The sequence below is a fragment of the Vibrio sp. LaRot3 genome, assembly GCF_027587025.1.
In the GTDB taxonomy this organism is placed as follows: domain Bacteria; phylum Pseudomonadota; class Gammaproteobacteria; order Enterobacterales; family Vibrionaceae; genus Vibrio.
This window is the reverse complement of the sequence record NZ_JAPPTI010000002.1, coordinates 1-230,686: the sequence shown is the minus strand read 5'-3', so window position 1 is coordinate 230,686 and position 230,686 is coordinate 1. Positions and strand designations below refer to the sequence as shown.

Here is a 230,686-nt window from a genome sequence, read left to right as displayed (position 1 = left end):
AACAGCTCATAAGTAATAAACAAAATGTACAGCGCACCTCACAAATATTCCTAAGTATCAGTGCGTTAAATTTATAAAATACATCTCATAATCCTGAATATGGTTGATATGAGATGTTAAAAGTCATCAACAACGATAAGCATGAACTCCTGCTTTCCGTTAAACGCACACGAGAACTGTTTAAAGCAATCCTGATGTGTTGGTCAATCGCCATCATTGCTTGGGTTCTTTTTACCTACCCGCAAGCAAAAGCCTACGTAATAGACACCTTGCAGCATTTACAGCGTGGCGGCAGCCTCAACGCTCGTGTAATGACCATTGTTATCATTGGTATCGCGCTTATTATTCATACCATTAACACTCTCGCGACTATAGAAAGAGCCATTCTTGGCCATAGTTACCGGTTCGATAATAAAAAATCCGAGATTTACTTTGGTAAACGCAGACTTTATAGCTACTTCGATATTCAGAGTTTTGAAATCAGCGAAGCGAAAAAAGAACACGCGATTCGTTACTCTCTTATCCTCCGTTTACTCAACGGAAAATCACGCGCAATTGAACACAGCTACGATAAAGACGCCATTGAAGAACTGGCTGAACATATCTCTAACGCAATCAGAATTAAGATCAGCCGAAAGAAATCACTCAATTAGCGATTTTAAACTTACCCCTTTCTTAATGACCCTAAACCCCAAACTATAGAAGGCCAAAATTAATGAGTGCAGTCTATATCGCCTCTCAAAATAGCGAACAACTTATCCTTATTCGTTCCCGTTGGCGACAGCTAAAGCGTTGTGTCATGTTTGGCGGGTTCGTTATTGTTTGGTGGTGGATTCTGCTCGATGCCTCCCTTATCGGCCAAGAGTTACAGCTAAGATGGCAACACTATGAGGCTCTAAAGAAAGACGATTTCATCCTTTTCGCGATCAGTTCATTGTTCGCCTTTGCAGGAATCATCATCGTACTGAAATTGCTTAATGACGTACGTAAGCTTATCTTTGGTCAGCGTTATGAGCTTTACCGATATAGCAGTGACGTCCTATTGAATGGTAAAAAACTGTTCAGCAAATACGACCTTAAACGAGTACGTGTCGAGATTACTTACGATGAAGGCGCTCCCAGCACCGCCTATTTGTACTTAGAGCCTAAACAGGGTCGAGACCATACGGTTGAGGAAAGCTCAGACCGCGACAAAATCCACCAGTTGGCGCAAGCAATATCTGACACATTAATGATTGAACTTGTCGTACAGGATGTTCGTTAACGTATTACCATTGCGATTAGCATTGCTTCAAAGTTATCTAATACGCGAGTGATAGCAACACCATCATAAGTGACCATGACAATCGATGGTTCGCCATCATTGACATCGTTGTAATCCAAACACAGAAGATCCCCGTTTTCACACACAAACGGAATAAGTTTTCGTAAGTCTCTGCCGTTAAGCTCACTCGCATGGTAATCGTCAGTAAAGCAGTCTACTAAAGTACTTAATTGTGTATCGTATGCATTACTCCCCGGAGCGATAAACCCTTCAAACAAACTCAAACCCGTCAGGCGATTTTCAAACTCAAACTCGACAAACGGAGAACAAATCGCCCCATCTTTACGCGCGGACGGGTAGAGAAAGTCTGCTCCTGCAGCAAATCCACCACATTGGTTTATGAAGTCGATAAACATACTCGGCAGTTCGATCTGCAAATCATTCTTTAACGCTGTAATGAATGCCTCTGGAATAGGTTCTTCACTAGGAACAAACTGGAACTTCTCAAGATTAGGGTTAGCTCGCGCGATTGGCGAATCTTGTCCAAAAACTTCGTTGAAAGTGGTGATTTGTGGTGCAGACATGGAGATAACTTTCTTTAAATCATAGGGATAGACGAATATATACAGCCAAGTAGCAATTGTCGAGCGAGGCACATCAAACATCGCTGATTATTTTTACCCATAACTTAAGATACAATGACAGCAACTTAACCTTGTTACCACATAGGCGGTTATGAGCACCTCTGACATCCAACAAACCATCGCCAATTTCACCTCTATTGAGCAGGCTCTGGACTACTTTGAAATTGGCTACGACAGCAAGTTCATTGCTGCAAACCGCATAGAGCTGGTAAAACGCTTTAATGGTTATGTAATTCTGACCAAACCGGACGATTGGTTTTCTGGAAGGCGGGCACTGAAAAACGCCTATTGCAAAGTACAACGCTCCAAACTTAATAAGCAAACTCGCCAAGCATGTCGAGGCTGTACTACTTGCCAACGGCGCTAGAGTTTAATTTGATGCAACTTACGGAGAAGTTAACGATGACAAGGCTTACGCACAATCTTTCCCTGCTCAGCACTTTATGTTTCACACTATCTCACTCGGCAATTGCGGACAACGAACTCAACACTTCCCTAACTAACGCAATTCATGAAACACCCTATTCAGCTGTATTAAAATACACCAAAGTAGATGTGGTTGAAGAAGAACACGACGATAAGCATATCTACCATGCACAAGTGGTCGAGACGTTTCGCGGTGAAACACACGATAACATCGAATTTGTCGGTTATTTTGAAAAAGGAGAGAAGACAGAATTAGACACAAATCCCGTGATAGTGACTCTATGCTTAGACAATGGTATTTACTACTGGCCCGGAACTGGTGCTCAGTTTCCTGCCAACCCAGAGACAATGGCATTAAGTCATCAAACAGCGTTGGACATCGATAGTAAGCAAACTGAGTTTGTCCAATGCCCTTAAACCGATTACCAACCGCTTAAGGACAAATTAACACGCGCTTTGGTTCTGATACAAAGACGCTAACTATCTCATCTAATACCTAATTAGCGTTGGCAACTTTCAAACCCCAAAGCAGGATCAAGGTAAAACATCTTCTTCCAACCTTGAGTTTCTGACGTGATAAGCCACGGATATGGCAGCAAAGTTACGACGGAATAATGCAGGTGAGCGGGTTTACCCACCGCGTTTCCTGTTGTGCCTACCCCGCCAATCTGTTGTCCTTTATCCACCCAAAAGCTAAGTTTCGATTCAATGTCACTCAAGTGCGCGTAATAGTGCAAACGCCATTTAGGCCCAAGCATTAATACTACCTTTCCACCTTTTGCGAGTTCACCTTTAAACAACACAAACCCTGATGCTGCGGCAATGGCTGGGGTGTTTTCTGTGGCAAAAACATCGATACCCTTGTGCACTCCAGAAGAACCCCACGGCTCGAACCAAAATGTTTTGGGATTCCAGTCATGACAACTGGCATTTTTAACTGGAATAACCGTTTGACTAGGAAGTGCCAAGCCAATCAATAACACGGCGAATAGGCAAACCGACAGTTTAAGCTTCACTCTCTAAATCCTTTTGCGTGATTGAGAAGGTAACTAAACCGTCCGCATCATAAACAACGGTGTCACTTGGTTGCATACCTAACTTTTTAAGCAACTTCACTGATGCTTGGTTCTCTTCAACGGCAACACCAAATATGCGCTTAATGTCCGTGTTGGTTAATGTATATTCAACCGATACTTTTGCTGCTTCATACGCATAGCCAAAACCTTGATAACTTTCGAGCAGGCCATAGCGAATATCAGGCACCTGACTATCAGTGGTGTATTCCACACCCGCATAGCCAATTTTCACCCTTGGATCAGACTTTAAAAACAGAATAAACGTGCCAAAACCATGTCGCCAATGCGCGACTTTTTTCGGTACATAGTTTTTAATATAATCATCACTAAATGGCTGACCACCCGGTAGATAACGGGTTATTTTCGGGCACGAGAGTAACTCAGTATAAACATCAATATCTTGTTGTGTAACCGGCTTTAGAATCAGCCTCTCCGTCTCTAACATATCCTTTTTGTCACAGTTCCATGTCGTTAACTTTGATATCAGCGGTATCACTTAAAGCAATCAGGATATTGGCAATAGAGCCGTTAGAACATATTCCCTATCCTTTTGAATCCATGACTATATATAACTCGTGATTGAATACAAACTTTGCCCACAACAGATAGATAAAATGAGAGCGTCTTTAAAGAATCGTCTATAAAAAATTAAACCTTAACGAGATGTTCAAAGAATTCGAATTACATCATCAACAACCTCTCATTCTATCCTCTGTCGAGATGCTTACACTAAAGTCATCAACAATGACCAGTGAAGCAGTCAACAAGGAGCAAGCTTATGATTACCGTCCGTCATGCTCAAGACAGAGGCCAAGCAAACTTTGGCTGGCTAGATAGCAAACATACTTTTTCTTTCGGTCACTATTACGACCCTGCTCAAATGGGCTTTTCTTCCCTCAGAGTGATCAATGACGACATCGTTGAGCCATCGGCCGGATTTGATACTCATGGCCATAAAGATATGGAAATAATCAGCTATGTACTTGAAGGGATAATTGAGCACAAAGACAGCGAAGGCAATATCCAAAGCTTACCCGCGGGCGAATTTCAGCTGATGTCTGCTGGAAGTGGCATTTATCACAGTGAGTACAATGGCTCGCCACAAGACAAGTTGCACTTTCTTCAAATTTGGATTCAACCTAATGTGGTTGGACAAAAGCCCGGGTATCAACAGAAAGACTTCGGTGCTAACAATGGCTTAACCACAATCGCAACGCCTACAGGTGAAAATGGCACACTGCATATAAAGCAAGACGCCACGTTATATCAGCTCGTCTTAGAGCCAGAGCAAGAACTAGAGTTGCCTATCAATGGCGAACGCAATATCTACGTACACCAAATATCGGGTGACTTGTCTGTTGATGACGTGGTTTTGCACGCTGGCGATGGTGCCAAGATAGAACAACAAGCTCACATTACTCTGCAGAACAGCGGGCAACAAACCATCAAAGCTTTGATCTTTGATTTACCATAGCAAATTTACGAGTTGATTCGATAGCCCAAGCACAGTGCTAAACCAAGACTGGCGCTCACTGAGAAAATAGATTTAGTGAGCGCTAGTGGCACTATCGACGAACTTTTCGCATTTATCCCTTAGCCCTGATTTAACCCGGGTATCCTTTAATCACTTCACTCGTTTTACCCTTTACTCTTGGCTGATAACCCTTACAATTGACGCCAACGAAGAATTTCCAAGGTTAATCCCATGTCAATCCAATGGTTTCCGGGCCACATACATTGAATTCCAATGACATCTAAAACAACCCACTAAATCAATACAATTCAAAGACTTAACTAAAAACCACAGTCTTAGCACGTCCTATTAAAGCTCACCACTTCTTACTTGTTTTGTACCCCACAATGTACCCCATTACTTTAAACTACTGTATACTCCCCCAAAATTTTTTGAGGGTTTCACATGCCGAAACAGACCGTCAGACTGTCTGACAAAGAAATCAAGAATGCTGAGATTAGAGGTAAGGAGTATATTCTTGCTGATGGGAATGGGCTCAATATTCGCATCCGTCCCAATGGTACAAAATCATGGCAGTTTAGGTACAGTGACCCTGTAACCAAGACAGTTAAGAAGCTATCTCTTGGTTCTTATCCATCTCTAAAACTAACAGATGCCAGAAAAATCTCTCAAGAACACCGTAATCTCATCGCCAATGGAATCGACCCCAAAGGACATATTGAGAAACTCAAACTAGAGGCCATTCGTCAAGAAACCAATACCTTTTTCGCAGTAGCTGAAGAGTGGTTTCGAAGAAAGAAAAAAACCGTCAGCACTAATCATGCAGAACGTATCTGGCGGACATTAGAGCTTTACGCTTTTCCCCATTTTGGTAGAACATCAATTTCGTCCATCACTCGTTTGAGTGCAGTTCAGGCTTTACGGCCACTAGAGAACGACCAAAAACTATCGACAATCAAGCGAATTTGCCAATCTCTAAATCAAATCATGGAATACGGTGTTGATAGCGGCATTATCAATGCTAACCCACTGACCCGCATGATTAATGCGTTCGAAAAACATGAAGTAAAACACATGCCCACAATCCGACCCGAGTTATTAAACCGGTTATTAAAGCAACTACAAGATAACGCTAACATTCGCCAGAAAACTAAACTGTTAATTCTTTGGCAGCTTCATACAATGACGCGACCAAAAGAAGCAGCTAGAGCGCGTTGGAGAGATATCGACCTGAACCAGAAATGCTGGACTATTCCTCCTGCGGAAATGAAACGTGGGAAAGAACATAGAGTGCCACTAACAGACGCTACGATTGAGATTTTGTCGCAAATGCGGCTTCAGAGTGAGGAGCATGAATACGTGTTCCCGAGTGAGCGTAATTCATCAAGCCATATAAGCCTGTACACAGCAAATGCAGCTCTAAAGCGAAGCCTCGGCTTCAAAGATGAACTTGTTGCTCACGGTTTGCGATCTATCGCCTCTACAGCGATGCACGAGCAAGGCTTCGATACTTTGCATATAGAAGCCTGTTTGTCACACTCAGATCAAAATGAAACCAGAGCTAGCTACAATCGCTCTGATTTCTATGAACAAAGAAAAGAGATCATGGAATGGTGGAGTGATTACATTCTAGAGGCTAAGTCTCGATACAATGAATAACTCTAAAGTAGTTCACCAAAAAGAAAAACGGCACCTATTACAGGTGCCATTCCTAGTGATCAACGGTTTGCCGATTTACCTAAACCACGCATCATCATATCGAACACAATACTGGCAAGACCGTCTCTAACTGTATCGTCAGACAGTGCTTTCATTGCCATTGCATTGTGAGTATCCATACTCTCTATTATGGCGGTTTGCACGATTTCAGGGAAACGTCCTAGCATCGCTTGTTCTTTAGAGTTGTTCTTTGCTTGGTCAACTGCAATTTCATCATCTTGGACTTTGCCAAACAATGTGTTTGCATAACTCAGCATATCATTCTCAGTCAATCCATCTTCAATGAACAAATCGTTCATTCGTTGAATGATCTCATTGAGAAACTCCGTTTTGGGGTCTTTCGGTGTTGCACCTGAACCCTCTTTAGTTGGAGCAAGATAATGCTTCTGCTCTTCACCAACTTTGTATCCTAGCTGTAAGTCTGCTTCACGCTGTTGGTGTAGGCGGTAGTGCGTCATTACAACATCTGTTAGGTCTACATCATCCTCGACAACATCTAGGCGAAGTAATGGATGTAGATGCTTAGCGAATACACTTAGCTTCTCTAGCTCAAAGTCATCGAAGTCTACGATCTGTGAGGTGAACTCATAGTAGCGGTAGAACGAGATTAGGTCTTTCTTAAATACCTCTAGAATATCTCGTGTCTCTTTGGCGTTCTTAACTAGGTTCTCGCAGTACTTAATTGCTTTGTCGTTCTTTTCATTCTTGGCTTTTGAGAGCTCGGCTTGCGTTGATTGAAGAACCTGCGAGGCTTCTTTATAGCGAATCGTGAAGCGGTCTACGGCTGGCTTACATAGGTTAGCGAGTTTAGCTTGATTCGCTTGCTTACTATTGTAGGCTTCTACGAAAGACTCAACCTCATACCATTGATAAATACCCGCTTCCGCAAGCTTGTTCATTAGGTCATAAACAATGTTCGGGTCTGATACACCTGCCAGTTCAGCGGTTTGGAAGTAAACCTTAAATTCATTCAAGATCTCTTCTGGGTCATTCACAAAATCGAGAACGAACGTTTTATCTTTGCCCTTACAGGTTCGGTTGAGTCGTGAAAGCGTCTGAATACACTCAACACCTTTTAGCGGTTTATCGACATACATTGCCACCAGCTTTGGTTGGTCAAAACCTGTCTGGAACTTATTCGCCACCAGCATCACTTGATAGTCCGTGGTATCAAACGCTTTACGCATATCTCGACCATTGAGCTTAGGGTTCATGGTCTTTTCAGTGAACTGCTCTTCAGGTAAGTCTGGGTCATTCACCTCACCAGAGAATGCCACCATCGCATTCACGTTATCGTAGCCTTTACTCTCGACATACTTTTCAAAAGCAAGCTTGTAACGCACCGCTTCTAAACGGCTACTGGTGACAACCATTGCTTTCGCTTCACCACCTAACAAATGCTTAATCTTGCTATTAAAGTGCTCAATGATGGTTTCAACTTTCTGAGAGATATTGTGTGGGTGCAAACGAACCCATTTCGCCATCTTGGTTGCAGCTTTCTTACTGTCTACCTCTTGGTCTGACCCAGGGTTATCGTGTGCTAATTGGTAGGCAACTCGATAACTGGTGTAGTTTTGCAGAACATCTAGAATGAAACCCTCTTCAATCGCTTGGCGCATCGAGTACACATGGAAAGGCAAAGGCTTATTGTCATCACTTAGTGGCGCGTCTGAATCTTCAGGACGACCAAATAGCTCCAGCGTTTTACCTTTCGGTGTTGCTGTGAACGCAAAGTAGCTGATCTTATTTGAACCTTTACGAGCTTCAAGAGACAAGCGTAGCATATCTTCGCTATCAAGTTCTTCATCGCCCTCTAGTTGCTCAGCCATAAGCACTTCACGCAGCTTACGAGCGGTTGTGCCTGTTTGGCTAGAGTGTGCTTCATCAGCAATTACTGCATAACTACGACCAGCAAGTGTTGAATCTTTACGGATAGCTTCAAGCACATGAGGGAATGTTTGAATGGTCACGATGATGATCGAGGTACTTGCCTTTAACTCTCCTGCTAATTGGCTAGACTTACTGCCTTGTGCTTCCTCTCGGTTCACACGAGCAATCATGCCCTCGTTATGATCGAACTGATAGATGGTGTCTTGCAGTTGGCTATCCAGTACCGTTCGGTCTGTGATAACAATAACTGAGTCAAACACCTTATCGCCCGTTTGCTTACTCAGCTCAGGATGATCGGTATAGTAATGCTTTGATGCCAGTTGGTGGGATAACCAAGCAATCGAGTTAGATTTACCTGAGCCAGCACTGTGTTGAATCAAATACTTATTACCTGTTCCCTCCATATCGACCGTGTTCAGTAGCTTTGATACTACCGCCCACTGGTGATAACGAGGGAAGATCATGGTTTCTTTGGTCTTGATTGAGCCGTCTAGTTGCTCTTCTTCTTTCACTTCTAGGTGAATGTAGCGACCAAGAATCAGTAATAGATTGTCTTTCTGGAAGATCTCATTCCAAAGGTAAGAAGTAGCGTATTCACTTTCGTTCTCTGGCTGTTCATTACCCGCACCACCATCGGCTGTACCTTGGTCAAACGGTAGGAAGAATGTGCTTTTACCATTTAGGCGAGTCGTCATTGCTACGTTGTATTGGCTAACCGCAAAGTGAACCAATGCACCACGCTTAAAGGTTAATAGTGGCTCTGGCTTATTGGTTGCTGGGTCTTTTGGCTGCCTATCTTTCATATACTGAACTTTGGCATTATCAATAGACTGCTTAAATTCAGATTTCAGTTCACAAGTAGCGACAGGAATACCGTTCACGAATAGCGTTAAGTCTAGGCGACCATCATAACCATTAGGTGAGTACACTAGCTCAGGCACAACACGCAGGATGTTTTGCTCATAGCGAGCGGTAGCATCTGGGTTTAGGTCATGGTCTGGCTTAAAGCTACACAGGCTAAACTTCGCACCACGATCTTTTATTTGGTTACGCAGAACCCAAAGCGTACCTTTGCTTTTCAGCTCTCGCTCTAACGACTTTAACAGCGCATCAGCCGTTGCGGTTGGGTTACGGTCTGTTTCTGGGTAGTGCTTAGCTAAACGTTCCCATTGTTCAGGCTGCGATTTTTTAGCAAAGGCGATGACATCTTCAGGGTATAGCGCCAACTCTTTGTTGTATTTGTTCGACGCACCTAACAACCAACCGTGAGAGTGCATTTGATCAAGGATGTCGTTTTGGAATTCAATTTCTCGGGTAGAGTTTTCTTGGTTCATTCATATTCCCTTTGAAAAACTTAGATACTTTGATTTAACTTCAAATCATGCATTAGTTTTTCATAAACAAAATGTTCAACTTTGTTCCTAAGTTCATGGTCGGAGAGAACTTTTACTGCTATTTCGTAATGCGTATCTATGCTTTCAGCCAAAGCGCTATCCATTAAATCCACGAAGAAACCTCGCATTGCTTGAGACTTAGAATTGCTTTTAAGTTGCTCTTCAAGCATTTGGTTACCTGTTAATTTATCTCGAATAGATTCTGCAAACTGTTCGAGGATATTTGATTGAGCGTATTCTTGAGGAGAGTTATCAGATAAAACCTCTTTTGTTGTAGTAACAACAAGTGGTTCTGATTTTAAGAAGTTTGCAACACTATCTATCTCAGGAAACAAGGTAGCCTTAGAAATAGCTAACGTCTCAAGCTGTTGCCTCAACATAGCTTTTGCTTGGGAGGGAATATCAATATGCTTTACATTAGGGCGGTACGTCTCAGGGATCCGTTTGGGCGTTGTTTTATCTCCCCCCATACCGAAGAGAAAAAAAGCACCACTTTGTTTGATGATTCTTTTGTTATCAAGCTTGGGTTTTACGCATACTACCGATTCTAAATCCCGCCCCTTAATATCACTTTTAAAATATGGTTTTTCAGACTGGATAGCGTGTAACAACTGAGTTTTATAAAGCGTCTTGTCAAGTTCAAAATTTTTGCTCATTTGTGCAAGATTACTAATAACAGAGACAATATCACTGTTATAAAACTTAACTTCATCGTTAGGTACTTGATAAATAAGTACACGGGCATCACCATCAGAAAGAGGTGAAACATCATAGTTTTTAGATGACTCATGAACTTCTAAGCACTCTGTCTCTAAATTTTCACTTTCATCTGTAGCTTCTGTATCACTTGAGCCATACTCATCTGTTGCAAAATAAAGAGCCACTAATGGATTGCTCGTGATATCGAGCAAACGAGTTGGTAGTCCATAGTGTTGCATTTTTACCAAGCAATCAAATGTGGAGGTGCAGTCTTTAAACTCTTCTGGGCACCGAGTAATCAAGTTATGAAATAATTCTTCTTCCCTGACAACATACTTAGCGTTAGCTGGATCATCATATTGATGACGAAAAACTGTAGGCAAAGGAATGAAAGTGTGAGACGCATGCCCTCTAAAAAACAATGTGTGATCTTCTTTTACCTTTATTTCTGAGCAAATCGCTATAAAGTCTGCGAGGCTTTCGGCACGATTCTGTTTCACTACATAGCCTCCCAATCACGCAGATCAATCTTGCCTGTTACTGCTGCTGAGATAAGAGCTGTCTTGCGCTCTTTCATTAGCTCTATCGCTCTCACTTGCTTAGACATAAGGAGATCTAGCTTCGGTAGCTCTATATTTAGATAATCTATGATTTCTTGTTGCTCTCCCATGCAAGGGAAAGTAAACCTGACACTTTTAAAGTCATCTTTATTGAGTTTAGGCTGAGCAGACGCTGCTGTGGCAGATAGTTTTAGCTGGCTAGCGACTCCATCTGATTGTCCCACATACGCCATAAACTCTCGCTTAACTTGGGTGGTATTAAATTTAGCCATAAACATATTCGGAGCTAGTGATGCAGGCCCCTTATTAAAAGGCATTTGATAGAACAATCCTGCATACGCACCAACATTAGCAAGCAAGAACTCACCACCATGAAGTGCTGATTTTCTCAAATACTTATATGAGTCTTCATCAATCCACACACCATTATCATTTTGCAAATCAACACGTAAATCTGTTAGACGAACTAGGCGGGCGAAAGAAGGGCTGTCTTTATACTCAACATTCGCTTTCAGGTCAGCGAAAGAACCATTCGCTGTGTAGTCTGTTAAGACTGTTTTCAAATAAGCAAATTTCGATACAACCCAATGCTCAGGCACTTCACCCAACCATTCCACACCAGAATCTTTCATTGGTGCATCAGGGTTAAGCCCTTTGGTCACTGCGTGAGAAATCACCGCTTGGCGTTTTTCTTTTAACAGCTCAATCAGCTTTTCTTGCTTGGTAATTAAGGTGTCGATCTTGGCTGTTTCGTGATCGAGGAAATTGGCGATTTTTTGCTGTTCTTCAAACTCAGGAAAAGCAGCTTTGTATGTATTGATGACTTCTGCTGGTACACGTTTTAAACCACCGGCACCAGACATTGCCGCAGTCGCAATATCCATAAATGCATCTTCTTGAAGTCGATAAAACAAGAACTGGTTATGTAACTTATTATTGGTTCTCAACACATAAATTTCAGAAGAACCAAAACCTAATCCGTTTTTTAAACCACGAGCTACAGCCATGTTCTTATTCTCAAAGCACGGTGTTACTTTTGCTAGTAGGACATCACCATCTTCAAAATAAGTGTAGCCATCAAAAACTTCCGAGACTTGCTTCGTTTCATCTAGCTTAAGGCTATTTAGTTTTAGCTTATCCATGGGTAAGAAACTACAATCTTGATGGTGCATTTCCTTATCTACGCTTGATTTTTTGGGGTTTAGGTTTGCTAAATGTTTTAGCGGTACGGTTTCCCAATGTGATGGAACTTTACCAAGCCAACTGAGATTCGTTTCTTTATATTCAGGATATGCCTTATAACGCCCAGTCATTACGAATGCACCTCTTGAAGCAACTGCATAATATCAGCCGATACTGCATCCAAATCCGCATCAATCGCTTCTAAGGCTCTTGGTGGTTCGTACACGTAGAAGTGGCGGTTAAATGGAATCTCATAGCCGACAATGCCCACTTCACCATCTTTCTCATCAGTTTTGCTTTCATCAATCCAAGCGTTTGGAACGTGTGGCAATACTTCACGAGCAAAGTAATCCTCAACCGTTTCTGTAAGCGGCACGTTCTCGTTATCACGCAGTTCTGGGTTAGCTTCTAGTTTGCCTTTAATCTTACATACTTCTGCATCATTATCGTGCTCACTAAGGTGTTTCACGATAAGTTTTAGCTGTGCTGCGCTTAATTTCGCTGGTGCTAGTTGAGCTTTTAGGGCGTTGTTGAAAATGTCACGAGACAGTAGCTTATCTTCATCAAAAGAGGCTAGCGCATCAAGAACTGCTTGTTGTAGTGCTTCATCTAGCTTCGCCCATGCTTTATCAGCTTGTAGGGCTTCTAGGCGAGTTTCATCTTTTGGATAGATAGCCAGTTGCAGTGGACGTTCAACCGTGATTCTGCGGTAGCCAAACTCTTTGTAGTCAAATAGTTTGCTAAAGCCGTTTTCAACAAATTGACCGTAGGTTTTTACAATAGTCTCGATACTCTCTTCGGTTAGCTTTTTACGCTTACTGCCAAGTGACTTACGCATAGCTGAGTAGAATACGTGTTCGTCATCTCCCTCAACTTCAGTGCCACCGCTGCGACCTCTACTACCAGATTTTGCACGCTCTTTCGATGCGTTGATTAGCTGAACTTTGCCTTTACGGTGCTCTGGCTTATGGCTTGATAGAATCCATACATAGGTAGCGATACCCGTGTTATAGAACATGTCGGTAGGTAGAGCGACAATCGCTTCAAGTAGATCGTTCTCAAGGATGTAGCGACGAATCTCACTCTCGCCGCTGCCCGCACCACCTGTAAACAGTGGTGAGCCGTTAAGGATGATGCCAATACGAGAGCCACCCTCATGCTGTGGGCGCATTTTGCTAACAAGGTGCATCAAGAACAGAAGAGAGCCATCGGAGACACGAGGTAGACCCGCACCAAAGCGTCCCTCGAAGCCTTTCTCTTTGTGTTCATCGTTGATGTGCTTTTGAATCTTCTTCCAATCTACACCGAATGGTGGGTTAGACAGCATGTAGTCAAACTTCTCGGTGCGCAGTTGGTCGTTCGAGAGGGTGTTACCTAGTTTGATGTTATCGACTTTCTGTCCTTTGATAAGCATATCCGCTTTACAGATAGCGTAAGACTCAGGGTTAAGCTCTTGACCAAATGCCGACAGTGACGCCTTTTCGTTTAGCTCGTGCACATACTCCATACCAGAAGATAGGAAACCACCTGTACCCGCTGTTGGGTCATAGATAGAGCGAACTAAGCCTGATTGGGTTAGCACTTCATCATCATCGCTGAATACCAGTGATGTGGTCAGGCGAACGATGTCTCTTGGGGTAAAGTGTTCACCCGCAGTAGCGTTATCTGCTTCAGCAAACTTTCGAATCAAATCTTCAAACACTAACCCCATATGATGGTTTTTAATCACATTGGGGTGTAGATCTGCCTTAGCAAAACGCTTCGCTACTTTATACAGCAGATCTGCCTCTTCTAGTTTGTCGATGGTGTTGAAAAAATCGAAGTGCTCGAATATTTCACGAGCATTAGGGCTGAATGACTGAATGTAACTTTCTAGGTTGCTTGCCACACCTGTTTCACCAAGGCGGTTTAAATCCATCTTTGAGGTGTTGTAGAAGCTTAGCTTTGCAGTGTGCGTCAGGAGCTTTTCTTGCGCTTCTACTGGCATTGCTTTTACAGCTTCAAACTTAGCAATCACTTCTGGTTTGGTTTCTTCTAGTACACACTCAAGGCGCCTTAGTAGCGTGAACGGAAGGATGATGCGACCGTATTGAGATTGTTTGAAGTCGCCACGTAAAAGGTCAGCCACCGACCAAAGGAATGCGGCTGTTGAAGAGAAATTGTTGTTAGTCATTATAATCAGCACATCAAATATGAAAAATTGCGCCGATTATACAAAGAATTGACTATTTGGTCTGTAATGATGTTTCGTAAAACTGAGTTTTCTACTATCACTTAGACTTACAAAGACTTATTCCAATGCCTTTTTACTGTGGCGATACCAAGGTTTAACGCTGACGCAACTTTTGACTGTGACAAGCCTTCAGCTTTTTTGTCTAGCACCAATTGTGTTGTTTGGTGGGCGGCAGGGCGACCTAGCTTTTTCCCTTGCGCTTTGGCTCGCTCAATTCCTTCTTTAGTTCGCTCCCTGATACGATTTCTCTCAAACTCAGCAAAAGCAGAGAACATTTGTAGCATTAGCTTCCCTTCAGCACTTGAAAGATCTGCTACTGGTAGATCTAAACAAACCACCTTAATCCCTTTTTCTGTTAGACGGTTAATTGTGTTTTGAACGTCAACATTATCTCTACCCAAACGGTCGAGCTTTAACACCACTAGCATGTCTCCTTCTTCCAACTGATGACTGACTAACATTTTAAACTTTTCGCGCTTCATAGCTTCGACTGAGCCTGAGACAGTTTCACTGATAACTCTAGAATCAGATACTTCATAGCCTTTTTGACGAATGGCTAATATTTGGTTCTCGGTTGTTTGTTCGGTTGTCGATACACGACAGTAAGAAAATATACGCATTGGTCGCTCTGGGCTTTAGTTTGGTATCAAATATAGGGGTATCATACAGATTTGGCATCACAAAGGAAACACCCTACTTTTATGATACCAAATTAAGATTTGCAAAACTGGTATCAACATACGAATATTTGTTGATACCAGCCTATTCGGTTAATAAAAGGGACGCGTTATTTGTTTGACATCATTTTTTGAAATGCCTTAAATTGCTCAAACTGCTCCTTCAGATCTGAAGGTATGTCTGTACTTGACTGGGCTAGTTTCTTGAGCAGCTCCGCTTGTCGATAGTCAGCAACATCACCATAGCTATAGAATGTGGTTAAAACCCTTTCATGCCCAAGATTTTGGCTCCATGCTTTAAACTCTTCAGCATTACTACATAGTTTTTCTCCCAATCTCGCGAGTGTATTGCGAAAGCTATGCGGGTTATAATACGGCAATCCTGCCGTCTTGAATGCTTGCTTAAAGATTCGACGTATCGGCCCTGCTGTTGTCCAGTGCTCTCTGGTCAATCCCATCGCCTCAAACTTATGGCTTCGACTGTTGTTCACCTTAGTTTTAGGAAACAACGGGTCATCTGCCACAAATAATAATTCATGCTCCAGATAGCTAATCCACTCAGTAAAAATTTTCAGCGGCTGTTCTCCTACAGGAAAAAAGTAAGTCGAAAATGTTTTTCTGTACGTGATTTTCACCTCTCTGGCATCCTGATACAAGCTTTGCTCGGAAATACAGATATGCTTTAGCTTTAATGAAGCCACTGCACTATCCCGCGCTCCAGTCAATAATGTAAAAGCGACCAACGCTCTATCTCTCATTTCGATGTGAGTCATACACGGCATTGCCTCTAGTACTTGAGTAACTTGTTCAACCGTTGGCACAGGCTTTTTCCGACGCGCATTAGCAATGCGGGCGTCTTTTTCAGACAGATTAAAATACTCTGTGTCACTGTAGTTTATTCGGGAACGATATCCGTTTTGTAATGCTAACCACTGAAAAAACGTCTTCAGGTGGCGCAAGGCTGTATGCACCGTAGCCTTACTCAATGGTTTGTCTGTAACCACGTTCTTTTGCTCCAGCAGGTATTTTTTAAAGCCAACCGCTTGCTTACGATGAAACTGCTTAAAATCTTTATATTTGGTGTACTCCTCAAAGCGGTTGACTGCCTTAGTCACACCATCAACTGACGCCTCACTTTGGCGCTTGGCTTCTTTCAGAAATTCGCAATAGCTACGGATTGCGCGAACGTTGTGTGCGTTGTTTTTCTTCATGGTCTTAAATTCTCTATGCTAGGTACAATTCAGGAGAGGACACCCCCTCATACTTATGTGTTTTTGTGCTAACGGTACTTTCCACCAGCAACTCACTACGAACGTTCTCCAAACGCCTCCAACTAAAGTACTTATTAACCTTTGAGCCGCACTCACTGCATATAGCAAATACCCGTCCTGTACCACTCGGCAATTGCATGAAATTCAACGAATCGGGAGTTGGTGTTCGTGGTACTCTGCACTTCAAACAAAAGAGCTCAGAACTCTTACATTGACGCTTATTTCCAACGCGATGCTTACGAATAAACAGCCTTAAGTCAGTCCCCAAAATTAGGAGCGGACGAACTTCGTTGTAGACAGGTAAACCACTCTTGATCCAGTTTCGGACTGTTCCCTTGTGAACTCCATACAACTCCGCTACCTCCTCGACAGTATAACTACGGTGGATCTTGGCTAATTTGGGATTCAATCGTTTTTCACTCGTTAACACTCCGTACTCTTGCTATCCAAAATGCGCTGCAGCACCCACTGTTCTATCTCTTCTTCTACCCATCCAATAGCACGCTCACCTAGCGATATAGACTGAGGAAACGTTCCTTTAGACATACGTAAATAAATGGTGCTACGTGATAAGCCTGTCTTTTGAATAACTACTGGTAAACGAATGATCTTACTAGACATAAAAAAACCTTCTGGTTCGTTATAAGATGACCAGAAGGTTATTGAATTTACGTGTAGTGAAAGCCTAATTAGGTTTTTGCTAATTGCTCCTACTTTCCATTACATCTGTTACCTGTCGGATTACCTTTCGAATAGTTTCACCAGACATTGCGATACCTTTTTTATCCATCATGTATTGGATTGAAGTAGTAATTCCCCGCACAGACAACTCTATACCCGCCTCTTCTGACAACACTCCAATCAAGGTAAGGAGGGTGTTTCTCTCTCTTGAACCCAAAGGTTTATCTGTTTGGGTTGATTGCGGCATATCATCGTCTAAAGACTGAACAAAACGGGTGAGTTCATTTGTTCGAATGACGAACTGGTAACTAAAGTCGTCAAGAATAAGGTGTTCATCAGATCCGATTAGCTGTTCAGACAGTTTTATCTCTTCTGATTCTTCGAGGTCGTCATCAGATAGAGTCAAAGTAAGCTGTGAATACTCTTCCAACTCATCATCACTTAAATTATCCAATGCATACGGATTATCAAGAATGTTACTGTAGGTAAGTCCCTTAGATTCGAGCAGATCGGTCAGTCTTATTTGCAACGCAGAACTGTTGGCTTCATTTAGTTAGAGAGGCAAACTCGTTTTGAGCTTATAGATAACGTCTCCACGCTCGACTAAAAAACTTCTAGACCCTGATGGCTTGGGTAACGCTCCTCCAACTTCATTTTGATATAACCCATGAACTATCTGTCGCTCTACGCCAATCATTGCTAAGTCCGATACCCCATCGATAGCAATAATCTCGTCGTCAAAGACTAGCCACTTCCCTTCTTCAACCAAAAGCGCATCGCTCGCAGAAACAGAATACGCGACATCTAGTGATTCACCCGTCAGTAAATCAGTATCAGCCTTAAACTTGCCTGTCTCGTGCCCTTCCAGATTGACGTACCGACCACCAACTGCGAATGCTTTGTTTGCGAGTCGAATCGAAATAGTTATCTCATTCTCTAGTGCCAAATCATAGATATCTGAGACCTTTACAGGTTCTTCTAACGAATTTGACAGAGTTACGGCTGCCTCTTCAATTGTTAAGTATTTCTTTACCTTTAGTAATTTACTCATTTAGTACTTTCGCCCTTTTCAGCCACCCGTAAGTAGAACGCAAAAGTAACGTAACAAACACTATAGGACTATGATTTTTAAGATTTTGGCGATTGTACGACTGTTCAGTAGCCAATATTGCTCAAATCAATATCAATCAAGCATCATAACTATGATTTTCATTGACGATTAATCTCCTATTAATTACACCGCATCCAATAAAGTGTTAAGATCATCTCAATTATGAATTTTGTGTTTGGTGGTCCCCACAACTGTGCTGACTCATAGTCTGTGTATAAAATAAATATTTTTGTACCCCATGTTGTACCCCACAAACCAATTTAAAAAATTTAAAACCAAGGTATTCAAATGGTTAACAATACAATTCAATGGTTTCCGGGCCACATGCACAAGGCTCAAAAAGAGATTGCAGAGGCGATCCCTCAAATCGATGTCATCATCGAAGTGCTTGACGCACGCATTCCTTTCAGTAGCGAAAACCCAATGATCGCAGAGCTCAAAGGCGACAAACCCGTTGTTAAGGTTCTAAACAAGCGCGATCTTGCCGATCCAGAACTCACTCAACTTTGGATTGACCACTTTGAGAAAGAGCACAACGTAAAAGCCATTGCGATTACGACTTCACAAGCTCAAGAAGTTAATAAAATCATGGAGCTAGTGCGTAAGCTCGCACCGCACCGTGAAGAAATTGGTAAAAACATTCGCACCATGATTATGGGTATTCCGAATGTGGGCAAATCGACCATTATCAACAGCTTAGCGGGTCGCACAATCGCGGTAACTGGTAACCAACCTGCGGTAACACGTCGCCAGCAACGCATTAACCTGCAAAATGGCATTGTGTTGTCTGACACTCCGGGAATTCTGTGGCCAAAAGTAGAAAACCCTCACAGTGGTTTCCGCCTTGCGGCGACTGGCGCAGTAAAAGATACGGCGATGGAATACGATGAAGTGGCGTTCTACACCGTAGAATATCTAGCTCAAGCCTACCCAGAGAAGCTTCAAGATCGCTACCAAATTGAAGAACTGCCTGAATCTGATATTGAACTGATGGAAGAGATTGGCCGTCGTCGTGGAGCTCTTCGCTCTGGTGGTCGCGTTGATCTGCACAAAGCATCTGAAATTCTGCTGCACGAACTTCGCAGTGGCACTCTGGGTCAAGTGACTCTTGAAAAACCAGAGATGATCACAGAAGAATTAATTCAAGTAGAGATTGAAGCTGCTCGCCGCGCAGAAGAAAAAGCGAAAAAGAAAGAAGAACGACGCAAGCGTTACTTAAAAAACAAGCGTTAAGTCGTTTCACATCAGCGAGAATCAAATCTACAAGAGCGACATCATGTCGCTCTTTCTTTATCTATCCCTCCTAACCCTCATACACAAAACTGTGCGCAAACAAGCAATTACAACCGTTTGAATACGTTACCATGCCCGCGTAAAGGTCATCATTAAGGCACGTTATGAGTATTCAACCTCCACCATTTGACGCTGCGGCATTTAGAAAATCACTCCACCAACAACCTGAGCTTTCGGGTAAGGAAGCCAACACTGCTAAGCTGATCGCTAACCAATTAACTGAGTTTGAACTGCAACCAATCACAGACGTTGGAGGACATGGCGTAATATGCATTATTGATAGTGGTTTTGAAGGTCAAACAACCCTACTACGAGCAGACTTTGATGCCGTCGCGGTGTTAGAAAAATCGAATCATCAGCATGTATCGAAAAACATCGGCGTGATGCACGCATGCGGCCATGATGGACACACCACCTCGTTACTTAAAGTCGCGCAGCAACTTCGCGCAACACCGCCAAAAACGGGCAAAGTCATACTACTTTTTCAGCCTGCGGAAGAGACTGGCGTCGGAGCCGCTGCGATGATTAGCCATGCTGCGTTAAAAAACCAAGCGATTGACAATGTTTTCGCCTATCACAATTTACCGGGCAGACCGAAGCATCAGATTGTCGTAAAAGAGCAAACCTTCTCATGCGCTTCGACTGGCATCAGCATTAAGCTAGAAGGCAAAACCTCTCATGCTGCTTATCCAGAAAATGGCATCAGCCCTATTAATGAGTTTATTGAGATATTAGCGTTCTTACAAAACCTACCGAATCAATATTCAAACGTTTTTACTTTGGTCACTATTGTTAATGCTCAATTAGGTGAAGAAGCATTCGGAGTTTCAGCTGGCGCAGGCAAAATAATGGCAACGCTGAGAAGCGAATCAAACCAAGCGTTTGATGATATGAAGCAGCAGTTAATCAGTAAGCTTAGTCACATTCAACAAAGCTCTAAACTCTCAATAAGCCACAGTTGGCACGAACCATTTAATGCCGCGGTTAACTCTAAAGCCCATGTGGATGTGGTTCGTAACCGTGCCAAAAAACTCAATCTTGACATCCATGAGCTAGACCAACCAATGCGTTGGTCGGAAGACTTTGCCGAATTCCTATTACATGCTCCGGGCGCATTATTTGGTATTGGAAGTGGCGAGCACCATCCTGAGCTACACAACCCTGACTATGACTTCCCAGATGAGATCCTTAACACCGCAAGTTCGCTGTTTTTAGCCATTGTCGATGAGCTGCATAACCCGTCTTAAATTGGGCGCAAAACAAAGCCGCGTATCAAACGCGGCTTCGATTATCATATTCAGTTAAACTTACCTAACTTAGGTTGGGATACCCGCCAATTTCAGTAACACAGGTTCGAGTTGATCCCATGGCATTAGCTGAGAATCAATCACTTCAAGGCGAGATTCAAACCCCTCTAGGCTTAACTCATTAACCGAGACCACACCGTTTGCCACATTAAATGCAAAGCAGCCCTTATCGGTATTTACCACGGCTTTGACTCGCTCTGCGGTTAAATCAGATAACATCGAAAACAGTTGATCAAAATCGAACTTATATTCTGCACCAAACAACCAGCCACAGCTGAAATAGCCTTGGCCTTTGTTTTCTCTGCGGATAAACGCCTCACCATGAGGTAACTCAAATTGAGGTTCCATGCTCGCATGGTGATGATGATGCGCTTCAACATGGGTAGAAGATGAGCCAAACACGCGCTCAATATCTAACACTTCAATTGGCAGCTCGCCGTTTTTCACCAACTTGCTAAACACTTTAGGCGGCGCTTGCTCGGTTACCCAGTCATTAAATGCATCCACATCCGAGGCATGGCACATATCGATTTTGTTGCCAATCACGACATCGGCACTGTCTAACTGATCATTGAAGTTCTGATTAGACGTGTATTTCTCATTAGAAAGGTTACGAGGGTCAAGCAAGGCAATCGTTGCTTTAAGATCGACGTATTTCTCGTATTGTTCAGAGGTCAGTGTCGCGATGACTTCTTTCGGATGGCCTAACCCCGTAGGCTCAATGATCAAACGGTCAGGCTTCTGGCGTAATAACGCGTTGATACCAACAGACATAGGCACGCCTGCGGTGCAGCACATACAACCGCCCGGCACTTCTTTGATTAGAGCGCCTTGGTCAGTCAGCATCGCGCCATCAATACCAATTTCACCAAATTCATTTACCAACACAGCCCATTTTTCGTTTTCAGGCTTATCACGCAATAAATTCAAAATGGTGGTGGTCTTACCGACGCCTAAAAAACCGGTAATGATGTTGGTTGGCACTCTTGCTGTCATTGTTTTTGTTCTCCACAACGTTAATCACTTGAGTATACCTAACAAAATCAAGATGAATAGAACTAAAAAAGCCAGCAGGGTTAGCTGCAGGCTTGGTTTAATTTCGATAGCTTTTATTCGTCATCTAATACTTCTAGCTTGGTACTGCCACCGTGTACTTTTTCACGCTGACGTTGAACCATGGCATAGAAGCCCGGGATCAAGAAAGTACCGGCGAGCAACACACAAAGTAAGCCGCCCACTAACGAGATACCCAGCGAGTTTTGACTGATATGCCCTGCTCCATTGGCGAAGATAAGTGGGAATATACCTAAGATAAACGACCATGACGTCATGTTTACCGCGCGGAAACGTAGCTTACCGCCTTGAACCGCTGCTTTGTCGATCTCTTCATCTTTTTCTTCACGCTCAACTTTGGCGAATTCCACAATCAAAATTGCGTTCTTCGCCGCTAAGGCTATGAGCAAGACTAAACCTATCTGTGCGTATAAGTTGAGTGGTGTACCAGTTAAGTTCAACGCTAAGAATGAGCCTAATGTCGCGACCGGAACAACCAAGATAATCGCCAGAGGAATACTCCAACTCTCGTACTGAGCCACCATAAACAAGTAAATAAAGATCAATGCCAGAGCAAATGCGTAAATCGCTTGGTTACCCGCTAGAACTTCTTGGTAAGCCATACCTGTCCATTCATATTGGTAGCCTTGTGGCAAGAACTCAGCCGCTACGCGTTCCATCGCGGCAATCGCATCACCACTTGAGTAACCCGGAGCCGGTTGACCTTGAATCACTGCCGAACGGTACATGTTGTAACGCCACGCTACGTCGGGTTCAAAGATCTGTTCGTAGCTTACAAGCGTACTCAGTGGAATCATTTGACCACTTGATGAACGTACATGGAATCGCTCTAAGTCATCCATGCTGCTGCGGTGTTCGCTGTCAGCTTGCATCGTCACGCGGAAGTTCTTACCAAACATAGTAAAGTCATTCACATACAACGAGCCTAAGTTACCCTGTAGCGTCTGGAAGATGCTCGCTAGTGGAATACCTAGCTGCTGCGCTTTTTCACGGTCGATATCTACATAGTAATGAGGAACGTTCGCGCGGAAAGTAGAAAATGCAAACGCAATTTCAGGCTGCTTTTTCGCTTCTTCGATTAGCTGGTTCATCACCACTGCTAGATCAGTACGGCTACGGCCTAACGTATCTTCAAGTACGAACTCGAAACCCGAAGCAGCACCCATACCCGGAACCGCTGGAGGCCCCATGGCAAACACAACAGCCTGTGGCAATTGCATCGCCGCACGGCCATTAATGCGTTGTGCAATCGCATTAGAAGAATGGTCACCATCTAAGCCATTACGCATTTCCCAATCATGAAGTTTGATGAACAACGACGCACCATTAGATGCAGCAGCCCCTGTCATGAAGGCAAAGCCATTCGCAACCGTTACGCCATCCACGCCCGGTTCTTGCTCAACCATAGTGATGAGCTCTTCAGTCACTTCTTCAGTACGAGACAGAGAAGCCGAGTCTGGCAGTTGCACGTTAACAAGCAAGATACCTTTATCTTCTTGCGGTACAAACGCGGTAGACGTTGTTTTGGCAAACATGGATACCGCAGCGACTGCTACGATAAAGAAACCAACCAGTAGCAATGTCTTCTTAACTAAGAAGCCTGCTATTTGTCCGTAGCGATGGGTGACTTTGTCCAAGCCTCGGTTAAACGCCTTAAACCAGTTCGCCGTATTACCACCACCCTGTTTAAGCACCAAAGAACACAGCGCTGGAGACAGCGTTAATGCGTTGATGGATGAGATCACTACTGAGATACAGATAGTCAGAGCAAACTGGCGATACATAATACCGGTAATGCCCGGGAGCATTGCAACAGGCAAGAACACAGCCAACAGAACTAAGGTTGAGGTAATGATAGGACCGGTTACATCTTTCATCGCCAGCAAGGTCGCTTTACGCGGTGTAAGACTCGGATCATTCGCCATCTTGGTATCAACGTTTTCGATAACCAATATGGCATCATCCACCACAATACCGATAGCAAGGATCAAACCAAACAAGGTCACTGTGTTGATGGTAAAGCCGGTCATCTGCATCACAGCAAACGTACCAATCAAAGACACCGGAATCGCAATGACTGGAATTAACGTGGCGCGCGCACTACCTAAGAATAGATACGTAACGGCGATAACCAGCAAGATCGCTTCGATAAGGGTTTTTACTACCCCTTTGATCGACTCAGCAACGAAAACGGTTGTGTCGTAACTGGTTTCGTAATCCATTCCTTCAGGGAAGTTAACGCTCAAGTTATCAAGCAAGTCCATTACCGCTTGGCCACTTTCTAGCGCGTTCGCATCAGATTGTAATGACAAAGCGACGATAGACGCGTCTTGACCGCGGAACTTACCGCTGCCATCGTAGAACTTTTTACCCAGTTCAACACGAGCGACGTCTTTTAGGTAAACCGTTGAACCATCTTGGTTTGCACGCAATACCACATTCTCGAATTCACCGACCGATTCCAAACGCCCTTTGGTCACGAGGTTAAACTGAACTTCTTGGGTATTATTGTATGGCGCAGCGCCAACACGACCTGCCGCAACTTGAACGTTCTGCTCAGCCAGTGCTGCGTAAACATCCGTTGTGGTGAGTTTGAGGTTAGCCATCTTTTCAGGGTCTAACCACACACGCATTGCGTATTCACCACCGCCAATAACGTTAACCTCACTAATACCTTTAACGCGCGCCAGCTGGTCTTTCACGTTTAGGTTAATGTAGTTAATTAAGAACTGGTCATCGTAACGGCCGTCTGGTGAATAGAAGTTCAGCACCATTAGCAAGTCTGGTGAACGTTTTTTCACCGTGATGCCAACCATACGCACTTCTTGAGGAAGCTTAGACTCGATCTGTGACACGCGGTTTTGAACGTTTACCTGAGCCATGTCTGGATCGGTACCAACATCAAACGTCACGTTTAAGCTGTATGAACCATCATTCGCACTCTTAGAAGACATGTAAATCATGTTTTCTACACCGTTCACCGCGGTTTCGAGCGGATCGGCAATGGCTTGTTCTACCACTTCAGCACTTGCACCCGTATAGAAAGCGGAAACGCTGACAGACGGCGGGCTGATTTTTGGATATTCAGCAACAGGCAAGATGGCTAATGCAATCGCACCTGCTAATGTAAGGATAATTGATATTACCAGCGCAAATTTCGGACGCTGGATAAAGAAACGACTTAGCATTTCGCCCCCGTTATTGCTGTGGCTTAGTATCTAGACGAACTGGAACGCCATTGCGAATTCGCTGCAGGCCTTGGGTAATCACGTTGTCTTCGGCGTTTAGACCTCCACGAATTATGATTCCACTTTCTAGTTGTTTACCAAGCTGAACATTACGACGCTCTGCAACATTGCCATCCGCTACCACCATCACGAAGTGGCCTTCAAGGTCAGTTTGAACGGCGCGACGCGGTACAACCAATACGTCAGTTGGTGCTTTCTCACGCAGTTCAACACGAACATGTTGACCAGGGAGAAGTTGATGTTCTGGATTTGGAATCACTGCGCGCATGGCGAGCGTGCCTGTATTCAAGTCAATGCGGTTACCTAGGTAATCAAGCTCACCGAGATGAGCGAATGGCTGACCATTCTCTAAAATGACCTGAACCTCAACGTTACTCGCGTCTTCGCTACCATCGCCTTTGACCTTATCCATACCCAGCTGCAAGCGCTCTCGCTCACTCACACTAAAGCTTGTATGCACAGGGTCTAAGCTCACTAACGTAGTCAAAATGCCCGATTGAGGCGAAACCAAATCACCGGTACTCACTTGGCTAGAACTAATACGACCAGAAAATGGCGCACGAATTTCAGTATATGAAAGGTTAACTTCAGCCAGTTTTAGCTGAGCATTAGCCGATTCAACTTGCGATTCAGCACCCAACAACACTGCGGTTAAGTTATCGAATTCTGATTGAGAGATACTGCCTTTAGGCAATAAGTTTTTACCGCGATTGAAGTCTAGCTGAGCTTTTTTCAAACTTGCTTTAGCCTGAGCCAGTGAGGCTTTTGCGCTGGCTAACTGCGCTTCAAATGAAGATGGTTCAATGGTAAATAGAAGCTGACCTTTTTCTACCATTTGTCCTTCGTCAAAGTGGCGCTGCTGCAAATAGCCAGATACCTGAGCTGTAATATTGGTATCTTCTACCGCTTCTACGCGACCGATGTAAGATTTGCCTTGTTGATGGGTAGTACTTAGTACAGGTTCAGCCACGACAAGTGGCGCGGGAAGTTGCTTTTGAGCTTGTTGCTCGCCACAACCTGCAAGGAACAGCGTGCTCACTAACGCTGAAGCAAGAATGGTTTTTTTCATAAAGTAACCGCTAGATTTGTTTTGAAACTACAATAACTTATCTAACGGTACTTTGTTTTTGTCCGAGAAGTATCAATTCATGAGATCTAAGTTGTTTCAATTTGTTACTACAGTGACACACTTCTCACTTGTGATATTGTCGAGTAAAGCTCTAGGAGATGGCCAAGTGTAGATGACTTCTGGCACCTGATTTCCACATGGTGCGTCCCACAAACGCTCGAGCGTATGCTCGCCACCAATATGGTCATAAAAGTCTTTAGCTTGATAGTTTTCCGCCATCACCTCTAGGTAGACGCCATTATCAGGGAAAAATTGGTCAATCCATTGCGCCATATCATTCAGCAATTTTGCGCCTAAACCTCGGCCACGATATGACTCATCAATATGTAATGCATCGATGATCGTACCTTTTTCAAAATCATGGTTACCAAACGCGCAGATGAAACCACACAGTAACCCACCCTCTTCGGCGATGAGGACATGTTGATTGAAAGGAGGATTAATTAGGCGAGTTTGCCAAATAACTAAGCGGTCTTCTACCACATCATTATTCAGATAGTTTGCACCAAGGATGCCTTGATAATAAGTCTGCCAACTCTGCGCATGGAGGTGCGCGATACGCTCATAGTCACTATATTCGGCTACTTTTATTTCCATTATTAGCCCCTTTTACTTCCTGTAAATATTTATTCCAACATTCATACTATTCAATCGTGACGAAAAAGCAAAACATTCTAGAACTTTTACTTAACATTTTGCTACAACCATCATTTGACTTACACGTGTACGCTGATATTCTAGCGTACAGTTGTAAGCTTAAAGGAATCATTTACATGACAGGCGAAGCAAAGCCTCCACTTATCTGGCTAAATATCTTGTTATTCTTGTCTACTTTCACCTTGTCGGTGATCGTTGCCCCATGGTATGGGTACACTTATGGTTACCAAATCGAACACTTGATCGCTTTGATCGTCGCATTTTCATTTTGTAACTTATCTATTACGGCGGGTTATCATCGTTTATGGGCGCATAAGACGTATCAAGCGCACCCTGCTTTAAGATTCATCTTCGCCATTGGCGGTGCTTTTGCTCTGCAAAACAGTGCGCTTCACTGGAGCTCTGATCACCGTGTCCACCATAAGCATGTTGATAACAATGACAAAGACCCGTACTCCGCTAAACGTGGTTTTTGGTTCTCACATATAGGTTGGATGCTGAGAGAATATAATAAGGCGACTTATTCTGATTACACTAACTGTCGCGACCTGCAAAAAGACAACATTGTGATGTGGCAGCACAAGCACTATCTCTTACTGGCTTTGTTGACCAATATTGGTATTCCGCTCTCACTTGGCCTGATATTTAATGATATTTGGGGCATGTTACTGATTGTTGGTGTAGTAAGGTTAACGTTAAGCCACCATACGACCTTTTTCATTAACTCTTTAGCTCACGTATGGGGAAGCCAACCTTTTACTAGCAAGAACACCGCGCGCGATAATGGTGTATTGGCCTTTTTCACTTTTGGTGAGGGATACCATAACTTCCACCATATTTTTGAAAACGACTACCGTAATGGTGTGTATTGGTGGCAATACGACCCAACCAAATGGCTGATCAAATCCTGCCAATGGTTAGGGCTAACCCAAAAACTTCGCATCACGCCAAGTATCAAAATTGAGCAAGCAAGAGCTAAACAAACTCTCGCCAGTGCTTTGCTGCGCTTAGAACGAAAAGGCGACAAATCACAGCTTAAAGAGACGTTAAACAAAGAATTCGAAGCATTGATCGCCAAAATGAATGATTTCTATGCGATACGTAAACAGCTAGTAGAACAAAAGAAAAATGACCTAAAAGCGAAGTATGAACGCTCACTGCTCATGATTCGATATGAACAAATTAAGCGCGACTTCGAAGCCCAGCAACGAACTTGGAAACAGCTGACCACCCGCTACGCCTAACAGCATGAGGAGCCTTTAAGGCTCCTCATTTGGTTTATCCACCAGCCCGTGTTGTTTCACGCCAAGCCCACCAAACATACTCACACCCCAGTGATAAAGGTGACGTAGCTTAAAGTCCCCTAACATTTGTAAAAACAAGTTATCAATTTCTCGTTTAGAGATTGGCACCGAGTCGAGATATTGATACAGAGCGTCGTGAACTAACGACGCATGGTAGGTATAAGGCTGCATGGTACGATAATCCACATGCCCATCGGGAATACCTACAATCGCAATGTTAAATAGGCTGAACTTCGGTGTACAACCATCCCACGCATAACCGCTTTCGTTAGCTTTGACTCGAATCCAGCCATCACAACTTATCTCCAACCAACGTGACAGAAATGGCTGTTCGAGTTTCCAATCTGTCTGATGTAAGTAGTCTTTGGTGATCTTATACAAATATGGGTAGTTTCCGCGTCTAATGATATGACGGGGTGTTGGGAAGTTATCCATCATGCCTCCAGCAATGCCAAATCCATAGACAACTTAAACCCGCTAATTGGTAAAAAACATCAACCTTGGTATGAAATGATAAGTGATGAGAAGTTGATACGCGCGCCGTTTGAATCACTTTCTCAATGTGACAATGATCACTTAGATTTAACAACTAACGCAACTAAAAAACCGTTCTATTATGTCAGTTTTGGAAATAGTGAATTTGATTTAAGGAATATCAAACATAAAACACCGCACCATAAACCATTGAATAATAAACAACTAAACCTAAGAAAATGAAACTTAACTCGATGAGAGATGCATCTTGCTCTGATCAGTCTCTAGTATAGCCACCCAAATGTTATTAGACTGTAAACCAAAGATTGCATAACAAAAACATTACTCGAAACAAAGGGAAGCCCATGAATAATCAGGAGTTAATAACTAAGTTTATAAGCATTGTTGGATCAGACAATGTGTTAACTCAGGAAAGCAAAACTGAATATTACCGTTCTGGTTTTCGTTCTGGGCAAGGCAAAGCACTCGCCGTCCTTTTCCCTTCGACACTTGTTGAGCAGTGGCGCTTATTGCAAGCCGCCGTAGACGCAAACTGCATCATCATTATGCAAGCGGCGAAGACTGGCCTAACCGAGGGTTCAGCACCGAGCGGCGATGATTATGATCGAGAAGTGGTCATCATTAATATCACTCGCATGAAGACATTACACCTACTTGATGGCGGCAAACAAATTGTCAGCCTACCCGGTGTCAGCCTTCACCAACTAGACAAAACGCTAAAGACCGTCAATCGCGCACCACACTCCGTGATTGGCTCGTCTTCTATTGGCGCGACTGTCGTTGGTGGCATCGCGAATAACTCTGGCGGTGCTTTAGTTAAGAGAGGCCCGGCTTATACTGAGCTCGCACTGTTTGGCCAAGTCACCAAAGAAGGCAAACTGGAGTTGGTCAACCATTTAGGGATTGATGGTTTAGGAGAGACACCAGAAGAGATCTTAACCAACGTAGAGCAAGGCAACTTCGACCTTAACAAGATTCAACATACTGACGCGATGGCATCAGACAGAGAATATGATGCGCGCGTGCGTGACGTTGATGCTGACACACCATCACGATTCAATGCCGATTCTCGTCGCCTATTTGAAGCCAGTGGCTGTGCGGGCAAACTGGCAGTATTCGCGGTTCGCGTTGATAGCTACCCTATTCCTGAAAAGGAACAATTGTTCTATATCGGCTGTAACGACCCAGACCAATTGGCTATGCTGCGTCGTGACATGCTTAAAAAGTTTGAGAACCTGCCAGAAATGGGCGAGTACATGCATCGCGACATTTTCAACTTAGCTGAGACATATGGCAAAGACGTGTTCTTATCTATTCAACATCTTGGCACCGATAATCTACCTAAGTTCTTTGCCTTCAAAGCTAAAGTTGAATCAGTACTAAAGCGCATCCCTCTGGTATCAAAAGATCTGCCCGATATCATGATGTATTACTTCAGCAAGTTGTTCCCACAGCATCTTCCTGAACGCATGCTTCGTTACCGCGACAAGTATGAACATCACTTGATCCTTAAAATGAGTGACGGAGGCATCAAAGAGGCACAAGAGTATTTACAATCCACTTGGAAAAATCTCCCTGACACGGATTACTTTGAATGTACCGCTAACGAAGGTAAAAAAGCCCTGCTACACCGCTTTGCAGCGGCGGGTGCAGCCATTCGCTATGAAACCATCCATAAGAATGAGGTCGAAGATATTCTGGCGCTCGATATTGCTTTGCGACGCAACGATATTGATTGGGTAGAAAAGCTACCTAAAGAGATCACTGACCAAATGGTGATGGGACTCTACTACGGACATTACATGTGCCACGTGTTCCACCAAGACTACATCTTTAAAAAAGGCACCAACACCAAAGAAGTGAAGAAGCAAATGCTAAAACTTCTCACGGAAAAAGGCGCGAAATACCCGGCAGAGCATAACGTCGGTCACCTATACGAAGCCGAAAATCAATTACAAGAGTTCTACCACTCACTCGACCCTACTAATACCTTTAACCCGGGGATCGGTAAAATGAGCAAGTACAAACGCAATTGCAGTTGCTGCGGATAATGCATCTCTAACCCAAACAAAAGCGCCGCCCAAATGGGCGGCGCTTGCTAATTGATGCTGGTAAATGCAAGGTTACTTCATGATGCGTGCTTTAAACGCTTTACCTTTCATCTTACCGTTTTGTAGTTGCTTTAAAGCCACTTTCGCAACGTCATTTTCTACCGCTACGTAAGACACCATCGGCATGATGTTGATTTTACCAATGCGCTTACCTTCAATGCCAGCTTGCTTAGTCAATGCACCTAGAATATCACCGGCGCGAACTTTAGCTTTTTTACCGCCTAAGATTTGAATCGTGGTCATTGGCGAAGTAAATGGCTGTTGATTGCCTTTTTCAGGCAGTTCTGCTGCGCTCACTTCAATGTCCATGTACTCTTCGATTAACGCAATGCGGTAGCCATCTTTTTCGCCATAGAAGCTAAATGCGTGGCCCTTAGCACCCGCGCGGCCAGTACGACCGATACGGTGAACGTGAACTTCTGGATCACGAGAAAGCTCAAAGTTAAACACCGCATCCAAGTTTTCTACATCCAAACCACGCGCTGCTACATCCGTTGCCACTAAAATTGAAATACTCTTGTTAGCGAACATAGTTAACGCTTGATCACGCTCGCGCTGCTCCATATCGCCTTGCAGTTCGACCACACTAAATCCACGGTGTGCTAGCTCATCGGCTACGTTCATCACTTCTTTCTTGGTGTTACAGAACACAACGCTCGATTGTGGCTGATATTTAAGTAACAGTGCTTCTAGTGCATCATCACGTTGCTCAGTGCTATCTAACTTAAAGAAAGATTGAGTGATCGTGCTCGTTTGATGGGTTGATTCTACCTTCACCATTTCCGGTGATTGCATAATACGACCCGCAATGCTTTCAATCTGTTTAGGGAATGTCGCACTAAACAGAAGTGTTTGACGTTGCTTTGGCGCTTCAGCGATGATCGCATCTAGGGCATCTTGGAAACCCATTTCAAGCATGCGGTCAGCTTCATCCAACACTAGCGTGTTTAGCTCGGCAAGATTGATACGGCCTTTGTCCAAGTGGTCAAGGATACGACCCGGCGTACCAACAAGAATGTGCGCACCATGCTCAAGAGAACCAATTTGTGGCCCCATTGGCGTACCACCACATAAAGTCAGCACTTTAATATTATGAATGCCGCGAGCGAGAGTACGAATTTCTTTCGCGACTTGGTCGGCCAGTTCACGAGTTGGACACAGCACCAAAGACTGCACACGAAAACGCTTTACGTTTAAATTACTCAGCAATGCAAGAGAGAAAGCAGCGGTTTTACCAGAGCCTGTTTTGCCCTGACCAATTACGTCTTTACCTTGCAGCACTAGCGGTAGGCTCTGCGCTTGGATTGGCGTCATTTCACTATAGCCTAGCGAATCTAGCGTACCGATCAGTTCGTTACGCAGTGGAAGAGTATTAAAAGAGTTCGTCACAAGTTTTTCTCACTTTATGGCTTTATCCTATTGCTGGCTGAAAGATAGCCTATCTACGCCATGTCGCCCAGTTCAGATAAAGCAAAAAACCGCCTCGTTTGAAGCGGTTTCATTTAATTTGTTATTCATCCAGTCTTTACATCAAGCCTAAACGCTGATGATTAACGCAAACCGTGCAGAAACTCCGCTCGCGTTGCTGGGTTCGATTTGAAGATGCCACCCAGTGCCGTCGTTGTTGTCTCACTGGTTGCATCCATCACACCACGCGATTTCACGCAGTAGTGAGTTGCGTCAATGGTTACCGCCACATCATCTGATTCAAGTAATGTTTGCAACGCTACTAAAATTTGCTGAGTCAAACGTTCTTGAACTTGTGGACGCTGCGAGAAGAAACGCACGATTCGATTAATCTTCGAAAGGCCGATAATCTTACCGCGTGGAATGTAAGCCACGGCAGCTTTACCATCAATCGTTACAAGGTGGTGTTCACACGTACTGGTTAAAGTGATGTCTTTCACGCGAACCATCTCGCTGACATTCATCTTGTTCTCAATGACGGTGATTTTCGGGAAGTTCGAATAATCCAAACCTGAGAAAATCTCATCCACATACATCTTAGCGATGCGATGTGGTGTTTCCTCTAGACTATCGTCTGTCAGATCCAATTCCAGCAACGAGAGAATCTCTCTCATGTGGTGTTGAATTTTTTCCTTTTTCTCTTCGCGTGAAAATTCACTAGGCACCATTGGTGTTTCTAGTCCGCGAGATTCGAGCGCATCTTTTACTAACAGAGCTGATTCGCTAAGAGCTGACATTCCAATTCCTCTCAAATACCCCTTTCGGATGGCTGACAAGGATACTCGGATTTTTGAATAATTACACCCATATTTTAAGAATGGCTTTATTTTACGGGCGCTGCAGGTGTAAACCTGAAATGTAGTCTCGACTAAAATTATGCTAAAGTTGCCAAAAATTATAATTAGGAAACTATCATGGGTTGCTGTGACGCTCCTGGCTTAATGCCAATCGAACAAGCGATGGACAAAATGCTATCGCGCATCCAACCAATTGAAGCCACTTTACAATTGCCGCTTGCCGAGGCGTTAGGCTTTGTTTTAGCTGAAGACGTTCTATCTCCAATTTTCGTGCCGCCATTTGATAACTCAGCAATGGATGGCTACGCCATTCGTATTGCAGACCTTGAGCAATCAAATGTTCTGCCTCTTGCGGGTAAGTCTTTTGCTGGTCAACCTTTCGAAGGTGAATGGCCACAAGCGACCTGCATTCGTATTATGACTGGCGCACAAATCCCGCAGGGTTGTGATGCAGTCATCATGCAAGAAAACACCGAAGTGACCGTTGCGGGTATTGTGTTTAACCAAACTGACGTTAAACCACAAAACAACATTCGCCCAACGGGTGATGACATCAAGCAAGGTGATATTGTTCTGGCAAAAGGATCGCGCTTAACCCCGCGAGATATCCCGATGATTGCCTCATTGGGCATCAGTCATGTTGCTGTAATTCGCAAACCTAAAGTGGCCTTTTTCTCAACGGGTGACGAGCTTAAATCCCTTGGTGAACCGTTAGAAGCAGGTCAGATTTACGACAGTAACCGCTATGGTATTAAGCCTCTGATTGAAAACTTCGGTTGCGAGCCTATCGACCTAGGCATAATTCCAGACTGTCCTGACACACTAAAACAAACCTTTGAGCAAGCGCAGCAAGTTGCTGATGTGGTGGTGACCTCTGGCGGTGTCAGTGTGGGTGAAGCCGACTACACCAAAGACATTTTAGAAGAGCTAGGTGAGATCGGTTTCTGGAAACTGGCGATTAAACCGGGCAAACCTTTTGCGTTCGGCGCGCTTGAAAATGCATGGTTCTGCGGTTTACCGGGCAACCCTGTTTCAGCGGTTTTGACCATGTATGTACTCGTTCAACCTATGTTAGCAAAGCTTGCAGGTCATACCGAATGGAAACAGCCTGAATCTATCCCTGCGACAACCCGTACCGCATTCAAAAAAGCACCAGGCAGAACCGATTATCAACGTGGTATCTACTCTATCGAGAATGGACAATTTGTCGTTGAAACGACAGGTAACCAGAGCTCAGGCGCATTCCGCTCCATGAGTCTTGCTAACTGTTTCGTGGTTCTGGAACGAGAGCGTGGCCGCGTAGAAGTCGGTGAAACGGTTCAAATCCAACTGTTTAATTCTACTTTGTACTAGGAGCGCGAACGTTGGAGATTCTATCTGACCAAGAGATGCTGCGTTACAACCGTCAAATCATTCTCAAACAGTTTGATTTTGACGGTCAAGAAGCGCTCAAACAAAGTTCGATTTTGATTCTTGGCGCGGGCGGATTAGGCTGCGCGTCAAGCCAATATCTCGCTACCGCTGGGGTTGGTAAGCTGACCTTAATCGATGACGACATTGTTGAGCTGTCAAACCTGCAGCGGCAAGTGCTTCATCAAGATAAAGATATCGGTATAAAGAAAGTGGATTCTGCCGCAGAGTCTTTGCGTGCGCTTAACCCACATCTCGTCGTCGAGACGATTGACCGTCGTTTAGATGATGAAGAACTGTTGGCATCAATTAAGCAGCACTCTTTAGTGCTTGATGCCAGTGATAACGTTGATACTCGTAATCAGTTAAACCGCCTATGCTTTGCGGCTAAAGTTCCTCTTGTGTCAGGCGCTGCGATCCGCATGGAAGGTCAAGTGAGTGTCTTTGGCTATCAAGATCCAACAGAGCCATGCTATGAGTGTTTAAGCTCTCTATTTGGCAATGGCGCGCTAAGCTGTGTGGAAGCAGGCGTGATGGCCCCTGTTGTTGGTATTATTGGGGCGGTACAGGCAATGGAAGCCATTAAAGTGATCGCCAACTATGGTCAGCCTAAACAAGGCAAGATATTGATTTTAGATGCATTAACCATGTCTTGGCGTGAAATGAAGTTGATGAAGATGGCCAACTGCCCAACCTGCAAATAACTCATCGAGGATTTTAAGGTTATGGATAACCCAAAAGTATTCGTCAGTGCATTTCTGCTTTCAATTGTTGTGCTGGTAGGCTTAATCAGCCTGCAGCACACCGTAAAAGAGCAACGCACTTTCAACATCATCACCTCAACACTCACTCAATCACTTGATGGTCATCGCCGCTTTCTTACCGTGCAATTAGACAATAGCGAAACCGCGGTTATCTCTGCTCCAATAGCTGACCGCTGCGAAGATGCCAAGCAAACCACCGTAGATGTAGAAACAGATTTGTTCGGTAAGACCAACTATCGCTTTATTTCATGCCAATAGTCAGCCTGCTCAAATTCCAATAAGGATATAACGTGAACCCACTTATCACCGCTCAATGGCTCTTTGAACACATTAACGACGACAATCTAGTGTTACTCGATGCCAGTATCGATTTTCAAATCCCTGCTGAATCACCGAAAGATAAAATCAATCTAATTCCGAACTCAATTCGCTTCGATTATGACAACGTCTTTTGTGACCCTGACTCTCACCTACCCCACATGATGCCAAGTGAGGAGCGCTTCAATCGACTCGCGCAATCCATCGGTATCAACAACCAATCAACTATTGTTGTTTACGACAATAGCGGAACATTTGCCTCTCCTCGTGCTTGGGCCATGCTACAAGCGATGGGCCATAAACAGAGTTACATTCTTGATGGTGGCCTAACAGAGTGGAAACTATGTGGGTTTGTGACAACAAATGAATACAAGAAAGTAAGTAAAGGTGACTTTAACGGCCAACTAAACAGCGATTGGTTTGTCGATTCTCACTACGTTCAGCAAGCCATCGATAACGCAAACAGCCTAACTGTTGACGCCCGAGGGATGGCTCGTTTCCTTGCTCAAACGCCAGAACCAAGAGAAGGTGTGCGCAGTGGACATATCCCAAATTCAGTGTGTATTCCTTTTGCTACCTTGATGGAACAACACAGATTCAAATCTAAAGCAGAGCTTTCATCTCTTCTTCAAGGTCTACTCGATGACAGCAAGCAAGAATATATCTTTAGCTGTGGCTCTGGCGTAACGGCCTGCATAGTGTTGGTTGCGGCTCTGATCTGTGACTATCAAAATCTCAAAGTCTACGATGGTTCGTGGACTGATTGGGGCACAAACAAAACTTTGCCAATTGAGACCTCATAACCTAATTACACTTTTCTTATTTATGCCATCTAATACTGGGGATTAGGTGGCTTTACGTTTTCTATTCAGCTCCATCGACACAATACAAAAACAGAAAAATCATTTCAAAATGTTAAATACCAACACTAAATCAGCAATTTATAAAATATAACTCTCATTTTTGTTCGTTCATTACTGAGTTTAATATTAAATTCCTTTAAATATCTCTCGAAACATCAGTCTTTTTTATAAAATCCAATCTATTAAGGAACATGCCGTGAGATTATTCTTCGTTCTTTTCACCACATTACTTGTGGGTTGTGCCAACCGAATACCCGAGTTTGAAAGTGCGTCGACTAACGCCCAAGAGATTAACCTCTACCTATTCAAACAAGGGCAAGATGCTAACAAAGGGATCAACAGTTATTACGCAGACCCAGCACTGATGAATGAGCTAGCGAAAAATAGCACTCCGGTAGCGCTACAAAACACTTTTAGCGGCGATGCAACAGCATCGGTTGGTGGAGCTATTGGCGGCGCAATTGTTGGTGCTTTGATTGAAGCGGAAATGAAAGCAGTTGAAGAATATCGTAAGGAAATCGGCATAAATGCCAACAATGAAAAATTAGAAAAAGACTTTCATGACAGCTTTTCAAAACAGCCGTTCAAGCAATGGGATAAGGTCAATCTAAACTTTGCTGATGGCTCGCTACAGCTCTACCCTAACAACAATACTAACGAACTCAATGTATCTATTAGCTGGAACCATTACGTCAACCCAGTCAGCTCGTTGATTGGTAGTTGGTTACAGTTAATCTACGAGTTCGACATCATCATTGTCGATCCAAAAGACAACTCTCTCGATACGCTTAAATACTACGTTCAATTTGATAACTCAGAAGCGGACTCTAAGCTTCATAGTGAAGAACTCATTCTCGCTAACGATAGAGAGAAATACTATCAGCTGTCTGAAACCGCATTTAAAGTGGCGGCAGAATTTATCTATCACCAGCTAGATAATATTAAGCGAGAGGAAAAAACTGAGTTACCAACACCAGTGATCATCGACGGCCTTGAGATCAACCACGGATACCTTAACGCCTTCACTTCTGTTTCGTATTCACGTTTTTAGTTTTTGAATACAGTCCCGTTCAGCGAAAACTGTACGGGACTAATCTTAGTCTCTAAATAACAAATATAATATTATTCTTATCGGCAAAAAAAACTAACGGAAAACGTCATTGCTCTTCCGTTAGCAGATTCAGTTTGCTTTTTTGTTACTCCACGGTTAGAAATCATGTAACCGTAAATATTCAACCTGTGCGCAATTCAACAAATTGAATATCTTCATATACCGGATTTTATTTTGTTTGTTAGTATGAAATTTATACGCAAAGCACGGGGAAACGTTATGAAGTTAAATCAGGTTCTCGGACATACAAATCAAATGGAGCGTTCAAAGTTTGTAAATTGCTTAGACAAGCTTTGCCAGGTCACACAAGATGTGCCCAAACTCTCTGAACACCTAGACAGAATTGAAGGTCAACTTAAATCAGCTTCAGGTAACGAAATAACCCAACTGTTTAGGCTTCTCAAGCCTCACTATTACAAGCACCTTAACGAACAACTCTCGATGAGTTCCCCTCAAGTGACGTTACTTACCAATATTTTGTCTCGTGATGGAAACAGTATCGCTTCGATAAACTGGCTTGAAACCTTGTACCAAAACGAGTTCAAGAAAATTGATCAACTGAGTAACACCTTATTCGATGAATTAGACGAAGAGGAGTCTGGTTCATTCAACAGAACCTCTAAGTTAGTTATCTATCGCGATTGCCTTAAAACCGCTTATTTTAATGATACAAAAACAAACCGTGCAGCCAAAATATCAGAAGATGAACGTTCCATTTTAAATACTTTGGCTGACAAACTCGGGTTGTCTCGCGAAGAGGTATTAGCAATCGAACATGGCATCGACCCGATTCCCGAGTTAGGAATCGAAAGCGCACTAGAGTTTCTGCGTGAACATGGCGTGATTTTCGTGAATCGCCGCCGCCAAGAAGTGATCATTGCAGATGAAGTCGTTGAGATGCTTCATTCAATTTCCGGAAAAGAGCTTCATGATAAATTTGGTTTGAGGATACTGCGCTCTCTAAGCGACGCTGAACTATCGAATATACTAAAAAACCACGGCCAAAAGATTCGAGGCGTTTCTAGAGCAGAAAAAATATCTTGTATCGTTCATTCGGGACTTTCAATTCGTAACATACTTGCCGTTGACCTACACAATGAAGACGCCACTCAAAACCAACGCAAGGAACGCGTTAAAAACTTAATAGAAGAAATGGACCTCGATATATCGAGAATAGGAACGCGCCTACAAGATCGCATAGATGTACTTATTCAATACTTGAAGAATGCTCAGGATAGCGAGTTTAGTACGCTAAGTGTAAGCGGGTATAACGATTTATTGATCGCTCTAAGTGAAACTGTCCCAAGTGTTGAAGAGCGTATACGCAGAGATTTTGAAATTGAAGCCAAAGAGTCTCTCGACCCAGAACGTCTAAAAAACCTAAGTGTCACGCCTACTGATATTCTTTATCTATACACGAATGACGAGGTTCGTTTGATTCGAAACGATATGGGATTGTCCAAACGTTCAAATGTATCAATTCGCACTCAGATAATAGAAAGCTTTGCCTCTGCAAACGACAGGCTCATTGAGAATTACCACCTACTCGCCGCTAGAGACCTCGCTGGCTTGCACACAGCAGGCATTGATATTCGAGAAGCCGATTTAGGTGCAAAATTTGAAGAAGTAACTCGTAGCATCTTTGAGCAACTTGGCCTTAATGTCGACGAAGATTTACGTAAAGAAATCAACACTTCAAGAGATAAAGCGGACATCATTATTTCTCTCGAGAACGAAGACGTAATAATTGGCGAAGCAAAATCCTTCAAAAATGGTGAGTTCGCGAAATACGCTAACACTTCGAGACAAGTAAAAGCCTATGTTAAAAGGTGCGAGTCAAATGGTCATAGAGTCGCGCAAGTATTGATCGTCGCACCGGCTTTTTCAGAGGCATTTATAGACGCAGCCGATATGGACACTGATATAAATATATCCCTGCTTGAAGCAGCGGGACTACAAAAAATCCTTACGGCATTTAAAGCTCGGCGACATCCTAACTTTTCGGCCAAGTTACTAACTAAGGGTGGTCTACTTAAATCCGACTTAATCTCTAAATCAATTTAGACTAGAGCTACCCACAATAAACCATTGTGGGTAGCTCTTTCCCTATTTCATCTGCTCATCAAGGTTAAGTACCGTTAGAGCATTACTTACGCTTGTAGCGATGACATCTATTGCTCCAGTGCGCAAAGCACCCAGTAGCGCTAATGGCTTGCTGTTTTCTGCTGCGATAGCGATCACTTGTGAAATAGGTTTAAATTCATCAATACCGAGGCCAATGACTCGGTCGCTCATTACTGTATTAGCGGCATTACCGTGAATATCAAAGAAGTCATAGCCAGCAAAGTCACCCACAACTCCTTGCTGTAGGCGAGATTGCACCACTTCGTCAGCGGTAAACCAACCTAAGTCCACCATGTAGCTGTTCTCGCTCATATCACCGATACCGACCAACGCGACATCAGCTTTACGCGCTGAGTCCAAGGTTTGCTTGATGGTGGTATTTTGCATAAAGGCTAACTTTTGCTCGCGGTTTTCAGCATACGCTGGCGCATAAAGCGTTTCTGACGTGCCACCATAATTCTTGGCGAACTGTCGACAAATATGATCGGCGTTAAACATGCCACCTCTTGGGTGAATACCACCGATGCTGCACACAAACTTACAATCGCGTGGAGTAATTACCCCAACATGGTGAGCAACAGCAGAGACATTTCGCCCCTGCCCAACAGTGACAACGTCACCAGATTTAATGGTTGCGGCAAGATAATGCGAGACTAAACCAGCCACTTGCTGACGCTGGGCCTCTTCATTGGGTTGGTCTAACGCAACCAAAGCCCGCTTTACACCAAATCTTTCAATAAGACGTTGCTCGATTTTGGCACTGAATACTGGGTGATACTTTACGGTAATTTCTACGATGCCTTCATCACGCGCCTGCTTTAATAAGCGACCGACTTTTGCCCTAGAGATAGAGAACTTCTTTGAGATCTCCTCTTGAGTCGCCCCGTCTTGATAATAAGCCACCGAGATTTCGGTCAGGAGATCAGCACTATCGAGTGTTGGTTCTTGCTTTGGATTCGCCATAGTCACCTAGGTTTACACTGTATTAATTTGAAAAACGCCCAAATAGTAGCAGATAAGTGAACATCCGCTCATTGACCTAGCATATGTCACAAGCTCATTTAAATGCAACTTTTGCTCACGCACATGACATTTTCTCAGTGCAAATTTCAATCAGATAAATTGAGTCGCAGCGCCTATCTTGCAAGGGCAAACGGTTAACCAACAGTTCACGGCCAAGAACACAAAAATAATGTTGATGAGCATCACTTAAATGGCGCTTTGATAATTGACTTTGAGCGCCAATCAGATAAATATGAACCCATCATTTACTCAACGATAGAGCAAATGTTCATTACATTGCGACTATCGGTAAAAAGTTTTTCGTTAGTGGATGGTGAGAGTCTAGATTTATAGATGAGCTTTCCGCTAACTCGCTTGCAAATGTGTTCGTTACCCCTACTAAAAGCGAACACGCCGTGACAATAGGATGATCGATTATGAGCAATAAATTAGAGCAACTTCGTAAACTGACTACTGTAGTAGCTGATACTGGTGAAATTGATGCAATCAAAAAATACCAGCCAGAAGATGCAACAACGAACCCATCTCTTATTCTTAAAGCTGCTCAAATTGAAGAGTACGCACCACTAATCGACCAAGCGATTGAGTACGCAAAAGCGCAAAGCAGTGATAAAGCACAACAAGTACAAGACGCTTGTGACATGCTTGCTGTAAACATTGGTAAAGAAATCCTAACCACTATCCCAGGTCGTATTTCTACAGAAGTAGATGCTCGTCTTTCTTACGATACAGAAGGCAGCGTAGCGAAAGCTCGTCAGCTAATGAAAATGTACAACGATGCTGGCATCGCAAACGACCGCATCCTGATCAAACTAGCGTCAACTTGGGAAGGTATCCGCGCAGCTGAAATCCTAGAAAAAGAAGGCATCAACTGTAACCTTACGCTTCTATTCTCTTTCGCTCAGGCTCGTGCATGTGCTGAAGCAGGCGTATTCCTAATTTCACCATTCGTTGGCCGTATAATGGACTGGTACAAAGCAAAAGAAGGTCGTGATTTTGAAGCAGCAGAAGATCCAGGCGTTCTATCTGTATCTAAAATCTACGACTACTACAAAGCATACGGCTACAACACTGTAGTTATGGGCGCAAGCTTCCGTAACATCGGTGAAATTCTTGAGCTAGCAGGTTGTGACCGTCTAACTATCGCTCCAGCGCTACTTGCTGAGCTAGAAGCAGCGGAAGGTGAAGTCGTTGAGAAGCTTGTTGACTCTAAAGGCGCGCAAGAGCGTCCAGCAGCAATGACTCACGCAGAGTTCCTATGGGATCATAACCAAGACGCAATGGCGGTTGAGAAGCTTGCTGAAGGTATCCGCAACTTCGCGATTGACCAAGGTAAACTTGAAGAGATGATCGCAGCTAAGCTGTAATCCAAAAATTCTAATTTAAGGGGAACGATTGCGTTCCCCTCTTAATATCCTTTGAAGTAATTTTATACTGGTAAAACATTATGGATCGTAAACATCTAGCGAATGCAATCCGTGCTCTAAGCATGGACGGCGTACAACAAGCTAACTCTGGCCACCCTGGCGCACCTATGGGCATGGCTGACATCGCTGAGGTTCTTTGGCGTTCACACCTAAACCACAACCCATCTAACCCAGAGTGGGCAGACCGCGACCGTTTCGTTCTTTCTAACGGCCACGGCTCTATGCTAATTTACTCTCTACTGCACCTAAGCGGTTACGAGCTATCAATCGACGATCTAAAGAACTTCCGTCAACTGCATTCTAAAACTCCGGGTCACCCAGAGTACGGTTATGCACCGGGCGTTGAAACAACAACTGGCCCACTAGGTCAAGGTATCACAAACGCTGTTGGTATAGCGATGGCTGAAAAAGCGCTAGCCGCGCAGTTCAACCGCGAAGACCACGATATCGTTGACCACTTCACTTATGTTTTCATGGGTGATGGCTGTCTAATGGAAGGTATCTCACACGAAGCATGTTCTCTAGCGGGTACGCTTGGTCTAGGTAAACTTATCGCATTCTGGGATGACAACGGCATCTCTATTGATGGTGAAGTTGAGGGTTGGTTCTCTGACGATACCCCTAAGCGTTTTGAAGCTTACGGCTGGCACGTAATTCCAGCAGTAGATGGCCATGATTCAGCAGCAATCAATGCCGCTATTGAAGCAGCGAAAGCAGATCCTCGCCCTACGCTAATCTGTACTAAAACCATCATCGGCTTCGGTTCGCCAAACAAATCTGGTTCGCACGACTGTCACGGTGCACCACTAGGCGCTGAAGAAATTGCAGCTACACGTAAACAACTAGGTTGGGAGCACGGTCCTTTTGAAATTCCGCAGGAAGTCTATGCAGAGTGGTCTGCGCAAGAAGCAGGCGCAGCTAAGGAAGCAGCGTGGAACGAGAAACTTGCAGCTTATGAAGCAGCACATCCAGAGCTTGCAGCCGAGTTCAAACGCCGAGTAAACGGTGACCTACCAGCTGAATGGGAAGCAAAAGCAACGCAAATCATCGCGGATCTTCAAGCTAACCCTGCAAACATTGCATCACGTAAAGCGTCTCAAAACGCACTAGAAGCGTTCGGTGCTATCTTGCCAGAATTCATGGGTGGTTCTGCTGACCTAGCGCCTTCTAACTTGACTATGTGGTCTGGTTCTAAATCTCTAGAAGCAAGTGACTTCTCTGGTAACTACATTCACTACGGTGTACGTGAATTTGGTATGACAGCGATCATGAACGGTATCGCACTACACGGCGGTTTCGTTCCTTACGGTGCAACTTTCCTAATGTTTATGGAATACGCTCGTAACGCTATGCGCATGGCTGCTCTGATGAAGATTCAGAACATCCAAGTTTACACGCACGATTCCATCGGTCTTGGCGAAGATGGCCCTACTCACCAACCAGTAGAGCAAATCGCTTCTCTACGTATGACACCAAACATGAGCACATGGCGTCCATGTGACCAAGTTGAGTCAGCCGTTGCATGGAAACTGGCTATCGAACGTAAAGATGCACCAACAGCACTTATCTTCTCTCGTCAAAATCTTGCACAGCAAGAGCGTGATGCAGAGCAGCTAGCAAACGTCGCTAAGGGTGGTTACATCCTGAAAGACTGCGCAGGTAAACCTGAGCTAATCCTAATCGCGACAGGTTCTGAAGTTGAGCTAGCAGTAGAAGCAGCAGCAGAGCTAACAGCACAAGGCAAAGCAGTACGTGTTGTTTCAATGCCATCAACCGATGCATTCGACAAGCAAGACGCCGCTTACCGTGAAGCGGTCCTACCATCGGATGTAACGGCACGTATCGCGATTGAAGCGGGCATCGCTGACTTCTGGTACAAGTATGTAGGCTTCGATGGTCGCATCATCGGTATGACGACATTCGGTGAATCTGCGCCAGCAGGTGAGCTATTCAAGATGTTCGGCTTCACTAAAGAAAACGTAGTAGAAACAGCACAAGAAATTCTTGGCTAATCGAACAACTTTCTGTTGAATAAAATACCCGCTTTTTGCGGGTATTTTTTTTGCTAAAATTCATACCAACCTCATTTTTTACTCACACCAAACTCTACTTTTACTCTCGTTAAGATTTGCCATAACTCCCTAACAGTTATGGGATTTTGCTCATCTATCATAAGTCTTATTCTAGATTTACACCTGTTTTAGGGTGTTTTTACTCTAAATGCTATTTTTTCGATATTTTGTTTGCGTTTAGTAATTATTCTCATTAGCATTTTTGGCGCGTTAACAATAAATAGCCAAATAAGAACCATTGATTATTAAGGGAAATTCTCATGACTTTCATGGATAAAAGTAAGGTCATTTTTAAGCCTACTCGACTCGCTACTTTGATCGGCTTTGCCGTTTTTGGTACCTCTTCTTTTGCTATGGCCAATGAGCCAACAACACAAAATGCCGACGAAACCATCATCGTAACGGGTGAAAAACTTGGTGGTTCGCTGCAAGATACCACCAGCGCAGTGACTATTTTTACGGATGAAGTCGACAACGGTGAAAACCGGAATTACTTCGACCTATTAGACCGCTCAGCAAACGTGCTTACCGCCCCATCGGGCAGCCTCATATCCGTGGGGTTGATGGCCGTGGCCCTGCCGACGGTTTCCTTTCTTACATGATTGGCGGTACACCACGCGTAAACACGACTGTTGATGGCGTTTCTGAATCGTGGACCGGCGAATCATTCGGTAAGGCAGGGCTTTGGGATACCGAGCAAGTGGAGATTTTCAAAGGCCCACAATCAACCAACCAAGGCCGCAACAGTATTGCCGGTGCGGTGGTGATTAAGACCAAAGATCCAACCTTCTACACAGAAAGTCGCCTACGAGCAGGCTATGAAACCGAAGATGGCAAGACACATTTGGCCGGTATGGTTTCTGCCCCTATCGTTGATGATGTACTGGCTTTTCGTATCGCAGCCGAAGGCACAAAAGGTAATACACCGATCGAATACAGCATTACTAACGATGAATACCCTTGGGAACCATCAGAGTTAGAATCCTTCAATGTGCGCGGAAAACTATTATTCAAGCCAGCCAGTTTGGATGCATTGACAGCAAAGCTGACCGTTGCATCACGCAGTGAGGAGGGTCAGTACACCAATCTGGTTACTCAGCCTATCGACGAACGCGCCAACCGCGATGGTCGTACTCGTCGTCAGAACACCGATAGTTGGAATGTAAACTTAGACGTCAACTATGTGTTTAGCGATCAACTGCAAGCCGATGTACTCATTGCTCGCCGCGACTATGACACTTCATTTATCTCCTACCCTGATCCAGATGACTGGTTTGGTGATATTGAGGAACGTACCTACACTGCTGAAGCGAAGTTATCTTACAACTCTGTTGATGATCGCTACAGTGTGGTCGGTGGTTTAGTCAGCATCGATAAAAAACAAGAATCATTGCTTAATGACCAAAGCCGCTTAGATAACGTAAAAACAGACGCCATCTACTTTGATTCTCGCATTGGCTTAACCGATACCTTTAGCCTACTGTTTGGTGGCCGTTATGAACGTGAAAACTTAGAGCGTAACTTCGACCACTTCCGTTGGCCTCTCGACTTTGTATCAGACGAAACAAACTCAATCTTCCTACCGAAAATTGGGGCGATGATTCAACCGTCTGATGTTACCACCTTCTCGTTAACTGCTCGAAAGGGTTATAACGCTGGTGGTGTTGGATACAACGAGTACAAGCAAGAGCTATTTGTCTTTGATCAAGAAGAAGTGTGGACCTATGAATTAGGGGCTAGAACAGCAGTACTCGATCGTAAGCTAAACCTTGCCGCAACTCTGTTCTTTAACGATTACGAAAACTATCAAACACTGGTTTACGGTGAAAGTAATAGCGGCTTAGACAATTACGTAGCCAATATTCCTGATAGCCAAACCTATGGTGCCGAGTTTGAAACCAACTACTATTTCGATTCTGGCCTTGATGTGTTCGCCTTCGTTGGTTTGCTCAATACTGAAATCAAACAAGCGCCATCAAACGTAAGTGAACGCCGTACCGGTGATTTAACGGGTAATGAACTAAGCTACGCGCCTGAATTCTCCGCAGGCCTTGGATTTACGAAATACTTTGATTCAGGTTTGTACTTTGGAGCACGCATGAACCACGTGTCCGAGTACTACACTGATTTAGCCAATACTCAAGAATATGTAGCGGGCGATTACACGGTTTATAACCTCAGCGTAGGTTACGAAAGCGAGAATCTGTCTGTACATGGTTATGTGAAAAACGTTGGTGATGAGACTTACATCCTGCGCCACAAACGTGACTTAGTTGAAATTGGCGATCCACAAATGGTTGGCCTAGTGGTTGACTACAAGTTCTAACCTGAACGACCAAGGTGTTATTTAGATCTAAGATAAGGCGCTTACCTCAGGTATAGCGCCTTTATTTATCCTGCAAACATTGATTTATAAATCGAAGCAATGATAATGATTATCAATCTTTGGGCGATGCCATTTGGAGCAACGTTAATGGACATTCTGGCTAACATGATTGAGCAGCACCCTCACCTTCAAGGTCAATGCGATCAACTTGACCTTAATGGGCAATGCCGCGTGCAAATCATTAACTGCAAGGCCAGCGATCAAGTTGTGCTTAATGACCCAGTTACTGAAGGGTGTTATATCAGTGTCATGGGTCGTAATGATGCGCATAGCTTAAGCTATCCCGAGTACCCTTCCGCTTCACTACAACAGCTATTCATTGCAACTTTAATACCCGACCAAAGAATTGAAGATCGTTTCGTCGTGCCCAAAGGCGGCTTGTTGCAAGCCATCCGTTTCTTTTTTCCTTTCAACGATCGATTAGGTCGTTCTTTGATAGCCCAACCTAACACTGAGCAACTCAAACCCATAGGTAGCTTCGCACAGGGTTGGCAAATGCCATTGAGTGGGCAATTACTGTCTGTCGTATCGTCTGTATGGCAATGCCAAATTCAAGGAGAAGCCAGAAAGCTATGGCTACATGGGAAGATGTTTGAAATATTGGCATTAGCCATGACTCAACAACCCCGCTTAACATTAAGCCAACGTGCATGTGCGCTAGTTGAACAGTCACCTGAAAAGAATTGGACCATTAGCACTCTATCTCGCCAACTAGCGACCAATGATTGCTATTTGAAACGAGCTTTTAAACAAGAGCTTGGTGTCGGTGTGGCAAAGTGGGTTCAGAACTATCGCATTGCTTTGGCCAAGCAAAAACTGGAAACCTCCCAACAGAATATCACCGAGATTGCTTTAAACATGGGTTACCAATCAAATAGCTACTTTACCAAGGTGTTTAAACAATATTACGGCGTCACACCTAAGCAATTTCGAGCACTAAATTCCCGATAGTGATTGGAAATTTCCCGAATTTGGCAGCCACTAATCTCTACTAAGCAGACAATATCGGCGGCGTATTTCTCGCGCGACCGTCAACACATTCGATTGCACCTAACTGCGAAAAATCTAACTTTGTCGGTTGAATCTAAATACGCCTTATTCTTTTCTGTATAAGGATATTGTATGCATCTCCATCATTCGATGACTAAGGCTCAAGCCTTCTCTGCCATGTTACGTAGTGAACCTCGTCGACTTGCTCTTTCCGTTTCCGCCGCCGTCATCACCTCGGTTGTTGAATTCGCTCTATGGCTCAGTATTTTCCTTACGGCTCAAGCCGTGTTAAACCAGCAACCTATTTATGGGCTGATCAGCTTGGTTGCGCTGTTCATTATACTTCGCTATAGCTTCTATTTAATGGCGGTGTGGCAAGCTCACCTCGTCGCTTATCATATTATGCAGCGAGTCAGACAGCACATTGTATGGGCTTTGGCGCGCATGCCTGCTCAGCAGTTGCACAAATTTCACCGAGCTGATTTAGAGAAGCGAATCAATGCCGATTGCCAGCAACTTGAACCGCTAATCGCGCACCATGGCACTGATGTTATTAATGGTTTATTGATGCCAGTTCTATTAACCGGGCTATTGTTCTACATAGACTGGCGAATCGGAATCATCGCCTTTTTACCGTTACCTTTTGCAATAGTAATTCAAACGCTACTTATGCGCGGGTTCGCTGGTAGACATGAGAAATACAATACTATCGTTGCTGCAATGCACTCTGCCCAATTAGAGTTTTTACGCAGCATCGGCGTAATGAAGCTCTTTGGGGTTGATGCTGAATCTTATCGAAAACTGTATACATCAATGCGTCGCCACAACAAACTAGTCAATGCTTATACGGCACAAATGATCACGGGTTGGGTAAGTTTTGTCACCATAGCCCAAGCGTCCTTCATACTCATCGTTCCATTTGCTATCTATTTCACAATAAGCGGTTCTATGAATCTTGCAGAGCTTACCATGGTCTCTGCGATTACCGCCGGCTTGCTCAAGCCATGGCTCGACCTCACGCAAATCATGGGGCAAGTGCAGCAATCTTCAATTGCGATTAATCGTATGCTTCCTCTATTTGGAGAGCCTTCGGCAAAGGGCGAAGATCAACCGCAAATAATCTCTTTCAACGAAGCGTTACAAAGCTTGAGTTGCCGAGATATTTGTATTGATCGTGGCGAGCGAAATATTCTTAGTCACATTAATAGTCAAATTGAACCCGGGCAACGCGTCTATATTCAAGGCGAGTCCGGAAGCGGCAAGAGCTCACTCGTTGAAGCTTTGTCGGGTTTACTCGACACAACTAACGGCGATTGGTTTATTAACGAACAATCGGTAAAAACGCTGACCGACAAACAACGCTCCCAATACGTTTCACTAGTCAGCCAACATACTCAGTTCTTTAAAGGCTCACTCAAGCAGAATCTATTGCTCGCTAGACCCTCTACAGAGTTGAGTGAACTTTGGCATATCCTGAGTTTGCTGAAACTTGATAAGCTCGTTTCCGAACTCCCAAATCAACTCGATACTGACATCGGTGAAACAAAACGAAGTTTTAGTGGTGGTGAAATGCAGCGCTTAGCTATTGTGCGAGCAATGGTAGCAAAAACACCAGTGCTAATTTTAGATGAGGCCACTGCACACTTAGACACCACAACAGAACAGCAAGTATTAAGTGCATTGCGTGACTTCGCCCCTCAACAAATTCAATTAATCATCAACCATCGCAACCATGCCGTTTCACAATACGACCAAAAATGGACGATTAAACAAGGCGCATTAATGGAGGAATGTCATGGATAAGATTCTATTTTTGCTTAAACACAGCGGAGCAAAAACGCGTCTATTTTGGATTGGTATACTAGGTAAAATGGCGACAGAGCTACTTACTGTGGTCATGTGGATAATGCTATTCACATACATCCTTTCTCAAACGTCAATTAGCCTTTTGCTGATGCTTTCGATCGCGCTTGGCGTCATTGCCCTACAATGGTGGATCGGTCAAACCGCAAAACAAAGCTTCATTGGCGCTTATCACATTACCCACCACTTGCGTGGTCAGTTGCTGTCAGATATTCGCAAACAACCCCTGTCACAACTTATCGGTAAAGGGCTTGGCGAACGGATGAAACTGGTCACGACCGATTTAAAACTGTTTGAAGATATCTTTAGTCACTTAGTGGCTGAGTTCGCTTCCGCGTGGGTGATTCCTTTGGCAATGCTCGTATTGGTCGCAACGGTGTCTATTCCCCTAGCGGCCACCATGCTCTGCTTTATCGTTTTGGCCGTCACTATTCTGATTATCGCCGAAAAGCGATTTCGTATCGCATCACAACAATATGACCATCACAACAAAGTCAGTGCCAACCAAGTCCTTGAATATGTTGCTTGCTTGCCGATGTTGAAAAGCTTTGGTAAAGCAGAACAACTCGCTCAGCCATTATCAGACACTATTGAAGAAGTAAAAGAATCCGGTTTAGGGGTTGAATGGGCGGGTGGTACCGGTGTGCTATTAGCAACATTCATTCTTGAGATGAGCTTACCTACAATCATGGCTTTAGCCGGTTTAATGGTGAGCTATGGGCTGCTCTCTTCCGCTGAGTGGTTAGCCGTAAGTTTAACCACCGTGGCATGTATTCGTCCGTTCGCACGGCTTACAATGTTCTCAGCCCTATTGCGATACTTTGTTAATGCTGCACATCGATTGCACGACCTCGCAAAAGCCCCACAACAAAATCAACAAGGCGAAATGCCGAGTCTATTCAACGTTCAACTTAATGACGTAACCCTATCCATTGATCAGCAACAGATACTCAAATCGATAAATATCTCCGTAAATCAAGGCCAGCACATCGCTTTGGTTGGGCCAAGCGGAGCAGGAAAATCGAGCATCTTGCATTTAATTGCGGCGTTCCACCAGCCTAGCCAAGGCGAAGTCTCTATTGGCGGCATTAACCTAAACCGGATGGGTACGAGTAATCTTTATCGCAATATTTCGTATGTGACACAAGATATTCAGCTGCTCGCAGGGACACTGCGTGACAACTTACTCATTGCGAATCAAAACGCGTCTACTCAACAAATCGAAGAAGCGATTTATGCAGCCGGACTCGCGGACTTAGTGAAGCGATTACCGCTAGGTATCGACAGTGAGATTGGTGAAAACGGTAGCCAACTTTCTGGTGGTGAGAGACAACGGTTAAGCATTGCGCGAGCCATTCTCCACCAAGCGCCTATTGTTCTGCTGGATGAGGCGACCTCTGCGCTTGATCGTCACTTGCAACAACATGTGATTACTACGTTGAAAAAACTGTGTGCCGATAAAACGGTCATTTCAGTGGCGCACCGACTCAATACCATCATTGATGTCGATAAAATTTATCTGATTGAAAATGGAACGGTCACTGCACAAGGTAAACATACAGAGCTTCTCAATAGCAGCCCGACCTATCATCAGCTCTGGCATACTGGAGATGCCTCGACGAGAATTGCTAGCTAAGGCATTAGCCCAAACGGTTCGTTTGGGCTTAGTCACTCATTACCGTTTGGTTTTTGCCTGAGCGTTTTGCTTCGTATAAGTTTTGATCCGCCTTACGGAAATAATCATCACTGCTGGCGAGATCTTTTGGTAGCGCACTTTGACTAATGCCTATTGAGGCTGTCATCACCAATTCACCCGCTTGAGTATGAATTGGTGTCGCACTCATCGCTCTACGAACCGCTTCAACATGCTCAAAGATATTGTGCTGATGCTTGAGCAGCATAAGAAACTCTTCCCCGCCCCAGCGAATAAGCAGTTCTTCGTCAGCGATAAACTGCTTAAATCGTTGCGCGGCTTCGATCAGCACTTCATCACCCACATCATGCCCATAAATATCATTTACCGCTTTAAAGTTATCTAAATCAAATAACACTAAGTGATATTCACAACTTTCATCAATAGCCGTTGGCTGTTTCAGCTGTTGTTGATAGTAACGACGATTGTTCAGCCCAGTAAGCTGATCGACATTGGATAGCGTTTCGAGCTCTAGGTTTTTAGAGTGAACTTTGTTGGTACGCTTGAGTAAGGTAAATAAAACGACAATCGCCAACGCCCCCCATAAGCATGCCATCTGAAAACGCAATTTCTCTTTACTTAATTTCGCTCTCGCCAATTGGTTCTGCACATCTAATAAGTCACGCTCTTGTTGAATACCTTGAGTTGCAAATGAGTGCTCTAAATCGTACACCTTGGTCAACAGTTGTTGCTTATCTTGATTGTAGTACTTCTTGTACATTTCTAGCGCACGATGCGATTCGCCCAACTTTTCAAACACTAACGCGTTATGTTTGTACGCTCTCACCAACCAGCGGCTTTGCTCGGCCGACTTAAAAATGTGAATGCTACTTTCTACACTTTTGAGCGCGGCTAGAGGCTTACCTAAACTTAACTGAGCCCTAGATAGCAACAAAACACATTGACCATACTCAAGCGGAAGCGATTTTGAATCTGGATAATTGATACACGCCATCGCGTACTTTTCAGCAGCAATAAAGTCATCTCGAAGTAGCGCGAGATCTGAGCTAGACTTCAAGTGTATGAGATTATGTCGTGGCGCCATATTGACTGCTTCATAATAGGGCAGCGACTTTTCGAACGCTTGATTCGCCTTTTCGACTTCACCAAGCTTATTGTAAATATGGGACTGATTGAGATAAATAATGTGCATGGCACGATTGTTATTTAGCTTGGATTCAAGGCTCAGTCTTTCCGCTTGTTTTATGTATTCGAGTACTTTGTCCCAGTTTTCAATATGCAGATAGAGCAACCCTAAATTATTGTGGATTGAAGCACTAAAAGAGGTTTTTCGGGTATGTTTTGACGCTTCGATACCAAGCAAAAAATAGCGCTGCGCTTCGAGTAGTTGATTGTTGGCATTGCTAAGAACGCCCGCCGTATTGTACGCCTTAGGTAAGATGTAAGTTGCGTTTAGCCCTTTCGCTAACTCAATCGCCTTAGTAATCGTTTCAAGCCCTTGATGACTTCTTCCGTAGCGTACATCGCTAATGGCATCATCGACCAACAACTCCATCTCCAACCATTTCATGTTGTGCTTTTTAGCCATCATGGTCAGTTGTTGATGGTAAGCATTTTGGTCCGAGTTGTTGTTTTGCAAAAATGCGTGATACTTAAGCAGCGTTAATCGGAACGCTTGCTCCGTCAGGGACTTTTCTCGGGGGTATTGAGCATCAATTTTCTCTAGTGTTTGCAGAAATTGATCGGGTGACGATCGCAGTTGGCCCATTAAGTCAATCAAAGCCAACCCATAATCTGAAGTTTCGAGTTCGTCCAACGGGTCGAAACCTTTCTCGGCATCTTGAACCGATAAGTCAGAGATATATTGCGGCTGAGATACCTCAATATAAACAGCAGCAGAAACTGCCGCTACTAACAATATACCCGCCAACCAGCCACTTTTGACCATTATGTCATTTACCCTAACCCTCGAAATCCCGTAAATTCTACTATCTGTTGATAAAATCAACAATAGAAACAAGAACGAATGTGCCTTTTAATAAGCATAACCCCAACGACATACTGCCTATTGGGGTCATGTTATGCAGTATTGCCTAGCTATTTTACCGCTATCACGCGTTTGTATAAGGAGTCTTTAAGTTCAGCACGGTTATGCTTTAGCTGATTCATCGCTTCATCAGCGATTGGACCACCCCTCAATTCCAAAACTCGAATTTCTTTGTCCAGGCTGTTGTATTGCTTCATGTCAGCCGCGAATGTGCTGTCAGACGAGGCGAGATTTTGAATGGTTGTTTCCATCTCTGGGAATTCATGAATCAATGAATGATTTTCACCTAACATAAGCGCTCCTTTTTACATATTTCACTTATTAATTTAGACCATCATCTGATGAATTTATAATCACATCGTTTAATTACACTTCACGCATCAACCTTGATTACCATCATTTGCATTGATTAGGTCGCTGACATAAACCATAATCAAACCAATTATCAACATCTTATTGAAAATACATGAATATCGAGCATTTGAAACTGTTTGTGCGTTTATCTAAAACACACAACATCAGTATGGCTGGACAAGAACTAGGTATCTCCCCCGCCGTTGCCAGTGCACACATTAATAAATTGGAAGAAGGCTTAGGGGTTCGTTTAGTTCATCGAACCACACGTAAAGTCTCACTCACTGAAGAGGGTGAAGCATTTTTACCTCATGCAGAAGAAGTACTTGCCAGTGTTGATGCTGCTCGTGATGCCATTGGTGTTGGTGATTCTCAGCCAACCGGAACATTAAGAGTCGCTGCTCCTGCTGCATTTGGTCGTTTACATCTGATGCCTGCGCTAAAAGGCTTTATGGATTTATACCCCAAGTTAACCGTCGATTTTCGGTTCTCTGATTCCGTTGTAGACATGATTGAAGGCGGCTTTGATATTGCCATTCGAAACGCAGAATTAAAAGACTCAACGTTAATCGCGCGTAAGCTGACTTCTGATCACCGCTTTGTGTGTGCCTCGCCTGAGTATCTAAAACAACATGGTGAACCTCAACACCCCAAAGATCTCGCCAATCATCACTGTCTCAGCCTAATGGGTATGGATGTATGGGACTTTTACGACAAAGGGGAAAAGCTCAGTGTGAAAACATCTGGCCCGTTTAGAACCGATAACGCAGACGCGATGCGTGAAGCAGCCATCAATGGCCTTGGTTTAACAGTCATACCGGCATGGTTTGCCTATAAGAAGGTCAAACAGGGTCAACTTGCGTTAGTTCTGCGTGATTACCCTCTTGCATCGGATACTGCAATTTGGGCGGTTTACCCTAGTTCGAGAATGGTCGCCCCCAAAGTAAGAGCATTCATCGATTACTTTGTCGATTATTACGGGAACCCTGCGTATTGGTGCAAAGAACTGGCTGCACATAAAGCTCAATTGGAACAGAAAGAAAGTCAGTAGATTGTCGCCTAATACAGCCAATGTTCCGTCCGTACAAAAAAGCCTCCTATTATAGGAGGCTTCGTCATACTCAAGCTCGAATCAATTACATTGCCGCTTCAAAAATCGCGCAGATTTCTTCGTGCGTTGCTTGTTTAGGGTTAGTGAAACCACAAGCGTCTTTTAGAGCGTTATCAGCAAGCGTTGCGATATCTTCAGATTTCGCGCCTAGCTCTTTAATGCCCGCAGGAATACCTACATCTTTTGCAAGTGCAACGATTGCATCGATTGCTGCGTCCGCACCTTGCTCTGCTGTCATCTCTTCTACATTAACACCCATCGCTTTCGCTACGTCACGTAGTCGCTCTGGGCAAACTTGTGCGTTGTAGCGCTGTACGTGCGGTAGAAGAATTGCGTTACAAACACCGTGTGGCAGATCGTAGAAGCCACCTAGTTGGTGTGCCATCGCGTGAACGTAACCTAGAGAGGCATTGTTAAACGCCATACCCGCCATGAACTGAGCGTAAGCCATCTGTTCACGAGCTTCGATATCATCACCATTTTCTACCGCTTTGCGTAGGAATGCTTGAATCAGTTCAATTGCTTTAATCGCGACTGCATCAGTGATAGGTGTCGCTGCGATTGACACGTAAGCTTCAATGGCATGCGTTAGCGCGTCCATACCTGTAGCTGCTGTTAGCGACGCAGGTTTTGCAAGCATAAGCTCAGGATCGTTTACTGAAATAAGCGGCGTTGTGTGCTTATCAACGATAGCCATTTTAATGTGACGCTCTTCATCTGTGATGATGCAGAAACGTGTCATTTCAGATGCTGTACCCGCAGTTGTGTTAATAGCAATTAGAGGCAGCATTGGTTTAGCTGACTGATCTACGCCTTCATAATCAGCGATTTCACCACCGTTTGATGCCACTAGCGCAATACCTTTCGCACAATCGTGCGGAGAGCCGCCACCTAGTGAAATAACGAAATCACATTGGTTTTCTTTTAACAGCGCTAAGCCGTCATTAACGTTAGAAATTGTTGGGTTAGGTTGTGTGCCGTCAAAGACAACTGTTTCAACATTGCGTTGTGCAAGTAGCTCTTGTACCTGCTTAACCATACCAATCTGGCTTAGGATTTTGTCAGTGACGATTAGACCTTTTTTGAAGCCTTGAGACTGAATACTATCAGCAGCATCTTTTAGGCAACCAGCGCCCATAAAGTTAACAGTTGGGATGAAAAATGCACTTGTCATTGGATTGCTCCGCATATTATTGGTTTATTTATTTGCGGTTAACTTTGCATAAATACCCAGACAAAAAGTTTGATGCATCGCAATTTTATACCACCAAAGCATTACATTTGCAGAAAATCGTGATCAAACACTCGTTATTTTGGCTTTTTATCAAAATGAAATACCACACATAAAAACAAGTAGCATAAATTTGCACTTACCTTAAATAAGTTACTTAAATTCATCGCGTTAAAGTAGAACAATTATTCTAAAAAAAGGAGCGCGTAGAGCTGTAGACCCCAATCATTGATTGATGGCTATATGCTATGTCACCTTCTCTTTGTGTGGGGTCGAGAAGGTGACTCGCTATTTCTAGCCAAACAATATTCGACTAGCCGAAGAGGCGCTCAATCACCAAGAAAATGTCTCAATGATGTTCTCTTTTGCCATCGGATTTTCGCGGATGGCTTGATTAATATTTGCCAAGAAAAACTCTCTTGAATCAAGCAAGAATCCTTTTTGCTGGACTAAGTTATTACCGTGGTCACCCCAATAAAAAGTATCAATATTGAGGTTTTCCAACAGATATTTTTCTTCTTCCAGAACCTGCATTTGAGTCGGCATCTTAAACTCACCGCGGTGGAGCTCTTTCTCAAGTTCAGTGCCCGGCTGAATCGCCAATGCCATAGGCGCAATTTCTTCAGGTTGAGTAAGATTTAAGATCTCTGTGGTCGCTTTGATATGTTGCTTGGTTCGCTCTTGACCGCCTAAACCAAAGATAAACGAGAGCAGAACTTCAATGCCCGCTTCTTTAGCCATTTCCATACCCTCCACCACTTGCTTAGGGGTCATGCGCTTTTTAATACGCTCAAGCACCACAGGGTCACCCGATTCTAACCCTGAATACGCCATATTTAACCCCGCATCCACCAGCTCTTTCAGCTCTGATACACTTTTACGGCGAAAGTCATTAAGGCCGCTATAGAGCGAGATCTTTTTACACTCTGGAAACGTGGTGCGCAGCTTATCAAAGATCTTTAACAGATAGTCGGTTCTTGCGGCCATCACATTGCCATCAATTAAGAATATTGACTCCACATACGGGTACATAACGCGCGCTTGTTCTATATCTTTAATGACGTCCTCAACCGGACACACTTTAAAGCGCTTATCATCAAACATGCTGCAAAAGGTACAGGTATTTATACTACACCCCAACGTGGTTTGAATGAGGATGCTGCGGTACTCCGGCCATGGTCGGTATACTTTGCCTTGATAGTTCATATTGCTTGTCTCCGGTGTATGAAATGAGCCGTACCTGCATTCAAACACGCACGCGGCATTGGTGGCTCTTACTGTTGCGAAGAGCATATGACTTAAACACTGGCTTGATAATAGAGCTTAAAAAGCAATCAGTTTTTAGTTTTTGTTGATAATAATTTAAACGCAGAAAAAAGCCCCTAGCGAAGCTAGAGGCTTTTAGATTAACCAATTTGGTTCTAATTCAATTTCGTTCCTAATTAATAGCCAACTAGGCCAACAAGGAATCTATCGCCGCGATGACTTTCATCACTTTACCGTCATCCAACGCATCGGCGTGGGGCTGAGCAAACGCTTCAATGTCATTGTCATAATATGCGCCATGAGCATTTTCAAACTCTTCAGACAATGCAGCCTTCACCAAAATATGTGCGCCTAGTCGAATATCGCCACCCGCAACTCCGTAGGCTTTTTTGACCATTTTACTGCCTAAGAAAGACTTTGGATTGACGGATACAATCATTGGGCCATGAGCACGATTTTCTAAGCCTAACATGCGCGACCACATGGTTAACGCTAGCTTGCTTTGTGCGTATGCAGGGTTATCACCCAACGTCTTTTTACCTAGCAACGCATCAACATCTACGCTGGCTTGCGCGGCTGATGATAAGTTGACCACTCGGGCATTAGTGCATAGCAAAGGCAGTAATTCTTTGGTTAGTAAGTACGGAGCAATGGTATTCACCACAAAGCGGACATCTAACCCTTCAGGCGTCACTGTTTGGTTAGTAGTAAAGACGCCAGCATTGTTAATCAGAATATCAATCCGACCAAAGCGCTGCGCGATTTCAGCTACCATGTCACGTACCGCAGCCAAGTTCGAAAGGTCAGAGACCACTGTTTCTACGTTAGCGTCTGGGTTTAACGCTGCTAGTTCTTGCTCTACGCATGCTAACTTATCTGCATTTCGGCCATGCAATACAACATGATGCCCAAGCTCTACCAGTTGCTTCGCCGTTTCAAAGCCAATGCCATCCGTTGCGCCCGTCAGTAAAATCGTTTTCATGGTCGTTTCCTGCCTCGTTGATTATGCCAAGTCGTCTTTTGCTTCAATAAGCGCATGGTGGCTAACAGACCCAGCCGTGCGAGCTCGTAAATGAGGTACGTATTCTGGGTCACTCATAAAATCAAGCGCAGCTTGCTTAGATGGCCAACCAATCACGATGCGTAACGCCGGATTTTCGCGATCACCTTCTAGAACTTGGTGATTACTTGTGCGCGCTAAGTATTGTCCACCGTGTTTGTGGACTAAGCGATTGGCATCCGCCACATAACTCGCCACCCATGAATCATCAGTGACAGTCACTTCTAGTACAGAAAAGTAAGCAAACATATTTTTCTCCATCTCGTAACCCGTTAGGTTTGAATCATTTCGATATGGCTAAAGGTTAGCAGTAACACCAAAAATGATAATAGATTGAATCGATTAATCAGTTTTTAGTTTTAGTTGATAATCCCACCACCCCACATCAACCTTGGTACTAGATGGGTTTGTCCTTTGGTATATCAACGCGCAAATTTTATAAAGTATAACTTTTGTTAACACGTTGCCGTATTTCGTTTTTTCTAGTCTACACTTTGCATATAAGTTGGCTAAATAAATGGATTATTCAATGACTAAACGGATGTCGTGGAGTGACGTATCGGTCAAATATAAATTGTTTGGCTTGGTGTTGCTGCCTATTCTTCTGCTGCTTTTTTTCGCCTTTCGTCAAATTGCAGCGCTTAACCAACAAACCGAACAACTAGAGCGCGCGCATAATTTAAGCCGCTACCTCAACCAAATATCTAGCTTGTATCAAACCAGCCATCAAGCTAACGGGCAAATACCCCCGTCCATACAACAAGAGTTAGAAACTAAGCTCGGATTAATTTTTAGTGCCAACCTTTCGCTCGCTCAGCAAGGTTTAGAAGAGCTTCTCGCCGCGAATCAAGAAATGGCGTCCATCTCAGATGCGGATGAATTGTTTGATAGCCATGAGTGGTATGCCGAGCTTTACCAAGAGCATTTAATGCAGTTAGAACGAGTTGAACTTCAAGGTGTGCCTCAAAGCGTAAGCCAAGATATTCAAGCGCTGATGCAAATAGAATGGTTGATGTTTTGGGCCAGCGAAGAAAACCGCCTAAGTCAAAGACTAAGCTTTAACCAATTAGCAAATGGCGAATACGATCAAGACCTACAATCGAGCATCAGACAACTAGCTCAACAGCAGCAATTGTTTGTTGAACGCTTTGTCACACTGAATGCTAACTCCGCTCAAGTAGAACGGATGGTTAAAACGTTCAGCAGCCAAGCATTTAGTGATAGCCAACAATTTCGCCACCAGCTTCTCTCTCCACAAGAACTCGCAACCCTCAATAACCAACAAGTCAGCATGGGAGTGTTTGCGCTCACCTCACGTCTTGAGTTACTGCGTAAGCTTGGTGTTTCTATCGAAGCTGAGTTGACCAACGGCATCAACATGGCGATAGACCAAGCACAAACGCAACGTTTGATCTTTGTGGGCTCAATTTCAGTCATTACACTTTTGGTGGCTGGCCTTGCAATCAGTTTGGCCTCGCGGGTCACCAATAATTTGCATAAAGTCCTCGCGTATCTCAGCGCGCCTGAAAATGAACAGCAAGCGCCTCTTACTGACAGCATCAAAGGCAATGATGAACTCAGTCAATTCGCACGAGAAGTTGAAAGGCTTACTATCGAACGGCAACAAGCCAGTGAACGATTACTCAAAGCGAAAGAAGATGCTGAACAAGCAAAAGAGGATGCCATTCAAGCCAGTAAAGCGAAAAGCAGCTTTTTGGCGAATATGTCCCATGAAATACGCACACCACTCAATGGAGTGATTGGTATTTCAGAAGTGCTGGGAGATACCGACCTAAGCGCCACACAACGCGATTATGTCGACACAATCGAAACCTCTTCCCAGCTATTACTGAGTCTAATTAACGATATTCTCGACTTCTCTAAAATCGAATCTGGCATGTTGTTGATTAGCCATCATCCAACCTGTGTTCGTGAAACCATTTACGATATTGCTTCTGTCATTGCGCCAAAAGCAAAAGAAAAACAGCTCGACTTGCAAGTCCATATTAGTCGCAATACCCCGTACAAAGTGGCGATTGACGACCACAGACTACGCCAAATATTGATGAACTTTATGTCCAACGCAGTCAAGTTCACTGAGAAAGGCAGTGTCGAACTTAGAATCGACACCATAGAAACTAATGCCTCAGATACTAATAACAATAAAGCCACCATTGAGTTCTCAGTCAAAGACAGTGGCATTGGTATTGATGAGCAACAACAGAAGAAGATTTTTGAACCATTTTCACAAGAAGACGAGTCAACCACACGTCAGTATGGCGGTACAGGTTTAGGTCTTGCCATTAGCACCCAGTTGGTTGAACTGATGGGCGGAAAGATCCAACTTGATTCCGTCAAACATTTGGGCAGTCGTTTTTACTTTCAGCTGGAACTGGATGTTGAAGAGAGTCACTACAAAACTAAGCAAACCAACAACACTCTGCACTTAGTCAGTAGCGATGAGTCACTCAGCAAACTCATCAGTGACGATCTCGCGTTTTACGGTATTCAACATTGCCCACAATACACCAGTATTGAACAGTTCAACCAAGCCATAGAGCTAACTCAAGGGCAAACGCTTCTTTATATCGAAGCCGAACCAAATTGCGCTAGTAAACTTACGCCTTGCTTCAACCGCCTGACTGAGCAACAAGTGAACGTTTGTATTGTTCGCCATTTCAACAGCGAAGGTTTTGATTTTGCCAACGCGATAAAAGCGTTAGTTACTCGACCTCTGCTCGGCAAGCGCTTACTCAAAGCAATTGAAATGGCCAAAAACTCTAACCCTTTACCAGACGATGCTACTGCGCCCGTTGGTCACTGTCATTCACGGATATTGATTGTCGATGACAACGCAGTAAACCAAAAAATCGCTAGCCTGCACGTCAGTAAAGCAGGTTATGAATTCGATTTGGCCGATGATGGCCAGCAAGCACTGGATATGTACTGCGCCGAGCCAGACCGTTACGCGCTTATCCTGATGGACTGTATGATGCCTGTTATGGATGGTTTTGCCTCAACGAAAGCAATTCGTGCTTATGAACTACAAACCCAAATAGAGCAACCCATCCCAATTATCGCGCTTACCGCCAGTATCGTGGATGACGATATTCAACTCTGCTTTGATGTCGGTATGGACGACTATGTATCCAAGCCGTTTAAAGCAGAAATACTTCGCGAAAAAATTCAAACCAGCGCCTTACTTCCTGTTGGGGGTGTAAGTACAAATCACGCTACTCAAACATTCGACAAGCCACCAGTCGAAAGCGCAATCAAAGCGAGCGAGCCAAAGACGCATAACACTCCCCCGTCAGAGGTAAACACAAAGAGTGAACGCGTATTGCTGGTTGAAGACAATCGTGTAAACCAAAAAGTCGCTTCCGTCATGTTGCAAAAAGCGGGCTACCAGTTCGATATTGCTGATAATGGCCAAATAGCGGTTGATATGTACTGCGCGGATAGCAGCTTTGATGTGATCTTAATGGATTGCATGATGCCGATAAAAGATGGCTTCCAAGCCACAGAAGACATTCGCCGCTACGAGAGTGAATCGGGCATTGGTAAAACACCTATCATCGCATTGACCGCCAGTGTTGTAGATGACGATATCCAACGCTGTTTTGATTCTGGTATGGATGCGTATGTGGCGAAACCGGTACGAAAAGAAAAGTTAATTCAACAAATTGAAGACATCATCTAACTTGGCAGTGAACACCATGAAAGTGCACTTTTTTTCAACGTCAGCACGCCACACCATTGCAAGAAGTTTTATTTTCTCGGCATTAGTGTTGGCCGTTATTGCGCCCATTCCCAGCGAAGCGATGGCCGCGCAAGACTACGCCATATTCTCGCTAGATTCTAATTTTGAATCGCTCTCTGTGAATAAGGCTCGCAAACTCTACCGAGGAAAAACCAAACGCCTCAATGGCAAAAAAATCGAACTCTCTGATTGGCCAGAGCAAAGTGAAGAACGTTCAGAGTTTTACCAGTTCCTACTTGGAAAAAACAGCGCACAAATGAACGCCCACTGGGCCTCGCTTACTTTCTCAGGTAAAGCTCGCCCCCCAAGAGAACTGCCCAATGCAGAAATCGATGCCCTACTCAATTGGATGAAAGAAAAGCCCTATCGAATTGGCTATGCGCCACTCGAAAGTTTACCAACCGATGCCAACATCCTGTATGTAGTAGAGGGAGATAAGTAGTATGAAGCCGATTATCACCGCACTTGCACTATGTTTTAGTGCGCCATCACTGGCCGCCATCGAACTTGGTGAATACCTTTCTTTTAGTGGTTTTGGTTCTACCTCGTGGACAAAATCTGATAACCCCACTCCACTGTTTGTTCACCGCAACATTTCCGATGAAAGTTGCTTTGATTGCGATACGACCATCGGTTTTCAGTTAGATGGGTACTTCAATAACTTTCATGCTTCTGCTCAAGTGGTTAAACGACCACAAGATGATTGGGATGACCCCGAGCTAGAATGGGCGTTTATTGGCTACGAATGGCAAGATATTACCTTCCGCATCGGTCAGCAACGCTTACCTTTGTTCTTAACCTCTGAATATTATTACGTCGGCCACGCCTACACCACCGCACGACCGCCTACCGAAGTGTATGACAGTTTACTTGGTATAACGTCTTACAAAGGGGTCAGCTTCTCTTGGGAGTTTGATATTGAAGACGACGGGATAGTGGCCATTACCCCATTCTACGGAACGAAAGACTCAATCTCCGTTGTTGTTAGCCCAAATAGCAAAGTCGACTTAGAAACCAAAGAAATGTGGGGCATCAATGTCACCTACTCTGCTGATAACTATCGCTTGAACCTAAGTTATTTAGATTCAAGTTATGATCAAAAAGTGACTTTAACCAACGTCGTGCAAATGGTGCCCAATGTGGGTCAAATTACTATTCCACAAATGATAATTGAGGATCCAAACCAAAGTATTGAGCTCTTTGCTCTAGGTGCAGAATACGAGTTTGACTACCTAACATTGGCACTTGAAGCAGAACGAAACGATAGAACCACGGCTTGGTATGGCGCTATAAATTACAACATTAATCAGATCACACCGTATCTCGTTTACGGGCAACTTTATGACATGAATGAGGATAGCATTGGCGACAGCGTAACCATTGGTGCACGATATGACTTACTCACTAATGTCTCTATCAACGCTGAATGGCAATATTTAGAATCAGACAACAATGATAGAGGTCCTTTTATTTCTGTACCTCAAGAGCAAGAAGCCCACTTGTTCACCCTTATGGTTAATTTTGTGTTTTAGGCATTCTAGTTACGACTTGCTCATTGCCACCATCGGTCCTCACGTATCGATGGTGGTAAACACCACTCCACCATCTCTCGCATTCATGTAACTGAAATATTCTTTTCACAATAGTTAATGGCTTAACTTCACAAAAACACCCCCGTCAAACACTAATTATTTAGCATTTAGCAGAAATAAAACCAAAGACCTTATTTTAGCAGTGGAAATTAATACTAAATGACTAATAAAATCTCATAATTAACACAATCAAAAACAAACGATGTCTCACATTAGATAGTACTTGAGTACTATTTGCACTACGTCGCACTTATATACCGACATAACATAAACCTTATTGCCAAGATTTAACCATTGCCATAAGTTCCATAACAACAACCAATCATTAACTTATTTAAAATAACAACCTCACTGTGCTTGCCAAATAATTAATATTTTTATTTGCAAGAACTTTAAATTAATAGCATTCATTGATAAGGATATAAGCATGAACAAGTTAGTAAAAGCAGTCGTTACTTCAGCAATCGTATTATCATCTACGCAAGTATTTGCCGCGACAGGGACTTTTGACGCAACTCTTGAAGTTAAACAAGCAATCACGTTAAACCGTGTAAGTGGTTTGGATTTTGGTGTTATTACCACTAGTGACAACACTGACATTGTTATCGCTCAGGGTGACGCAGGCGCAGCGACATTTAACGTAACGGGTAAAGCAGGTGACATTGTTAACGTGAACGTCGGAGACGCGAACTCTACTACCATTAAAAATGGCGCGAACACAATCGGTCTTAGCCTAGATGCTCCAACTACTCTTACCCTGACGGGTGGTAATGCAACACTCAACATCGGTGGTACAGCAGCTATTGCTTCAGCTTCACTGGTCGAAGGCAGCTACGCGCAAAGTATCCCTGTAGAAGTAACCTACCAATAATTTAAAGGGCGGCAGTACATTTTGTGCTGCTGCTTTCATTATGCGTCTTTGCACTCTTTTTTTTACCTTGATAACGAGTTGCTTTTACTCTTTCGCTGACGCACTAGAAATAGTTCACGACAATCAAAGATTAACTTTCTCTCAGATGAGTATTTCTGGCTCTAACCAAAGAGTTATTTCTGACCCTGAACTCAATCAACCAGACGTATTTAGGTTCTATGTAAAAGGCGAAAAAGGGAAAAGCATCGGTGTTTCATTGCCTAAAAACCAACATGTAAGCAATGGAAACAGCCATATCAAAATAAATAAATTTTCCTTCGGATGTGGTTTATCTAAATCGGGAAAAGCCCTTATAAAAAACAATGGAATAACAGATTTACTTTGCATTGGAGCTAAAGCCGATATTAAAGCCAATAACGCAGCAGGAAATTATTCTAATTCGATAGTATTTGAGATTAAATATCAATGAAGTTACTTATCCTTATTTTTTGTGTGTTATTTAGCACACAGTCTTTAGCGCAGTTATTAATTGCCCCAACACGATTAGTGCTAGACGGAAGCAACACAACCACACAAAAAGTTGTCGTCGAGAATACTGGTGATGAGCCAGTAAGACTTGAAATTAGCACGACCTACAAGAAAGTTGTCGGTGACGGAGTCTATAGGCATGACGACAACATCGCTGCTTTGGAAAACATTCAGGACTCTATTCGTATCTCACCACCAGTGATCCGCAGTTTAAAACCAGGCCAGCGCCGCACAATACGCGTTCGAGTCGATGCCATTGATACCAACCAGCCAGACGGAGAGTATCGAGCTTACTTGCGTTTCTCGCCAACCCCAACGACCGAATCCGCGCCAAAAACCAGCCAGGAAAATACAACCAGCATCGATATCACATTCAAAATAAGTACGTTTATTCCTGTCTATGTCAGCAAAGGTCAACCAGCTCAAAACTTTACGTTACAGTGTCATGAAGGCAATTTCTCAATTGTTAACAATAGCGCGTTTCAGCTCGACACATGGTTAAAGCTAAGCGATGAGTCAGAGCCTAAGAAACTCATCTTACTGCGTGAGTCCACGATGACTAGACCACTAACAAAGAATCAGAAAGTGGTGTTAACACAAGATGATCAAGAGATAGCTAACTGTTCTTAGTTTATCAATGCAAAACTGGTTAATTGGGATAATCTCTATCATTGGGCTTTTAGGTACGCCCTATACAAAAGCTGAAGAGTATTACCCTGCGCACATCGAAGTAAAACTGTCATCGACCGGAGACAACTTCTATCGCGTCATCATGGATGAAAGCGAACAACCTTATGTGTCTCCAGAAAACATGGCACTCTATTTATTAGAAATGCTAGGGGAATGTCGCGCGACTCAATGCGAGTTTTATCTTCCTAACGATTTAGGCTATGAAAGCCCTCCCTACGTCATTGATCTGAAAAGCAAGACATGTCATCAACTCGACACTTCGGCAAAACCCATACAATCAGTTCACTTCGAAAATAAATGGTACATACATTGGCAAAGTCTTGAGCAATGTTTACCAGTCAAAACTCAATGGAGTATTAATAACTACCAATTGACCATGACAAGGGGGTTTAAATCTCGAGCGCAACTGGAGGAAGAAATAGAGCGATTGAGAAAAGACACGAAACAAAAAGCCCAAGAGCATGAAAAAAACAGCCAAAAGGTTGCTCACCTTCCTAACCAACATTGGGGAGCGTCTGCGCGAATATCCACATCACTATCATTTGATGAAAAGAATCACCTAGCGATTTCTGGCCTATCTGACATTTTAGTCAGCACGCCAGACTCTCTATCTCAATTTTCTGTCGATAGCCGTCTCGAAAGACCATTAGCTTATTATAACGTAGCGATCTCAACTAACGACGACGCTGGCGTACTTGAAATTGGGCACGTGTTGCTAGATGGAGGAATCTTCACGAACAATAGTAGCTTGGAAGATGGCATTTACTACACCAACCGAAAGTTGGCCGTCGGGTTTGGCACCTTACAACTGGAAAATAGCACCAAACCCAATATAGATATCGACGTTTTGGTCAACGGCATTTACAAAAACAGCTATCGCTCTGATTCTTTCGGTCGTTTTACGATACAGGAGCAAGATATAGCACCGGGCGATACGATTACCTTTCGTTATTTTCTCGGCGAAGGTTTATGGTCAGAAGAAGAAATCGTCGTCGCTGGAGTCGATCATAATTTTCTTCCGAAGGGCGAATGGTCTACTCAGTTTTCTTTTGGTTCTGAAGAACAATACGCAGCGGGGCTTACTATTGACTATGGCCTTTCTGACTACATCACCATTGGCAGCTCATGGTTCCACGTCGATGATACTGACTATCTCGGTTTCCAAGTGAAGTATCTTCCTGCGCATTGGCTATCAACGCAAATAGGTTGGCTGTCACAACAACAGCGCCTTCCTATCGAGTTAGACTTGCTCATTGACAAAGGGCATTCGCTGTCACTTTTGTTTAACCAAAAAGATAACTTTGAACCGAACAGTTTGAATTACCACAAGCTACATTACGGTATTGCCTTTAACACCACCAGCCTGTCACTCAATAGCGTCTTAAATGATAAAAAATACCAGATCGAACCCTCTTTTAGTTGGCGAATTAATAATAGTTTATACGCCAACTATACTACCGATTTTACCAAGATGCGTGATAGCGGAGAAAGCATCACCGAGCATGTTTTAAACTTAACCAAAAGTAGCTTTTCCGATACTTCTTGGAGTTTGACTAGTCATTTTGACCATCAAGGTCGTCACCAGCGCAGCCACGCTCGTTTACGCAAAGCATGCAGCAATTGCTGGCTTACAACATTCGGCTTATTTGACGAGGTCACCGCCAACCTGTCTTTGCTTTATCAAGATCATGAGTTGGACACCACAGCCTCTATACACGGGACAATTAACCCCAATGTAAAGTTGAGCGTCAATGGCACAGACGATAGCTACCTAATTGAGCTGACCACCGAATTCGGCGCAAAAACAAATTTCAAACAAGCGAGTCATCAAATGACCACGTGGGATCAATACAGCTTTGCCAAAGTTGTCGGCCAAGTAGTGGATGAACAAGGCAAAGGCATTGGAGGCGTTAAGCTGCAACTACTCAGTCAATATGTTACGACCAATGCCACTGGTGAATTTACTTTTGACAACATACCCGCCCGCAAGGGCTTAGCAATTCAGATTGACGAAGGGTCTCTCGATTTGAGTTTAAGCCCTACGCAAAACCCGATTTTCGTTGATACAAGAGAAGTTGCGACTTCTCAAGTCAACATTGTACTGCTTGCCTCATTTGGTATTGATGGGCAAATACATATGTCACTTAACGAAAAATCCTATATACACTTTAAACATCTGCAGAAACAGACAGAGCACTCCAGTATTGTCGATTCAGATGGGTATTACGTGGTTGAAGGGCTTACTGCAGGCGACTATTTAATAACTTTAGAGGTGGGTAAAAAGCAATACATCATCTCACGCAAGCTAGTCAGTGATTTTTGGTTGTCTGGTTTAGACTTTACTCTTGAAGACTTTGCCCCAGATCTTAGTCGAAAAACGGCACCGAAAATGGGTTGAGATTCACTTAAACCTCATCAACTAAAACTCGAGAGACCCTTTATCTTAAAAGCTCTGGCGCAATATTGGGAATCGTGGGCAAATCATCATGATATGCCCCTTGAGCGCCCATCATTACAAAGGTATGCGGCTTGGTCACTAACGCCTTTCGAGCTTGCTTGTTTTGACTATCGCGTAGCTTTGCGAACAACCATTCTTCTAATGTTTGCCTGATCTCTTGAAACTCATCAAAAGTAAGCTCGGCCTTTAAGCTCACTAAAAAGCCTTGGTCATCATCTGGCGAGAGTTCAATCACCCGCTCTTTCAATCGATTAACCACATCATGAGTGAAAAAGGCAGCATATTTAGAGCCAACATCAAACGCGGTGTGTGCAGGCGCAAGTAGCTTAACGTGATTGTTTAGCCCAAGCTCTATTAGCTCCAACTTATCAAGCTGAGACAAATAAAGATGAACCGATGCTGGCGACAATTGGTATAACTCAGCAACCTCCGCCACGGAAAGCTCTTCAGCTAGCTTACTCCAAAAAGTAAATAGCGCTGGCTGCGCAAAAAACGCTGCATCTTGCTCCGCGGTAAAAAGTGGGATGCTATTGAGATTTCGTTCTGCTTCATCCAATAATTTCGACAGTGTCAGTGATAATATTTGGCAGATTGTAATTAATCGCTGCAAAGAAAGAGGCTGTTGATTATTCAACAAACGTTTCACGCTCACCTCAGAGAGGTCCATCATCAAACCTAGGTCTTTGTAACCTACCCTTTGCCTACGCAACTCCTTCTTGAGTAACTCACACACTTGCTGCAGTAACTTATCGTCCATATCCGTTCATCTAAAGCGCCCTTAGGTATCATTATATTACCCATGTCACGAACACTTTGAAATAGAGGTCAAAATAAGAAACCCTTCAACATGCAGGAGGACGTAACCATGAAGAAAACCACCCTAACCATCCAATATGCAATTCAGCAAACGTTGCACTGGTTCATTGCTGGTCTAGCCATACCCGTGCTGGTACTCATTTTTCAAAGCCGCTCTCTTAACCTCTCTGATATCGGCTTAATTATGGCGATTTGGGTCGCTTCAACCGCATTGTTAGAAGTGCCGCTTGGCGTTTTAGCCGATAGAATTGGCCGCCTAACCACCTATTTAATTTCGTTAGTGATACTTACGCTGGGCAGTTTGATGCTGCTAATTGCAGACTCTTTTGCATCGATCGCTTGCGCGGCTTTATTGCTTGGCACTGCTCGGGCTGTCTACTCAGGTACGTTAGACGCGTGGTTTTACGATGCGTTTACGGCTGCGAAAGGCTCGATGAGCTTTCATCAGGCACTGGCTAAAGTCAACTTTATGGTCACTATTGGCCTTGCCTTTGGCGCATTGGTTGGTGGCTATCTCGCCAGTTGTGCCCATTTGGTCCCTTTTGAATTGCAGTCCGCAATGGACACAAACCTAGTCGTAATTGCTATGCTGAGCGTATTACTGATGGGAATCACGCCTTGCTTAATAAAAGAGTCGTCAGCGTACTCCCATAAATGCAGCGAAAGCCATCAAGAAAACCGCAATACTTTAACGATGTTGCAGGCGAGTTTTTTCCACTCAACGATTGGTTGCCTGTTTAAAACGGGTATTATTTACGGCTGGGTACTTTCTGGGTTAGAGAACTTATGGCAACCCTATTTAAAGCAGTTAATCGGTGACTCATCATCTATCAGTATATTTGGCCTGATTGCTGCGCTCTATTTTGTCATGGCTGGCGCGGCGTCTTTGGCCTCGCAACCGCTACTGGCATTGTTTAAACACTCTCACCGCGCGCTATTGGTTGTATCCCGTTTAGGAGCGGCACTTCTGCTCTTTCTTTTGGCATCTAGCCAATCCGTCATTGGCTTTAGTTGCTTATATCTTGGCTTTTTCTTTTTATTCACCATCGGATGTAACTCAGAAACATTGCTCGTCAATCAGCACACGCCATCAAACCATCGCTCGACCATTCTGTCTCTTCATTCACTGGTTATTACTAGCGGAGCGGTCATCGCTTCTACTTTGCTAGGTTGGCTAGCGCAATACCACTCTATCTCTTTAGCATGGCAGTTTAGCGGGGTACTTTTAGCCATCAGCTGTGGCTGGCTTTATCAGCTGCCAAAATCAACCGAAAAGCAGCTAGGTGATGAACTCGAACCAGAATCCGTACACAAAGTGGCCTAATTTAAATATTCGACCTAAATTTGAAAGGTTTTTCTATCATTCAACCACTGATGCAACCAGATAGTAGAAAAAAACGTGCTATAAATTAACCGATTGCGTCCTTGGCAGTTGATGTGAATCAAATTGTCAGGGACAATACCGCGCCGTATTGAGATTGTTCTCAACAACAATTCGGTTTTGCCTATCGTTTAAATAGGCACGAGCGATTATCTATTTTGAGGTGTCGTTGATAGGTTTGTTTCCTAACATAATGATTAGAATGCCAAACCTAGGCACGCAATTACTACCTCGTTTTAAGGGAAAGATGATGGTAATTCCAGAAAACAGCAGCATCGTTATTTTTGGTGCTTCGGGCGACTTAACCTACCGTAAGTTGATCCCCGCTTTATACCACCTCTACGCGAACAAGCAGCTTCCTGAAAACTTCGCCATTTTGGGTGTAAGTCGAACTGAATACAGCGATGACTCGTATCGCGACAAGCTAAAACGCTCTCTCCAAGAGATGGAGAAAACTGAACCCGCAACCCTAGATGCATTTATTAACCATTTGCACTACCAAGCGATTAATACCTCTGATACTGAGAACTACAGCAAACTGGCTGACCGTTTAGACCAACTTGCAGATCAGTACCAATTTGAACAGCGTAACACCCTGTTCTATCTAGCGACACCACCTAGTTTGTACAGCGTGATTCCAGCGAGCCTAGCCGCGCATGGTCTGAACAACGAAGAGGATGGTTGGAAACGCCTGATCATCGAAAAACCATTTGGCTATGACCTTGAATCAGCACGTACGTTAGATAAAGAAATCCACGAGCACTTCCAAGAGCACCAAATCTATCGTATTGACCATTACCTAGGTAAAGAAACTGTACAAAACTTATTGGTGTTCCGTTTCTCTAACGCCATGTTCGAGCCGTTGTGGAACCGCAATTACATCGAATATGTTGAAATTACTGGTGCAGAGTTCTTAGGCGTTGAAGAACGCGGCGGCTACTACGATGGCTCTGGCGCTGTGCGCGATATGTTCCAAAACCATCTATTGCAAGTACTTGCCATGGTCGGTATGGAGCCACCAGCACAGATTAATGCCGACTCTATGCGTGACGAAGTAGTAAAAGTGCTGCAATGCCTTAAACCGCTAGAGGAAGAAGACCTACGCAACGATCTCGTGCTTGGTCAGTACACCGCTTCTGACGTTCGTGGTGAACAACTGATTGGCTACCGTGAAGAAAACGGCGTTGCCGATGACTCACGCACCGAAACATACATTGGCCTGAAAGCGCATATCAATAACTGGCGTTGGAATGGCGTACCATTCTATGTACGTACAGGTAAACGCTTACCGACTCGCGTTACTGAGGTGGTTATCCACTTCAAACAGACGCCACACCCAGTGTTTGGTCAAAACGCACCTGAGAACAAGCTCATCATCCGTATTCAGCCAGATGAAGGTATTCAAATGAGCTTTGGTTTGAAAGAACCGGGCGCAGGCTTCAACGCTAAAGAAGTGAAGATGAATTTCCACTACGCTTCGCTACAAGAAACGCAAATGCTTACGGCTTATGAGCGTCTTCTACTTGATGCTTTAAATGGTGATGCTACTCTATTTGCTCGTACCGATGCGGTTGAAGCATGCTGGAAGTATGTCCAACCCATTCTAGACTTCAAACAAGATCCGCAAGCCCTATTCGGATACGCATGTGGTACTTGGGGTCCTAAAGAATCGGACGACTTACTACAACGAGATGGCCGCGCTTGGCGCTTCCCTTGTAAGAACCTAACAGACACGGATTACTGCGAACTATGATCAACCATAAGATCTTCCAAACTGCTGACCAAGTAGTGGAAAGCCTTGCCAACGATTTGAAAGTATTCAGCGAGCTAAATCGCCCTGTGCATATTTCACTTTCGGGCGGCAGCACACCTAAGATGCTATTTAAACTATTAGCAAGTGCGCCATACGCAGAGTCTATCCAATGGCAAAATCTTCACTTCTGGTGGGGTGATGAGCGTTGTGTCGCACCAGACGATGCAGAAAGCAACTACGGTGAAGCGAACGCGCTGCTATTTAGCCAAGTAAATCTTCCAGCTGAGAACATCCACCGTATTCGTGGTGAAGATGACCCACAAACAGAAGCAGAACGTTTCGCGAAAGAGATGGCCGACGTCATCCCTTGTGAGAACGGGACACCTGTTTTTGACTGGATTCTATTAGGTGTAGGCGCTGACGGTCATACCGCTTCCCTATTCCCAGGCCAGACAGACTACAATGATGAGAACCTATCGGTATTAGCTTCTCACCCTGAGTCTGGCCAAATCCGCGTGTCTAAAACCGCGAAAGTTTTAGAAGCCGCAAAACGAATCAGCTACCTAGTGCTTGGCGCTGGCAAGGTTGAAATCGTACACGAAATTCATACTACTCCGGCGAATGAGCTGCCTTACCCAGCAGCAAAAATCCAGTCTAAAACTGGTGAGACTGAGTGGTACTTAGATTCAGACGCAGCAGAAAAAATCGCGTAACGCGAGCGTCTTTTAGAATAATTGGAGAGAAACAATGAAAGGTGATATCGGTGTAATTGGCCTAGCAGTAATGGGTCAAAACCTTATCCTAAACATGAACGACAATGGCTTCACTGTTGTTGCTCACAACCGTACTGCTGCGAAAGTAGACGAGTTCCTAGAGGGTCCAGCAAAAGGCACAAACATCATCGGCGCATACTCGCTAGAAGAGCTGGTTGAAAAGCTAGAAGCACCACGTAAAGTGATGCTTATGGTTCGTGCTGGTGAAGTTGTCGACAAGTTCATTGAAGCACTAACTCCTCTGCTAGACAAAGGTGACATCATCATTGATGGTGGTAACACTAACTACCCAGACACTAACCGCCGCGTTGCTGCTCTACGTGAGAAAGGTATTCACTTCATTGGTACTGGTGTTTCTGGTGGCGAAGAAGGCGCTCGTTTTGGCCCATCAATCATGCCAGGTGGCGCACCAGAAGCTTGGGAAGCCGTTAAGCCGATCTTCCAAGGTATTGCAGCAAAAACTGACGCTGGCGAACCATGTTGTGATTGGGTTGGTAATGACGGAGCAGGCCACTTCGTTAAAATGGTACACAACGGCATCGAATACGGTGACATGCAGCTAATCACTGAAGCTTACCAGTTCATGAAAGATGGTCTTGGTATGTCTGCTGATGAGATGCAAGCTGTATTTGCTGATTGGAACAAGACAGAGCTAGACAGCTACCTTGTTGAGATCACTGCTGACATCCTTGGCTACAAAGATGAAGATGGTGAAGCTCTGGTTGAAAAGATCCTAGACACTGCTGGTCAAAAAGGCACAGGTAAATGGACAGGTATCAACGCTCTAGACCTAGGTATTCCACTAACGCTTATCTCTGAATCTGTATTCTCTCGTTGTCTATCTGCACTAAAAGACCAACGTGTAGAGGCAGAAGCTCTGTTTGAGAAAACAATCACACCTGTTGAAGGCGACAAGCAAGAGTGGGTTGATGCACTACGCCAAGCGCTATTAGCTTCTAAGATCATCTCTTACGCTCAAGGCTTCATGCTAATGCGCGAAGCGTCTAACGAGAACGGCTGGGATCTAAACTACGGTAACGTAGCGCTAATGTGGCGTGGTGGTTGTATCATCCGCAGCGCATTCCTAGGCAACATCCGTGATGCATACGAAGCAAACCCAGACATCGCGTTCTTAGGTTCTGATGAATACTTCAAAAACATTCTACAAAGCAGCCTAACGGCATGGCGTAAAGTAGCAGCGAAATCTCTAGAGTCTGGCATCCCAATGCCATGTACGATTTCTGCGCTATCTTTCCTAGACGGTTACACAACCGCACGTTTACCAGCCAACCTACTTCAAGCTCAACGTGACTACTTCGGTGCTCACACTTACGAGCGTACTGACCGTCCACGTGGTGAGTTCTTCCACACTAACTGGACAGGTACTGGCGGTAATACTGCGTCTACGACATACGACGTTTAATCTGTCACCCAGATAAACACTAAAGGCGCTCATATGAGCGCCTTTTTGTTTGGCAACTACTTAACAGTTTGTGAAATTTTCTTCTCTCTTTCCCTATCTATACTAAGAGTAAATAAGGAGAACAAGTATGAATATACTGACAAAATTGACTTTGTTCCTCACACTCTGGTTAGGGAGTCTAACTTCCGCTTTTGCACTTGAGCCGGTTTATAGTGACTTTTTCGGAAATGCGATTAAAGGCTATGACCCCGTGGCCTACTTTACGGAAAATGCAGCTGTCAAAGGCGATAGAGATTACACCTACCGCTGGAACGGCGCAGATTGGCGCTTCTCATCCAAACAACATCTTGATTTGTTTGTCGCGAATCCCACTCAATATGCCCCTCAATATGGCGGTTATTGCGCTTGGGCAGTCAGTAAAGGTTATACAGCTAAAATCGATCCTGAGGCATGGAACATTGTCGATGGAAAACTATATCTCAACTACAGCCAATCCGTTAAGCAAACTTGGCAACAAGACATTAGCGGAAACATCGCAAAAGGTGATGCAAACTGGCCAACTCTGCTAAAAAACTAACCTCTCGCATCAGCATCCATACTTAACCTCTATTTTTTCGTAAGGGCTCGTCCTGAGCCCTTACAAATTAATCTTCTACAAAACGCCACTACAGCAGTTAAATTTCCACTTTTGCTAGTTCTATCAGCCATATAGTTTCAGAACGCAATCTAGTATACAAAATATTCACGCTCGCTATATTAGTCTAAAGATAACGAAATTGTATCCGGAGAATATAAAATGAAAGGACTAACAACGTTATCTGCGGTGGTGGCACTAACCTTACCCAGTGGTTACGCTTCAGCGGTGGATCTTATCGGTCACGCGACAGCACAACAGTCACAAGATATCGTTGCTCAAGTGAGCGGCGTGGTTGACAGCCAACCATTACAAATTGGTGAACCGGTTAAAACAGGTCAGCAACTTGTGGCTTTAGAGCAAAGTGATTTTGAACTTGAGGTACGTCGTCAAGTGGCGAACCTTCAGCTTGCTCAAGCGGATCTTAAAGTGAAGAAGAGTGTGTACAATCGTTACAAAGAGCTGCGCGCTAAGAAGAGTCTATCACAGCACGATCTCGACATTTCATTTGCTGATTACCAATCAGCTAAAGCAAACCTTCAGCTTGCGCAAATCGATCTAGAGCAAGCAAAAGACAACTTAGCCCACACCAAAATCGACTCACAAATCAATGGCTTCATCGTAAGCAAAAATGTTGAACATGGCTCATGGGTAGAGAAAGGGAATCTGCTCTACAACGTAGCGAGTGTCGACAACATCATCGTGCGCTTTTTGGCGAGTGAACACGATTTAGCCGAGCTTTCTGTCGGACAAGATCTGACAATTTGGAGCGATACCGCCCCAGAAAACAAGTTCAACAGCAAAATCAAACGCATTGGTATCAACTTAGATAAGAACCTTCTTGCCTACCCTGTTGATGTTGAAATTACTAACTCGGACCACATTATCAAACCGGGTATGTCTCTTCACGCAACAACCGTAAACTAGAGAGGTAAGTAATGAGAAACATCATTAGCTACTTTGCCGCTCGAGGCTTTTTAGCCAGAGTGATAACCATTATGGTTTTTGCTATCGGCCTTGCCTCGCTGACCATTATTAAGATGCAAGAAGACCCTGAGGTTGCCTTCCCAGAAGTTGAGATCATTACCCACTATCCGGGGGCATCGCCTCAAGATATTGAGCTCAATATTACCAATAAGATTGAGAAAGAACTGCGCGGCGTTCAGAACATCCGTGAGATGACCTCTGAATCTACCGAAGGTACGTCACTTATCTTGCTTGAAGTAGACGAAACCGCAGACATCGCAGACGTGGTACGTAAAATTCAACAAGCGGTTGACCGAGTCAGCGGTTTGCCAAAAGACATTTCCGATCCCCCACTGGTTTTACAAGAAAGTACCTCATCTTTCGAAGTGTTACGATTTGGTGTCACGACAACAGGTACCTATGCTGACCTGCAGCGTTACGCTCGCCAATTGGAAAAACGCATTAAAGCGATTCCCGGTATTGGTACAGCGACCATGTCTGGTTTTCGTGAACGTGAATTTTGGATTGAAGTCGATCCAAAAAAGGTTAGCCGTTATAACCTGACATTCGACGATGTAATGACCACGATTAACAGCCGCAACCTATCTATGTCTGGTGGTGTGGTTGAGTCTTGGAAGTCTGAACACCGTCTTGTCACGCTTACCCAAATCAACAATGCGAAAGAGTTAGAAGAAACCATTATTCGTGTACTCCCTGATGGTGGCTTAGTTCGCATCAGAGACATTGCGAAAGTATCAGACGGCTTCGAAAAGGCCACTGAATACGGCATGATCAATAACGAACAAGCAATCTTGTTCAACATCACTAAAACAGCAAATGCGGACGTACGCACAGCCATCAGTGCCGTGCTGGAAACCCTTGACGCTGAACGCGAAAAGCACGCTGGAAAATTTGAGTTTCATACTTCAATCAACCTAGCGAAAGATATGGCTGAGAAGTTCACTATCGTTGCTAGCAACGGTGGTATTGGTCTGATTTTAGTCTTGATCGTGCTTGGTTTGGTATTACAACGCCAAGTTGCTTTTTGGGTAGCCGTTTCGATTCCATTCTGTATTTTTGGTGCGCTCGCGCTCATACCAGGGTTAGGCATGACATTGGATGCAATTACCTTGTCTGCGCTACTGCTTGTGATTGGTATCATCGTCGATGACTCAGTCATCATTGCTGAAAGTATCTACCGCGAAAGAGAAAATGGTGCATCACCTCTAGATGCCGCAATTAACGGTACAATGAACGTGTACAAACCGGTATTAGCTAGTTTGACCACAACGGTACTGGTATTCATTCCGATGTTCTTTATTCCCGGAGAACTTGGTATGGAAATCGCGGTAATCCCAGTGACGGTAATTATGGCGCTGACCTTCTCATGGTTTGAGTGTACGGTTACGCTGCCAGCCCACTTAGCGGATTCATTGAAAAAACCAAAGCCAAAAACCAAAACAGCAAAAGTATTCGACCGCTTAACTGAGTGTTATGAACGTGTTCTTACTAAAGCCGTCAGTCATAAGTTTAAAGTGGTTGCCATTTCTTTAGGCGCACTTATCGCTGGTGGTGCTTTGGTCGCAACATTGCGTCTCGACTTCTTCCCTGCTCAAGCGGCTAAATACATTGAGGTTTATACCGAGGTACAACCGGGCACCCCAATGGATAAAGTACGTGAAGCACATAGCCAAGTAGAACAAGCAATCAGCGCATTGCCTGAGTCTGAGTTATTGAGCTATGAGATGACCTACTCTACACCGGTAAGTACGGGTCTTATCAACTTAACCAACGCAGAAGATCGCGACAGAACAGCCGACGTGATCGCAGAAGACCTTCGCAGTCAACTGGCTAACATCACCGCTGTTCCATTCATCAAATTTACTGTAGATGCGGGTGGTGCGCCTCCGGGTGAGCCTGTTGAAGTACGCGTAATTGGTCAAAACCAAGAATCTCGTGACCAAGCAGTTAAAGTGGTTGAAGAATGGCTTGAACAATATCCTGGTCTCAGCAATGTGACCAATAACGAAGAGCTAAAAGACCAACAACTTGAGATCATCCCTCAATATGTATGGCTTGCTCGTTATGGCCTAACCGTTGATGACTTAGCGACTACTCTGCGCGTTGCTTTTGATGGCGAAAAAGTAACAAGCACTTGGATTGGTGATGAAGAAGTCGGTTTACGAGTCATCTTGACCGAGCAATATCGTAACCTTGATGAACTGCGTAACACCAAGATCTACACCGCTGACGGTACTCAAGTACCTCTAAGCCGCTTAGCTCATGTACGCTACACTCAAGCGGAGCGTATTGTGCTGCACTTCAACGGTGACCGCACTGTGTTGGTAACAGCGCAAGTTGACGGTAGCGGCCTAGACCCAGATGCGATTACCGAAGAGCTATGGGAAGCAGTAAAAGATAACATTAGCCCTGATGTCATGCTCGATATTGGTGGTGAAGTTGAAGCGACTGAAGAAACGTTAGGTGGTATTGTTGTTGCCTTCCCTGCTGCGATTTTAGGCATCTACTTTGTACTGGCGATCATGTTCAGCTCTTTAGTTCAGCCACTGCTGGTCATTTCAGTCATTCCGTTCGCATTAGTCGCATCGTTAACCGCCCTGTTCTTACACATGCAGCCTATCTCTTTGTTCGCATTAGTCGGTGCACTAGGTATGTCAGGGGTTGTAGTGAACAACTCACTGGTGCTGATTGCTCGGATTAACGAACTGAGAGACAAAGGGCGAGATGTCACCCAAGCGGTAATAGAGGCTGCAACACTGCGCTTACGACCAATTGTGTTAACTTCTGCCACCACAGTGGTCGGTCTGTTACCTCTTGCTTATGGCATTGGTGGCGCAGACGTAAACATGGGGCCAATGGCGCTGACATTAGGCTACGGTCTATTATTTTCAGTTCCAGTTGTTCTATTTATTGTGCCTTGCCTATACGCAATTACAGCCAAACTGCGTAAAACACCACAAGAAATCGAGGAAAAGTAGAATTAAGGCCTAACATGCCTTGAGACTATAACTGACAAAGCCGATTTGATTAATCAAATCGGCTTTTTATTTGCGTCGATAATACCGGAGTGACTAAGTCCTGCACTACCGAATTGAAAGGAATTCGCACCTATAGGGGAAAGCTAAAAACTCGCTTCCAATCTTAATAAAGCACTTATGAGCTTACTCTTTTTATAAAAAAGTAATAATATTCGCCCGTCTAATAATAATACTTTTACGTCACCAACTGGCATAATTCAACCATTCTAGTACTATTTCTTCATGGATTGATGGCTATCGGTGAAGGAATCACGCTTATGGATAATGCTAATTTAGAAAAAGTACCACAAAGGCATGGTAGTTCGTGGCGATATAAAGCGATCATCGGCGATATGTCATTTTGTGAGTGGCACTATCATCATGAGTATGAACTGGTACTATACCGCCACTGTGATGGTATTGGCTCGATTGGGCATCTGGAACAAGCTTTCTCACACAACACCCTCTGGCTCATTGGCCCAAACACTCCTCATTCGTTTACATTCAATGAATCACAGCAGCCTCATCGCGCTCAGCGTCATGTGGTATGGATAAAAAAAGAATGGCTCTCCAGCATGATGTTCAGCTGTAGCGAACTTCGCAAACTCGAAGACTTGTTTAAGCGGGCAGAATATGGCTTAGAGTTTTCTCAGCAAGCCGCGGATAAATTGATCAAGGTGTTAGAGCAGCCACTATCATTCGACGATACCATCAATCAGTTAGCTAAATTAATCCAAGTGCTTGCTGTACTGGCTGCCGATAAGAACCCTCGCGGGCTACTTACTTTTTCTCACCCGATGCACACGGAACCACAACCTGATAACGCAGAAAAGATCGACAAGCTTATCAACTATCTTGATGCTCATTATCAACAAGCGATTACACTTGCTGATGTCTCAAACGAGTTATGTTGTAGTGAAAGCAGCGTGCACCGTCTATTCGACCTTCATTTCAATGAAAGCTTTAGCCAATACCTGAAAAAACTGCGTCTTAGCCGAGCTGCCCAAATGCTGACTAACAGTTCTCGCCCTATCGCATTGATAGCAGAAAGTGTCGGTTACCGTAACCAAGCGAATTTCAACCGACTGTTTAAGCAATATAAAGGGATGACACCAAGACAGTATCGACAGACGCATGGAGGCAAGCTCATTTAGCCCTGCCTTTACCGTATCCATCCCCTAATAATACCGTGATCTACGCCTACAATTTACCAATAGTGGATGATGTGGCATAGCAACTCATCGACTAACATTCAAAACCTAGCAATACAGGCCAATACCCTATAGTATTGGCCGCCCCTAAAAAGGTGAGTGATAAATTGAGGTTCTACCATGACAATTAATAAGTACTTTGTTTTTGTTCCAATGATTGAGGAACTAAATACCGAAAAGGAAAGCAAGTTAATTTCAGATAAGGAAGCTCAACGTCAGGCATTAGTAAAGCAAGCACAGCAAAGCGGTGAATTGCTCGACTAAACACTAGGTTGTAAAAAGTCCAAACCACCCTATTGGTTTGGGCTTTTTTTATGAAACTCTAGCGTGTTTCCTACCACAAGATAGCAACCCATTCCTGCTGCATGAGCGGCTTGTAACCCTAGCAAGGTGTCTTCAAACACCACACATTGCTCTGGCTCTACGTTCAAACGCTTAGCCGCCAATAAAAAGGTATCAGGTTCTGGCTTATGCCAAATCACATCATTAGCGGCAACAATCACATCAATTTTATCGATCAGTCCCGTTTGAGTGAGTAGCCTTTGTGCGCTTTCTCGTTGGCTACCGGTGCCTATGGCTATCGCCTTCTGATTGTAATATTTCTGTAACACTTGATCGGTAACTTCAATGACAGATATATCATTAGAATTTTCCGCAAACGTCTTCATCTTGAACTGAGAAACAGTTTCTGGTGCTAAATCGAGACCATAAACGCGGTTTATCTCAGCCACTATTTTTTTACTCGGCATCCCTCCGAGAGCATGTAACCAATTGATTTCAAAAGGGAACCCAAACTCATTTGCTGTTATTTGCCATGCTTTTAGATGTGCTGGCATGGTATCAAGCAAGGTGCCATCCATATCAAAGATAAATCCGCGGTATTGCTCGAAATTCTGCTGCATATGCTGTCCACTTCTGAGAATTAGTTAAAGATAACGTTGTACTTGTCGATAGTTATTCTGATAATTTTATAAATTAGAATAACTATAAACGCACAATGTAAATTCGCCGGATATTTTTATGAAGATAAAGACCAAACTCTACTTACTGGGCACCGTAGCGGTGTTAGGCATTGCCTCTATTTTATTGGCCAGCACTCAATTTGCGCAAACCACTAACCAGCTAAATGCAGCGAATCAACTCACCAAAGAGCTTGAAGTTAGGCTGCTTAACTTACGCCGTAATGAAAAAGATTTCCTACTGCGTGCAGATCTGAAATATCTCGACAAATTTAGCGCTAATATCGATACGTTTAAATCGTTAGAAAACGAATTATCACCAATATTAGAGCAACGAAAGCTACCGACTAGCGATCAACTTCGCTCTGATATTACCACCTACCAACAATCGTTTGTTGCTCTAGTTAACGCATTTCAAAAACTGGGCTTGGATGAGAAGAGCGGTCTGTTGGGTGACTACAATCAAGCCTTATATCAAGTAAAACAGACACTCGAAGCGGATGAGTTAGTCAAACTCATCGCTTTTGATGACAAAGTTCAGCATGGAACGTTAGACACTGCACTACTCCCTGCTGACGCAAACATCTTACTCGCGCCATCTCGCGCTGTAATAGCACAGAAACAGATCATCGGATTGAAGTACAACCAAGGTCTATTAGGTGAAACGCGCCAAGCATCTCACACCATTGAAGAGCAATTTAAGTCATTTTCGTCAGCACTCGCATCAGAGACTGAAGCGGCGCTATCAAGTTTAGCGACTATAAAGCACACGGTAGTGGTGATTACCTTGATTGTCATTTTGGCGTTTGTGGCGCAAATCGTTCGCTCTATCACCGCTAAGATTGATGCTCTACTTCACGTGATTCGTGACATTGTCGATACAAACGACGTATCTCTGCGCGCACAGGTCAACGGCAAGGATGAGTTAGCCAATCTAGGTCAATACTTTAATCAGCTTTTAGATAAACTTTCTGAACTCCTTTCTAGCACTCAGAGTAAATCAAATCAGCTTTCTCACAGCACAACACGCATGCATAATGAACTCGAAACCGTCATTAGTCAGTTCCAAGTTCAAGCGGATCACACGACGAGCATGGCAACATCGGTGCAGGAGATGGTATCGACAATCAGCGAGATCTCTGAAAGTACTTCAGTCGCCGCTGAAGGCGTGAACCAAGCATCAAACAATGCAGAGAAGGGCCGCCAAGTTGTTGTAGAAACCGTTGATAACATTAGCCAACTTTCTGAGAGACTGGCGAATAGCCAACAATCCATCACTTCGTTAAACCATCACGTCGATAAGATTGGGGATGCTGTAAACATCATTCAAGAGATTGCTGAACAAACCAACCTACTGGCGCTAAACGCAGCGATTGAAGCAGCTCGTGCTGGCGAACAAGGCCGTGGATTTGCCGTCGTTGCAGACGAAGTACGTGCATTGGCAAGTCGAACACATCAATCGACCACTGAAATCACCAATGTGGTAACGTCAATCCAATCACAAATGAGTACTGTAATCAGTGATATCGACCAATGTACTGAACAAGGGCGTCACACGCTGACAGGCTCTGATCAACTTGACCGAAGTCTGCAGCAGATTTTAAATGACATGCACGCGATTCAAGCGAACTCTGAACGCATTGCATCTGCAATCGAAGAGCAAGGCGCTGTGATGGCACAAGTTAGCGATTCCATTACTGAACTCAACACCATCTCTGATAGCAATACCCAATCTGCTCACCACTGTTTACACGAAGTCGATAAAGTATCCAGTGAAGCGACAGAGATGGACAAAACCGTCAGCCAGTTTAAAACAGCCTAAGAGTTCAGCACTCTCACCCATTCAACAAAAAGGCTCAGCATTGCTGAGCCTTTTACTTTAACTGTCTTTTGATTCTTTATACGGCATAAATAAAAACAAGTGCAGCAGCAATACGCCAACTAACGCTAACCAACCGCCGAGACTCAACATATTAATATAGCTCAACCCCACTTGAACCGAATCGACGATTTGAACGCTATCAGGGTTGGTAAAGTCTTCAAAAGGATTTGGGTATAACATCACTTGATATAACTGATAATACAGATAGCTTAACAGTGCGACTGTGTAGCCTTTAGCTAGCCATTTAGGCGCTCCAAAACCGGCCAACGATAGCCCTGCCACCAAAGCGCTTAGGTAAACGAGGTGCAAGTCAAACAGGTCACTTCCCGTCATGGAGTGAGAATAGCCATGAATTTCAAACGAGATGAAATTCATAAATAGTGAGATGGCGGTAATAGAATAGCCGATGAGCGCCACGTGGTTTTTAATTTTAACCGGTTGCGACTGTGAGTATTGCTGAAAGTCCATGTCTGCCATGAATGCTGCCTACTGATAAAAAGCGTTAAAAATAAAGCCGTCTAAATTAAGAATGTTGCTAAACCTAAGGCTTCACTCTTCAACGCAATCCGCAAATCATTTAATGCGTCATTGATAAAGAAAAATTAAAATCGAATCATAAAGTCTGACATACCTGACATCAATAAATTATTATTTTATTTCATCAACTTGGTAAGCTAAGCGGCTACAAAGTTAAAACCGCGCACAATGGATCGATAGAAAACATCTCTTATTCGCTCAACTTTCCAAGCTACTAGTTAACTCAACTTTTTAGTTTCTACTGCTTTGTCGAAACTATATACAAATTGACCCACTAAGATTTAGGAATCATCACAGTAAACCTCGCTCCGCCTAATGAACTATCGTCTACCGACAAAACCCAACCTAAATGCTTTGCAGCACTGTTTGCAATCGCTAAACCTAAGCCAAATCCTCCGGTATGCGAGGCTCGGCTTTGATCAAGCCGCGCAAAGGCAATAAATATATCTTGCCGTTTATTTTCCGGAATCCCATTGCCATCATCTTCGATATCAATGGTCAAACAACAATCATATTGATTAATGGACACTTTCACTTTACTACGGCCATATTTATCTGCATTTTTGAGTAAATTGTCTAAGACTAATTTGGCTAATGCTGGGGTCACTTCAACGACATAATTACTATGCGGAATATCTATGCATATTTCAGCGTGACAATTGGATGCCGAACGCTGCACTCTTTCATCACACAAAGCAAATAGGTCCACCATTTGCTTAGAACATCCCTCACCTTCACACTTCCTATCTGTCAAATGGGCTAGCTTTAAAATGTCTGTCGTTAGATCAGCGATATCCATTATATATTTATCAACCTGATTGAATAATGCGGGCTTTTCTTTTGTATCACCTCGCCTTAATAAATCAACTGCCATCTGAATACGGCTTAACGGAGTTCTGATTTCGTGAGGAATAGCATGATAAAATATTTGGTTCTGCTTTACGCGCTGTTCAATATCTTGAGCCATATTATTAAAACTAGTGGCGAGCTCTTTAACTGGCGATATATCGTAAATTTCAGACCTTGCCGATAATTCGCCCATTCCGAATTTTTCTTGAGTCGCAATTAATCGATTAATACGTTTGTTAACTCGATAAAGCGGTAGATAAAGCAAGAAACCAAGTGCGATACTCATGGTTATAAACAATGGAAAAGAGAGGTGGACAGCAAGGCTATCACTGCTTTCAAATCGAATCGTCTGCTCGAGCAATAACTGTTGATTTGAACCCGGAATTAGGTACACCCCCGCTAACATATTTTGTGGCGTACGGAATACATTTACTCCTTCTGTGCGACTAATTAGAACACAAGACTTACAATACCTCACTAACTCTTCAAAACCATCTAGCAGCGTAACTCGATAGCCCATCGACTGAAGGTTAGAATAACTAATAAGATTGCTCGTAGGATCAGACTGCTGAATAAGGTGGTCTATTTGATTCTGTCCTTGTTGAACAAAACGTTCTATCTCATTTTCCTCTATAAACTGCTTACTTAAGACAACAAACGCCAATAAAGCGATAATGAGGCCCACAAGGCTTTCTAAATATAAGCAAGTAAACATCGAACGTGGTCGAGAAATAGTACGCATTTTTATTTAACCAACAGCTTGTATAGGTAACGAGGAACATATCCAATATGCTCTATAGAAATTCGCGTTGATTCTAACGGCAACACGATGTTTTAACTATTACCCTCACTCCTTACAGGTCCTTACAAAACGACGAGTTTGCAAAAAAACCAGACATATTTGGCATAATACTAAAGTCAACTCCCGTTTGTTTTTATGAAAAGCCTTTTAATACAGGCTTATTCTATTCTTTCTTTGTAAATGGCGGCTTAAGATTTCCATAAAATTCGCTTACATAAATATGAAGCCTTCCATAGCAAATCTAGACAGATTTACGTCAATTCATATCATCGTTTTGCATTCAGCAGTTATATAAATTACCCAAGGAATCATTATGAAGAAAACTTTCCTAGCTATTGCTTTGATTTTCACTGCATCCCCATCCGTTGCAAACGAAGGATTTTATATCGGAATTGACTACGCAGATACTTCATACTCACTCAACAAATTCAGCCACGACAATGTAGATAAAACAGAAGATGGCGTTGGCTTCAAAGCCGGTTACGACTTTTCTATCAGCCCTCAATTTACTGTTGGCTTAGAAGCCGAGTTTCAAGATCTAGGATTGATCGTTGCTTCTAAAACCAATGGCAGCAACGTGTCGGTATACGGCATTGAAACCGCCTATTTCTCCGTAAATGCAGTGCCAAAATACTATCTTGGCGAACATTTTTACCTTGGTGGAAAGCTAGGCTTAGCGCAAGTTTCATACGATATCGCAACAGCTTCCGCCAATGCTCTAAATGGCCCTATTTCTCTAGGTGCTGAATCCGGTAGTGAAACAAGCTATGTGGCTGGCGCGGGTGTCGGCCTCCAACTTGGTGGTTTGGCGTTTAGTACCTTCTATGAAGTCACTGAAGTGAAAGACACAAATATTGCCTCTATCAACTTCGGCGCTCAATACAACTTTTAATACAACGCTCTAATTTAAGGCGACATCGTCGCCTTATCGTACGAACTATCTATTCCAAGGAATACCAATTGAAAAATTCCATCTTGCTCACGATTTCACTCAGCTTACTCCCTTCAGCTCACGCTCAAGACTCCCAAGATAAAATAAACAATATCGTAAAACAGTGGTTTGAAGTTGAGACCCACCAAATCAACTCAATGGCACTAAGACATACGTTTCAATGTCAATTTTACTCCGCGACCCCGGTGATCAAAGATCCTACCGGAGAAACTAGCGTAGGTAGCCATATTTTCTACTCAAACAATGGGCAAGAAGCGTTACTCACTTATCCAACCACAGACGAGCCGCTACCTGACCTGACTAACTGCCTCAAACCTAACTTACGAATCACAAACCAACAGCAAGCTGACGAGCTTCTTGAAGCGATTAACGACTTATTCAGATCTCAAAACATGATGGATTCAGGATTTCAAACCAAAGCAACCAAAACTGACCAAGGATGGGCTTTAATCACTGAGGAGTTTTTTGACGATCTCTCTGGGTATGTCGTCAAAACCAATTCGCAAGGTCAAATCACGAGCATTTCATACTCTTTGGGGCTATAAACTATTGTATGAAAAGTAGTGGCTAATGCCGTTATGCTCAAAGCAGGCCTTTGGGGCATAGGGGAGAAAAGACACATTCTCCCCAGAATGGAAATCCAAATCGTCACGGGGAAGATGCAAACAAAGTAACATCCCCTTTCGCTATTTCCCCCAAATCACAAGCCAAACTCCCAAACCCGTTAAGCGGTGCTAATCGCACGAAGTTAGCTTAGAAAAACCCAGTCTGTGTCGTTTATGGGAAAAGAGACTTACATCGTTGATGCCAATTTAAATCAATGTTTAGTGATTGATACTAGCAGATTGTCTTTGTGAATTGTCCATCAGTTGGGACTGATGAATTGTACGATGTCGAACAGGACAGTTTTAATTCTTCATTCACCGTAAAGTCTAAAAGACATCACGCTTTGGGGTTTATCAAAGTGTGTCAGAAGCATAGACCGCTATCGCGCGAAATCTCGATACAAGAAGTGTTGTGTGATTGCTTTGGAATGAAGTATAAAGTTTGAGGGCTTGGAGCGTACTACGGGAATCGAACCCGTATCATCAGCTTGGAAGGCTGAGGTAATAGCCATTATACGAAGTACGCTTTGTCTTGGTGAGCACAACCAATATGCCACAATATCCTGAAAAGAAAAGTAATTTTTAGTCTCTTGCTGTTCAACTGCTGTCTGTTTCACCATTATGCTGTTTTTAACATCACAATCATGAAAACTGTATTTGTTTTGCTTTTACCGAGCTTTCGAAATAATGGCTCACAACTCTATCTTTACCTTGCGCTTTAGCCTGATACATTAAGCCATCTGCATCAGATAGGCAGATCTCTTCGCTACCATGTGGGTAGTAAGCACAGCCTAAGCTGACCGTTACCTTGAGTTCGCCATCATCTGACAACTGCAAGTGACGAATCGACTCGCATACCGCTTGCGCACGCTCGGCGACAGATTGATAGCTAAGCTTATTGATAACAATGGCAAACTCTTCGCCGCCTACTCTACCGACAAGATCTTTTGATTCCGAAAGCTCGGCAATCACCTTCCCCACTTGCTGTATAACCACATCACCTACTTGATGGCCATAGTTGTCGTTGATGTGCTTGAAGTCATCAATATCAAACAACAAAATGCCGACCGAGCTTTTCCCACTAACTCGTGCGCTAAACTCCTGATAGAAATGACGACGATTACTCAAACCCGTTAAGGGATCGGTTTCAGATAAATACTTAAGCTCACTGTTCGCCTGTTCTAATTGCCGCGTCTTTGCCTTAACTGTCATCTTTAAAACGACCAGATAAGTAATGATAACCAATACAAATACCAAGGCTAAGAGAGGTCCTAAAAAGGTTGGGTAAACTGTTTCGATGTACATCCATCGGCCAAAAATTCGCTGTTTTTCTTCTTCGGAAATTTTGTTCATGCCCTTTGATAGAGCTAATAATTGCTTACTGTCATTCTGCTGAACGGCGGGACGAAGGATTCCCGAATACATGTGATAAACACCTGTAAATAACTTGGCGGCTTTTGGGCTATGAAGGTAGAAATTGGCGACTTGTAAGTCCGCTACGAAGGCTTGTATTTTGCCGTCAAAAGCGGCTTCTATCATGTCTGCATTATTTGCAAACGCTTGTAGCTTAAGTTGAGGGAAGTTTTTCTGCGTAAATTCTTGCTCATAACCACTACTGACCACTCCAACAACATAAGGATGTTCACCAGAAAGAAACTCAGCAACCTCCATTCCGATCAAGGTGTGATTAACAAATAGCTGCGTGTCGATAGTGATAATGGGGGAGCTATAATCGAGATACTTATCCCTATCTAAAGACCAGAGTAACCCGGCATGTACATCAGCCTCGCCGTCTTTAACGGCTTTTAATGACGCGCTCCAATCTACAAGCAGAAACTGAATATCAATGTTGTTGACGCGACCATACTCTTGCCAATAGTCGACAAGAAGGCCAGAAGGCTGGCCTTGATCGTTAATGAAGGAGAATGGCTTCCATGCTTTGGAATTAGTGACAACTAGGGTGTCACGAGGCTCGGATGCGGAAAAAGCCTGACAACTAACAATGACGAGCAAAATCCATATTACGCGTAACACAACCGACCTCGAAAACCAAAATTACCATTTTAAAAAAATGGCGCTAATTATATAAATATAACTAACTTGTATAGTCTATTTTCAGCGGTCGATATCTATCTAAACACATTTATAAGAGCCACTTCACACTCTGTATGCATAAAGAAACACAAACAAACCAGTTGCATATCGACTTTAATCTAAGCTCAAAATCAAATCTACTAAACAGCCCCTGACTTATCAGGAGCTATTTAGCCGAACTGGTAACTAATTACAGTGACGCAGCGGCGATGTAATCAGTTAACTCTTGATTTGATACGCGAGTAATGAGATCACCCTCAACGTAAAATGCAACTGAGTCCGCTTCTTTTTCGCCACGTAGAGTCTGTGTTTTACCATCTAGGTAAGTAACGTGCATTTCAAGCGTAGTGTCATTGATTTGCTCAATCGTCGCTTTCTCAATATCACTGTTCGCAGCAAGAGGAACTTCAGTGAGAGAAGAGTCTAATTGGTCGTTTACTTTAATGTAGTTTTTAGTCGGAGTATCTACGACTGCCGGAGATTTGCCTGTAATAGGGTTTTTACCAGTCCAAAACTCAATAGCGTTAAAGATGAAAAGGTCAGCGGTACCCGCTAGGCCGTACACCGGAGACAACAATAAGAACATACCTTCACGGCCGTAACGGTTATCAACGATTTCTAGGTTGAATTTAGAAACCAAACCCGTCGTCGCCATCTGACCCATACAACCTGTTAGTGTTGTCATACCTAAACCCGCAACTACGGCTAATTTCACTGCGCTTAATTTCATTTTTTGTTCCTTTAATAAAAATTTGGCGCGCATGCTACTCCTCAGTTCAGATATAGAGAAGATATTGCCAAGCTAATTGACAAAAAACTAACTAAGTAAAAGTTTCGACGAAACAAGCGCTTGCTCATTATTTAAGCAGCAGTTTTGAGCTCAAGTTTTCTCTCCGATGTCAACATTTGAAATTTCCATCCACACTACTTTGTTAACGCATTGCCTACTTACTCAGCAGAGCTTTTAACAACAAGCGTTTAACATACAAATTTATTTTTAAGATATAACGAAAAAGAGATTCCAATCACATTTATATTGGTTATAATTCGCGCCCATTGCGCTTTATGTTGATAAACGCAAACTAATTTTTAATAAATCGAATGTTTAACCCACCTCTTTTAGCCCACTTAGGCGGTATATAAAGAGGACAAACGAGAAAGAAAATGAGCAAGATTGATAAAGCAATGCGTATCCTGCTAGCAGGATTCTGTATCAACCTTTGTCTTGGCATCCTGTATGCTTGGAGTGTATTTAACAAAGCGCTAGTAACTGAGTCTGGCTGGTCAGCGGCAGAAGCATCAGCACCTTACGCAACAGCAACTATCACATTCTCTATCTGTCTTCTTGTTGCGGGTATTCTTCAAGACCGTATGGGGCCTCGTCTGATCCTTATTCTTGGTACCGTTCTTACTGGTCTAGGCATGATCGCTTCAGGCTTTGTTAACACTCCAATGATGCTAAACATCACTTTCGGTGTAATTACAGGTGCTGGTATCGGTTTTGGTTACGCATGTCTTTCTCCATCAGCGATGAAATGGTTCCACCCTTCTAAGAAAGGTATGGTAAATGGCCTTATCGCTGCGGGCTTCGGTCTTGCTGCTATTTACTTAGCACCGGTAACTTCAGCGCTTATCGATAGCATGGGCATCCAAACTAGCTTCTTGGTGTTGGGTGTAGGTATCCTAGCGATTGCGGTTCCACTAGCTGCAACCATCAACAATCCACCAGCAGACTACACGCCTGCTGAGCCTAAAGTAAAAGAAGGCCAAGCTCCTAAGGCCGTTAAAAAGTCTGCGGATATCAGCTGGAAAACCATGCTGAAAACGCCACAGTTCTACTCGCTATGGATCATGTACGCATTCGCAGCATCTGTTGGTCTAATGATCATCGGTAACATCACGACTATCGCAAGTGTTCAAGCGAGCCTTCCGAATGCGGTTTACCTAGCATCTATCCTAGCAATCTTCAACTCTGGCGGCCGTGTTGCTGCTGGTATGCTAGCGGACAAAATCGGCGGTGTGCGCACTCTACTTCTAGCGTTCGTGCTGCAAGGCATCAACATGGCTCTATTTGCAACGTTCGATTCAGAATTCACTCTAATCATCGGTACTGCGATTGCAGCTGTTGGTTACGGTACTCTACTTGCTGTATTCCCTACTCTAACTGCTGAGTTCTACGGCCTGAAAAACTACGGTACTAACTACGGCGTGCTTTACACTGCATGGGGCATCGGTGGCGCTATCGGCGCTGCTGTGGTTGGCTTCTCAACAACAAACAGTGAAGGTTACGGCCTAGCGTACACAATTTCAGCTGCTATGATGGCGGTATGTATTGTTCTTGCTCTTGTGACAAAACCTGTGAAAGAAGCAAAAACAGCAGAGCTTAAAGCAAACGCATAATCAGCTTGCTACCAATTGAATCTCAAAAGGCTTAACCTATGGTTAAGCCTTTTTTGTTTTACATGCGATGAAAATAGACCTACCTGCCGACTACTATCTCGATAACTTCTGCAAACTTATCGAACATGCTCAAAGCCAGTATCACGATCTTCTAAGAGAAGACGAGCTTGGGTGGCTTGAACAGTTCGGCCAGCTCAGCAAAGATGCCCAATGTCTGTTAGTACGCCTTTACAGTCGCAAAGGAGAGCTGTTTCGTACAGACAAACTCAACTATGCCGAAATTGCCTCAATATCGGCGGCATTAGATGAACTGGCGCAGCAAACGTTAATTTCGATTAACCCAAAAATCAGTCATCAATTAGTGGCTGAGATACTGCTAAAAAGCGAAATCATCGCGCTCTATCCTACGATTGCTAGATCCAGCGCTAAATCAGATGCCATCGCTCAGCTATCAAACAAGATATTTGAACAACATCATCTGCTCAGTTTCCGATTAATAAGGCTTGAACGTAGTGAGATGCTTGATGTTCTCCTCACGCTCTTTTTTGCCAATACCCATCAAGATTTAAGCCAGTTTGTGCTCGATGATCTTGGCCTACATACCTTCGAACAATACCCACTGAGTAAAAAGACCCGTTACTTTCAAACCCGTGAACAACTTGACCTGCTGATCACGTTAAGCCATCTCGAGAGTCAGTTTTATCAATCAGATAGGAAAAATATCGCGCAACTGCATGAACTCGCAAAACGGTTACCAGAATCAATCGAGCATCCGCGCATTGAGCGCAAGCGGGGTCGGCTTATCAACGAGATCGCGAGAGATTTCGAAAGACTAGAGCAATGGAGCATCGCGTTGCCGTTGTTTAGTCAAACACAGCTACCACCAAGTAGAGAAAGGCGAGCTCGTATTTTTGATAAACTCGATGACTTAGAATCGTTACGTGACATTGTCACTGAAATGAGTAATTCACCCTATGATGTCAGTGAATTAGAAATAGCAAATAAGCTAGAACAACGATTACAACGTAAACTGGGCCATAAAGTACCGCGCGCGAAAAAGCCTACCTCTAACACTTTTCAGCTTGAGTTGGATTTGAGCCAGAATAGAGTCGAACTCGTAGTTCAACAACATCTAGAGCAACAGGGCTGGCGGGTTTTCTATAGTGAAAATGCCCTGTTAACTGGATTATTCGGATTAGCATTCTGGCCAATGATATTCGCTCCAATCGAAGGAGCGTTCATCAACCCTTTTCAACATCGGCCGTTCGATTTGTATCACAACGATTTTGTTCAGCAAAGAATGGATAGCTACCAAGCTTGCTTACGGCGCTTGCAGCATGAGGATTTAAGCTATCTAGTTGATGTGTATGACAAGAAATATGGTATCAGCAACCCTTTTGTACACTGGTCTATATTTAGCAAAGAGTTGCTTCAGCAAGCAATTCACACCATTCCTCGTCATCAGTTAATTGCCCTATTTGAGGTACTCACCGGTGACTTAAAACTGTATCGCTCTGGTATGCCCGATCTAATTGCATTTAAAGACCAACGGTTTGAATGGATTGAAGTAAAAGGCCCGGGCGATAAACTGCAAGATAACCAATACCGCTGGATAAAACACTTTCAGCAATTGGAGATTCCATTTAAGCTTTGCCTCGTCAATCACTAACACGCTGCTTAGACTGAGAAATAAACTTAGCTGGGTCAATAAAATCGTAGAACGCTGGGTGCTTATCGGTGTAACCCGTCATCCAGTTTCCTTTACCATATTCTGGATAGTCGTCAGGGCTGCCAATTCTCATCGTAAAATGAAGGTGAGGAACACTCCCGATACCATAACCTTCATCAATATCCGCAATATAGCCGATCAATTGACCCTTTTTAACTGTCGGACTATCAATAAGCCAACGACGCTTCGATACGTGACCATATAAAGAATACAAACCGTTTTGGGGATGATCGATAATAATCAATCCACCATACGCCTCTTCTTCACCGACAAAATAGACATTGCCATCAGCCACTGCGTAAACAGGATCACCCGGTAACGCGTAGTAATCGATAGCCGAATGATAAGAGTTTGCAAACTTAGGCACTTTTCCGAATTCGCCATAGTCTTGAATAACCCCTGAACTTGGCATAGGAAACTGAAACGATTCACGCGTTGACGCCAATGTGTTATCCAATTGACGCTGGGTGATTTGCTCCCTGTCTTCTACTCGCTGTTTCTGCCAGTTATCGTAGAACTTCGCTCCACCAAACACTGCGACCAGAGTCATCATACAAAAATACGGAAACCATTTGCGGCGCTTCAAATTATACTCCTATCCAATTCACCCTTAATTAGACAAGATAACCAATAAACTCAGTGCATTAAATGGCCATAGAATCAGTATGAACATTCTTAATCGAAAATTAATCTTCACTCATACAAGCATTACCTAGCGTTAGGTAAGCGTCTAAAATATAAGACACTTTAGAGCTAATCACCAAAATGCGCGCAGATTCAATAAGCTAAATTTGAAAGTCAGCGTAAATTTATTGATAATACGAACCATTATCAACCAAGCTTAAGCGATTATGTTTGATACACAAAGCCATGGAAAAAACGGCGTCAACGTGTTTATTGATCCTCAGCGTTCACAAACATCTACCTCAATTCTTCTTGTCGAAGATGATCCAGCATTGAATCACCAACTTTCTTCTTTGCTATGCAGTCAGCATTATCAAGTCACCAGTTTAGATTGTGGCGAGAAAGCACTGAATGTTTTAAGCGACCATCATTTTGATTTGGTGCTTTTAGATATCAACCTACCGAAAGTCGATGGATTTGAGATTCTCAACGTAATACGTGGCCGAACAAAAACGCCAGTCGTCATGTTGACAGCCTATGGCGCAGAAGAACATCGTATTAAAGGTTTGCGTTATGGCGCAGACGACTACATCAGTAAACCTTGTAACTTTGAAGAAGTCAGTTTGAGAATAGAAGCCGTGCTACGTCGTACTCAGCAAGCAAGTAATGTAACGCCCTCCTCTCGTTACTTATCTCATCAAGAACTCACCTTAGACAGGCATCAACACACTGTCACCGTGAATAACGAAGAAAGCTCACAAGATGTGGTGCTAACACCGATCCAATTTAAATTGCTATGGACCTTAGTACAAAACTCAGGTCAAGTTCAGAGCAAGCCTTATCTCTATCAAGCAGTGTTGGAACGAGACTTTAGCCCATACGATCGCGCATTAGATATGCACCTTAGCCGAATACGCAAAACGCTCACCAGTTTGGGAATGAGCCAAGACAGAATCAAAACCGTGCATGGTAAGGGATACCTAGTAAAATGAAAAAGCGTCTGTTTTGGCGACTGTTTGTCGTCCTTTCTTTGGGTGGTGTAGGCTTTTTCTCTTTACTGCACAGCGCGGCCATTCTCTCTAATGAAAAAATGAGTTTTATCGCCGAGGAGCATCAACAAGAAATCCTAGATTGGGGCGCACAGGCTCAAACACTTTTTAATCAAGGCGATCAACAAGCTCTTGATGCATGGCTTAAAAATCTATCGGAACAAGAAAGCACATGGGCGACAGTGGTTAAAACTCAAGTCAATGTCATAGCTGGCGATAGTTTAAATGAACGCTTTTGGGCGGGATATGGCTTAGGAAGAAGTGTCGAATGGAAAATCCATCTCTACTTTCCAGAAAACCCAATCATGGAAGTGGCATTTACCCAACCTAACCATCACTTCTTAATCATTCTTCCACAGCGAATGAGGCCCGGCACTTATATGTCTCATGCATTTTGGTTATTTAGATTCGTCATCCCGTTTATTGCCCTATTGGCACTGACCATTTATATCTACCGTCATGTCATGCGACCAATAAAATACCTACACCGTTCCACCAAAGAGTTTAGCCAAGGCAACTATCAAGCCCGTGTTGGTCATCATATTCGATTAGGCGAAGATGAACTGAGCCAAGTCGCTCGAACTTTTGACTCTATGGCAGAGAGAACGTCTAACGTCATCGATCACAATCGAAACTTGATTGCCGAAATGTCACACGAAATCCGTACCCCACTGGCAAGAATAGAAATGGCAGCAGACTGCGTCGAGAAACATATCGACTCCGAGACTATGCTTGGACGAATCCGCAATGAAGTCACCACTATGAGACAAATGGCGGAAGATACATTAACACTTGCGTGGCTTGAAAATGAGCGCCCCAATTTATGCCAAGAAGCATTCGATCTTACCGAACTGCTAGAAAGCATTATCGAAGACGCCCGTTTTGAATACCCAGATCGCGCCATATCTTATCACTTACCATCGACCTTGCCTTTACAACACTCTAATCAAAGAGCGTTGGCACAAGCGTTAGAAAACATTATTCGCAACGGCTTAAGGTATACGCCTGCTGGCGACATTCTGCTTATCCAAGTATTGGAATCACAAAGTTCAATTGAGGTGACCATTTCTGATACCGGCCCCGGTATCGACCCGCAATTAACCACCACTATTTTCAAGCCGTTCTTTAAAACCGGTAAACAAAAAGGTTCTCGCAAAGGATTTGGGGTGGGATTAGCGCTCGCCAAACGCCATATAGAAGCAGTCAACGGAACAGTTTTAGCCAAAAATCGTTCTGATCATGGCTTAGATATGATTGTCACCTTGCCAACATAATACTTGCTCACACTAAAGCGCAAACCACTGCTCGATCAGCGCCGGTAGCCACGATATTCGAGACAATCGTTCTGCCGGCCTTATACAAATTCAATTGACTGACAACGGCTTAACAACCCATTAAACCCTAATTAAATCAATGCCTTTGCCTGTAATATGTAACAGTTGTAAAGATCGTTTACTCAACGCACCCAAACCGACAAAATCCGCTTGATAATCATTCTCATTAATCTTCAATCGGAGGTTACGGTAAAATGGACGCCGTATTTAAACTTAGCCCACTAGCACTAGCGGTATGTGCTATTTCAACACCAACACTTGCAGAACAACAACCCGAAGTTGTCGAGATCGTTGGTCAAAAAATGGCAGGTATCGATGCTGTCATTAGCGCAGACGATTTAGACAAGCACCAAGCAAACGATCTACAAGATGTATTTCGTAAAACGCCAGAAGTGACCGTTGGTGGCTCTGCTGGCATCACACAAAAACTCTACGTTCGCGGCCTTGAAGACACCATGCTCAATGTCACTATCGACGGCGCGCAGCAAACAAGTAGCTTATTCCATCACCAAGGCCGTATATCTATCGAACCTGAGCTCATCAAACAGGTTAATGTAGCGGCAGGTGCTGGAAGAGCGACCAATGGCCCCGGAGCTTTAGGTGGTGCTATTCAATTCGAAACCAAAGATGCTCATGATCTTCTGCATAGCGGTAATCAGTTTGGCGCTAAGGTAAAAGCTGGCTACTACTCAAATACTAGCGGCTATAAAGGTTCTGTTAGTCTATTTGGTGAAGTGTCTGACGGTTTAGGCCTTCTGGCTACATACACTTACGTTGACCAAGAAAACTTGGAAGATGGCCGAGGCCAGGAGCAACCCTACACAGCGGCAGAGCAGCAAGTTGGCCTAATCAAATTATCTGGCGACATTAACGACAAGCACTACATTTCTCTCGGGTATGACTTTCGCATCGATAACGGTACACGTCTAAACAAACCCCACTTTATTCCTAGCTTTAAAAACGCACCTCTTGAGCAAGAAGCTGACAGAGAAACACTTACAGCAAACTACGTGTTTAGTCATAGTGATTACGTAAAAATTGACGCTACGCTTTACAACACCAAAAATCGTATCGCTCACCTCAATAACCCACGCTTTGGTACCAGTGATGGTAACATCGAAACCTTGGGTGCTAAGCTATTTAATACCGCGCAAATTGGGCAGCATACATTAGTCGTTGGTGTAGATTATATTGATGATCAATCTGAGTTTTCGACGCAATGGGACGGAGATAAAACCGACTACGAAAAAGGCAAAATCTATGGTTTGTTCATACAAAACGACTGGCAAGTTAATCAAGCATTGATGATCACTGCCGGTGCGCGTTACGACTCTTACGAACTGACTGACAACATCAATCAAAACTTCGATTCATCTGGCTTTAGCCCTAACGTAGGTATTGATTATCAGTTCCAAAATGGCTTATCCCTATTTGCCTCTTACGCAGAAGCATTCCGTGGACAAACAGCCAAGGAATTATTCCTCATTGATTACGCGAAAAACGATCCAGATCTAAAGCCAGAAACGGCGAAAAATGCAGAAATAGGCGCTAAGTTCCAAGGTGATAATGTTTATGCAGGTGTCACATTTTTTGATAGTGAAATTGAAGATGTGGTTGGCAAAGATGGCACTTTCAAAAATATAGGGACGTTCGAGAGCAAAGGGATTACCGCATTCATTGGCGCATATTACGGCGACCTATCTGGTCAATTAAGCTACAACCAATCTCGCCCTGAGCTAAACGGTGAACCATTGACTGATGGGCATATGAACTTAGGTACCTCAATCGGTGACACTTGGGTTTTAGATCTTAACTACAGCGCGATGCAAGGATTGGAGTTCGGTTGGACAGGTACATTTGTTGAACGTCTTGAAGATGTCTATGACGTTACTCAATACCCCGAAAAGCCGGGCTACGGTGTGCATGACATATACGCACAATGGCAACCTATGCCTAATGAAGAACTCTTGTTAACCCTCTCGGTTAAAAACCTGTTCGACAAATACTACTTTGACCACGGTACCTACATTGAGTACGTGGGAAGCCCTGTTGCGCAAGGCTATGCAGCTGCAGGCCGTGATTTCAGGTTCAATATTAGCTACGCGTTTTAAAAGGTATTACGATGAAAACAATAAAAGGGATTTTTATTGCCGCTTTAGTTGGATTCTCTGCGACGTTGACTGCAAAGCAAATCACAGTGGAGCACCCTCTTGGCAAAACTCAGTTAGACACCAAACCACAGCGCGTTATTGTACTTGGTATGGATACGCTAGACGTCCTCAACAAACTGGATATCGAACCGGTTGGCGTGGTCAAAGCGCCTATGCCTGACTATTTAAATAAATACCAAGCGGAGACTTACGCAGCGGTAGGCTCACTCCATGAGCCAAACTTTGAAGCAATTTTTACATTAAAACCTGATTTGATTATCGCGAGCAATCGCAGTTCAGAGTCACTTGACGAACTGAGTAAAATTGCTCCGACCGTTGTGTTTATGGCAGATGCCAAAGACTACTGGCCATCAACTCAAGCGGCATGGAGAATGATTGGCAAAATCTTTGAACGTGAAGCGGATATAGAGAAGATCATCAGCCAAACCCAAGCCGATATTGAACTCGTCAATGCAAGAGCCAAAAGCCGAGATGCGCATGCACTGATGGTCATGACCAACGGGGGTAATGTCGCCACATTTGGCGCAGGTTCTCGTTATAGCGCTATCTTTGATATCTTCGGTTTTAAAGAGTCAGTCGCTAACGATAAAAACCTTAGCCATGGTGATCTAGTTAGCTTTGAATACATTGCTCAAGCCAACCCTGATTACTTATTGGTGATGGATCGCGATAAAGCCATCGGTAGAGAATCAGGTGAAGCGAGCAAAACGTTCTATAACGCCCTAATTAAACAAACCAACGCAGCGAAGAACAATCGAATCGTTCACCTAAATCCACAAGCTTGGTATATCTCTGCCAGTGGTATTACTGCCACTCAGATCATGATCGAAGATATGAAATCGGCTCTGAAATAGCACTTTAAAGCCGCAGTGAATCACATTGCGGCTTTCTTACCAAAATGTGCGACCGACTTATCAATCAATCATCTACTGCTAACATTTCATCTTAAATCAAAATCATATCTAATCAGTTATCTAAACCTCACTATTCCGGTAATTTAGCTTGCTCGATTTAACCTCTACTCGTATTCAAAACGGGGTTCTCTTTGCCACAAACAGCATTACAGCCCTCGCTTTTGCATTTGTATTGCCTGTAATGAGCCTTTTCTTAGTCGTTAGACTAAATGCAGAACCAGCCTATTTAGGCATCTACACCACGGTTAGTTCACTGATGACCATTATCGTCAGCCAAAAATTGACAGGGCTTGTTGATCGCGGTGTCTCTAGCAAGAAATTGTTCATGCTTTCTCTATTCGCCATTGCTATCGCGGCAATTTGTTTTTCACTAGCGACTCAATTCTGGCATGCAATCCTGATTGCTTGTGTGGTTATGCCATTTGCCTCTTCATCGATTCCTTTAATTCTTACCATTATTCGAAACTACGCTGATAGCAGTGGTCAAGACAGTACCAAGCTCAATTCTCAAATGCGCTCTTCAGTATCACTTCTTTGGATCGTTGGGCCACCTCTTGCGTTTTTGTCTGTAGAACACTTAGGATTTACTACCAACTATTATTTAGCTGCCATTTTAGCGTTGTTGGTATTTTGCTTCGTCGGGCTCCTATTTAAAGCGCCTCAGCCCATAGCAAAACTTAAACAAGACAATACCGATTGCGCTCTGCCCACAAAAATCTGGTTGCTGGCAGGAATCGTACTACTGGCTAATATCGGGAATAGCACTTACATCAACGCAATGCCTTTGCTGATCACTCAAGAGCTCGGTATGCCAACGTCATACCCAGGTTATTTACTCGGTTTAACCGCCGCAGTAGAAATCCCAATTATGCTACTTTCGGTCAATTGGGCGAGGCGTTGGGGAAAAGAACCCGTACTTAAATTCGGCTTCGCGTCTGCGGCCGTTTTTTACCTTGCAATGTATAACTGTAATAGCATGCCTGTTTTCTTGCTCCTACAGCTATTTAATGGTATTTACTTTGGTATTTTTGTTGGGCTTGGCGTCACCATCATGCAGGATTACGCGCCAAATCATATCGGTAAAGCGTCAGCTATCTATACCAATGCCATGCTAGTCGGCACGATGATAGGCACAAGTACAATGGGGGTTATTTCTCAGTATCTCGGTTATCGCTCGACGCTACTTTTAAGCCTAGCAGCGATCACCTACGCTCTAATCGCATTGACCATATTCATCAGGCAGTATCGATATAATGCCTCACAATAAAAATAAGATACCATTCATGAATAAACGAAAATCACGTTTACCAATTTGACTTACATCTAATCTAGAATAACTTGATTAAACGCTTATTACTCATATCTGTTATTTGATACTGCGATGCGATAAAATGAACGAAGAAACTGGATTACCTAAAATGTATTTGAATTATATAAACGTAGGTCTAACAGTAACAAAAACGCGATAACTCTTTCTAGCGAGTGATTTAAATGCAACTCTGACGTGTCAAATATGATTTCATAATTATTCTACAAATCAACAAGTTGCTGTTTTACCCATTCCAAATGCGCTTCACGCTCATTAATGTTTGCACGATTGAACCAAATTTTAAGTTGAAGAGAAGCTTCGGATTCTTGATCTGATAACATTTCATTCATCGGTTTTTCCAAAGATTGAACAGAGGAAAGTTCTTGCTTCAAGTTTCTAATTTTACCAGTATCATAGAACACACCATGTTCTGTATTATATTGTTTAACAAGAGACACTATATCTGAATAAGGAAAATACCCACTAGCTGGTGGTAGTACTACGGACTCATATTCAAGAGCTAAACCGTCTACCTTAATATTAAATATTGGTTCACCGTTTTTTACCCATTCATTTACCTTGTTGAGCTGTGTCGAGCGCAACACGATCTCTAAATTCTGTGGCGTTTTACTAGCAGAAATCACCACTATGTAAGGTGGAGAAGTTACCTGCTCTTTAATTCCACCACTGCGAAGCCCACGATCTAATTGGAGAACTAGTTGGTTGTCACCATTAACCAGATCAACTTTCGACTCGAAAACAACCCCCTCCCCATTCACTGCCAATAGAGTAACTCCTTTATCAAGCAACAAATCCGTAGCAAAGGCTCCAAAAGAAAAGAAAGAAAGCACAACAATGATCATTTTACTCATAGAAACTTCCAGATAAAAAGCCAGCACAAAGCTGGCTTAAATATGTTATTCAGATACGTAAATTAGAATGCGTAAAAGACGCCAACAACTGCGATATCACCTGTTTGCTCTTCAGCATCATCGGTAAAGCCCGTATACTCAGCATAAACTGTAACGTCACCTAGAACTGTATAGTCAATACCTACACTTGAAGCAAATGCATCATTCGCACTGTTGTCATCAGACGCGCCAGCGAATGTCGTGTATACACGAAAGTCATGAACTGAATATGATGCAGCTAAACCGTAAAAATCACCCTTTTCGTAATCAGCCCCTTCAAAAAGAGCGCCAACTTTTTGGTAACCACCTTCAAACGCACCGTAAAGTGCGGCCAAGTAGAAACCTCCGTTTTCGTATGATGCGCCAATTGCTGCTGAACCGACATTATCACCGCCTTCAGAGAAAGCAGCAGCAAGTGTCACTTTTTCAAAACTATAAGAAACACCTACGTTGATTTCGTCATCTGCGTCTTTCGTCGTTTGCAAATCTGTAGAAAAGTAAAAATCTCCTACTGATTTTTCATAACGAAGGCCACGCCCTTTCGATTCAATATTTGAATCATAAGCCCAAGCACCGTTGTTTGATATATCAGTCATGTATCCAACAACACTTAAAGAGTCAGCGGTTTCACCACCTTTAATTGTACCGAAATCACCTGTGATACCTGCGTAAACGTCGTCAAACACCGCATCACTCTTTGAAGTTTCTACTTCAAAACTCGCAAAACCGGTAACCGTATCAGAGAACTTATGTTCAATTCCAAATTCAAAATAAGCCCACGTATCAACATAAACGTCTTCATCTTTTGTGACGATGTTATCTTTTGTTTTTTCATCGACTAGATACAAGTTTACGTCGATTTCACCTTTTAGATTAACTGACTTTACATCATCCTTGTATAAGTCAAACTTTGCTTGTGCCGATGTTGCAACGGTAGCAACAGTCAAAGCTAATAATGTTTTTTTCATAATTATCTACAACCTTGTATAAACGGGGTCCGTCAATGGTCCCCTAATCCACTTAAATAGAAATTTCCTTGTTTTTGATATACTTATCGATACAAAAACTTATTTCGTGGCGTAGATTGCAGAATTATATTTTTTTTGTCAATTTCATTAGTTTTGCTAATGACAAATCAACTTAAACCTTATAAATCAAATACATAGATAAAAAATAAAAGAAAAAAACACCTAAATGCGCAATTTTACAGCTGTTACCAAATGTTAACAAAAATCATCAATGCAGCACATTTTACTTAATGCTGATTATTTATTTGCAATTTAATTCACCAAACTCTGTAAAGATTCATTTTTGCAAAATTATATACCAGACAAACAAAACGCCATATTTATCAAAAACAAGATACCGAATGCGAGACACGTCACATTTTTAGGCCGATATTTGGTTTTATTTAGAAAAATATAACGAATGATCACAGACAAATTTAATGAGATGCAGATCGTAAAGCAGTTAATCCTGCTTAATAAATGAGCATTTACCACAATTAAACTCACCCAACGACCTGTACAAGAAATAAACACGCATAATTATCCATAACGACCTTAACGTACGCGTAACATTACTTGGACTTAGAACCATAAATACACAGCATTCTGCTCAAAGCACAGTCAATTATGTTATTTATCAGCTTTTGATACTGACCAGATAGGTCTTTGGGAAAATTTGAATTACTGGTAAGTGAAAGATCTTTCCAGCTCGTTGGCCGAGATACGATATACTTGCTACTGAGCAATTGGAAAATAAAAATAGTAATGAAATTATCTAAGTTAATCGCACTACTCAGCGTCGTCATTTTTGCAGGCTGCGCAACTTACGCTGGACTTAATTATGACAGCATGTTTGGTCAAGCCGAGGTACAACACAGAAAAACCGAAATTAACTCCGCCGAAAGCATTAAGTTTTTGGAGGAAGTAAAGCCTATCATCGATAACCGATGTGTCGTTTGTCACGCCTGCTACGACGCACCATGTCAATTAAAAATGAGCTCCGTTGAAGGCATTGATCGCGGCGCAAGTAAAGAGTTGGTTTATCAAGGTACTCGCCTAACAGCTGCAACGCCAACAAGACTCTTTGAAGATGCCCAAACCACAGAGCAATGGCGTAATTTTGGTTTTCATCCGGTACTGAATGAACGAAACCAAACCCCAACTGCCAACGTCGAAGCAGGCCTAGTTGCTCGACTACTGATGCAAAAAGAGCAGCACCCCTTGCCGCAAGTCGACCAACTCGAAGGGTTCGATTTTTCAGTGGACCGTGAGCAAGTATGCCCAACGATCGAAGAGTTAGACCAATACCAAGCAGACTATCCAACATGGGGAATGCCTTATGGCATGCCCAACTTAAGTGATAATGAATACAGCATACTCATGGATTGGCTAACGGCAGGAGCTCAGATGAATGCACCGATTCCACTGACGCTTGAGCAGCAGGCTCAAGTGAACCAGTTCGAAGCCTTCTTAAACGGCGATAGCTTAAAGCACCAACTCTCTGCTCGTTACATCTACGAACACCTATTTTTGTCACACTTATATTTTGATGACATTAACCAGAGTAAACCACGATTTTTCACCTTAGTACGCTCTACTACCCCACCTGGAGAAGCCGTAAAGCGTATAACGACACGCCGCCCTTATGATGATCCGAACACGCAACGCGTCTATTACCGTATCATCCCAGAACAAGGCACTATTGTGGACAAAACCCACATGCCTTTTGCTCTTAATCAAGCGCGACTAAATCAATGGCAGCAGCTGTTCATTGATCAAGAATACCAAGTAACGCAATTACCCAGCTATGAACCTGAAATCGCGGCCAATCCAATGACAGTGTTTATTGATTTGCCAGTAAAATCACGTTTCAAGTTCATGTTAGAAAACTCTCAAAACAGCATCATGGCGTTTATAAAAGGGCCGGTTTGCCGTGGACAGCTCGCGCTCAACGTTATCAATGACCGTTTTTGGGTCTTCTTCCTTGATCCTGACAAATCAGACATACCAGAAGTCAACGAGTTCTATCGACAACAAGCAGACAATCTAAAGCTACCGGGCGAGTTAGAGAGCAATACTTTACCTGTCACCAACTGGGTCACCTACTCGCGCCAGCAAGCAAAATACTTAGAAGCGAAATCTGAATTTATTAACCATTGGTTTAAAGATGGGAAGCACTTAGATACCAATGTTATTTGGGATGGTAACGGCCAAAACGAAAATGCTGCACTTACCGTTTTCCGTCATTTTGATAGTGCTTCTGTGGTACAAGGCTTGGTTGGTCAACCGCCAAAAACTGCATGGGTGATGGATTACGCGCTACTTGAACGTATTCACTACTTACTTGTGGCGGGGTTCGATGTCTACGGTAACTTCGGCCACCAGCTTATCACACGTATGTTCATGGATTTCCTGCGCCTTGAGGGCGAAAGTAACTTCGTTGCCTTGCTTCCTCGCGATATCAGGCATGTCGAACAATCTAGCTGGTACCAAGATCAAAGTACTCAGTTAAGTGACTTTTTACAGCGTAATGTTAAGCCATTCGACCAACCGACTCAGGTACCCTACTTAACAGATGATCCGAAAGCGGAACTGTTCGAACGGTTACAAACCAAATTGGCTCCAGTATTAGATGAGCGCTACCAAATTTCTAACACTTCCCTTAAGCCTAGCAATGAACAGCGATTGCAAAAAATCGACCTTATTCAGGGTGAAGGTTTGAAAACCGTGCCGCAAATAGTAATGCTACTGATTGAGAGTGAGAGCGGCCAAGATGAGCTGTTTACCCTATTACACAACAATGCTCATACAAATATATCAAGTCTATTTGATGAAGAGAGCAACCGCGACTATCAACACGATAACCTGACCCTCGTTCGCGGAGTGATCGGAAGCTATCCGGCTGCGTATTTATCACTCAAGGAAAATCAAATTCCGCAGTTAGTTAAAATGCTCAATCAATTGGAGACCGAGGCAGATTACGTTAAGTTATTGGACACATTTGCAATTCGACGCAGCCATCCCGATTTTTGGGCATTCAGCGATAAAGTACATGCATGGTACGAGCAGAATCAGCCGATCGAATTTGGGTTACTCGACTACAATAGATTTGAGAATAGGTAAAACTGCATACCCAAATAACTTCGCAGGGAGGTGTGTATGAATAGTCATGACAGAATGAAAGCGCTTGAGCAACAGATCTATGTCGCCTGCTCGGAAGGAGATTATGACACCGTGAACATGCTTGAGCACCAGTTAGAAATGCTGCGCACTAAAGCAGAGCATCCTTTTGATGATGATCCTTACGCGCCAGAGGGAAAGATATTCCCTGATGACGAGTGGTGAGTCCACTTTCAATAACGCTATCAAAAAGCCCCTGTAGGGGCTTTTTCATTTTGCTTTGTACGCATCTTTCTCAATGGCGTGCTTTTTCATTCTCAAGTACAGCTTCTTCCTTGGAATTTGCAAATAGTTCGCAGCTTCAGACACTTTCCCCGAATGCAGATACAACGCATCTTCAATCAGCTGTCGTTCGTAGTCTTCAACCAATTCATCCAATGGCGAATTCATTGACTCTTGAGTATACAAACGCTCTTTGCCCGTCAGTTTAACAATACCTATTGCATACAGCTCTGCGACATTTCGCAGTTCGCGAATATTACCTTGCCAATCATGGGCTCGCAGAATAGAGAGATAATGTGCATCTACCTTTGGTAAAGGCTTCGCAAGCTTGCGGCAACTCTGCTTCAGAAAATAATGAAACAGTGCGGCAATATCATCGGGTCGTTGTCTTAATGGCGGGACTTTAATTGAGCCCTGATTAATCAAGTAAAATAGCTCCGGAACCAGTTGCTGCTGCGCAACCAGGCCCTCAGGTTCACCGTCAAACAACGAAATCACCGAGATATGTCGCTCACTCGCCCGCTCTACAACGAGTAGTTGTTGTACTAATTGTCTCTGCTGTTGATCGGTTAAGCACTCCAAACCACTGATAATGACGCTGCCACTGAACGACGTTTCAAGCCGCTCAATGAATTCATCAAAATTGTCACCGAGTTCAAAACGGCACTCAGCATATAATTGTGTTGGTGTTTTCATATCGACAATCAACTGCGCAATACTGTGTCGACCGCTCCCTACCTCACCATAAACCACAACGTGTGAGTCTAACAATGCGAATTGAGCAACATGCTGTCGAATCAATTCTATTTGGGCAGAGTTTCCTACCAACGTCTTGTCGATCTTTTGATGAAGATTCTGCTTCTGCTCAATGTAAGCTTGGCGGTGATCTAGATGCTGTTTTACCAACTCAAGCAACTCGGCTGGATTAATGGGTTTTTCGACAAACTCACACGCCCCCATTTTCACTGCGTCCACCGCCATTGGAATATCCCCGTGACCAGTAATAACGATAACCGGAATTTGAGGGTCAAAACGTTTTATTTGCTCTAGCAACTCAATACCGTGCATTTGAGGCATATACATATCCAGCAAAATAACTCCAGCCCAATCCACATCAATGTACTTCATCGCATCGGTTGGATCATCGATGCATTTTGCCGTCAAACCTGATATCGACATTAAATGGGCGTAAGAATCTAAAACGTCTCTATCATCATCAATGACGAGTACTGAAAAATTGGTCTTATTCACAAGGCAACTCCATAACAACCATTGCGCCTTTATTTAAGTTAGAGGCCAGATAAATTTGTCCTCCATTTGCTTCAATTAAGGAGTGGCATATATTCAAACCCAAGCCCAAACCAACCTCTTTTGTGGTCGTAAATGGGGAAAACAACTTGTCAATGATCGAAGCGTCAAAACCATTACCGGTATCTTCAATTGCAAGCCTGTGGAAGCCTGAATTTTCCCCAAGGTAAATGACCGCTACATTTTTCGAAACATTGCCACTTTCAACCACCGCATCACAACCATTAACCATCAAGTTAATCAGCACTTGCTCTAAGCTCACATCGTTAGTCACCACCATCGCACTGTCAGGAATAGAGCTTTCTATTTGAACTTGCTGCCGCTTACATTTTGTAGAGACTAAAATCGTCGCTTGCTCAACGATTTCAGCCAATGAGTGCGCTTGTTGGCTCTGTTGGTCATCATTTTTACGTGCAAAATGACGCAGATTCTTAATGATTTTGCTCATCCTCGCGACTAAACCATCAATATGGTTGATTGAGCTCTTCGCGTTACCATAATCCCCTTTATCAGCAAACATATTGGCGCTATATACATAAGTCGACATTGCGTTTAGCGGTTGATTAAGTTCATGAGCAAGACTTGTCATTGTCTGCCCTACGACGGCCATCTTAGCGGCTTGAATTAAATCATTTTGGGTGTTTTTTAAATGCACTTCAGCGCGCTCACGCTCCGCGATTTCATTGGTGAGTTGATGATTTTTCTCCAACAAATCTTGTGTTTTATCCGCAACGATTTTCTCAAGCTCCAATGCGGTTAGCGTTTGCTGAGTGACATCTGTTATCGTCACAATCACTTTTTGCAAGTTCGCATGGCTGAACAAACGAAAGTCAAAGTGCAGATACCGTGACCCCGTTTCAGAGTCAAACGCCAATGTCACAGCATCTTTATCAAGTATGTTTAGACGACCATGATTGGCAAACACATGTTTGAGCTTTGTTTGATTGTCTGGTTTAAAACTCGCCCATAGTGCTTGCTGTTGAGATAAAGTCTTTAACCCTAATAACTGGCGAGCATTTAGGTTCGCCGATTCAATATGGCCTTGACTGTCACACGTCACCAAACTCGCGGTGGTATTGTTGATCAAGCTAACCGCATTAGTGCGCTGAATTTCACGAACTTTATCGCCATATTCAATGAGCTTTTCACTTAATCGACCGATTTCATCTTTACCATCCGCTTTAATAGGGTGGCTTAAGTCATCATTAATGATCGCGTCGATACTGGCGCTCAAATTAGTCAAACGAGCCACAATTCGACGGTTAATAAAGTAGTAGGTCAAAAATAAGCTGGTCAAGATAGAGAGGCTAAAACAGACAATAAGCACATGATTGCCATAAGAAACCATCTGCGTAGTTTCGCTCTTTACATCCCTAAATGCCTTATCTGCATTAACTATCAAACGCGCGATTTGCTGATGCACCGCCTCTAAGCGGCGATCAATATCATCATTGGTGTTCTGCATTTGTTGACTGAGCTTAACCTTCTCAAGCAATTGCCTATGAAAGTCCCCTTGCAATGCCAACAAGGTGTTTAGCTCACTCACCAACTGCTGATACGCTATCGCCGCGGGGTGATCGTAAATTGGTTTACTTAAGCCATTAAGTTCATCCAATCGATAGGCAACAACCTTTAAGCCATTATTGACCAGTTCCTTTTGTGATGACTGGATAATCTCCGCCACCATGTCATAAATTTTACTTTCCAGATCCAGCACTCGCTGAATCGTATTCAGCATCGCGAGCATTTCATGGGTGGTTTCGTTCTCTTCGCCACGTTCAATCTGCCAGTGATACTCCTGACGTAATGGCTTAAGTTCAGTATCAATATCTTGATGCAACCAACTCAGTTGTTCTTCGTAGCGATCTATGGTTCGCTGCTGATCGATTCGCTGTGATACTTGCGCCGCAATCACATCTAAAGAGCGTCTTAAATCACTGTAGAACTGCTCTAACACTCGCAGTTCGTCAGCGGGGTTATGATGAGAGCGTCGACTTTCCGATAAGGTTTGGTCTATCTTATCAAGCTCGGACTTAAGAGCTTGCAGATGGTGGTCTAGTTCAACCTTGTTATTCGAACTCACCAACAAATCCACTCTTCGACGTATCTCACTGCTGCGGCTTTCAAGCACGTAACTCAGGTTATATTTGGGGACACTTGATTCAAGCAAGTTACTCACTTGGCCATCGAGTTGATTCCACGTGGTCCCCGCGACGACACACACTATGGTTAGCATAAAGGTGCTGCAACCGAATGCGGCAATTAACTTTGCACCGATGGTATGGCGTTGCTTGAGCCTCATAGATGAGCCTCTGCTTTAATATTTCTTATTTCTTCTTCTATCAAAATTTGCGTCTGCATTAACTGAGTTTTTAATTTATGGCTGAACTCGGCCATCAATACTTGTGTTTGATTAGTTCCTTCACCATCTTGACTTTTAATCCCAGCAATACTCTTACCCAACATCTCTACGTCATGTTCACTTAACGGCAAGCTAAACAGTATCAACTCCAAGTCATTCAAGCGTTTCTGCGTTTTCGCGTCTTTTAGCTTTTTCTCGAGAGTCAGTAATGAAAGCCATGTATCTTTCAAGACAGGGAGTCTTTGCGTGATGGCAATATCAAAAATTTGATTAACAATACTTTCTCGGATCATCACTTGTTTAAGATCTAGCGCTGGATTCTGTTCTGATAACAGGCGACTGTCAGCAATGGCATGTTTCGCCATACTGCTCGTCACTAAACGCGACTGAACATCATCAGATTGCAACATTTGGATGAACTTCTGAGCATACTGGTCTGGCTGTTTTCCTTGGATCTCGGCCATATACGTAGGCATCAGGGTCAAATCTCGGTCATAAGTAAAGCTAAGATGGTCAAAACCTTGTTTAAGCAATAGCGCATAACTATCAATCGTTGGTCCGAGACCAAACTGACCTTTCGCCACATAATCACTAACACCAAAACTTCTGGCCGAAATCGTCCCTAAGTTTGCCCCAGTATTAAGAATGATTTGCCACCCCTTTTCCCACCCATACTGAGTTAGCATACTTTCTATCATCATCTGAGTAGTGCCTGAACGGCTTGGGGTACTCATCGTAATATGGCCGAAGTATATTGGGTCAGTAAGTTCAATAAAGGTTTTTGGCGCAGGAAGACTGTTGGCGCTTAGATAATCTTGGTTCCATACAATGCCAGCTCCGGAATACCCAAGCACGGCAACTTTGTCATTTGGTGGTAATACAAAAGGTTTTAGCCAATCAGGCGTTTGGGTGGCAGCATTGAGTACATTCAGCCGACCATGATCGGACAATTCTTGCATCAGAAATGGTGATGAAGTCAGAACTAAATCAATGTCTTGAATATAGCTGCGGCTAAGCAATTGAATGGAAGATTGAGTACGACGATGGATTAGCCGCACTTCTACTTGCGGGTATTGTTTAGCGAACTCCTCAATTAATGCGCCCAGCGGTTCACGAGAAAATGTTGTTAATATAACCAGTTCATTGTCTTTTGCTTGAACAAGCGCAGGAAAAAGCGCCATGGTTATCACTAGCATCATACTCGCTAACTGTTTAACTACCCTGTTTTCCACTTCACAAAAACCTTTGATAATGTGCGCCAATTCAAAACTCTTTTATAAAGCAAGAATTTAGTGAGTACCCTAATTGAGTCACTCCTGACGCATCCTTTAGATGACTGATCGCAATTTTATCAGCAACTCTAACTTCGAGAATGACAAAATACCCACTTTTGACTCACTCAACCGATTAATTTGAGTCAGTTTTGTCTCAAAACGGCCATTTTGAGCATGCAAAAGAAAATACTGAAGATGCCTCCGTGAAAACACATTTCAATCTTTGATAGAACACGGAGAGCTTTATGTTCAACTTCTTCAAAACCCGTCCTGATGCGCCATTATCAGACGGTTCAAAACAAGAGATGCAATCTCGCTTTAAACGCTACCAATGGCAAGTATTCTTAGGCTTAGTATTTGGTTACGCAGTATTCTACGTAGTACGAATGAGCTTAGGTGTGGTTAAAAAGCCAATGCTTGATGCCGGTATCGTAACCATCGAAGAACTGGGTCTAATGGGTTCGGCTTTCTTCTTCACTTACGCTATTGGTAAGTTCTCGAACGGGTTCCTTTCTGACTATGCCAACATCGGCCGATTTATGTCGTTCTCTCTAGTACTTTCTGGTGTTACCGCGATTGCAATGGGCCTTAACACTGCTGGCCTGTTCTTCGTACTTTTATGGGGCTTAAACGGTTGGTTCCAATCTGTTGGTTCAGCGCCATCTTGTGTGTCGCTGTTCCAATGGTTCTCACCTAAGCAACGTGGTAGCCGTTACTCTATCTGGGGTGGTTCGCGTAACATTGGTGAAGGTATCACATGGATCCTAACAGCAACTCTAGTGAGCTACCTTGGCTGGCGTGCAGGCTTTATCGGTGCAGGTATTGCAGCAATCGCAGCTGCGCTATGTATGTTCTTCGCACTAAAAGATCGCCCTCAAACTTATGGTCTACCAGATGCTGCTACAGCATTTGACGAAGAGCCAGAAATGAAGAAGAGCAACGACCCTAAAGAAACACGTCGTGCACAACTATTCATTCTAAAACAACCAGCAGTATGGCTAATCGCAGCGGCGTGTGCGGCAATGTACGTATCTCGTTACGCAATGTCTTCTTGGGCGGTTCTGTACCTACAAGAAGCAAAAGGCTACTCGCTGATTGATGCTGGTTTCGCTATGTCTACTTACCCAATCGCAGGTCTAGCAGGCGCTATCTTATCCGGTATTATTTCAGACAAACTATTCAAATCTAACCGCCACATTCCTACTCTCATGTACGGTATTGCTAACGTTGCAGGTATGTGTCTGATGTTCTTTGGCCCAGATAACCGCATGGTTGATGCTGTTGCTCTTGGTCTTATCGGCTTCGCTATCGGTGGTCTTGTGGTATTCCTTGCAGGTCTAACCGCTTGTGACCTAATGCCTAAAAATGCTGTAGGAGCAGTAAAAGGCTTCATCGGTCTGTTCTCTTACATCGCAGCCTCTGCGCAGGAAGTCGTATCAGCGTCTCTTATTACGATTACCGAGGTAGATGGCGTAAAAACGTACGACTTCAGTCAAGCACAGTACTTCTGGCTGGCCGCAGCAGTTGTGTCTCTATTCCTAGCGTTGACAGTATGGAACGCGAAGAAAGTAGTTGATATTCAACCAGAAGAAAAAGAGCTGGAAGTAAAACCTAGCCACTAATCCATAACTCGCTGCTCACCCAGCGGCTCAGTAGGAGCGTCTTAATGGCGCTCTTACATGAGCAACTCTCTTTTCAATATAACGCATCCCATTTTAATCACCCTTTTTGTCGTTATAGGTGCAAATATGTGTAAAACAAAAATCGTAGCAACGCTTGGCCCTGCATGTTCATCCCGAGAAATGCTAACTAAACTAATCAAAGCTGGTGTAAACGTTGTTCGTTTAAACTTCTCTCATGGTACAGCTGACGAACACATTGAACGTGCGGCTCATATCCGTTCAATCGCGTCTGAACTTAATACCACAGTAGCGATACTGGCTGATCTACAAGGCCCTAAAATTCGCATTTCTTGCTTCAAACATGGCCCGATTCAGCTGACTAAAGACGATGAATTCTATTTAGATGGTCTGCTAGGCAGCAAAGCAGGTAACCTGCAACGTGTTGGCTTAGACTACCCTGAATTGATTGCTGATCTGAACATCGACGATGTACTGCTACTTGATGATGGCCGAGTTCAATTGAAAGTACTTGAGGTCAACGAAGCGGAGCAATGGGTTCGCACGGTTGCGCTTAACAATGGCAAACTGTCTGACCGCAAAGGTATCAACCTTCTTGGTGGCGGACTATCAGCACCAGCTCTCACCGCAAAAGATAAAATAGACATCATCACCGCAGCACAAATTAAAGCGGATTTCATTGCGGTTTCATTCCCACGTAACGGAGAAGATCTCGATTACGCTCGCCACCTAGCAGAAAAAGCGGGTAGTGACGCTCATATCGTGGCAAAAGTTGAACGCGCTGAAGTGGTCGCTAATGAGCAAGCAATGGATGAGGTGATTCAAGCATCAGATGTCATCATGGTTGCCCGTGGCGATTTAGGTGTAGAGATTGGTGATGCACGACTAGCCTTCACACAGAAGAAACTGATTGAGCGTGCCAAACATCACGGCAAACCCGTCATCACCGCCACGCAAATGATGGAGTCTATGATTGATAACCCATTACCTACACGTGCTGAAGTGATGGATGTCGCTAATGCGATTATCGATGGCACAGACGCCGTCATGCTTTCTGCTGAATCGGCAGCTGGTGCATTTCCTGTAGAGTCTGTAGAAGCAATGGTGCGCATCGCAAAAGGTGCGGAAGCCGAAATTGAGTGCCAGCAAAACTGTTGGGAAGAGTTAAGCCACCTATGTTCAGAGCCAGGCAAAAGCTTTGCTTTATCATCGATGATTTCTGCTTCTCGCGTTCATAAAGATTTAGGTGTCGCCATTTTGACCCAGCATGGTGAAACACCGCGATTGATGTCTCGCTGCCAAAGTAAAGCCGCTATATGGGCGCTAAGTGATGACTCTCGCTTATTAGCTAAGATGGCCATTTTACGTGGTGTGACTCCTATTTTCTTTAGCCATGAAGCTCATCAAAGCATAGAGCTACCCACTTTAATTGCAGAACATTTGAAAACCCGAACTTCTGCTTTACCGATTAGCTCTTTGCTGATCACTCAACTTGAATCGGTAGAAGGCAGTGGAGATGTGAATGTCTGCCGGTTACTTAAATTGAGTGATCCAGCAAAGACATCTAAGCCGGAAATGGCGGCTTAGTCATGATGTACTTGTAGGTTGTTATCGGAACATGATTTAGGTGAACAACAATTAACCATCTAAAAAACTTACGGTTATTCTCCCAATAAAAAGTTCCCCCAACTTTTTCTGCTCCACAGGGATTTGGCCTGCCGAAAGGCAGGTCCTTTTTAGAATATTCGCCCCACCCACCCGTTCTAAAGATATTTATCTTTTTAACCATCAATTGCTAATATACAATGCACGTTGTGCTACAAACTAATTCTTTACAAAGCATATTTTAACGATATTATGCTTGCGCAAACGTTTTCCTAGCCATTTTGGTCGCATAAAAGAGGGTATTATGCTGTCGGATATTGACATTTGCCGCGCTACGCAACTAACACCAATAACTCAAGTTGCTCACGCTGCCGGCCTACAACACGATGAATTCCATAGCCAAGGCAAGTACAAAGCAAAAGTTTCACTTAACAGCCTTAAGCGCCTTGAACACAATGTTACTGGTAAATTGGTTATTGTTACTGCCATTACGCCGACACCGCTTGGCGAAGGAAAAACGGTCACTACCATTGGCCTATCCCAAGGTCTTGCCAAACTAAATCGCTCGGTCATGGCATGTATTCGCCAACCTTCCATGGGCCCAGTATTTGGGGTTAAAGGTGGCGCAGCCGGTGGTGGTTATTCACAAGTCGCACCTATGGAAGAGCTCAACCTACACTTAACGGGTGACATTCACGCGGTGACTGCGGCTCACAACCTAGCGGCAGCAGCCATCGATGCTCGTATTTACCATGAGCAGCGTAATGGCTATGAAGACTTCGAAAAACGCAGCGGGCTAACCGCTCTTAGAATTGATGCTAAGAATGTGGTTTGGAAACGTGTCATGGACCACAACGACCGCGCGCTTCGCATGGTTACTGTTGGCAAGAACGACATTGGCAAAACAATTAATGGCTACGAGCGCGAAGATGGCTTCGATATTTCAGCAGCATCTGAGCTTATGGCAATTTTAGCACTCGCCTCTGACTTAAGTGATTTACGCAAGCGCATTGGACGCATCGTGGTCGCTTACAATTTAGATGGAGAGCCCGTCACAACTGAAGATCTGCAAGTCGCAGGGGCAATGGCCGTTAGCATGAAAGAAGCTATAGAGCCAACATTGATGCAAACCCTTGAAGGTGTTCCAACCCTGATACATGCAGGCCCATTCGCTAATATTGCTCATGGTAATTCCTCAATCATTGCAGACAGCATTGCGACTAAGTTGGCTGACTTTACTGTAACAGAAGGCGGCTTCGGCTCAGATATGGGTTTTGAGAAAGCCTGTAATATCAAAGCGCAAGCTTCTGGTAAAGCACCAGACTGTGCGGTGATTGTCGCCACATTACGCGGCCTAAAGGCCAACTCCGGCTTGTATGATTTAAAACCGGGTCAACCTATCCCTGATTCACTGTTTGAGAATGATGAGCAAGCACTGATCGCCGGTTTTGAGAACCTAAAATGGCATATTAACAACGTCAATAAATATGGTGTGCCTGCGGTTGTGGCCATTAACCGTTTCCCACAAGACAGCCAACAAGAGCTTGAACAACTAAAAGCCATGGTGGAATCACTGCCAAACAACGTTGAAGTAGCCATTAGTGAAGGTTTCGGTAAAGGCGGCGAAGGCACAATTGAACTGGCTAAAAAAGTCGTCAAACAGTGTCAGCACGAAACACAGTTCACCCCGCTCTACCGCTTAAACCAAACCACTGAAGAAAAGTTAATGGCGGTTGCTGAAGTAGGCTACGGCGCATCCAACGTTACCTTAAGCTACCAAGCACGTAAGCAGCTCGATCGCTTTATTGAAAACGGTTATGACAACCTTGCAGTCTGTCTCGCTAAAACGCCGCTTTCGATTTCAACCGACGGCAGCGTTAAAGGCGCACCAACCAAGTTCAATGTCCCAATCCGAGAGCTTAAACTCTGTGCTGGCGCGGGATTTATTTACGCGTTATGTGGCAACGTAATGACTATGCCGGGGTTACCTGAAAAGCCTGCATTCATGAATTTAGACTTAGATGATGAAGGCAACATCATCGGATTAAGTTAGCGATCCGTTAGAGAAAAATAAACCAACAAAGCGAGCCATGTGCTCGCTTTTTAATTCGCATCAACGAGTATGAGCTTAGTACTTAGCCTAACTAGGAAACCCTTCAAATGTAGTGGCTTCTAGCCCATGTTTATGCCAATCCGCCTGCTCACTAATAAATATCCTCGCATCCACAGCCTTTGTTGGCTCTTGGTTGAGGCTACCAGCTGGTACGATTAAAAACTTCCCGCTCTTATTTACATAAGGCAAACCAGACCCACATATCCGACAAAATGCTTTGACGAAGGCTCTATCAGGATGAACATAGCGCCCCATTTGGTCTTCACCCTTAAGCCATTTAATGTTGTTTGTCTGTGTAAAGAGGTTAGCGGCATGCGCACCTCCCGTTAGCTTTCGGCACTGTTCACAATGGCAAAAAAAGAAGTGTTTGAAATCGTCATTCACTTCAAACTGAACTTCACCACAACAGCATCCGCCTGATAATTTCCTAGTCATCCCTGCCCTCCTTCGTCTACTCAACGTATATATTTTGTATTGGTATGCAATTTTTTAGCTCAATCATCTTTCCTTATCTTTAACACAAACACAACTCAGAGAGGTTGGAATGAAAGTAAAGCTCAAATGGTTCGCTCCTATCGTTGCTGTTACCGCGATTGCTGCATCTTTTGTTGGTCAGGCCGATAGTGATATGAAAACCGCGATCAACGCAGACAACACGGCAATTGCTACTTTAGCTGGAGGTTGCTTTTGGTGTACCGAATCGGATCTTGAAAAGCTCCCCGGCGTCATCGATGTGGTTTCAGGTTATTCCGGTGGTGAACAAGTTAACCCGACCTACAAACAAGTTTCCTCGGGTAAGTCCGGTCATATCGAAGTGATTCAAGTAACTTATGACACCGATGCATTAACGTATGAGCAAGTGCTTGATCAGTTTTTCCGTCATATTGACCCAACCGACAGCAAGGGGTCATTTGTAGATAGAGGTCCTCAATATCGACCTGCCATCTTCTATCATGATCCGCAGCAAAAACAGATTGCGTCTAATTTCATGTCTGAAATTGACCAATTAGGGATTTTCAAAAAACCGTTGATGACCGAACTAATTAAGTTCGAAAAGTTCTGGCCTGCAGAAGGTTATCATCAGGATTACTACAAGCGCAGTAAAGTTCGTTACAACTACTACCGTTATGCTTCAGGGCGTGACCAATATTTAGACGACATTTTCGGCGATGATCGTGATGAAAACCCAAAAACCTTGCGTCAATTGATAGATGAAAGTCAGTCACAAGGTAACAATAAAGCCTATTCTAAGCCTTCTGACGATGAAATTAAGTCAAAGCTAACCGAGCTGCAATATTACGTAACACAAGAAGATGGGACTGAGCGCCCATTCAAAAACAAATATTGGGATAATAAACAAGCAGGTATCTACGTTGACATTGTTTCCGGTGAACCTTTATTTTCTTCAACAGACAAGTACCGCTCTGGCACTGGGTGGCCAAGCTTTACTCAACCAATCAATGATGCCTATGTGGTCACGCAAACTGACTATAAGTTGATTTACCCGCGTACCGAAGTACGCAGTCGTTTTGCTGATTCACATTTAGGTCATGTGTTTAAAGATGGCCCAGAACCTACAGGGTTACGTTACTGCATGAACTCAGCAGCTATGCGCTTTGTCGCAAAAGAAGATATGGTCAAAGAGGGGTATGAAGATTACCTTTACTTGTTTGAGGGATAAACTCTATACCAAGGGATTAATCGACAAAAGGCGCACTACTTGAGCGCGCCTTAATCCCTCGTTACTCAATCGTGAGTCTGCGAATCGAAATGTCTATTGATGCATTTCGATGTGAAACGAGGCTTTGGAAATGATTACTTGATTCCATCCAAATTGTAGGTAAGACAGATATTCCTCCATGCGAGTCGGTTCAGATTGTCTTACAACTTAACTATGGCTCAAAACCATAAAAGTGCAAGTTTTGGATAAAAAGTCCTAGAGGCTGTGTTCAAAACTTCGACTTCGCACTAACGGCTCTATATTTACCCATCCAAAAACCTCTATTTAACCTCAGTTCAGGATAAGAAAGTCGAAAAATCCCGAGTTGAAGTTGTTCACTCAAATATGAAAATCAATATTCCATTCTTATCGCTATAGTTAAATGAGCAGGGGCGTATAATTTCAGCCTTCCCCGCGACTAACTAAGAGGCCCCTATCCCCATGACTAAACGAGAGAAAATTAAGCAATCTTTCCTAGCAAAAATGCCCAAGGATGCGATTAACCAATTTCTCTCAAAAGACAAAACGCCACTATCGGTGTTATTTATGTCGCTTATTGTTGGGGTATTAGCTGGGCTCGTCGGCACCTATTTCGAACATGCGGTGCACCTCGTATCCGAAACTCGTACCGAATGGCTTAAAAGTGAAATAGGCAGTGTATTGCCATTATGGCTCGCGGCCTTCTTGATCAGTGCCCTATTGGCTTTTATCGGCTATTACCTTGTTCATCGCTTCGCACCAGAAGCAGCAGGATCGGGTATTCCGGAAATTGAAGGCGCAATGGATGGTATTCGTCCCGTTCGTTGGTGGCGCGTTTTACCCGTTAAGTTTTTTGGTGGTATGGGGGCACTTGGCTCAGGTATGGTGCTTGGCCGCGAAGGTCCAACGGTTCAAATGGGGGGCGCGATTGGTCGAATGGTTACGGATATTTTCCGTGTCAAAAGCGAAGATACCCGCCACTCACTGTTAGCATCTGGCGCGGCGGGCGGCCTTGCGGCGGCTTTCAATGCTCCCCTCGCAGGCATTATGTTTGTTGTCGAAGAGATGCGCCCTCAATTTCGTTATTCTTTGATTTCAATTCGCGCAGTGATCATCTCTGCTATCTCGGCCAACATAGTGTTTCGCTACATCAACGGCCAAGATGCGGTCATCACTATGCCGCAATATCAGCCGCCGGAATTGAACACCTTATGGTTGTTCTTATTACTTGGCGCGTTATTTGGCATTTTCGGTGTCGTGTTCAACCGTCTAGTGACCTTGTCGCAAGATATGTTTGTCAAACTGCACAAGAACGATCGAAAACGTTACCTGTTAACCGGCTCGATGATTGGTGGTTGCTTCGGCTTAATGTTGCTCTACATTCCAGAACTGACTGGTGGCGGCATTTGGCTCATCCCAAATATCACCAATGGTGATTATGGTGCTGCGTTCTTGTTATTACTCTTTGTAGGCCGCATTTTTACCACGCTACTCTGCTTTGGCTCTGGTGCACCTGGCGGTATTTTTGCCCCGATGCTGGCGCTGGGCACTTTATTTGGCTATGCCTTTGGCTTAATCGCGCAGCAATTTTTCCCTGATCTACCCATTACTCCGGGTATGTTTGCTATTGCTGGTATGGGCGCTTTGTTTGCCGGTACGGTGCGTGCTCCTATCACTGGTATTTTATTAGTGATAGAGATGACTAATAATTACTATTTGATCTTGCCTTTGATCATCACCAGCTTAGGTGCGGTAATATTTGCTCAAATGCTCGGCGGGCAACCTATCTATAGCCAACTTCTTCATAGAACCTTAAAAAACGACAAGTTAAGACAGCAAGATTTGCCACCAGACGCAAATTGATAATTGCAACGCAACCGATGAACTTGCTATTATTTGCGCCCAAATTCATGAACTTATAGTAGAAGTTGCATTGTTGTGGCAACTTCTACTATAAGTTCATGCACATCTATCGACTCACGCTGTTTAAGGCAAAAGGAGCGCCTGCTTGAATTGGAGAAGATTGACGCAATTTCAAAATGTGCCACCATCACAAGCGGCCCTCGCATTGGGTATTATCGGCTTGGGACACGCATGGGCGCTCTACATACCTGAAATTGGCGTACTTATTCGTCCATACCTCGCTGGGCTTGGCGCAATGTTACTTGCCCCTGTCCTTATAAAATATCTCACCAATTTAGATATTTTTATCTCTGATTTGCGCCATCCTTTAAGCGGTAGCCTTATGGCGCCGATGAGCATGGCTTTACTCATCTTATGTGACTACCTTGCGGTGATTTCGCCGATCATTGCCTACCCAATCTGGTTTGCAGCGCTGTTTCTTCACATCACCATGATGGTATTGTTTTTCACCTTCCAGCTCTCAAAGTTTAAGATGTCGAATATTGTCCCGAGCTGGTTCTTATACCCAGTGGGGCTCATCAGTAGTTCTTTGGCAGGCACGCAATTTGGGCATACTCTGTTCTCTGAAACTTTGGTGAATGTTTGCATCACCATTTATTTCTTTATGCTGCCTTTGGTGTTGTACCGCTTGGTATTTGAAGGGATGTTGCCTCGCCGCGCCAGACCGACACTCGCGATCATGGCTGCACCAATCAACCTCACCCTCGCGACTTACTTGGTCAACTTCAAACAACCAGACCCAATTTTAACCGGCGCATTAGCTGGCATCGCGATCACGATGACGTTGATGATCTACCTGTGCTATTTCCGCTTAATGCGACTGAAATTTCAGCCATCGATTGCAGCGGTGACCTTCCCATCGGTAATCAGTGCGGTCGCAATGCACCGTCTTACTACCTTTTTTGAGCAATACCATCCGCGCTGGCATTGGTTACATGATTTCGGCCTGTTTGAACTTTCCATCGCTACAATATTGGTACTGTGGGTATCGGCTGGATACGTGAAAATGTATTGGCCTCAACGCTTAAGACGCAAAGCTTAAAGCCATTGGCGAATTTTCTGTAAGATGGTTTCAGTATCGGCTGGTTTAACTAAGTAATCATTGAAGCCCGCCTCGGTCAGTGACGCCACCATTTCGCTACTTGAATCTCCGGTATAGCCAATAATCGGCAGCTGACGAAGCTCCGTATGCATGGTCCGAATCGCTGTCGTGGCTTCCAAACCGTTTAAAGTCGGCATTTCAATATCCATCAATACCAAGTCAAAACGTGATTGAGGTAAGTACTCAAGGGCTTCTTGTCCATTTTTTGCCTGAACCACTTCAAAACCCTGCTGCTGCAATAAAATCGCGGTATAAGCCCGAAAAGAATGATTGTCATCAGCAAGCAATACCCGCTTACCTTGAAAAGTGTTTTCATCATTTGCACGTCGCTCATCAGATACAAGCTGACGACTCATCATCGGTGACTCGAAGAACAACTCATCGGTAACTCGATTGCAATATTTCATCAAGCGTTGCTTTTCCAACGGATAGAAAGCCATCGGTCTTTCTTGACCATGGTAATAACACCACTCTTTATCAAACAGATAAACAATTCTTGCTTCGGTAAAACCCAGTTTCGCTTCTAACTGTTCAAGATGACGCCTGTTTGCCAGTTCACAGTTAATATCAACAAAGATGAGATCGTACTCAAACTCATACTCCCCACGAGCCAACGCCTCTTCTACCTCAAGATGGATAAACTTATACCCTTTGTAGAATGCGGTATCATCCAGCACTCGCGAAATCGCCATCGAACCTCCGACATAAAGTGCCGACTTCGATTTGAGCAAATCCGATTTAATCCCAGCAACTGCATCGGAACTATATAACGGGAAGCTTAAGGTGAATTCCGTGAATTGATTCAGCTCGGATCGGCAGCTGATCTTGCCCCCCATCGCTTGCATCACCTTATAGCAAAATGGCAAGCCAAGTCCGTAACCGCCAGTTTTACCGTAGGTATAAAAGTCTTCAAAAATCTGATTACGCACATCACTGCTCATGCCGATGCCATTATCTCGAAAAATCAGTTCGTTATAGTGCCCGCAATGTTTGAGCTCAACTTCGACTTTAAATTGATCACGCTTACCATAGTAGAAAGCGTTCTTAAGCAAGTTATATAACGCGTACTTAAGCAGCGTATCACTACCGAAGAATGAGAAGTCTTGCTTAAGGTCCATTTGCACACTTTGGCGATGCTGCGGGCTTTGATAAGAGAAGCTATTGAGTGATTTTTGCACCAACTCTCGCATCGAATGTTTGCGGTAGCTAGCATTGGTAATACGGTTTTCATCTATCGATGTCAGCAGTAAATCGATGGTTTCAGTGCCACTACGAATCGCTTCGTTAGCATCGGCTATCACCTCTTTCGCAAGCTTGGCCGATTCGTTCGACAACTCGATTTGTTGTTGATTGCCCTTCGGGTTTGGCAAGAGTGAATCCAGCACATCAATAGTGGCTTTTAACGCACTGAGTGGATTGCGCATTTCATGAGCAATACCTGCCCCAAACGACTTTGCGATAGACACGCGGCTTTCGCTTTCGCTTTGATTACGACGATAAAACACAGTGCCAAACATGTAGTTAAACACGAAGATTGGCACATATTGCCACAGCACCGATTGTTCAAGCGCTTCAATGTGTGGGCCATAAACCAATAGCATTGCAGCAAGCACAGCGATCACAGCCTGCGCGATCACTATAGACGTTCGACAGACCAATAGAATATGGATCAGAGTCGAGGCCATAAACGACATGACCCACACTGTTGACCAATCATTCTTAAACATCATGTAAGAGAAAAAGAATGGCAAACAGACCGAGATACTAATAGAGAAATAAATAGGTAAGTAACGTCGAACAAAATTAGGAACATGGTGACGTAACGCGATCACTAAAAACAGTAAGGAACAAAATATACGCAACCCTAATGATTCATAGGACTGAGGGAACATGTAAGTCCAGACATAATAATACACAGGAAAGCCGAAAAAGCCCATCCAGCCGATTAACGTCAAATTAGGTTCCGCATTTTGATAGACCTTGCGTACCACATCCATAACCATACTCGCGTTCAATAATTAAAGCCCTATAAAAATAGGGCTTGTTATATTTACATTTTACTTAATAAAGGGATGTTTGGGAAATTTTATACAACCAATATCATTTGTACCGAATACTAAGCAACGCCATGAAGTGAGATACGGCTGCCACTGCGATCAGCAGTGACATCCACTCTTAGCGACATCTGCTCTTTCAACTCACTAACGTGCGAAATCAAACCTATCGTTCGACCTCCCTGCTGTAAGTCGATTAGAGTTTGAATGGCTAGATCGAGTGATTCTGGGTCGAGGCTGCCAAAACCTTCATCAATAAACAGCGTATCAAGGCGAATACCGCCGCTGTATGATTGAACAACATCCGAAAGGCCAAGCGCCAAAGCCAGTGCCGCCATAAAGGACTCACCACCTGACAAAGTGGCGACATCACGCAACTTACCTGAGTAACCATCTTCCACCAGCAGATCAAGACCAGAGCCTGCATTGCCTTTCGCGCGCTCTTCTTTGCGACGTAACTCGTAACGCCCTTTACTCATCTTGCGTAAACGTTGAGAGGCTTGAATCAATACATCATCAAGCAGTACACCAAGCACGAAACGGTGCAAACTCACTTTGGCGCCTGTTCGGCCATTAGCAATGTCACTTAACGTGCCGATCACCTGATACTCTTGCTCTAACGCTTGGTTTTGTTTGTACAGCTCGGTCAATCGCAGCTCAACTTTGTGAAGGTTATCGTACTGAGATTTAAACTGTGTGAGCATATTTAGCGCCTGCTGATGCTCTTGTTGTGCGACAACTACCGCTTGTTCAAGCACTTCAAGGTTAGGCGACTGCTGATCCACTAAATCTTGTTCCAATGCCGAAAACGCACCTTTTAAACTTGCCAGTTGTTCCGCGTATTGCTGCAACTGCTGTTCTATCTGCTCCATTTGACTTTGACTCAGCTCTGCATCAACAAGCCCTTGTTCATCATCAAATTGGCTATCACTCAAAGCTTGCTGCCATGCTTGCTGAGCGATCTCGTCTTTATGCTTTGCTTCTTGCAACTGCTTATTGAATGCATCGGCTTGTGTTTGGCTGGTAATTAATTGACTTTGCGCTTGCTCATAAGCAGTCTTAGCAACGCTCTCTGCCTGCTGTAGTGAGAGAATCTGTTGCTGAGTTTTTTGCTGCTCCGCCTGCACATATTGGCTATCTTGCTGACTTAACTCGACATCTTGCATCAAAGTATTCAGAGCTGATTCAACAGAAGCTAAGCGCTGCTTGTCTTCAACCTGCTTTTTCTCGCTCATCACAAGCTGCGACTTAAGCTGACTAAACTGTTGTTCCGAACTGTTTAACTGCGCGTTAATCTGCTCGATATTGAGCTGTTCTAGCTTGTTTATCTCAACCATTAACTGAGCGAGTTCTTGCTGCCATTGCTCTATCGACTTGGCGCCGTCACTCAGCTGTTGTTGCCAACCTTTGACTGCTTGTTCTACTTTAGCAACGTCCATCTGCGCTTGCTGCAAAGCTTGGCTAGCTTGCTCTTGCTGATTCAGGCGTAGCTGCTGCTCTGCACGCGCATCATCGACTTGCTGTTTAGTAATCACTTGCTGGGCAAACTCGGCGGGATTTGGGTGCTCTTTGCTACCACATACCGGACATGGCTGACCAAGCTGCAACGTTTGTGCAAGTACCGCCGCTTGTGCTGAATGCCACGTGTATTCAAGCTGGTCAGCACTGCGTTTGGCCGCCTCAGTTTGTTGTACAGCAAGCTGGTATTCGCCCTGCTTTTGTTGATGAATTTGCTGCAACTGCTGAGCAGCTTGTTGCGTGTTCGCCAATTCATTACATGCGTGGATTTGCTTTTCTATCGCGACGCGTTGCTGAACCATGGCTGGTAATGCAGCCATTTGCTCCTTACTGGTTTGCAAATGAGTTTGCTGCGCTTTGATTTGTCGATCCAATTGCTCAAGCTGTTGAGTGACCTGATTAACGTCCAACTCTGACTGTTTACACGCATTCTGTGCAGTGACCAAATGCGCTTGCTGCTTGTCGCGCTCTGCCAAGCGTTTCGCCACTTCCTGCAAGTTGAATAACTGCTGCTGAAGCGTTGGTACTGCTTGCACGGACTGCGTCGCTTGCTCTAACTTGGCTTGCGCGGATTGTTGAGCCTCTCGCTGGGTAACAACCGTCGCTGCCGCTTGCTGCGTTTGCAGGTCTAACTGTTTTAATGTCTGAGCGCATTGCAGCTTGGTATTGTATGGCAATTTAAGCTCTTGAGCTGCTAACGCATGCTTGCGCTGTAATGCCAAACTGTCCATCTCAGGCTGCTTATCTTGCAGTTGTTGTACTTGCTGGCTCAACTGCTCACGGCGGACAAATTTCGCTTGCAGGTCTGATGCAGATTTATGAGTCGCTTTAGCTTGCTCTAGCACTTTAGCTTTACTGCTTGTCGCAAATTCTGCTTGTTCTAGTTGCGGTGCTAAGTCTTGAAGTTGCTGCTTTAGCTCATCTTCTGTCGCAACGCTCGCTACGTCCAGAGCGCCCTTAATTTGATTATCAAACTCATCCTTTGAGCGTCGAATATGAGCGGCCTTTTCAAACAGAGCACGCTCAATGGCAACGTAGATATGAGTTTGGAACAACTGACCGAAGATCTGTTCGCGCTCTTTAGAATTGGCAATCAATAACTCACGGAACTTACCTTGTGGTAGCACCATGACCTGACGAAACTGTTTTACATCGAGTCCAATCAGTTCCACTACAGCTTTTGCCACCGGAGTCGGCTTATTGGCAATCAGCTGTTCTTCACCGTCTACCAACTGGAACAGGATTGCGTTGTGAGCTTTTTTTGTCGTCCCTTCGCCACGCTTTTTAGGCACTTGCTGCTCAGGAGAGCGCACCACGCGATATTGGTTTTGTCCTAAACTGAAATCAAAACTCACCTCGGCCAAAGCGTCAGCACTGGCGTGATCACATCGCATTTGATCGCCGGTTCGTTCGCTACCGGTCGTTTCGCCATACAAAGCAAAACAGATAGCATCAAGAATCGAACTTTTACCCGACCCTGTTGGGCCATTAATAAGAAAGAGTGGCGCATGGCCCAACGCAGTAAAGTCAATTCGCTCTTTGCCTGCAAAAGGACCAAACGCTTGAATAGTGAGCTTCAACGGCGTCATTATTTGCTCTCCTTATCGGCAGAAAGCTGCTGAATAATGTCGGAAATCGCAGACTCTTGCTGCTCAGTCAACGATTCCTTTTTCGCTTCTAAGAAGAAGTCTTTAAACATATCGAGCTCGCCACGCGCTAACCGTGCTTTACCTATTTCTTGGTCAACACCTACTAACATACCCGGCTTTTCAAGATGCAGTACATTAGGGTAAACCTTACGTAATTTATCCATCGGATCTAAGATGGCGTGTTTATCTTGTAGGCGAACTAATAAGTAGTCGTGTGCGTTAGGATCGGTTTTACCTTGCTGTAAGATCTCATCCATCTCCCCTTCTACGATACGCATCTGATGTGGTGCGATAAGAGGAATGTGCGTAACCGATTTAAAACCGTTCTCATCAAGCTCAACAAGGCTCATGCCTTTATTATGATACTGCTCAGAGAAGCTGTACTTCATTAAAGAGCCAGAGTAGCGAATGTACTCTTCACCCTTTTTCTGTGGTTGATGCAAATGACCTAGCGCGACATAGTCAAACTCAACAAAATGTTGATGACTAACTTGCTCTGACCCGCCAATCGAAAGTGGGCGCTCAGATTCAGATTCAATCGCGCCATCCATGAAGCAGTGGCTAATCAATACGTTCTTTTGCTCGGTATTGCGTTGCTCTAATATCAAGTTTGCCAAGTATTGATGCGCTTGGTCATGATCAGAGACGCTTTGCTGATAATGATGGCGCACTAATTCTGGGTCGTTGTAAGGCATGCCATAAAAAGCCACCTCACCGATGTCGCTGTTGATGACTACAGGTTTAAGCATATCGTCAAAACTGGCAATGATGTGCAAACCCGCACTTTTCATTTGCCCAGCACCAAACGCTAAACGCTGAGCACCATCATGGTTACCGGAAATAAGAATAATAGGTAGGTTTCGCTCTGCGCATACCTTAGCGACGAATTGGTCAAGCAGTTGAATGGCGGCAGTCGGCGGTACTGAACGATCGTAAATGTCCCCGGCTATCACTAAAGCATCGACCGGATTTTCATCAATATATTGGACAATTTGCTCAAGTACAGCTCGCTGATCATCAAGCAATGAGACATTGTGAAACTGACGGCCTAGGTGCCAATCTGAGGTATGAAGAAACTTCATTTGCGCCCTTATTCTTATCGTTAAGGGCGCAATAATAGCATTCTAAAATGTTGCTAACTATCGGCTTTTACACTGAGTAATCGCATTTTCTAGCAGTAGCAAAGCGGTTTGTTCACAAGGCGGTAATTGAGCATCGCTTGTTTCTAGAGGTGTCACGCGTTGACCCCAACGAACATGACCCGCACCCCATGTTAAACCTGCACCAAATGCTGCCAAAAGTAAGTTATCACCCGGCTTCACTTTACCCTGCTCTAGCGCTTCACAAAGCGCAATCGGTACTGTCGCCGCAGAGGTATTACCGTAGTTCTGGATGTTTACAAACGCTTTATCCTGCGCAATACCCGCTAAGTCACACAACGTTTGAATGATGCGAATATTGGCTTGATGCGGAATCACGACATCCACTTGGTCAGTCGTTAATTGACTACGAGTTAGCACACTGTGCGCTGCCGCGCCCATCCCTTTTACTGCACGCTTGAAGATTTCTTTACCAACAAAATTGAAATCCCAATGGCCATTATCAGCCGCAAAGCGATCCATTGACGTACCAAATTTAGGTACTGCCAAAATATCACGACCTTGCGAATCACAACCGAGCTGAGCGTTTTGTAAACCCACTGGCTGGTCGGTCTTACTGAGGATCGCTGCACCTGCGCCATCACCAAATAGCACTGCCGTGTCACGCTGTGTCCAATCGATATAGAACGACAAACGCTCAGCACCAATGATTAACGCATTTTGATAATTACCAGCCTGAATCAAACGCGTTGCAGTTTCCAATGCATAAACAAAGCCTGTACAAGCAGCGTTCAAATCAAATGCTGTCGCACCTTGAATGCCAAGGTTTTGCGATACTTTTGACGCAATATTAGGGATAAGTGAATCCGGAGAACACGTTGCCACTATAATCACATCAATGTCTTGAGCAGTTAATCCTGCACAAGCGATGGCATGCTTAGCGGCAACCGTCGCCATGTCAGATGTTTCTACATGACTAATGCGACGATTTTCAATCCCCGTTCGAGTGCGAATCCACTCGTCGGAAGTATCTAAAAAGGTACTTAAGTCATCATTAGAGAGCGTTGCTGGCGGAACACATTTTCCCCAGCCGGTAATTTCGGCGTAATAGTTGGTCATTGAGAGCCTTTACTTTTTATCATTTATCCCCAAATAGTATATATCTGAGTGGTGCATAGCAATATTCACCCCTATAGCAATATTAGTACAGGCTCGTGGAGTCACTGAAACAGAGGATCGGACGTTGTAATGGAAGAAGTGTATTTTGCGGGAGGTTGCCTATGGGGTGTACAGGAATTTATGCGCCACTTACCCGGCGTGGTGGAAACTGAAGCAGGGCGAGCCAATGGCAACAGCACCTCAACCAATACACCTTACGATGGATACGCGGAATGCGTGAGGACGGTTTATGACCCTAACCAAGTGTCATTAACCCAGCTCATCGGCTACTTTTTCGAAATCATCGATCCTTATAGTATCAACCAGCAAGGTAACGACGTCGGCGAGAAGTATCGTACGGGTATCTACAGTCGCAAACCTCAGCACCTTGAAGTCGCGCAGCGATTTATCGCTGCATGTGAAGACAGTGACAAAATCGCTGTAGAAGTCATTGCTCTTAGCAATTACGTCAAGAGCGACCCTGAGCACCAAGACCGTTTGACTCTACGCCCTGATGATTACTGCCATATTCCGCTAGATTTACTGCACAAATACAAACAACAATAACCTTAAATAAGAGATGGAAACGCTCAAATCCATCGCATAAGCAATTAAAGAGAGAAGTCATGTCAACATTTAATACCCGATGCCCATCTTGCTCTGGGGTGAACCGAGTACCCTTAGAGCGCGTTTCAGAGAGCCCAAACTGCGGAAAATGCCAACAGCCGCTTCTTGATGGCGCACCTATTGAAGCGACGGAGTTGAACTTTGCCGCTCTAATGAACAGCGAACAGCCTGTCGTTGTCGATTTTTGGGCCCCTTGGTGTAACCCTTGTGTTGGATTCGCGCCAGTCTTTGAAGATGTCGCTCAAGAAAGGGCAGAAAATGTACGATTTGTAAAAATAAACACGGAAGACCAACAAAATTTAGCGATGCAACATCAGATTAGAAGCATTCCAACCATTATGGTATTTAAAAACGGCAAAAGAGTAGATGTCATTAATGGCGCACTACCAAAAAGCCAATTTAATCAATGGCTAAACGAAGCTTTGACCAAATAAAACTATCTTTATAACGCACAATCTTAAGCCGACAAACTGCTTGTTTTGTCGGCTTTTTCATATAAATAGTCAGCAAAAATGACGATAAAAAACATTAATCGTCATGAATAAAACTTTTCGTTTTACCAAAACCCTCTAATTGTCCATAGTCGCCGCAAATCCCCCCTAAAATATATTCAACTTGAGGCAAAGACATTGGAAAACACTCTAGCTCCTGCACCTAAAGCTCGCATCGCAGTACCTGTTATCGCGTTAGCTCTTTATGCGGTAGCGTCTGGCTATTTAATGAGCTTAATTCCGCTAATGCTTCCACACTATGGTTTGGACGGCAGTTTAGCGAGTTGGCTAGCCAGTGTGTTTTATGCCGGCCTGCTTGTTGGCGCGATGGTGATTGAACCGCTAGTAAACAAAGTGGGTCACCGTAATGCTTTCATTTACTGCCTTTTGGCGTTTATTGCGACAATTGTTGTGCTACCAACGATTGCTTCAGCATCAGCGTGGTTAGTGGCTCGCTTCATCGCAGGTATCGCTGTTGCAGGTGTATTCGTGATTGTAGAATCTTGGCTACTTCACGGTGACGAAAGTGCGCGCGCAAAACGTTTAGGTCTATACATGGGCTCACTTTACGGTGGTAGCTCACTAGGTCAACTTGGTATTGGCTTTTTGGGTATCACAGGTAGCGTGCCATTCATCGCGATTTTATTGCTACTTAGCTTAGCGATTGTTGTGCTGTTCTTTGGCCGTTCTGACCAACCAGAATCTGGCCACAGCGCGACCTTGTCACTAAAGCAAATGACCAAACTAAACCATGCTGCAATCATTGGTTGTATTGTTTCTGGTTTAACCTTGGGCGCAATTTACGGCTTAATGCCAGTAGAGCTAAGCAATCGCGGTATCGCTCATGATGATTTAGGCGGTTTGATGGCGTTAATCATTTTGGGTGGCATGGCCGTACAACCAATCGTACCTTGGCTTTCTAAGTTTTTAGGTCGCACACTGTTGATGGCTCTGTTTTGCTTATTAGGTGTCGCATCGATCAGCCTAGCCGCTTCAGATAGCAGCATTCATCTTTTGGGCGTGAGCTTATTTGTACTAGGCATGGCAGTGTTCGCCATTTACCCAGTTGCGATCAACTTAGGCTGCGATAAGCTTGACCCAAGCTACATTGTTTCGGTAACGCAAGTCATGCTATTTAGCTACAGCATTGGTTCAGTGGCTGGCCCAGTGATCGCGGATAGCTTTATGTTAGGCACTCAAGGGCTACTGGGTTACTTATTTGCAGCTTTGCTTGCTACTTGCGTGTACATGCTACTAGCAAGTATCAAGGGCAAACGCCAAGCAATGGCTGGCGAATAAGCCAATTGGGGCTTTCCTGAAATAGACTCCAACAATGACAAAAGGGCGCTAAGCGCCCTTTTCTGTTTCCTTGACCGATGACTATTCACACAACTTGCACGCTTTCATGCCACGATTACATCGTTTGGTACTGTTAATACGAATTACCACCACAGATGTCGACTCACTGCCCCCAGCCCTGTTGAGATCCACTGGCTGACAAATAATATCGCACGAGTAACAGACATTCTTACGGCCTAACACATTCAGCCTGAGCGTTCGCTCAACACGGTGGCCCATCATGTTAGTTTTGTACAGCCAACTAGAGAAAGTCTCATGCTGCTTATCTCGAGTAGTGATGTACATTTCGATCGGTTCGCCGAGTAATTTTTTCTCTTCAAACCCGAGCCATTCACATGCCGCTGGGTTTAGGTACTCGATTTCACCATCGATATTGACCGTAATAATCACATCGCCGATCGCATCCACCAATTGCTCGCTAAAGCGGTTTTGTCTTTCAATATTGTCGTAGAGATGCCTAAATCGTTGATAGATTTCGTCTAGCTCTGTAGGTAGGTTAGTTAACTCTTGATTCTTAAAGCCCGACTCATCAGTGATCATTTCAGCTACTTTAGAGGCTGGAATCATTACAAACTGACGGATCATGACCCATGCAACCAAAATGGTCGCGAAGATAAACAAACAGACACTGACCGCGACAATCCAATGATCGCTGATCTGTTTTTCCAATGGGAAATAGACCACAAAGCTGGCTGGCTGAACCACACCACTGGGTAAGATGGCTCGGTATTCAATTTTGATGTCTCGTGCAGTGGCAGCAATATCATGCACGGAAATTTCTACCCCACTTGAATAGCTCACCCGCATTAAGCGGCGACTCGCCGATGTGTATTGAATATCGAACTTGCGCCCTAGCTTTTGGCTAATTTCAGCGACATGCTGTGATGTCACCTCTTTGAACATGGTGAGTTGACCAGCAGAACCATCACGATTGACACCGAGTAACTCATAAGAGCTGTATAGAAATATTCGGCCATCGACAAAGATGAATCCATGGTCACGCGCCATTTCGTATGGGCTATCCATCACTGGCACGAACATATCCACCATCGATTTAAACAGATGATTGGCCGTTTTTGAGTTGGAATAAACTTCTCTACCCCCAACATCCTGTACAAGCACACCAGTGATACCAAACTGCTCTAAATGACGACTTTCGATAACACGGCTTAAGCCATACAGGTTGCGATATTTGGTATAGCTGTAAACCGTATTACTAGTTCGTAAGAATTCGCTTTGCTTGTTGATTTTGAAAAACTCATCTTTTACCAAGCCAAGCACTTGGTATTTGTAGTTTTCTGCAATCTGGTTCTTCCAATATTCTCGCTCACCATTTAGCGCCGTTAATGCAGTTGCACCCGCGACAAACGCCACCACTACCGCGACGGAATAAATTACCCAGCGAATCGTTACATCGAGTGAGGAGCGTATTTTCATGCGGCTACCGTCTCGCAATATTGCTCAACCTCTTGAGCAAGCACCACAAGATGCTGCGATATGTATTCCACACGCTCTGCTGCAAGCTCTGTGTTGTTATCAGCGCTGGCATGCTCGAGATCTTTCGCCACTTCAGAGATGGCTTCGCTACCTAGGTAAAGTGCACTACCCTTAATTCGATGAGCCACATCTTTTAACTCTGGAATATCGTGTTTGTTCCAAGCGCCGTTCAGTTCATCGATGTCCTTTTGATAATTAGACAAGAAAGACTCCAGTATTTCTTTGGCAATATCCATATCTTCTCCGCTCATCATTAGTACCGCAGTCGGAGTAAAGGAAATGTATTCTGGGAATAAACTTGGGGCTTCCAGTTCTGGTTCTTCAAGGGCTTCAAATAGATCTTCAACATCATTTGCCAACGGTTCAGGCTCAGCACTGCTGATGTTTTCTAGTTCAGCTAACAGGCTCTCTAGTGAACTATCTGCAGGTGCGCTGCTACTTGGTTGCTCGTCGCTTACCACTTCATCATCCCACTCGATATGCTCAAGTGGTGGCTGCGAGGCCGTTTGATATTCGTCTTGCGGGTTAACCTCTTCCCCTCCATCAAGCCACTCAATATCAATCTGTTCAGTTGTGACTGTATCTTCTAACTGTGGGGTGACCGATTCAAACTCATCAAGCCAACTCAGATCATCATCTTGCTCCGAGGCTAAATCAATTTGAGCGAGTTCGACTGATTCATCGGTGTCTAATGTCGCTGCCACGCTATTCAGTTTGGCTTCTAATACGTCAAGTGGGCAAGGCTTAGAGATATAGTCATCAAAACCAGCAGAGAGACAACGCTTCGCTGCGCCACTCAGCGCATCGGCGGTAATTGCGATCAGATGAGGCTTACCTTCGATGCGCTGTTCTGCAATCTTCCCCGCTAAGGTAAAACCATCCATCTCTGGCATATGGCAATCTGACAGTACCACATCATAATGGGTGCCGGACTGATACATTTTGTACGCGATTGCACCATTTTCAGCACTATCAAATTCCACACCCAGACGTTTTAGCTGACCACCAATCACCTTACGGTTTACTTCGTTGTCTTCGGCAAAGAGCACTCGTAAGGTAGTGAGATCTTTGCGCGCAAAGTTTTGTGGTGATTGAACTTCTTCTTCGCCATTTGCGGTTTCAATAATCACTCTTTGCACTGGCAACATGATATTGAACAAACTGCCGTGACCAAGCACAGAGCTCACTTTGATCTCACCGCCCATTTCATCGACAATTTCTTTACTGATGCTCAAGCCAAGGCCCGTACCACCAAAGCGACGTGTAATATCGCCATCTGCCTGAACGAATGGATCAAAAAGGCTACCCAGCTTTTCTTTAGAGATACCGATGCCGCTATCGCGCACTTGGAAGCTCAGCAAATCATACTGATTGCCAAACTCATCTTGACGATAGTTTTCCGCAATCATCTGAGCACTAAGCTCAACATAACCTTGTTCAGTAAACTTAATTGAGTTGGAAACTAAATTGTTCAGCACTTGCATTAAACGTGTTGAATCGCAGTAGTAGCTAGCGTGAAGCTGAGAATCGAGTCGACTATGCAGAACCAACTCTTTTGCCTGTGCTTTATGGCGGAAGTTCCCTTCCACACCGGAAAGCAGCGTTGAAAGATCGCAAGTAATGCTTTCTAAAGTCAGTTTACCTGCATCCATCTTAGAGAAATCGAGCACATCGTTGAGCAGCGCCATTAAATTACGCGCCGAACCATTCAAGGTATGCAGCAAATCGGCTTGTTCTTGATCTAACTGGGTAAATGACAGCGCTTCAGCCATTCCCAATACGCCATTCATCGGTGTACGAATCTCATGGCTCATCCGCGCAAGGAAGTCTGATTTCGCCAACGCCATATCTTCTGCTTGGCGTTTTGCGGCTTCTGCTTCTTGCAGTGCTTTTTCTAAAATGGCCTGAGCCTTGGCTCTTTTCTTCAACTGATTGCGATAAAAGACAAGCGCAATCACCACGAGAATCGCAAACGATATACCGACATACAATGACTGGCGGAAAAGTCGCTGTCTTTGCTGTTCTTGATAGTTCGCTTCAACAGCGCGCTGCCATTTTTGACCAATTTCTTGTTGGAAGTTATCACCAAGAACATGGATACCAAGGTTAAGAAAATCTCGCCAACTTTGTTGGTTTTTCGCCAGTGCTATACGTGGCCACAACTCCTCTTTTACATCTTGAGCGATGTGTATTTTCAAACCGTAAAGATTTTTCTTATCCACCAAATAAATACTGTTAAGCAATTTACCGACAAAAGCATCGGCGCGCCCTTCCGCTACCGCTTGAATCGCCTCTTCCGCGGTATCTACATAGATAATTGGGCTACTTGGCAAGATACGTGCAACGATGTCGTTTTCATGCAGGCCGCGCACCAACGCAATACGCAGGCCAAGCAGCTCTGAAATGGCGTAATAGTCCGTTTCGCTGATGATGCCAATCGAGGCTTTATCAATGTCACTGGTAAAGTCTAAGGCAACTGAGCGAGATTCCGTTTTAAACACGCCGGGGAACAAATCGACTTCGTGGTTTTTAACTGCGTCTAGAGCCTCTTGGAAGGAGCGGTAAGGCTGACCAATAAAGGTGATACCTAAACGATCAGAAATGAGGTTAAGCACATCGATGGTGTAACCTTCAAGTTCGAAGTTATCACTAATGAAATACGGTTCTTCACCATTTTCGATATAGGCGTAAGTCAGAAACGGCTTATCAACCAATAGCCATTCTTGCGCTTCAGTCAGTTTCTGGTGGTAGTTACCGATAACCAATTGAATGCTATTGTTATGCCCCTTATTTACCCCTTGCCAAATTTCACTCACAACCGATTGTGAGGTCATTCGAATACCACGGTTAATATCTCGCATTAGCGCACGTTGTTTATCGAGTGTTTTTACGCGTAGCGGAACACCGTGATATTGCTGCTCTAGAATGAAGCTATTTTCTAGCCCCCTCTCTTTGAGTTTTTGCGCAATCTGATCAGTACTCCATGAGTAGATATAGTTGACGTAACGCGCATTGCTTAGGGTGTTGTCGAGATCGTTGTTGTGGTAAACCAGATGCTGTGAATAGTTAAAGTTTTTAGGAAGAAGAGAGGAAGGAATATCCAAAGCAACTGGACGGCCCTTGTGGCGGTCGCCAATACGTTCATACAATGCAGCACCCGTATAAGCAAATGGAATACTATACAAAGCACCTTCACCGTTTCTCGCTGAAGCGCTAAAGCTAATGGCATCAACCTCACCTGACTTTAGCTTCGCCGCCAACATGGTATATGGCTCGCGGAGGATGGTCACATCATAGCTATAACGCGCCCCCCATACTTGCCAATACTGAGTCATGAATTCAGCAAGACGTTGTACACTTTGCGAATCAGGATAAACCGTACTGGCATCCTCTGAAGCGGGAATACCTATTGTTATCGCTTTCTGAAAAGATTGCGCGAGAGCACCAGTACTAGTTAGCACTGAGCCAAATAAGATAAGAGACAAAGTCAATAAACGACGTACAACAGAGTTCAACACAAGCTCGACACCTCTTGGCTATTTAGAGTTACAGTATATTGCCCCAATAAAAAGGTTTCTGTTCTTTAAAGAACAGACTTCTGTATAAAAATAGAAAATAATGTTCGCGTTTCATTTTGTTGAATTTGGTACTGCATGTTTACCGATAAAGCTGCCCTAAATCGCCCTGTTTTGATCATCGACGATAGCCCTATGTATCGCACTGCCGCAAAAGGCATGCTGCAAAAACTCGGCTACTCATCACCGACGATCGACTTCGCGCAGGATGCGAAAGAAGCCATCTCTAAATGTCGAACAAACAACTACTCTTTGGTGTTTTTTGATTACAACTTGGGTAAAAAGGCGAATGGCTATCAACTCATTGATGAGCTGAAACAAAAACAGCTTCTACCCCCTGATTGCGTTAACATCATCGTGACGGCAGATTCCACTCCAGAAGTGGTGCGCGGGTTTATGGAACTGGAGCCAGACGGCTACCTTCTTAAGCCACTTAACTACACCACGCTTAAAGAACGTTTACCGCAGTTTTCCAATAAAAAGCGTCACCTTGGCGATGTGATGACCATCATTGGCAACCAAGATTACCAAAAAGCAATTGATGTCATTGATCAAGCATTCTATAAACAAGACGACATCATCGTCCGCTCTCAGATCCTGAAAGCACAAGCGTTAATCGGTCTTGGAAAGCTAGATGAAGCGCGTAACATTCTAATTAACGTCAAAGATTCTCCTGAGCAATCCTCGGTTAATTTACAACTGGCGAAACTAGCCTTCGACCAACGCCAATACAAACAAGCGATTTTCCTTGCGACACAAGTCAAGCAAGATGCCTTCCGCTCTGCGCAAGCTCATGAATTGTGCGCCGAAATTTATGCAGCACAATCTCAGTACGAGCAAGCTGTAGACGAAGTGGAAGCCGCGCTGGCTATCTCGCCTAAGGTCATTGAACGTCATTTAAAACGTATTGCTTACAACTTAGCGCTGTTTGATTTAAAAAGTGCGATTTCTTCGATTGTCACGATGCAGGCTGAAGTAAAGAACTCGTTCCGCGATAATGTCGACCACTACGTGTTAGGCGCATCGATTACGCTCGACCAAGCGCAATTCCAATCCAATGAAAATCGTGATGTTCATATTGCGTCAGTTGCAAAACTCGTTGACCAGTGGCGTCAGCAATTTGTTCGCGATGAATATAAAGCATTTGAACTGCTTTTGTTTAGCCGTGTGTATCATCTCAAGAGTGACTTCCAAAAAAGCCGAGCTTACTTTAAGCAGTATTTAGACCTGCTAAGCGAGCAGCCTGAGCGTGAAATTACCTTGTATGAAAAAATCGAACTGACCAAGGCGTCGTTTGCTGTGCACGACACAGACCAATATCGCGCCGCAGCAAAACAGGTGACCGAACATCTAAGAAATGCGGGCCATAGCCCTTTAAATCAGCCGATCTTCAGCTACTTCCAACAATACCGAAGTAAAGCAGAACAAGGCTACGCACATATTGTGAAAGTGAAAGAACACGCCAAGCAATATATTGCGTCTAAACATTTTGAAAAGGCTTCGATGCTGCTCAGCAAAGCGGTTTCTAGCAATGTCGTGGATTCAGAGATTTGCTTGCTCACCATGGAAGTGTTGACGCAATCTTGGCCGCTCAATTGGAACCGCAACCAAGTGCTTCGCTACGCACTATTGTGCAAAGAACATTTGCACGGCACTAAATACGAAAAGACCAAACGCTTTTACAAAGCATGTGACACCTTAGCGAAACAGCTAAAATATTCAGACTTAAGAGTGACTGGTTCACTATCGGTATAATATGACACTGAAACATATCCTGATCCTTGAAGATGAGAACTTCCACGCCACGATTTTACAAAAGCTCGTGTGCAGTGTCTGCGATGCCGATGTATCGGTGGTTGCCAACGGTCGTGAAGCATTAGCCCATCTAGAAGTACGACAACCTGACATCATCTTTGTCGACCTCTGCATGCCTGATATGGATGGCGTCGAGTTTATCCGTCACATCGCCCAAACCAAACTGCGCCCATTTATTGTGCTGACTAGCAGCATGACCAATGACGTGCAAAATGCGGTGATCGATATGTCTCACTCATACGGATTTGAACCCATTTCGCGTATTTGTAAACCTGTAAGTAAAGAGGCCGTCAGTCAAATCATCGATCATTGGCAGCATCAGTTTCAAAGCCAGAGCAACGTTACTCCAGTAAAAATGATGCAAGTAAATGAAGAGCACGTTCGCTACGCGTTACTGCATGATGAATTTGAACCATTTTTCCAAGGTCATTACTGCGCCAAAACCGGTAAACTGATAGGTGCAGAAGCGCTGGTTCGTTGGCGTCACCCAGAGTTTGGGCTCATCCCACCGGATCGATTTTTACCAATCGTAATAGAGCAAGGTTTAAGTTACGCGCTCAGTTGTAAGATGCTGCGTTACAGTGTGGAAGAAGCGGTAAAATGGCATCGTGCAGGTCAGCACATTAATGTTTCGATCAATATTTCACCGTCTGACATCGAAAAGGATGACTTTGCAGATAAAGTGCTGCAAATCATCGAACAAGCGCGCTTCCCGGCGAACAAGTTAACCTTAGAAGTGACCGAAGTGGAAGTCACTAAAGATTTAGCGCGTTCACTTGATAACACAAGTCGATTGCGCATGCGCGGCGTGACGCTTTCTATCGATGATTTTGGTACTGGCTATTCGTCGATTAACCAATTAATCAGTAGTCCATTCAGCGAACTTAAAATCGACCGTTTATTTATCGATAAAATGTCGACTAGCCACAAGCATTTTGCCGCGCTCCAATGCATCATCAATTTAGCGCAAAGTTTAGAACTACGTATGGTAGCGGAAGGGATAGAAACCCAAGCTCAAGCGAAAATGTTGGCTAAACTTGGTTGCCATAGCCTGCAAGGCTATTACTTCAACAAACCAATGTCGGCGGAAGCGTTTTTTAACTCTTGTGTCCTCACACAATTGAAACCTCACTCCAAAGCTAATTCAGTAACTGTTTGATTATTTGCTGCTTTGCGAATTACACTTAGTTAACGATACTGTTAACTAAGTGCTCGCGATTGGATACTCTACACCACACCATACAATGGCCGTGCGAACTGCCTACCGAAACCAAAGATGCAATAGTGCTTTGTGCGATTCGCGCTAGCCAGTTCCCCATAGCCAAATCTGAAGCCAAATCAGGTGGTGTCACCTACCTCAAAAAAGGCATTATCGCGATTACCTTTGGTAACGAGAACACCAATACCATGAACTCAGGTATCTATGGTGAAGGCAGTTGGCTTGGTAGCTCGATGATCAACCAATCCGTGCATTTGCATGCTTCCATTGAAGAGCTTGAACCCGTGGAAGTCATCTACTTTCCTAAGGAACGGCTCGATGCACTGGCAGCAACGGATCCATTTGTCTATAAATGGCTCTATCATTGCAGCGTCAAAGCGCAGCAGCAATGGCTTTTTGCCCAGATAACCTCGTTACATGATAGGCAAACCCGAGTCGTATTTACCCTATTGGAAATTGCTAGGCTCATGAAAACCGTAAAAGGCAGCTTTATTAAAGTCAGCGCATCCCAAAAACAACTCAGCGCCATTACGGGTATATCCAGACCACGGCTTAACGAGGTGTTAAAGATGTTAGAGTCTAGCGGCGAGATCAGTATTGAGCGGGGTTCGATTCACCTAATTGATCCTGCAAAGCTACAACAACGGCTTACCGTGCTCGATGGCACTATTCGCTTGAATTGAGTTTTCTAATATGGCGATTTGATTGATTTGGTTTAGGCTTGTGCGGCACCTCTTTGCGCTCGTGCAACAAGTGTCGAATCGCCAACCAAGGATGTGGCAACAGCATTCTAGGCCCAGAATAACGCATCACTAGGCGCATTTGCTCTTTCGGTTCAGGCTTATAGCAATGAATTGGACATTTATTACACGTAGGCTTATTCTGTCCATAAGGACAGCGATCTAAGCGAACCTCTGCATAATCAAGGAGCTGCTGACACGACTCACATAGGCCACTTCGGCTACCGTGATGGGAACGGCAATATATTTGAACCATATATGTGACGGTTTTAAATTCTGTCAGCAATTCACCCGATAGAACTTGAGAAAATGGTTTCCGCATTGAAATGTTGCCTATTGATATAATAGTAACTCTATTCTATTGCTAGAAAAGAAAAATACTTTGATATAGGTAAAGCTAGCACGGCTTATATTAATATTCTCGGCTATAACTCGAGTAAGCTTCGCCTAAATCATGCGGTTTCAAAATCCCGCTATGCCACTAAAATCATAGTTCGTTACACTTTATCGAAATCACTCTAAAACGCCCGCCACATATAACTCCAACCGCAATAAAAGCACTTATTTTGACAATGAGAACTGGTCTTACCTTTTAAAAATCATTGACATAGATTATTTGTATTAAAATTTAAACAGACTATCGAAACTGACTCAAATCAGTGATACATTACCGCCGTTGCATACAAAATAGTGACCAATATCACACATAAAAATAAAGTTAGCTTACGCAATATATTTAAAAATCGAACCAGGTAATCACGATGTCTATTACAAACCTTTCTATAGCCAAGAAGATTTCACTCTCATTCTTGCTTATAGCCCTTATTAACATTGCTTTTGGTGTGTTTCTATCTTCTGAACTGAAAAACATTAAATCAGAGCTGCTGAACTACACCGACGACACTTTACCCGCGATGGAACGCGTTGACGCTATAAGGGACAATCTATCGAGTTGGCGTCGTGGACAATTTGCTGCTTTTACTTTCGATGAACCACACCGAGTACAAAGCATTATCAAGAGTAATATTGAAACCCGCCATGAAATTGCTAAAGAGCTTGAGGCTTACGGTAAAACTGTATGGCCGGGTGTAGAGAAACAAACTTTTGATCTGCTAATGCGTAATTGGGATAAATACCTAATCACCATGGATCAGTACAACGCTGCCATGCTCAACAATGATAAAAAAACAGCGCACCCTATCCTAACCAACTCACTTGGCCAATTTGAGTCTGTCGATCGTGAACTCGGTGAACTGATCGATATCTTAAAGGGCGCAATGGATAGCAATAAAAACAACATTCTTGCGTCCGTTAATGGCCTAAGTAGCTCTTCAATTGTGAGCAATATTGTCATTATTGGCATCATGGTGGCGATGACACTGCTACTAACCAAGCTGATTTGTGGCCCACTAAAACTTGTGGTTGAGCAAGCTCACGCGATTGCGACCGGTGACCTATCAAAAGAGATTAATCGCAAAGCGATTGGTAACGATGAATTAGGTGAACTGGCTGACGCAACGAGCAAGATGCAAAATGACCTGCGCCAAATCATTGATAATGTGATTGCCGCAGTGACCCAACTGAGCAGTGCAGTCGACGAGATGAACCAAATCTCAGAAATTTCAGCAACAGGCATGAAAGATCAACAAGCGCAAATCACGCACATTGCTACGGCGATGACAGAAATGAAAGCCGCTGTAGCTGATGTTGCTCGCACAACGGAAAACACGGCGTCACTTTCTAATGAAGCGAACCTACGTACTCAAAGCGGTGTTCGTGAAACGCAAACCATGGTTGATTCAATCAATGAAGTGGCGAACGTTATCGGTAACGCAGGTGACACAGTTTCTGAACTTGAGCAGCAGTCGCATAAGATCAATGTTGTGGTAGACGTGATTCGTGATATCGCTGACCAAACCAACCTACTGGCACTGAATGCTGCAATTGAAGCTGCGCGTGCTGGTGAATCTGGTCGAGGATTTGCAGTAGTAGCCGATGAAGTTCGTACCCTTGCTGGCCGTACACAAGATTCTACTAGCGAAATTACTGCGATCATTACTGAGCTGCAATCTCTTGCGGTTGATGCGAAATCAGCAACTGAGTTGTCACGCACCAGCATCACCACCTGTGCCGATCAAGGCTTGCAGTCAAAGCAACTGATGAGCAATATCGAAGAGTCTATTTCTGAGATATCAAATATGGGCACTCAAATTGCCACAGCTTGTAACCAACAAGACCTTGTTGCAGAAGAGCTAAACCAAAGCATCGATAACATTCACTTTGCTTCTCAAGAAGTCGCACAAGGCTCAGAGCAAACGGCACAAGCTTGTCGCGAGCTTAGCCAACTGTCTGTGTCGTTAAAAGATGTAATGAGCCGCTTTAAACTAAGTTAACGCTTAGCCTATAGCCACATCAGACTCAACACTGATTTTTACGAGGGTTCTCAAACAGAGCCCTCGATTTTTCATTCCCCCCGACAATAACTCGAACGCGTATGGAGAAATTATGCGTCTAAACAAAACTCTACTATCCATTGCTATTGCCGCTGCGACATTAGCCCCTACTCTACAAACCGTTGCTGCCCCATTAGCGCTAAACAGCACAGCTCAACAACAAGAGCAAATTCAAGCTGCTAACGCATGGTTAGAAGTCAGCCTTGGTCAGTTCTCTGCCAATATTGAGCAATTTAAATCTCATATCAATAAAGACAGCAAAATTTGCGCAGTAATGAAGGCAGATGCTTACGGCAATGGTATTGAAGGCTTGATGCCAACCATTATTGAACACCAGATCCCTTGCGTTGCTGTCGCAAGTAATGCAGAAGCAAAAACGGTTCGTGATAGCGGCTATAAAGGCCAGCTAATGCGTGTTCGCTCTGCTGACATTGGTGAAATCGAAAGCGCGTTGCAATACAACATCGAAGAACTCATTGGCAGCGAAGCGCAAGCTCAAGCACTGTCTAAGCTGGCCAAGAAAGCAGGTAAAGAAGTTAAGGTTCACCTTGCACTTAACGACGGTGGTATGGGCCGTAACGGTGTTGACATGTCGACTGACGCTGGCAAAAAAGAAGCCGTAGAAATCGCATCTCAAGATGGTGTGGCGATCGTGGGCATTATGACTCACTTCCCTAACTACAACTCTGACGACATTCGCGCGAAACTTAAGTCATTCAAACAAAACGCAACTTGGTTGATTGGTAACACGGATCTAGAGCGTGACGATGTACTTCTTCACGTTGCTAACTCTTACACTGCTTTAAACGTACCTGAAGCGCAGCTTGATATGGTTCGCCCTGGCGGCGTTTTGTATGGCGATCTGCCAACTAACCCTGAGTACCCTTCTATCGTATCGTTCAAAACTCGTGTCGCTTCACTGCACGATCTGCCAGATAACGCGACTGTAGGTTATGACAGCAGCTTTACAACAACGAAACCAAGCGTGGTTGCGAACCTGCCTGTCGGTTATTCAGATGGTTACCCACGTAAGATGGGCAACAAAGCTGACGTATTGGTGAACGGTCAACGTGTTAAAGTAGTGGGTGTGACATCAATGAACACCACAATGATCGACGTGTCTGGCGTTAAAGGCGTTAGTGCTGGTGATGAAGTGGTACTATTTGGCGTTCAAAAAGGTGAAGCAATCACAGCCTCTGAAATGGAAAACCATGCTGAACTGATCTTCCCTGAACTTTACACTTTCTGGGGTAACGCAAACCCACGTATCTACGTAAAGTAAATCAGTATTAGCTTGTTGCTAGTTAGCACTTTTCAAAGCGAGCCATGTGCTCGCTTTTTTTGTATCTAAAGTATCGAAACTTAACTAATATTCTGAATTTCGGGCACAAAAAAACCAGCTTTCGCTGGTTATCTTTTCATTCTCATCAAGATGAGGATGGAGGCGCGTCCCGGAGTCGAACCGAGGTCCACGGATTTGCAATCCGCTGCATAGCCACTCTGCCAACGCGCCTAAATTTGCTCTCGCTAGATGCAAGTTTGATGGTGCTCCGACCGGAATTGATGGTCCGACATTTCGGCCGGCCAACGTGTCGACGAAGTTTTAATCTCACACATCTTTCAAATTGTTGATGGTGCCCCGGGCCGGACTTGAACCGGCACAGCGCGAACGCCGAGGGATTTTAAATCCCTTGTGTCTACCAATTCCACCACCAGGGCAACGCAATCATGCGATGGTAACACCATCATCCTCTCGGCTTTGCCTTGAGAACGGTGCGTACTTTACCGGATTCATTCTTGTGGTCAACTATAATTTTGCCATTATTTATCAGTCGGTTACTTTAAACCCAACTCGATCACATCACACTCATAACTGGTAGCAAAAACCACCAACCTTTTTTCAAAATCCCTATGTATGCGCCCAAGCTCTCAAAAAGGATCACAACGATTCATCAAGCAACACATTGATGCCAATTATCAATATTTACATGCCATTTTCGTAAATTAAGTTTTCTATCAGCGTAAACAAATCTAAACCAACCCATTTATTTAACACCAAATCGCTTCAAACCCTTACCAATTGGTGCTCTGTATCTTTCATTACAGTTTCAATACGCATTGAATCCGATCTCATTTTGCCCGACTAAAGCAACATCAACGGGTGCTTTTGATTTATATCATAACTTGGAAGCATTGAGATTCTATTATACGCAACAAGAACTATAAGAATATTTTTGTTTATAGAAAGCCTTGATTCATAAATGGAATGATTATGACAACCGAAAATAAAGATTATAAATTGAGTGAAGATGCGGCACTCAACGATGCATCTTTGAATAAAGACTATTCATATGCTGCCAATTTAATTTCTACGACCGATCCATCCAGTTACATCACCTATGCTAACCACGAGTTTTGCGACATTGCTGGTTATCGTCAGGAAGAACTATTGGGCAAACCCCACAACGTCGTTCGCCACGCAGACATGCCTAAACCAGCCTTCGCACAAATGTGGCAATACTTACAATCTGGTAACAGCTGGATGGGGCTAGTAAAAAACCAGTGTAACGATGAAAAGCACTATTGGGTTTCGGCATTCGTTACCCCAATCAAAGACGCTGAAGATAATATTATTGAGTATCAATCTGTTCGCTCAAAGCCTCAACCAGAGCAAGTTGCTAGAGCGCAATCTCTGTATAAAAAGCTTCGTGAAGGTAAAACACCTCGTCTTCAAAGAGTTGGATTCCACACACTTTCGCTTATTGTAAGCGCGTTATTATGTTTAACGGCATTTGCTCATGCGGTACTACAACCACACTGGCTAGCATTCTGCCTTCTAGCACTTTCACTGCTTATGATTTGTGGTATTGGCTATCAATTCACCCGCTTCAAACGTATGCAAGAGCTATCCAAACAAGCTTACGACAACCCTTTGATGGAAAAGGTGTACACAGGTAAGTTTGACGACTACTCGCAAATGGAATTAGCATTAATGATGCGCAAAGCCGAGTTACGCGCAATCACAGGCCGTGCCACTGAAACCTCTGGGCATATTCTTATCTCCGCTGAAGATGAATTCGGCACAATTCAAACCATCGATCAAAGTTTAAGCCAGCAATGCGCCGAAACAGAACAAGTGGCGACGGCCGTGGAAGAGCTCACTCACTCTATTGCTGAAGTGGCAAACGCTGCATCGGCTGCCTCTATGGTTGCAGAGCAAGCCAACGAACAATCGGCGATTGGTTTAGAGAGTATCGAATCTACCATCGGAGAAGTGAACGTACTGGCAAGCGAGTTAGCGCAATCTCAAACTATTATCAATCGTTTGGCGCAGGACACGCAGAAAATTGATGGCATTTTGGAAGTGATCACCGCGATCTCAGAGCAAACAAACCTATTGGCACTTAATGCCGCGATTGAGGCCGCTCGCGCTGGTGAAGCGGGCCGAGGCTTTGCTGTCGTTGCCGATGAGGTGCGTAACCTTGCTTCAAAAACCGGCTCTTCTGCTAGCGAGATTCATTCCATGATTCGTGGTCTACAAGAAACAGCCGCTAACGCAGTAAGTGCGATGGACCAAGGTATCGAACTCTCTAGCCGCTGTAAAACTCGTGCAGATGAGACTGGCGAAGTCTTGAGAAACATCTCGAATCAACTGAATGGTGTAACCGATAGCAGCCATCAAATTGCTACTGCAGTGGAAGAACAAGCCTCTGTCACTCAAGAGATCAACCGTAACATTACCAACATTAAGCAACTTGCTGATGAAACCTCACAAACATCGCATAGCTCTATTGATAGAACCCGTGAACTGGTCGACAACATTGAAGCGATGCAGCGCTTGATGAAACAATTCCAAGCGCAAGAGACTAAGAAAGCCTAAACGTACAGGCTCGATTATATGGCTCGCTATCGCGAGCCTTTTTTTCGTCTAAAGACTCAAGTTGTGGAGATGACTTAGTGCAAAAATGCGGAGTGCAAAGTACCTCAATGATTTAATAACCTTTACGATTCCAAAGTCTAAAAACAATCAACTGGTCTTCCCTTTTGATTGTTAATACAAACCAGAAATACACAAAAGTTTCAAAAGAAATCACATAAATCAAAATGTGAAACTTACTGTTAAGCTTGGCTTTCAAATTAAACGTAGACTTAACTCGAACTTTGAAAGGAAACTCAACTATGAATGTATTCACTAAGTCTATATTGGCACTCAACCTATGTACCGTTTTTGCTGCTCAAGCATTTGAGCTAACCAGTTCTGATATTCAAGAAGGTCACCCAATGGCCAAGACCTTTGAATATCAAGGCTGGGGATGCGATGGCGATAATTTATCTCCTCAGCTTTCATGGAAAAACCCACCAGAAGGAACAAAAAGTTTCGCAGTAACTGTTTATGACCCTGATGCGCCGACAGAAAGTGGTTTTTGGCATTGGGTTGCATTTAATATTCCCGCCTCTGTTCGAGATCTACCTCGTGGAGTCGATATTAATAAACTAGGCGGTCAAGAAACTCGCATTGATTACAATAGCGTAGGATTTGGAGGGGCGTGCCCACCTGTTGGTGACGGAATGCATCGCTATCAATTTACTGTCTGGGCATTACCAACTGAAAAATTAAACCTTTCACAAGATACACCCGCTGCTGTCGTGGGCTTCAACTTGAATATTATGGCTTTAGATAAAGCTAGGTTAACGGCAACTTACACAAAATAAACTTAGGGGGAGTGATGAGTAATCTGTATCAAGTAACACCATTTCGGGCTGAACAATTACAAAAGCTTCGAAACGTAAGAATGCACTCCCCTTGTATTATCCAAGTTGTCTCTGGAAGTAAGCGCCTGTTTTGGAGAGAGTCTGCGCTGGCTTTAACTCCTTCAAACTTATTGCTTTGCGAAGCTGCGAGTTCATTGAGCTTCGAGAATCTACCAAGCAAAGGACACTTTCTCTCTAGAGTGTTCAGTTTTCATTACCCACCATGTGATGCCACCCTTGATCTGAGTAAGCACAATGCGACCAAATCACCATCGCCAATATATGGTACAGACAAAGCTTTAGAGGTTACGCTAGATCTTTTATCTACTTTAGCTCTTCGTCTCTTTAGTCAAGATACGCAGATTTTTTGGTTAAATGCCTTATATCAACAACTTGCGGAGCGTGGCATTCTGCACCACTTGTTTTCCAAAACAGACATCCCTTTTAGCCAGCGCTTAAGTCGCTACCTTGCGCATAACCCGAGTGATGAAAACACTCTTGAAACATCAGCTCAGCATTTCGCAATAAGTCGCTCAACGTTGATCAGAAAACTAAAGCAAGAAAACACCAAGTACAAAGATGTATTAATTGAAGTTAGGCTCAATCATGCCCTGTACTTAATGCAAAATGACACACGAAATATCGCAATGCTTGCGCAAATGTGTGGCTATCAATCTGAAGGGCGCTTTAGTCAGCGCTTTAAGGAAAAGTTTGGCATAACGCCTAGTGAATACCTAAAAACAATCACCAATTAAAGGTATAAGATCGCGAGTTGATAAGGTAGAAAATATTGAGCTACAGTTTTATATCTCTAAAACAACAAAGCCCCAGCATTTCTGCTGGGGCTTTGTCGAATAATGGAGGCGCCTCCCGGAATCGAACCGAGGTCCACGGATTTGCAATCCGCTGCTTTAGTTATGAGGGAGTAAGATCTATTTAGACCAGACGCATTAAAGAAGCAGTAACTGAAACAATAACAAGCATGAAATCTCACACAACGTGCACCTTACAAATCATTATGAACCAGAACGAGAGATTTGCTAAAGGTCAATAGATACAGATACCTTGTGTTATGGCTAACTTATTCACCTTACGGGAAATGACGATTTAGATAGTTTATGATTTCTGCATCATTGAGTAACACAACTTGTAATTTATCTGCCATTTCCTTAGCCGATTTAGTAAACCCTCCCGAAGTAATCACCATCCCTTGCGCAAAGCCATAATATGCAGCTCCTGAGTGCGCTTGTTGAACCGCAGAAAGACCGACATTCGAACTATATAATTTGGTTTGAACAGCAAAATTGATGTTGTTCGGGTTTCTAATCAAAATATCGACTCCAAAATCGCCAGTTCCTTGAGTAACTTCAGCGTTGAAACTAGTGTTCTGTGAAATCAAGGATGCGACCCTATGTTCGTAGTCAATCCCGTTGACTGCACCGAGTTGGTTAGCGGCAGCTCCAAATACATTCTGTGGCTCCGCACTAGTTGTCAGTGTTGCACTCGGATTTGTCAGATTTGTCGTGTTGTTCTTTGCTTCTAACTCTGCTTTATCCCTGTTAACGTGTTCTAAAGCAGAACTCCAGTTTTGATTAATTATCCATTGAATATATCCATCAAAACTACCATCATGAATCCGTTTATCAAGGAATTGTGTAAACTCTCTGACCTTACTGTCGGGCAAGTGTGTAATTACAACCATTTGTTTATCGATGAAAGCCGCCCCTAAATTAGATAATGGGAATACGAAGCCTTCCATCTTTACCTGAAGAACTTTATCTCCATCTACAAAGTCCCACGTAACCGAAGCGTACTTGCGTGCATCTTGTGGGTTATAATTGTGACCACGATATATTGCTTGATAAAGATCATTGTAGAATGATGACAACTCTGTTCTCCTCTAAGAATTATTAAAGCGTACTGATAAAGAAAAATATTAATTATTTTAAGTACTTAGACATATCTTCAATTGTATTTTTATCACGCTCCATCTCTTTTCTCTCTATCTCATTTCTTCTCAGATGATCTTTGTACTCTGGCGTCGTATTTCGATCATCGATAAGACTAAAAATCTCACTCAGTCCACACCAGCATAAGAATATGGCAAAACCGAGAATATAGTACCCCCCAAGATGAAATAAGACAGACCAAAAACCCTCGTAGAGATCCCAATCGATATACATTATGACTGCTTGCATTAGTGGAAATGGAAAGATCGTCAATCCAAAGCAATGACATGATAGCTTTTCATACCCACGTTGATACGTGACAATCCATCCCACAATCCATATAGCGGTGACCCAATAGACAGTAGTAGAAATAGTGTAGCCAAAAATCTCCATACAAACCTCAACCTTTAGTAAACTTCGTACACTGTACCATATGATGCGGAATTAAAAAAAAATGTACGTTAATTTAAACAACCAAGTTATTTTTAGCCTTTAAGATAACCTCTCAAACCACAATCATTTTCCGAACATATTCGCTGATTGACATATCACGTTCTAGAGCCTTCTGTCGTAATACTTCAGCTTCCACAGGTTTTATGTAAAAACTCACTCTCACCTTACGCTCCTCAAGCTTTGGTCTACCGCCAACAGAACGCTCTACTTCTTCAATACTTGGTAAATCCATCATTTCACTCCTAATTCAATAATCTCGTCATAGATAGCCTCATGCTTCAAACGAGTCTGATTCAACCGATACTCGCCATGCTTATGACCTATCTTGTTAAACCACTCGATACCATCGTTAGTGACTCTATCGAACTGCGTGATCTCCCTAATCTTGAAAACGGGATTGGACCGCTGTTACTTGTTAACTCAGTCTTAGCTTTGTCATACCGCTTTTCATTACGGAAATTGTTTTTGATAATTGCCGCAGACTTATTCACTGCTTTCACAAACTAGTAAGTCTCAATAGTCACTTTCACACTTTGAGCTTTTGGCTTTTTTGGTATAACGATGACGTTTAACTGAATTAGCGAAGCGGGACCCGTTTATGATGGTTTTGATGTGTTCAATTTGAGGGCGCTATGTACTAAACAGGTACAAATAAATTAGGTAACGGAGCTGTGCGATCAAGAAGAATTTCTCTTCCCCCAGAAACGACAAAGCCCCAGCATTTCTGCTGGGGCTTTGTCGAATAATGGAGGCGCCTCCCGGAATCGAACCGAGGTCCACGGATTTGCAATCCGCTGCATAGCCACTCTGCCAAGGCGCCTTACTATTGTATTGAGATGGTGCCCCGGGCCGGACTTGAACCGGCACAACGCGAACGTCGAGGGATTTTAAATCCCTTGTGTCTACCAATTCCACCACCAGGGCACACAAATTACTTTGTGATGCCGTTCAATGAGATAAACACCATCTTTAAATTATGAGCGACACACTAGGTTCCTTATCCATAAACAAAGGATGTGACCTCAACCTTAGTAAGGTTGCGCTCTATCAAAAGAGCAAGTGTCGCAAATGGAGGCGCGTCCCGGAGTCGAACCGAGGTCCACGGATTTGCAATCCGCTGCATAGCCACTCTGCCAACGCGCCTTACCGTTTGAACGCTTTGAATACCCACCGCTGCGTTCGGGTGCTTACTCTACGGATTAGAGAAAAAGAGTCAAACAAAAATCTGCATTTAATGGTTTGTTTGCCGACAAATAGAACAATTAGGTGATGGTTTGATCTAATTGAATAAAAACTGCCGCAATTCTCTCTCGCTAGATAGCGGTTTAATCGTAACCAAGCGCTACGCGCTCTAGCTTCTTCAAACCTTTGACAACCAATTCATAAGAGCGCTCACATAGGTCATGTATAAGACCATCTTCAACATCACCGGGATAATAAACCGTAATCCAGTGACGCTTGTTGGTGTGATAACCCGGTGTAATATCAACAAACTGAGAGGTCAGCACTTCACCATCTTCTGGCTTCACTTTCAAAGTCACATACTCACGCCCTTCTCGCTTCGCAAGAATAGCAAACATTTTACCTTTCACTTTATAGACTAAAGCATCAGGGCCAAAAGGGTAATCCGCTTCCGCCGCCATAAAGGTATCAAGATACTTCGCTAGTTCCTTATTGGTCATCATCCATTCCTATTCAAATTGACCTAACCATCCACACAGTAGCTGATTGAATTGCTCTCGCTGACCAGCAGGAATCGATTCCACCAGCTGAGTTTGCAGTGCGACATGCTTTGATATTAGAGGATCAATAAGGGCAAAACCTTGATCTGTCAGTTGAACTGACACACTGCGTCGATCTTGCTCACTATGAATGCGAGCAATTAAGCCTTTTTGCTCAAGTCGAGTGAGACGATTTGTCATTGCTCCTGATGTCAGCATTAGAGCAGAGATAAGCTCGCTTGGTGTAAGACAATGTGGCGCACCACTACGTAACAAGCTAGCTAGTACATCAAACTCACCCAACTTTAAGCCATGTTGCTTATGAAGCTCAGCGATTTGAGTTTCTAAATGCTTTGTCACGCGCATCATTCGGCCAATAATCGCCATTGGCTGAGTATCTAGCTGCGGCTTTTCTTTAGCCCATTGCTGAATCGCATTTTCAACGGTGTCCATATCTGTCCTAAACAAAGTATCTTCACTTAAAGATACTTTACATTAAGCCACTCGCGCAGTAAATTAGCAAAATATCTTAACGTAAAGATAAATGGTTCAATTATGATTTTGCTTGCCATGATCCCGGCTTTTTTCTGGGGTTCAACTTATGCCGTTACTCAATACGCCCTGCCAGATTGGCCACCAATTCTGTTAGGTGCTTTGCGCGCACTCCCAGCAGGTTTATTGCTACTGGCGATTAAACCAATATGGCCCAAAGGTAAACAATGGCTTCAACTTGCTTGTTTGGGCACGATTAACATTGCGATATTCTTTTGCTTAATTTTTGTCATGGCATTAACTCTGCCTTCTGCTATCTCGAGCGTTGGCATGATGTCACTGCCGGTGTTTGCCATGGCCTATCATTGGTTGGTGCACAAACGCACGCCTAGCCTTGTTCAAATCGTCAGTGGAACGCTGCTGATCATATTTGCATGGCTTCTATTTAACCCTACGCAAATGACCTTAAACCCTCTCGGTCTGCTGGCGATGCTTGCCGCGATAGTCAGCATCGTCATTGGCAGTGATGTGACTAAATCACTCGCCAAACAGATGCATTGGTGGCAAGTACTGGTATGGCAACTGATCATGGGTGGGCTAGTACTGACAATTGCCGCTACGTTCGACGGCGTGCTGCATCCTGAGAATTACGTGAGCGCACTTTCAAATCTCAACGCATTAAACTTAGCCGGATTGGCTTGGGTGATTTTACTCAACACTGCGCTTGGCTATGGTCTTTATGTGTGGGTACTACAAAGAATGACGGTAGTTGAATTTACCTTCGGAGGTATTGCTAACCCAATTGCGGGGATTGTATTCGGGTTAGTACTTATTGGAGACAGTTACAGCCCAAGCCAATACCTATTGATGCTTGGAATGATTGTCATGTCACTGATGCCGCAAATCGTCAGTGGGATTAAAAAAAGTAAAGAGAAGAAAGTGGCGGTTACCACTTTCTCATCAAACGACCAACCAAGTTAGGATGATATGACCAACTGTGGTCAAACATACTTAATAGCTCTGGGTTACCATACTTAGACAGACTGAGCGCATGGAAGCGATTAGAACATGCCTTCAATGCTGCCACTTGCTGCTGCGCCTCTTCCACAGGGCATGGGGCAATAAAATCAGAAATCACAACCATATCTGCATTGCGGTATTGGTCACCTTGCATCAAGTCAACCGTCTGCTTAATAACTGGCTCTAAATCTGTACCGCCATGGAAGCTGTAACTAAGAAAATCACTCGCTTCGCGCAAGCCATCTTGCTTGGTTAGTTGATATGTAATCAGCTGAGTCGAAAATAGAATAACGTAGCAATCTCTATCTTCGGCGAGTGCGATTTGCATTAAGGCATACGCCATCGCTTTGGCACACTGCTCAGGAAAGCCACTCATCGAACCGGATGAATCAATACATACAATGAACGGACCTTTATCAATATCGGCGGTTTTATTGTCTGGCTTATGCGCTCTTACCTTACGTAACGTACGAGATTTACCCTGCATACGGTAGTTCATTAGGCGCTTATCGACGAGGTGCTTGTAAAACACAACCTCTAGTTCAGGATAAGCCAGAAACATGGTCTCATTGGGTAGCAGCTTATTCAGATCATCGCTTTCATGAATGCCAACAATATCATCGGTCGCTTCATCGGACTTCTCTTCCACCATCTGCAAATCATCGGCAGGTGTTTTGAATAAACTAGGGTCACTGACATCGCTCGCCATGCGGCCTAGCTTTTCAGCTATCTCTTGAAGTGTTTTATGTTTTTTTAAAAAGTCAGCATGGCGCTTCATCACGCTTAGATCGGATTTACTCAGCTTGGCTGACGCCATATCCCATAGCCGTCCAACACTACTTGCATCCCCTTCTTGCGTCACTTTATCCATGTTTTTCATGGTTTCCATACGCTGGTATAGGTCTTTAAGCACTTTCTCTTTGTTCACTTCCAGCTCATTCAATTGAGCTTGGCGAACCGCTTCCGACAAGCATTTATACCATTCGTCACAAAAGTAATGGGGGAACATCGGGTTGTGTACCCCTTTGTTATCTTCCATAAGCTGGCGAGCTTGCAAGTAAAAGGTACTATGCCATTCGAGCTGTTTAATGACGTCGGGAATGCGCTCGAAGAACTCCGTTTCACTCCAATGTATGACTTGTTGATACAAGCCAATCTCTTGCTGAAAATACTCGGTATCACACACTTTGGTGATCCGTTGTTTTACGCTACTGCTCCATTTCGCAAGGTGATTCTTTACGGACGCTTTCACGCCATTATTTTCGGCCATCGCAATCACTTGCGAACGGACCATCACCTCATTTACCGCAGTATCAATGATGCCGGAATCGGCGACCATTAACGCCAGGTTTAACCCATCAACACCTAACATCACTAACCCTTAAGCGAAAAACTGTTCAAGATTATTGAATCTAAACACGGTGCGTTCGCACTCGGCTTTTGTCGTCTCTAGCTGTTGAGTCAGTTGCTGTAAACTCGCTTCCATTAGTCGCGGAATCTCTGGGTTTACAAAACCGTGAGGCAGCGCACCGTGGAAATTTGATTTCACCTTACGCAAGTGATGTTCAGCATGGGTTAACTGGGCTAACGCCTGTTCAGATTTGCTTTGCCACTCTTGGTACAAAGAAGCATCGAGACCTTTATTGGTGACCAAAGTCACTAGTACAGCTCGATTGGCTATGTCTTTAATCACCAGATTATTGGCTGCGTCCATCTCAAAACGAATGCGGCACAAGTTGGTATTTTGGTTAACGTAACCATAAACATCACCTTGACCATCTTTAATGACGCGCTCAAGTTCATTCTTAGGCACGTAAACCCAGCGGCTGTCACCTTTCTCTGACTCAGACACCGACATGTTGCTTTGCAGCAAAACGAGCTTAACCAAGTCTGACGCATTGCCGACTCGATATTGCTTCGCTTTCGACGTATCGAAATGATGGATCTGCTTTTTGATTAGCCCTGTTGTCGATTCCATTGACAACGTCATGGCAAATTCTGCTTCTAGCTCTTCTTGAATCTCAGCCAACTCTTCACGACAAACACTGATTTGATGATTCACTTCCTGCTGATCGAACGCGTGTTTTAAAGCAAACTCTTTAATCACACTTTGTACGATGTCTAATGATTCTGGGCTATTCCACAAACAATCTTGCAGTAATAGTAAATCGAGCGGGTTAATTTCATCTCGACCATTAAAGTAGGCACTCGCTTTAAGTAACTTAACTGCTTTTTTCCAACGGCGGTCAGAGACATACATATCCGACTGAGCAAACTCTACACCGGCTTGTTGCGCTTTCTCTTCCAACATGGTTTTCAGTTGGTAAAGCTTTTCAAACACCTCGTTGCTCAATGTTAAGCGTTCTAGCTCTTGTTGCCATTGATGATACTCTTGATCGGTGATCACTAGTTCTTTTGGCACTTCGGCCTCTTGTACTGTGCCTACCGTCAGCATCGACTTGAAGTTCTGCTTATTCTGAATTCGGTTAACGAAAATACGCACTAGCATTCGGTCATATAACGCTTCTAAACCGCTGTCTTCATCTGGTAATTCATTGGATGCAGACACCAACAAACGCATAGGAACGCGCTCAATATCGCTGCCATTTTTAAAGGTCTTTTCGTTGACTACTGTCAGCAAGGTATTAAGTATGGCTGGGCCTGCTTTCCAGATCTCATCGAGAAACACGACCTGCGCGGTGGGTAAGTAACCTTCTGTAAGACGTAGATAACGACCATTATCTTTGAGCTCTTGAATGCTCAAAGGGCCAAAGACTTCTTCCGGAGTGGAAAAACGCGTCATCAAATATTCAAAATAAGAAGAGTGGTCAAACGCTTGGATTAAGCGCTTGGCAATCAGACTTTTTGCGATTCCCGGAGGGCCAAGTAGAAACACACTTTCACCTGCTAGCGCTGCCAGCAAACACATTTTGATCGTGTCTTCACGTTCGTACACCCCGTCAGACAAGGCTTTGGCTAACTTATTAATACGCTCAGACAGCAAAGCTTTATTTGAGTGACTCAATCTAGATGTGTTGTTCAATGTAGAGCTCCTAAGCAGCTTGTCATCTTTAGCTAATCAATGGCAGTTGCCATGAAAACCAAGCGACAAATCGAGAATCGGACCAACCTTTATAGCAGATGGTTTTTAACTGAAAGTCGCTGCAATCAATGTTTGCATTATTGGGATGCACTTCACAGGTGTGATGCCACATAAAGTAACAGCCGATATTATTCACCTTTTATTCGCTCCGAATAATCGCTAATGTAACCTCTGCGCTATAAAACAAAGAATTACAATAAATGACACCATCGAACCAGAAAACCGTGCTTCATCAATGGAAGCGAATTGCCTTAGTCGAAGAAACAGTTGAATTACCAAACGGCGCTCAAATCGTTCACACCACCATCGCGCACCCAGGGGCTGCGGTGATTTTGCCGATTGACGACCAAGGCAGAATCGTTTTGATCAATCAGTTCCGACCTTCTCTTAAAAAATGGCTTATTGAGCTACCAGCCGGCACGCTTGAAAGCAACGAACCCATTGCAGAGTGCGCTGCGCGAGAACTCGAAGAAGAAACCGGATACAGCGCTCAACAGATCATTCCTATGGGGCAAGTGACACCACTCGCCGGATTCTGTGATGAAATTCAATACCTTTTCGTGGCGAAAGGGCTGCAGAAGACTGCTCGTTACCAATGTGATGACGACGAAATCATCGAAGTGATACATTTATCAGTTGATGAACTAGAACAAATGATCATTAATGGAGAGATTAGCGATGCAAAGAGTATCGCCTGTCTTAGCAAAGCCAAGTTGTGTGGCTACATATAGGAATTTTAGATGGATTTTCGTTCTGATACCGTAACTCAACCTACCCCACAAATGCGCCAAGCCATGGCTGAAGCCCCAGTGGGTGATGATGTTTATGGCGACGACCCAACAGTAAATGCTTTGGAGCAATGGGCAGCAGAGCGTCACGGCTTTGAAGCGGCGTTATTTACGACATCTGGCACTCAAGCGAACTTACTCGGTTTGATGGCACACTGCGAACGTGGCGATGAATATTTGTGTGGTCAGCAAGCTCATAACTACAAGTTTGAAGCGGGCGGCGCGGCAGTATTGGGGTCAATTCAACCTCAACCCATTGAGAACAACCCAGATGGTACGATAGATTTAGATAAACTCGCAGCAGCGATTAAACCAGATGATTGCCACTTTGCGAGAACCAAACTACTAAGCCTTGAAAACACCATCAATGGTAAAGTGTTACCTATGAACTATTTGGCTCAAGCGCGTCAATTCGTCGATACGCATAAGCTATCCCTTCACCTTGATGGCGCTCGGGTCTACAACGCTGCGGTGGCGCTCGATATTGATGTCAAAGAAATCGCTCAATATTTCGATTCAATGACCATCTGTCTTTCAAAAGGGCTTGCGGCTCCAGTCGGCTCTCTGCTACTCGGCAATAAAGCGTTTATCGCTAAAGCACGTCGCCTACGTAAAATGGTGGGTGGTGGCATGCGTCAGGCAGGCATTCTTGCGGCGGCGGGCAAACTCGCTCTTACAGAGCAAGTTGCCCAGTTAAACCAAGACCACCTCAATGCCAAACGCTTAGCGGAAGGCCTTGCTGGTATCAAAGGTTTTCACGTTAATCCTGATTTTGTTCAAACCAATATCGTGTTTGCCAAATTAGATAAAGAGATTGATGGCAAAGCCTTGGTGAGCTATTTAGCCGATAACGGTATTACCGCTTCCGCTGGAAATCCGATGCGATTTGTTACCCACAAAGATATTTCCGCGCAAGATATTGAAACCGTCCTCACCGTACTGGCGCAATACCGATAAATCATTCCTTATAATATTGAGCTTCCCCTAAGGGGAAGCTTTAAAATAACAAAAAATCCAATATAAAAGCACTTAAGCAATGCGTACATTCATACTCTTTTCATTCGCACTTCTCGCAAGTACTGTGCAAGCCGAACCATTCGGTGATGCAGCGCTTGGAAAAGTAAAATCGCCAAGTTGCGTATTTTGTCATGGTCAAACTGGCGAGGCGCTAAACCCTAGCTACCCGAACTTAAATGGCCAAAATGCACAGTACCTCTATCAATCGATGTTGGACTACAAAAACGGTAAACGTACCAGCGCAATGGGGCAAATGATGAAAGCTCAATTGAAGCAACTCAATGAGCAAGACTTAAAAGATATTGCCGCTTTCTACGCTGAGCAGAAATAGTCTGCATATTAGAATCTGAAACAGATAAAAACGACAAGGGCTGCCCATTTGGCAGCCCTTGATATTATCTTAGCAAGTCATTACTCGTAGTCTGACGCGTAAGTTTCTTCATAAGTGTGAGAATACAGCTCAAACAGATTACCAAACGGGTCTTCCATGTAGATCATCTGCGCTGGTTTGCTATCGTCTTCTGGGTGGTAACGCATGATATCCATACGCGCTTTGCCGCCAAATTCTTCAACACGTTTAATCACACCATCAAAGTCATCGGTTTGAAGACAGAAGTGGAAGATACCAAGACGAGAGAAATCAACTTCGTGACGCTCTTGACGTTCTTTCATCTCAAACAGCTCAACACCGATACCATCCGTTGTCACAAGGTGGGCAATGTTAAAGCCTTTGAAACCTTCACCGAACACAGCAATACACATACGGCCGATAGCGGTTTCACGCTCTTCGATAACTTTTGTATTGTTCATAACGATACGAAGTCCAAGCGCTTTAGTATAAAACTCAACCGCTTTATCCATATCGCCAACCATGATACCTACGTGATTCATTTTCATAATCTGCTCCAAACTCTCAATGATGTCTTTTGTTTCGATGGATGCAGTATATGGAGATATTTTGATTTCAGAAAATTATCAATAATTATAACTGTAATAATATTTTGTTATTACACTAATCTTACCTCTACAAGGTTTTTAACTCGATTATTCGTCTCCGACCAAGCGAGCAGTAATGTACGATTCGTGAGTGCGGAGATAATCAATATCAGCGAGGTAAGCAAGATGATGGCCGTCGTTGATATTTTCAATAAACCCTGCATGGCCTTGCGCTGCTTGGTCACGCATAAAATCAACTAAGGCTTGTAACCTCTCTATCATTAGCTCTACCAAACCACTTCGTTCTGAGATCGCAAAACCATAAGCATCACAAAACTGCTTTGCTCGTAATGATTGAGAGACGATATCGCCCATTGCGTCAAACTCATTCGTTTTAAAGGGTGCCCAGCAATAGAGGGAATAAGCTAAATCCCATGATCTTGGCGCTGGGTGAGCGGTATCAAAGTCGATGATTCCGACCGTTTGCTCGCCATTTAGCACAACGTTGTATGGCGCATAGTCACCATGACAAACTACCTCCGCAGGTTCTCGCGTAGGCAGCATCCAAACTGGGTCTGTGTTTGATGTGATGAATGACTGCGAAGCGTCATGATACTGGCGCAACAGTCTTGCTGCCGAAACCAACGCAGTCTTCGAGGCAATATTTCCTTGCAGAGGATAATTGGCAACGTCGCCTTCGACATAAGAAAGAACTTCATTGCCATCAGCGTCAAAACCAAATGGATGAGGCGCACCAACAAAACCTAGTTGAGCAATATGCGCCAACAATCCCTGTACCGTCTCAGACCACGCCCCCTTTGGCCTGTATACTTTTTCATTAGAACGATAGATGGCGTTTTCACGCCCACCTTGAAGAGCTTCCATTGCCTACCTCCCCTTGTGTTAACTCAACGTATAAAGCTCACAAGCGAGCTTTACGTCAGGATCGACCGGCAGGTTAGCGCCTCTAAACATCAATGAACATAATGTCTGTGTTATTTATCGGCTCAGGTAACAGTTTGTTTTGGCAGCACTTATTATTTTGCTAGCTCATTGCCATATTCGCCGCCATGACTAAGAGTAGACCAGCAAAAATCTTCTTGATGGTGGCGACAGGCAGGTGATGAGTTGCCTTTGCACCCAATGGGGCAGTAAACCAAGAAGTACAAACAATACCTAATAGCGCTGGTAAATAGACAAAACCAGCAAAGCCATCTTGTAGTGCAAAATGAGCACTACCCGAGCTGATGTAGCCAATAGAACCAAACAGCGCAATCACAATGCCACATGCCGATGCACAGCCAATCGCTTTTTTAATATCAACAGAGAAAAAGGTTAATAGCGGCACCAGCAGCGCCCCCCCACCGATACCAATCATGGCCGACAGACCACCTGTGATGGTGGTTAAAACGGTTAACACTCCTTTATTTGGCATACTACGTGTTGTTGACTCTCCCCCACTGAAGAACATTTTCAACGAGATGAGTGCAACGCTCACAGCAAAGACCAAACGAACGACATTTTCGGGCAACAAGGCGGCCATAAACCCACTGACCAAAGCACCTAGCGCTACACCTGTCATGATCCAAGGTGCAAGCCCCCAAGGGACATTGCCATTCTTGTGATGGGCAATAGCGGAAGAAGTCGACGTAAACAATATCGAAGCCAAAGAAGTTGCAATGGCTGCCACGACGATCTGCTGCGGAGGAAGTACATCAAAATGAAGCAAAATGAGACTGAGTATAGGAACGATCACTAACCCACCACCAATGCCTAGCAATCCAGCTAAGAAACCAACCACGCTGCCCAATAACGCACAGCATATTATCAATAATACGAGTTCACTCATTCCTTTGATCTCACAATATAATTAGGGTTATTCGAATGTTCCAATCATTCTTAATTAAGGCCAAATAATATAACTGACACTGAATTAAATATTCAAACACTAATCATCATGAATATTATTCATGTAGCACGTGAAAGAATACCACTATTAATTCCCCCCTACTCCATCTATAAAAACGTTACGCACTTAGCAAAACATATTGTCAATGCCTGCACTTTGCTCATCAGGCATACATAACAAATCAATAGTAATTAAATGGGTATTAAGCCCTATAAAAAGCAAGGCGTTAATTCAGCTTTCATCTAAGGAATAGGATATATAATGACTACAGATTTTACATTTGCGATCAACACCATTGGTTTTGATGAGAATTATCGCCCTTCTGACAACACAAGAATCACCACCAACTTTGCTAACTTAGCGCGAGGCGATAGCCGCCAGCAAAACCTGCGCAACGCACTGCAAATGATCGACAATAGCTTTAATGCGTTAGCGCATTGGGATAATCCTCAAGGCGATAGATACTCAATCGAACTTGAGATCGTCTCTGTCGATATGGAAATTGAAGGTAGCGGTGAAGCGTTTCCATCGATTGAAATTTTAAAAACCAATATAATTGATAATAAAACCCAAACCAAAATTGAGGGTATTGTTGGCAATAATTTCTCTTCTTATGTTCGTGATTACGATTTTAGCGTACTGTTACTCGACCATAATAAAGGTCAAAGTGGCTTTAGCGTGCCAAATAATTTTGGCGAACTGCATGGCAAACTATTCAAATATTTTGTCGACTCAGAAGTATACAAAGCTAATTTTAAAAAACGACCAGTAATTTGCTTGAGCGTGTCCGATAATAAAACCTATCATCGCACAGAAAATCAGCACCCCGTATTAGGTTACGAATACCAACCCAACGAATCGTCACTGACTGAACAATATTTCCAAAAGATGGGATTGCAGGTGCGCTACTTTATGCCGCCAAACAGCGTCGCACCTTTAGCTTTTTACTTCTTTGGAGACTTACTAAACGATTACACCAACCTCGAGCTAATCAGTACCATCAGCACAATGGAAACGTTTCAGAAAATCTATCGCCCTGAAATCTACAACGCCAATGCCGTTGCTGGTAAACGCTATCAACCCAACTTGAAGAACCTAGACCATTCATTGACACAAATCGTCTACGACCGCGAAGAACGCAGTTTATTGGCCATTGAACAAGGTAAATTCGCTGAAAAGCACTTTATCCAACCGTATCAAGCCCAGCTTGAGCAATGGTCAGCAAACTACAGCGTTTAAATTTTCAAATCTAGGGCGACATTAAAGATGAAATTACTTCTACCAACATCCACAGCGGGCAGCCTGCCTAAACCCTCATGGCTTGCCCAACCTGAAAAACTTTGGTCTCCATGGAAACTAGAAGATGAAGAGTTAACTGAAGGCAAACACGATGCGCTGCGCGTCTCTCTACATGAGCAACAGCAAGCGGGTATTGATATCGTCAGTGATGGCGAGCAAACCCGTCAGCACTTTGTGACCACCTTCATTGAACAGTTAAGCGGCGTTGACTTTGATAAGCGCAAAACCGTTACGATTCGTAATCGTTATGAAGCAAGCGTACCGACCGTTGTTGGCCCTGTTTCTCGCCAAAGACCCGTGTTTGTCGAAGACGCTAAAGCACTGCGTAAGCAAACAGATAAGCCCATAAAATGGGCGCTACCCGGCCCAATGACCATGATAGATACACTCTACGATGACCATTACCAGAGCCGTGAAAAACTCGCATGGGAATTTGCCAAAATTCTTAACCAAGAAGCGAAAGAACTTGAAGCCGCAGGCGTGGATATCATTCAGTTTGACGAGCCTGCATTCAATGTCTTTTTTGACGATGTGAATGACTGGGGTATCGCAGCTTTAGAGCGTGCAATCGAAGGCTTGAAGTGCGAAACCGCTGTCCACATTTGCTACGGTTACGGCATTAAAGCCAATACCGACTGGAAAAATACCTTAGGCACTGAATGGCGACAGTACGAAGAAGTGTTTCCAAAGCTCCAAAAATCCAACATCGACATCATCTCGTTGGAATGCCATAACTCTCGCGTGCCTATTGAGCTATTAGAGCTTATTCGTGGCAAAAAGGTCATGGTCGGAGCGATTGATGTCGCCACTGACGAAATCGAAACACCTGAAGAAGTCGCTGATACGCTACGTAAAGCACTGCAATTTGTGGATGCTGATAAGCTATACCCATGCACAAACTGCGGCATGGCACCGCTCTCTCGCTCGGTAGCTCGAGGTAAACTCAATGCATTGAGCCAAGGAGCTGCCATTATTAGAAAAGAGTTACAAAAATAGCTGTAGCGAAATTCTAACACTCAGAGAAGCTCGGTAGATGGAATACATCTGCCGAGTACCTTCAGTCTAATCCATAATTTCATAACCTAACTGCTCTAAATAGCGCTTCATAAAATCAGTGCGCTTTTGCGCTTCAACTTTGGCCGCTGTAGTCTGCATAGTATCCACCAAGCGAAACAACTTAGTATAGAAATGATCAACCGTGTACAGCTTATCGTTGGGCTCTCTGCTATCACAAAACGGGTCTTCTGGGTCATACAAATCGACTTGTAATGCTGCGCTCACCAAAATACAGCGAGCTATACCGATAGCGCCTAGAGCATCTAGTCGGTCTGCATCTTGTACTATTTTGGCCTCTAGCGTTTCTGGCGTTACATTGGCGCTGAAGCTATGGGCGACAATCGCATGATGGATTGCTTGGTGGTAGCGAGATGGATAACCAATATCAACTAGAAAACTTAGCGCCTTTTCCGCTGCAATTTCGGAGCTTTTGGCTCTATCAAGGTGATTTTTTGGAAAGGAGAAACAATCATGTAAATAAGCTGCGGGCAAAACAACCTCAAGCTTAGCCCCTTCGACAACGCACAGTTCTTTGGCTGTTTTTACTACCCTTTTCACATGATTCAAATCATGAGCAAGATCTTGCGTCATCTCTGTACTGATAAAATCTAAAAACTGTTTCTCGTAACTTTCTACCACATGACCTCCTACTGAAACCTTCACCAATCCAACCACCGGAATACTAATACAATAGACACGTTAAGCAGAGGTTGAATCTCCAACTTTTCGATTCGCATATCTGATATCTCTTGGCCATCGACGAGAAGGTACACCAGATACATATTACAATTCGGTTAGTTGGTAATTTATAAATATTCCCTCAGAAAAATCGATTGCGAGCCAAAAACTCACACAACCTACTGTATGCGTATGCCATTGATATGATATTCTCCGCCGCTTCCAATTATTGACTAATAACTCGCTAAGTATCTGATCGCGATGAAGTAAGGAAAGGCTGTGACCGAGAACAAACAAACCAAACAACCGACAATGTTCGACAATGTTGTATCAGCGCTTGATGCAAACAACTTTCTAGGCCAAAAGATAATTATTACAATTTGCTGTGTCATCATTCTACTATTTTGGTTTCAACCACTGGTCTACCAAGCACGATGTGAAGATCATGGCCTGCTATTTCTCTACTCTCTGTCTGGAAAGCTCAGCCAATTTGGCTATCAGATAAGAACGCAAAGTGGCCATGAAGGGATGTCAGACGGAACGGTTTACTGGTTCGTATTATGTGGCGTGATCGTATTAACTACATGGTTGAGAACTCGACACTTTAACGTCGCACCTTCTGTTCTTCTGGTATTGTCTACCTCGTTCTTGGTGCTGACGGTCCTTATCGAGTCGTACTTTTGCTTCACGTGGTTTAACCTAACCATGTTTATCGCAAGTTGCATATGTCTCGCGTCGAATCGACATCTTGATAAAATGTATAAGAAAATTGATAGAGTGAAACCAAACCTCTAACCACTTACTCAAAGTATCTGGAGCCACCTTAACCGAACGTCTAAGGTGGCTCATCACTCTCTTAGCTAGTTAACAGATTTCTCCTGATCCAAACACAATATCTGTGTCTGTTTGAATAACGGTTTGAGCCATTATTTTCAGCCCATCAACGATTATATCTAACGGCATCACTGGGTGTGATCCTGTAGTATCTTGCTCTGGAATCAAAGGGATATGCACGAATCCATGTGGAATAGATTGCCCGACTAAATAGTGCTGCACTCCATAAAAAAGATGATTGCAAACAAACGTACCGGCGCTGTTAGATACCTGACAAGCAATCCCCGCTTGTTGCAATTGTTGAGTGATAGCTTTGATTGGTAAAGTAGAAAAGTACGCGGCTGGGCCACCTTCTACGATAGGTTGGTCAATCGGTTGATTCCCGGCATTATCCGCTATTCGGTAATCATCGATATTGATGGCAATACGTTCAGGAGTAATTTCTGCCCGACCAGCAGCTTGACCAAGGGTAATGACATAATCTGGCTTAAGCCGTTCGATTGCCTCAATAACGACTCGGATCGATTCAGATCGTGTTACAGGTACTTGGCAGGTAATAATTTCACCACCGTTTAGCTGCTCACCATCAAGCCGTTTAATCGCTTCTAATGCAGGGTTAACCTTCGCACCACTGAAAGGCTCAAAGCCCGTTATCAGTACCTTTTTCAAATCCGTTTCCTTGTCTTCCATAGAGAAAAGGCTTCCGTTTACTGGGAAGCCTTATGAGTATTGATTTAACACATAGCTAAGCCGCTAACCATACCACAGCAATTAAGCCAACAAAATCTGCTTTAGCTCATCGATATGCTCAATAGTATAACTTGGGTTAATATCCGCAGCGCCTTGCTGCCTAGCATGATTGAACCAACAGGTATCAATGCCAAAGTTAGCGCCACCCAACACATCAGAGTGCAAGTTATCCCCCACCATGAGAACTTTTGTCTTGCAAGGCTGCCCCATCATCTCCATCGCGTGATGGAAAATACCAACATCAGGCTTGGCGACACCAACTTCTTCAGAAATGATCACGTGCTCAAAGGTGTCACTCAATCCCATTTTAGCTAAGCGAACTTGTTGCAGCTCGGTAAAACCATTGGTAATGATGCCTAACTTCGCCTTTCCTCGAACCGCATCGAGAAACTCAGTTACACCGGGGATCATGGTGCAAATATCAGCCATGGCGTCCAAAAAAGCCGAATTGAGCTCAGCTGTGGTCGTATTCAGTTGCTTCGCGTAAGACTCAAAGCGAATATGTTTGATTTGCTCCGCGTCAATCACGCCATCTTGATAATCGACCCAAAGAGGTTTATTGATTTTTTGATACTCGGCAAAGTCTTGCTCGGTAAACTCAACCCCTTTGCGCTTAAACATCAATTGCATGCCTTGGAATGAATCAAAATGAAACAAGGTTTCATCTGCATCAAAAAGAATCCAATCGTACTTCATGGCTCGTCCTACTTATTCAAAATGGGTGTTATTGATGATGAAACACCACGGTGGGCTCACTCTAAACCATGTTTAGCTTTGGCACAAACGAAAAAGGGATTTACAATGTAAACCCCTTTTATTTCATTAAGATAAAATGACTAACGGTAAAATATTTTACCCGTTTGTACATTGAGATAGATCTTATTCGCTTGCTTATAGCCACCGCAGTAGACAAAGTATACCTCTTCATCTTTATAGGTAACTGAGCGCACCCAACCATTGAGCTCTTCAAAATCGAGGGGAATGCAGATCCCTTCTTTTATCAGATCGTCCGTGGTCTTAATAAACACATCAAAGTACTGCTTAAAGTCATCAGAACCTTCAATATACTTACTGATCGTCTCAATGCGTTGCTGCTTAGTGATCGTTGGCGGTACTTCAAGTAGTGCATCCATCGGTACCCATTCTGCGACTTCCGGACCATTTTCTTGGTAAACGTAATAAGGGGAAATACGTCCCCAACCATCTCGTTTTTCGAGTACGTGTAGCTTGTCGCCGCGGTAATGTACGGATTCCACAAATGCATCGTAAGTCGGCGCTTCTCTTACTCCGAGTTTTTCAGGACTAACGTAATAGTCGGTCTTTTCAGGAACAGGTTCAGGAACCGGAATTGGCGCGGTTTGGACTGGCTTAGCGACTGGTTCAGGTTCTTTTTCAACCTGCTGCGCATCTTGGTTCGGTTTGTAATAAAATATGTAGTACCCACCACCAGCAAGTGCAATACCCACCAGTAGCAACACAACCATCAGTACTTTCTTCATTTTACCGTCCAAGTGAAATTAAAGCTTAACTACTATAACGGCAAATTGGTGAAAACTTTAGCCTTGGTTGCTGTCAAATAGCGCATCACACTTAGCGGCGCAGATAAAATCATTCTCATGTAAACCTTTTAGGGAGTGACTCCACCAAGTCACGGTTACTTTCCCCCACTCTAAAACAATCGTTGGATGGTGAAACTCTTCTTCAGCGAGCTCTGCGACTTGATTACTAAAAGCCCAAGCTAACTTAAAATTCTTAAAGCGATAGCTCTTTTCTAGTTGAGCGACATCATTACGCACCACTCTTTGCCAGTCAGCTAGTTGTTTGATGAGTTCCATTTGCTGATCACTGCTGAGTGCTTGAGATTCGCCATTGCACGGCGCGCACTGTTTGCTAGTTAACATCTATCACTCCTTAATTACTGGTTTAAATGACGGCTTTTTGCTCAAACAACGGCGGAAATAGGCCCTGCTGCTGCGCCTTAGCGACTTCTTGCATTAGATCCACCTGACTTAGTTGATACAATTGACTGATCTCCCCCAAGACGAAATAAATCGGCTGCATGATGTCAATCCGATAAGGTGTTCTTAGCACTCGATTAATCGAAAACTCCACACGCTGCGCTTTGTCACTCTCAAGCGCATAACGTGTCTCTCCCGGTGATGAGAGGATGCCGCCACCATAGATTTTTAGCTTACCCCTTTCTTCAACTAAGCCAAACTCAACGGTAAACCAATACAAGCGAGCAAGATAAGCACGCTGCGCAGGCTCAGCAGCTTGACCAAGTTGCCCATACACATGGGTGAAATGGGCAAAATCAGGGTTAGTTAACATTGCGCAGTGGCCATATATCTCGTGAAAGAAATCTGGCTCTTGAAGGTAATCAAACTCATCTCGTGAGCGCAGAAAGGTCGCCACGGGGAAACGCTTAGCGGCCAGTAACGCAAAAAAACGATCAAAGCTAATTAAGGCAGGGACAGGCTCAACTCGCCACCCTGTTGAGGCAAGCAACACTTGGTTAATTTCATATAGGTGAGGCGCTCGCTGAGTAGGAAGATCCAGCAACTTCAAGCCATCAAGGTATGCACGACAAGCCCGAGATTGGACAAGTTGTTGCTGCCGCTGAACGAGATCGCACCAAATCGAATCTTCATTCTCGTCCCATGCGATTCGACCTTCCGTGTCGACTGGCTTAGATTGATACTGAGTCATACTGCACCTACCTAAATTAAAACTCCCTGTTTAAACCTTATGGCAATATCTGGAATTGTTCCGCTATTTCACTCCCGCACAACCATCTATTTTTGTAACAATTTCTTTACAGTTATAATTGTCGATATTCGTTTTTTGGCTGCCTTAGTTTGAAAATGATTAATAACGGTAAATACTTAAATGACACAAGGAGGTGTCGCCTATGTCTGATTCAAGCCCTTGTTGGCTACCATCGGCCAAGCGTATTCAACACTCAAACATACTGTCATTTATGGCCTTTCTATTATCAAAAGGAATTGAAGTCTCAGACTACGATGAACTGCATGCGTGGTCGATAAAACATAGTGATACTTTTTGGCAATCTTGGTGGGAATTTACCCAGGTCATTGGGGAGCAGAACCCACCCATTTGTGAGTTAGCCAAGCCGAAAAGAAAACTTGACCATCAGCCTCTTTCTTCGCGAGACACCTTATGGTTTCCCACAAATAAGCTCAACTACGCACAGAACTTGTTGGAGCTTCACAACATGGCTGACGACGAACTTGCCATCTTGTACCAGCATGAAGCTGGCCTACATGTGAAAATGACGTGGCAATCGCTTAAAGAACAAGTATCTAGCATCCAGCAATGGCTGGTATCCCTTGGTGTAAAATCCGGCGATGTCGTCGCTGGTTATCTGCCTTACAGCTACCACAGCGTTGTCGCTATGCTGGCGACAACAAGCTTAGGTGCTATTTGGACATCTTGCTCACCTGACTTTGGCACGCAAAGCGTGGTGGAAAGGTTCGGCCAAGTCGCGCCCAAAGCGCTATTTACCTGTGCCGAATACCAATTTGGCGGCCAGCACTATGATATGAAGGACAAAATTTCGACATTGCAGGACAAGCTTCACTCCCTCGTGGGGGTTTGCTTTATCGATAAAGCCGCTCATCTAGCTACCAGCATCCCTATCATTAAATGGCGCTCGCTACTCGCGTATTTTCCGGCTAAAAAGCTCAACTATCACCAGACCGATTTCAATCACCCATTATTTGTACTCTATTCCTCCGGAACAACGGGCAAGCCAAAATGCATCATTCATACTGCGGGCGGTACTCTTCTCAATCACCTTAAAGAGCATCAACTTCACTGCGATATCAAACCCGCCGACCGCGTATTTTATTACACTACATGCGGCTGGATGATGTGGAACTGGCATGTCTCAGCCTTGGCGAGTGGCGCTTGCTTGTGCATCTACGATGGCAGCCCAACCTATCCCAATATCGATAGGCTGTGGCAGTTTGCTCGCCAACATGACATCAAATTATTTGGCACATCCGCCAAATACTTAGAAACGCTGCAAAAGCAGAACTACCGACCGAATCAGCACTTTAACTTGCCTGCACTGCGAACCTTATGTTCAACAGGCTCTGTACTCTACCCTGAGCAATTTGATTTCGTGTATCAGCATATCAAGCAAGATGTGCACCTCGCTTCCATCTCAGGCGGTACAGATATTTGTGGATGTTTCGTGTTAGGTAACCCTATCACCGCTGTACATAGAGGCGAATGCCAAGCGGCTGCGCTGGGGATGGACGTTGCAGTGTTTAATTCGCAGGGCGATGCCATCATAGAGCAAAGAGGCGAGCTAGTATGCCGCAATAGCTTTCCTAATCAGCCGCTAGGCTTTTGGGGCGATAAAGATGGCAGCCGCTACCACCAAGCGTATTGGCAACGCTTCCTCAATACATGGCACCATGGCGACGATGTCATGCTGAGCAATACAGGCGGTATGCGCTTTTTTGGCCGAAGTGATGCCACCTTAAACCCCGGAGGGGTGCGTATCGGGACAGGAGAACTCTACCGCCAGGTAAATCAAATAGCCGGAATTGTCGATAGCATTGCCGTCGGTTACCCGATAGAGAACGATGAGAAAATCATATTGCTGGTGGAAATGGAGAAAGGTAAGGCGTTAAGTATCGACAAGATTGAGCAAATAAAGCGATACATTAAAATTCAATGTTCACCAAGGCATGTACCATGGCAGATCCACGCGATCAGCAGCATTCCTAAAACGCGCTCTGGAAAGTTAGTTGAGCTAGCCGTTAAGCAGTTACTGCAAGGTCAGGAGATTGAAAACCTCGGGGCGATAGCCAACCCCGAGGTATTAACAGAAATTTCAGCGATAGGTGAGGCTATTTGCGCGCCACCACCATAAGCACGCGGAACATACCTTGATTGGTTGAAACATCAAACGGTACTGTGCACGTCACTTCTTTAAAACCAATGCCGGTTAATACGCGCTCAACGTAATCTGGACACATGGCCAGCTCATCATCTTGCGCTGAGGCGAGCCAATCCCAGTGAACAAAGTAGCCGCCTTTTTCAAGCAGACTATAAATAATATCAGACACGTCGGCGTAGTTATCAATCAAACCACACACGGATGACGCGACCACCAAATCGAACTGATTACGAAAAGCTGGGTGCATTGCCACTAAACCACGCGTAAGGTGGTCCACCACTGGCTCAACATTATAAAGTGATTTTTTATCCAACTGCTCAATCATGGCTTCTGAGCCATCTAAAGCGACAATGTCTTTTACCCGTTGTGACATTCTTTCACTGAGCAAACCTGTACCGCAGCCAAAATCCAATACGTGTTTGTCGCTAATATCGACCGCTTTAACTAACGTAGAATAGGCTTCTTCTGCAAAGGTAATGGTGGCTGGATCATTTTCCCAGTTTTGGGCGTGTTCATCCCAATCGATAGTCATAATACTCTCCCTGACATCATGCCTACTGAAGGCGATTTCCTCACATTAACCGACAATATATTAATTTTGACGTCTGCCAAACAGACATAGAACCAAACTTCAATTAATATACTTCAACAGCTTAGCGCTGTACTGTTACACGTTTATGTGCGAGAAAAACAATGATTACATACTATTCGCCAAACGCAAAGATGAATAAACATGCTGCATTTATGCGTAAAACACATTTAACGTCAACGAATACTATATAGATCATTTACCCTATTCGATAGCAGGCTATTGTATGAATCTGTCGCAAATTCAGGCTTTTTGCATCGTCGCTGACTCTGGCTCTGTTTCAGAGGCAGCGCGTCAACTCGATTGCAATCGCACCAAACTCAGTATGTCTATCAAGGCATTAGAGAAAGAGCTTAGCACCGAGCTATTTGTACGCACGGGTAACCACCTCTCGCTATCAGAGGCAGGCAAAGCGATTTACAAAGATTGCGAAAACTTGCTGGTCACAGAAGCTCGTATCAAGCAGACTTGCGCTCAAGTCTCTGGCGAGTTCAACGCTGAAGTTTGGATTGCGCGTGATGATTCGTTACCCGATGAAATGTGGCAAGATCTCGCACACCGACTCAATAAACGCTTCCCTGCAACGGCTTTTAACATTGTCTTAGCCTCCTCCGGTGATTTAGCCAACCTAGTTGTCACAGGGCAAGTCGACTTTGCCTTTGGCGTTGATTACGAACGCATTGATGACCCGCACGTTACTTATCAGCCACTAGGCAAAATTCGGATGATGTCGGTATGTAATGCCGCTAACCCGCTAAGCAAAATGCGCCGCGTATCAGACAACGAACTGAGAAACTCAATGCAGGCGGTGATGGTGTATCTGAACGAGAAAGATAACCCCGAGCTGCAACCGCTCTCTTTGCGTCATATTGGTTTTTCCAGCTTTGATTATATTCTCAACACGATTCTCACCGAGAACGCATGGGGCGTGCTACCTGAGCCTTTGATTCGTCACCATTTGAGAAAACAAGAACTCGCTGTGATTAAGCACACCTACGGAATGACCCAAGAAGACTTTTGTATGTTTACTGCGGTGGGTCGTGCCGAGCACCCTGGTATGTCTTGGTTAGCCGATAAACTTAACGAATATCTGTTTGATTTCTAGACCAGACGATAAACACAAGAGCAAAAAACAGCCAGAGCCAATATTATTGACAGCAAAATTTACATGTAACTCATTGATTTAAAACAACACGCACTCATCTCATTGATTTTACACTCGCTACTCGCTCAGAAGTAGTTTGTATATTTGCCCAGATATTTGAAGAATATCAGTAAGATTTTAATTGAGAATTCATCATGTGTGCCCAAACAAGCCAAAATGAAAACCGTATCCTAACCTTCTCAGCCCTGCTCGCATCGGGCTTTGCTGTTGGTGGGCTTGTGCTTGGCTTATGGGTAGGTTCTCTTGTCATAGTATTTGACGGTGTTTATTCGCTAGTTAGCTTACTGTTAACATTATTGTCACTGGCAGCTTCGCGTTACATTAATCGCCCTTCGAAAGATCAGTTCCAATTTGGTAAAGCGGTGATTGAGCCAGTGGTGATTGCGATAAAAGGTGGTGTGATTCTTACCATCGTGGGTTATTCATTGTATTCCGCGGTGAGCTCAATGTTCACTGGCGGACGTGCGGTAGACCCATCAATTGCAACCTTATTCGGTGTCATCAACGTGATTGGCTGTGGTTATGGCTGGTGGTACATCGCCAATAAATCAAAGCAGTTCTCTTCAGGCTTAATTGAAGCAGAAGCAAAACAATGGCAAATGGATACGCTATTGAGTGTGGCGGTAACACTCGGCTTCGTCAGTGCATTTATCTTAACGCTAACCCCATTGGCTCATCTAAGCGTTTATGCCGACCCAATGATGATGATTTTGATGTCATTTTACTTTATCAAAGTGCCATTTGGCATGTTACGCCAAGCCGTAAAAGAGTTACTGATGATGAAACCTAGTGACGCCATTCATCAAGCGGTTAACCAGCAAGTAACCAATATCGACAAGCAAGTTTCGCAACATATGGAGCTCGCTGGCGTAGCCAAAGTTGGCCAAGAGTTAAGAGTGAATATCGACGTTCATTGTGAAAACAAACATGTGGAAGTTGCTGAGATTGAAAAAGCACGCAGACTGTTAAAGCAAAAGCTGTCGCCGCTGGATCTCAACTTACAGCTCACAATGAACATCACTGGTTAATACCTGTAGCCCAAAGCGTTTGCTTTGGGCTTTTTATTTGCAAGATGGTGATAACGCCAGTGAGAACAAAATTAGACAATTAATTCGCTAAGCAATAAAAGTCTATCAGAGCCCTATTTACTACTATTTAATGTAGCCAAACCTCGACTCTTTCAGCAGTTTTTCACTGCTAAATACCATCAATCCTGCAAGAAAACCTTGTATCTGCATCCCTTTAGCTTAATAATTTGCCCATTATGAAACTTGTAGACTAACATCATACTAACGGCTTAATTTTGTTGGCAGGAGGCTGACTTGAAAAAAGCGGATGTAAAATACATCAAGCAGATGAAAGTGCTGATTGTCGACGATTCAAGCACGACTCTACTATTGTTAAAGCAGCAGCTTGTCGCGTTAGGGCTTGAGCACAACCAAATCACAACGGTAGAGCGTTATCAGAGCGCGATCAAAGCCATTGAGTCCAGACATTTTGATGTTCTCATCCTAGATTATCATCTAGAGCAAAACCTAACTGGTTACGAACTGGCCATGTTGCTGTATCGAAACCGATTAATTGGCGATTCCACTGGGGTGTTAATGATCTCTGGTGATGCGAGTCAAGAGACAGTACTGACCGCACTGTCGGGCAAGGTGCGCCATTTTGTAACCAAGCCGCTCAGTAATAGTTCGTTAGCAGAAAAGCTATTGCTGATTCATCGTGAAAGTCAAAAGCTGGCGCAAATCAGTCAATACCTTAGCTCAACCCGAACGTTCGACCCCGCGACGCTATTTGAAATGATCAATCGTTCTGGCTTTAGCATCAGCCTTGAAGCGTACTTAATTGAGCATTTCATGCAGCAAAACCAGTGGGATTTGCTCGACGTTTATATCACGCTCTCTTCTACCTGTTGCCATGCCTCGAAAATGTGTGCGATTGCGCAGCTATTGCACCGAGATAACAACACCACTCAAGCTCTTGAGGAATTGCATAACTTCTTAACAGAGAATCCATTATCGATTCGAGTCATTGATACCATATCTCAACTTTACGCTGAATCAGAGCAGTATGAGAAAGCAGCGATATGGGCAGTGAAAGCGTTTGAACTCACGCCAAGTATTGGTGAGCGCGCATCTCATGCGAGTCAGTTGCTCGCGGTTGCCAACAAAAAAACACCTTTGTACAAAGTCGGGCTTAGCTATGCGCAACACATGTCGATGGCTGATGTTAATTGGTTAAAAACCGTGATTGCCCATTTCCAATCGCTAGAAAAAACCTACCTACTAACCGAGAGCACCACCGCCAAGACGGAGCTATTGCATCATGCGAATCAGTTTATTAACTCGGCAAGTCGACGTTTAACACCCAAAAGAATTCTGCATTTACAGTCGATACATTTGATCTTTCAATGCCATGTACTGGTTCATGAGAATAACGATGCGTTAGGCCATCGAAAATTACTGCAGAGCTTGGCGAATTATTATGATGAGCTGTTTGAGTGCCCAGTGATTGTATTACTTGAATTCTTGCCTGCATTAGACCTATTCGGTGAACGAGAAATCTCGCGCACTTTAGTCAGCGTATTAAAATCACGCGGGGCGAATCCAAATAATATTCAGTTGCCGAAACGCTTCTTCCAGAACGAAGAGTCAGCGTACAACGGTTTTGATTTCCATCAGAACAATAATGAACTCGTGCTGTATCAAGATTTACTTAAGCAGTACCCCCATTCTTCTGAAGCCAAGATTCAATATTTGCATGCTCAGAGCAATCGCTTTGACTGTCTTCACGATGAGCATCTCAACAAATTGCTATCAGAACTTAACAGTTTAGATTTACCACCGAACTGGAACAATTGGGTCGTAACGGGCAAGCAGCACGGCTACTCTGCCCCGCCACCCAATGCTTTTTCATTCGCCGCAACCAAGGATGGGAGTGAGCGATAACAAGTAAGTATTCGTACAACGTCATATTGGAAGGAGATCGCGTATGAGTGTACAAGAGCTAAAAGAAATCTATGAAACCGTAGATGAAATGAGCTTAGACGAAAAACAACAACTAATCGCCTACCTTGAGGAGAGCCGTCAACCGCGCTCCATTATTGATGTGGTCACACAAGAAGAGCTAGATTTAATCTATGCCGCTACCCTAGGAGACCCGCTCAAATGATCACTTCCCATTGTGATAACCAAAACATCATCGCCTGACGCAGTGGTCAGGCGATTTTTTAACGTGTAATCAATACACTTTCAGCAAGCATGCTGCTTAAGCTGGGGTTGCCGCTTGGGCACGCAATGTTTTCGCACTCACGATCCAATCACGTACCGATTGGGGAGACATCACTTTCGGATTACCCAAATCTTTATCATTAGCTAATGCAAGCTCTGGCGGTAATACATCGATAATGAGTTCAAGATCTTTATGAGATTTGACCTCTTTAACAAACACATCAGCCATTTCTTCACTGTAGTCCGCATGTCGCGCTTTCGCCGCTTTAACCAAGCCATCCAATAACACATACCAAGTCGTCATTGGCCCTTGAACGATAGAAGCAGATTCTGCCGCAGAATCAATGAATGCGAATGGCACGGTTGAGATAGGCTGATTCATTTCCATCGTGGCAAAGATCCAATCGGTATCAAAAGAGAAGTCATACACTGTCGGTTTTTGCAAAATTCTCTCTAGCACCGGTTTACTGTAGAGCTTAAACGCAGCTTGAGTGTCTTTGATTCCCTGTTCAAAGATTTGTGCACCGATCATGCGTTGCATGTGACGCAGAGTTTTAATTCCCACGCCCCAGCGCTCTTCCTGCTTAACCAAAATAGAGTCAGGGTGTTTACGGTTGCCCAACACCACTTGCTTTCCTTTCTCCACATATTCATCCAGCAATAAACCAATTTGCCCAAGGTGGACTGAGTTATCTGCATCGGTATAAACCACAGCGTCAGCGCCATTAGCGAGCGCGGTTTGGCAGCCTAGAATGATTGAACCACCTTTGCGCGAATCATCCACACTTGCAAGATTATTCAATGGCCCACTTTTCGCAGGAATGGCGTTGCTTAGCTGTAATACATGCACCTTTTCAGCCACATTTCTAGGCTGTTGATTAGCAATACGTTTTGCAATGTGAGCACTATCGTGTGGGCAACCATCATCGACGGCGTACAGTTGCCAATCAACCAAGGAGTCTTTTACCACCCATTCTAATTGACGAATCTTAGTTCTTAGCGAATCTTCGCCATTTAGATTGGCGGCCGTTTTAGGTTGGAGGCGATTATGTTCCCCCCACATCGCAAACACTACGCCAATATTGGTTGGCTTAGAAAGCCCCAACACTTGTTGACGAGAATGAACCAGCTTAAGTGCCAGTTGGAACTCTAACGGTGCGTTATGCTCTTGAGCGAGAGTAGAGAGCTGGTGTTGGCTAAGATCTTCCAACGCTAAAAGTTGGTCGGCTAAATCAAGCAAACGTTGTTGGTGAGAGTTGTCGGTTAGATCAAAATCGACACGCGAGTTTTTTAATAGCTGATACGCTATTGAGAGAGATGTATCCATACTTATGCCCTAGCTGACGTTGTTATTTCTAGTACCTTTACTTAAAAGGTAGTATGCATATAGTTGAATACAAGTTGTCGGTTTAAATTTTATTGGCAGCGAATATCCGGCGTATATTTAAAGTTTCTGTAGCGCGCTTTATGCGATTGTTTTTGGCTAATATCAAACAAGCCAGCCCAGTTGACTATCTCCGCATCAGTCGCCCATACGTTGGCCATAATCCGCAGATAAGAAGACTCTGCACTAGGAATTGGATCGTACTCATTATTCTTCACTTTCAATACGGATTGACCGTCCACAAACCATTCTAAACTCTCTTTAGACCAGTAAATGGCGTATTTATGGAAGGCTTGAGACGCATCGAAATCGAGGAAGATGAGGGTTTCATGGGTATTTTCATAGCCATCATCATCAGTCCAAAAGTTTAGCTGCACCATGTTGGTGTTAGAACCAAGAAACTCGATGTCTATTTCATTGTGCTTACCATTGCCATTTTCCGGCTTGTCGTAAGGACCCGCGAATAAGAAGAAAGAGGTAATTACGCCCGGGGCTCTGATCGGCTTCATTTCAATTTCATAACAGCCATAGGAATAGAAACCATGGCTTCGAAGCTCACCAGAATAGAAACTGTAATTACCATCTTCGTTTCGGCGTCGATCATTTTTGAGCGCAATAGTCATTCCACGCTTACTAAATGTTATTGCTTCACCCTCCCAGCGGGAAACAAACGGAAAACCGTTCTCCCACCCATCAGCTACCCACCATTTCTGTGAGTCTAAGCTAGTGAGATCATCCTCAAATGCTTGAGTTAACGGGGCTATTGTCATCATTAGGCTTAAAAATAAAACACGGAAAATTTTCATAAGGGTTATATGCATTTTGTTTATTCACTAATAAGCGTAATGCATATTGTGAAGTTTGCACGCCACTAAACCGACTGAGTCAAAAAATCATCTATTGTCGTTGTCATTCCTCTACCACTGGTGCAAAACTGCGCCTTTGAGAAGCTTTTACACCACTGGTGCTTTGTGAATCTAAATTAGAGCGTGAAATCTGTTGCTCTGAGGTATTTTCAGCTGGTACGGCTTCTGCTGGCGACCTTTGATTGATAGGCAGTGAATCATGATCGTGCTCGACGATGTTGCCGCCCAAGTCGATTGGCGTGACCACCGTGATGCCCTTTTCGTCTGTTTGCTGTTTTACTGGCGATTCAGTTTGAGATGGCCCAATAATCAAACCCGAGCTTACTTCTGGCGCTTTTGAAGTCGGTTGCTTCGAAGTCACAGGAACTGAAGTCGCAGAGCCACTAGAACTTTGCTTTACAGGTTGGGGGTTAACCGGTGTCGAACGCTCTGTTTCAATTAGGGGTGTTTTAGTTTGCGGTGCGCTATTACTCTGCGTTTTTTGAGGCGCTGAAGTTTTGAGCTGAGCATCCCCAGCACTCTGTTCCGTTTTCGCTGCTTGGGGTTTGGGTGCGATAGTTAATGAAGGGTCGAAGGTTTGCTTAGCTTTAAAGCCGGCATCTAGCTGGAGCTGTTTTTTCGGTGAGAACTGTTTGAGCTGCGTACCGGATGATTGTGGCTCACTGGTTTGATTGTTCGCAGATTGAATCACTGTGGTCGCCAACTCCGATGAGGGCGCTTTATAACCGAAGTAATTGAGCTTATCTTGCCACACTTCAACAAGTGTAAAGAGCTGTAACCAATGATTATTAAGTATCGCTCCTGCACCGCCCGTTGAGACGTTACTTTGCAAACGTGTATTGGCTTGTTCAAACTCTTGGTGCAGATCAGTTTGCACACTTTCCCAGTTAGACCCTGACATCAAAAAATAGCGCACACTATTTGCCCAGTACTCATAGGCGATCGGGTCTTGATCCTTTTCTGCTGCAATCGCCGCAAGCCCTTCTGCTAGGCCCGCAGCTTGCCACATGGTTTTGACACCAAGCTGCTTTTCTAACGTTAACATTATGGTGCTTTGCAAGTGAAAGCTCGCCGCAGCTTGCGCATAACGCCCTTGGCCAAGCAGTAATGTCGGAGTGGTTAACGCATCCACTACAGGTTTCTCGATCGCCATTAAAGTCGACGATACAAACCAAAGTATCCATATCCATCGCTTCATCGGAATGTCTCCACTAGGCATCGCCCAGGATGATCAAATCGAGAATTGAATTTCACATCTCGGTACTCTTTCGTTTCACCATGTTTATACAGCTTGCCCATCTGTTTATACAATAGGGCTTCTAGCACCCCTGCATTGGTTTTAAGGCTTAAGCCTTTCTCATAGGCACTGGTCATTTCAAAACGACCTTCATACCAGCCGCGTTGCGGGTCATAGAGTTCTTTAACCAGCACCATTAGGCGGTCTGTGTAATCGGTATCCCACAGCGCCCACATTTGAAACGCCACACGAGTAGATACCAAGGCTAAATGATCATGAGATGCCCCATCATCAGCTAACGTAATCCATGGTGTACCTAGCGCGTATATGGCGTCATACACAAAGTATGGTTCACCTGAGACGGTATGCTCACCGCGGGCGGTATATATTCGTTCATTATCCCAACGTTTTTGTTGCACTAAATAAACCGCATCAGCCATTGCAGATAAGGTATTGTTGGTATGAGTAGCATCACTTGAAGAAACATCCCCAACTTTGTCCCAGTTGAACTCCAGCCCCATCCACAGATAAGGCGTGCTGTATACTGGGCGTAATACATTGAAAATTCGAGGGTCTCTTCCATCGAAAATCAGATCAACATCGTAAATCGTTGCCACGTCATAGGGCTCAATGTTCATCGCCTTTTCTGGCACAATTTGCCAATCAAGGTAGCCGTAAGAGGTATATTCCTCAACGCCTAAACGTCCTTCTTTGTAGCGCGTCACTTGCCCCTCGTGTACTGCGCCGCCATACAGTTCACCATCTGCACTGATCAACTCACAAAAATTCCAACGAAGTACCGCTTTATCAACGTATTCGGTAAACTCAGGGGAATGCCTTTTTACGATGGCAAGAGCGATAAGCAAACGGCCTACATCGAGTGATGACCAGCCAATATCTTGATATTCATTACCATAGTTGACCATTTCACCGGTTTGAGTTCCGTACACTTTGTTCGGTACTTGTCCTTGGCTTAATGGCATTTTGTTCAAGAATGTCAGCACCATAGTTAAGCGCTCGTCATATTCTTTGTTGCTAATAAATTCGAACTCTTTGGCCGCCAAAAGCGAGATGAGGTAATCACCAATACCGGACATATTGGTGGTAGGAAAACTATCCAAGTTATTCACTAACCCAGTCGATAACTGAGTATTATTTTTAACGTACTTCCACGCAGTTTGAGCCCACGCAAGTTCTTCTTCCGTTAACGGGCCATGCCTACCTTGCCGCAGCATTTGGGAATGATTGATGGCTGTAATGCCATCATTCACACCTTGATAGACCACCCCACAAGACGAAAGAAGTATTGCTAACGCTAATACAACCCAACTCTTTAGCATCTAGCGCCCTTTACTCTACAGGTTCAATTTTCTTACGCGGTAAACATTGCCCCTCATAACCAAATGGTGACTCTAGTGCCTTTTCCCATAAGCTCGGCGCAACATCATCCTTGTAAGTCAACAATTTACCTTGTTGTTTATACAGAAGAATTTCTAGCGTGATGCCGTTGTTGTTCGAGGTAAAGGTGTTAATTAAACCAGTACCGTTTTCAAATATCCCTTCGTAGAAGCCCTTTTCTCTGTCATAAGCTGTAGAAACATGATCGAACACCAAATCGGTATATGGCGTATCCCACAGAACCCAAATACCCATTGCACCTTTAATTGCAACTGCAGCGAATTGAGGAAGGAAGTCCCCCACTTCTGAAATGGTGTTCCACGCAAAACCATCGGTGTAAATGGTGTCGTAGACGAAGTAAGGTGCGCCTGCTAACTGGTGCTCGGTACGCGCAGTGATGATACCGGTTTGACGATAACGCTCTTCTTGGACACGGTAGATTTGCAAAGCAAACTCTGCCATCCATTCATGGGAGTATGAGCTATCGTGTGGTGAGCGATCAGAAACTAAATCCCACCCCAATTCGATACCATCTAGAACGTAGCTTTCCGTTACAACGTAACTGTGCGCTTTAAGTTTACGTGGGTCTCGAGTGTCATACGGCACGTCATAACCGAACAAGTTGATCGTGGCATATGGCTCAGGCATGGCCGCTTGAGTGGTATCAAAGCCCCAAAGTTCAAACCCTTTCGCAGCGTATTCTTCGTAGCCTAAGCGCCCTTCTTGTAGGTACTGAACCTCTTTACCAGGCTCAAGCAGTGCGCCAAACATGGTGCCGTTTTCGTCGACCACGTTACAGAAGTTCCAACGCAGTACCGCCGAATCGATACTGGTGGCAAATTCAGGATAACGATGCTTAAGAATATGTAGCCAAATCAGCAATCGCCCTAAGTCCAACGCTGAATAGCCGATTTCACCCGGTTGGTTACCGTAGTCCACCTTCGCCGCAGTTTGAGTGTTATATGCTTTATTGGGCAACTCACCCATAAACAAATCGAGCTTATTGAGTGTGGTGAGAATCTTAGTCAAACGAGAGTCGAACTCCTCTTTTTCAATGATCCCTAGCTCGTACGCACTTGTCATGCCCGCCATATAAGAAGCCGCATCCCACCAAGTGACCGATGGATAGTTATTTACCGCATTCACTAAGCCGGTGTTCTCTTGGTAGTTATTTTCAAAATACTTCCAAGCGATCCGAGCCATGTCCATCTCTTTTTCAGTTAGCTCGCCACTTCTAGGTTGAGGTATATCCCAATGCGTTTTACGGTCAACAATATCCTCTGAAAACTGATTATATTTATTACCACATCCAACCATGGCCAGAGCGATCAAACATAAACTAATCCTGCGCATACACCTTCCTCTGCGTTATTATTTTTATTCCTTAACCATTACTTTCGTCTTATTTTTGGCATCATGGTTATTGCTCACCGATGGTGAGTAGAGGTCCATTCTCTATATAAGCCAATGATTCCAAGACGATGCCATTAGTGTTGGCAGTGATGGCTTTGTTGGTGCGGCCATCCAGTTCATAGCGGCCTGAATACCAACCTTTTTTACTGGAGTAGAGTTCACCCGCTTCTTCCATTAGCAAATCGGTATAATCTGATTCATATAGGGCATACCAACCGAAAGCGGCTTTGGTTGATAAGGTTTTTAGGTGAGATTGGTCTTTACCATCATCAGAAATCGCATTCCATTTTTTACCGTCTGAGAAAACCGTGTTGTAAACAAAGTACGGCGCTTCATCGACGTTATCCTCACTAACCGCCGTCACAATGCCTGTCTCGTCATAACGACGCTCTTGCGCTAGATACACTCGGTGAGCAAAAATTTTCGATACGGAATCGGCCCCAAACTCTATGCTGTCCAAAATGTAGGACTCACTCACCACATAGTTATGGGCGTGGAACTCAGCAGGGTCGCGTTTATCAGTTGGAATGTCGATGCCATAGACGTCAATCAACTCTAAGAAATCAATGTATTTCATTGAGTTGAATACGTCCCGTCCCATTAGGGCTAGGGATTTAGAAGCGTACTCTTCATAACCGATACGGCCTTCTTGTACTCGCTCCATGCTGCCATCTTTCGAACTTGGGCGCGCACCAAACATATAGCCATCCACCAGCATTTCATTGATATTCCAGTGGTTGAGAACATCATTCACTTGCTTATTAAACTCAGGGTATTGCCAGATCAAAATGTTCATTGGTACCAGAATTCGACCGATATCAATCGCCGACCAACCGATGCCGTTCTCCATCGGATTATTCGCATAATCCACCATTTCCAATGTCTGAGTGTTATATGCTTTATTAGGCAAGTGGTCATCTACCAAAGGTAAGCGCGCTAATGTGGTTAATGCTTTTTCCATTCGCATCTTGAATACGCTAGTGCTAACCACATTCAGTTTTTCTGCTGCAATTAGACCCATCAGGTAAGAGGCGGTATCCCACATAGTGGTAGACGGATAACCATCTACGGAATTCACTAACCCCGTATTCTCTTGATAGTTATTTTCAAAGTATTGCCAAGCAATGTTAGCCCACTCAAATTCCTGCGTGGTTAATACACGATTATCTTTAAATGGGATCTCTTCTTCTTGTTCAAAGGTAATGTTACCCAGCACATGGCCTTGCTGACGATTTTCAATACTAAACGCAATGGCCAGTGCCGTGGCCAAACCGAGAATAAATACGATGTGATGTCGAGCAGTTAATAATCCCTGTTTAAACGCCATACTTTAGCTCCTCAGAATTTGTCGCAGATTCTTGGTCTTCATCCGATGAAGGGGGTGTCCAGAATGCGGCGGCCATCATGCCCCACATCGCCATCATGTTGTTAATAATCCAGAATGTGTTAAGCACTAGACCACCGAAAGAATAATTGCCCCACATACCAGTTGAGTGCCCTACCCATGCAAACGCTAGCGAGAACAAGCTCAATAAGAATACCGCTGTTTGTGGTAGCACCAATTTGAAGAAATTACCGGTTTGTCGCTCTTTCGGTGTGGTCGGGAAACTGATTTTTCGCCCGCGTAGAACCGTCCATAACGCTCGCATGTTAACTGGGAAGAAAGACAAGAAGTTGGTTTTACCCTTGTAGCCAGCAACACCCCAAGTTCCGACCATCATTGCCAGCTCGGCAGTCAGTACATAAGGTAAGAAATGCATGTAGAAGGTCACATCATAAGCACTGACTGGTGCTATCGATGTTAAGAAGTAAACAATCGGACAAGCTAAGAAAATGATGTTCCAAATCGCCGATAAGTTAGACCAAAAACTCGCGCCATACATAAGCTTTTGTTTGAACTTAAGCCCTTTACGGAACACTGGATTATCGTTCATAAAGATGTCGATAGAGCCACCGGAATATTTGAAGCGCTGCACCGTCCACGTTTGTAAGTCTTGTGGAGAGAGCATTTTACTTTCCACTTGTGGGTGCATCACTGAACGCCAATTCCGCTCACTGTCTGAGTGCAGGACAATCGAGGTGTATAAATCTTCCGATACGTGGAATTTGTATGGAGTAAACTCGGTATCGAACAGAATTTCATTCCGTAGATTATCTGAAATGTCTTTATCGACCTGTTTCTCTTTGGTCAATCGACGGATCTGTTTTTCCACTTCGTCTTGTTCTTTGGTGATTTGCTCCGCGTAAGCACGTAGCGCCGCTTCCATTACCGCTTCGCGGCGGTGAATCGAGCCCGCACCACAACAGAAAGAAGCGTTGACCCAATTACGGCGTCGCTGAATCACGTCATAAAACATCTGTGGGTCGTTGACGAATGGATCCTCACCTAAGGTGACTGGTCCATACACTTTTTCTATCCCAGTACCGATGAATGACGACCATTTACCCAGCTTACGCGCCAAGAATTTCGGCAAGCGTTCGCCTTCTGGCAAGTCAAAGAACCATTGTGGAGTTTGTACCCATGCAACATTCGGGTCTCGGAAGTAACCTAAAGTATTTTCTAAAATGGAAGGGAAAGGTCTGGTGTCGGCGTCACAAATAACCACGAAATCGCCATAGGTTTGCTCCATCGCATTACGTAAGTTACCCGCTTTAAAACCAATGTTTCCGTCACGAGTGATGTAGCCGACATTCATCTCTTCAGCCATTGCCTTCATTTCGGGGCGGTTACCATCATCGAGAATGTAGATATTGATGTCGATGGGATGCGGATAGCGAATCTTTTGCGCGTCTTCAATACTCAAACGCACAAGATCGGTTTCTTCATCATAACTTGGGAAGAACACGTCTACGCTAATAGGACGATTGTCGTCCGTCTCGTGGACACATTCGGCAATCTTGAATGGCGGTTTACGCTTAGGTTCATCTTCTGTTTTCCATAAGTTGTAGGTAAACAGTATTGAGCCAATAAAAGCACAAGATTCTGCGAAAGCCAAAGGTAATGAAAACCATAGAGCGTCATAATTGAGAGCGAAACTCCAACGCCACCACAAATACCACATGCCAAGAGTCAAGTTACACGTTGCCAAGTACTGATACAGTAATTCACGCGGGATACTGTGGGGTACTGGCTCTGGCGGAACACGATGTTCAAAATTCTTAAAATAATGATCCATCCCTGCTCTCCCTTTTATTATTGTTGCTAGCCAAAACTTCGTTCCTATGAAGATTTACTCACGCTTATGCCGAAGCGTGTTCACAATCGAGCTTTTTCACCATAAGAAAGGTATTCTTTGAGTTCTCAGAAAACAGCTGCACGCGATCCATCAAACTTGACACGATAATGAAACCGCGCCCGGATGTAGTCCAAGTGCTTTCATCACAAGGATCTGGTTCAATAAATGCGCTGTCTAACTTGCTGTCTAACTCCTGTTGAGACATCACGCTGCCATTATCAGAAATGAAGAGTTTCAAAAGCGTATCGTGATCGCCCTTTTCTATCGCGCATTCCACTTCAACGGGTAAGCCCTCTTCACCAGAATAAGCATGCAAATAGGCATTATTCACCATCTCAACCACACACAGCTCTAGTTGGGATGCGAGTTCATCCGACACACCTATTGCTTGCCAATAGTTCATCAGGTCTTCAGATGCAATGCGCGAGGCATCTAACGAGCTGGGATAGATTTTGAAAAAACTGCCTAATTTGCCTGCTTTCATATTATTGGTCTCACTAAGACATGGAGGTCAGCTCATCAGTCACCCGATCTCTAGGGGTGGCGCGCAAGTGTTTCCAATTGAGGTCATTACATGGTTTGCCATCATGCCCAATGCAATAGTTGTTAAAGATGGTCTGCTGATACACCGCCGTATTTTCTGCCACATGGATGTTGTCAAAAATCAGTGATTCTTGAATCTTACTGCCCGCATCGAGCTTACAGTTAGCGCCAATGAGCGCTGGCCCAATGATGGTCGCGCCATCATCAATTTTACAGCCGCTACCAATCACTGCCGGCGGTACGATGTTGCACTTAGTAAGGTCAACCACGCTGTTAATACCTAACCAAACACCCGCTTTGACTTGCGTCCCCGGAATGCGATAACCGGGCACTTTGCCATCCAGAATATCGCGAGTTACCCCCCAGATATCACTGATGTTGCCCACATCTAACCACTGGAAGTTCATATCGATGGCATAAAACGGCACGTGCATTTCGACTAATTTAGGGAAAAGTTCACTACCAATATCAAACTCTTGATCTTTCGGGATGTAATCGAAAATCGCAGGCTCGAAGATGTAAATACCCGTGTTGATTTGGGTTGAAAGCGCTTCTTCTTTACTTGGCTTCTCTTGGAAGCTCGTCACTTGGCCGCGCTGATCCGCCACTACCACACCGTATTTCTCCACTTCATCGGCGATGACATTTTTAGTTACTATGGTAGCGATACCGCCTTTCTGTTTGTGTTGGCGTACCGCAGAGGTCAAATCAAGATCGATCCATGCATCACCACAGACAACAACAAAGGTTTCATCGAAGAATCCAGAAAACTCTTGAATCTTTTTCATTCCCCCAGCCGAGCCTAGCGCTTTGCTCACATACTCGCCGTTAACCAATTCACCTTCATAAGAGTAAGAAAGCTGAACGCCAAAATGGTGGCCGTCACCAAAGTAGCCCTCGATAACTTCTGCAAGATGGCTAGTGTTAATCACGATTTTACTTATGTTGTTTTGCGCGAATAACTCAATCATGGATTCCATTACGGGCTTACCCAAAATAGGAATCATTGGTTTTGGAATCGATTGGGTAATCGGACGGACACGCGTCCCCTTCCCGGCAGCTAAAATCATTCCTTTCATGGTCTTTCCTTAGACGGCTGTTGCTAATGCCGCATCAACACTGTCATAAGTTTTAATTAGGCGATCCATTCGCGTAAGCTTAAACAGATCCAGAACAGGCTTTTGCGCATTGGCGACACTAATTTGCTTATCGCGTAACAACTTATAAACGCCCATCACAGCGCCAAGACCACTGCTATCCATAAATTTCACTGACTGAATATCTAGAACGAGGTGGCCTGCAATACTTCCTTTTATCTCTTCAATTTGGTTTCGAAAGTCTGGAGCGAGCTTGGCATCAAACCTATCTTCATTTATTTGTAGAACTGTGCTGTTGCCTTTTGCACTAATCTCATATCGCATTGGTTATCTCCTTCAATAAAGCCTTTCCATTCTGCCACTAGCACGCTCACGTCATCATCGAAGCACTCTGACTGTCGCCAGTCTTGTACTGATTTAACGACCATTTCGGTTTGCTGCTGAGTGGAGTAGTGATTGAGTGTTTCTATGGTGTTGCGCAGTCCATCTTCAGAAAACTGATCGGCACCATTGTCGGCTTCAGTAATCCCATCAGAGTAAAACCACACTTTATCGCCCGGTTCGAGCTGAATAATCGAGGATTGGTAGTCGATGCCATCGAACGCACCCACCACAAAATTATCATGGCCAATCAATTCAGCTTGGCCGAGAGCGCCGTGGCACCACACCAAAGGTGGATGGCCAGCGCAGCAATAAGACATCAAGCCAGTTTGAGTGTTCAACACCGCATAGATCATGGTGAAATACAGCACACTGTTGTCGCCACTCATGTAGATATTATTGAGCTTTTCGACCACTTCCTCTGGTGGGCATATTTCACTGCCATTTATCCCCTCTTTCATCACGATCGAGGCACTACCCGAGAGAACCGACAAGCTTTGTTGCACAGAGAAAGACATCAGAGCGGAAGAAACGCCGTGCCCGGCTACATCGAAGAGGTAAAACGCAATATGGTTGGGATCAAGCTGCATGTAGCCAAGCATGTCACCACCTATTTGCGCACTGGGAATAGATACATAGCTAAGCTCAACACAAGGGAACTGTTTCGCTTTCGGTAATATCTGTTTGATGAGGTCGCCTGCTGAATCGAGATCTCGCTTAATGGTCTCGTAGGCTTGGTCAAGCTGTTGGTTTTTATTCAGAAGTTCATTATGCAGTGCTAGGCTTCGAAAGCCCGCACGAATCCGTGCTTCAAGTTCTTCAACCGCAGTTTTTTTATCAACGAAATCATCGGCACCGGCATCAATACCGTTGACGATGGATTCTTGATCATTTTTGGAGGAAAGCAGAACAAAGAAAATATAACGACCATAGTTAGAGTTTTTCAGCACTCTACATAGCTCTATGCCGTCCATACCAGGCATCATCCAATCTGATAATACAAATTGGATACTATCCTGCTCTTGCAGCACTTTTAGTGCTTCTTCACCACACATTGCTGTGTGCACTTTATAGCCGCGTTTCTTTAACACCGAACTCATAAAAATGAGGATGGTTCGGCTGTCGTCGACCAACAGAATTTCGTTCATCCTAGCCACATCTCAACTGTATTACTGACGTTTTTCTACTTTCCCATTACAGGACAATAACTTGATGCAATTCATAATTTAGTTGTTTAGCAAGCAAGCTCTATAACTTTAGGTTAGACTCGATCAGTGGCATTGCAAATATTTTCATATATTTTTCTATGTCTTATGTTCAAAGTGGTATTTGAAGCAACACGGATGGCAAGATATTGGAATATCGATTTTTGAGTGTGAATAGTTTGGCTCTTTGCATCACTGCTCTCGTCTGTAGCGGAGCAAGTGCAGACGAGTTTCACGCTCATTCCAGTCAATATGCGCAAAAAGGCCAAAACCAAAGCCTCTCAACTTATGGAGAGCCTAAAGCCAAACCCGCAGAAGTCGATTTAGCCCGACAAGAGTTAGATGAGATATGGAAAGGGGTAAACAGCTCTTTCGCCTTCCCGTTTGAAGAGTGGGAAAACAAAACTTTTCTAGACGGGTTAAGCGGTAATATTGGTTACCATCATCCACTAGCCAAAACAGAATCTGCCAATTTACCCGCAGGCACGACGAGCGGGCCAACCAATACCAACGCCACTGCCACCCTATCTATGAAGTACAGCATTGCTGGTAGTTGGTTTGTTTCGGGAACGGTCTATTACTACATCGATAAAGATCAGCAGCAAGCGTGGAACCCCGATTTTACTTATGTCTTTGGTTATAGTGATTGGAGGCCCTACACGCTCAGTTTGGTCTATGCAAACTACGGTGGTAACCGTTTTAACCCCGAATCGGATCAGCGCATGACCGAGTTTAATCAGGGAACATGGTCTTTGGGGTGGAAGTTCCCCATCACCCCTCCGGTTAAAGATTGGTTTACGTTAACGAAAGAAGGCTCAATTGGTTGTCAGGTTGATTTCAACCATACACCTGAGTATTTCGACCTTGCCTCTATTTCCTATAAAAGGAATCACCAAACCCTCAGCTTGGGCTGTAAATACGCCATTTTTGGCAATTGGTACGTCAATGGCACTGCGTTTTACTATTTTGACAAAGAGCAACAACAACCCTGGAACCCTGATTATACCTACGGTTTCGGCTATTTTGACTGGCGACCGGGTAGCATCACTTTGCAATATAACAATTATTCTGGGAATCGCTGGCACTCTTCAGAACGCGGAGAGAACACCGGACGCTTCAAAGATGGTGCGATTACCCTCGCCTTTAGCTTCGCCTTTTAAGCGTTGAAATCACTGATAAATTAAACTTTCGTGGCAATTCCCTCTCTGCCTACTAATCTAAATCTATAAGCATAGATATGAAATTGGTATCAGTATTGCACTAATACCAATTCAAACACGTCAAAGGCTAGGAGAAGGCTCATGGAAGGAACAAAACACGATGATGTCATTACAGGCACCTCAGAAGGCGATGCAGTAAACAGCCGTGCAGGTAATGATGAGATTTCAACTCAAGCCGGTGACGACTTTGTTGCAGCCGGTGAAGGTAGCGATACGATTTCAGCAGGCGAAGGTAATGATACGGTACTTGGCGATGTTGAATACGAATTGAATCAAGATGATTCGCAATCTGAGAGTAGCGATGACTCTTGGGGCACGTCCCATTCTGTTTATCAATATGATGCAGACCAAGATCAAGAGCAGTCTTCTCACAGCATCAAATTAGAAAATTTTGCGGTCAATCAATCAGTTCAAACATCCACTAGCGCAAGTGGTTTTAGTGGTCATGACCACGTCACTCTGCAAATCACAGACAAAGATGGCAACATCATTGTGAGTCAATTGGTGGCAGTTGATCAAAATGGTCAAATCAATACCGACCTCGACATTCCTGAATACAAGCTACCCGATGGTGGCGAAGTTAATTTCACATTCCTAGACCAAAACGATACGCCTATAAGCCAAGTTAATGATATGGATGTGGCTGTACGTAACATCTTTAACGACACCATTGATGGCGGCGCAGGCGATGACATTCTAAAAGGCCAGCAAGGCGATGACACCATCTTTGGTGGCGAAGGTAACGACTTCCTAGATGGCGATATCAATAACGATACCCTACATGGTGGTACTGGCGATGACGTACTTGTGGGTGGTAGCGGCAACGATACTCTATACGGCGACGAAGGCCACGATACCCTACTCGGTTCAGACGGTGATGACACCATTAGCGGTGGTGACGGCGATGACCTACTGATGGGTGAACTCGGTGACGATACGCTCGTCGGCGGCGACGGTCACGATACTTTGATTGGTGACGATGGCGAAGACAAGCTCTATGGCGGCGAAGGCCACGACAAACTGTTTGGTGGTAAAGATGCCGACTACCTAGAAGGTGGCGCTGGTAATGATGAGCTACACGGCGAGCAAGGTGATGACACCATTTTAGGTGGTGAAGGTAATGACTTTGTACTGGGTGGCGAAGGCCAAGACACCATCTCAGGTGGTGAAGGAGAAGACTTACTACTCGGTGGCGACGGTGATGACGTCATTACTGGTGATGAAGGCCACGACGTATTAGTCGGTGAGCTTGGTGATGACCATCTATCCGGTGGCGAAGGTCACGATATTCTTTATGGCGACAAGGGCGACGATACCTTACTTGGCGGAGCAGGTAATGACCAACTGTTTGGTGGTGAGGGTGACGACACCATTACTGCCGGCGAAGGTGATGACATTGTCCACGCCAACGAAGGGGCTGATGTTATCGACACAGGCGCAGGTGCGGATGAAGTCTATGCGGGCTCAGGTGATGACATCATTACCACAGGTGAAGGCGCAGATACCGTGTTCGGTGAAACAGGCCACAATACTATTGATTCCGGTGAAGGTGACGACACCATTTACACCGATGCAGGCGATGACCAAATCACCTCAGGCACAGGACACGACACCATTTTCGCAGGCGGCGGTGACAACGTGATTGATTCTGGTGAAGGCGACGATTTGATGTACGCTGAATCTGGCGCTGACCAAATCACCACTGGCGCTGGTCATGATACGGTTTTTGCTGGCGATGGCGATAACGTTGTTGATGCTGGGGCAGACCATGACACAGTGTACTCGGGTAGCGGCGCAGATACCGTCAACATAGGAACTGGTCATGATAAAGCCTTTACCGGCGATGGTAGCGACGTGATTCGTGCTGGTGAAGGTAACGACCAAGTCTTTGCGGGCGAAGGCGATGATACCCTTTATGGCGAACAAGGTAACAACCAACTGTTCGGTGAAGCGGGTGATGACACCCTAGTTGCCGGTTTAAACGCGGGCGAACTGTATGGTGGCAGCGGTAAAGATACCCTAACTGGCTCTGAAGAGAGCGACAAACTTTATGGTGGCGGTGATGATGACACCATTACAGCTAACGCAGGCGATGACATCATAGAAGGTAATGCCGGTGACGATACTATCGATGCGGGCACTGGCCATGACACCGTCTTTGGCGGTCAAGGTGACGATCATATTACCGGCGGTGAAGGTAATGATGCGCTGGTTGGTGATACGGGTGACGACACCCTATTAGGCGGCGCGGGCGAAGACGTGTTAGTCGGTGGTGAAGGTGCAGACTTCCTAGATGGCGGCGAAGGTCGCAGCGAAATCTACGGTGAAGATGGCGATGACACCCTACTCAGCTCAGACCAAGATGACTTACTTTCTGGCGGCGCAGGTGACGATACCATTCAATCTGGTCTAGGTGATGACACGGTATTTGCAGGCTCTGGTACCGATAATGTGCAAACAGGTGAAGGTAACGACACGGTTTACGGTGAATCTGGCACAAACACGATTGATACCGGCCTAGGGGATGACGTGGTTTACGGCGGCACAGACTCAGATACCATCACCACTGGTGAAGGTATTGACCAAGTATTTGCTGGCGACGGTGCCGATGACATTGATGCGGGAGCAGGCAACGACCACATCGATTCCGGTGCGGGCGATGACCTTGTTAAAGGTGGCGCTGGTGATGATGCCCTATTTGGCGGCGCTGGTGATGATGAACTGATTGGTGGCGAAGGCTACGACTTCATTGCCGGTGGTGAAGGTAACGACACTATTCGCGATGATGGCCAAGATACCATTTTAGGCGAACAAGGCGACGATACCCTTTACGCTGCCGATACAGGTAGCCACAACATCTTTGGTGGCGAAGGTGATGACACCATCATTGGTAGTGATGTCGCCGATACCCTTTATGGCGGTGCAGATGACGATACCATTACTGGTGGCGCGGGCGATGATGCGCTGTATGCAGGCGATGGTGCAGACACCGTTGATGCTGGTACTGGTGATGACACTGTATATGGCGAAGCTGGCGCAAACACCATTACCTTAGGTGAAGGTGACGACACCCTTTACGGTGGTAGTGGCGCAGATACTGCAACAGGTGGTACCGGTGACGATATCCTATCTGGCGCAGGTGGTAATGATAACCTAAGCGGCCAACAAGGTGCTGACTTAATCGATGCTGGTGAAGGTAACGATACCATCTCGGGTGGTGATGACAACGACCTTCTCTTCGGTGGCGCAGGTAGCGACACTCTATCGGGTGATGCTGGTGATGATGAACTCTACTCAGGTACGGGTAACGACACCCTATCAGGTGGTCTTGGTGACGATAAACTGATTGGTGAAGGCGGTACTAACATTCTGTCCGGTGATCAAGGCGACGATATTCTGCTTGGTGGCAGCGGAGCGGACACTCTAAAAGGTGGCGAAGGCGACGATTACATCGAAGACAGTTCAGACAACAACACCGTAGAAGGTGGTGAAGGTACTGACACTATCCGTCTAACTGGTGCAAATAACGTTGTTGCGGGTGGTGAAGGCGATGACGACATCGAAGTAACAGGCGCAGGAAGCAGCAATATTGATGGCGGCCTAGGTGATGACTCAATTACCGCCTCTGGCGATAACAACGTTATCTCAGGTGGTGACGGTCAAGACACCATCAAAGTAACTGGCGATGGTCTAAACACCATTGATGGCGGTGAAGGTAATGACACGATTACCGCTGAGGGTGGAACTAACCAAGTGAAAGGTGGCCTAGGTAACGACACCATCACCCTATCCGCAGGCACAAACACGGTAGAAGGTGGCGAAGGTAATGACTCGGTGACTACCGGTTCTGGCAACGACACCCTCTACGGTAATGAAGGCCAAGATACCCTAAGCGCAGGCTCTGGCGCAGATAAACTGTATGGCGGCGCAGACAATGACCGACTTTACGGTGGATCGGGTGATGACCAATTAGAAGGCGGAGAAGGCGACGATAAACTCTATGGTCAAAACGACACAGATACCTTAACCGGTGGTCAAGGTAACGATTATCTATCAGGTGGCTCAGGCACTGACACACTTTGGGGTGGCACTGGAGACGACAAGCTCTACGGTGGCGGTTCTGCCGATACCCTATATGGTGAGGAAGGCGATGACACCTTATCTGGTGATGGAGGTAACGACATGCTCTATGGCGCACAAGGAGACGATACGTTGAAAGGCGGTTCAGGTGAAGATTATGTATCAGGTGGCGAAGGCGATGATACGTTAAGCGGTAACGACAATGCCGATACGTTAGACGGTGGTGTAGGTAACGATACCCTATCGGGCGACTCGGGTGATGACATGCTATTTGGTCAAACCGGCGATGACGTTCTTGATGGTGGTAGCGGCGTAGACCAACTGTTTGGTGGCGTAGGTAACGACCAACTAGTATTCGACTCAACGGAGTTAGAATCAGGCGACAGCAGCATGGTTCACTTCAGCGGCGGTGCTGATTTCGACGTACTGCTTGTCGGCGACGACAACCAAAGCCAAATGATCGACATGACTCATAACACCTTCCAAGAATTAGAAGGTGTGCGCATTAACTCTAGCGATACTGAGCTATCACTTGCTCTGGATAAAATTGCCGCCAACAACACCGCAGGTGAAACCGCTGGTCAGTTTGTATGTACAGGCGCAAGCAATATCGACTTGTCCGGTTGGGGATGGCAGCTTACTGAGAGCCACATTCAGATGAGTGATTCTCTGCAAAACATCTATCAAGAAAGCAACATCGAAACTGGCAACCTATATGGCTACCGCTTCGAGAATGATGCAGGCCAAGAAGTGGTATTGTGGAGTGACCTAGACAGCGCCAATATCAAGTTCCCAGACACAACTGACGTTTAAACTTTAGACCATAAAAATCAAACGCCTACCCTCACGGTAGGCGTTTTTGTATGAATACACATCCAAAAATATGCTAATGCGGCGTCAATTTGAAAGCGAACCTCACCTCAATCGACTTCAGCTTTAGCCCTAATTCTCCAAACAAATCTCACGCGTTTTACGTGATATCTGCGCATCATTAGAGATGACAAATTGATAGTATTCATTGCTCATTTCATTGTTATGGACGAATGTTCGCATTTGGCTGAGTAAGCTTTTCGCATCGCTGTAACGGTCGAGATAATTCTGATCGCAGGTATTGACGATATCCATGTCCACCCTTAACTTCGAAAAAGACGTCATCAATTCATCCACTCTCTGCTCTACTTGCGTCAACTTGGCGGTTTCAGAGTATTGTTGTTCTAATCGCGCCCGCTGCTTTTGTATTTCTAAGCTTGATTCTGCTTCTAACAACTGCTGCTTAGCCTGATATTTTTGCAATAACGCTTGCTCCTGTTTATCGCTGGTTTTCTTTAAAGCAAAGTATTGATAGCGATAATTTTTAGCGGATTTTTCGCTCGCAAGCAGTTTGGATTTGAGGCTCTGAGAACGCGCCTCTTCTTCACTCAATTGCTGAGAAAGCGATGCGATTTGCTGTTGATACTCTTGCTCTAGTTTTTGCGCAAGCCCTTCCAATTGGCGTTGGTAGGAAAGCTGATGAGCCTCAGACATCAATTGCTCAAACATCAACTCAGTTGAGAGCAATTCAAGTTGTTCATTCAAAGCCGCTATCTTTTGCTGTTTTTCTTCCAACTCGTTTGAGAATTCAACTTGTTGCTGACTGCTAGATTGCAACAAAGCATAACTGGCACCACCAAGACACGCAGCAACCAGTACTAATGCTACATAACCGAGTGTTTTCATTGCTTACTCCTCAACCAGTTGGCGATAGCACTTCTGTTTACAGTGAGGGCAATGATAAGCATGGCGATCCACTTTCGCGGCGCAATGGGGGCACTTTCCATGTCGTCGGTCATGACTAAACAACAGTAACAGCAAGCCTATTGGGCCCAGCACGTAACCAAGTAAAATGCCCGCAACGGTATTGTTTTTCCAAATACCCACCGCCGTCGTTAGTACAAAGAACAAACCATAAAAACCTAACCAGAAAAGCATATCTTCGTTCATCACGCTTCCCTCATTGCTTTTTGCATTCCGCTAACTAACGGGCTCACGAGGTAATCCCATAACGTTCTTTCCTCACCGATAATCAGCACTTCAGTCAACATCCCCGGATACAACTCGACATTGTGGTTCTGCTCTAGCTCAGACAAACCATGGCGATCAAACTTAATGGTCACCAAATACCCGGGGCTAGCTTCATTACCCTCGCCTTTTGGTAGTACCCTATCCGCAGAGACATGAAGCACCTCACCTTCTACTGGCGGTGTATTGCGGGCGCTATACGCCGTTAACCTAACTCGTGCTAACTGCCCCTGCCTCACCACATCTATATCTTTCGGGGAAACAATGGCCTCAACAATCAACTCATCGCTTTCTGGGACAATTTCCATTAACACTTGCCCCGGCTTAATCACGCCACCAATGCTGGAAATATTCAAACCAACCACGCTGCCCTCAAACTCGCTACGAATCAGTATTCGAGAACGGATATCTTGCGCAGTTTTAATGACTTGCTGTACATCTCTTAGCTCATCGTTAATAGCTTTCAATTGAGTGGAATATTCGCGGTCTAAATCGAGGATCTGGTTTTGATATTTTTGCTCTAACGTTTCAAGCTCGCGAGTAGCGACATCTACCGCCAACGAGATTTCGGCAAGTTCTGCGGTAATCCGAGCACTGTGTCGCTTAAGTTCTAGCATACGCGTTTTAGACACATACCCTTTAGCGACCAAGCCCTTGGTCATGTTGATCTCTTGCTGAACTAAATCACGTTGAGTAGTAATTGCGCGACGCTGAAACTTGCTTCCTTTTATCTTTTCTTGAAACAGCGCGGTCTGCTGCTCATATTGCGATTCGATAAGTTCACGTCTTAGCTGCGCTTGTTCAAACTGCACGCCCTCACTAGAGAGCAGCGTCTCTATCACTAGTCCATCTTCATTTTGCTGCTTTAATTCTTGCGGCCATGTAATGCTTGTTTCCTGCTGAGACAAGGCGCGTAATCTGGCTTGCTGAGCCAATAACGAATAGCTGCGATAAAGGTAACGTCGATAATCGGCTTCCGCTTTGGTGTCTGAAAGTTCAACTAAAGGTTGCCCCTTCTCCACCTTTTCACCTTCTTTGACGAACACCTCTTTTACCCAACCTCCTTGTAGGTGCTGAATCTGCTTTCGCTTACTTTCAACCACGAGACTGCCCTGAGCAACAGAGGCAGAACTGAGCGGCATCGAAGTCGCCCAAGCGAAAAAGCCTCCGACAGTGGCTATAACCACTACGCTGCCAATCATAATTAAGCGTTTTGTACTAAATCCATTTTCCATAACGCCCCCTTAAGCCGTTTTAACCGAGCTAGGTTCAGGTAACTCACCTTCCACCTGTAAACCAAGGAACTGTTCGCACGTTCCGGCCTTTTCGACTCGGCCATCTTTTAACTTGATGACCCAATCCATTTGACGCAAGAAACCCGGGCGATGACTGATCATCACCACGGTAATATGGTTTTCTTTGCAATGTTGCAGAACGATCGCCAAGGCAGTTTCGCCTTCTGGATCAAGGTTTGAGTTTGGTTCATCAAGCACCAATACCCGAGGATTAGAGTAAATGGCCCTTGCCAATCCGATGCGTTGCTTTTGCCCCCCAGAGAGCATTACGCCACCTTCGCCAATATAGGTGTCATAGCCTTCTGGAAGTGCCATGATAAGTTCGTGTATGCAAGCAAGCTTGGCGGCTTTTACCACATCTTGATCGTTCCCCTGAGTGAAGCGACAAATATTTTGCTTAACCGTACCTGCCAATAGCCCAACGTGCTGAGGAAGGTAGCCTATGTATTGACCAAATTGATTGATATCCCACTTTTCGATGGTCGCGCCATCAATTTTGATTTCACCCACCGAGGGTTGATGTATCCCCATCAACAAACTGGCCAGTGTGGATTTCCCTGAGCCTGAGTTTCCCATCACCGCCAGTGCATTACCTGCGCCGAGCTTAAAGTTAACTCCCTGAATAACTGGGCTTTTCGCATTTGGAAACTTCAAGCTAACGTTGTTAAATTGGATCTCACCTTTGGGTTCTGGAAGGAGAGTTTTACTCACTTCAAACCCAGCCTCTACTCGGCTGTTCAAGCTACGCCACGCGCGATACGCGGTGTACCAAGATTTCCAGCCACTAACTGCGCTTTCAAAAGGGCTCAGCACTCGCCCAATAAGAATAGAACTTGCGATCACCGAACCAATACCCAACTGCTGATTGAGCGCTAAGAACACACCCGTCGTAAGCACAGCGACTTGCAGCAAGGTTCTGAAATAACGGCTGATGGCCAACAGTAAACCTGCTCGTGAATTCACTAGCCACTGCAACTTGAGCACATCTGAATTAGTTTTCTCCCATGTTTTACCAACATTGCTACTCATTCCCATCGCTTTCAGTGTTGGAGCGTTGCGTAAGTAATCGTTAAGCTCCATGCTCACTTTCGCTGTGGTTTCTTGCGCCTGTGCACTTAATCTTCGGCCACCAAACATCATCAGCATTGCCAGCCCCATAAACAGCAGCACGCCGACAAGTGCAACAACGCCAATGTAAGGGTGAAGGACAAACAGCAACAACAAAAAGAGTGGCGTAAAAGGAAGGTCTAAAATAGATGAGGTTGACGGAGCAACGAGAAAACCACGAAGAATTGAAAGATCCTGTAATGCATGCTTTTCGATCCGATTCGATTTTGAGGATTCTGCGATACTACTCGCGAGCAAGTCACCGCTTAACTGGGTGTCCAATTTCAAAGCCGAACGTTGCATCAACAATGTGCGAATATGCTCTAGCACTGCCTGAGAAGTCACCAAGAATAGCGTTATGCACAGCAAAGCTATCATGGTTTCAATACTTGCGCTGCCCATCACTCTGTCGAACAGCTGCAAGCTATAAACCGGTACAGCCAATACCAGTAAGTTCACACCTAAACTAAAGAAAATTGCTGCCCAGAATTCTCTGCGCACAGCAACAAACGGATTGATATCCTTGCCTTTCATAGCCCAACCAACTTAGTTGCATATAATTATATAGTTGAGTATAGACTTAGATTTTAATCTCGTTGGTTTTCACCAAAAAAGAGAGACTTAGATTTATACCAATTGATAACGCTGGCTCACTTCATACCCAGTCGCTATGGTGCGATGGCTCTCTTTTATGATCCAGTTTATTGGGTTTCTCACCCAAGGTTGAGGGTCATTTTTCGGGAACTGATTCACCACTTTCAAACCTACCACATTGAGCCCCAACGATTGGCATGTCTCAATGCAGCGCTTTGCATGCCAAGCTTGTGCCACAATTAGAACGTTAATTCCCTGTTGCTGACCTTTGGCACTTTTCGCGACATCAAGAGTTGTTTGGTAATCATCATTTCTAATTGCGTAGTGCGTTACCGTCGCCAAATGGCTGGCGATTTCTTGCTGTGCAAATAAGGGTAAATTGGGGTGCTGCTGATGCAACATAGCAAGTTGCTCTGCTAACTCTATGTTGACACATTCGCTATCACCAAATGAAAACGCTAAAGCAAAGTCTGCCGCTTCATCGGTAGCAAAAGAATCCAAATACAAGGTTTCACGAGACAAATAGTCTTGAATACGCAGCTTGGCTGACTCTTCAAGTTGATACTGAGGAGATTGGTAGTGAAAAAACAGATCAGAAATCGAATTGCAGCTCGGCAAAGTACATTGACCGAAACCCAAGCTCTGAACAAAATCACAGAAATTACGCATAACAGTATATTCCTAACTCATGCTATCCCTAGTTAAAAAGGGCCAATAAGCCAGTACTGTCCGTTGTTGTGGTTATTTTACTTATATGACCCACAAGCTCAAGAAAATTGTTCAAATTATCAACAATAAATTCTTTAGCGCATTTACTAAGATTAATTCCCCCCACTTCTCGCATTATACAAATCTTGTATTATCATTACCTTAGTGGTTATTTGCGAATGGAATTGCATATTAATGTTCAAACAAGCGGTTTGGTGTCTGCTCGGTTGCGCTTTCTCTTTATCTGCTTCATCAGAAACGGAGTCAGACGCTATTGTAGAAAATGAACAACCTGAAATCAGTTTTTATGGCCAACGCAGCATCGGAGGCGTCATTGCAGAGCCTGCCCGATCGCATTCTTTTCACCGCAGAGTGATCGCTCCACAAATCAAAGAAGAAAATGATGACGAAATAAACGAGGAACACAACGATCTAGTTGAACTCAAGCATCATCATGAGCCAATCAAACCGTTAAACAGAAATGAAAAACTGTTAGCAAAAAAAGCCCAATACTATTTTGAGAGAAACAGGCGAGATCACACAGGTCTATGGGACTCAGTGCAAGGCTACCCGCATACAACCATGTGGGACGTCGCAAGCGGCATAGCCGCCACCCTCGCCCTTGAAGCTCTCGGTCTAAAAACCTCAGAACAAACCCATTCAGAGCTAGAAAAAACGCTCGCCACTCTCAATAGCATGCCGCTCTACAAAAACTGGCTACCTAACCGAGAATACAGTACCAAGACAGGTCTTCCTTCTGGTCGATTAAGCCAGTCAAAAAGTAATGGCAACGGATGGTCTGCTTTAGACATCGGCCGCCTACTCATTTGGCTTAAAATCTTGTGTCAACAACACCCCGAATTAGAACCCCAAATTGTTAAACTGATTGATCACTGGAAACTCGATAAAGCGGTCCACAAAGGGACTTTATATGGCGCAAAACTGTATAAAGGTAAAGAATATTACCGACAAGAAGGCCGTCACGGTTACCTACAATACGCAGCGACGGGTTTCGAAATGTTTGATTACTCTGTCCCACTGCCTGATCTCAATAAATACCTAACATCAGTCTCCATAAATGGCTCACCACTCGAAATAGACACACGCAACGTGCCGTTTATGACCAGTGACCCTTACATTCTTGGCAGCATTGAATTTGGGCAAAAAGATGAATGGAATCAGTTAGAAACCATCTATAACCTGCATAAACAGAAGGCCGAACAAAAAGATAAACTGTATAGCTTCGCTGAAGATGCCATGAACAAGAACCCGTGGTTTGCTTACAACAACCTGTTTTATTACGGTAAGCCATGGACTAGTGTGAGCCCAAGTGGAAAAGTCATTGAGAACCCCCAAATACTGAGCCATAAGGTCGCGTTTGGTTTTAGCGTGCTATTTTCAGATGACTACAGTGAGATGCTAGGGCAAGCGGTGTTAGAAAATAGTTTAAACTCGCGCAGCATACCTACTGGTCAATATGAAAATGGCGGAAGTAACACCGCGTTCAATATCAATACCAACTCACTCATTTTAGTGTCACTTTGGTACAAAAGTTATGGCGGTCAACCCATTCTAAAGCCAAGCCCTACCAACCTCTAATTATCTAAACCTTTTACCCTGATTGACGAAAACTCGTCTAGGCTAATAAAAACAATAGATAATTTATAAAGGCTCACAATGTCAGTCAGGCAATCAATTAAACTCCAAATGCTGGTCGCGAGTGCGCTAGTTATTGGTTTTGTTATCGCGTTTGCTTCCATTAACCATTATTACAAAAGCTTGGAAAGCGATTTGCGGAATCTACAAGTCTCTATTTCCAATTCAGAAGCGTTGATGCTAGAAATACGACGCCAAGAACAAGACTTTATCAGCCGGGTAAACCTCAAATATATTCAGCAAGCGACAAATAATATTGAAGTGCTAAAAGAAAGCGTTGAAAAAATCCAACTCTACTTAGATAAATATGATTTTCAAACCCAGTTCCCAACAGACCATATCCAATTAGCGATCGATAATTACGCCCATACACTCAATGAACTAGCTCAGCAAAAAATCTTAATCGAAGGTGAAGATAAAACAGGCCTAATTGAGACCGTCAAAGACTCTTGGTTTAACCTAGAGCGGGTCTTATTGAGCAAAGGAGATGATCGATATCACGAGACGTTGATCAACCTTCAAGAAAGTACCTATTATTTCTTCCGTAATTTTTCTAACGAGCAACTCTCCCTCACCCAACAGCACTTATTTAAACTCTCGTTTCTTTCTTCCGGTGATAGCGAAGTCGTACGCAATGCTATAGCCGACTATCAGAATACCTTTACTCAATTACAACGTGCCTACCAAAGTTTTGGTTATGACCATAACTCCGGTTTGCATGGCAGCCTACGTCGAGAAATACATAATGTCGAAGCGAAGCTTGCATCCATGCATCAAGTAGTTCCGGTTCAAATTGAGCAAAAACTGGATGCCTTAGACAATGAGCTGCACGTTATTTTATCTGCTTTGGTCATCACTTTAGCCGTCATAATGGCTTACGCCACTTGGTCTATCGCCAAATTAGAGAAAAGACTGATGAGCTCAGAGAATGAGGCTCAAAATTCCAATAAAGCCAAAAGCGCATTTTTGGCCAACATGTCCCATGAGATAAGAACGCCATTGAATGGCATCATTGGTATGTCTCAAATTATGTCCGACACTCGTTTAAGCCCCAATCAGCGCGACTACCTCGACACAATTGAAACCTCATCCCAAACCCTGCTGATGCTGATTAACGATATTTTGGACTTGTCTAAAATTGAGTCAGGTCATATTGAAATTACCCCTTATCCATCACACGTAAGAGAAGCCATTTTCGACACCGCCTCCATGATTGCAGGTAAAACGACCGAAAAAGGGTTGCAGCTGAATATTGAAATCGCAGACGACACCCCTTACAACGTCGAACTCGACGAGCATCGTTTACGCCAAGTGCTGATAAACCTGATGTCGAACGCGGTAAAATTCACCAAACAAGGCAGCATTACAATATCGGTCGCCGCCAAATTTATTGATGGTCGAACAGAGCTGACCTTCTCAGTCAAAGACAGTGGAATTGGCATTGATAAAGATAAACAAGCTTCAATCTTCGAGCCCTTTAAGCAAGAAGATGGGTCAATTACGCGTGAATTTGGAGGGACTGGGCTTGGCTTAAGCATTAGTACCCAACTGGTCGAATTAATGGGCGGTAAGCTACAAGTCGAATCCGAAAAAGACCAAGGAAGTCGCTTCTACTTTACCCTCCCCGTAAACATGCTTGAGAGAACACCACGTAAGTCTCACATTGCGACAAAACACGCTTGTATCATTTGTAATGACGAACAAGTAGCCAATCAGCTAGAGAAAAACCTCGTGTTCCATGGCATCGAGAAAACCACCATCATCCAAGATGTTGGCCACGCAATAACATGCGATATCATCTTCCTTTACCATCACGTCGCTGAAGCGACCAAGAAACAGATAGAACAGCTGAGTCAACTGGCACCAAACACACCGCTGATTGTTATTCAACGCCTAGAAACCGCAGACGCAGATTTCAACGACGCGATAGATGGCCTGATCAAATTCCCCATTCTTGGCTCGCGAGTCATGTCTACCATCCAGCAATCAAAAGAAGCCCTCTATGAACGTAAGCTACATCAAACGGACTCGACTACAACAAATGCTGACCATGATGAAAAGCAACCACCAGAAAGGATATTGATTGTCGAAGACAATAACGTGAACCAACAAGTGGTATCGCTATTTTTACGTAAGGCCAACTATCAATTTGATATCGCTCATAATGGCCTAGAAGCGCTCAATAAGGTCAAACAAGGCGCACGTTACCAAATGATGCTGATGGATTGCATGATGCCAGAAATGGATGGTTTTACCGCGACGCAAGAGATCCGCAAGTTTGAGCAGCAAAACAATTTGCCATCAACGCCAATTGTCGCTTTAACTGCGAGTGTGCTCGATCAGGATATAAAAAAATGCATTGATGTAGGAATGGATGATTATCTGTCTAAACCTCTAAAGAAAGACAAATTATATTCCATGCTAGACAAATATATTTAGCCTGTTCAGATGTGATTAGAGTCATAATTCTAGATTTGACGTTGCAGCGGCGGTGACAGAATAACCATCATACTATTCGACAAAATACCGTCACTATTGCGCCAACAAATGCTAATGATAAAACTATCTATTACATAGATTCGTGAAACATCCCTGCTTTAAATTTTTTTCTGAAGCAAAATAAAACCAAATGGGAATTGTCAATTTACACAAAGATCAAACGGTAGTACTTTTTAAGTAAGAATTATAAAGCACCTTCGTTTGCTATCTGGAATACCGAGTTTATTTTGCTGACAGCTCGGAATAATACAAAAGGAGAAGCACGTTCCAGTGCCTCTCCTTTTTTAGTTAATCTATAAATCAATCGCGATGAGAAAAATTACTCAACAATTTCCCAGCTGTGAGTCATCTCAACGCCTTTTCCTAACATTAGGCACACTGAACAATATTTTTCTAAAGAATCGGCACACACTTTATCTACTACTTCGACAGCAAGGTTGTCGCCGCTAACTTCAAAGTGAATGTTCACCTGAGTGAAAATTCGCGGCGCTGTGTCACGGCGTTCTGTAGTGAGCTTAGCCACACACGTCGCAACTTTTTCACCCGCTTCTTTCAGACCATCCACCACGTCGACAGAACTGCACCCACCAGCAGCCATTAATACCATCTCCATTGGGCTTGGTGCGGTTTCTCCACCATTACCATCCATCACAATTGAATGGCCTGACTGCGATTGACCTAGAAACTTAAAACCTTCAACCCATTTAACTTCAGCTTGCATACCTGTTCTCTTTACTTATCTTGTGGAAACACCACACCGACTTGGCGGCGAATCTCTGTTAGGAGCTGTGCAACGAGCAACGATCGCTCCATGCACTCTTTATCCATTGTATTGGTTTTGACTTGCTCAGCGAACGCTTCCGCTTCGTAACGCATACGGTTTTCAAACTGAGGCAGACTAATATCTTCTGGCTGCTCGCCTTTACGAACATGGGTCACTTTCTCCGCTATCGAAATCATATTGATCAACAATGCACCAGCTTCACCTTGAATCTCACTCGGCAAATAGGAGTTGCTTGTTTTGGAGTGTTGTAGCACCACCTCGAATGTGTCATAGCCTAAGATGACACTACCATTGCCATCCACGCCAGATTCTAATAACTGCCCAACGGCATTCACAGTCTTGGGCTTACCAAATAAAGACACCGCCGATGCCAAGCAATAGTACCCAATGTCCATAATTGACCCATTGGCAAATTGAGGATTAAACGTGTTCGGGTTTTCTCCCGCAAGGTACTTATCGTAGCGAGAAGAATACTGGCAATAAGTAATAAACGCTTTACTCAGTTTACCTAACGTCGGTAGCTTTTGTTTAATGAGCTTAAAGTTAGGCGTGTGGCAAGACATAAACGCCTCAAACAATACAACGTTGTTTTCTTTGGCGGTCTGATACATTTGATCAGCAAGGTCAGCGTTGGCAGCGATTGGCTTTTCACAAATCACGTGTTTACCCGCCGCAAGCATTTGAATGCTCTGTGGAGCATGAAGCGAGTTCGGGCTAGCGATATAAATCGCATCCACATCGTTTGAGGCAGCTAATAAATCAAGATCATCAAAGAGCTGTATCGAAGCACCATCTTGGTACTTGTCTGCAAACTGTGCGGCCGAACTTAACGAACGAGAATAAACAGCACTTAACCGATACTCGCCTGACTCCAATGCCCCTTGCACAAACTGATCGGTGATCCAGTTTGTGCCTATTACCCCTAGCCGAATCATAATTTTTCCTTCTAAACCATCATCACAACGCGAATTGCCAACAATATGAGAATCATACCCGAAAGCCTATCGATCAATTGCGCTTTAGTACGGATTTTATCAATAAACTTAGAACTAGAAAGCAACAGCGTAATTAAGCTATACCATAGCCCATCGACAATGAGCGGTGTCCCCACCACCACAGCTTTGCCTACCCAACTACTGCTTACCGCAACAAACTGGCTAAACAGGGCGATAAAAAACAGAGCGATTTTGGGGCTTAAAATGGAAATCAAAAAGCCCTCTCGAGCAGATTGCCACAAACTGGTTTGTTCTCCAGATTTAAGCTTTGCCGCGACTCCCCCTTTTGAACGCAGCGCATTAATACCAAGATAGAGTAAATACGCCGCGCCTGAGTAACTGATGACTTTAAATAGTAGAGGTGACTGCTGTAATACCACCGCTAAGCCGATGATAGTTATAAAGGCGTAAATACCAATGCCAAATGCGTGTGCCCAAGCGGCGACTAAGCCATTCACTCTTCCCCCAGCTAAGCTGTGTTTTGCTACCATGGCTAAGCTTGGCCCGGGAGACATCGCCCCCAAAAGACAAATCGTAAATAGGGATAACCAAATACTAATCGTCACCTTGTTTTCCTTTCCAACATTAAAACAATGTCATCAGATTATGCGAGATATAGAATGAATTGAAATCAAAGTTTCGCATCTTAGCTATGACTTCACTTCATACCAATCGAATAGGTAGAATGAGTCATTACATTGAGAATTTGTTCTCGCATCCATTGATGTGCCGCATCGCCATCAAACTTAGGATGCCACATTAACCAATATTGGTGAGGTGAGGTTGTGAAAGGCAACGCCTTATAGGTTAACGCTGCCTTATTACATAGAGTCAGTGCAATATGCTCAGGTACGATCATCAGCAAGTCACTGGTTAATAGCGTATCGACGGCGACATTAAAAAACGGCACTTTCACCGCAATGCGTCTTTTGTAGCTCTGTTGTTTGAGCTGTAAATCTGCGTGGCTGTCTTTGTCTCCCCCACCAGTGACCTTGAGGTGCGGATAGCGAACAATATCCTCGTTCGAAAGCATCTCAACCAAGCTCAGCGGGTGTTGCTGGCGCATAAGTACAACCGAATAATCTTGTCCGAGTTTAATACTCGATAGGTGCTCAGGTTGATGCGGCAACATGGTTGATGCCAAGTCTATCCCTCTTGGGTGGAGCTCATGGAGATAGTTGGGCTTAAACAGTTGATAACTAAAATCAACACTAGGCGCTTGCTCTGCCAACAATGCGGTAACTTCAGGCACAATAAACTGAGCCACATAATCACTGGATGAGAACACGAACTCCTGTTGCCACTGAGACGGCTCAAATGGCCTGTCGCTCAGCAGTTCATCCACTTCGCCAAGTATCTGATTGAGTTTTGCTTGAATACTCAACGCCCGAGAAGTAGGGACAAGTTGATTGCCCTCTCTCACCAACAATGGGTCTGCGGTAAGCTCCCGCAGCTGAGCAAGCTGTCGGCTGACTGCAGACTGGGTGAGGTTTAATCGCTGCGCCGCTAGGCTTACATGGCACTCTTGTAATAACACTTGTAGTGAGCGCAGCAAATTTAAGTTGATATGACTAATCATTGGTTAAGGTATTAAAAAACTCAGTCAGCACTGTATGAGTGGTTAGATGGCGAAGTTCAGGAAAGCGATGAAGCTGATTGCGAATATCATTCAAGCTTTCCATGGTTGGCGTCTCCACATACAACATCATATCGGTTTCACCACTAATCGCACGGCTCCATTTTACGCCATCAATTTGGTAGATTTTCGCAGCGTAGGACTCACAGAATTTCGTCGAGCTAGAGGTATCAAATTTCAGCGCCAAGTACGCTTTTATCAAGGAAGATTGACCACTTTGACGAACATTGGCGTGATAACCCATTATCACCCCTTCATTCTCTAACTTCTGAATTCTCGCTGTCACGGCCGAGCGTGACAAGTTTACCTGTCGTGCGATATCACTCACTGACATACGAGCATTGTCTTTCAGTATCGCCACTATTTTGCTGTCAAACTGATCCATAGTACCTCTAGTGTTAGGTCAACTTATCCTGTTGATTCTCTGCATATTACATGAGCAGCGCATAGTATGAAAAGCCGCAAAGTGACGGCTTAGAAACAAATTACCGTCAATATGACAGCCAACTCCGACATTTTGCTTAATGATAGGCAACGCTGAGTTCGATAAGCTACTTGTTAGCGGATAATTATGCATGGAGCGCGATGATGGCCAAACTAAAACAAGAAATTACGTTACTTTCCGGTATCGGGCAGCTCTCGACGACTCTGCTCGGTACGGGATTGTTTATGGTTCCTGCAATTGCCGCGGGCATCGCTGGCGCTTATTCTCTATGGGCTTGGCTATTGCTCTTCGTTGCCGTCTTACCTATCGCCCTTACGTTTGCCCATTTAGGTAAGCGTTTCCCCAACGCTGGCGGAACCGCTTTCTTTGTCAGGCAAGCATTCAATCCAAAGCTCGAAAAAACCATTGCTTGGCTTTTCTTGAGTATCATACCTGTTGGGGTTCCCGCTGCCATTGCTTTAGCTGGCGGATTTCTTCAGCCACTGTTGCCTAGCCAGCTTTCTTATCCTTTGGTGTCGCAGCTAATCACGATTGGGCTGTTAGTCATGGTCAACTTATTGGGAAGTCAATCATCTGGTCGATTACAAGCAGGCATAGCCATGGCTATTTTTGCCTTCGTGGTTTGCCTTGTATGGTTTGGCAATGTCACAACAAGTGACATTCAAATGCCAGAGCTAAGCGCAAACAAGCTGCCATCCATTGCCGCCGCTATTGCAGTTATGTTTTGGTGTTTCTTAGGCATTGAAGCGTTCGCCCATATGGGAGAAGAGTTTAAAAACCCTCAACGCGACTTTCCGATTGCACTGATCATCGGTTGCCTCATCGCGGGGGCTACTTATTGGGCGGGCTCTGTGGTTATCTTGAAATACCACGCTTACGGTTCTGCGCAGTTTGATTCAGGTTCTATTCCTTTCATCGCAGATCAGTTGTTTGGCGCGAAATTCCACTGGTTAATCAGTCTGCTGGGCTTTACCGCCTGTTTTGCAAGTATCAACCTTTATACCCAAAGCTTATCGAGAATGTTATGGGTTCAAACCCGAGCGTATCGTCCATCGAGTCGAATAGCCAACCTATCTGCGCAAGGTGTACCGGCCAACGCGACATTCGTCATCGCGGTCGTATTAGCCATCTCATGTGTTGTGGGTGAAGTGAGCGGATTAGATTTAGAGGTATTCGTCAAACTGGCTAATGGTATTTTTGTCTTAGTTTATTTGATCGCCATGCTATCTGCCGTGCAGCTATTCAACGGAAAACATAAATTGATGGCGTTGGTAGCCTCCGTCGTCTGCTTACTTCTGTTTATTTGCTTGGGCTGGTCAATGCTTTATGCCATGACCCTATTTGGTTTATTTTTGTTGGTCGCAAATCGCCAATCACAGGGTAAAACAAGGGCGCATAAAACAGCTTAACCTGACGTTAAAGCTTCTGCATCATTACTGTAAAGCGCGCTCCGCCTAGCGCACTATCATCGACCGCGATGCTCCAGTTTAAGGTTTGGCACACATTGCGAACGATCGTCAAACCGAGACCAAAGCCATTATGGTCTCGGTTTCGGCTTCGGTCCAACCGGCTAAAGGCCATAAAAATCTCTTGGCGTTTATCTTTCGGAATGCCTAAACCATTATCTTCAACATCAATAACGAAATGCTCCTCGCATTCGGTCAATGTCACGGAAATTTGGCCTCGACCATAACGAACCGCGTTTTGTAGCAAGTTATCAATAACTAGATGGCAAAGTGTATTCGAGGCCATCACATAAGCGAAGTTTGAGCCTAAGTTGCATGTAAAATGGCATTCAGCATGAACAATGCGCTCTATTCTCTGCTTGAGTAACTCAACGAGATCAAGCGCATTAGCGTCGATCTTCTCAACGCCAGAGGTGATGGTATTGAGCCGCGAAAGTGTCACCAAGCTATCTGTAAAGCCGGCAATGTCTTCAACGTAGCGGTCTATATCTTGATAAAATACTTGATGGTCTGCGTGCGCATGTTTACGAGCTAGATCGGAAGCAAGTTGTATTCTTGAAAGTGGCGTACGTAGCTCATGCGGAATAGCTTGAGTAAATATCTGATTTTGCTTAACTCTGCGTTCAATTTCTTCCGCCATCGAGTTAAAACTGTTCGCCAAATCACGTACTGGCAATTTGTAATCACTTAGCGTGGCTCGATTGGTCAACTGGCCTTTGCCAAACTCTTGTTGAATACGATTTAAACCAAAGATCTGTTTATGCAGCCGATAGATATAGCAGTACACCATGAGCGCCAAAGCAACGGTAATCACGCTAACTAAGGTCAAAACAAACAGTATCTCGGAATCTTGATACCATTCAACCTGAGGTCTAAAAAACTCTCTTCTTTCGGTGAACCTTAAATAACTATCGGTATTAGGCAGGGGGAAGTATGCCCGAAATAATGCGTCGTCATATTCATAGACGGAGACCCCATCGCTGACAAACAGTTTTTTGCAGCTCAGACAGACTTCTGTAGGCGCTTTAACCAGTTTTAAATCAAATATGTAGAAAGGTTGATGGCCCGTTGTTTCTAACTGTTTGTATAGCGAGTCGACTGTGCCCTTCTGCTCTAAATATTGATTCACAAAAAAACGACCGTCGCTAAGAAATATCTCCGCATTGGTCCTTTCCATGTAATCACTACCCAAATAGAAAAACATGGATATCGTAATGAAGAGACCAGTCATCAAAGTGATGTAAGTTCTCGCGAAAGTTAACCGACGCATATTAAGCAGCCGTTAGCTTATAGCCACGATTTCGAATCGTCGTCACTTTGGCTGTCGTCACATCCGCCTTTTGCAACTTTTTCCTTAACCCTGAAACCCGCATATCAATTGATCGGTCGTTGAAGCTGTATTCTATCCCTCGGGTGGTTTGGCAACACTCTTCGCGCGATACCACTTGATCTAATCGTTCGAGCAACACCGTCAATACTTCAAATTCAGATTGGGTTAAGTCGAGCTCTTTTTCTCGATAACAAGCTTTTTGAGTGGTGGTGCAAAGGCTGAGTCCGTAGCCTTCTAATTGCGTTTTAGATTTTGGAGAGGATAAAGTGGAACGTTGGAGACGCCGAAGAAGGGCTTCAATTCGCGCGACCAGTACATGGCCTCGAATTGGTTTGGTAATGTAATCATCGGCACCAAGTTTGAGAAGACTCACTTCACTCAATTCATCTGTTACTGCGGTCAGCACAAGAATCATACCTTGGTAGTGTTCGCGCACTTCTCGACATATTTGCGCACCATCTTTATCAGGTAGCATGAGATCGAGCAGGACAACATCAGGCTTTAATTCAACAATTTGACTTACTGCGGTTGCCCCAGAGTGTATCACCGTCACTTGATAACCTTCCGCTTCAAGGTACAACTTGGTCAATCGCGCTATTTCGTTATCATCTTCAATCAGCAAAACTTGTACTAAGCTCATAAAAGATTCACCCCATTTATAAAGTCACGCGCAGTATATAGACCAAGCTGCACATTTCAACCGCTCAGTCAGGATTTTCCTCCGGTGACCACTTTTACGCAATGTAAGCCACCTCTTACACAGCCTTACAAACCCGCTTTGAATGACACTCATTTTTGTAATTGCCGCAATATTTCGGGTGAAATGAGCAAATACGCACAAAAAACCACCACTCACTACTAATAAAAAACACAATATCAACCTTGAACTCTATTTCCATATCGCTGCTTGCTTACAAAAGCCAATCATCACTTTTTTGAAAATGGACATTTGTTCCTGTCTCCTTACTATGCAGCCAACTTACTCATAACGATGATATCTAGTCGCTGTTCAATTGGAGAAGCTAATGAAACGTATCTTAACCGCAACCGCGTTTGCAATGACCCTTTCAGCCTGTGGTAGCACCGTCATTATGGACAAATCACCACAAGTAAAAATGCAACCTGAAATCACGGTAAAAACGGATGGGGACTTTTGGGGCTTTGGTTCTGAGGGCATTTTCGATATTGGTGGTAAATATCAAGGTAAATACTCTCGCAGTGCTTCATCTTCAACATGGTTCAACACCTTCTCATTTAAAGATGGTGAGATGGGTGCAGAGATCACCAGAAAAGACAACGGTGCAACTTGGCAGCTTTCTTGTACCGGTGGCGGTTCAACCATCCATTACATGGGGGTGGATTTTGGAGGTAATGACCCTTACGTATGTAAAATCCTTCAAGATGACAAACAAGTTGGTGAATACCGAATCGAACCCAAAGCCACAGCGATTGATCTTGGTTTCGATAAAACTGAACAAGGCACAATCCGCATCGGCGATGTTCATTTTAACCTAAAGACTATTCATACTGGTGACGGTCTACTGATGCCAGTCGATATGCCTTTAGGCTATAGCTTTACGCGCGGCACACAGGAAGTTGCAGCAGTACAAACCAACGGCATGATTACCGTGCAATCATTACCTTCCCTTACTGAAGCTCAACAAGACTTAATTGCTATTGGCACTGTTGCTAGTGCACTAAGCTGGCGTCCAAGTGACGAATAGATCTAACCTTTTTCCCCTGATGGATGCTAGTTAAACTGCGACTTCAGTTTTATCCATCAGGTTTACTCGCCTGGTTCATAATTGGCATTGGGGTTGTAGCTCAGCCCCCTTTTTAACGCACCTCATTAAGCCTCTGCATAAACTGCTTTGGCGTAATCGCCCTCTGACGTTTAAACATACGATTAAAGCTAGCGATATTTTGATAACCTAGCCGCCTCGAAATCTCTTCTAGCGGGACTTGCTTTGTCATAAGTTCGACGGCTTTGTTACTTAACACATACCCTGACACCGCAGTAAAGTTCATACCGATATCATGCAACCTGCGTTGGAACTGTTGAGATGACAACCCTAATAAACTCGACACACGTTCAACCGTTGGTAAGCCATAGTGACAGCTGTAATTGATCACCTCATAGATGACTTTGACCTCATCCCCCGGCTCAGGCATATTCAAAAAGTCATCCAGTTCAGAAAAGCTCATGGCGAGAGGCAGCTTAGGGTCATCACGCATCGAGAATGTCGCTAAGCGCAATTCATCACGAAACCAAATTTCTGTTTTAGAATGACTCCATCCTATATCACAGCCAAAATACGCTCGATACTTTTTATCTTTTGGGCGAGAACCGGGCAACATGACACGCATCGGCTGAAAGCCCTCCCCCACGTAATGCCGGATAATTTTGGTCATCATGACCGCCATTCTAACGCTGTCATGGACTTTACAATGAGGTTCAATAAATGGGTTGTGATAGACCCATTTGATAATGTTACCGCTTTGACTGCCTGATAAATAAGCCCCTGACTGTAAACTGCTTAAACTATAATTAACCCGTCGTAACGCGCCAGACAAATCCACCGCTGAAAACATCCACCGAGTCAGTGGTCCATAATGGCGATAATCAAAATGCACGACAGATTCTAAAACGACATCAGGGTTACCTGTTACTTCAACCAATTGATGAAACCAGTGGTTCACTTCTGAAAGTGGCAATAGCGTCATTGGCTCTTCAAAGACAGAGTCCGGAATGCCTAGCATTCCTGGAGCTAAGCCGTAACGCTTGACCACATTCTTATGTATGTCCCTGAGACCAAAAGCCCGGATAAACCTCACATCGCACATGACAGATTCAATCATTTTTCGTTTCTATTTGATTAAATCTGCCATATCCACTCCATTTTATCAAATAGCCGACACAATGCCCGCGAGATTAGATCACAGGAGCTTTTGATGAGTTTATTGAGCGTCCCATTTGTCGGGACTGGCGCCGACACCGCGTTGCATGTTTTCGCTGGATTAGTATTAGTTTCCACCATAGTCGCAGTTGTCTATGGCTTTTGGCGCTTTCACGAATTACCCATCAACAAAGCCCATAGTAAAGATCACCATCAAATAGGGTTAATCACCGCCTTAACCTGGATAGGCTTTATCTGGCACTGGGTTTGGGTTATCGCTGTCATGCTGGCTTTCATCGATATGGAAAAAGCGATCGTTAATCTTAGAGACACATGGCGTCACGCCCCTGCCTACGAAAAAGAGGAAGAAGAACAATGTTAGAAGGTTTAGCGCTATGGGCACTGTTCATTTACTTGCTACGTTTTGCGGGAATGCCATGGAACAAATTCACTCAGGGGTTTGCGTACATTGGTGGTGGCGCATGGCTGCTGTTTGTATGGGTCGGGCTAATCAACTATACCCCAATGGATCTCTCTGGAGGTTCAGTGGTGCAATCACCTCATATTCAATTGCGCCCTGATTCATCCAATGTCACAGGCAAAGTAGATGAAATCTTTGTCTCGCCAAACCAAAAGATAGAAAAAGGTCAGTTGGTTTACCAAATTGATGACACCAAGTATCAAATCGCATTAAACAAAGCACAATCTGCGGAACATGCTGCAAAAGTCTCTTTAGCGGTTGCCGAGCAGGAAGTGCAAGTTGCAAAAGCACAATACCAAGCGCTGCAGCAAGATTTGCAAACGACCACTAGCCAGCTCGCAACAGCAAACGCCGATTACCAGCTGCAGCAAAAAATGCTAAGACGTTATCAAGAGCAAAATAAAGCGGTTAAAAACACCATCACTGACAGTGACATCGATAAGCAGTTGACTCAAGTTGTCGTGGCAAAGCACAACATTGAAACCATTGAATCTCAGATTAAAACCAAAGAAGTCGAGCTTGAAAAAGCCCAACTTAACATCAGCACTAAACAGCTGAATATTGAAAGCAAACAAGCGGACCTCAATAACGCTACGCAAATTGTCGCCCAAGCGCAGTGGGATTTAGATAGCACCAAAGTCTTTGCTCCTGCAGACGGTTTTGTGACTAACTTTTTACTTCGTGAAGGCCAACGTGTATCAATGATGCCTAGGCTACAAATGTACACGGATGAGAAATACGTATTGATGCGCGTAAACCACCAAGCAGTACGCAATATTCAGCCAGGGCAATCCGCAGAGTTTTCTTCTGCTGTGTATCCGGGCAAGATATTCTCAGCTAAAGTAGAAGGTATTGTAGAAGCGACTGGTGAGTCACAAGGTAATCTATTGGGCTTCGATGAGTCTGTGCGCGCAACGACTGGGAAAAACCTCAACAACAAACACCACTTTGTTCGCCTAAAGATTGAAGAGCCTGAAGGCTATGATATTCCCGTTGGCTCGGTCGGTTTAGCGTGGGTAAGTGCAGAGAAACCTATTGGCTTCTTAGCGTTTTTGGACGTAATTCGAGGTATCATTATTAGAATGAAGTCTCAGCTTTACTTCTTTTACTCCATCTAGCTTTCGCATTGCAAAATGCTAATTAGTGTTCGGAATGTCATTAGCATTTTTACCAAAATTGCATTTTGCAAATCCAAAATGCAATTAAGCGCAGTCAACCGCGTGCAAATTCACGTCACTGTACGCAAAATTGCCCGTTTCAAAGTTGGCACGTATCGTGCTTTTATTCTAGTGACCCTTTTTAAGCCGAGGGTCACCTAGCCAACTGACGTTGTTAGTGAACCAGTTATTTGTTCACAAAAATGTAGCCAATCACATCGTTGTGGTTGGCTTTTTTCTTTTCTGGCCTTTCGAAATTCTTACCTAGATCCAAGATACACCAGCTAACAAAAAGCAAAAAAAAGCGCCCAAGGTAGCTCAGGCGCTTAAGTAAAGCATTGGTGAGAAGTCGACTCTTACATGTTCTTTGGGATTAAGCTAAAACAGAGCTTAGCGCATACTGTTTAAGTTGATGGTTAATAAACTCTACATCGGCACGATAAAAATCATCCAAAGGAATCTTACTCGGCTCTAACCAATAAAATGTCTGCTGGCGTTCTTTATCAAGTGCTACAGGCTCTGCATCGCCAAATGCTCGCATAACCACATAATAGATACGACCGCCATAATCATTTACGTCGCAGTATGTCGCAGCATGCGTAAGATCTTGCATGCCTGTTTCTTCTTTTAATTCTCGAATAGCAGCGTCTGTTCCCGTTTCGTCATCAAGAACTTCGCCGCCAGGGAATTCTAATACTAACCCCTTGTCCGAACGAAAACGCTTTTGAATCAAGATTCGACCTTCTTTTACCACCACTGCCATTGATAAGTGTTTCACATCCCACTCCTTATTCATCAGTTTCGACGTTGTCATGCTACGGGGCAGGCGCTTAATCATCGCCTTGGATATATATTCAAACTTATTGTTTTTCAACGTCTTAATAGGAAGTGCAGCATACGAACATATGCCACTCATTCAATATTAGTGCAAATAGAAAAATAAGACTGTGCACAGCTAGCAAAATTACCACGCAACAAAAGGTAAAATGTGATGAAACTAGCCTTCACGCATTGTGCTATCACGTATCACGCTTGCATTAACTATCATTAAGACCAGTCAACGGCTAATACGATCTTCCTTATCTAACACTCCATAAGAAATAAAATTCAGCCACGAAGGATTTAACAACAGTCAATTAACAATAAAAACCACCGAATATCACATTGCGCAACATATTCAATTGATTTCATTGGTTGTACTTTGTAAGTTTTAGAGGCAGATCGGTTTATATAAGGAATATTAAGATGGAAAGACTGGTCAAATCCGCGCTAAAAATTCGCCAACGTACTTTCGTGACGACGTTTTTTGCTCAAAACGGGTTTAAAATTGATAGAACAGATTTTGATTTTATGATCTTCTCTCTGGAGGAGCTAAAAGTCAGAGTAACGTATGACCTATGTTCAAACGTTCGTTCGATTTCAGTATTAAACACACCAAAAACTATGCCCCGTTTTAAAGAACTCGCCAACGCCTTGGCCGAATAACCTTGCTGCCCCAAAGAGCCTACCTGAGTTGTTGAGGTAGGCTTCGTAAACCAACCGTCATCTAGCCTTTTTCAGGAAAATGCTCTTCATACATTTCCATAAAGTCTTGTCGAATCACTTGCTCTAAATGGGTTGCTTCTTCTGTTGGACAAAATAGCATGATATGAACACACTGCTCACCCGTTGATGTGCTATTAATATGGATATGAGGCTCTGCACCCGGTAAGTCAACGCCGGCGTGCTTTTCTACCACTGAGTTATAACGACGAGCAACTTCACTAAAAGATTGGCAATGTTCTTCTATCTTTGTCGTCATGCTTGGCAGTAAAGGATATAGGTTGACGAAATCACGCACCACAATACTGAAGTTATGGTAAACGTAACGCTTCATGAAGTTGAGGTTTTTCACCGGATAGGTAAAAAACATGCTGTTAGGTAATGTCGCCGTTTTACCGGTGAAATGATATTGACCATGATGGAGATCGATCTCTTGGATCACCGTAGCCATCATGTTGTGTTCAATCACTTCACCACACAATTTACCTACTTCAATCCAATCACCAATACGGAAAGAGCGAGAACTGGCACGCTGAATTGAGCCCGTGAAACAAAGAATGATCTCTTTTGAGGCAACCACTATCGCTACCGCAATGGCAGTTAAGCTTAATGCAAATTCACTGATCTCTGATTGCCATAAAATGAACAATACTAAAACCGTAAACGCAAACGTGCCATTTTTGGTTCGTGACATCCAATTACGCTGTTCTTCTGTTACAAAAGCAACGTCACCGCGTATTTTGGACAAGGTAATGCGCCGGAAAATGGCGATCAGCAATAATATTAAGGCTGAAAAAAGAACTTTATGAGTTAGAAGAAAATCGATTACAACTTTAGCTTTCTCCACGCTCTACTCCTGTAATGCTTGTTATCTTGAGCCATCAATCACTTACAGTGCTGCTGCACGGTAATGATCCCGACCAAACTCCCATATTCTGCTCGAAATATCCAGCGCTGAGGCAAAATCTTATAAATTAATTATATCTAGCCGAAGTAATAAACTGGCCAAAACTCTCACACCAAACGATGACGGTATTGTAATTAACAACATCCACCCCCTGTGGTAGCTCAACACTGAAACGATCGAACGTTTTCACATCCCCCACTTGCACCATCGTAGATTTGTGCTGATTAAAGGCTTGTTCTGTCTCTATAAAGACCGGAGAAAGGTAGAGTTTATAGTCTGGCCCTGGCGCCATCTCACCAACAAATGCGATTTGAGAATCGCTAATCGACACCGAACCCTCTCCCCAATGGAGAAAGTCACTGTCTTGGCGATCTTTTTGAAAGGTTGCAGAAAACTGAGCGTGCTTCGACACCTGCTCTACCGCCTGCATAGAAGGGGATTGAGGTTGAGTTAAGATGGGCAATGCGTAAATACCTAACGCAAAGCCCACCACGATAAACAGTAAATGGGAACAAATAAGCAGTAGCGTTTTCATTCCTTCGCTCCTTGAATGAGATGACTCTCTCAATCGTAGAGCAATCAGAAGATTATCGGTAATTTAGTGCTGTTTTTTCTGACAACTTCACAATTACGTTCACTGCTTGTTCCATACCTTCAATGGTAATGAACTCGTGAATACCGTGGAAGTTATAACCACCAGTGAAAATATTAGGACAAGGTAAGCCCATAAACGATAGGCGTGCGCCGTCTGTACCACCACGAATTGGCTTAATGTCAGGCTGAATATCACACTCCATCATGGCTTGCTTAGCTAGCTCGATAATGTGCGGATGAGGTTCAACCATTTCTTTCATGTTGAAGTACATATCTTGCATTTTCAGCTCTACGCGGCCTTTAGTCAGCTCAGCGTTCAACTGATCAACCTTGCTTTGCATTAAAGCTTTGCGCTCTTCGAGCCCTGCGCGGTCAAAATCACGAATGATGTAACCTAATTCACACCGAGCAACTGCCATTTCCGCCGATTTAAGGTGGTAAAAGCCTTCGTAACCTTCGGTACACTCTGGTGTTTGCTCGCTAGGCATCATCATTTGGAAGCGCGCAGCAATGTTCATGGCATTGACCATTTTGTCTTTTGCCGTGCCTGGGTGCACGTTAACCCCATGTACAATCACATCTGCACTGGTTGCATTGAAGTTTTCGTACTCAAGCTCACCAACCGGGCCACCATCAATGGTGTACGCCCATTCTGCACCAAACTTCTCAACATCAAACAAGTTTGCGCCACGACCAATCTCTTCATCTGGTGTAAAGCCGATGCAGATATCACCGTGTGGGATTTCAGGATTCGCAATCAGCTCAGCCATCGCAGTCAAAATTTCTGCGATACCCGCTTTGTTATCCGCACCAAGTAGTGTTGTACCATCTGTTGTGATCAGGTTGTGACCATGCAGTTTATGTAGATCTGGATATTGAATCGGTGATAGCACTTCATCACCTTTACCCAATGCAATATCACCACCTTGGTAATCTTCGACAATTTGTGGTTTTACGTCTTTACCGGATGCGTCAGGTGCCGTGTCCATGTGAGCAATGAAACCAATTGATGGCACTGGGTAGTCCACGTTGCTTGGAAGACGCGCCATGATATACCCGCTGTCATCCAATGAAACGTCACTCAGGCCAAGTTCGATAAGTTCTTCTTTAAGACTCTCGGCAAAAGTAAACTGCCCCGGTGAACTTGGGCATTGAGGATTCGCTGGGTTTGACTGAGTGTCAAACGTGACATAACGGATAAAGCGAGCAACTAATTCATTCATAAAAGCGTTCTCATTTAAATTCTTCGACCTAATAGTACGCTTTCATATTGTTTGGTTTTTGCTATAAATCAGTTTTTAGCCAATCCGCTCGTCTGGCGAATAAAATTTAACCAAATTTATAAATCTACCACTCAGAATTTAAGCCTAAGTTGCAAATCTATAAAGAAAATATTTCCGGACAAATAAAAACGCCTTGCATAAGCAAGGCGTTGAAAACAAAACAGAGTCATGACTAAAGCAGAATGAAGATACCCGCTAAACATGCACTCATTAAGTTAGCAAGCGTGCCCGCAGCGACTGCTTTCAAACCTAAGTTAGCCACTTCAGAACGGCGATCTGGCGCAATAACACCAATCGAGCCCAATTGAATCGCGATAGAGCCAATGTTGGCAAAACCACACAAAGCAAAAGTCACAATCACTTGAGTATGTTCAGACAACAACGCTTTATGCTCGACAAAATCGATGAATGCAACAAACTCGTTCATGACAACTTTTTGGCCAATGTACGAACCCGCCATTAGAATCTCATTACTTGGTACACCAATCACCCATGCAAGTGGTGCAAAAAGATAACCGAACAAGCCCTGTAACGTAACGCCAGCAAAACCAAACACACCACCTGCGCTTTCAAGACCTGTGTTCACCATCGCAATCACTGACACAAACGCGATTAGCATAGTACCTACCGCAACTGCGACTTTCATACCGCTCATTGCGCCGCTCGCCAAAGCGTCGATCACATTACTGTCTTGCGCTTTATCCATCTCGATATCAGATTGGTCGATTGGCGTATCACGTTCAGGAACAATGATTTTAGCCATCATCAAGCTGCCCGGAGCAGCCATGAAACTTGCCGCAATCAGGTATTTAAGCTCAACCCCTAGACCTGCATAACCACCTAATACACTACCCGCTACTGATGCCATACCACCAGCCATTACAGCAAACAGTTCAGAACGAGTCATTCGAGATAGGAAAGGACGAACAAGAAGAGGAGATTCACCCTGAGAGAGGAAGATGTTGCCCGTTGCAACGAGGGATTCGGCTTTACTTGTGCCTAAGAATTTTTGAATACCGCCACCAATGAATTGGATGACTTTTTGCATGATACCTAAGTAATAGAGGGCAGAAATAACAGCAGAGAAGAAGATAATGATAGGGAGGACACGAACAGCAAAGATAAAACCAGTACTTGCTAAATCGCCAAACAGGAATTTAATACCTTCATCAGCAAAACCCAATAGGCTCGAAACGCCACTACTCAAACTGGTTAACGCGGCTTGCCCAAGCGGGAAATAGAGCACCAAGGCAGCAAAACCGACTTGAAGCATCAAAGCGCGAGAGACTGTTTTCCAATTGATCGCCTTACGACTTTCAGACAACAGTACCGCACACCCGATCAGGGCGAGGACTCCGATTAAACCAAATAATACATTCACTTTAGATCACCTTTACAAGCATTGAATTGGTAGCTGGTCCGGTCCGTGGGGTCATTCACCATTCCGTGTGACGGCTTGTATTGGTTGAGCAGATGCTCATAACCGGGCGGGAAGTATAACGAACAATATGAGAACTTCATCACATATTTTGACGCAAACGATCAAGCGCTCAGCTTTTAATCACGTAAACGTTTGTCATATCCGTCTCGTTAATGAGATTTTAGACTTATTTATTGAAGCGAAGTCACACTCCAAAATGCAAAGGCAACCAAATGCATATAAAAACTGGAAGCGGCTATGATCTATTTCTATTGTTTAACGTAGCTAACGTACTCTTTGAATTCGTTAACAACGTCAAGGCTATACTGAACAAACACAACAACCTTTGCCCCGCCGCCACGTGGGGTATTTTTTTGTCTCAAAAACCGGCAGAGGCGCTTTCAATCACATCTACCCAATTAAACTTTCAAATGAATTGATCTGAGTCTCATCTTACTAATGTACTAATGCAAAGCGATGGCAATGGATATGAAACCTAATGTACAACAGTGGCTTAGTGTATTTTCATTGCATGACAAGGCCAAAGGTATGAAGAACCTTCCTATTTCTTTTAAAGTCAGTATTCCGCTCATTGCGGTATTCCTTACTCTTTTGTTTTCCACGCTGTTCTCTATGTATCAAGCGCACCAACAAAAGACCCTTAACCTTCAGTTGAACTCGCACATTCAGCCTGCTTTTATTGAGCTGGAAGACGCCTACCGGGATCTCTATCAGGTAATGGTTGCAGCGATGAACATCTACCAAGCGAGCAGCGAAGAAAGTATCGCCTACCACACTGAAGAATATTACGACAACGCGAAAAAAGCGGTGCCTCGCATGCAATCACTTCAGCCCCTTTACGATAATGGACTGCTTAGCAATGACACCGTGATGCACTACGAAATGATGGTATCGAATGCAGAAATTTGGCTAGAGCGTTTCAAACCCATGTTTGAAGACCCAAGCACCGCCCACGAGTACTACCTAGAACACAGTGAGTCACTCGAAAAGCAATTTGAGGTGATAAGAGAAAACTTAGGCGTGATACAAGATGAAATTGAATCACAAAAGATCACGCTTGTTGACGAGATCAATGCTTCTATCTCTCGCTCAAACATTGCTATTCAAATCAGCGCAGCGTTCGCTTTTTTTGTTGCGATCGTCGCTTTCTGGATGAACAATCGCTTCGTGGTGAAGCCGATTCAAAACATTGAACATGCAATGGCTGACATTGCCCAAGGTGAAGCAAACCTTGCTCAGCGAATTAGTATTGATAGCAAAGACGAGCTAGGCAGACTGGCAAATTCATTTAACCAGTTCGTATCTCGAATTCATGGTACGGTCGAACAAGTCATTATCTCCTCAAATGCTGTTCGAGCCGAGATGGAAAACATCAAGTCAATTACTCAAGGCTTGGCCAACTTTAGTAGTAATCAGCAACAAGAGAGTGAGACCGTTGCGACGGCTGTATCTGAGATGCTTTCTACCACTGAAAGTGTCAGCGACCACGCCATTGTAGCCGCCGATTCTAGCCGCACTGCCAACTCAGAGGCAGAAACGACCAACCAGACCTTAAGCGCGACTGTGGTATCGATTGAATCGCTATCAGAAGACGTGCGTAACGCTAGTGACGTAATTCATACCCTCTACACCGACGTAGGCAACATTGCGACGGTGCTTGATGTTATCCGCGATATTGCAGAGCAAACTAACCTACTGGCGCTTAACGCCGCCATTGAAGCCGCTCGTGCTGGTGAGCAAGGCCGAGGATTTGCTGTCGTCGCAGACGAAGTTCGCTCATTAGCTAGTCGAACTCAACAAAGCACTGGTGAAATTCAAAACATGATTGAGCGCCTGCAAGAAGGTTCAAAACGCGCGGTATCCGTTATGGATTCAGGCCAGCAAAATACGGGTGAAACCATCACTTCCGCCCAAGAGGCATCTACGTCACTAAATACTATCCGAGCTTCGATTGAAAACGTTAACGATATGAACACTCAGATCGCAATTGCCGCAACGGAGCAAGCGAATGTCGCGAACGAGCTCAACATGAACATTCATAAGATAGCGGACAACAGCCAACAAATGGTTGAGATGGTCGCAAGCGCAGACAACGCCTGTGTCAGCCTATCTGACCAATGCCAACATTTGGATGAATTAGTGGCGGCCTTTAAAGTGTAATGATTAGCCATACACAGCCCATAACAATAAACGCCACTCTTTTCAGAGTGGCGTTTCACTATTCATGGCACAATGCTGTTAAGCTTTACAGTGCAACTATCCAAATAGTTTTCGCTCTATAACTTCACTTAAAGGCATGGGCTTATAGAAGTAGTAGCCTTGGATCAGTTCAATGTTTTGCTCGCGCATAAACATCATTTCATTTACGTGTTCAACGCCCTCTACCACTATCTCAGCACCGGTAACTCGAACCAATTGACTGGTAAGACTAAACATCTCCCGACCGTTTTTGTTCTTTAGATTAAGCACTAAAGATCGGTCGATTTTTACCTTATCAAACTCGTAGCTACTCAAATAACCAATCGATGAGTAACCGGAACCAAAATCATCCAACGCGATACTGATGCCTAACTGCTGTAAACGAGCTAATACACTTGCTGTAGTCTGCTCATCTTGAATCAGCAAGTCCTCTGTAATTTCTAGTTCCACTTGAGAGAAGTCAACGCAGCTTTGCTCAATGAGATTAGTGACAATATCGGCAAAGCCTTCCACTAAAAACGTATCCGGAGAAATGTTAATCGAGACTTTAAAGTCAGGATTCACCGTTAACGGAGCCACTTCTTCTAGCGCCTGCTTAACTACCCAGAGATCAATCTCAGACGTTAAACCCAATTTGGCAAAGCTCGACAAAAACGTCGGCGGGGTAATCACCCCTTTGTTACTTTTGTGTCGAATCAGCACTTCTAAAGAGCTAACTTTACCTCGGCGAATGTCCATTTGAGGTTGATAGAAGAGAACAAACTCACCGTTATTTTGCAGTTCTGCAATATGACGCTGGGCAGATAAATTAGCACTCATTTGAGGTAATAGCCCGACGACTTCTTGCCTTTTCGCAACTTGAGGATAAACAAAAAAATTATCCGATAGCCCCTTAGTGAAAATGGCATTACCACCGACGACTTTGTCCATTTGTTTGAAGAATGGATAGTAAATCGCCACGCCAACCAACAAGATGGCCAACTGCAATACCACTGCCGCCTCATCTCCACCCGTTGCGTGGTAACCACTGAAAAAGACAGGCGTCATCCAACTGATCACACTTGATACAGGCAATACCAAACCGCTCGCGGTAACAAAATAAGCCAAGCTCAAGCCAATCAGAGGGGTTAACAAAAATGGCACGATCAGAACCGGATTAAAAATAATTGGTAAGCCAAACAGTATCGGTTCATTGATGTTAAATATGCTCAAGGTTAAAGCCGCAAGCGCAAGCGTTCGATACGCTTTGTTTTTGGTAAACAGCAGCATGCAAAGTACCAAGCTTAAGGTATTACCTGCCCCGCCAATCCCTGCGTAAATATCGTAAAAATTACTGGTAATGATTGGTAATGGCGTACCAAGCTCATTGTGCAACGCAAAACTTTGCTGGGTCAGTTCATACAACTCACTTTTATATGGAGAAAGTATAATGTGGCCATTGATACCGATTGACCACAATACGTTACGCAGCAACTCGTATGTCAATGCACTCGAAAGCGAACAGGTATCTAAGCTCGGTAGCAGCGACTCTGCACCAATACCCCAATCCACCGCACTTTTCAGCAAAATCCCAGCCATTGAGTAAGTGAATACCAATACAATGGTTGAAACAACAAGGTTCAGGGTTTGATCGACCACATTCGGTAAGTCAGATTCGAGGAACAGTTTCTTACGCGTAAACAAAGCCAATGTTTTACTGACAAACAAAGGAATCAGTACCGCTAACGGGTAGTTGGAAGGCACGACCGTTCCCGGCTGAAGCATGCCCCACTCGTGACAAATAATCACATAAATCAGCAGTGATGAAGTAATGACATTGGCGCGCGACACTCTCTCATAACCAGCCAAGAACTGAGAGAAATAAACCACGAGAAGAATTGGAAAAAGTTTCCACACCAAGGTACTGGTTAGTATGATTTTTTGCCCTAGCCAATCGTACCCTAACAGTTCGAAACCATGGCCAATTAACATACAAAAAGCCGATAGCAAACTGACCGGTAAAAGCATCACAAATACATTACATAGGCCATTGATATAAGCGTTTTCGGAGATATTTGCCAACAAACTATAAAGCGGTTTTATTTTCATTATGGGACTTCAATTTTCGTTATTTGCTCGCGCAAGAGGGTTGCAAATTGAAATGCCGCACCAGTTTCCATGTGGTTTCATATCTAATAGAACATTAGATAGGTTGGTTCATCAACAACGTCATACTGACAGCTTGTATGGTGTTACTAGACACATAAGCAAGCAGGCGCACGTTACAAGCAAACGCTCCGCAGATCCATTGCAATAATTTGTCGTTACGAAAACAGTTATACCTCACTTATCATCATAATTTTTGTTCAAATTCAGACAGCTAATAAAACAAAACCCCGATGTTTCCATCAGGGTTTTGTCATTCGATACACTAGTTGAGTACCATGCGCCGCGTGGTGACTAAACATATATTCGGTTTTTGATCAGTTAAGAAGGCTTGTTTCCCTTCCACTCGTTTTGCCTGAAGTACTACCGTTGTCTCATCCAACTTACCTTGAAACTCCCACTTGCTAAACGCTTCATGGCGAGCATCAGCACAAGAGGTTTGAAGAACATAACTTTCAGTCACCGAGGTATCACATCCACCATTGCTGTTTTTTACACCATGAAAGGTAACGTGGCTTTTTCTATCTCGGTATTGAGTAACCGCTAGCGCATTAAACAAATGGATATCGTTGCCAGATTTGTTGTAAGCCAGCATGCGATGAGGGTTACTTTTCAAACTTGCGAGAGACAGTGCCCTTAACTCGGTGTCGCACATCAAGCTTTGTTCGTCAGCAATCGCATCCATTGATGTTGTGGTTTGCTCCTGAGCGAACACATTAAGGCTTACCAAAAGAGATACGCCAAAGAAAAACGCTTTGTTACCCATACATCAGCACCCTACTCTAATGTTTATCGTTAGCCACAATCGGCATATCGAAATCATATCGTTGACCGCTTTCTTCAATCAAGGTCAGCTGCAACGAAGTATTAGGCTTTAGTTGTTGTTGAACGCCCATAAACATTAAATGGTAACCGCCGGGAGTCAATTCAAAGGTTTGGTTTGGTTCGACTTCGATATAATCCACTTTGCGCATCGCCATTTTGCTATCACGCATAAACATACGATGGAACTCGGTGTGTTTCACCGCAGGTGTCTCCACACCGACAAAACGCAAAGGCTTATCCCCTAAGTTAGTCAGAGAAAAGTAACCTGAGCTGACTTTTATGCCCGGTATCGTCGCTTTGGCATAGGCCTTTTCTACTTTGAGATGCTGATTGACGACAATAGCCCCACCGTGGGTAACATGCTCGGCATTGGGTTTGTGATCAGTATGATGATGGGCGAAACTTGGCGCTGCAATTGCCGCGAATAAACAGGCTAAGGTAAATTTCTTAAACATCAGAAAACTCCCTTTAAATGGTCTTGTTGGACCTAAAATTTAGTTGTTTAGCGTGCGCTCAATTTGCGCCGCCAACTCAATTGGTGTGGTGGTATGGCTCATTGAATCAACCAACTTGCCCGTTCTATCGATAATGTAAAAGCGAGAAGCGTGATCAACCGTGTAAGCTAACTCTGACGATTCCATATCAACCAAATCAAAGTAAACTCCGTATTGACGAGTTAACTCTTGAATTTGCGCCTCTGTCCCGGTGATGCCTTGCATACGTGGGTCAAAATATTTGGCAAACTCTTCAAGTGATTTGAGATCGTCGCGACCCGGATCAACGCTCACGAAAAAGCCCTGAATATCATCGTAATACTTGTTATCAACTTGCTTAAATGCCGCTGACATGACACCCATTGAAGAAGGACACACTTCTGCACAGTTGAGAAAGCCAAAATAGAGCACAACCACTTTGTCTTGATATTGCTTAAGATCCACCGTGCCATCTGCACTATTTAAAGCGAAGTGGCCGCCAAGATCTTTTAGCTGACGAGGCTTTTCGCCAACGGGCAATGTGGTGTTATAAAAATAGAGAGCAAGAATAGCGGCTAGCGCAAAAGCGCCAGCTGCTAATACCCATTTTACTGGATTTTTTGTCATTAAATCATTCCATCAAGCATTGCGGATACAACAGCCGCATGGTGAGAAACAGGAACATCTGGTGAAGAAAAATCGACAGAAATCAGCAAGCAAAACACCATAATACTCACAATGGAGAAGATAGTAAGTTGTTTGCCCCACTGCTCAGCAGGCATCTTTTGAAAGCTTACTTTCGCCAAATACAACCAATATAGGCTCACTAGCCCCATACCCAGAGCATACCAACTGCCCGCATAACCTAAGTAAGTTAATGCAAAAGCAGCAACGGCAAACGCAATGATGTAACCAATAATGTGAGTTCTCGCTTTCGCAATCCCCTCTTTAATTGGTAAGACAGGGATAGAAGCCGCTTTGTAATCGTTAAAACGATAAATGGCGATGGCATAAGAGTGAGGAATCTGCCAAATACAGAACGTAAGGAACAAAATAGCTCCGCCCATATCTAGCTGATTAGTCACAGCGCAGTAGCCGATTACTGGAGGACAAGCTCCAGATAAACCACCGATCAACGTGCCATGTACTGACTGACGCTTGTAGTAAAGGCTATAAAAACCAACATAAACCGCAAAGCCAAGTACACCAAATGCAAAAGCAACCAAAGAGGTATAAAAGTAGAGAGTGGCAAATCCTGCAACACCTAATACGGCTGCAAGGATCAATGCATGAGAAACAGGTACAATTTTCTGCACCAATTCTCGCTGACAGGTACGCTTCATCTTGGCATCGATATCTCTATCGATGTAGTTGTTAAACACGCAACCTGACGCGACAATCAATGTCGTACCGATACATACCGCTGCAAAAATCTGCCAGTCTATCTGTCCTTGAGAAGCAAGGAAGAAGCCAGCAGCCGCGGCAACAAGGTTGCCGCGAATAATGCCCGGTTTCGTCAGTTGTAAATAGTGATTAAACATGAGCTCTTCCGGTTAGTGCCCCATCAGCATGTTGTGATTTAGGTGCTCCATGATCCATAGAGAGCCTATCAATATGATCGCAACTATCACGACCACAAACACCGCTGAAGTGGTGTTCCACATCTGTTCTGAGGATGTATTCATGTGCAAGAAGAAAATCAACTGCACCAAGATTTGCGCCACTGCTGTAATCATGATCACAGCAATAACAAGCGGCTTGTCTCCAATACCGAACATCACCATTGCAAAAGGAATGATGGTCAACAATAGGGAATAAACTAAGCCAGTCACATACTCTTTCACGCTACCGTGAGCTTGGCCGCCTTGGCCTGTGTCCGTTGAGTGTCCCATTACAATACTCCCATCAAGTAAACCACGCTAAACACGCAAATCCAGATAACGTCTAAGAAGTGCCAGAACAAACTCAAGCAGTTCAAACGAGCACGGTTATCTTCGGTAAAACCATCACGCTTAAAGTGGAAGTAAAGGACAATCATCCAAACTAGACCTGCGAACACGTGTAGACCGTGCGTCGCAACCAGTGCATAGAAAGATGACCAATACGCACTGCTGTCAAAAGTCGCACCCGCAACACTAAAGTGGTGGAACTCATACAGCTCCATCACCAAGAAGCCAAGACCGAGCGCAAAGGTAATGCCCAACCAGCGGAACATACCACTCATGTCTTGAACTTGCGCTTTGAGCATTGCCATACCAAAAGTAAAACTACTAAATAGCAGCAATGCCGTACCACCAGCGACAAACCAAAGGTTAAATAGCTCAGAAGGCTCAATAATGCCCGCGAAGCTGTTTGAGAACACTGCGAATACAGCGAACAAAGTACCAAACAGCAGACAGTCACTCAGGATGTAAATCCAGAAACCAAATATGGTATCGCCAGCGTAATCATGATGATCGTGATCATCATGTGCCTCTGGCTCAGCCGGAACAACTTTCGGTTGTTCTAAATCAGATTCAATAATTGCAGTCATAACTCACCTATCCTTATGCCGTTGCATCTGCAGGCTTAAGGTCTGCATCTTTGTCATCGTCGTCTTTCTCACTAGTCTGAGGCTTAACCTCAAACTCAGGGCGCTTAGCGTAAACTTGCGCTAAATGCGGTTCTTCAATCGCTTCAACTTCTGCCACTTCTACATAGAAGTCTTTGCTGCGCTGGAAGCTGTAGACGATCCAAGAAGCAACCATGCCCAATGTGCCAAAGAGAACCATCCACCAGATGTGCCATACAAAGGCAAAACCAAACACCAAAGAGAACGCACTGATAACCACACCAGCCCAAGTATTCTTTGGCATGTGAATGCGCTTGTATTTCTCAGGTTTTTGATACGCTAGGCCATTCTCTTTACGGTAATGATGCTCATCACGATCGTGGATCTTTGGCAATGTCGCAAAGTTGTAGAATGGAGGTGGTGACGACGTCGCCCACTCTAGAGTACGGCCATCCCAAGGGTCACCCGTTGTATCTAGGTTCTGTTTGCGATCGCGGATACTCACGTAGAACTGGTAGAACTGCACAGCAATGCCTGCGGCGATAATGCATACGCCAAACGCAGCAATCCAAAGTAATGGCGCCCATTCAGGGTTATCTGTGACGTTCAAACGACGAGTCATGCCATTAAAGCCAAGAACATAAACCGGCATAAAGGCGACAAAGAAACCAATCGTCCAAAGTGCACATGCTACCTTACCGAGTTTTTCATTCAGCATGTAACCCGTCGCTTTTGGCCACCAGTAGGTGATACCCGCAAAGTAACCAAATACCGCACCACCGATGATTACGTTGTGGAAGTGTGCAATAACAAACAAGCTGTTATGTAGAACAAAGTTCGCTGCTGGAACCGCCAACATAACGCCCGTCATCCCACCGATAGTAAAGGTAATTAAGAAGGCTATCGTCCACCACATACTTGCGCTGAACTCGACGCGCCCTTTGTACATGGTAAACAACCAGTTAAATATCTTAACCCCGGTGGGTATGGATATGATCATGGTGGCGATTCCAAAGAAAGCGTTTACGCTTGCCCCTGCCCCCATAGTAAAGAAGTGGTGTAGCCATACGATGAATGAAAGCACCATGATGACCGCCGTTGCCCAAACGAGCGAGGTATAACCAAACAGACGTTTACGAGCAAACGTCGCACACACTTCAGAGAAAATACCAAACGCAGGCAGAATAAGGATATAAACCTCAGGGTGACCCCATGCCCAAATGAGGTTTACATACATCATTTGGTTGCCGCCCATATCATTGGTGAAGAAATGAGTACCAATGTATCGATCAAGCGTGAGTAGAGTTAACGTCACCGTTAAAATTGGGAAAGCCAAAACAATCAGTGCGTTTGAACATAGTGCTGTCCATGTAAACACTGGCATTTGCATCAGCTTCATACCCGGAGCGCGCATTCGTAGAATCGTCACTACAAAGTTCACACCCGTTAACAGAGTACCAATACCCGATATCTGCAATGACCAGAGCCAATAATCAACCCCAACCCAAGGGCTATATTCCATCCCTGAGAGCGGTGGATACGCTAACCAGCCCGTTGCGGCAAACTCACCAATGAATAGCGACATGTTGATCAAAATGGCACCCACCACAAACAACCAGAAACTCAGTGAGTTCAGGAATGGAAAGGCAACATCTCGCGCTCCGATTTGCAGTGGAACAATGATGTTCATTAAACCAACCACAAGTGGCATGGCAACGAAGAAGATCATAATTACACCATGAGCAGTAAAGATCTGGTCATAGTGTTCGGGAGGAAGATAGGAAGCATCTATTGTGGCGGCCGCTTGTTGCGAGCGCATCAAAATCGCGTCGGAAAAACCACGTACCATCATCACCAATGCCACGATGATATACATGACACCAATGCGTTTATGGTCAACAGAGGTTAACCAGTTTTCCCATAGATATTTCCATTTACCCATGTAAGTGATCAGACCCAACAGACCCGCACCACCAAGAACCACAGCAATCATCACAGGCAGGATTACTGGATCAGAATAAGGGATAACATCCCAGTTCAATTTGCCGAAAATCGCATCCGGCTCGGCATAAACATCGCCTTTATAAGCCATTTTGCGCTCCTGAATGTTTTTCAATAATGTCTTTGAATCTCAGTGGATCTACTGTTGCGTAATAAGTCACTGGGTGAGGCGTCTTGATTTGCTCTTTCGCGTTCGCGGTAAGCTCTGCGTAAGACGCATCATTCAGCACTTGCTGAGAAGACTTCACTTCTGAGATCCACTGCTCAAACGCGGCATCGTCTGTCGCGTGCGCTTTGAAGCGCATGTTGGCAAAACCAAAGCCACTGTAGTTAGCTGACATACCGCGATAAACGCCCTGCTCATTTGCCATTAGGTTGACGCGGTTTTCCATGCCAGCCATCGCATACACTTGGCTACCTAGTTGTGGAATGAAGAAAGAGTTCATGGTGGTATCAGAGGTCACCAAGAATTCAACCGGACGATCGATAGGGAAAGCGACCTCATTGACTGTCGCGACTTGCTGCTCAGGGTAGATAAACAACCACTTCCAGTTCATCGCCACCACTTGAATAGTAAGAGGCTCTTTATCGGAAACTAGCTCTTTGCGCGGGTCTAAAGAATAGGTAGTAAGATAAGTTACCCAGCCCAAAGCTAAAATGATCAAACACGGAACCGCCCAAACCACGATTTCGATCTTAGTGGAATGCTCCCAATCTGGCTTATATTCCGCATCTTTATTGGTATGGCGATATTTGTACGGAAAGTACACCGACATAAACAACACAGGAATAATGATAAGCGCCATCAAAAGCACAGAAGTGATGATTAAAGACTCTTGGGCAAGTCCAATTGGACCTTTAGGGTCAAACAACACCATGTTAGTACTAAAAAGTAGGCCTAATAATACCAGTGAAACA

191 protein-coding genes, 6 tRNA genes and 1 pseudogene are annotated in these 230,686 nt (G+C 44.1%); 91 read left to right on the top strand and 107 right to left on the bottom strand.

The features are described from left to right. The first annotated feature begins 113 nt into the window (after window positions 1-113). Together OH461_RS07740 and OH461_RS07735 are read left to right on the top strand one after the other, a co-directional pair. Entirely contained in the window at window positions 114-653 is a 540-nt protein-coding gene (locus tag OH461_RS07740) for a hypothetical protein (protein ID WP_270020060.1), read from the top strand. Window positions 654-715: 62 nt separating this feature from the next. Further along, window positions 716-1,264 carry a hypothetical protein gene (locus OH461_RS07735; protein ID WP_270020059.1) on the top strand — a complete coding sequence of 183 codons (549 nt, stop codon included), beginning with the start codon at window positions 716-718 and terminating at the stop codon, window positions 1,262-1,264. Here OH461_RS07735 and OH461_RS07730 read toward each other — a convergent pair. Then, window positions 1,261-1,848, bottom strand: a complete 588-nt coding sequence (locus OH461_RS07730; protein ID WP_270020058.1) for an SMI1/KNR4 family protein — start codon at window positions 1,846-1,848, stop codon at window positions 1,261-1,263. The genes OH461_RS07735 and OH461_RS07730 overlap by 4 nt on opposite strands. A 151-nt stretch (window positions 1,849-1,999) precedes the next feature. Between OH461_RS07730 and OH461_RS07725 the strand changes: the two genes are divergently transcribed. Next, window positions 2,000-2,275, top strand: coding sequence for a nitrogenase-stabilizing/protective protein NifW (locus tag OH461_RS07725; RefSeq protein WP_270020057.1), 276 nt, complete (start codon window positions 2,000-2,002; stop codon window positions 2,273-2,275). 35 nt (window positions 2,276-2,310) lie between these two features. After that, window positions 2,311-2,751 (top strand): hypothetical protein, encoded by a 441-nt coding sequence (locus OH461_RS07720; protein WP_270020056.1) that lies wholly within the window; start codon window positions 2,311-2,313, stop codon window positions 2,749-2,751. An 83-nt stretch (window positions 2,752-2,834) separates the two neighbouring features. Here the strand turns inward: OH461_RS07720 and OH461_RS07715 are convergent, their stop codons facing one another. Both OH461_RS07715 and OH461_RS07710 read right to left on the bottom strand, forming a co-directional pair. Next, window positions 2,835-3,350 carry a M23 family metallopeptidase gene (locus tag OH461_RS07715; protein WP_270020055.1) on the bottom strand — a complete coding sequence of 172 codons (516 nt, stop codon included), beginning with the start codon at window positions 3,348-3,350 and terminating at the stop codon, window positions 2,835-2,837. Then, window positions 3,340-3,855, bottom strand: a complete 516-nt coding sequence (locus tag OH461_RS07710; protein ID WP_270020054.1) for a GNAT family N-acetyltransferase — start codon at window positions 3,853-3,855, stop codon at window positions 3,340-3,342. The genes OH461_RS07715 and OH461_RS07710 overlap by 11 nt, the downstream gene beginning before the upstream one ends. A gap of 333 nt (window positions 3,856-4,188) precedes the next feature. Here OH461_RS07710 and OH461_RS07705 point away from each other — a divergent pair, with 333 nt between their 5' ends. After that, window positions 4,189-4,884 carry a pirin family protein gene (locus OH461_RS07705; RefSeq protein ID WP_270020053.1) on the top strand — a complete coding sequence of 232 codons (696 nt, stop codon included), beginning with the start codon at window positions 4,189-4,191 and terminating at the stop codon, window positions 4,882-4,884. Between the two features lie 444 nt (window positions 4,885-5,328). Continuing rightward, window positions 5,329-6,543, top strand: coding sequence for a tyrosine-type recombinase/integrase (locus OH461_RS07700; RefSeq protein ID WP_270020052.1), 1,215 nt, complete (start codon window positions 5,329-5,331; stop codon window positions 6,541-6,543). A 59-nt stretch (window positions 6,544-6,602) separates the two neighbouring features. Here the strand turns inward: OH461_RS07700 and OH461_RS07695 are convergent, their stop codons facing one another. From OH461_RS07695 to OH461_RS07650, 10 genes are all read right to left on the bottom strand, one after another. Beyond that, a complete protein-coding gene (locus OH461_RS07695) occupies window positions 6,603-9,827 on the bottom strand; it encodes a type I restriction endonuclease subunit R (RefSeq protein WP_270020051.1) in 3,225 nt (1,074 codons plus the stop codon). A 20-nt stretch (window positions 9,828-9,847) separates the two neighbouring features. Then, entirely contained in the window at window positions 9,848-11,086 is a 1,239-nt protein-coding gene (locus OH461_RS07690; RefSeq protein WP_270020050.1) for an FRG domain-containing protein, read from the bottom strand. Then, window positions 11,086-12,459, bottom strand: coding sequence for a restriction endonuclease subunit S (locus OH461_RS07685; RefSeq protein WP_270020049.1), 1,374 nt, complete (start codon window positions 12,457-12,459; stop codon window positions 11,086-11,088). Before OH461_RS07685 ends, OH461_RS07690 begins: the two co-directional genes overlap by 1 nt. Beyond that, complete coding sequence (locus OH461_RS07680) at window positions 12,459-14,501, bottom strand: type I restriction-modification system subunit M (protein ID WP_270020048.1); 2,043 nt, start codon at window positions 14,499-14,501, stop codon at window positions 12,459-12,461. The genes OH461_RS07685 and OH461_RS07680 overlap by 1 nt, the downstream gene beginning before the upstream one ends. 107 nt (window positions 14,502-14,608) lie before the next feature. Continuing rightward, window positions 14,609-15,181, bottom strand: coding sequence for a recombinase family protein (locus OH461_RS07675; RefSeq protein ID WP_270020047.1), 573 nt, complete (start codon window positions 15,179-15,181; stop codon window positions 14,609-14,611). A 167-nt stretch (window positions 15,182-15,348) separates the two neighbouring features. Further along, window positions 15,349-16,449, bottom strand: a complete 1,101-nt coding sequence (locus tag OH461_RS07670) for a tyrosine-type recombinase/integrase (RefSeq protein WP_270020046.1) — start codon at window positions 16,447-16,449, stop codon at window positions 15,349-15,351. Between the two features lie 13 nt (window positions 16,450-16,462). Next, window positions 16,463-16,939, bottom strand: coding sequence for a helix-turn-helix domain-containing protein (locus OH461_RS07665; RefSeq protein WP_270020045.1), 477 nt, complete (start codon window positions 16,937-16,939; stop codon window positions 16,463-16,465). Continuing rightward, entirely contained in the window at window positions 16,933-17,130 is a 198-nt protein-coding gene (locus OH461_RS07660; RefSeq protein WP_270020044.1) for an AlpA family transcriptional regulator, read from the bottom strand. Before OH461_RS07660 ends, OH461_RS07665 begins: the two co-directional genes overlap by 7 nt. 79 nt (window positions 17,131-17,209) lie before the next feature. Then, window positions 17,210-17,719, bottom strand: a complete 510-nt coding sequence (locus OH461_RS07655) for a hypothetical protein (protein WP_270020043.1) — start codon at window positions 17,717-17,719, stop codon at window positions 17,210-17,212. Window positions 17,720-17,743: 24 nt separating this feature from the next. Continuing rightward, window positions 17,744-18,241, bottom strand: a complete 498-nt coding sequence (locus OH461_RS07650; RefSeq protein WP_270020042.1) for a hypothetical protein — start codon at window positions 18,239-18,241, stop codon at window positions 17,744-17,746. 348 nt (window positions 18,242-18,589) lie between these two features. Here OH461_RS07650 and ylqF point away from each other — a divergent pair, with 348 nt between their 5' ends. Both ylqF and OH461_RS07640 read left to right on the top strand, forming a co-directional pair. Then, window positions 18,590-19,534, top strand: coding sequence for a ribosome biogenesis GTPase YlqF (gene ylqF / locus OH461_RS07645; RefSeq protein ID WP_270020041.1), 945 nt, complete (start codon window positions 18,590-18,592; stop codon window positions 19,532-19,534). A gap of 164 nt (window positions 19,535-19,698) precedes the next feature. Further along, window positions 19,699-20,841: an amidohydrolase gene (locus OH461_RS07640; RefSeq protein WP_270020040.1), complete on the top strand. Its 1,143-nt coding sequence runs from the start codon at window positions 19,699-19,701 to the stop codon at window positions 20,839-20,841. A gap of 69 nt (window positions 20,842-20,910) precedes the next feature. Here OH461_RS07640 and OH461_RS07635 read toward each other — a convergent pair whose 3' ends face one another. From OH461_RS07635 to OH461_RS07620, 4 genes are all read right to left on the bottom strand, one after another. Next, window positions 20,911-21,897 (bottom strand): CobW family GTP-binding protein, encoded by a 987-nt coding sequence (locus tag OH461_RS07635; protein WP_270020039.1) that lies wholly within the window; start codon window positions 21,895-21,897, stop codon window positions 20,911-20,913. A gap of 113 nt (window positions 21,898-22,010) precedes the next feature. Further along, the gene (locus OH461_RS07630; protein WP_270020038.1) at window positions 22,011-25,163 is read right to left on the bottom strand and encodes an efflux RND transporter permease subunit; all 3,153 of its coding nucleotides are present in this window, start codon (window positions 25,161-25,163) and stop codon (window positions 22,011-22,013) included. Window positions 25,164-25,173: 10 nt separating this feature from the next. Then, a complete protein-coding gene (locus OH461_RS07625; protein ID WP_270020037.1) occupies window positions 25,174-26,292 on the bottom strand; it encodes an efflux RND transporter periplasmic adaptor subunit in 1,119 nt (372 codons plus the stop codon). 96 nt (window positions 26,293-26,388) lie between these two features. Beyond that, on the bottom strand, window positions 26,389-26,949 hold the full coding sequence (locus OH461_RS07620) for a GNAT family N-acetyltransferase (RefSeq protein WP_270020036.1): 561 nt from the start codon (window positions 26,947-26,949) through the stop codon (window positions 26,389-26,391). A gap of 176 nt (window positions 26,950-27,125) precedes the next feature. Between OH461_RS07620 and OH461_RS07615 the strand changes: the two genes are divergently transcribed. After that, entirely contained in the window at window positions 27,126-28,253 is a 1,128-nt protein-coding gene (locus OH461_RS07615; protein WP_270020035.1) for an acyl-CoA desaturase, read from the top strand. Window positions 28,254-28,268: 15 nt separating this feature from the next. Here OH461_RS07615 and OH461_RS07610 read toward each other — a convergent pair whose 3' ends face one another. Further along, on the bottom strand, window positions 28,269-28,751 hold the full coding sequence (locus OH461_RS07610; protein WP_270020034.1) for a hypothetical protein: 483 nt from the start codon (window positions 28,749-28,751) through the stop codon (window positions 28,269-28,271). Between the two features lie 401 nt (window positions 28,752-29,152). Between OH461_RS07610 and dld the strand changes: the two genes are divergently transcribed. Further along, a complete protein-coding gene (gene dld, locus OH461_RS07605) occupies window positions 29,153-30,859 on the top strand; it encodes a D-lactate dehydrogenase (RefSeq protein ID WP_270020033.1) in 1,707 nt (568 codons plus the stop codon). 72 nt (window positions 30,860-30,931) lie between these two features. Here the strand turns inward: dld and dbpA are convergent, their stop codons facing one another. Then, window positions 30,932-32,308, bottom strand: a complete 1,377-nt coding sequence (gene dbpA / locus OH461_RS07600; protein ID WP_270020032.1) for an ATP-dependent RNA helicase DbpA — start codon at window positions 32,306-32,308, stop codon at window positions 30,932-30,934. 161 nt (window positions 32,309-32,469) lie between these two features. After that, entirely contained in the window at window positions 32,470-33,123 is a 654-nt protein-coding gene (gene folE, locus OH461_RS07595) for a GTP cyclohydrolase I FolE (RefSeq protein WP_270020031.1), read from the bottom strand. Between the two features lie 177 nt (window positions 33,124-33,300). On the opposite strand from folE, the gene moeA reads away from it, so the two are divergent. From moeA to OH461_RS07565, 6 genes are all read left to right on the top strand, one after another. Continuing rightward, window positions 33,301-34,536, top strand: a complete 1,236-nt coding sequence (gene moeA / locus OH461_RS07590) for a molybdopterin molybdotransferase MoeA (protein WP_270020030.1) — start codon at window positions 33,301-33,303, stop codon at window positions 34,534-34,536. 11 nt (window positions 34,537-34,547) lie between these two features. Beyond that, the gene (gene moeB / locus OH461_RS07585; RefSeq protein ID WP_270020029.1) at window positions 34,548-35,297 is read left to right on the top strand and encodes a molybdopterin-synthase adenylyltransferase MoeB; all 750 of its coding nucleotides are present in this window, start codon (window positions 34,548-34,550) and stop codon (window positions 35,295-35,297) included. A gap of 21 nt (window positions 35,298-35,318) precedes the next feature. Beyond that, window positions 35,319-35,615 carry a hypothetical protein gene (locus OH461_RS07580; RefSeq protein ID WP_270020028.1) on the top strand — a complete coding sequence of 99 codons (297 nt, stop codon included), beginning with the start codon at window positions 35,319-35,321 and terminating at the stop codon, window positions 35,613-35,615. A 32-nt stretch (window positions 35,616-35,647) separates the two neighbouring features. Further along, entirely contained in the window at window positions 35,648-36,478 is an 831-nt protein-coding gene (locus OH461_RS07575) for a sulfurtransferase (RefSeq protein ID WP_270020027.1), read from the top strand. 256 nt (window positions 36,479-36,734) lie between these two features. Then, window positions 36,735-37,589 (top strand): hypothetical protein, encoded by an 855-nt coding sequence (locus tag OH461_RS07570; RefSeq protein ID WP_270020026.1) that lies wholly within the window; start codon window positions 36,735-36,737, stop codon window positions 37,587-37,589. 234 nt (window positions 37,590-37,823) lie between these two features. Beyond that, entirely contained in the window at window positions 37,824-39,713 is a 1,890-nt protein-coding gene (locus OH461_RS07565) for a hypothetical protein (protein WP_270020025.1), read from the top strand. A 42-nt stretch (window positions 39,714-39,755) separates the two neighbouring features. Here the strand turns inward: OH461_RS07565 and OH461_RS07560 are convergent, their stop codons facing one another. Beyond that, window positions 39,756-40,736 carry a sugar-binding transcriptional regulator gene (locus OH461_RS07560; protein ID WP_270020024.1) on the bottom strand — a complete coding sequence of 327 codons (981 nt, stop codon included), beginning with the start codon at window positions 40,734-40,736 and terminating at the stop codon, window positions 39,756-39,758. A gap of 476 nt (window positions 40,737-41,212) precedes the next feature. Between OH461_RS07560 and tal the strand changes: the two genes are divergently transcribed. From tal to OH461_RS07525, 7 genes are all read left to right on the top strand, one after another. Next, on the top strand, window positions 41,213-42,163 hold the full coding sequence (gene tal, locus OH461_RS07555; RefSeq protein WP_270020023.1) for a transaldolase: 951 nt from the start codon (window positions 41,213-41,215) through the stop codon (window positions 42,161-42,163). Window positions 42,164-42,243: 80 nt separating this feature from the next. Then, window positions 42,244-44,235 (top strand): transketolase, encoded by a 1,992-nt coding sequence (gene tkt / locus OH461_RS07550; protein ID WP_270020022.1) that lies wholly within the window; start codon window positions 42,244-42,246, stop codon window positions 44,233-44,235. A 320-nt stretch (window positions 44,236-44,555) separates the two neighbouring features. After that, the gene (locus tag OH461_RS07545; RefSeq protein ID WP_270020021.1) at window positions 44,556-44,897 is read left to right on the top strand and encodes a hypothetical protein; all 342 of its coding nucleotides are present in this window, start codon (window positions 44,556-44,558) and stop codon (window positions 44,895-44,897) included. After that, window positions 44,894-46,621 carry a TonB-dependent receptor gene (locus tag OH461_RS07540; RefSeq protein ID WP_270020020.1) on the top strand — a complete coding sequence of 576 codons (1,728 nt, stop codon included), beginning with the start codon at window positions 44,894-44,896 and terminating at the stop codon, window positions 46,619-46,621. Before OH461_RS07545 ends, OH461_RS07540 begins: the two co-directional genes overlap by 4 nt. A gap of 105 nt (window positions 46,622-46,726) precedes the next feature. After that, entirely contained in the window at window positions 46,727-47,632 is a 906-nt protein-coding gene (locus tag OH461_RS07535; RefSeq protein WP_270020019.1) for a helix-turn-helix transcriptional regulator, read from the top strand. A 171-nt stretch (window positions 47,633-47,803) separates the two neighbouring features. Next, window positions 47,804-49,474, top strand: coding sequence for an ABC transporter ATP-binding protein (locus tag OH461_RS07530; protein ID WP_270020018.1), 1,671 nt, complete (start codon window positions 47,804-47,806; stop codon window positions 49,472-49,474). Next, window positions 49,467-51,170, top strand: a complete 1,704-nt coding sequence (locus tag OH461_RS07525; protein WP_270020017.1) for an ABC transporter ATP-binding protein — start codon at window positions 49,467-49,469, stop codon at window positions 51,168-51,170. Before OH461_RS07530 ends, OH461_RS07525 begins: the two co-directional genes overlap by 8 nt. A 28-nt stretch (window positions 51,171-51,198) precedes the next feature. Here the strand turns inward: OH461_RS07525 and OH461_RS07520 are convergent, their stop codons facing one another. After that, window positions 51,199-53,136 carry a tetratricopeptide repeat-containing diguanylate cyclase gene (locus OH461_RS07520; protein ID WP_270020016.1) on the bottom strand — a complete coding sequence of 646 codons (1,938 nt, stop codon included), beginning with the start codon at window positions 53,134-53,136 and terminating at the stop codon, window positions 51,199-51,201. 149 nt (window positions 53,137-53,285) lie between these two features. Further along, the gene (locus OH461_RS07515; protein WP_270020015.1) at window positions 53,286-53,528 is read right to left on the bottom strand and encodes a YdcH family protein; all 243 of its coding nucleotides are present in this window, start codon (window positions 53,526-53,528) and stop codon (window positions 53,286-53,288) included. Window positions 53,529-53,701: 173 nt separating this feature from the next. Between OH461_RS07515 and OH461_RS07510 the strand changes: the two genes are divergently transcribed. Then, window positions 53,702-54,640, top strand: coding sequence for a LysR family transcriptional regulator (locus tag OH461_RS07510; RefSeq protein ID WP_270020014.1), 939 nt, complete (start codon window positions 53,702-53,704; stop codon window positions 54,638-54,640). 85 nt (window positions 54,641-54,725) lie between these two features. Here OH461_RS07510 and yiaY read toward each other — a convergent pair whose 3' ends face one another. From yiaY to OH461_RS07490, 4 genes are all read right to left on the bottom strand, one after another. Further along, complete coding sequence (gene yiaY, locus OH461_RS07505; protein WP_270020013.1) at window positions 54,726-55,874, bottom strand: L-threonine dehydrogenase; 1,149 nt, start codon at window positions 55,872-55,874, stop codon at window positions 54,726-54,728. 390 nt (window positions 55,875-56,264) lie between these two features. Further along, the gene (locus OH461_RS07500; protein WP_270020012.1) at window positions 56,265-57,137 is read right to left on the bottom strand and encodes a B12-binding domain-containing radical SAM protein; all 873 of its coding nucleotides are present in this window, start codon (window positions 57,135-57,137) and stop codon (window positions 56,265-56,267) included. A gap of 247 nt (window positions 57,138-57,384) precedes the next feature. After that, window positions 57,385-58,179 carry an SDR family NAD(P)-dependent oxidoreductase gene (locus OH461_RS07495; RefSeq protein WP_270020011.1) on the bottom strand — a complete coding sequence of 265 codons (795 nt, stop codon included), beginning with the start codon at window positions 58,177-58,179 and terminating at the stop codon, window positions 57,385-57,387. 21 nt (window positions 58,180-58,200) lie between these two features. After that, window positions 58,201-58,506 carry a DUF1330 domain-containing protein gene (locus tag OH461_RS07490; RefSeq protein ID WP_270020010.1) on the bottom strand — a complete coding sequence of 102 codons (306 nt, stop codon included), beginning with the start codon at window positions 58,504-58,506 and terminating at the stop codon, window positions 58,201-58,203. 280 nt (window positions 58,507-58,786) lie between these two features. On the opposite strand from OH461_RS07490, the gene OH461_RS07485 reads away from it, so the two are divergent. The 7 genes from OH461_RS07485 (at window position 58,787) to OH461_RS07455 (ending at window position 68,096) form a co-directional block, all read left to right on the top strand. Further along, window positions 58,787-61,957 (top strand): response regulator, encoded by a 3,171-nt coding sequence (locus OH461_RS07485; protein WP_270020009.1) that lies wholly within the window; start codon window positions 58,787-58,789, stop codon window positions 61,955-61,957. A 16-nt stretch (window positions 61,958-61,973) separates the two neighbouring features. Beyond that, the gene (locus OH461_RS07480) at window positions 61,974-62,459 is read left to right on the top strand and encodes a hypothetical protein (RefSeq protein ID WP_333482218.1); all 486 of its coding nucleotides are present in this window, start codon (window positions 61,974-61,976) and stop codon (window positions 62,457-62,459) included. A gap of 1 nt (window position 62,460) precedes the next feature. Then, window positions 62,461-63,549: a porin gene (locus tag OH461_RS07475; protein ID WP_270020008.1), complete on the top strand. Its 1,089-nt coding sequence runs from the start codon at window positions 62,461-62,463 to the stop codon at window positions 63,547-63,549. A 487-nt stretch (window positions 63,550-64,036) separates the two neighbouring features. Beyond that, a complete protein-coding gene (locus OH461_RS07470; protein WP_270020007.1) occupies window positions 64,037-64,480 on the top strand; it encodes a DUF4402 domain-containing protein in 444 nt (147 codons plus the stop codon). Between the two features lie 145 nt (window positions 64,481-64,625). Continuing rightward, window positions 64,626-64,949 (top strand): DUF4402 domain-containing protein, encoded by a 324-nt coding sequence (locus tag OH461_RS07465; protein ID WP_270020006.1) that lies wholly within the window; start codon window positions 64,626-64,628, stop codon window positions 64,947-64,949. After that, window positions 64,946-65,638, top strand: a complete 693-nt coding sequence (locus OH461_RS07460; RefSeq protein WP_270020005.1) for a fimbrial biogenesis chaperone — start codon at window positions 64,946-64,948, stop codon at window positions 65,636-65,638. The genes OH461_RS07465 and OH461_RS07460 overlap by 4 nt, the downstream gene beginning before the upstream one ends. Window positions 65,639-65,645: 7 nt before the next feature. Further along, on the top strand, window positions 65,646-68,096 hold the full coding sequence (locus OH461_RS07455; RefSeq protein ID WP_270020004.1) for a carboxypeptidase-like regulatory domain-containing protein: 2,451 nt from the start codon (window positions 65,646-65,648) through the stop codon (window positions 68,094-68,096). 40 nt (window positions 68,097-68,136) lie between these two features. Here OH461_RS07455 and OH461_RS07450 read toward each other — a convergent pair whose 3' ends face one another. Further along, window positions 68,137-68,913, bottom strand: a complete 777-nt coding sequence (locus OH461_RS07450) for a helix-turn-helix domain-containing protein (protein WP_270020003.1) — start codon at window positions 68,911-68,913, stop codon at window positions 68,137-68,139. A gap of 108 nt (window positions 68,914-69,021) precedes the next feature. Between OH461_RS07450 and OH461_RS07445 the strand changes: the two genes are divergently transcribed. From OH461_RS07445 to OH461_RS07405, 9 genes are all read left to right on the top strand, one after another. Next, a complete protein-coding gene (locus OH461_RS07445; protein ID WP_270020002.1) occupies window positions 69,022-70,296 on the top strand; it encodes an MFS transporter in 1,275 nt (424 codons plus the stop codon). A 307-nt stretch (window positions 70,297-70,603) separates the two neighbouring features. After that, window positions 70,604-72,106: a glucose-6-phosphate dehydrogenase gene (zwf, locus tag OH461_RS07440; protein WP_270020287.1), complete on the top strand. Its 1,503-nt coding sequence runs from the start codon at window positions 70,604-70,606 to the stop codon at window positions 72,104-72,106. Then, on the top strand, window positions 72,103-72,819 hold the full coding sequence (pgl, locus tag OH461_RS07435; protein WP_270020001.1) for a 6-phosphogluconolactonase: 717 nt from the start codon (window positions 72,103-72,105) through the stop codon (window positions 72,817-72,819). Before zwf ends, pgl begins: the two co-directional genes overlap by 4 nt. A 34-nt stretch (window positions 72,820-72,853) precedes the next feature. Next, entirely contained in the window at window positions 72,854-74,302 is a 1,449-nt protein-coding gene (gene gnd, locus OH461_RS07430) for a decarboxylating NADP(+)-dependent phosphogluconate dehydrogenase (protein ID WP_270020000.1), read from the top strand. Window positions 74,303-74,429: 127 nt separating this feature from the next. Beyond that, the gene (locus OH461_RS07425) at window positions 74,430-74,879 is read left to right on the top strand and encodes a YHS domain-containing (seleno)protein (protein ID WP_270019999.1); all 450 of its coding nucleotides are present in this window, start codon (window positions 74,430-74,432) and stop codon (window positions 74,877-74,879) included. Between the two features lie 219 nt (window positions 74,880-75,098). After that, a complete protein-coding gene (locus OH461_RS07420; RefSeq protein ID WP_270019998.1) occupies window positions 75,099-75,863 on the top strand; it encodes an efflux RND transporter periplasmic adaptor subunit in 765 nt (254 codons plus the stop codon). An 11-nt stretch (window positions 75,864-75,874) separates the two neighbouring features. Next, a complete protein-coding gene (locus OH461_RS07415) occupies window positions 75,875-78,901 on the top strand; it encodes an efflux RND transporter permease subunit (protein WP_270019997.1) in 3,027 nt (1,008 codons plus the stop codon). Between the two features lie 317 nt (window positions 78,902-79,218). Then, entirely contained in the window at window positions 79,219-80,094 is an 876-nt protein-coding gene (locus tag OH461_RS07410) for an AraC family transcriptional regulator (RefSeq protein WP_270019996.1), read from the top strand. A gap of 177 nt (window positions 80,095-80,271) precedes the next feature. Further along, window positions 80,272-80,415: a hypothetical protein gene (locus tag OH461_RS07405; protein WP_270019995.1), complete on the top strand. Its 144-nt coding sequence runs from the start codon at window positions 80,272-80,274 to the stop codon at window positions 80,413-80,415. Window positions 80,416-80,444: 29 nt separating this feature from the next. On the opposite strand, the gene OH461_RS07400 is transcribed toward OH461_RS07405, so the two are convergent. Next, window positions 80,445-81,053, bottom strand: coding sequence for a beta-phosphoglucomutase family hydrolase (locus tag OH461_RS07400; RefSeq protein ID WP_270019994.1), 609 nt, complete (start codon window positions 81,051-81,053; stop codon window positions 80,445-80,447). 118 nt (window positions 81,054-81,171) lie between these two features. Here OH461_RS07400 and OH461_RS07395 point away from each other — a divergent pair, with 118 nt between their 5' ends. After that, window positions 81,172-82,932, top strand: a complete 1,761-nt coding sequence (locus tag OH461_RS07395) for a methyl-accepting chemotaxis protein (protein WP_270019993.1) — start codon at window positions 81,172-81,174, stop codon at window positions 82,930-82,932. Between the two features lie 57 nt (window positions 82,933-82,989). Here OH461_RS07395 and OH461_RS07390 read toward each other — a convergent pair whose 3' ends face one another. Both OH461_RS07390 and OH461_RS07385 read right to left on the bottom strand, forming a co-directional pair. Then, entirely contained in the window at window positions 82,990-83,469 is a 480-nt protein-coding gene (locus OH461_RS07390; protein ID WP_270019992.1) for a hypothetical protein, read from the bottom strand. 334 nt (window positions 83,470-83,803) lie between these two features. After that, the gene (locus OH461_RS07385) at window positions 83,804-85,120 is read right to left on the bottom strand and encodes an ATP-binding protein (protein WP_270019991.1); all 1,317 of its coding nucleotides are present in this window, start codon (window positions 85,118-85,120) and stop codon (window positions 83,804-83,806) included. A 373-nt stretch (window positions 85,121-85,493) separates the two neighbouring features. Between OH461_RS07385 and OH461_RS07380 the strand changes: the two genes are divergently transcribed. Both OH461_RS07380 and OH461_RS07375 read left to right on the top strand, forming a co-directional pair. Next, window positions 85,494-86,072: an outer membrane protein gene (locus OH461_RS07380; RefSeq protein WP_270019990.1), complete on the top strand. Its 579-nt coding sequence runs from the start codon at window positions 85,494-85,496 to the stop codon at window positions 86,070-86,072. Between the two features lie 68 nt (window positions 86,073-86,140). After that, window positions 86,141-86,677 (top strand): hypothetical protein, encoded by a 537-nt coding sequence (locus OH461_RS07375; RefSeq protein WP_270019989.1) that lies wholly within the window; start codon window positions 86,141-86,143, stop codon window positions 86,675-86,677. Between the two features lie 511 nt (window positions 86,678-87,188). On the opposite strand, the gene OH461_RS07370 is transcribed toward OH461_RS07375, so the two are convergent. From OH461_RS07370 to OH461_RS07360, 3 genes are all read right to left on the bottom strand, one after another. After that, window positions 87,189-87,263: transfer RNA gene (locus OH461_RS07370), tRNA-Gly, on the bottom strand. A gap of 116 nt (window positions 87,264-87,379) precedes the next feature. After that, window positions 87,380-88,771 (bottom strand): transporter substrate-binding domain-containing diguanylate cyclase, encoded by a 1,392-nt coding sequence (locus OH461_RS07365; RefSeq protein ID WP_270019988.1) that lies wholly within the window; start codon window positions 88,769-88,771, stop codon window positions 87,380-87,382. 250 nt (window positions 88,772-89,021) lie between these two features. Next, entirely contained in the window at window positions 89,022-89,561 is a 540-nt protein-coding gene (locus OH461_RS07360) for a DUF3332 domain-containing protein (protein WP_270019987.1), read from the bottom strand. 434 nt (window positions 89,562-89,995) lie between these two features. On the opposite strand from OH461_RS07360, the gene OH461_RS07355 reads away from it, so the two are divergent. Together OH461_RS07355 and OH461_RS07350 are read left to right on the top strand one after the other, a co-directional pair. Then, window positions 89,996-91,231 carry an L-lactate MFS transporter gene (locus OH461_RS07355; protein ID WP_270019986.1) on the top strand — a complete coding sequence of 412 codons (1,236 nt, stop codon included), beginning with the start codon at window positions 89,996-89,998 and terminating at the stop codon, window positions 91,229-91,231. 67 nt (window positions 91,232-91,298) lie between these two features. Further along, window positions 91,299-92,900 carry a VRR-NUC domain-containing protein gene (locus OH461_RS07350; RefSeq protein WP_270019985.1) on the top strand — a complete coding sequence of 534 codons (1,602 nt, stop codon included), beginning with the start codon at window positions 91,299-91,301 and terminating at the stop codon, window positions 92,898-92,900. Here OH461_RS07350 and OH461_RS07345 read toward each other — a convergent pair. Continuing rightward, window positions 92,890-93,546, bottom strand: coding sequence for a M23 family metallopeptidase (locus OH461_RS07345; protein WP_270019984.1), 657 nt, complete (start codon window positions 93,544-93,546; stop codon window positions 92,890-92,892). The genes OH461_RS07350 and OH461_RS07345 overlap by 11 nt on opposite strands. Before the next feature lie 265 nt (window positions 93,547-93,811). On the opposite strand from OH461_RS07345, the gene OH461_RS07340 reads away from it, so the two are divergent. The 5 genes from OH461_RS07340 to OH461_RS07320 all read left to right on the top strand — a co-directional run bounded on the left by OH461_RS07340 (window position 93,812) and on the right by OH461_RS07320 (window position 100,319). Further along, window positions 93,812-94,576: a response regulator transcription factor gene (locus OH461_RS07340; RefSeq protein ID WP_270019983.1), complete on the top strand. Its 765-nt coding sequence runs from the start codon at window positions 93,812-93,814 to the stop codon at window positions 94,574-94,576. Then, the gene (locus OH461_RS07335; protein WP_270019982.1) at window positions 94,573-95,907 is read left to right on the top strand and encodes a sensor histidine kinase; all 1,335 of its coding nucleotides are present in this window, start codon (window positions 94,573-94,575) and stop codon (window positions 95,905-95,907) included. The genes OH461_RS07340 and OH461_RS07335 overlap by 4 nt, the downstream gene beginning before the upstream one ends. 254 nt (window positions 95,908-96,161) lie before the next feature. After that, the gene (locus OH461_RS07330) at window positions 96,162-98,078 is read left to right on the top strand and encodes a TonB-dependent receptor domain-containing protein (RefSeq protein WP_270019981.1); all 1,917 of its coding nucleotides are present in this window, start codon (window positions 96,162-96,164) and stop codon (window positions 98,076-98,078) included. An 11-nt stretch (window positions 98,079-98,089) separates the two neighbouring features. Beyond that, window positions 98,090-98,992 (top strand): siderophore ABC transporter substrate-binding protein, encoded by a 903-nt coding sequence (locus tag OH461_RS07325; protein ID WP_270019980.1) that lies wholly within the window; start codon window positions 98,090-98,092, stop codon window positions 98,990-98,992. A 148-nt stretch (window positions 98,993-99,140) separates the two neighbouring features. Continuing rightward, window positions 99,141-100,319: a sugar efflux transporter gene (locus OH461_RS07320; protein ID WP_270019979.1), complete on the top strand. Its 1,179-nt coding sequence runs from the start codon at window positions 99,141-99,143 to the stop codon at window positions 100,317-100,319. A 263-nt stretch (window positions 100,320-100,582) separates the two neighbouring features. On the opposite strand, the gene OH461_RS07315 is transcribed toward OH461_RS07320, so the two are convergent. Then, window positions 100,583-101,233 carry a DUF2057 family protein gene (locus OH461_RS07315; RefSeq protein WP_270019978.1) on the bottom strand — a complete coding sequence of 217 codons (651 nt, stop codon included), beginning with the start codon at window positions 101,231-101,233 and terminating at the stop codon, window positions 100,583-100,585. Window positions 101,234-101,295: 62 nt separating this feature from the next. Continuing rightward, complete coding sequence (locus tag OH461_RS07310; RefSeq protein WP_270019977.1) at window positions 101,296-102,240, bottom strand: porin; 945 nt, start codon at window positions 102,238-102,240, stop codon at window positions 101,296-101,298. 804 nt (window positions 102,241-103,044) lie between these two features. Here OH461_RS07310 and OH461_RS07305 point away from each other — a divergent pair. Beyond that, entirely contained in the window at window positions 103,045-105,402 is a 2,358-nt protein-coding gene (locus OH461_RS07305) for a fatty acid cis/trans isomerase (protein WP_270019976.1), read from the top strand. Between the two features lie 36 nt (window positions 105,403-105,438). Beyond that, window positions 105,439-105,624, top strand: a complete 186-nt coding sequence (locus OH461_RS07300; protein WP_270019975.1) for a hypothetical protein — start codon at window positions 105,439-105,441, stop codon at window positions 105,622-105,624. Between the two features lie 45 nt (window positions 105,625-105,669). Here OH461_RS07300 and OH461_RS07295 read toward each other — a convergent pair whose 3' ends face one another. Genes OH461_RS07295 through OH461_RS07285 form a run of 3 tightly spaced genes read right to left on the bottom strand, consistent with a single transcriptional unit; the run spans window position 105,670 to window position 110,547 of the window. Then, window positions 105,670-106,932 (bottom strand): sigma-54-dependent transcriptional regulator, encoded by a 1,263-nt coding sequence (locus OH461_RS07295; RefSeq protein ID WP_270019974.1) that lies wholly within the window; start codon window positions 106,930-106,932, stop codon window positions 105,670-105,672. Beyond that, complete coding sequence (locus OH461_RS07290) at window positions 106,925-109,291, bottom strand: ATP-binding protein (protein WP_270019973.1); 2,367 nt, start codon at window positions 109,289-109,291, stop codon at window positions 106,925-106,927. Before OH461_RS07290 ends, OH461_RS07295 begins: the two co-directional genes overlap by 8 nt. After that, window positions 109,288-110,547: an ABC transporter substrate-binding protein gene (locus tag OH461_RS07285; RefSeq protein ID WP_443088448.1), complete on the bottom strand. Its 1,260-nt coding sequence runs from the start codon at window positions 110,545-110,547 to the stop codon at window positions 109,288-109,290. The genes OH461_RS07290 and OH461_RS07285 overlap by 4 nt, the downstream gene beginning before the upstream one ends. Window positions 110,548-110,870: 323 nt before the next feature. Here OH461_RS07285 and OH461_RS07280 point away from each other — a divergent pair, with 323 nt between their 5' ends. The 3 genes and pseudogenes from OH461_RS07280 (at window position 110,871) to OH461_RS07270 (ending at window position 115,923) form a co-directional block, all read left to right on the top strand. Then, entirely contained in the window at window positions 110,871-112,247 is a 1,377-nt protein-coding gene (locus OH461_RS07280; protein ID WP_270019971.1) for an MFS transporter, read from the top strand. 57 nt (window positions 112,248-112,304) lie between these two features. Further along, window positions 112,305-113,750 (top strand): annotated as a pseudogene (pyk, locus tag OH461_RS07275) (pyruvate kinase); the annotation flags it as partial. A gap of 424 nt (window positions 113,751-114,174) precedes the next feature. Next, window positions 114,175-115,923 (top strand): formate--tetrahydrofolate ligase, encoded by a 1,749-nt coding sequence (locus tag OH461_RS07270; RefSeq protein ID WP_270019969.1) that lies wholly within the window; start codon window positions 114,175-114,177, stop codon window positions 115,921-115,923. A gap of 87 nt (window positions 115,924-116,010) precedes the next feature. Here OH461_RS07270 and OH461_RS07265 read toward each other — a convergent pair whose 3' ends face one another. Then, entirely contained in the window at window positions 116,011-116,418 is a 408-nt protein-coding gene (locus tag OH461_RS07265; RefSeq protein WP_270019968.1) for a GFA family protein, read from the bottom strand. A gap of 109 nt (window positions 116,419-116,527) precedes the next feature. Between OH461_RS07265 and msrB the strand changes: the two genes are divergently transcribed. From msrB to OH461_RS07250, 3 genes are all read left to right on the top strand, one after another. Beyond that, complete coding sequence (gene msrB, locus OH461_RS07260; protein ID WP_270019966.1) at window positions 116,528-117,664, top strand: peptide-methionine (R)-S-oxide reductase MsrB; 1,137 nt, start codon at window positions 116,528-116,530, stop codon at window positions 117,662-117,664. 480 nt (window positions 117,665-118,144) lie between these two features. Next, window positions 118,145-119,545 (top strand): H(+)/Cl(-) exchange transporter ClcA, encoded by a 1,401-nt coding sequence (gene clcA / locus OH461_RS07255; RefSeq protein WP_270019965.1) that lies wholly within the window; start codon window positions 118,145-118,147, stop codon window positions 119,543-119,545. A 145-nt stretch (window positions 119,546-119,690) separates the two neighbouring features. Then, the gene (locus OH461_RS07250; RefSeq protein WP_270019964.1) at window positions 119,691-120,647 is read left to right on the top strand and encodes a TDT family transporter; all 957 of its coding nucleotides are present in this window, start codon (window positions 119,691-119,693) and stop codon (window positions 120,645-120,647) included. Here OH461_RS07250 and OH461_RS07245 read toward each other — a convergent pair. From OH461_RS07245 to OH461_RS07230, 4 genes are all read right to left on the bottom strand, one after another. Then, entirely contained in the window at window positions 120,644-122,704 is a 2,061-nt protein-coding gene (locus tag OH461_RS07245) for an ATP-binding response regulator (RefSeq protein ID WP_270019963.1), read from the bottom strand. The two genes, OH461_RS07250 and OH461_RS07245, sit on opposite strands and share 4 nt — an antisense overlap. A 119-nt stretch (window positions 122,705-122,823) precedes the next feature. Beyond that, on the bottom strand, window positions 122,824-125,868 hold the full coding sequence (locus OH461_RS07240) for an AAA family ATPase (protein ID WP_270019962.1): 3,045 nt from the start codon (window positions 125,866-125,868) through the stop codon (window positions 122,824-122,826). Next, window positions 125,868-127,010 carry an exonuclease SbcCD subunit D gene (locus tag OH461_RS07235; RefSeq protein WP_270019961.1) on the bottom strand — a complete coding sequence of 381 codons (1,143 nt, stop codon included), beginning with the start codon at window positions 127,008-127,010 and terminating at the stop codon, window positions 125,868-125,870. Before OH461_RS07235 ends, OH461_RS07240 begins: the two co-directional genes overlap by 1 nt. A 57-nt stretch (window positions 127,011-127,067) precedes the next feature. Next, window positions 127,068-128,147, bottom strand: a complete 1,080-nt coding sequence (locus tag OH461_RS07230; protein ID WP_270019960.1) for a ketoacyl-ACP synthase III — start codon at window positions 128,145-128,147, stop codon at window positions 127,068-127,070. 129 nt (window positions 128,148-128,276) lie between these two features. On the opposite strand from OH461_RS07230, the gene OH461_RS07225 reads away from it, so the two are divergent. The 3 genes from OH461_RS07225 to OH461_RS07215 all read left to right on the top strand — a co-directional run bounded on the left by OH461_RS07225 (window position 128,277) and on the right by OH461_RS07215 (window position 130,603). Beyond that, entirely contained in the window at window positions 128,277-128,753 is a 477-nt protein-coding gene (locus tag OH461_RS07225) for a peptide-methionine (S)-S-oxide reductase (protein WP_270019959.1), read from the top strand. A gap of 59 nt (window positions 128,754-128,812) precedes the next feature. Continuing rightward, window positions 128,813-129,247, top strand: a complete 435-nt coding sequence (gene trxC, locus OH461_RS07220) for a thioredoxin TrxC (protein ID WP_270019958.1) — start codon at window positions 128,813-128,815, stop codon at window positions 129,245-129,247. 195 nt (window positions 129,248-129,442) lie between these two features. Beyond that, window positions 129,443-130,603, top strand: coding sequence for an MFS transporter (locus OH461_RS07215; RefSeq protein ID WP_270019957.1), 1,161 nt, complete (start codon window positions 129,443-129,445; stop codon window positions 130,601-130,603). Between the two features lie 81 nt (window positions 130,604-130,684). Here OH461_RS07215 and OH461_RS07210 read toward each other — a convergent pair whose 3' ends face one another. Next, entirely contained in the window at window positions 130,685-132,100 is a 1,416-nt protein-coding gene (locus OH461_RS07210; protein WP_270019956.1) for a PAS domain-containing protein, read from the bottom strand. After that, window positions 132,097-135,678, bottom strand: coding sequence for an ATP-binding protein (locus tag OH461_RS07205; RefSeq protein ID WP_270019955.1), 3,582 nt, complete (start codon window positions 135,676-135,678; stop codon window positions 132,097-132,099). The genes OH461_RS07210 and OH461_RS07205 overlap by 4 nt, the downstream gene beginning before the upstream one ends. 135 nt (window positions 135,679-135,813) lie before the next feature. Here OH461_RS07205 and OH461_RS07200 point away from each other — a divergent pair, with 135 nt between their 5' ends. Genes OH461_RS07200 through OH461_RS07190 form a run of 3 tightly spaced genes read left to right on the top strand, consistent with a single transcriptional unit; the run spans window position 135,814 to window position 139,452 of the window. Then, window positions 135,814-137,490 (top strand): response regulator, encoded by a 1,677-nt coding sequence (locus tag OH461_RS07200; protein ID WP_270019954.1) that lies wholly within the window; start codon window positions 135,814-135,816, stop codon window positions 137,488-137,490. 1 nt (window position 137,491) lies between these two features. Next, a complete protein-coding gene (locus OH461_RS07195) occupies window positions 137,492-138,709 on the top strand; it encodes a two-component system response regulator (protein WP_270019953.1) in 1,218 nt (405 codons plus the stop codon). Window positions 138,710-138,768: 59 nt separating this feature from the next. Further along, window positions 138,769-139,452 (top strand): Crp/Fnr family transcriptional regulator, encoded by a 684-nt coding sequence (locus tag OH461_RS07190; RefSeq protein ID WP_270019952.1) that lies wholly within the window; start codon window positions 138,769-138,771, stop codon window positions 139,450-139,452. Here OH461_RS07190 and OH461_RS07185 read toward each other — a convergent pair. Beyond that, complete coding sequence (locus OH461_RS07185; protein WP_270019951.1) at window positions 139,436-139,831, bottom strand: nitrous oxide-stimulated promoter family protein; 396 nt, start codon at window positions 139,829-139,831, stop codon at window positions 139,436-139,438. The two genes, OH461_RS07190 and OH461_RS07185, sit on opposite strands and share 17 nt — an antisense overlap. A gap of 439 nt (window positions 139,832-140,270) precedes the next feature. On the opposite strand from OH461_RS07185, the gene OH461_RS07180 reads away from it, so the two are divergent. Both OH461_RS07180 and alr read left to right on the top strand, forming a co-directional pair. Further along, window positions 140,271-141,902 (top strand): methyl-accepting chemotaxis protein, encoded by a 1,632-nt coding sequence (locus OH461_RS07180; RefSeq protein ID WP_270019950.1) that lies wholly within the window; start codon window positions 140,271-140,273, stop codon window positions 141,900-141,902. Window positions 141,903-142,014: 112 nt separating this feature from the next. Continuing rightward, window positions 142,015-143,244, top strand: coding sequence for an alanine racemase (gene alr, locus OH461_RS07175; RefSeq protein WP_270019949.1), 1,230 nt, complete (start codon window positions 142,015-142,017; stop codon window positions 143,242-143,244). Between the two features lie 157 nt (window positions 143,245-143,401). Here alr and OH461_RS07170 read toward each other — a convergent pair. Both OH461_RS07170 and OH461_RS07165 read right to left on the bottom strand, forming a co-directional pair. Beyond that, window positions 143,402-143,475, bottom strand: a tRNA-Cys gene (locus OH461_RS07170). Window positions 143,476-143,594: 119 nt separating this feature from the next. Beyond that, window positions 143,595-143,681 (bottom strand) — tRNA-Leu (locus OH461_RS07165). Between the two features lie 553 nt (window positions 143,682-144,234). Between OH461_RS07165 and OH461_RS07160 the strand changes: the two genes are divergently transcribed. The 3 genes from OH461_RS07160 to OH461_RS07150 all read left to right on the top strand — a co-directional run bounded on the left by OH461_RS07160 (window position 144,235) and on the right by OH461_RS07150 (window position 147,469). Further along, window positions 144,235-145,842 (top strand): methyl-accepting chemotaxis protein, encoded by a 1,608-nt coding sequence (locus OH461_RS07160; protein ID WP_270019948.1) that lies wholly within the window; start codon window positions 144,235-144,237, stop codon window positions 145,840-145,842. 299 nt (window positions 145,843-146,141) lie between these two features. Next, on the top strand, window positions 146,142-146,675 hold the full coding sequence (locus OH461_RS07155) for a YbhB/YbcL family Raf kinase inhibitor-like protein (RefSeq protein ID WP_270019947.1): 534 nt from the start codon (window positions 146,142-146,144) through the stop codon (window positions 146,673-146,675). A 14-nt stretch (window positions 146,676-146,689) separates the two neighbouring features. Continuing rightward, on the top strand, window positions 146,690-147,469 hold the full coding sequence (locus OH461_RS07150; RefSeq protein WP_270019946.1) for a helix-turn-helix transcriptional regulator: 780 nt from the start codon (window positions 146,690-146,692) through the stop codon (window positions 147,467-147,469). Between the two features lie 335 nt (window positions 147,470-147,804). Here OH461_RS07150 and OH461_RS07145 read toward each other — a convergent pair whose 3' ends face one another. The 7 genes from OH461_RS07145 to OH461_RS07115 all read right to left on the bottom strand — a co-directional run bounded on the left by OH461_RS07145 (window position 147,805) and on the right by OH461_RS07115 (window position 151,290). Continuing rightward, window positions 147,805-148,602, bottom strand: a complete 798-nt coding sequence (locus OH461_RS07145; protein ID WP_270019945.1) for a restriction endonuclease — start codon at window positions 148,600-148,602, stop codon at window positions 147,805-147,807. Between the two features lie 566 nt (window positions 148,603-149,168). Beyond that, window positions 149,169-149,351, bottom strand: coding sequence for a plasmid mobilization protein (locus tag OH461_RS07140; protein WP_270019944.1), 183 nt, complete (start codon window positions 149,349-149,351; stop codon window positions 149,169-149,171). Between the two features lie 511 nt (window positions 149,352-149,862). After that, window positions 149,863-149,936: transfer RNA gene (locus OH461_RS07135), tRNA-Cys, on the bottom strand. Between the two features lie 17 nt (window positions 149,937-149,953). Further along, window positions 149,954-150,040: transfer RNA gene (locus OH461_RS07130), tRNA-Leu, on the bottom strand. Window positions 150,041-150,185: 145 nt separating this feature from the next. Next, window positions 150,186-150,259 (bottom strand) — tRNA-Cys (locus tag OH461_RS07125). A gap of 182 nt (window positions 150,260-150,441) precedes the next feature. Further along, entirely contained in the window at window positions 150,442-150,798 is a 357-nt protein-coding gene (locus tag OH461_RS07120; RefSeq protein WP_270020286.1) for an MmcQ/YjbR family DNA-binding protein, read from the bottom strand. Between the two features lie 9 nt (window positions 150,799-150,807). Next, entirely contained in the window at window positions 150,808-151,290 is a 483-nt protein-coding gene (locus OH461_RS07115) for a MarR family winged helix-turn-helix transcriptional regulator (RefSeq protein WP_270019943.1), read from the bottom strand. 99 nt (window positions 151,291-151,389) lie between these two features. Between OH461_RS07115 and OH461_RS07110 the strand changes: the two genes are divergently transcribed. Further along, window positions 151,390-152,310, top strand: coding sequence for a DMT family transporter (locus OH461_RS07110; RefSeq protein WP_270020285.1), 921 nt, complete (start codon window positions 151,390-151,392; stop codon window positions 152,308-152,310). Here the strand turns inward: OH461_RS07110 and viaA are convergent. After that, window positions 152,276-153,721 carry an ATPase RavA stimulator ViaA gene (gene viaA / locus OH461_RS07105; RefSeq protein ID WP_270019942.1) on the bottom strand — a complete coding sequence of 482 codons (1,446 nt, stop codon included), beginning with the start codon at window positions 153,719-153,721 and terminating at the stop codon, window positions 152,276-152,278. The two genes, OH461_RS07110 and viaA, sit on opposite strands and share 35 nt — an antisense overlap. A 9-nt stretch (window positions 153,722-153,730) precedes the next feature. Further along, window positions 153,731-155,392: an ATPase RavA domain-containing protein gene (locus OH461_RS07100; protein WP_270019941.1), complete on the bottom strand. Its 1,662-nt coding sequence runs from the start codon at window positions 155,390-155,392 to the stop codon at window positions 153,731-153,733. A 260-nt stretch (window positions 155,393-155,652) separates the two neighbouring features. Between OH461_RS07100 and OH461_RS07095 the strand changes: the two genes are divergently transcribed. From OH461_RS07095 to OH461_RS07085, 3 genes are all read left to right on the top strand, one after another. Beyond that, window positions 155,653-156,183, top strand: a complete 531-nt coding sequence (locus OH461_RS07095) for an NUDIX hydrolase (protein WP_270019940.1) — start codon at window positions 155,653-155,655, stop codon at window positions 156,181-156,183. A 9-nt stretch (window positions 156,184-156,192) separates the two neighbouring features. Next, window positions 156,193-157,197: a low-specificity L-threonine aldolase gene (gene ltaE / locus OH461_RS07090; protein ID WP_270019939.1), complete on the top strand. Its 1,005-nt coding sequence runs from the start codon at window positions 156,193-156,195 to the stop codon at window positions 157,195-157,197. A 79-nt stretch (window positions 157,198-157,276) separates the two neighbouring features. Then, window positions 157,277-157,588 carry a c-type cytochrome gene (locus tag OH461_RS07085; protein ID WP_270019938.1) on the top strand — a complete coding sequence of 104 codons (312 nt, stop codon included), beginning with the start codon at window positions 157,277-157,279 and terminating at the stop codon, window positions 157,586-157,588. Window positions 157,589-157,668: 80 nt separating this feature from the next. Here OH461_RS07085 and OH461_RS07080 read toward each other — a convergent pair whose 3' ends face one another. The 3 genes from OH461_RS07080 to OH461_RS07070 all read right to left on the bottom strand — a co-directional run bounded on the left by OH461_RS07080 (window position 157,669) and on the right by OH461_RS07070 (window position 160,042). Further along, on the bottom strand, window positions 157,669-158,154 hold the full coding sequence (locus tag OH461_RS07080; RefSeq protein ID WP_260260591.1) for a VOC family protein: 486 nt from the start codon (window positions 158,152-158,154) through the stop codon (window positions 157,669-157,671). A gap of 147 nt (window positions 158,155-158,301) precedes the next feature. Next, window positions 158,302-159,078: a phosphotransferase gene (locus tag OH461_RS07075; protein ID WP_270019937.1), complete on the bottom strand. Its 777-nt coding sequence runs from the start codon at window positions 159,076-159,078 to the stop codon at window positions 158,302-158,304. A gap of 160 nt (window positions 159,079-159,238) precedes the next feature. Then, window positions 159,239-160,042: a sulfite exporter TauE/SafE family protein gene (locus OH461_RS07070; RefSeq protein WP_270019936.1), complete on the bottom strand. Its 804-nt coding sequence runs from the start codon at window positions 160,040-160,042 to the stop codon at window positions 159,239-159,241. 321 nt (window positions 160,043-160,363) lie between these two features. On the opposite strand from OH461_RS07070, the gene OH461_RS07065 reads away from it, so the two are divergent. Together OH461_RS07065 and OH461_RS07060 are read left to right on the top strand one after the other, a co-directional pair. After that, a complete protein-coding gene (locus OH461_RS07065; protein ID WP_270019935.1) occupies window positions 160,364-161,341 on the top strand; it encodes a DUF1852 domain-containing protein in 978 nt (325 codons plus the stop codon). Between the two features lie 27 nt (window positions 161,342-161,368). Next, window positions 161,369-162,397: a methionine synthase gene (locus OH461_RS07060; protein WP_270019934.1), complete on the top strand. Its 1,029-nt coding sequence runs from the start codon at window positions 161,369-161,371 to the stop codon at window positions 162,395-162,397. A 66-nt stretch (window positions 162,398-162,463) separates the two neighbouring features. On the opposite strand, the gene OH461_RS07055 is transcribed toward OH461_RS07060, so the two are convergent. Continuing rightward, complete coding sequence (locus OH461_RS07055; protein ID WP_270019933.1) at window positions 162,464-163,096, bottom strand: HD domain-containing protein; 633 nt, start codon at window positions 163,094-163,096, stop codon at window positions 162,464-162,466. A 318-nt stretch (window positions 163,097-163,414) separates the two neighbouring features. Here OH461_RS07055 and OH461_RS07050 point away from each other — a divergent pair, with 318 nt between their 5' ends. Continuing rightward, a complete protein-coding gene (locus OH461_RS07050) occupies window positions 163,415-163,930 on the top strand; it encodes a hypothetical protein (RefSeq protein ID WP_270019932.1) in 516 nt (171 codons plus the stop codon). Window positions 163,931-163,999: 69 nt separating this feature from the next. Here the strand turns inward: OH461_RS07050 and pcp are convergent, their stop codons facing one another. The 5 genes from pcp to phhA form a co-directional block, all read right to left on the bottom strand. Beyond that, a complete protein-coding gene (pcp, locus tag OH461_RS07045) occupies window positions 164,000-164,638 on the bottom strand; it encodes a pyroglutamyl-peptidase I (protein ID WP_270019931.1) in 639 nt (212 codons plus the stop codon). A gap of 102 nt (window positions 164,639-164,740) precedes the next feature. Beyond that, entirely contained in the window at window positions 164,741-165,415 is a 675-nt protein-coding gene (yjjG, locus tag OH461_RS07040) for a pyrimidine 5'-nucleotidase (RefSeq protein ID WP_270019930.1), read from the bottom strand. A gap of 140 nt (window positions 165,416-165,555) precedes the next feature. Then, window positions 165,556-166,218 (bottom strand): hypothetical protein, encoded by a 663-nt coding sequence (locus OH461_RS07035; RefSeq protein ID WP_270019929.1) that lies wholly within the window; start codon window positions 166,216-166,218, stop codon window positions 165,556-165,558. Window positions 166,219-166,275: 57 nt separating this feature from the next. Continuing rightward, window positions 166,276-166,620 carry a 4a-hydroxytetrahydrobiopterin dehydratase gene (locus OH461_RS07030; protein WP_270019928.1) on the bottom strand — a complete coding sequence of 115 codons (345 nt, stop codon included), beginning with the start codon at window positions 166,618-166,620 and terminating at the stop codon, window positions 166,276-166,278. Between the two features lie 22 nt (window positions 166,621-166,642). Next, entirely contained in the window at window positions 166,643-167,428 is a 786-nt protein-coding gene (phhA, locus tag OH461_RS07025) for a phenylalanine 4-monooxygenase (protein ID WP_270019927.1), read from the bottom strand. Between the two features lie 202 nt (window positions 167,429-167,630). Between phhA and OH461_RS07020 the strand changes: the two genes are divergently transcribed. Then, entirely contained in the window at window positions 167,631-169,625 is a 1,995-nt protein-coding gene (locus tag OH461_RS07020; protein ID WP_270019926.1) for an acetoacetate--CoA ligase, read from the top strand. Here the strand turns inward: OH461_RS07020 and OH461_RS07015 are convergent. Then, a complete protein-coding gene (locus tag OH461_RS07015) occupies window positions 169,603-170,184 on the bottom strand; it encodes a class I SAM-dependent DNA methyltransferase (protein ID WP_270019925.1) in 582 nt (193 codons plus the stop codon). The genes OH461_RS07020 and OH461_RS07015 overlap by 23 nt on opposite strands. Window positions 170,185-170,467: 283 nt before the next feature. Here OH461_RS07015 and OH461_RS07010 point away from each other — a divergent pair, with 283 nt between their 5' ends. From OH461_RS07010 to OH461_RS06995, 4 genes are all read left to right on the top strand, one after another. Continuing rightward, complete coding sequence (locus tag OH461_RS07010; protein ID WP_270019924.1) at window positions 170,468-171,346, top strand: LysR family transcriptional regulator; 879 nt, start codon at window positions 170,468-170,470, stop codon at window positions 171,344-171,346. Window positions 171,347-171,540: 194 nt separating this feature from the next. Beyond that, window positions 171,541-172,434, top strand: a complete 894-nt coding sequence (locus OH461_RS07005) for a cation diffusion facilitator family transporter (protein ID WP_270019923.1) — start codon at window positions 171,541-171,543, stop codon at window positions 172,432-172,434. 294 nt (window positions 172,435-172,728) lie between these two features. Continuing rightward, a complete protein-coding gene (locus OH461_RS07000; protein WP_270019922.1) occupies window positions 172,729-174,357 on the top strand; it encodes a response regulator in 1,629 nt (542 codons plus the stop codon). A gap of 43 nt (window positions 174,358-174,400) precedes the next feature. Further along, the gene (locus OH461_RS06995) at window positions 174,401-174,580 is read left to right on the top strand and encodes a hypothetical protein (RefSeq protein WP_270019921.1); all 180 of its coding nucleotides are present in this window, start codon (window positions 174,401-174,403) and stop codon (window positions 174,578-174,580) included. 96 nt (window positions 174,581-174,676) lie between these two features. Here OH461_RS06995 and OH461_RS06990 read toward each other — a convergent pair whose 3' ends face one another. The 11 genes from OH461_RS06990 to OH461_RS06940 form a co-directional block, all read right to left on the bottom strand. After that, window positions 174,677-175,966, bottom strand: a complete 1,290-nt coding sequence (locus OH461_RS06990) for a glycosyltransferase (protein ID WP_270019920.1) — start codon at window positions 175,964-175,966, stop codon at window positions 174,677-174,679. 89 nt (window positions 175,967-176,055) lie between these two features. Then, complete coding sequence (locus OH461_RS06985) at window positions 176,056-176,829, bottom strand: family 16 glycosylhydrolase (protein WP_270019919.1); 774 nt, start codon at window positions 176,827-176,829, stop codon at window positions 176,056-176,058. Between the two features lie 103 nt (window positions 176,830-176,932). Further along, window positions 176,933-178,087, bottom strand: a complete 1,155-nt coding sequence (locus tag OH461_RS06980) for a hypothetical protein (protein WP_270019918.1) — start codon at window positions 178,085-178,087, stop codon at window positions 176,933-176,935. Beyond that, window positions 178,084-179,466: a DUF3131 domain-containing protein gene (locus OH461_RS06975; protein WP_270019917.1), complete on the bottom strand. Its 1,383-nt coding sequence runs from the start codon at window positions 179,464-179,466 to the stop codon at window positions 178,084-178,086. Before OH461_RS06975 ends, OH461_RS06980 begins: the two co-directional genes overlap by 4 nt. Window positions 179,467-179,476: 10 nt before the next feature. Continuing rightward, window positions 179,477-180,877: a DUF3131 domain-containing protein gene (locus tag OH461_RS06970; protein WP_270019916.1), complete on the bottom strand. Its 1,401-nt coding sequence runs from the start codon at window positions 180,875-180,877 to the stop codon at window positions 179,477-179,479. Window positions 180,878-180,944: 67 nt separating this feature from the next. Then, on the bottom strand, window positions 180,945-182,264 hold the full coding sequence (locus tag OH461_RS06965; RefSeq protein WP_270019915.1) for a DUF3131 domain-containing protein: 1,320 nt from the start codon (window positions 182,262-182,264) through the stop codon (window positions 180,945-180,947). Further along, window positions 182,254-184,113, bottom strand: coding sequence for a glycosyltransferase family 2 protein (locus tag OH461_RS06960; protein WP_270019914.1), 1,860 nt, complete (start codon window positions 184,111-184,113; stop codon window positions 182,254-182,256). Before OH461_RS06960 ends, OH461_RS06965 begins: the two co-directional genes overlap by 11 nt. 64 nt (window positions 184,114-184,177) lie before the next feature. Next, complete coding sequence (locus tag OH461_RS06955; RefSeq protein ID WP_270019913.1) at window positions 184,178-184,657, bottom strand: ATP-binding protein; 480 nt, start codon at window positions 184,655-184,657, stop codon at window positions 184,178-184,180. A gap of 13 nt (window positions 184,658-184,670) precedes the next feature. Further along, entirely contained in the window at window positions 184,671-185,795 is a 1,125-nt protein-coding gene (locus tag OH461_RS06950; protein ID WP_270019912.1) for an NDP-sugar synthase, read from the bottom strand. 9 nt (window positions 185,796-185,804) lie between these two features. Beyond that, the gene (locus OH461_RS06945) at window positions 185,805-186,137 is read right to left on the bottom strand and encodes an STAS domain-containing protein (protein ID WP_270019911.1); all 333 of its coding nucleotides are present in this window, start codon (window positions 186,135-186,137) and stop codon (window positions 185,805-185,807) included. Continuing rightward, entirely contained in the window at window positions 186,089-187,342 is a 1,254-nt protein-coding gene (locus tag OH461_RS06940) for a SpoIIE family protein phosphatase (RefSeq protein ID WP_270019910.1), read from the bottom strand. The genes OH461_RS06945 and OH461_RS06940 overlap by 49 nt, the downstream gene beginning before the upstream one ends. A 221-nt stretch (window positions 187,343-187,563) precedes the next feature. Here OH461_RS06940 and OH461_RS06935 point away from each other — a divergent pair, with 221 nt between their 5' ends. After that, complete coding sequence (locus tag OH461_RS06935; protein ID WP_270019909.1) at window positions 187,564-188,559, top strand: hypothetical protein; 996 nt, start codon at window positions 187,564-187,566, stop codon at window positions 188,557-188,559. Between the two features lie 141 nt (window positions 188,560-188,700). Beyond that, window positions 188,701-193,512 carry a beta strand repeat-containing protein gene (locus OH461_RS06930; RefSeq protein WP_270019908.1) on the top strand — a complete coding sequence of 1,604 codons (4,812 nt, stop codon included), beginning with the start codon at window positions 188,701-188,703 and terminating at the stop codon, window positions 193,510-193,512. Window positions 193,513-193,641: 129 nt separating this feature from the next. On the opposite strand, the gene OH461_RS06925 is transcribed toward OH461_RS06930, so the two are convergent. The 5 genes from OH461_RS06925 to OH461_RS06905 all read right to left on the bottom strand — a co-directional run bounded on the left by OH461_RS06925 (window position 193,642) and on the right by OH461_RS06905 (window position 198,422). Next, a complete protein-coding gene (locus OH461_RS06925) occupies window positions 193,642-194,415 on the bottom strand; it encodes a hypothetical protein (protein WP_270019907.1) in 774 nt (257 codons plus the stop codon). Window positions 194,416-194,418: 3 nt separating this feature from the next. Further along, window positions 194,419-194,679: a hypothetical protein gene (locus tag OH461_RS06920; protein WP_270019906.1), complete on the bottom strand. Its 261-nt coding sequence runs from the start codon at window positions 194,677-194,679 to the stop codon at window positions 194,419-194,421. Further along, entirely contained in the window at window positions 194,679-195,992 is a 1,314-nt protein-coding gene (locus tag OH461_RS06915) for an HlyD family type I secretion periplasmic adaptor subunit (protein WP_270019905.1), read from the bottom strand. Before OH461_RS06915 ends, OH461_RS06920 begins: the two co-directional genes overlap by 1 nt. Before the next feature lie 9 nt (window positions 195,993-196,001). Next, window positions 196,002-197,693 (bottom strand): type I secretion system permease/ATPase, encoded by a 1,692-nt coding sequence (locus OH461_RS06910; protein ID WP_270019904.1) that lies wholly within the window; start codon window positions 197,691-197,693, stop codon window positions 196,002-196,004. Window positions 197,694-197,786: 93 nt separating this feature from the next. Continuing rightward, window positions 197,787-198,422: a hypothetical protein gene (locus OH461_RS06905; RefSeq protein ID WP_270019903.1), complete on the bottom strand. Its 636-nt coding sequence runs from the start codon at window positions 198,420-198,422 to the stop codon at window positions 197,787-197,789. A 234-nt stretch (window positions 198,423-198,656) separates the two neighbouring features. Here OH461_RS06905 and OH461_RS06900 point away from each other — a divergent pair, with 234 nt between their 5' ends. Both OH461_RS06900 and OH461_RS06895 read left to right on the top strand, forming a co-directional pair. Beyond that, window positions 198,657-200,060 (top strand): DUF3131 domain-containing protein, encoded by a 1,404-nt coding sequence (locus tag OH461_RS06900; protein WP_270019902.1) that lies wholly within the window; start codon window positions 198,657-198,659, stop codon window positions 200,058-200,060. Between the two features lie 78 nt (window positions 200,061-200,138). Further along, window positions 200,139-202,556, top strand: coding sequence for a hybrid sensor histidine kinase/response regulator (locus OH461_RS06895; RefSeq protein ID WP_270019901.1), 2,418 nt, complete (start codon window positions 200,139-200,141; stop codon window positions 202,554-202,556). Window positions 202,557-202,935: 379 nt separating this feature from the next. Here OH461_RS06895 and OH461_RS06890 read toward each other — a convergent pair whose 3' ends face one another. The 5 genes from OH461_RS06890 to OH461_RS06870 all read right to left on the bottom strand — a co-directional run bounded on the left by OH461_RS06890 (window position 202,936) and on the right by OH461_RS06870 (window position 206,416). Then, window positions 202,936-203,337 (bottom strand): OsmC family protein, encoded by a 402-nt coding sequence (locus OH461_RS06890; protein ID WP_270019900.1) that lies wholly within the window; start codon window positions 203,335-203,337, stop codon window positions 202,936-202,938. Window positions 203,338-203,348: 11 nt separating this feature from the next. Next, the gene (locus tag OH461_RS06885; RefSeq protein WP_270019899.1) at window positions 203,349-204,335 is read right to left on the bottom strand and encodes a Gfo/Idh/MocA family protein; all 987 of its coding nucleotides are present in this window, start codon (window positions 204,333-204,335) and stop codon (window positions 203,349-203,351) included. Between the two features lie 11 nt (window positions 204,336-204,346). Further along, the gene (locus tag OH461_RS06880) at window positions 204,347-204,961 is read right to left on the bottom strand and encodes a LysE family translocator (RefSeq protein ID WP_270019898.1); all 615 of its coding nucleotides are present in this window, start codon (window positions 204,959-204,961) and stop codon (window positions 204,347-204,349) included. Window positions 204,962-205,053: 92 nt separating this feature from the next. Continuing rightward, window positions 205,054-205,974 carry a LysR family transcriptional regulator gene (locus tag OH461_RS06875; RefSeq protein WP_270019897.1) on the bottom strand — a complete coding sequence of 307 codons (921 nt, stop codon included), beginning with the start codon at window positions 205,972-205,974 and terminating at the stop codon, window positions 205,054-205,056. Then, a complete protein-coding gene (locus OH461_RS06870; RefSeq protein ID WP_270019896.1) occupies window positions 205,967-206,416 on the bottom strand; it encodes an Lrp/AsnC family transcriptional regulator in 450 nt (149 codons plus the stop codon). The genes OH461_RS06875 and OH461_RS06870 overlap by 8 nt, the downstream gene beginning before the upstream one ends. Before the next feature lie 203 nt (window positions 206,417-206,619). Between OH461_RS06870 and yjeH the strand changes: the two genes are divergently transcribed. Beyond that, window positions 206,620-207,885 (top strand): L-methionine/branched-chain amino acid transporter, encoded by a 1,266-nt coding sequence (gene yjeH / locus OH461_RS06865; RefSeq protein WP_270020284.1) that lies wholly within the window; start codon window positions 206,620-206,622, stop codon window positions 207,883-207,885. Window positions 207,886-207,892: 7 nt separating this feature from the next. Here yjeH and OH461_RS06860 read toward each other — a convergent pair whose 3' ends face one another. Both OH461_RS06860 and OH461_RS06855 read right to left on the bottom strand, forming a co-directional pair. Beyond that, window positions 207,893-209,119 (bottom strand): sensor histidine kinase, encoded by a 1,227-nt coding sequence (locus OH461_RS06860; protein ID WP_270019895.1) that lies wholly within the window; start codon window positions 209,117-209,119, stop codon window positions 207,893-207,895. Window positions 209,120-209,213: 94 nt separating this feature from the next. Next, window positions 209,214-209,912 carry a response regulator transcription factor gene (locus OH461_RS06855; RefSeq protein ID WP_270019894.1) on the bottom strand — a complete coding sequence of 233 codons (699 nt, stop codon included), beginning with the start codon at window positions 209,910-209,912 and terminating at the stop codon, window positions 209,214-209,216. Window positions 209,913-210,297: 385 nt separating this feature from the next. Between OH461_RS06855 and OH461_RS06850 the strand changes: the two genes are divergently transcribed. Then, entirely contained in the window at window positions 210,298-210,996 is a 699-nt protein-coding gene (locus OH461_RS06850; protein WP_443088447.1) for a hypothetical protein, read from the top strand. Between the two features lie 112 nt (window positions 210,997-211,108). On the opposite strand, the gene OH461_RS06845 is transcribed toward OH461_RS06850, so the two are convergent. After that, a complete protein-coding gene (locus OH461_RS06845; RefSeq protein WP_270020282.1) occupies window positions 211,109-212,116 on the bottom strand; it encodes an AraC family transcriptional regulator in 1,008 nt (335 codons plus the stop codon). A gap of 108 nt (window positions 212,117-212,224) precedes the next feature. On the opposite strand from OH461_RS06845, the gene OH461_RS06840 reads away from it, so the two are divergent. Further along, window positions 212,225-212,551, top strand: coding sequence for an MFS transporter (locus tag OH461_RS06840; RefSeq protein ID WP_270019893.1), 327 nt, complete (start codon window positions 212,225-212,227; stop codon window positions 212,549-212,551). Continuing rightward, window positions 212,545-213,768, top strand: coding sequence for an HlyD family secretion protein (locus OH461_RS06835; RefSeq protein ID WP_270019892.1), 1,224 nt, complete (start codon window positions 212,545-212,547; stop codon window positions 213,766-213,768). Before OH461_RS06840 ends, OH461_RS06835 begins: the two co-directional genes overlap by 7 nt. 412 nt (window positions 213,769-214,180) lie before the next feature. On the opposite strand, the gene OH461_RS06830 is transcribed toward OH461_RS06835, so the two are convergent. Next, a complete protein-coding gene (locus OH461_RS06830; protein WP_270019891.1) occupies window positions 214,181-214,585 on the bottom strand; it encodes an NUDIX hydrolase in 405 nt (134 codons plus the stop codon). Between the two features lie 467 nt (window positions 214,586-215,052). Here OH461_RS06830 and OH461_RS06825 point away from each other — a divergent pair, with 467 nt between their 5' ends. Then, window positions 215,053-215,292 (top strand): hypothetical protein, encoded by a 240-nt coding sequence (locus tag OH461_RS06825; RefSeq protein ID WP_270019890.1) that lies wholly within the window; start codon window positions 215,053-215,055, stop codon window positions 215,290-215,292. 61 nt (window positions 215,293-215,353) lie between these two features. Here the strand turns inward: OH461_RS06825 and OH461_RS06820 are convergent, their stop codons facing one another. The 4 genes from OH461_RS06820 to OH461_RS06805 all read right to left on the bottom strand — a co-directional run bounded on the left by OH461_RS06820 (window position 215,354) and on the right by OH461_RS06805 (window position 219,514). After that, window positions 215,354-216,196: a mechanosensitive ion channel family protein gene (locus OH461_RS06820; protein ID WP_270019889.1), complete on the bottom strand. Its 843-nt coding sequence runs from the start codon at window positions 216,194-216,196 to the stop codon at window positions 215,354-215,356. Window positions 216,197-216,323: 127 nt separating this feature from the next. Continuing rightward, window positions 216,324-216,791: a DM13 domain-containing protein gene (locus OH461_RS06815; protein ID WP_270019888.1), complete on the bottom strand. Its 468-nt coding sequence runs from the start codon at window positions 216,789-216,791 to the stop codon at window positions 216,324-216,326. Window positions 216,792-216,843: 52 nt separating this feature from the next. Further along, complete coding sequence (gene pepT / locus OH461_RS06810) at window positions 216,844-218,073, bottom strand: peptidase T (RefSeq protein ID WP_270019887.1); 1,230 nt, start codon at window positions 218,071-218,073, stop codon at window positions 216,844-216,846. Between the two features lie 232 nt (window positions 218,074-218,305). Then, a complete protein-coding gene (locus OH461_RS06805) occupies window positions 218,306-219,514 on the bottom strand; it encodes a NupC/NupG family nucleoside CNT transporter (RefSeq protein ID WP_270019886.1) in 1,209 nt (402 codons plus the stop codon). 588 nt (window positions 219,515-220,102) lie between these two features. Between OH461_RS06805 and OH461_RS06800 the strand changes: the two genes are divergently transcribed. Then, a complete protein-coding gene (locus tag OH461_RS06800) occupies window positions 220,103-221,734 on the top strand; it encodes a methyl-accepting chemotaxis protein (protein WP_270020281.1) in 1,632 nt (543 codons plus the stop codon). A gap of 96 nt (window positions 221,735-221,830) precedes the next feature. Here the strand turns inward: OH461_RS06800 and OH461_RS06795 are convergent, their stop codons facing one another. From OH461_RS06795 to cyoA, 9 genes are all read right to left on the bottom strand, one after another. Continuing rightward, a complete protein-coding gene (locus OH461_RS06795; RefSeq protein WP_270019885.1) occupies window positions 221,831-223,861 on the bottom strand; it encodes an EAL domain-containing protein in 2,031 nt (676 codons plus the stop codon). A 322-nt stretch (window positions 223,862-224,183) separates the two neighbouring features. After that, complete coding sequence (locus tag OH461_RS06790; RefSeq protein WP_270019884.1) at window positions 224,184-224,684, bottom strand: hypothetical protein; 501 nt, start codon at window positions 224,682-224,684, stop codon at window positions 224,184-224,186. 16 nt (window positions 224,685-224,700) lie between these two features. Next, window positions 224,701-225,198, bottom strand: a complete 498-nt coding sequence (locus tag OH461_RS06785) for a copper chaperone PCu(A)C (RefSeq protein ID WP_270019883.1) — start codon at window positions 225,196-225,198, stop codon at window positions 224,701-224,703. 39 nt (window positions 225,199-225,237) lie between these two features. Next, window positions 225,238-225,843 (bottom strand): SCO family protein, encoded by a 606-nt coding sequence (locus tag OH461_RS06780; RefSeq protein WP_270019882.1) that lies wholly within the window; start codon window positions 225,841-225,843, stop codon window positions 225,238-225,240. Beyond that, the gene (gene cyoE, locus OH461_RS06775; RefSeq protein ID WP_270019881.1) at window positions 225,843-226,757 is read right to left on the bottom strand and encodes a heme o synthase; all 915 of its coding nucleotides are present in this window, start codon (window positions 226,755-226,757) and stop codon (window positions 225,843-225,845) included. The genes OH461_RS06780 and cyoE overlap by 1 nt, the downstream gene beginning before the upstream one ends. 12 nt (window positions 226,758-226,769) lie before the next feature. Beyond that, window positions 226,770-227,108: a cytochrome o ubiquinol oxidase subunit IV gene (cyoD, locus tag OH461_RS06770; protein ID WP_270019880.1), complete on the bottom strand. Its 339-nt coding sequence runs from the start codon at window positions 227,106-227,108 to the stop codon at window positions 226,770-226,772. Beyond that, a complete protein-coding gene (gene cyoC / locus OH461_RS06765) occupies window positions 227,108-227,749 on the bottom strand; it encodes a cytochrome o ubiquinol oxidase subunit III (RefSeq protein WP_270019879.1) in 642 nt (213 codons plus the stop codon). Before cyoC ends, cyoD begins: the two co-directional genes overlap by 1 nt. A 13-nt stretch (window positions 227,750-227,762) precedes the next feature. Continuing rightward, on the bottom strand, window positions 227,763-229,820 hold the full coding sequence (gene cyoB / locus OH461_RS06760; protein ID WP_270020280.1) for a cytochrome o ubiquinol oxidase subunit I: 2,058 nt from the start codon (window positions 229,818-229,820) through the stop codon (window positions 227,763-227,765). A 28-nt stretch (window positions 229,821-229,848) separates the two neighbouring features. Then, window positions 229,849-230,686, bottom strand: an 838-nt coding sequence (gene cyoA / locus OH461_RS06755; protein WP_270019878.1) for a ubiquinol oxidase subunit II, incomplete at its 5' end; no start/stop codon positions are given.

Bases quoted from the DNA above. Each gene is read 5' to 3' on its own strand.
- OH461_RS07740 (WP_270020060.1), top strand. From the start codon at position 114: ATGTTAAAAGTCATCAACAACGATAAGCATGAACTCCTGCTTTCCGTT.
- OH461_RS07735 (WP_270020059.1), top strand. From the start codon at position 716: ATGAGTGCAGTCTATATCGCCTCTCAAAATAGCGAACAACTTATCCTT.
- OH461_RS07730 (WP_270020058.1), bottom strand. From the start codon at position 1,848: ATGTCTGCACCACAAATCACCACTTTCAACGAAGTTTTTGGACAAGAT.
- OH461_RS07725 (WP_270020057.1), top strand. From the start codon at position 2,000: ATGAGCACCTCTGACATCCAACAAACCATCGCCAATTTCACCTCTATT.
- OH461_RS07720 (WP_270020056.1), top strand. From the start codon at position 2,311: ATGACAAGGCTTACGCACAATCTTTCCCTGCTCAGCACTTTATGTTTC.
- OH461_RS07710 (WP_270020054.1), bottom strand. From the start codon at position 3,855: ATGTTAGAGACGGAGAGGCTGATTCTAAAGCCGGTTACACAACAAGAT.
- OH461_RS07705 (WP_270020053.1), top strand. From the start codon at position 4,189: ATGATTACCGTCCGTCATGCTCAAGACAGAGGCCAAGCAAACTTTGGC.
- OH461_RS07700 (WP_270020052.1), top strand. From the start codon at position 5,329: ATGCCGAAACAGACCGTCAGACTGTCTGACAAAGAAATCAAGAATGCT.
- OH461_RS07695 (WP_270020051.1), bottom strand. From the start codon at position 9,827: ATGAACCAAGAAAACTCTACCCGAGAAATTGAATTCCAAAACGACATC.
- OH461_RS07685 (WP_270020049.1), bottom strand. From the start codon at position 12,459: ATGACTGGGCGTTATAAGGCATATCCTGAATATAAAGAAACGAATCTC.
- OH461_RS07680 (WP_270020048.1), bottom strand. From the start codon at position 14,501: ATGACTAACAACAATTTCTCTTCAACAGCCGCATTCCTTTGGTCGGTG.
- OH461_RS07675 (WP_270020047.1), bottom strand. From the start codon at position 15,181: ATGCGTATATTTTCTTACTGTCGTGTATCGACAACCGAACAAACAACC.
- OH461_RS07670 (WP_270020046.1), bottom strand. From the start codon at position 16,449: ATGAAGAAAAACAACGCACACAACGTTCGCGCAATCCGTAGCTATTGC.
- OH461_RS07660 (WP_270020044.1), bottom strand. From the start codon at position 17,130: ATGTCTAGTAAGATCATTCGTTTACCAGTAGTTATTCAAAAGACAGGC.
- OH461_RS07650 (WP_270020042.1), bottom strand. From the start codon at position 18,241: ATGAGTAAATTACTAAAGGTAAAGAAATACTTAACAATTGAAGAGGCA.
- ylqF (WP_270020041.1), top strand. From the start codon at position 18,590: ATGGTTAACAATACAATTCAATGGTTTCCGGGCCACATGCACAAGGCT.
- OH461_RS07640 (WP_270020040.1), top strand. From the start codon at position 19,699: ATGAGTATTCAACCTCCACCATTTGACGCTGCGGCATTTAGAAAATCA.
- OH461_RS07635 (WP_270020039.1), bottom strand. From the start codon at position 21,897: ATGACAGCAAGAGTGCCAACCAACATCATTACCGGTTTTTTAGGCGTC.
- OH461_RS07630 (WP_270020038.1), bottom strand. From the start codon at position 25,163: ATGCTAAGTCGTTTCTTTATCCAGCGTCCGAAATTTGCGCTGGTAATA.
- OH461_RS07625 (WP_270020037.1), bottom strand. From the start codon at position 26,292: ATGAAAAAAACCATTCTTGCTTCAGCGTTAGTGAGCACGCTGTTCCTT.
- OH461_RS07620 (WP_270020036.1), bottom strand. From the start codon at position 26,949: ATGGAAATAAAAGTAGCCGAATATAGTGACTATGAGCGTATCGCGCAC.
- OH461_RS07615 (WP_270020035.1), top strand. From the start codon at position 27,126: ATGACAGGCGAAGCAAAGCCTCCACTTATCTGGCTAAATATCTTGTTA.
- OH461_RS07610 (WP_270020034.1), bottom strand. From the start codon at position 28,751: ATGATGGATAACTTCCCAACACCCCGTCATATCATTAGACGCGGAAAC.
- dld (WP_270020033.1), top strand. From the start codon at position 29,153: ATGAATAATCAGGAGTTAATAACTAAGTTTATAAGCATTGTTGGATCA.
- folE (WP_270020031.1), bottom strand. From the start codon at position 33,123: ATGTCAGCTCTTAGCGAATCAGCTCTGTTAGTAAAAGATGCGCTCGAA.
- moeA (WP_270020030.1), top strand. From the start codon at position 33,301: ATGGGTTGCTGTGACGCTCCTGGCTTAATGCCAATCGAACAAGCGATG.
- OH461_RS07580 (WP_270020028.1), top strand. From the start codon at position 35,319: ATGGATAACCCAAAAGTATTCGTCAGTGCATTTCTGCTTTCAATTGTT.
- OH461_RS07560 (WP_270020024.1), bottom strand. From the start codon at position 40,736: ATGGCGAATCCAAAGCAAGAACCAACACTCGATAGTGCTGATCTCCTG.
- tal (WP_270020023.1), top strand. From the start codon at position 41,213: ATGAGCAATAAATTAGAGCAACTTCGTAAACTGACTACTGTAGTAGCT.
- tkt (WP_270020022.1), top strand. From the start codon at position 42,244: ATGGATCGTAAACATCTAGCGAATGCAATCCGTGCTCTAAGCATGGAC.
- OH461_RS07545 (WP_270020021.1), top strand. From the start codon at position 44,556: ATGACTTTCATGGATAAAAGTAAGGTCATTTTTAAGCCTACTCGACTC.
- OH461_RS07540 (WP_270020020.1), top strand. From the start codon at position 44,894: ATGATTGGCGGTACACCACGCGTAAACACGACTGTTGATGGCGTTTCT.
- OH461_RS07535 (WP_270020019.1), top strand. From the start codon at position 46,727: ATGATTATCAATCTTTGGGCGATGCCATTTGGAGCAACGTTAATGGAC.
- OH461_RS07530 (WP_270020018.1), top strand. From the start codon at position 47,804: ATGCATCTCCATCATTCGATGACTAAGGCTCAAGCCTTCTCTGCCATG.
- OH461_RS07525 (WP_270020017.1), top strand. From the start codon at position 49,467: ATGGATAAGATTCTATTTTTGCTTAAACACAGCGGAGCAAAAACGCGT.
- OH461_RS07520 (WP_270020016.1), bottom strand. From the start codon at position 53,136: ATGGTCAAAAGTGGCTGGTTGGCGGGTATATTGTTAGTAGCGGCAGTT.
- OH461_RS07515 (WP_270020015.1), bottom strand. From the start codon at position 53,528: ATGTTAGGTGAAAATCATTCATTGATTCATGAATTCCCAGAGATGGAA.
- OH461_RS07510 (WP_270020014.1), top strand. From the start codon at position 53,702: ATGAATATCGAGCATTTGAAACTGTTTGTGCGTTTATCTAAAACACAC.
- yiaY (WP_270020013.1), bottom strand. From the start codon at position 55,874: ATGACAAGTGCATTTTTCATCCCAACTGTTAACTTTATGGGCGCTGGT.
- OH461_RS07500 (WP_270020012.1), bottom strand. From the start codon at position 57,137: ATGAACTATCAAGGCAAAGTATACCGACCATGGCCGGAGTACCGCAGC.
- OH461_RS07495 (WP_270020011.1), bottom strand. From the start codon at position 58,179: ATGAAAACGATTTTACTGACGGGCGCAACGGATGGCATTGGCTTTGAA.
- OH461_RS07490 (WP_270020010.1), bottom strand. From the start codon at position 58,506: ATGTTTGCTTACTTTTCTGTACTAGAAGTGACTGTCACTGATGATTCA.
- OH461_RS07485 (WP_270020009.1), top strand. From the start codon at position 58,787: ATGACTAAACGGATGTCGTGGAGTGACGTATCGGTCAAATATAAATTG.
- OH461_RS07480 (WP_333482218.1), top strand. From the start codon at position 61,974: ATGAAAGTGCACTTTTTTTCAACGTCAGCACGCCACACCATTGCAAGA.
- OH461_RS07475 (WP_270020008.1), top strand. From the start codon at position 62,461: ATGAAGCCGATTATCACCGCACTTGCACTATGTTTTAGTGCGCCATCA.
- OH461_RS07470 (WP_270020007.1), top strand. From the start codon at position 64,037: ATGAACAAGTTAGTAAAAGCAGTCGTTACTTCAGCAATCGTATTATCA.
- OH461_RS07465 (WP_270020006.1), top strand. From the start codon at position 64,626: ATGAGTATTTCTGGCTCTAACCAAAGAGTTATTTCTGACCCTGAACTC.
- OH461_RS07460 (WP_270020005.1), top strand. From the start codon at position 64,946: ATGAAGTTACTTATCCTTATTTTTTGTGTGTTATTTAGCACACAGTCT.
- OH461_RS07455 (WP_270020004.1), top strand. From the start codon at position 65,646: ATGCAAAACTGGTTAATTGGGATAATCTCTATCATTGGGCTTTTAGGT.
- OH461_RS07450 (WP_270020003.1), bottom strand. From the start codon at position 68,913: ATGGACGATAAGTTACTGCAGCAAGTGTGTGAGTTACTCAAGAAGGAG.
- OH461_RS07445 (WP_270020002.1), top strand. From the start codon at position 69,022: ATGAAGAAAACCACCCTAACCATCCAATATGCAATTCAGCAAACGTTG.
- zwf (WP_270020287.1), top strand. From the start codon at position 70,604: ATGGTAATTCCAGAAAACAGCAGCATCGTTATTTTTGGTGCTTCGGGC.
- pgl (WP_270020001.1), top strand. From the start codon at position 72,103: ATGATCAACCATAAGATCTTCCAAACTGCTGACCAAGTAGTGGAAAGC.
- gnd (WP_270020000.1), top strand. From the start codon at position 72,854: ATGAAAGGTGATATCGGTGTAATTGGCCTAGCAGTAATGGGTCAAAAC.
- OH461_RS07425 (WP_270019999.1), top strand. From the start codon at position 74,430: ATGAATATACTGACAAAATTGACTTTGTTCCTCACACTCTGGTTAGGG.
- OH461_RS07420 (WP_270019998.1), top strand. From the start codon at position 75,099: ATGAAAGGACTAACAACGTTATCTGCGGTGGTGGCACTAACCTTACCC.
- OH461_RS07415 (WP_270019997.1), top strand. From the start codon at position 75,875: ATGAGAAACATCATTAGCTACTTTGCCGCTCGAGGCTTTTTAGCCAGA.
- OH461_RS07410 (WP_270019996.1), top strand. From the start codon at position 79,219: ATGGATAATGCTAATTTAGAAAAAGTACCACAAAGGCATGGTAGTTCG.
- OH461_RS07405 (WP_270019995.1), top strand. From the start codon at position 80,272: ATGACAATTAATAAGTACTTTGTTTTTGTTCCAATGATTGAGGAACTA.
- OH461_RS07400 (WP_270019994.1), bottom strand. From the start codon at position 81,053: ATGCAGCAGAATTTCGAGCAATACCGCGGATTTATCTTTGATATGGAT.
- OH461_RS07395 (WP_270019993.1), top strand. From the start codon at position 81,172: ATGAAGATAAAGACCAAACTCTACTTACTGGGCACCGTAGCGGTGTTA.
- OH461_RS07390 (WP_270019992.1), bottom strand. From the start codon at position 83,469: ATGGCAGACATGGACTTTCAGCAATACTCACAGTCGCAACCGGTTAAA.
- OH461_RS07385 (WP_270019991.1), bottom strand. From the start codon at position 85,120: ATGCGTACTATTTCTCGACCACGTTCGATGTTTACTTGCTTATATTTA.
- OH461_RS07380 (WP_270019990.1), top strand. From the start codon at position 85,494: ATGAAGAAAACTTTCCTAGCTATTGCTTTGATTTTCACTGCATCCCCA.
- OH461_RS07360 (WP_270019987.1), bottom strand. From the start codon at position 89,561: ATGAAATTAAGCGCAGTGAAATTAGCCGTAGTTGCGGGTTTAGGTATG.
- OH461_RS07355 (WP_270019986.1), top strand. From the start codon at position 89,996: ATGAGCAAGATTGATAAAGCAATGCGTATCCTGCTAGCAGGATTCTGT.
- OH461_RS07350 (WP_270019985.1), top strand. From the start codon at position 91,299: ATGAAAATAGACCTACCTGCCGACTACTATCTCGATAACTTCTGCAAA.
- OH461_RS07340 (WP_270019983.1), top strand. From the start codon at position 93,812: ATGTTTGATACACAAAGCCATGGAAAAAACGGCGTCAACGTGTTTATT.
- OH461_RS07335 (WP_270019982.1), top strand. From the start codon at position 94,573: ATGAAAAAGCGTCTGTTTTGGCGACTGTTTGTCGTCCTTTCTTTGGGT.
- OH461_RS07330 (WP_270019981.1), top strand. From the start codon at position 96,162: ATGGACGCCGTATTTAAACTTAGCCCACTAGCACTAGCGGTATGTGCT.
- OH461_RS07325 (WP_270019980.1), top strand. From the start codon at position 98,090: ATGAAAACAATAAAAGGGATTTTTATTGCCGCTTTAGTTGGATTCTCT.
- OH461_RS07315 (WP_270019978.1), bottom strand. From the start codon at position 101,233: ATGAGTAAAATGATCATTGTTGTGCTTTCTTTCTTTTCTTTTGGAGCC.
- OH461_RS07310 (WP_270019977.1), bottom strand. From the start codon at position 102,240: ATGAAAAAAACATTATTAGCTTTGACTGTTGCTACCGTTGCAACATCG.
- OH461_RS07305 (WP_270019976.1), top strand. From the start codon at position 103,045: ATGAAATTATCTAAGTTAATCGCACTACTCAGCGTCGTCATTTTTGCA.
- OH461_RS07300 (WP_270019975.1), top strand. From the start codon at position 105,439: ATGAATAGTCATGACAGAATGAAAGCGCTTGAGCAACAGATCTATGTC.
- OH461_RS07290 (WP_270019973.1), bottom strand. From the start codon at position 109,291: ATGAGGCTCAAGCAACGCCATACCATCGGTGCAAAGTTAATTGCCGCA.
- OH461_RS07285 (WP_443088448.1), bottom strand. From the start codon at position 110,547: ATGCTAGTGATAACCATGGCGCTTTTTCCTGCGCTTGTTCAAGCAAAA.
- OH461_RS07280 (WP_270019971.1), top strand. From the start codon at position 110,871: ATGTTCAACTTCTTCAAAACCCGTCCTGATGCGCCATTATCAGACGGT.
- OH461_RS07270 (WP_270019969.1), top strand. From the start codon at position 114,175: ATGCTGTCGGATATTGACATTTGCCGCGCTACGCAACTAACACCAATA.
- OH461_RS07265 (WP_270019968.1), bottom strand. From the start codon at position 116,418: ATGACTAGGAAATTATCAGGCGGATGCTGTTGTGGTGAAGTTCAGTTT.
- msrB (WP_270019966.1), top strand. From the start codon at position 116,528: ATGAAAGTAAAGCTCAAATGGTTCGCTCCTATCGTTGCTGTTACCGCG.
- clcA (WP_270019965.1), top strand. From the start codon at position 118,145: ATGACTAAACGAGAGAAAATTAAGCAATCTTTCCTAGCAAAAATGCCC.
- OH461_RS07245 (WP_270019963.1), bottom strand. From the start codon at position 122,704: ATGGATGTGGTACGCAAGGTCTATCAAAATGCGGAACCTAATTTGACG.
- OH461_RS07240 (WP_270019962.1), bottom strand. From the start codon at position 125,868: ATGACGCCGTTGAAGCTCACTATTCAAGCGTTTGGTCCTTTTGCAGGC.
- OH461_RS07235 (WP_270019961.1), bottom strand. From the start codon at position 127,010: ATGAAGTTTCTTCATACCTCAGATTGGCACCTAGGCCGTCAGTTTCAC.
- OH461_RS07230 (WP_270019960.1), bottom strand. From the start codon at position 128,147: ATGACCAACTATTACGCCGAAATTACCGGCTGGGGAAAATGTGTTCCG.
- OH461_RS07225 (WP_270019959.1), top strand. From the start codon at position 128,277: ATGGAAGAAGTGTATTTTGCGGGAGGTTGCCTATGGGGTGTACAGGAA.
- trxC (WP_270019958.1), top strand. From the start codon at position 128,813: ATGTCAACATTTAATACCCGATGCCCATCTTGCTCTGGGGTGAACCGA.
- OH461_RS07210 (WP_270019956.1), bottom strand. From the start codon at position 132,100: ATGAAAATACGCTCCTCACTCGATGTAACGATTCGCTGGGTAATTTAT.
- OH461_RS07200 (WP_270019954.1), top strand. From the start codon at position 135,814: ATGTTTACCGATAAAGCTGCCCTAAATCGCCCTGTTTTGATCATCGAC.
- OH461_RS07195 (WP_270019953.1), top strand. From the start codon at position 137,492: ATGACACTGAAACATATCCTGATCCTTGAAGATGAGAACTTCCACGCC.
- OH461_RS07185 (WP_270019951.1), bottom strand. From the start codon at position 139,831: ATGCGGAAACCATTTTCTCAAGTTCTATCGGGTGAATTGCTGACAGAA.
- OH461_RS07180 (WP_270019950.1), top strand. From the start codon at position 140,271: ATGTCTATTACAAACCTTTCTATAGCCAAGAAGATTTCACTCTCATTC.
- alr (WP_270019949.1), top strand. From the start codon at position 142,015: ATGCGTCTAAACAAAACTCTACTATCCATTGCTATTGCCGCTGCGACA.
- OH461_RS07160 (WP_270019948.1), top strand. From the start codon at position 144,235: ATGACAACCGAAAATAAAGATTATAAATTGAGTGAAGATGCGGCACTC.
- OH461_RS07155 (WP_270019947.1), top strand. From the start codon at position 146,142: ATGAATGTATTCACTAAGTCTATATTGGCACTCAACCTATGTACCGTT.
- OH461_RS07150 (WP_270019946.1), top strand. From the start codon at position 146,690: ATGAGTAATCTGTATCAAGTAACACCATTTCGGGCTGAACAATTACAA.
- OH461_RS07140 (WP_270019944.1), bottom strand. From the start codon at position 149,351: ATGATGGATTTACCAAGTATTGAAGAAGTAGAGCGTTCTGTTGGCGGT.
- OH461_RS07120 (WP_270020286.1), bottom strand. From the start codon at position 150,798: ATGACCAATAAGGAACTAGCGAAGTATCTTGATACCTTTATGGCGGCG.
- OH461_RS07115 (WP_270019943.1), bottom strand. From the start codon at position 151,290: ATGGACACCGTTGAAAATGCGATTCAGCAATGGGCTAAAGAAAAGCCG.
- viaA (WP_270019942.1), bottom strand. From the start codon at position 153,721: ATGTTAGGTGTTGATGGGTTAAACCTGGCGTTAATGGTCGCCGATTCC.
- OH461_RS07095 (WP_270019940.1), top strand. From the start codon at position 155,653: ATGACACCATCGAACCAGAAAACCGTGCTTCATCAATGGAAGCGAATT.
- ltaE (WP_270019939.1), top strand. From the start codon at position 156,193: ATGGATTTTCGTTCTGATACCGTAACTCAACCTACCCCACAAATGCGC.
- OH461_RS07085 (WP_270019938.1), top strand. From the start codon at position 157,277: ATGCGTACATTCATACTCTTTTCATTCGCACTTCTCGCAAGTACTGTG.
- OH461_RS07080 (WP_260260591.1), bottom strand. From the start codon at position 158,154: ATGAAAATGAATCACGTAGGTATCATGGTTGGCGATATGGATAAAGCG.
- OH461_RS07075 (WP_270019937.1), bottom strand. From the start codon at position 159,078: ATGGAAGCTCTTCAAGGTGGGCGTGAAAACGCCATCTATCGTTCTAAT.
- OH461_RS07070 (WP_270019936.1), bottom strand. From the start codon at position 160,042: ATGAGTGAACTCGTATTATTGATAATATGCTGTGCGTTATTGGGCAGC.
- OH461_RS07065 (WP_270019935.1), top strand. From the start codon at position 160,364: ATGACTACAGATTTTACATTTGCGATCAACACCATTGGTTTTGATGAG.
- OH461_RS07060 (WP_270019934.1), top strand. From the start codon at position 161,369: ATGAAATTACTTCTACCAACATCCACAGCGGGCAGCCTGCCTAAACCC.
- yjjG (WP_270019930.1), bottom strand. From the start codon at position 165,415: ATGAAGTACGATTGGATTCTTTTTGATGCAGATGAAACCTTGTTTCAT.
- OH461_RS07035 (WP_270019929.1), bottom strand. From the start codon at position 166,218: ATGAAGAAAGTACTGATGGTTGTGTTGCTACTGGTGGGTATTGCACTT.
- OH461_RS07030 (WP_270019928.1), bottom strand. From the start codon at position 166,620: ATGTTAACTAGCAAACAGTGCGCGCCGTGCAATGGCGAATCTCAAGCA.
- phhA (WP_270019927.1), bottom strand. From the start codon at position 167,428: ATGACTCAGTATCAATCTAAGCCAGTCGACACGGAAGGTCGAATCGCA.
- OH461_RS07020 (WP_270019926.1), top strand. From the start codon at position 167,631: ATGTCTGATTCAAGCCCTTGTTGGCTACCATCGGCCAAGCGTATTCAA.
- OH461_RS07015 (WP_270019925.1), bottom strand. From the start codon at position 170,184: ATGACTATCGATTGGGATGAACACGCCCAAAACTGGGAAAATGATCCA.
- OH461_RS07010 (WP_270019924.1), top strand. From the start codon at position 170,468: ATGAATCTGTCGCAAATTCAGGCTTTTTGCATCGTCGCTGACTCTGGC.
- OH461_RS07005 (WP_270019923.1), top strand. From the start codon at position 171,541: ATGTGTGCCCAAACAAGCCAAAATGAAAACCGTATCCTAACCTTCTCA.
- OH461_RS06995 (WP_270019921.1), top strand. From the start codon at position 174,401: ATGAGTGTACAAGAGCTAAAAGAAATCTATGAAACCGTAGATGAAATG.
- OH461_RS06990 (WP_270019920.1), bottom strand. From the start codon at position 175,966: ATGGATACATCTCTCTCAATAGCGTATCAGCTATTAAAAAACTCGCGT.
- OH461_RS06985 (WP_270019919.1), bottom strand. From the start codon at position 176,829: ATGAAAATTTTCCGTGTTTTATTTTTAAGCCTAATGATGACAATAGCC.
- OH461_RS06980 (WP_270019918.1), bottom strand. From the start codon at position 178,087: ATGAAGCGATGGATATGGATACTTTGGTTTGTATCGTCGACTTTAATG.
- OH461_RS06975 (WP_270019917.1), bottom strand. From the start codon at position 179,466: ATGCTAAAGAGTTGGGTTGTATTAGCGTTAGCAATACTTCTTTCGTCT.
- OH461_RS06970 (WP_270019916.1), bottom strand. From the start codon at position 180,877: ATGCGCAGGATTAGTTTATGTTTGATCGCTCTGGCCATGGTTGGATGT.
- OH461_RS06965 (WP_270019915.1), bottom strand. From the start codon at position 182,264: ATGGCGTTTAAACAGGGATTATTAACTGCTCGACATCACATCGTATTT.
- OH461_RS06960 (WP_270019914.1), bottom strand. From the start codon at position 184,113: ATGGATCATTATTTTAAGAATTTTGAACATCGTGTTCCGCCAGAGCCA.
- OH461_RS06955 (WP_270019913.1), bottom strand. From the start codon at position 184,657: ATGAAAGCAGGCAAATTAGGCAGTTTTTTCAAAATCTATCCCAGCTCG.
- OH461_RS06950 (WP_270019912.1), bottom strand. From the start codon at position 185,795: ATGAAAGGAATGATTTTAGCTGCCGGGAAGGGGACGCGTGTCCGTCCG.
- OH461_RS06945 (WP_270019911.1), bottom strand. From the start codon at position 186,137: ATGCGATATGAGATTAGTGCAAAAGGCAACAGCACAGTTCTACAAATA.
- OH461_RS06940 (WP_270019910.1), bottom strand. From the start codon at position 187,342: ATGAACGAAATTCTGTTGGTCGACGACAGCCGAACCATCCTCATTTTT.
- OH461_RS06930 (WP_270019908.1), top strand. From the start codon at position 188,701: ATGGAAGGAACAAAACACGATGATGTCATTACAGGCACCTCAGAAGGC.
- OH461_RS06925 (WP_270019907.1), bottom strand. From the start codon at position 194,415: ATGAAAACACTCGGTTATGTAGCATTAGTACTGGTTGCTGCGTGTCTT.
- OH461_RS06920 (WP_270019906.1), bottom strand. From the start codon at position 194,679: ATGAACGAAGATATGCTTTTCTGGTTAGGTTTTTATGGTTTGTTCTTT.
- OH461_RS06915 (WP_270019905.1), bottom strand. From the start codon at position 195,992: ATGGAAAATGGATTTAGTACAAAACGCTTAATTATGATTGGCAGCGTA.
- OH461_RS06910 (WP_270019904.1), bottom strand. From the start codon at position 197,693: ATGAAAGGCAAGGATATCAATCCGTTTGTTGCTGTGCGCAGAGAATTC.
- OH461_RS06905 (WP_270019903.1), bottom strand. From the start codon at position 198,422: ATGCGTAATTTCTGTGATTTTGTTCAGAGCTTGGGTTTCGGTCAATGT.
- OH461_RS06900 (WP_270019902.1), top strand. From the start codon at position 198,657: ATGTTCAAACAAGCGGTTTGGTGTCTGCTCGGTTGCGCTTTCTCTTTA.
- OH461_RS06895 (WP_270019901.1), top strand. From the start codon at position 200,139: ATGTCAGTCAGGCAATCAATTAAACTCCAAATGCTGGTCGCGAGTGCG.
- OH461_RS06890 (WP_270019900.1), bottom strand. From the start codon at position 203,337: ATGCAAGCTGAAGTTAAATGGGTTGAAGGTTTTAAGTTTCTAGGTCAA.
- OH461_RS06885 (WP_270019899.1), bottom strand. From the start codon at position 204,335: ATGATTCGGCTAGGGGTAATAGGCACAAACTGGATCACCGATCAGTTT.
- OH461_RS06875 (WP_270019897.1), bottom strand. From the start codon at position 205,974: ATGATTAGTCATATCAACTTAAATTTGCTGCGCTCACTACAAGTGTTA.
- OH461_RS06870 (WP_270019896.1), bottom strand. From the start codon at position 206,416: ATGGATCAGTTTGACAGCAAAATAGTGGCGATACTGAAAGACAATGCT.
- yjeH (WP_270020284.1), top strand. From the start codon at position 206,620: ATGGCCAAACTAAAACAAGAAATTACGTTACTTTCCGGTATCGGGCAG.
- OH461_RS06860 (WP_270019895.1), bottom strand. From the start codon at position 209,119: ATGGAAAGGACCAATGCGGAGATATTTCTTAGCGACGGTCGTTTTTTT.
- OH461_RS06855 (WP_270019894.1), bottom strand. From the start codon at position 209,912: ATGAGCTTAGTACAAGTTTTGCTGATTGAAGATGATAACGAAATAGCG.
- OH461_RS06850 (WP_443088447.1), top strand. From the start codon at position 210,298: ATGAAACGTATCTTAACCGCAACCGCGTTTGCAATGACCCTTTCAGCC.
- OH461_RS06845 (WP_270020282.1), bottom strand. From the start codon at position 212,116: ATGTGCGATGTGAGGTTTATCCGGGCTTTTGGTCTCAGGGACATACAT.
- OH461_RS06840 (WP_270019893.1), top strand. From the start codon at position 212,225: ATGAGTTTATTGAGCGTCCCATTTGTCGGGACTGGCGCCGACACCGCG.
- OH461_RS06835 (WP_270019892.1), top strand. From the start codon at position 212,545: ATGTTAGAAGGTTTAGCGCTATGGGCACTGTTCATTTACTTGCTACGT.
- OH461_RS06825 (WP_270019890.1), top strand. From the start codon at position 215,053: ATGGAAAGACTGGTCAAATCCGCGCTAAAAATTCGCCAACGTACTTTC.
- OH461_RS06815 (WP_270019888.1), bottom strand. From the start codon at position 216,791: ATGAAAACGCTACTGCTTATTTGTTCCCATTTACTGTTTATCGTGGTG.
- pepT (WP_270019887.1), bottom strand. From the start codon at position 218,073: ATGAATGAATTAGTTGCTCGCTTTATCCGTTATGTCACGTTTGACACT.
- OH461_RS06800 (WP_270020281.1), top strand. From the start codon at position 220,103: ATGAAGAACCTTCCTATTTCTTTTAAAGTCAGTATTCCGCTCATTGCG.
- OH461_RS06795 (WP_270019885.1), bottom strand. From the start codon at position 223,861: ATGAAAATAAAACCGCTTTATAGTTTGTTGGCAAATATCTCCGAAAAC.
- OH461_RS06790 (WP_270019884.1), bottom strand. From the start codon at position 224,684: ATGGGTAACAAAGCGTTTTTCTTTGGCGTATCTCTTTTGGTAAGCCTT.
- OH461_RS06785 (WP_270019883.1), bottom strand. From the start codon at position 225,198: ATGTTTAAGAAATTTACCTTAGCCTGTTTATTCGCGGCAATTGCAGCG.
- OH461_RS06780 (WP_270019882.1), bottom strand. From the start codon at position 225,843: ATGACAAAAAATCCAGTAAAATGGGTATTAGCAGCTGGCGCTTTTGCG.
- cyoE (WP_270019881.1), bottom strand. From the start codon at position 226,757: ATGTTTAATCACTATTTACAACTGACGAAACCGGGCATTATTCGCGGC.
- cyoD (WP_270019880.1), bottom strand. From the start codon at position 227,108: ATGGGACACTCAACGGACACAGGCCAAGGCGGCCAAGCTCACGGTAGC.
- cyoC (WP_270019879.1), bottom strand. From the start codon at position 227,749: ATGACTGCAATTATTGAATCTGATTTAGAACAACCGAAAGTTGTTCCG.